At 71.9% G+C, this 225,831-nt stretch carries 204 protein-coding genes, 4 tRNA genes and 1 pseudogene (2 of these 209 cut by a window edge); 79 read left to right on the top strand and 130 right to left on the bottom strand.

Annotated features, from left to right (window positions below; genetic code table 11):
• On the bottom strand, positions 1-870 hold the 5' portion of the coding sequence (locus tag ACZ43H_RS22545) for an asparaginase (protein ID WP_464586554.1). It extends 102 nt beyond the left edge of the window; the window shows 870 of its 972 coding nt (coding positions 1-870); its start codon is at positions 868-870; its stop codon lies beyond the left edge, outside the window.
• Positions 871-911: 41 nt separating this feature from the next.
• Here ACZ43H_RS22545 and cysC point away from each other — a divergent pair, with 41 nt between their 5' ends.
• From cysC to ACZ43H_RS22525, 4 genes are all read left to right on the top strand, one after another.
• Positions 912-2,843 (top strand): adenylyl-sulfate kinase, encoded by a 1,932-nt coding sequence (cysC, locus tag ACZ43H_RS22540; protein WP_464586553.1) that lies wholly within the window; start codon positions 912-914, stop codon positions 2,841-2,843.
• A 17-nt stretch (positions 2,844-2,860) separates the two neighbouring features.
• Positions 2,861-3,916, top strand: a complete 1,056-nt coding sequence (locus tag ACZ43H_RS22535; RefSeq protein ID WP_464586552.1) for a sulfite exporter TauE/SafE family protein — start codon at positions 2,861-2,863, stop codon at positions 3,914-3,916.
• 105 nt (positions 3,917-4,021) lie between these two features.
• Positions 4,022-4,936, top strand: a complete 915-nt coding sequence (cysD, locus tag ACZ43H_RS22530; protein WP_464586551.1) for a sulfate adenylyltransferase subunit CysD — start codon at positions 4,022-4,024, stop codon at positions 4,934-4,936.
• Positions 4,937-5,007: 71 nt separating this feature from the next.
• The gene (locus tag ACZ43H_RS22525) at positions 5,008-6,258 is read left to right on the top strand and encodes a sulfate adenylyltransferase subunit 1 (RefSeq protein WP_464590899.1); all 1,251 of its coding nucleotides are present in this window, start codon (positions 5,008-5,010) and stop codon (positions 6,256-6,258) included.
• 911 nt (positions 6,259-7,169) lie between these two features.
• Here ACZ43H_RS22525 and ACZ43H_RS22520 read toward each other — a convergent pair.
• The 8 genes from ACZ43H_RS22520 to ACZ43H_RS22485 all read right to left on the bottom strand — a co-directional run bounded on the left by ACZ43H_RS22520 (position 7,170) and on the right by ACZ43H_RS22485 (position 15,837).
• Positions 7,170-8,612, bottom strand: coding sequence for a hypothetical protein (locus tag ACZ43H_RS22520; RefSeq protein ID WP_464586550.1), 1,443 nt, complete (start codon positions 8,610-8,612; stop codon positions 7,170-7,172).
• Between the two features lie 280 nt (positions 8,613-8,892).
• Complete coding sequence (locus ACZ43H_RS22515; protein ID WP_464586549.1) at positions 8,893-10,026, bottom strand: polysaccharide biosynthesis protein; 1,134 nt, start codon at positions 10,024-10,026, stop codon at positions 8,893-8,895.
• Between the two features lie 199 nt (positions 10,027-10,225).
• On the bottom strand, positions 10,226-11,332 hold the full coding sequence (locus ACZ43H_RS22510; RefSeq protein WP_464586548.1) for a polysaccharide pyruvyl transferase family protein: 1,107 nt from the start codon (positions 11,330-11,332) through the stop codon (positions 10,226-10,228).
• A 76-nt stretch (positions 11,333-11,408) separates the two neighbouring features.
• Positions 11,409-12,425 carry a WaaS/CpsH family glycosyltransferase gene (locus ACZ43H_RS22505; protein WP_464586547.1) on the bottom strand — a complete coding sequence of 339 codons (1,017 nt, stop codon included), beginning with the start codon at positions 12,423-12,425 and terminating at the stop codon, positions 11,409-11,411.
• 1 nt (position 12,426) lies between these two features.
• The gene (locus ACZ43H_RS22500; RefSeq protein ID WP_464586546.1) at positions 12,427-13,527 is read right to left on the bottom strand and encodes an NAD-dependent epimerase/dehydratase family protein; all 1,101 of its coding nucleotides are present in this window, start codon (positions 13,525-13,527) and stop codon (positions 12,427-12,429) included.
• 324 nt (positions 13,528-13,851) lie between these two features.
• Complete coding sequence (ygfZ, locus tag ACZ43H_RS22495; protein ID WP_464586545.1) at positions 13,852-14,811, bottom strand: CAF17-like 4Fe-4S cluster assembly/insertion protein YgfZ; 960 nt, start codon at positions 14,809-14,811, stop codon at positions 13,852-13,854.
• Positions 14,804-15,223 carry a Fur family transcriptional regulator gene (locus tag ACZ43H_RS22490; protein WP_464586544.1) on the bottom strand — a complete coding sequence of 140 codons (420 nt, stop codon included), beginning with the start codon at positions 15,221-15,223 and terminating at the stop codon, positions 14,804-14,806. Before ACZ43H_RS22490 ends, ygfZ begins: the two co-directional genes overlap by 8 nt.
• A 119-nt stretch (positions 15,224-15,342) precedes the next feature.
• Positions 15,343-15,837 carry a heme-binding beta-barrel domain-containing protein gene (locus ACZ43H_RS22485; RefSeq protein ID WP_379185045.1) on the bottom strand — a complete coding sequence of 165 codons (495 nt, stop codon included), beginning with the start codon at positions 15,835-15,837 and terminating at the stop codon, positions 15,343-15,345.
• Between the two features lie 28 nt (positions 15,838-15,865).
• Here ACZ43H_RS22485 and ACZ43H_RS22480 point away from each other — a divergent pair, with 28 nt between their 5' ends.
• Positions 15,866-16,228 (top strand): DsrE family protein, encoded by a 363-nt coding sequence (locus ACZ43H_RS22480; protein ID WP_464586543.1) that lies wholly within the window; start codon positions 15,866-15,868, stop codon positions 16,226-16,228.
• 239 nt (positions 16,229-16,467) lie between these two features.
• On the opposite strand, the gene ACZ43H_RS22475 is transcribed toward ACZ43H_RS22480, so the two are convergent.
• The 4 genes from ACZ43H_RS22475 to ACZ43H_RS22460 form a co-directional block, all read right to left on the bottom strand.
• Positions 16,468-16,947: a hypothetical protein gene (locus tag ACZ43H_RS22475; RefSeq protein WP_464586542.1), complete on the bottom strand. Its 480-nt coding sequence runs from the start codon at positions 16,945-16,947 to the stop codon at positions 16,468-16,470.
• 233 nt (positions 16,948-17,180) lie between these two features.
• Positions 17,181-18,923 (bottom strand): DUF4012 domain-containing protein, encoded by a 1,743-nt coding sequence (locus ACZ43H_RS22470; protein WP_464586541.1) that lies wholly within the window; start codon positions 18,921-18,923, stop codon positions 17,181-17,183.
• An 82-nt stretch (positions 18,924-19,005) separates the two neighbouring features.
• Positions 19,006-19,425: a hypothetical protein gene (locus ACZ43H_RS22465; RefSeq protein WP_464586540.1), complete on the bottom strand. Its 420-nt coding sequence runs from the start codon at positions 19,423-19,425 to the stop codon at positions 19,006-19,008.
• Between the two features lie 121 nt (positions 19,426-19,546).
• Positions 19,547-20,389 (bottom strand): beta-keto acid cleavage family enzyme, encoded by an 843-nt coding sequence (locus ACZ43H_RS22460; RefSeq protein WP_464586539.1) that lies wholly within the window; start codon positions 20,387-20,389, stop codon positions 19,547-19,549.
• An 82-nt stretch (positions 20,390-20,471) separates the two neighbouring features.
• On the opposite strand from ACZ43H_RS22460, the gene dtd reads away from it, so the two are divergent.
• The gene (dtd, locus tag ACZ43H_RS22455) at positions 20,472-20,900 is read left to right on the top strand and encodes a D-aminoacyl-tRNA deacylase (RefSeq protein WP_464586538.1); all 429 of its coding nucleotides are present in this window, start codon (positions 20,472-20,474) and stop codon (positions 20,898-20,900) included.
• Positions 20,901-20,944: 44 nt separating this feature from the next.
• On the opposite strand, the gene ACZ43H_RS22450 is transcribed toward dtd, so the two are convergent.
• The 7 genes from ACZ43H_RS22450 to rfbA all read right to left on the bottom strand — a co-directional run bounded on the left by ACZ43H_RS22450 (position 20,945) and on the right by rfbA (position 26,006).
• Positions 20,945-21,076, bottom strand: a complete 132-nt coding sequence (locus ACZ43H_RS22450; RefSeq protein WP_464586537.1) for a hypothetical protein — start codon at positions 21,074-21,076, stop codon at positions 20,945-20,947.
• Positions 21,077-21,756: 680 nt separating this feature from the next.
• Positions 21,757-22,011, bottom strand: a complete 255-nt coding sequence (locus ACZ43H_RS22445) for a hypothetical protein (protein ID WP_464586536.1) — start codon at positions 22,009-22,011, stop codon at positions 21,757-21,759.
• Between the two features lie 4 nt (positions 22,012-22,015).
• Positions 22,016-22,846, bottom strand: coding sequence for a hypothetical protein (locus ACZ43H_RS22440; protein ID WP_464586535.1), 831 nt, complete (start codon positions 22,844-22,846; stop codon positions 22,016-22,018).
• Positions 22,847-23,115: 269 nt separating this feature from the next.
• Positions 23,116-23,412 (bottom strand): DUF1416 domain-containing protein, encoded by a 297-nt coding sequence (locus tag ACZ43H_RS22435; protein WP_464586534.1) that lies wholly within the window; start codon positions 23,410-23,412, stop codon positions 23,116-23,118.
• Entirely contained in the window at positions 23,412-24,260 is an 849-nt protein-coding gene (locus ACZ43H_RS22430) for a sulfurtransferase (RefSeq protein ID WP_464586533.1), read from the bottom strand. Before ACZ43H_RS22430 ends, ACZ43H_RS22435 begins: the two co-directional genes overlap by 1 nt.
• Before the next feature lie 35 nt (positions 24,261-24,295).
• A complete protein-coding gene (locus ACZ43H_RS22425) occupies positions 24,296-24,787 on the bottom strand; it encodes a DUF4395 domain-containing protein (RefSeq protein ID WP_464586532.1) in 492 nt (163 codons plus the stop codon).
• Between the two features lie 352 nt (positions 24,788-25,139).
• The gene (rfbA, locus tag ACZ43H_RS22420; RefSeq protein ID WP_464586531.1) at positions 25,140-26,006 is read right to left on the bottom strand and encodes a glucose-1-phosphate thymidylyltransferase RfbA; all 867 of its coding nucleotides are present in this window, start codon (positions 26,004-26,006) and stop codon (positions 25,140-25,142) included.
• Between the two features lie 59 nt (positions 26,007-26,065).
• On the opposite strand from rfbA, the gene rfbB reads away from it, so the two are divergent.
• Positions 26,066-27,064: a dTDP-glucose 4,6-dehydratase gene (gene rfbB, locus ACZ43H_RS22415; protein WP_464586530.1), complete on the top strand. Its 999-nt coding sequence runs from the start codon at positions 26,066-26,068 to the stop codon at positions 27,062-27,064.
• Between the two features lie 2 nt (positions 27,065-27,066).
• Positions 27,067-28,470, top strand: coding sequence for a sugar nucleotide-binding protein (locus ACZ43H_RS22410; RefSeq protein WP_464586529.1), 1,404 nt, complete (start codon positions 27,067-27,069; stop codon positions 28,468-28,470).
• A gap of 13 nt (positions 28,471-28,483) precedes the next feature.
• Here the strand turns inward: ACZ43H_RS22410 and ACZ43H_RS22405 are convergent, their stop codons facing one another.
• From ACZ43H_RS22405 to ACZ43H_RS22395, 3 genes are all read right to left on the bottom strand, one after another.
• The gene (locus ACZ43H_RS22405; RefSeq protein WP_464586528.1) at positions 28,484-29,542 is read right to left on the bottom strand and encodes a hypothetical protein; all 1,059 of its coding nucleotides are present in this window, start codon (positions 29,540-29,542) and stop codon (positions 28,484-28,486) included.
• A 61-nt stretch (positions 29,543-29,603) separates the two neighbouring features.
• Positions 29,604-30,071 (bottom strand): TlpA family protein disulfide reductase, encoded by a 468-nt coding sequence (locus ACZ43H_RS22400; protein WP_464586527.1) that lies wholly within the window; start codon positions 30,069-30,071, stop codon positions 29,604-29,606.
• Between the two features lie 115 nt (positions 30,072-30,186).
• The gene (locus ACZ43H_RS22395) at positions 30,187-30,918 is read right to left on the bottom strand and encodes a hypothetical protein (protein WP_464586526.1); all 732 of its coding nucleotides are present in this window, start codon (positions 30,916-30,918) and stop codon (positions 30,187-30,189) included.
• Positions 30,919-31,310: 392 nt separating this feature from the next.
• Here ACZ43H_RS22395 and ACZ43H_RS22390 point away from each other — a divergent pair, with 392 nt between their 5' ends.
• A complete protein-coding gene (locus tag ACZ43H_RS22390) occupies positions 31,311-32,609 on the top strand; it encodes an HNH endonuclease (RefSeq protein WP_464586525.1) in 1,299 nt (432 codons plus the stop codon).
• Positions 32,610-32,710: 101 nt separating this feature from the next.
• On the opposite strand, the gene ACZ43H_RS22385 is transcribed toward ACZ43H_RS22390, so the two are convergent.
• On the bottom strand, positions 32,711-33,517 hold the full coding sequence (locus tag ACZ43H_RS22385; RefSeq protein ID WP_464586524.1) for a hypothetical protein: 807 nt from the start codon (positions 33,515-33,517) through the stop codon (positions 32,711-32,713).
• Positions 33,518-33,812: 295 nt separating this feature from the next.
• Positions 33,813-34,106, bottom strand: a complete 294-nt coding sequence (locus ACZ43H_RS22380; protein ID WP_464586523.1) for a MerR family transcriptional regulator — start codon at positions 34,104-34,106, stop codon at positions 33,813-33,815.
• Positions 34,107-34,226: 120 nt separating this feature from the next.
• Between ACZ43H_RS22380 and ACZ43H_RS22375 the strand changes: the two genes are divergently transcribed.
• Positions 34,227-34,655: an Hsp20/alpha crystallin family protein gene (locus tag ACZ43H_RS22375; RefSeq protein ID WP_464586522.1), complete on the top strand. Its 429-nt coding sequence runs from the start codon at positions 34,227-34,229 to the stop codon at positions 34,653-34,655.
• A gap of 76 nt (positions 34,656-34,731) precedes the next feature.
• On the opposite strand, the gene ACZ43H_RS22370 is transcribed toward ACZ43H_RS22375, so the two are convergent.
• The 4 genes and pseudogenes from ACZ43H_RS22370 to ACZ43H_RS22355 form a co-directional block, all read right to left on the bottom strand.
• Entirely contained in the window at positions 34,732-34,956 is a 225-nt protein-coding gene (locus ACZ43H_RS22370; RefSeq protein ID WP_464590912.1) for a hypothetical protein, read from the bottom strand.
• An 11-nt stretch (positions 34,957-34,967) separates the two neighbouring features.
• On the bottom strand, positions 34,968-35,270 hold the full coding sequence (locus tag ACZ43H_RS22365; RefSeq protein WP_464590910.1) for a hypothetical protein: 303 nt from the start codon (positions 35,268-35,270) through the stop codon (positions 34,968-34,970).
• A gap of 94 nt (positions 35,271-35,364) precedes the next feature.
• A pseudogene (locus tag ACZ43H_RS22360) lies at positions 35,365-36,117 on the bottom strand (glycosyltransferase family 2 protein); the annotation flags it as partial.
• Between the two features lie 158 nt (positions 36,118-36,275).
• On the bottom strand, positions 36,276-36,593 hold the full coding sequence (locus ACZ43H_RS22355; protein WP_464586521.1) for a MoaD/ThiS family protein: 318 nt from the start codon (positions 36,591-36,593) through the stop codon (positions 36,276-36,278).
• A gap of 81 nt (positions 36,594-36,674) precedes the next feature.
• On the opposite strand from ACZ43H_RS22355, the gene ACZ43H_RS22350 reads away from it, so the two are divergent.
• Positions 36,675-37,391, top strand: a complete 717-nt coding sequence (locus tag ACZ43H_RS22350) for a response regulator transcription factor (protein ID WP_464586520.1) — start codon at positions 36,675-36,677, stop codon at positions 37,389-37,391.
• A 41-nt stretch (positions 37,392-37,432) separates the two neighbouring features.
• Positions 37,433-38,245, top strand: a complete 813-nt coding sequence (gene mshD, locus ACZ43H_RS22345) for a mycothiol synthase (RefSeq protein ID WP_464586519.1) — start codon at positions 37,433-37,435, stop codon at positions 38,243-38,245.
• A gap of 4 nt (positions 38,246-38,249) precedes the next feature.
• Here the strand turns inward: mshD and ACZ43H_RS22340 are convergent, their stop codons facing one another.
• The 4 genes from ACZ43H_RS22340 to ACZ43H_RS22325 all read right to left on the bottom strand — a co-directional run bounded on the left by ACZ43H_RS22340 (position 38,250) and on the right by ACZ43H_RS22325 (position 42,291).
• Entirely contained in the window at positions 38,250-38,687 is a 438-nt protein-coding gene (locus ACZ43H_RS22340; protein ID WP_464586518.1) for a response regulator transcription factor, read from the bottom strand.
• Positions 38,687-41,068, bottom strand: coding sequence for an Ig-like domain-containing protein (locus ACZ43H_RS22335; RefSeq protein ID WP_464586517.1), 2,382 nt, complete (start codon positions 41,066-41,068; stop codon positions 38,687-38,689). The genes ACZ43H_RS22340 and ACZ43H_RS22335 overlap by 1 nt, the downstream gene beginning before the upstream one ends.
• Positions 41,069-41,072: 4 nt before the next feature.
• Positions 41,073-41,657, bottom strand: coding sequence for a S26 family signal peptidase (locus ACZ43H_RS22330; protein ID WP_464586516.1), 585 nt, complete (start codon positions 41,655-41,657; stop codon positions 41,073-41,075).
• Between the two features lie 73 nt (positions 41,658-41,730).
• The gene (locus tag ACZ43H_RS22325; protein ID WP_464586515.1) at positions 41,731-42,291 is read right to left on the bottom strand and encodes a hypothetical protein; all 561 of its coding nucleotides are present in this window, start codon (positions 42,289-42,291) and stop codon (positions 41,731-41,733) included.
• A 221-nt stretch (positions 42,292-42,512) separates the two neighbouring features.
• Here ACZ43H_RS22325 and ACZ43H_RS22320 point away from each other — a divergent pair, with 221 nt between their 5' ends.
• Entirely contained in the window at positions 42,513-45,071 is a 2,559-nt protein-coding gene (locus tag ACZ43H_RS22320; protein ID WP_464586514.1) for a hypothetical protein, read from the top strand.
• Positions 45,072-45,139: 68 nt separating this feature from the next.
• Here the strand turns inward: ACZ43H_RS22320 and ACZ43H_RS22315 are convergent, their stop codons facing one another.
• Positions 45,140-46,183 (bottom strand): alpha/beta hydrolase, encoded by a 1,044-nt coding sequence (locus ACZ43H_RS22315; RefSeq protein ID WP_464586513.1) that lies wholly within the window; start codon positions 46,181-46,183, stop codon positions 45,140-45,142.
• A gap of 52 nt (positions 46,184-46,235) precedes the next feature.
• On the opposite strand from ACZ43H_RS22315, the gene ACZ43H_RS22310 reads away from it, so the two are divergent.
• From ACZ43H_RS22310 to ACZ43H_RS22300, 3 genes are read left to right on the top strand one after another with little or no spacing between them, the layout of a single operon-like run.
• Complete coding sequence (locus tag ACZ43H_RS22310; RefSeq protein ID WP_464586512.1) at positions 46,236-47,357, top strand: hypothetical protein; 1,122 nt, start codon at positions 46,236-46,238, stop codon at positions 47,355-47,357.
• Positions 47,354-47,737 (top strand): hypothetical protein, encoded by a 384-nt coding sequence (locus tag ACZ43H_RS22305; protein WP_464586511.1) that lies wholly within the window; start codon positions 47,354-47,356, stop codon positions 47,735-47,737. Before ACZ43H_RS22310 ends, ACZ43H_RS22305 begins: the two co-directional genes overlap by 4 nt.
• Positions 47,734-49,164 carry a hypothetical protein gene (locus ACZ43H_RS22300; RefSeq protein WP_464586510.1) on the top strand — a complete coding sequence of 477 codons (1,431 nt, stop codon included), beginning with the start codon at positions 47,734-47,736 and terminating at the stop codon, positions 49,162-49,164. The genes ACZ43H_RS22305 and ACZ43H_RS22300 overlap by 4 nt, the downstream gene beginning before the upstream one ends.
• A 121-nt stretch (positions 49,165-49,285) precedes the next feature.
• On the opposite strand, the gene ACZ43H_RS22295 is transcribed toward ACZ43H_RS22300, so the two are convergent.
• A complete protein-coding gene (locus ACZ43H_RS22295; RefSeq protein WP_464586509.1) occupies positions 49,286-50,563 on the bottom strand; it encodes an ATP-binding protein in 1,278 nt (425 codons plus the stop codon).
• A gap of 95 nt (positions 50,564-50,658) precedes the next feature.
• Here ACZ43H_RS22295 and ACZ43H_RS22290 point away from each other — a divergent pair, with 95 nt between their 5' ends.
• The 3 genes from ACZ43H_RS22290 to ACZ43H_RS22280 all read left to right on the top strand — a co-directional run bounded on the left by ACZ43H_RS22290 (position 50,659) and on the right by ACZ43H_RS22280 (position 54,518).
• Complete coding sequence (locus ACZ43H_RS22290; protein WP_464586508.1) at positions 50,659-52,818, top strand: RNA degradosome polyphosphate kinase; 2,160 nt, start codon at positions 50,659-50,661, stop codon at positions 52,816-52,818.
• Positions 52,819-52,897: 79 nt separating this feature from the next.
• On the top strand, positions 52,898-53,515 hold the full coding sequence (locus tag ACZ43H_RS22285) for a DUF47 domain-containing protein (RefSeq protein WP_379185210.1): 618 nt from the start codon (positions 52,898-52,900) through the stop codon (positions 53,513-53,515).
• 4 nt (positions 53,516-53,519) lie between these two features.
• Positions 53,520-54,518 carry an anion permease gene (locus ACZ43H_RS22280; RefSeq protein WP_464586507.1) on the top strand — a complete coding sequence of 333 codons (999 nt, stop codon included), beginning with the start codon at positions 53,520-53,522 and terminating at the stop codon, positions 54,516-54,518.
• 109 nt (positions 54,519-54,627) lie between these two features.
• On the opposite strand, the gene ACZ43H_RS22275 is transcribed toward ACZ43H_RS22280, so the two are convergent.
• The 6 genes from ACZ43H_RS22275 to ACZ43H_RS22250 form a co-directional block, all read right to left on the bottom strand.
• Positions 54,628-55,683: a hypothetical protein gene (locus tag ACZ43H_RS22275; RefSeq protein ID WP_464586506.1), complete on the bottom strand. Its 1,056-nt coding sequence runs from the start codon at positions 55,681-55,683 to the stop codon at positions 54,628-54,630.
• Between the two features lie 218 nt (positions 55,684-55,901).
• The gene (pstB, locus tag ACZ43H_RS22270; RefSeq protein ID WP_464586505.1) at positions 55,902-56,681 is read right to left on the bottom strand and encodes a phosphate ABC transporter ATP-binding protein PstB; all 780 of its coding nucleotides are present in this window, start codon (positions 56,679-56,681) and stop codon (positions 55,902-55,904) included.
• Between the two features lie 50 nt (positions 56,682-56,731).
• Entirely contained in the window at positions 56,732-57,814 is a 1,083-nt protein-coding gene (gene pstA / locus ACZ43H_RS22265) for a phosphate ABC transporter permease PstA (RefSeq protein WP_464586504.1), read from the bottom strand.
• Positions 57,811-58,770, bottom strand: coding sequence for a phosphate ABC transporter permease subunit PstC (gene pstC / locus ACZ43H_RS22260; protein ID WP_464586503.1), 960 nt, complete (start codon positions 58,768-58,770; stop codon positions 57,811-57,813). The genes pstA and pstC overlap by 4 nt, the downstream gene beginning before the upstream one ends.
• 98 nt (positions 58,771-58,868) lie before the next feature.
• Complete coding sequence (pstS, locus tag ACZ43H_RS22255; RefSeq protein WP_464586502.1) at positions 58,869-59,966, bottom strand: phosphate ABC transporter substrate-binding protein PstS; 1,098 nt, start codon at positions 59,964-59,966, stop codon at positions 58,869-58,871.
• Between the two features lie 168 nt (positions 59,967-60,134).
• Positions 60,135-60,995 (bottom strand): NUDIX hydrolase, encoded by an 861-nt coding sequence (locus tag ACZ43H_RS22250; RefSeq protein WP_464586501.1) that lies wholly within the window; start codon positions 60,993-60,995, stop codon positions 60,135-60,137.
• A gap of 42 nt (positions 60,996-61,037) precedes the next feature.
• On the opposite strand from ACZ43H_RS22250, the gene ACZ43H_RS22245 reads away from it, so the two are divergent.
• Positions 61,038-62,099, top strand: a complete 1,062-nt coding sequence (locus tag ACZ43H_RS22245) for a hypothetical protein (RefSeq protein WP_464586500.1) — start codon at positions 61,038-61,040, stop codon at positions 62,097-62,099.
• Between the two features lie 6 nt (positions 62,100-62,105).
• Here the strand turns inward: ACZ43H_RS22245 and ACZ43H_RS22240 are convergent, their stop codons facing one another.
• The 9 genes from ACZ43H_RS22240 to ACZ43H_RS22200 form a co-directional block, all read right to left on the bottom strand.
• A complete protein-coding gene (locus ACZ43H_RS22240; protein ID WP_464586499.1) occupies positions 62,106-64,325 on the bottom strand; it encodes a heavy metal translocating P-type ATPase in 2,220 nt (739 codons plus the stop codon).
• A 76-nt stretch (positions 64,326-64,401) separates the two neighbouring features.
• Positions 64,402-64,608 (bottom strand): heavy-metal-associated domain-containing protein, encoded by a 207-nt coding sequence (locus ACZ43H_RS22235; protein ID WP_464586498.1) that lies wholly within the window; start codon positions 64,606-64,608, stop codon positions 64,402-64,404.
• 25 nt (positions 64,609-64,633) lie between these two features.
• Positions 64,634-64,927, bottom strand: coding sequence for a metal-sensitive transcriptional regulator (locus ACZ43H_RS22230; RefSeq protein WP_464586497.1), 294 nt, complete (start codon positions 64,925-64,927; stop codon positions 64,634-64,636).
• Between the two features lie 76 nt (positions 64,928-65,003).
• Positions 65,004-65,168: a hypothetical protein gene (locus tag ACZ43H_RS22225; protein WP_379185234.1), complete on the bottom strand. Its 165-nt coding sequence runs from the start codon at positions 65,166-65,168 to the stop codon at positions 65,004-65,006.
• A gap of 242 nt (positions 65,169-65,410) precedes the next feature.
• Positions 65,411-65,614 (bottom strand): cold-shock protein, encoded by a 204-nt coding sequence (locus ACZ43H_RS22220; RefSeq protein ID WP_028650227.1) that lies wholly within the window; start codon positions 65,612-65,614, stop codon positions 65,411-65,413.
• A 307-nt stretch (positions 65,615-65,921) separates the two neighbouring features.
• Entirely contained in the window at positions 65,922-66,557 is a 636-nt protein-coding gene (locus tag ACZ43H_RS22215) for a DUF305 domain-containing protein (RefSeq protein ID WP_464586496.1), read from the bottom strand.
• Between the two features lie 65 nt (positions 66,558-66,622).
• Entirely contained in the window at positions 66,623-67,408 is a 786-nt protein-coding gene (locus ACZ43H_RS22210; RefSeq protein WP_464586495.1) for a thioesterase family protein, read from the bottom strand.
• A 65-nt stretch (positions 67,409-67,473) separates the two neighbouring features.
• A tRNA-Lys gene (locus tag ACZ43H_RS22205) sits at positions 67,474-67,546 on the bottom strand.
• Between the two features lie 101 nt (positions 67,547-67,647).
• Complete coding sequence (locus ACZ43H_RS22200; RefSeq protein ID WP_464586494.1) at positions 67,648-68,229, bottom strand: ArsR/SmtB family transcription factor; 582 nt, start codon at positions 68,227-68,229, stop codon at positions 67,648-67,650.
• A 67-nt stretch (positions 68,230-68,296) separates the two neighbouring features.
• On the opposite strand from ACZ43H_RS22200, the gene ACZ43H_RS22195 reads away from it, so the two are divergent.
• The gene (locus ACZ43H_RS22195; protein ID WP_464586493.1) at positions 68,297-68,866 is read left to right on the top strand and encodes a dienelactone hydrolase family protein; all 570 of its coding nucleotides are present in this window, start codon (positions 68,297-68,299) and stop codon (positions 68,864-68,866) included.
• Between the two features lie 57 nt (positions 68,867-68,923).
• On the opposite strand, the gene ACZ43H_RS22190 is transcribed toward ACZ43H_RS22195, so the two are convergent.
• A complete protein-coding gene (locus tag ACZ43H_RS22190; RefSeq protein WP_464586492.1) occupies positions 68,924-70,561 on the bottom strand; it encodes a hypothetical protein in 1,638 nt (545 codons plus the stop codon).
• Between the two features lie 173 nt (positions 70,562-70,734).
• On the opposite strand from ACZ43H_RS22190, the gene ACZ43H_RS22185 reads away from it, so the two are divergent.
• From ACZ43H_RS22185 to ACZ43H_RS22160, 6 genes are read left to right on the top strand one after another with little or no spacing between them, the layout of a single operon-like run.
• Positions 70,735-71,961, top strand: coding sequence for an NAD(P)/FAD-dependent oxidoreductase (locus tag ACZ43H_RS22185; RefSeq protein ID WP_464586491.1), 1,227 nt, complete (start codon positions 70,735-70,737; stop codon positions 71,959-71,961).
• A gap of 13 nt (positions 71,962-71,974) precedes the next feature.
• Positions 71,975-73,054: a type III polyketide synthase gene (locus tag ACZ43H_RS22180; protein WP_464586490.1), complete on the top strand. Its 1,080-nt coding sequence runs from the start codon at positions 71,975-71,977 to the stop codon at positions 73,052-73,054.
• Complete coding sequence (locus ACZ43H_RS22175) at positions 73,051-73,587, top strand: isoprenylcysteine carboxyl methyltransferase family protein (RefSeq protein ID WP_464586489.1); 537 nt, start codon at positions 73,051-73,053, stop codon at positions 73,585-73,587. The genes ACZ43H_RS22180 and ACZ43H_RS22175 overlap by 4 nt, the downstream gene beginning before the upstream one ends.
• A complete protein-coding gene (locus tag ACZ43H_RS22170; protein WP_464586488.1) occupies positions 73,580-74,611 on the top strand; it encodes an NAD(P)/FAD-dependent oxidoreductase in 1,032 nt (343 codons plus the stop codon). The genes ACZ43H_RS22175 and ACZ43H_RS22170 overlap by 8 nt, the downstream gene beginning before the upstream one ends.
• On the top strand, positions 74,608-75,201 hold the full coding sequence (idi, locus tag ACZ43H_RS22165) for an isopentenyl-diphosphate Delta-isomerase (RefSeq protein WP_464586487.1): 594 nt from the start codon (positions 74,608-74,610) through the stop codon (positions 75,199-75,201). Before ACZ43H_RS22170 ends, idi begins: the two co-directional genes overlap by 4 nt.
• Positions 75,198-75,986, top strand: coding sequence for a UbiA family prenyltransferase (locus tag ACZ43H_RS22160; protein WP_464586486.1), 789 nt, complete (start codon positions 75,198-75,200; stop codon positions 75,984-75,986). Before idi ends, ACZ43H_RS22160 begins: the two co-directional genes overlap by 4 nt.
• Positions 75,987-76,040: 54 nt before the next feature.
• Here ACZ43H_RS22160 and ACZ43H_RS22155 read toward each other — a convergent pair whose 3' ends face one another.
• Complete coding sequence (locus ACZ43H_RS22155; protein WP_464586485.1) at positions 76,041-77,978, bottom strand: YhgE/Pip family protein; 1,938 nt, start codon at positions 77,976-77,978, stop codon at positions 76,041-76,043.
• Positions 77,975-78,679 (bottom strand): hypothetical protein, encoded by a 705-nt coding sequence (locus tag ACZ43H_RS22150; RefSeq protein WP_464586484.1) that lies wholly within the window; start codon positions 78,677-78,679, stop codon positions 77,975-77,977. The genes ACZ43H_RS22155 and ACZ43H_RS22150 overlap by 4 nt, the downstream gene beginning before the upstream one ends.
• A 193-nt stretch (positions 78,680-78,872) precedes the next feature.
• Here ACZ43H_RS22150 and ACZ43H_RS22145 point away from each other — a divergent pair, with 193 nt between their 5' ends.
• From ACZ43H_RS22145 to ACZ43H_RS22125, 5 genes are all read left to right on the top strand, one after another.
• Positions 78,873-79,631, top strand: coding sequence for a LamG domain-containing protein (locus ACZ43H_RS22145; protein WP_464586483.1), 759 nt, complete (start codon positions 78,873-78,875; stop codon positions 79,629-79,631).
• A gap of 7 nt (positions 79,632-79,638) precedes the next feature.
• The gene (locus ACZ43H_RS22140; protein ID WP_464586482.1) at positions 79,639-81,366 is read left to right on the top strand and encodes an ABC transporter substrate-binding protein; all 1,728 of its coding nucleotides are present in this window, start codon (positions 79,639-79,641) and stop codon (positions 81,364-81,366) included.
• Between the two features lie 185 nt (positions 81,367-81,551).
• The gene (locus ACZ43H_RS22135; RefSeq protein WP_464586481.1) at positions 81,552-83,279 is read left to right on the top strand and encodes an ABC transporter substrate-binding protein; all 1,728 of its coding nucleotides are present in this window, start codon (positions 81,552-81,554) and stop codon (positions 83,277-83,279) included.
• 185 nt (positions 83,280-83,464) lie between these two features.
• On the top strand, positions 83,465-83,752 hold the full coding sequence (locus ACZ43H_RS22130) for a DUF4242 domain-containing protein (RefSeq protein WP_464586480.1): 288 nt from the start codon (positions 83,465-83,467) through the stop codon (positions 83,750-83,752).
• A 107-nt stretch (positions 83,753-83,859) separates the two neighbouring features.
• Positions 83,860-86,442, top strand: coding sequence for an AAA family ATPase (locus ACZ43H_RS22125; protein ID WP_464586479.1), 2,583 nt, complete (start codon positions 83,860-83,862; stop codon positions 86,440-86,442).
• On the opposite strand, the gene ACZ43H_RS22120 is transcribed toward ACZ43H_RS22125, so the two are convergent.
• A complete protein-coding gene (locus tag ACZ43H_RS22120; RefSeq protein ID WP_464586478.1) occupies positions 86,443-86,877 on the bottom strand; it encodes a MaoC family dehydratase in 435 nt (144 codons plus the stop codon).
• A gap of 29 nt (positions 86,878-86,906) precedes the next feature.
• Positions 86,907-87,518 carry a carboxymuconolactone decarboxylase family protein gene (locus tag ACZ43H_RS22115; RefSeq protein ID WP_464586477.1) on the bottom strand — a complete coding sequence of 204 codons (612 nt, stop codon included), beginning with the start codon at positions 87,516-87,518 and terminating at the stop codon, positions 86,907-86,909.
• A gap of 275 nt (positions 87,519-87,793) precedes the next feature.
• Here ACZ43H_RS22115 and ACZ43H_RS22110 point away from each other — a divergent pair, with 275 nt between their 5' ends.
• Positions 87,794-89,053: an IS110 family RNA-guided transposase gene (locus ACZ43H_RS22110; protein WP_464583928.1), complete on the top strand. Its 1,260-nt coding sequence runs from the start codon at positions 87,794-87,796 to the stop codon at positions 89,051-89,053.
• A 17-nt stretch (positions 89,054-89,070) separates the two neighbouring features.
• Here ACZ43H_RS22110 and ACZ43H_RS22105 read toward each other — a convergent pair whose 3' ends face one another.
• Positions 89,071-89,652 carry an OsmC family protein gene (locus ACZ43H_RS22105; protein ID WP_464586476.1) on the bottom strand — a complete coding sequence of 194 codons (582 nt, stop codon included), beginning with the start codon at positions 89,650-89,652 and terminating at the stop codon, positions 89,071-89,073.
• A 55-nt stretch (positions 89,653-89,707) separates the two neighbouring features.
• The gene (locus tag ACZ43H_RS22100) at positions 89,708-90,931 is read right to left on the bottom strand and encodes an NAD(P)/FAD-dependent oxidoreductase (protein ID WP_464586475.1); all 1,224 of its coding nucleotides are present in this window, start codon (positions 90,929-90,931) and stop codon (positions 89,708-89,710) included.
• Between the two features lie 371 nt (positions 90,932-91,302).
• Between ACZ43H_RS22100 and ACZ43H_RS22095 the strand changes: the two genes are divergently transcribed.
• Genes ACZ43H_RS22095 through xdhC form a run of 3 tightly spaced genes read left to right on the top strand, consistent with a single transcriptional unit; the run spans position 91,303 to position 95,928 of the window.
• A complete protein-coding gene (locus ACZ43H_RS22095; protein WP_464586474.1) occupies positions 91,303-92,748 on the top strand; it encodes a xanthine dehydrogenase small subunit in 1,446 nt (481 codons plus the stop codon).
• Positions 92,745-95,102 carry a xanthine dehydrogenase molybdopterin binding subunit gene (xdhB, locus tag ACZ43H_RS22090; RefSeq protein ID WP_464586473.1) on the top strand — a complete coding sequence of 786 codons (2,358 nt, stop codon included), beginning with the start codon at positions 92,745-92,747 and terminating at the stop codon, positions 95,100-95,102. Before ACZ43H_RS22095 ends, xdhB begins: the two co-directional genes overlap by 4 nt.
• Position 95,103: 1 nt before the next feature.
• Positions 95,104-95,928, top strand: a complete 825-nt coding sequence (xdhC, locus tag ACZ43H_RS22085) for a xanthine dehydrogenase accessory protein XdhC (RefSeq protein WP_464586472.1) — start codon at positions 95,104-95,106, stop codon at positions 95,926-95,928.
• A 110-nt stretch (positions 95,929-96,038) separates the two neighbouring features.
• Here xdhC and alc read toward each other — a convergent pair whose 3' ends face one another.
• From alc to ACZ43H_RS22045, 8 genes are all read right to left on the bottom strand, one after another.
• Positions 96,039-97,175: an allantoicase gene (alc, locus tag ACZ43H_RS22080; RefSeq protein WP_464586471.1), complete on the bottom strand. Its 1,137-nt coding sequence runs from the start codon at positions 97,173-97,175 to the stop codon at positions 96,039-96,041.
• The gene (gene allB / locus ACZ43H_RS22075) at positions 97,165-98,538 is read right to left on the bottom strand and encodes an allantoinase AllB (RefSeq protein WP_464586470.1); all 1,374 of its coding nucleotides are present in this window, start codon (positions 98,536-98,538) and stop codon (positions 97,165-97,167) included. The genes alc and allB overlap by 11 nt, the downstream gene beginning before the upstream one ends.
• Entirely contained in the window at positions 98,511-99,404 is an 894-nt protein-coding gene (gene pucL / locus ACZ43H_RS22070; protein WP_464586469.1) for a factor-independent urate hydroxylase, read from the bottom strand. The genes allB and pucL overlap by 28 nt, the downstream gene beginning before the upstream one ends.
• Positions 99,404-99,715, bottom strand: a complete 312-nt coding sequence (uraH, locus tag ACZ43H_RS22065; protein WP_464586468.1) for a hydroxyisourate hydrolase — start codon at positions 99,713-99,715, stop codon at positions 99,404-99,406. Before uraH ends, pucL begins: the two co-directional genes overlap by 1 nt.
• Positions 99,712-100,206, bottom strand: coding sequence for a 2-oxo-4-hydroxy-4-carboxy-5-ureidoimidazoline decarboxylase (uraD, locus tag ACZ43H_RS22060; RefSeq protein WP_464586467.1), 495 nt, complete (start codon positions 100,204-100,206; stop codon positions 99,712-99,714). The genes uraH and uraD overlap by 4 nt, the downstream gene beginning before the upstream one ends.
• 30 nt (positions 100,207-100,236) lie before the next feature.
• Positions 100,237-101,490: a DUF6986 family protein gene (locus ACZ43H_RS22055; protein WP_464586466.1), complete on the bottom strand. Its 1,254-nt coding sequence runs from the start codon at positions 101,488-101,490 to the stop codon at positions 100,237-100,239.
• Positions 101,487-102,029 carry a GNAT family N-acetyltransferase gene (locus ACZ43H_RS22050; RefSeq protein WP_464586465.1) on the bottom strand — a complete coding sequence of 181 codons (543 nt, stop codon included), beginning with the start codon at positions 102,027-102,029 and terminating at the stop codon, positions 101,487-101,489. The genes ACZ43H_RS22055 and ACZ43H_RS22050 overlap by 4 nt, the downstream gene beginning before the upstream one ends.
• 176 nt (positions 102,030-102,205) lie before the next feature.
• Positions 102,206-103,696, bottom strand: coding sequence for an NAD(P)/FAD-dependent oxidoreductase (locus ACZ43H_RS22045; protein ID WP_464586464.1), 1,491 nt, complete (start codon positions 103,694-103,696; stop codon positions 102,206-102,208).
• 320 nt (positions 103,697-104,016) lie between these two features.
• Here ACZ43H_RS22045 and ACZ43H_RS22040 point away from each other — a divergent pair, with 320 nt between their 5' ends.
• Genes ACZ43H_RS22040 through ACZ43H_RS22030 form a run of 3 tightly spaced genes read left to right on the top strand, consistent with a single transcriptional unit; the run spans position 104,017 to position 105,631 of the window.
• The gene (locus ACZ43H_RS22040) at positions 104,017-104,898 is read left to right on the top strand and encodes an ATP-binding protein (protein WP_464586463.1); all 882 of its coding nucleotides are present in this window, start codon (positions 104,017-104,019) and stop codon (positions 104,896-104,898) included.
• Positions 104,895-105,311 carry a fluoride efflux transporter FluC gene (locus tag ACZ43H_RS22035; protein WP_464586462.1) on the top strand — a complete coding sequence of 139 codons (417 nt, stop codon included), beginning with the start codon at positions 104,895-104,897 and terminating at the stop codon, positions 105,309-105,311. Before ACZ43H_RS22040 ends, ACZ43H_RS22035 begins: the two co-directional genes overlap by 4 nt.
• A complete protein-coding gene (locus tag ACZ43H_RS22030) occupies positions 105,308-105,631 on the top strand; it encodes a fluoride efflux transporter FluC (protein ID WP_464586461.1) in 324 nt (107 codons plus the stop codon). Before ACZ43H_RS22035 ends, ACZ43H_RS22030 begins: the two co-directional genes overlap by 4 nt.
• Positions 105,632-105,645: 14 nt before the next feature.
• Here the strand turns inward: ACZ43H_RS22030 and ACZ43H_RS22025 are convergent, their stop codons facing one another.
• From ACZ43H_RS22025 to ACZ43H_RS22005, 5 genes are all read right to left on the bottom strand, one after another.
• The gene (locus ACZ43H_RS22025) at positions 105,646-106,002 is read right to left on the bottom strand and encodes a metallopeptidase family protein (RefSeq protein WP_464586460.1); all 357 of its coding nucleotides are present in this window, start codon (positions 106,000-106,002) and stop codon (positions 105,646-105,648) included.
• Positions 106,003-106,070: 68 nt separating this feature from the next.
• Positions 106,071-106,144, bottom strand: a tRNA-Asp gene (locus tag ACZ43H_RS22020).
• 93 nt (positions 106,145-106,237) lie between these two features.
• A tRNA-Glu gene (locus ACZ43H_RS22015) sits at positions 106,238-106,313 on the bottom strand.
• A gap of 62 nt (positions 106,314-106,375) precedes the next feature.
• Complete coding sequence (locus ACZ43H_RS22010) at positions 106,376-107,242, bottom strand: alpha/beta hydrolase (protein ID WP_464586459.1); 867 nt, start codon at positions 107,240-107,242, stop codon at positions 106,376-106,378.
• Entirely contained in the window at positions 107,239-107,397 is a 159-nt protein-coding gene (locus ACZ43H_RS22005; RefSeq protein ID WP_464586458.1) for a hypothetical protein, read from the bottom strand. Before ACZ43H_RS22005 ends, ACZ43H_RS22010 begins: the two co-directional genes overlap by 4 nt.
• A gap of 117 nt (positions 107,398-107,514) precedes the next feature.
• Between ACZ43H_RS22005 and ACZ43H_RS22000 the strand changes: the two genes are divergently transcribed.
• Together ACZ43H_RS22000 and ACZ43H_RS21995 are read left to right on the top strand one after the other, a co-directional pair.
• A complete protein-coding gene (locus ACZ43H_RS22000; protein WP_464586457.1) occupies positions 107,515-107,997 on the top strand; it encodes a MarR family winged helix-turn-helix transcriptional regulator in 483 nt (160 codons plus the stop codon).
• Between the two features lie 53 nt (positions 107,998-108,050).
• Positions 108,051-108,124 (top strand) — tRNA-Phe (locus ACZ43H_RS21995).
• A 280-nt stretch (positions 108,125-108,404) separates the two neighbouring features.
• On the opposite strand, the gene ACZ43H_RS21990 is transcribed toward ACZ43H_RS21995, so the two are convergent.
• Positions 108,405-109,004 (bottom strand): TetR/AcrR family transcriptional regulator, encoded by a 600-nt coding sequence (locus tag ACZ43H_RS21990; protein WP_464586456.1) that lies wholly within the window; start codon positions 109,002-109,004, stop codon positions 108,405-108,407.
• A gap of 114 nt (positions 109,005-109,118) precedes the next feature.
• Between ACZ43H_RS21990 and ACZ43H_RS21985 the strand changes: the two genes are divergently transcribed.
• On the top strand, positions 109,119-109,874 hold the full coding sequence (locus tag ACZ43H_RS21985) for an SDR family NAD(P)-dependent oxidoreductase (protein ID WP_464586455.1): 756 nt from the start codon (positions 109,119-109,121) through the stop codon (positions 109,872-109,874).
• Positions 109,875-109,974: 100 nt separating this feature from the next.
• Here the strand turns inward: ACZ43H_RS21985 and ACZ43H_RS21980 are convergent, their stop codons facing one another.
• The 7 genes from ACZ43H_RS21980 to ACZ43H_RS21950 form a co-directional block, all read right to left on the bottom strand.
• Positions 109,975-111,633 (bottom strand): alpha/beta hydrolase, encoded by a 1,659-nt coding sequence (locus ACZ43H_RS21980; protein WP_464586454.1) that lies wholly within the window; start codon positions 111,631-111,633, stop codon positions 109,975-109,977.
• Between the two features lie 149 nt (positions 111,634-111,782).
• Positions 111,783-113,327 carry a xylulokinase gene (locus tag ACZ43H_RS21975; protein WP_464586453.1) on the bottom strand — a complete coding sequence of 515 codons (1,545 nt, stop codon included), beginning with the start codon at positions 113,325-113,327 and terminating at the stop codon, positions 111,783-111,785.
• Positions 113,327-114,727: a pyridoxal phosphate-dependent decarboxylase family protein gene (locus ACZ43H_RS21970; RefSeq protein ID WP_464586452.1), complete on the bottom strand. Its 1,401-nt coding sequence runs from the start codon at positions 114,725-114,727 to the stop codon at positions 113,327-113,329. Before ACZ43H_RS21970 ends, ACZ43H_RS21975 begins: the two co-directional genes overlap by 1 nt.
• Positions 114,728-114,836: 109 nt before the next feature.
• Positions 114,837-115,448 (bottom strand): hypothetical protein, encoded by a 612-nt coding sequence (locus ACZ43H_RS21965; RefSeq protein ID WP_464586451.1) that lies wholly within the window; start codon positions 115,446-115,448, stop codon positions 114,837-114,839.
• Positions 115,445-116,557: a hypothetical protein gene (locus tag ACZ43H_RS21960; protein WP_464586450.1), complete on the bottom strand. Its 1,113-nt coding sequence runs from the start codon at positions 116,555-116,557 to the stop codon at positions 115,445-115,447. The genes ACZ43H_RS21965 and ACZ43H_RS21960 overlap by 4 nt, the downstream gene beginning before the upstream one ends.
• Positions 116,558-116,575: 18 nt before the next feature.
• Positions 116,576-117,094: a hypothetical protein gene (locus ACZ43H_RS21955; protein ID WP_464586449.1), complete on the bottom strand. Its 519-nt coding sequence runs from the start codon at positions 117,092-117,094 to the stop codon at positions 116,576-116,578.
• A gap of 75 nt (positions 117,095-117,169) precedes the next feature.
• Complete coding sequence (locus ACZ43H_RS21950) at positions 117,170-118,135, bottom strand: glycosyl hydrolase (RefSeq protein WP_464586448.1); 966 nt, start codon at positions 118,133-118,135, stop codon at positions 117,170-117,172.
• 185 nt (positions 118,136-118,320) lie between these two features.
• On the opposite strand from ACZ43H_RS21950, the gene ACZ43H_RS21945 reads away from it, so the two are divergent.
• Positions 118,321-119,679, top strand: a complete 1,359-nt coding sequence (locus ACZ43H_RS21945; RefSeq protein WP_464586447.1) for a diacylglycerol/lipid kinase family protein — start codon at positions 118,321-118,323, stop codon at positions 119,677-119,679.
• Here the strand turns inward: ACZ43H_RS21945 and ACZ43H_RS21940 are convergent.
• Both ACZ43H_RS21940 and ACZ43H_RS21935 read right to left on the bottom strand, forming a co-directional pair.
• The gene (locus ACZ43H_RS21940) at positions 119,658-120,290 is read right to left on the bottom strand and encodes a phosphatase PAP2 family protein (protein ID WP_464586446.1); all 633 of its coding nucleotides are present in this window, start codon (positions 120,288-120,290) and stop codon (positions 119,658-119,660) included. The two genes, ACZ43H_RS21945 and ACZ43H_RS21940, sit on opposite strands and share 22 nt — an antisense overlap.
• Positions 120,287-122,035 (bottom strand): SulP family inorganic anion transporter, encoded by a 1,749-nt coding sequence (locus ACZ43H_RS21935; RefSeq protein WP_464586445.1) that lies wholly within the window; start codon positions 122,033-122,035, stop codon positions 120,287-120,289. The genes ACZ43H_RS21940 and ACZ43H_RS21935 overlap by 4 nt, the downstream gene beginning before the upstream one ends.
• A gap of 158 nt (positions 122,036-122,193) precedes the next feature.
• Between ACZ43H_RS21935 and ACZ43H_RS21930 the strand changes: the two genes are divergently transcribed.
• Both ACZ43H_RS21930 and ACZ43H_RS21925 read left to right on the top strand, forming a co-directional pair.
• Positions 122,194-125,925, top strand: a complete 3,732-nt coding sequence (locus ACZ43H_RS21930) for a SpoIIE family protein phosphatase (RefSeq protein WP_464586444.1) — start codon at positions 122,194-122,196, stop codon at positions 125,923-125,925.
• 125 nt (positions 125,926-126,050) lie between these two features.
• A complete protein-coding gene (locus tag ACZ43H_RS21925) occupies positions 126,051-126,797 on the top strand; it encodes a laminin G domain-containing protein (RefSeq protein WP_464586443.1) in 747 nt (248 codons plus the stop codon).
• 6 nt (positions 126,798-126,803) lie between these two features.
• Here ACZ43H_RS21925 and ACZ43H_RS21920 read toward each other — a convergent pair whose 3' ends face one another.
• Positions 126,804-127,583: a hypothetical protein gene (locus ACZ43H_RS21920; protein ID WP_464586442.1), complete on the bottom strand. Its 780-nt coding sequence runs from the start codon at positions 127,581-127,583 to the stop codon at positions 126,804-126,806.
• Positions 127,584-127,783: 200 nt separating this feature from the next.
• Here ACZ43H_RS21920 and ACZ43H_RS21915 point away from each other — a divergent pair, with 200 nt between their 5' ends.
• From ACZ43H_RS21915 to ACZ43H_RS21905, 3 genes are all read left to right on the top strand, one after another.
• Entirely contained in the window at positions 127,784-128,626 is an 843-nt protein-coding gene (locus tag ACZ43H_RS21915; RefSeq protein WP_464586441.1) for a DUF4397 domain-containing protein, read from the top strand.
• Positions 128,627-128,645: 19 nt separating this feature from the next.
• Positions 128,646-129,296 carry a class F sortase gene (locus ACZ43H_RS21910; protein WP_464586440.1) on the top strand — a complete coding sequence of 217 codons (651 nt, stop codon included), beginning with the start codon at positions 128,646-128,648 and terminating at the stop codon, positions 129,294-129,296.
• Between the two features lie 381 nt (positions 129,297-129,677).
• Positions 129,678-130,121 carry an ester cyclase gene (locus ACZ43H_RS21905; RefSeq protein WP_464586439.1) on the top strand — a complete coding sequence of 148 codons (444 nt, stop codon included), beginning with the start codon at positions 129,678-129,680 and terminating at the stop codon, positions 130,119-130,121.
• A 57-nt stretch (positions 130,122-130,178) separates the two neighbouring features.
• Here ACZ43H_RS21905 and ACZ43H_RS21900 read toward each other — a convergent pair whose 3' ends face one another.
• Both ACZ43H_RS21900 and ACZ43H_RS21895 read right to left on the bottom strand, forming a co-directional pair.
• The gene (locus ACZ43H_RS21900) at positions 130,179-132,647 is read right to left on the bottom strand and encodes a malectin domain-containing carbohydrate-binding protein (protein WP_464586438.1); all 2,469 of its coding nucleotides are present in this window, start codon (positions 132,645-132,647) and stop codon (positions 130,179-130,181) included.
• Positions 132,648-132,946: 299 nt separating this feature from the next.
• Positions 132,947-134,323: an HNH endonuclease signature motif containing protein gene (locus ACZ43H_RS21895; RefSeq protein ID WP_464586437.1), complete on the bottom strand. Its 1,377-nt coding sequence runs from the start codon at positions 134,321-134,323 to the stop codon at positions 132,947-132,949.
• Positions 134,324-135,005: 682 nt separating this feature from the next.
• Between ACZ43H_RS21895 and ACZ43H_RS21890 the strand changes: the two genes are divergently transcribed.
• The 5 genes from ACZ43H_RS21890 (at position 135,006) to ACZ43H_RS21870 (ending at position 142,870) form a co-directional block, all read left to right on the top strand.
• Positions 135,006-135,932 (top strand): PAS domain S-box protein, encoded by a 927-nt coding sequence (locus tag ACZ43H_RS21890; RefSeq protein ID WP_464586436.1) that lies wholly within the window; start codon positions 135,006-135,008, stop codon positions 135,930-135,932.
• 188 nt (positions 135,933-136,120) lie between these two features.
• Positions 136,121-136,816, top strand: coding sequence for an ANTAR domain-containing protein (locus ACZ43H_RS21885; protein WP_464586435.1), 696 nt, complete (start codon positions 136,121-136,123; stop codon positions 136,814-136,816).
• A gap of 137 nt (positions 136,817-136,953) precedes the next feature.
• The gene (locus ACZ43H_RS21880; protein WP_464586434.1) at positions 136,954-140,124 is read left to right on the top strand and encodes a response regulator; all 3,171 of its coding nucleotides are present in this window, start codon (positions 136,954-136,956) and stop codon (positions 140,122-140,124) included.
• 47 nt (positions 140,125-140,171) lie between these two features.
• Positions 140,172-141,548 (top strand): hypothetical protein, encoded by a 1,377-nt coding sequence (locus ACZ43H_RS21875; protein WP_464586433.1) that lies wholly within the window; start codon positions 140,172-140,174, stop codon positions 141,546-141,548.
• Positions 141,549-141,781: 233 nt separating this feature from the next.
• Positions 141,782-142,870, top strand: coding sequence for a Glu/Leu/Phe/Val family dehydrogenase (locus ACZ43H_RS21870; RefSeq protein ID WP_464586432.1), 1,089 nt, complete (start codon positions 141,782-141,784; stop codon positions 142,868-142,870).
• A gap of 155 nt (positions 142,871-143,025) precedes the next feature.
• Here ACZ43H_RS21870 and ACZ43H_RS21865 read toward each other — a convergent pair whose 3' ends face one another.
• From ACZ43H_RS21865 to purF, 3 genes are all read right to left on the bottom strand, one after another.
• Positions 143,026-143,217 (bottom strand): DUF3073 domain-containing protein, encoded by a 192-nt coding sequence (locus tag ACZ43H_RS21865; RefSeq protein WP_464586431.1) that lies wholly within the window; start codon positions 143,215-143,217, stop codon positions 143,026-143,028.
• A 146-nt stretch (positions 143,218-143,363) separates the two neighbouring features.
• Positions 143,364-144,452, bottom strand: coding sequence for a phosphoribosylformylglycinamidine cyclo-ligase (purM, locus tag ACZ43H_RS21860; RefSeq protein WP_464586430.1), 1,089 nt, complete (start codon positions 144,450-144,452; stop codon positions 143,364-143,366).
• A gap of 26 nt (positions 144,453-144,478) precedes the next feature.
• Positions 144,479-146,023 carry an amidophosphoribosyltransferase gene (purF, locus tag ACZ43H_RS21855; protein WP_464586429.1) on the bottom strand — a complete coding sequence of 515 codons (1,545 nt, stop codon included), beginning with the start codon at positions 146,021-146,023 and terminating at the stop codon, positions 144,479-144,481.
• Positions 146,024-146,145: 122 nt separating this feature from the next.
• On the opposite strand from purF, the gene ACZ43H_RS21850 reads away from it, so the two are divergent.
• Entirely contained in the window at positions 146,146-147,936 is a 1,791-nt protein-coding gene (locus ACZ43H_RS21850; RefSeq protein WP_464586428.1) for an ATP-binding protein, read from the top strand.
• A gap of 6 nt (positions 147,937-147,942) precedes the next feature.
• Here ACZ43H_RS21850 and ACZ43H_RS21845 read toward each other — a convergent pair whose 3' ends face one another.
• From ACZ43H_RS21845 to ACZ43H_RS21820, 6 genes are all read right to left on the bottom strand, one after another.
• A complete protein-coding gene (locus ACZ43H_RS21845) occupies positions 147,943-148,419 on the bottom strand; it encodes a (2Fe-2S)-binding protein (protein WP_464586427.1) in 477 nt (158 codons plus the stop codon).
• Between the two features lie 10 nt (positions 148,420-148,429).
• The gene (locus ACZ43H_RS21840) at positions 148,430-150,775 is read right to left on the bottom strand and encodes a molybdopterin cofactor-binding domain-containing protein (RefSeq protein WP_464586426.1); all 2,346 of its coding nucleotides are present in this window, start codon (positions 150,773-150,775) and stop codon (positions 148,430-148,432) included.
• 144 nt (positions 150,776-150,919) lie between these two features.
• Positions 150,920-152,110 carry a PucR family transcriptional regulator gene (locus ACZ43H_RS21835; protein ID WP_464586425.1) on the bottom strand — a complete coding sequence of 397 codons (1,191 nt, stop codon included), beginning with the start codon at positions 152,108-152,110 and terminating at the stop codon, positions 150,920-150,922.
• A gap of 12 nt (positions 152,111-152,122) precedes the next feature.
• Positions 152,123-153,475, bottom strand: coding sequence for a M20/M25/M40 family metallo-hydrolase (locus tag ACZ43H_RS21830; RefSeq protein ID WP_464586424.1), 1,353 nt, complete (start codon positions 153,473-153,475; stop codon positions 152,123-152,125).
• A gap of 50 nt (positions 153,476-153,525) precedes the next feature.
• Entirely contained in the window at positions 153,526-153,885 is a 360-nt protein-coding gene (locus ACZ43H_RS21825) for a sterol carrier family protein (RefSeq protein WP_464586423.1), read from the bottom strand.
• Positions 153,886-153,894: 9 nt separating this feature from the next.
• Positions 153,895-154,503 (bottom strand): helix-turn-helix domain-containing protein, encoded by a 609-nt coding sequence (locus ACZ43H_RS21820; RefSeq protein ID WP_464586422.1) that lies wholly within the window; start codon positions 154,501-154,503, stop codon positions 153,895-153,897.
• Between the two features lie 82 nt (positions 154,504-154,585).
• On the opposite strand from ACZ43H_RS21820, the gene ACZ43H_RS21815 reads away from it, so the two are divergent.
• Together ACZ43H_RS21815 and ACZ43H_RS21810 are read left to right on the top strand one after the other, a co-directional pair.
• Entirely contained in the window at positions 154,586-155,872 is a 1,287-nt protein-coding gene (locus tag ACZ43H_RS21815; protein WP_464586421.1) for an MFS transporter, read from the top strand.
• 50 nt (positions 155,873-155,922) lie between these two features.
• On the top strand, positions 155,923-157,116 hold the full coding sequence (locus tag ACZ43H_RS21810; RefSeq protein ID WP_464586420.1) for an acetate/propionate family kinase: 1,194 nt from the start codon (positions 155,923-155,925) through the stop codon (positions 157,114-157,116).
• Between the two features lie 69 nt (positions 157,117-157,185).
• Here the strand turns inward: ACZ43H_RS21810 and ACZ43H_RS21805 are convergent, their stop codons facing one another.
• Positions 157,186-159,651, bottom strand: coding sequence for a phosphoketolase family protein (locus ACZ43H_RS21805; RefSeq protein ID WP_464586419.1), 2,466 nt, complete (start codon positions 159,649-159,651; stop codon positions 157,186-157,188).
• Positions 159,652-159,756: 105 nt separating this feature from the next.
• Between ACZ43H_RS21805 and lhgO the strand changes: the two genes are divergently transcribed.
• Positions 159,757-160,953 (top strand): L-2-hydroxyglutarate oxidase, encoded by a 1,197-nt coding sequence (lhgO, locus tag ACZ43H_RS21800; protein WP_464586418.1) that lies wholly within the window; start codon positions 159,757-159,759, stop codon positions 160,951-160,953.
• Positions 160,954-160,963: 10 nt separating this feature from the next.
• Here the strand turns inward: lhgO and ACZ43H_RS21795 are convergent, their stop codons facing one another.
• Positions 160,964-161,710: an alpha/beta hydrolase family protein gene (locus ACZ43H_RS21795; protein WP_464586417.1), complete on the bottom strand. Its 747-nt coding sequence runs from the start codon at positions 161,708-161,710 to the stop codon at positions 160,964-160,966.
• Positions 161,711-161,796: 86 nt separating this feature from the next.
• The gene (gene purL, locus ACZ43H_RS21790) at positions 161,797-164,079 is read right to left on the bottom strand and encodes a phosphoribosylformylglycinamidine synthase subunit PurL (RefSeq protein WP_464586416.1); all 2,283 of its coding nucleotides are present in this window, start codon (positions 164,077-164,079) and stop codon (positions 161,797-161,799) included.
• 287 nt (positions 164,080-164,366) lie between these two features.
• Between purL and ACZ43H_RS21785 the strand changes: the two genes are divergently transcribed.
• Entirely contained in the window at positions 164,367-170,891 is a 6,525-nt protein-coding gene (locus ACZ43H_RS21785; RefSeq protein WP_464586415.1) for a N,N-dimethylformamidase beta subunit family domain-containing protein, read from the top strand.
• A 9-nt stretch (positions 170,892-170,900) separates the two neighbouring features.
• Here the strand turns inward: ACZ43H_RS21785 and ACZ43H_RS21780 are convergent, their stop codons facing one another.
• Positions 170,901-171,449 carry a TetR/AcrR family transcriptional regulator gene (locus ACZ43H_RS21780; RefSeq protein ID WP_464586414.1) on the bottom strand — a complete coding sequence of 183 codons (549 nt, stop codon included), beginning with the start codon at positions 171,447-171,449 and terminating at the stop codon, positions 170,901-170,903.
• A gap of 112 nt (positions 171,450-171,561) precedes the next feature.
• Between ACZ43H_RS21780 and ACZ43H_RS21775 the strand changes: the two genes are divergently transcribed.
• Positions 171,562-173,100 (top strand): MFS transporter, encoded by a 1,539-nt coding sequence (locus tag ACZ43H_RS21775; RefSeq protein WP_464586413.1) that lies wholly within the window; start codon positions 171,562-171,564, stop codon positions 173,098-173,100.
• Between the two features lie 287 nt (positions 173,101-173,387).
• Positions 173,388-174,740: a glycoside hydrolase domain-containing protein gene (locus tag ACZ43H_RS21770; protein WP_464586412.1), complete on the top strand. Its 1,353-nt coding sequence runs from the start codon at positions 173,388-173,390 to the stop codon at positions 174,738-174,740.
• A gap of 41 nt (positions 174,741-174,781) precedes the next feature.
• Here the strand turns inward: ACZ43H_RS21770 and ACZ43H_RS21765 are convergent, their stop codons facing one another.
• The 3 genes from ACZ43H_RS21765 to purS are packed head-to-tail and all read right to left on the bottom strand — an operon-like array spanning position 174,782 to position 176,153.
• Positions 174,782-175,228 carry a DUF3817 domain-containing protein gene (locus tag ACZ43H_RS21765; RefSeq protein WP_464586411.1) on the bottom strand — a complete coding sequence of 149 codons (447 nt, stop codon included), beginning with the start codon at positions 175,226-175,228 and terminating at the stop codon, positions 174,782-174,784.
• The gene (gene purQ / locus ACZ43H_RS21760) at positions 175,225-175,893 is read right to left on the bottom strand and encodes a phosphoribosylformylglycinamidine synthase subunit PurQ (protein ID WP_464586410.1); all 669 of its coding nucleotides are present in this window, start codon (positions 175,891-175,893) and stop codon (positions 175,225-175,227) included. The genes ACZ43H_RS21765 and purQ overlap by 4 nt, the downstream gene beginning before the upstream one ends.
• Positions 175,890-176,153 (bottom strand): phosphoribosylformylglycinamidine synthase subunit PurS, encoded by a 264-nt coding sequence (purS, locus tag ACZ43H_RS21755; protein WP_464586409.1) that lies wholly within the window; start codon positions 176,151-176,153, stop codon positions 175,890-175,892. Before purS ends, purQ begins: the two co-directional genes overlap by 4 nt.
• A 101-nt stretch (positions 176,154-176,254) precedes the next feature.
• On the opposite strand from purS, the gene ACZ43H_RS21750 reads away from it, so the two are divergent.
• Positions 176,255-176,761, top strand: a complete 507-nt coding sequence (locus ACZ43H_RS21750; RefSeq protein WP_464586408.1) for a YflT domain-containing protein — start codon at positions 176,255-176,257, stop codon at positions 176,759-176,761.
• A gap of 72 nt (positions 176,762-176,833) precedes the next feature.
• On the opposite strand, the gene ACZ43H_RS21745 is transcribed toward ACZ43H_RS21750, so the two are convergent.
• The 3 genes from ACZ43H_RS21745 to ACZ43H_RS21735 are packed head-to-tail and all read right to left on the bottom strand — an operon-like array spanning position 176,834 to position 179,766.
• Positions 176,834-178,411, bottom strand: coding sequence for a long-chain-fatty-acid--CoA ligase (locus ACZ43H_RS21745; protein WP_464586407.1), 1,578 nt, complete (start codon positions 178,409-178,411; stop codon positions 176,834-176,836).
• A gap of 36 nt (positions 178,412-178,447) precedes the next feature.
• A complete protein-coding gene (locus ACZ43H_RS21740; RefSeq protein WP_464586406.1) occupies positions 178,448-178,870 on the bottom strand; it encodes an SRPBCC family protein in 423 nt (140 codons plus the stop codon).
• Positions 178,867-179,766, bottom strand: coding sequence for a phosphoribosylaminoimidazolesuccinocarboxamide synthase (locus tag ACZ43H_RS21735; RefSeq protein WP_464586405.1), 900 nt, complete (start codon positions 179,764-179,766; stop codon positions 178,867-178,869). The genes ACZ43H_RS21740 and ACZ43H_RS21735 overlap by 4 nt, the downstream gene beginning before the upstream one ends.
• Positions 179,767-179,850: 84 nt before the next feature.
• Here ACZ43H_RS21735 and ACZ43H_RS21730 point away from each other — a divergent pair, with 84 nt between their 5' ends.
• The gene (locus ACZ43H_RS21730; RefSeq protein WP_464586404.1) at positions 179,851-180,813 is read left to right on the top strand and encodes a sulfotransferase family protein; all 963 of its coding nucleotides are present in this window, start codon (positions 179,851-179,853) and stop codon (positions 180,811-180,813) included.
• 23 nt (positions 180,814-180,836) lie between these two features.
• On the opposite strand, the gene ACZ43H_RS21725 is transcribed toward ACZ43H_RS21730, so the two are convergent.
• From ACZ43H_RS21725 to ACZ43H_RS21715, 3 genes are read right to left on the bottom strand one after another with little or no spacing between them, the layout of a single operon-like run.
• Entirely contained in the window at positions 180,837-181,727 is an 891-nt protein-coding gene (locus ACZ43H_RS21725) for a glycoside hydrolase family protein (RefSeq protein WP_464586403.1), read from the bottom strand.
• Between the two features lie 52 nt (positions 181,728-181,779).
• Positions 181,780-182,289, bottom strand: a complete 510-nt coding sequence (locus ACZ43H_RS21720; RefSeq protein ID WP_464586402.1) for a hypothetical protein — start codon at positions 182,287-182,289, stop codon at positions 181,780-181,782.
• 40 nt (positions 182,290-182,329) lie between these two features.
• The gene (locus ACZ43H_RS21715; RefSeq protein WP_464586401.1) at positions 182,330-182,920 is read right to left on the bottom strand and encodes an antibiotic biosynthesis monooxygenase; all 591 of its coding nucleotides are present in this window, start codon (positions 182,918-182,920) and stop codon (positions 182,330-182,332) included.
• 62 nt (positions 182,921-182,982) lie between these two features.
• On the opposite strand from ACZ43H_RS21715, the gene ACZ43H_RS21710 reads away from it, so the two are divergent.
• Positions 182,983-183,594 carry a hypothetical protein gene (locus ACZ43H_RS21710; RefSeq protein ID WP_464586400.1) on the top strand — a complete coding sequence of 204 codons (612 nt, stop codon included), beginning with the start codon at positions 182,983-182,985 and terminating at the stop codon, positions 183,592-183,594.
• 6 nt (positions 183,595-183,600) lie between these two features.
• On the opposite strand, the gene ACZ43H_RS21705 is transcribed toward ACZ43H_RS21710, so the two are convergent.
• Entirely contained in the window at positions 183,601-183,849 is a 249-nt protein-coding gene (locus tag ACZ43H_RS21705) for an acylphosphatase (protein ID WP_464586399.1), read from the bottom strand.
• A 92-nt stretch (positions 183,850-183,941) separates the two neighbouring features.
• Here ACZ43H_RS21705 and ACZ43H_RS21700 point away from each other — a divergent pair, with 92 nt between their 5' ends.
• Positions 183,942-185,375 (top strand): MFS transporter, encoded by a 1,434-nt coding sequence (locus tag ACZ43H_RS21700; protein WP_464586398.1) that lies wholly within the window; start codon positions 183,942-183,944, stop codon positions 185,373-185,375.
• Between the two features lie 1,062 nt (positions 185,376-186,437).
• Here ACZ43H_RS21700 and purB read toward each other — a convergent pair.
• The 4 genes from purB to ACZ43H_RS21680 all read right to left on the bottom strand — a co-directional run bounded on the left by purB (position 186,438) and on the right by ACZ43H_RS21680 (position 191,597).
• Positions 186,438-187,856, bottom strand: a complete 1,419-nt coding sequence (gene purB, locus ACZ43H_RS21695; protein WP_464586397.1) for an adenylosuccinate lyase — start codon at positions 187,854-187,856, stop codon at positions 186,438-186,440.
• A gap of 162 nt (positions 187,857-188,018) precedes the next feature.
• Entirely contained in the window at positions 188,019-189,302 is a 1,284-nt protein-coding gene (gene purD / locus ACZ43H_RS21690; protein WP_464586396.1) for a phosphoribosylamine--glycine ligase, read from the bottom strand.
• 28 nt (positions 189,303-189,330) lie between these two features.
• The gene (locus ACZ43H_RS21685) at positions 189,331-190,233 is read right to left on the bottom strand and encodes a catalase (protein WP_464586395.1); all 903 of its coding nucleotides are present in this window, start codon (positions 190,231-190,233) and stop codon (positions 189,331-189,333) included.
• Positions 190,234-190,310: 77 nt separating this feature from the next.
• Complete coding sequence (locus ACZ43H_RS21680; protein ID WP_464586394.1) at positions 190,311-191,597, bottom strand: adenylosuccinate synthase; 1,287 nt, start codon at positions 191,595-191,597, stop codon at positions 190,311-190,313.
• 138 nt (positions 191,598-191,735) lie between these two features.
• On the opposite strand from ACZ43H_RS21680, the gene ACZ43H_RS21675 reads away from it, so the two are divergent.
• A complete protein-coding gene (locus tag ACZ43H_RS21675; RefSeq protein WP_464586393.1) occupies positions 191,736-192,653 on the top strand; it encodes a diacylglycerol/lipid kinase family protein in 918 nt (305 codons plus the stop codon).
• Between the two features lie 52 nt (positions 192,654-192,705).
• Here ACZ43H_RS21675 and ACZ43H_RS21670 read toward each other — a convergent pair whose 3' ends face one another.
• Complete coding sequence (locus ACZ43H_RS21670) at positions 192,706-193,698, bottom strand: helix-turn-helix transcriptional regulator (protein WP_464586392.1); 993 nt, start codon at positions 193,696-193,698, stop codon at positions 192,706-192,708.
• A gap of 331 nt (positions 193,699-194,029) precedes the next feature.
• On the opposite strand from ACZ43H_RS21670, the gene lysS reads away from it, so the two are divergent.
• Positions 194,030-195,763: a lysine--tRNA ligase gene (lysS, locus tag ACZ43H_RS21665; RefSeq protein ID WP_464586391.1), complete on the top strand. Its 1,734-nt coding sequence runs from the start codon at positions 194,030-194,032 to the stop codon at positions 195,761-195,763.
• 52 nt (positions 195,764-195,815) lie between these two features.
• On the opposite strand, the gene ACZ43H_RS21660 is transcribed toward lysS, so the two are convergent.
• Entirely contained in the window at positions 195,816-196,232 is a 417-nt protein-coding gene (locus ACZ43H_RS21660; protein ID WP_464586390.1) for a DUF3151 domain-containing protein, read from the bottom strand.
• Positions 196,233-196,268: 36 nt separating this feature from the next.
• Here ACZ43H_RS21660 and ACZ43H_RS21655 point away from each other — a divergent pair, with 36 nt between their 5' ends.
• The gene (locus ACZ43H_RS21655) at positions 196,269-197,801 is read left to right on the top strand and encodes a DHA2 family efflux MFS transporter permease subunit (protein ID WP_464586389.1); all 1,533 of its coding nucleotides are present in this window, start codon (positions 196,269-196,271) and stop codon (positions 197,799-197,801) included.
• Between the two features lie 66 nt (positions 197,802-197,867).
• On the opposite strand, the gene fbaA is transcribed toward ACZ43H_RS21655, so the two are convergent.
• On the bottom strand, positions 197,868-198,902 hold the full coding sequence (fbaA, locus tag ACZ43H_RS21650; protein WP_464586388.1) for a class II fructose-bisphosphate aldolase: 1,035 nt from the start codon (positions 198,900-198,902) through the stop codon (positions 197,868-197,870).
• Between the two features lie 111 nt (positions 198,903-199,013).
• Here fbaA and ACZ43H_RS21645 point away from each other — a divergent pair, with 111 nt between their 5' ends.
• The 6 genes from ACZ43H_RS21645 (at position 199,014) to ACZ43H_RS21620 (ending at position 202,877) form a co-directional block, all read left to right on the top strand.
• Positions 199,014-199,502, top strand: a complete 489-nt coding sequence (locus ACZ43H_RS21645; RefSeq protein WP_464586387.1) for a DUF2867 domain-containing protein — start codon at positions 199,014-199,016, stop codon at positions 199,500-199,502.
• A complete protein-coding gene (locus tag ACZ43H_RS21640) occupies positions 199,499-199,966 on the top strand; it encodes an SLOG cluster 4 domain-containing protein (RefSeq protein WP_464586386.1) in 468 nt (155 codons plus the stop codon). Before ACZ43H_RS21645 ends, ACZ43H_RS21640 begins: the two co-directional genes overlap by 4 nt.
• A 72-nt stretch (positions 199,967-200,038) precedes the next feature.
• Positions 200,039-200,962 carry a hypothetical protein gene (locus ACZ43H_RS21635; RefSeq protein ID WP_464586385.1) on the top strand — a complete coding sequence of 308 codons (924 nt, stop codon included), beginning with the start codon at positions 200,039-200,041 and terminating at the stop codon, positions 200,960-200,962.
• Positions 200,959-201,453 (top strand): SigE family RNA polymerase sigma factor, encoded by a 495-nt coding sequence (locus ACZ43H_RS21630; protein ID WP_464586384.1) that lies wholly within the window; start codon positions 200,959-200,961, stop codon positions 201,451-201,453. The genes ACZ43H_RS21635 and ACZ43H_RS21630 overlap by 4 nt, the downstream gene beginning before the upstream one ends.
• Positions 201,454-201,558: 105 nt before the next feature.
• Positions 201,559-202,392: a hypothetical protein gene (locus ACZ43H_RS21625; RefSeq protein ID WP_464586383.1), complete on the top strand. Its 834-nt coding sequence runs from the start codon at positions 201,559-201,561 to the stop codon at positions 202,390-202,392.
• Positions 202,389-202,877, top strand: coding sequence for a SigE family RNA polymerase sigma factor (locus tag ACZ43H_RS21620; RefSeq protein ID WP_464586382.1), 489 nt, complete (start codon positions 202,389-202,391; stop codon positions 202,875-202,877). The genes ACZ43H_RS21625 and ACZ43H_RS21620 overlap by 4 nt, the downstream gene beginning before the upstream one ends.
• A 56-nt stretch (positions 202,878-202,933) precedes the next feature.
• Here ACZ43H_RS21620 and ACZ43H_RS21615 read toward each other — a convergent pair whose 3' ends face one another.
• Positions 202,934-203,581, bottom strand: a complete 648-nt coding sequence (locus ACZ43H_RS21615) for a TrmH family RNA methyltransferase (RefSeq protein WP_464590897.1) — start codon at positions 203,579-203,581, stop codon at positions 202,934-202,936.
• 59 nt (positions 203,582-203,640) lie between these two features.
• On the bottom strand, positions 203,641-204,282 hold the full coding sequence (locus ACZ43H_RS21610; protein WP_464586381.1) for a maleylpyruvate isomerase N-terminal domain-containing protein: 642 nt from the start codon (positions 204,280-204,282) through the stop codon (positions 203,641-203,643).
• Positions 204,283-204,351: 69 nt separating this feature from the next.
• Here ACZ43H_RS21610 and ACZ43H_RS21605 point away from each other — a divergent pair, with 69 nt between their 5' ends.
• On the top strand, positions 204,352-205,050 hold the full coding sequence (locus tag ACZ43H_RS21605; RefSeq protein WP_464586380.1) for a DedA family protein: 699 nt from the start codon (positions 204,352-204,354) through the stop codon (positions 205,048-205,050).
• A 24-nt stretch (positions 205,051-205,074) separates the two neighbouring features.
• Here ACZ43H_RS21605 and pyrE read toward each other — a convergent pair whose 3' ends face one another.
• Complete coding sequence (gene pyrE / locus ACZ43H_RS21600; RefSeq protein ID WP_464586379.1) at positions 205,075-205,608, bottom strand: orotate phosphoribosyltransferase; 534 nt, start codon at positions 205,606-205,608, stop codon at positions 205,075-205,077.
• Positions 205,609-205,640: 32 nt separating this feature from the next.
• On the opposite strand from pyrE, the gene ACZ43H_RS21595 reads away from it, so the two are divergent.
• Positions 205,641-206,807: a pyridoxal phosphate-dependent aminotransferase gene (locus tag ACZ43H_RS21595; RefSeq protein ID WP_464586378.1), complete on the top strand. Its 1,167-nt coding sequence runs from the start codon at positions 205,641-205,643 to the stop codon at positions 206,805-206,807.
• 75 nt (positions 206,808-206,882) lie between these two features.
• Here the strand turns inward: ACZ43H_RS21595 and ACZ43H_RS21590 are convergent, their stop codons facing one another.
• The 5 genes from ACZ43H_RS21590 to ACZ43H_RS21570 all read right to left on the bottom strand — a co-directional run bounded on the left by ACZ43H_RS21590 (position 206,883) and on the right by ACZ43H_RS21570 (position 214,480).
• The gene (locus tag ACZ43H_RS21590; RefSeq protein ID WP_464586377.1) at positions 206,883-207,905 is read right to left on the bottom strand and encodes a hypothetical protein; all 1,023 of its coding nucleotides are present in this window, start codon (positions 207,903-207,905) and stop codon (positions 206,883-206,885) included.
• Positions 207,906-207,927: 22 nt separating this feature from the next.
• Positions 207,928-210,513: an ATP-dependent chaperone ClpB gene (clpB, locus tag ACZ43H_RS21585; RefSeq protein ID WP_464586376.1), complete on the bottom strand. Its 2,586-nt coding sequence runs from the start codon at positions 210,511-210,513 to the stop codon at positions 207,928-207,930.
• 160 nt (positions 210,514-210,673) lie between these two features.
• Positions 210,674-212,176, bottom strand: coding sequence for a cobyric acid synthase (locus ACZ43H_RS21580; RefSeq protein WP_464586375.1), 1,503 nt, complete (start codon positions 212,174-212,176; stop codon positions 210,674-210,676).
• 19 nt (positions 212,177-212,195) lie between these two features.
• Positions 212,196-213,164, bottom strand: coding sequence for an Abi-alpha family protein (locus tag ACZ43H_RS21575; protein ID WP_464586374.1), 969 nt, complete (start codon positions 213,162-213,164; stop codon positions 212,196-212,198).
• The gene (locus tag ACZ43H_RS21570; RefSeq protein ID WP_464586373.1) at positions 213,161-214,480 is read right to left on the bottom strand and encodes a hypothetical protein; all 1,320 of its coding nucleotides are present in this window, start codon (positions 214,478-214,480) and stop codon (positions 213,161-213,163) included. The genes ACZ43H_RS21575 and ACZ43H_RS21570 overlap by 4 nt, the downstream gene beginning before the upstream one ends.
• Before the next feature lie 157 nt (positions 214,481-214,637).
• Between ACZ43H_RS21570 and ACZ43H_RS21565 the strand changes: the two genes are divergently transcribed.
• The gene (locus ACZ43H_RS21565) at positions 214,638-215,456 is read left to right on the top strand and encodes a pentapeptide repeat-containing protein (protein WP_464586372.1); all 819 of its coding nucleotides are present in this window, start codon (positions 214,638-214,640) and stop codon (positions 215,454-215,456) included.
• Here ACZ43H_RS21565 and ACZ43H_RS21560 read toward each other — a convergent pair.
• Positions 215,453-216,328: an alpha/beta hydrolase family protein gene (locus ACZ43H_RS21560; protein ID WP_464586371.1), complete on the bottom strand. Its 876-nt coding sequence runs from the start codon at positions 216,326-216,328 to the stop codon at positions 215,453-215,455. The two genes, ACZ43H_RS21565 and ACZ43H_RS21560, sit on opposite strands and share 4 nt — an antisense overlap.
• 300 nt (positions 216,329-216,628) lie before the next feature.
• Between ACZ43H_RS21560 and ACZ43H_RS21555 the strand changes: the two genes are divergently transcribed.
• Positions 216,629-217,303, top strand: coding sequence for a hypothetical protein (locus ACZ43H_RS21555; protein ID WP_464586370.1), 675 nt, complete (start codon positions 216,629-216,631; stop codon positions 217,301-217,303).
• A 31-nt stretch (positions 217,304-217,334) separates the two neighbouring features.
• On the opposite strand, the gene ACZ43H_RS21550 is transcribed toward ACZ43H_RS21555, so the two are convergent.
• The 5 genes from ACZ43H_RS21550 to ACZ43H_RS21530 form a co-directional block, all read right to left on the bottom strand.
• Positions 217,335-217,787, bottom strand: coding sequence for a heat shock protein transcriptional repressor HspR (locus ACZ43H_RS21550; protein WP_464586369.1), 453 nt, complete (start codon positions 217,785-217,787; stop codon positions 217,335-217,337).
• Positions 217,787-218,959 (bottom strand): molecular chaperone DnaJ, encoded by a 1,173-nt coding sequence (gene dnaJ / locus ACZ43H_RS21545; RefSeq protein WP_464586368.1) that lies wholly within the window; start codon positions 218,957-218,959, stop codon positions 217,787-217,789. The genes ACZ43H_RS21550 and dnaJ overlap by 1 nt, the downstream gene beginning before the upstream one ends.
• 34 nt (positions 218,960-218,993) lie before the next feature.
• The gene (gene grpE / locus ACZ43H_RS21540; protein WP_464586367.1) at positions 218,994-219,626 is read right to left on the bottom strand and encodes a nucleotide exchange factor GrpE; all 633 of its coding nucleotides are present in this window, start codon (positions 219,624-219,626) and stop codon (positions 218,994-218,996) included.
• Positions 219,623-221,476 (bottom strand): molecular chaperone DnaK, encoded by a 1,854-nt coding sequence (gene dnaK / locus ACZ43H_RS21535; protein WP_464586366.1) that lies wholly within the window; start codon positions 221,474-221,476, stop codon positions 219,623-219,625. The genes grpE and dnaK overlap by 4 nt, the downstream gene beginning before the upstream one ends.
• A gap of 217 nt (positions 221,477-221,693) precedes the next feature.
• Positions 221,694-222,137: an NUDIX hydrolase gene (locus ACZ43H_RS21530; protein WP_464586365.1), complete on the bottom strand. Its 444-nt coding sequence runs from the start codon at positions 222,135-222,137 to the stop codon at positions 221,694-221,696.
• An 86-nt stretch (positions 222,138-222,223) separates the two neighbouring features.
• On the opposite strand from ACZ43H_RS21530, the gene ACZ43H_RS21525 reads away from it, so the two are divergent.
• Positions 222,224-223,069: an aldo/keto reductase gene (locus tag ACZ43H_RS21525; RefSeq protein WP_464586364.1), complete on the top strand. Its 846-nt coding sequence runs from the start codon at positions 222,224-222,226 to the stop codon at positions 223,067-223,069.
• Positions 223,070-223,170: 101 nt separating this feature from the next.
• Here the strand turns inward: ACZ43H_RS21525 and ACZ43H_RS21520 are convergent, their stop codons facing one another.
• A complete protein-coding gene (locus tag ACZ43H_RS21520; protein WP_464586363.1) occupies positions 223,171-223,668 on the bottom strand; it encodes a MarR family winged helix-turn-helix transcriptional regulator in 498 nt (165 codons plus the stop codon).
• Positions 223,669-223,707: 39 nt separating this feature from the next.
• On the opposite strand from ACZ43H_RS21520, the gene ACZ43H_RS21515 reads away from it, so the two are divergent.
• Complete coding sequence (locus tag ACZ43H_RS21515) at positions 223,708-224,637, top strand: DMT family transporter (RefSeq protein WP_464586362.1); 930 nt, start codon at positions 223,708-223,710, stop codon at positions 224,635-224,637.
• Between the two features lie 20 nt (positions 224,638-224,657).
• On the opposite strand, the gene ACZ43H_RS21510 is transcribed toward ACZ43H_RS21515, so the two are convergent.
• Together ACZ43H_RS21510 and ACZ43H_RS21505 are read right to left on the bottom strand one after the other, a co-directional pair.
• Entirely contained in the window at positions 224,658-225,212 is a 555-nt protein-coding gene (locus tag ACZ43H_RS21510; protein WP_464586361.1) for a hypothetical protein, read from the bottom strand.
• 69 nt (positions 225,213-225,281) lie between these two features.
• Positions 225,282-225,831, bottom strand: the end of a protein-coding gene (locus tag ACZ43H_RS21505) for an MFS transporter (RefSeq protein ID WP_464586360.1). 698 nt of this gene lie beyond the right edge of the window; 550 of the gene's 1,248 nt are visible here — the last part of the coding sequence; the start codon falls outside the window, past its right edge; the stop codon is at positions 225,282-225,284.

Here is a 225,831-nt window from a genome sequence, read left to right as displayed (position 1 = left end):
CACGCCCGAGCGACGCAGCGCCTCGGCCATCAGCACCGGGCGCACCCGCGGGGCGCCGTCGTCGGTCTTCAGCGCCCAGGCCCGGCCGTCCGGGAGCGCGACGGCGTAGCAGGATTCCGCCCCGGCCTTGCCGATCGCGCCCGGGATCGCCTCCAGCAGGACCCGCTCGTCGCGCTGCGAGCCGGAGACGTACGACGGGTGCTGACGGATCGCGTCGGCCACCAGCTTCTCGGGGCCGTCCTCGGCGACCGCGAGGGCCCGGAAGGCCCGCGCCAGCCCGACCAGCGACGTGGACAGCAGCGGCGCACCGCACCCGTCGATCGCCGTGACCGCGACCGGCTCCCCGGTCAGCTCGGCGAACGTCTCGGCGATCGCGCGCTGCAACGGGTGCTCGGGGTCGCGGTAGGTCGCGATGTCCCACCCGTTCACCACGCACGTGGCGAGCATCGCTGAGTGCTTGCCCGAGCAGTTCATCAGGATGGGTGATTTCTCCCCACCCGAGCGGATCAGCTCGTCGCGGGTGGCATCGTCCAGCGGGTAGTCAGCGGGGGTCTGCAACGCGGTCTCGTCCAGCCCGACCGAGTCGAGGATCTGGCGGGCGCCCGCGACGTGGAAGTCCTCACCCGAGTGCGAGGCACAGGAGAGAGCCAGGAGATGCGGCGGCAGGTCCAGACCGAGCCGGACCATGGCGAGTGCCTGGACCGGCTTGTTGCACGACCGGGGCAGGATCGGCGCCTCGGTGGCGCCGACGCCCCAGACGGGGTCGCCGGCCTTGTCCAGGGCGACCACCGACCCGTAGTGGTGGCCCTCGACGAACCCGGAGCGGACGATCTCGGCCACCACGACAGGGGAGACGACGGGAGACGGCATGGTCCGCAGACTAGCGACGCCCGGGTGAGAGGATGACGCCCGTGTCGACCCCTGCCGCACCCCAGCACTGTCCCCTGCCCCGCGAGCTCGACGACCTCGAGCTGCTGGTCGGCGGCGCGTTCGCCCCGACCAGCGCGTTCAACGAGCCCGGCAGCCCGGTCACGCTGAGCCTGCCGGCGGGTGTCGCGGAGCGGGCGGAGGCCGCCGGCGCGGTGGAGCTGGTCGACCCCGAGGGACTGCCGCTGGCCAAGGTCCAGCTGCCGTCGGGGGCGGTGGAGCCCCTGACCCACGCCCAGTTCGGCCCGTTCCGCAGCCACTACCTGACGCCCGCGCAGTCGCAGGAGCAGCACGCCGGCCGCACCTTCGTCCCGGTCACCGACGCCCTGACCACCGACCAGCTCGAGGCCCTCGCTTCTGCGGGCCCGCTGGTCCTGCTCGCCTTGGTCGGCGCCGGCACCCCGGCCCTCTCCCCCGTCGCGCTGCTGCGCGCCAGCCTGGCCGCGGCCCAGCACCTCCCGGACGCGGTCGTGGTCGCCGTCCCCCTCGCCTCCCACGGCGACGCCGAGACCGACCACGCGCTCGGCCACCGGGTGGTGGCCAACTACGCCGGCCCCAACCCGGTCCTCGCCCTCCCCTCCGAGCCGGCTTCGGCGGTTGAGGAGCGAGCGCAGGACGATTCGGTGGTTGAGGAGCGAGCGCAGCGAGCGTCTCGAAACCCCTACCCCACCGACATCGCCGAGATCGTCGACTTCGACCGCCCGACTCCGGACCGGCAGGGGCTCGTCCTCTTCTTCACCGGCCTCTCCGGCAGCGGCAAGTCCACGCTTGCCCGCGCGCTGATGGACCGGCTGCTCGAGCACGGCGAGCGCACGGTCACGACGCTGGACGGCGACGTCGTACGCCGCCACCTCTCCGCCGGCCTGACCTTCTCCAAGGAGGACCGGGAGACCAACATCCGCCGGATCGGCTGGGTGGCGGCCGAGATCTCCCGCCACGGCGGCGTCGCGGTCTGCAGCCCGATCGCCCCCTTCGACGAGACCCGTCAACAGGTGCGGGCGATGGTCGAGGAGGCAGGCGGGGCGTTCTTCCTGGTCCACGTCGCCACCCCGCTGGAGGAGTGTGAGCGCCGGGACCGCAAGGGCCTCTACGCCAAGGCCCGCCGCGGCGAGATCCCCGAGTTCACCGGCATCTCCTCACCCTACGAGGAGCCCGAGGACGCCGACGTGCGCGTCGACACCACCGGCCGCACCATCGAGGACGCCCTCGACGACGTGCTGGTCGCGCTGGGCGAGGAGGGCTACCTCGACCTCACCGGCGAGGAGCCCACCACCGCCCCTTTAGACGACGCCCCGGTGGCCGGCTCCCTTCCGGTGGTTGAGGAGCGAGCGGCGGGCACTTCGGTGGTTGAGGAGCGAGCGCAGCGAGCGTCTCGAAACCACCAGGCCGGCGAGCCCCTCCGCGTCCTCTTCGTCTGCACCGCCAACATCTGCCGCTCCCCCTACATGGAGCTCTTCGCCCGCCACCACGCGGCCGACCACGACGGCGTGGAGTTCGCCTCGGCCGGCACCCACGGCTTCCGGGCGCGCGAGATGGACCCGGTCATGGCGGCCACGCTCGCCACGCACGGCCTCACCGCCGACGGCTTCGCGAGCCGGCCGCTGACCGGTGCGATGGTCGAGCAGGCCGACCTGGTGCTCACCGCGGAAGCGGCGCACCGCTCCTTCATCCTCGACGACCACCCGGGCGCGTTCCGCAAGGTGTTCATGCTCGGCCAGTTCGCCGAGGCGGTCCAGCTGGCCCCCGACGGGCTCACCGGCCGCGACCTGCTCAAGGCGATCGGCGAGCGACGCGGCTCGGCGGACCCGGATCTCGACGTACCCGACCCCTACGGTCGTGGTGCGCAGGCGGCCGAGGCCGCCGCCCAGCTCCTGACCGAGCGGCTGCGCGCCGTTTTAACTGCACTACTTGGCTAGAAGTAAGGTGCACACCCATGAATGACCTGATCACGACCACCTTCTTCTCGATCCTCGCGGCGGGATTCATCGTCGGGATCGTGGTCGGTCTCACCGGGATGGGCGGGGGCGCCCTGATGACGCCGGCCCTGATCTTCCTCGGCGTGGGTGACGCCGCGACCGTGGTGACCGCCGACCTGACGGCGGCCGCGGTCTACAAGACCGGCGGGGCGATCGTGCACTCGCGCGAGGGCTCCCCCAACCTGACGTTGGCGAAGTGGTTGATCCTCGGCTCGGTGCCGTTCGCGCTGCTCGGGCCACACCTGGTCGCCTGGTTCACCGATCCGGGCAACATCGACACGGTCCTCAAGGAGTGCATCGGCTTCGCGCTGCTGCTCGCGGCGGCGACGTACGCCATCCGCCTCTACGTGAACCTGCGCCGCGAGCTGGCCCACGGCCCGCAGGGCGACCCCAACCCCCACATCCGCCCGCTGCCGACCTTCCTGGTCGGCGCGCTGGGCGGCCTGCTGGTCGGCATCACCAGCGTCGGCTCGGGCTCGGTGATCATGGTCGCGCTCCTGATGCTCTACCCCGGCCTGTCGGCGGTGAGGCTGGTCGGCACCGACCTGGTGCAGGCCGTGCCGCTGGTGCTGGCCGCCGCGATCTCCAACATCGCACTGCACGGGCTGGACCTGAACCTGACGATCCCGCTGATCCTGGGCTCGGTGCCGGGCACGATCCTGGGCTCGAAGATCGCCCCGAAGGTCCCGCAGTCCTTCATCCGCCGCGGCATCGTGATCGTGCTGACCATGTCCGGCGTCGCACTGCTCGACAAGGCCGGCTGGGCCCCGCTGGGCGCCGGCGAGGACGAGACCCACCCCATGCTGATCGCCGGGATCGGGCTGGCCATGATCGTGCTGGTCCCGCTGATCTGGGGCCTGCTGCGCAAATTCGAGGGGCTGCCGATGTTCGGTGCCCCGACCGTCGCGGAGCTGGAGCGACCCGACTGGCAGGGCCGCCCGCGACCCGAGGACGAACCACCCGCGGCACCCGAGAAGCCGAAGTCGCGCCGAGCCGGGAAGCACACCGACTGAGGGGTCGACGTGACCCAGGGCACCCGTTTCGGCGCAGTTGCCCGCCCGCCCGCCGCCACCGATACGATGACGGCTGCTGTCCCGAGGAGAGGTCCCCTTTCTGTCATGACCCAAACGCATGCCGACTACCAGCTGAGTCAGCTCGACCAGCTGGAGGCGGAGTCGATCCACATCTTCCGTGAGGTCGCCGCCGAGTTCGAGAAGCCCGTCCTGATGTTCTCCGGCGGCAAGGACTCCATCGTGATGCTCCGCCTGGCGGAGAAGGCCTTCTACCCGGCGAAGATCCCCTTCCCGATCATGCAGGTCGACACCGGCCTGGACTTCCCCGAGGTGATGGAGACCCGCGACAACTGGGTCAACCGGCTCGGCGTGAAGCTCGTGGTCGCCAGCATCGACGACGCGATCAAGAACGGCGTGGTCGTCGAGGACGGCAAGACCTCCCGCAACCGCCTCCAGATCGGCACCCTGCTGAACGCGATCGAGGAGAACGGCTTCACCGCCGCCTTCGGTGGCGGCCGCCGCGACGAGGAGAAGGCCCGCGCCAAGGAGCGCGTCTACTCCCACCGTGACGAGTTCGGCCAGTGGGACCCGAAGAACCAGCGTCCCGAGCTGTGGAGCCTCTACAACGGCCGCCTGCACGAGGGCGAGCACATGCGGATCTTCCCGATCTCGAACTGGACCGAGCTCGACGTGTGGGCCTACATCGCGCGTGAGGGCATCGAGATCCCGTCGATCTACTTCGCCCACCAGCGCCGGGTCTTCGAGCGCGGCGGGATGCTGATGACCGAGACCCCGCTGAACCCGTGCAAGGAGGGCGAGGTCGCGGAGGAGCGCACCGTCCGCTTCCGCACCTGCGGCGACATCACCCTCACCGGCTGCGTGGAGTCCACGGCCAGCACGGTCGAGGAGATCATCGAGGAGATCGCGGTCGCCCGCGTGACCGAGCGTGGCGCGACCCGAGGCGACGACAAGTTCTCCGAGGCAGCCATGGAAGACCGCAAGAAGGAAGGCTACTTCTGATGGCCGAGCAGGAAAGCACCACTGCGAACCCGACCGCCGGCGAGCAGGCCGTCGAGAACGTCACCTCGAACATGGACCTGCTGCGCTTCGCGACGGCCGGCTCCGTGGACGACGGCAAGTCGACCCTCATCGGTCGCCTGCTGCTGGACTCGAAGTCGATCTTCGAGGACCAGCTCGAGGCCGTCGAGGCGACCAGCCAGGGCAAGGGCTACGACTACACCGACCTCGCGCTGCTGACCGACGGGCTCCGCTCCGAGCGCGAGCAGGGCATCACCATCGACGTGGCCTACCGCTACTTCGCGACCCCGAACCGCAAGTTCATCATCGCGGACACCCCGGGCCACGTGCAGTACACCCGCAACATGGTCACCGGCGCCTCCACCGCCGACCTCGGCCTGGTGCTCGTCGACGCCCGCCAGGGCCTGACCGAGCAGTCCCGCCGGCACGCGGTGATCCTGTCGCTGCTGCGGGTCCCCCACCTGGTGCTCGCGGTGAACAAGATGGACCTCGTCGACTTCTCCCAGGAGGTCTACGAGAAGATCCACAACGAGTTCACCCAGTTCGCGACCAAGCTGAACATCCCGGACCTCGAGGTCATCCCGATCTCCGCGCTGAACGGCGACAACGTCGTCAACCGCTCGGAGAACATGAGCTGGTACTCCGGTCCCACGCTGATGCACCACCTCGAGCACGTGCACGTGGCCTCCGACCGCGACCTGGTCGACGTCCGCTTCCCGGTGCAGTACGTCGTGCGCCCGAAGTCCGACGAGCACCACGACTACCGCGGGTACGGCGGCCAGGTCGCCGGCGGCGTCCTCAAGCCCGGCGACGAGGTCGTCGTGCTGCCCTCGGGGATGACGTCGACAATCGCGGGCATCGACCTGTTCAACCAGGAGATCTCCGAGGCCTACCCGCCGATGTCGGTGACCGTCCGCCTCGAGGACGACGTGGACGTCTCCCGCGGCGACATGATCGCCCGCGTGAAGAACGCTCCGAAGCCCTCCCAGGACATCGACGCGATGGTCTGCTGGATGACCAACGAGCCGCTGCGCCCGCGCCAGAAGCTCGCCATCAAGCACACCACCCGCACGGCCCGCACACTGGTGAAGGACATCCAGTACCGCCTGGACGTCAACACCCTGCACCGCGACCAGGAGACCAAGGAGCTCGGTCTCAACGAGATCGGCCGCGTGCAGCTGCGCACCACGGTGCCGCTGCTGTGCGACCCGTACTCGAAGAACCGGACCACCGGCTCGTTCATCCTGATCGACGAGGCCACCGGCGTCACGGTCGGTGCCGGCATGATCAACAGCGGAAGCTAACTGATCGCGTTTGACCATAGTTAAGACCCCTCGCGCATTCGCGTGTGGGGTCTTAACTACTTCCGGACCGCCGTCTCCGTGCAGGTCTCAAGGCCGCGGTCACTGCGCGCTTCTCGGTCAATGTGCTCCGCGGATAGACCCTTGTCATTGCGGTACCTCGCAGGGACATGGCGGCGTCCCCTCCGAGAGCATAAGTCGGCGCTCAGACCGCGTTCAGCCGCGACTTCGCCCCCACCCCCCCCGGGGCGTTCGCCTCGCGAATCACAAAGTCCACTCCAGCACCTATACATCGCGTACCCGAGATCCAACAGTCGACCTTGATGGCGCTTGTCCGCGTCACTCCAGACCTGCTCACTGAAGTTCCCCTTGGGGCTCCATCTAAAAGCAAGTAGGGCTACTCCAGTGAGAGTTCTCAGGTCACACCCCAACCATCAGGGAGCCCTAGCTTCCCGTGCCGACCCAGGAGGATGACCTGGACGAACAAACGTTCCATTGCCGTGGCTGCACGATCTCCCCAAGCGCCCGCCATTTTCGGACGACGACAGAAAGACCATTCGCTATCTGGCCGACGAGCTCACCGCCTAGGTGGGTACGCAGCCCGATGAAATCCCGTTCGCGGCGTTCGTCCACTACGTCAGCCCGACTCGCCGAGAACCTCTATTGCCAGCCCAGAAATTCTACGACGAGTGGACCCTTCCGGACTGCGACGCGTCGTATCCGATCCACAGGGGGCGGAGGACGAGACACCCTCCCATGACCCCCTCAGCCAGCCGATGAGGCTTACCCAGGCCCTCGTGCACCAACAGCTGCTCGGCCGCACGGGCGACATTGAAGCCGCACGAAATCGTCGGTAGCTGACGCGTCTCCCGGCCCCGGACCTAAAGGGCGGCCAACTCCAACGACTCGCGCGGCTAACGCGGCTTCGCCAGGGCACTCTCGGCGTCAGAGCGCACGGCAGATCGACTCTGTTGCCGCCCTCCGACGCGGAGCGTCCTTGACCCACGGAGGCCTGCTAGGAACGGCACGGCGAGCGCAGCGGTCAACGTGAAGTGAATTTGGGTTGTCACATTGTTGGCCAGGTGCAGCTCAGCGCACCCAATGATCGCCAACGCAACCATGAAGCACTCATAATTGCGAGTCCGCGCCGACACCACCAGCCCTCGAGCCGCCAGAAGCAAGAAGAATAAAACCAGCCCGATGCCAGCCATGCCATACCGATAGGCAAGCATCACCACGCCCAAGTGAATATTGTGCACCCTACCGTCCGAACCATTTCGCTCTTCGAAACGGTGCGACTCCGGCAATGACGACAGATAGAAAATGTTGTAGGTGGCGCCATGACCCCCCCCGACAAGGACATTGGGCAAAATCCACTCGTCTTTTACGGTCCTTTCAACAGCCTGCGCCTCAGTGAACCGGAACATCGTAGACGAATCATTTCGCAGTCCGCCCTCTTGGAAGGTCTCAACTATTCGATTGTTCGATTGACCCGGGCCAGGCTGCAAATTAACACCCAGCCCTAGAGCGACTATAGCAGCGCCAGTGACAAAAAGGCCAACGAACATGCGGCCGTGCCCCCTCAGCAAGAAAAGAAGGGTCACGACCCCGATAAACAAGAAGACCATCATAGAACTACGCCACTGAGAGTTCCACGTCAGCACAGCCACGATAGGGATTCCCACCAATGCCGCCATCCGCTTCGCCCCGCGCTTAGGGAGGAGGTATACCCAAACAGCGGCCATGAGCAACGGCGCTGGCGGGCTATAACGATTGTGATCGTACGGGTCGGGGAAAAAGGAACCGACGACGGCAGCAACAAACAGCGTGCCTATCGTCAATTGCAGTGCCTTCTTCGGCCAGTCCGGACGGACCTCCGACACGGAGTGCAGGGCGAGCCCCAGCAGCGCAGGTGTGCTCAGCAGTAGGACATCACCAACGAACCACGAGAAACGAAAGTATCTCTGCGTGATGGCGGGCACTGCAAATAAGACCATGACCCCATAAACGGCCAATACGGGGCCAGTCACCCGCTTCCTTGCCGAACCAAGTAGAACCGGTAGCGCAGTGATGAATATCCAACCAAATACCAACGCTTGCGCAACCTTCTGTGACGACGTCGGTCGCGCGGCAGTCGCCAGATATATTGGCAAGAGGGAACATGCCAGGAAACTGACAACCAGCCATACCTCGAGCACACCCACTACCGGGCGAGCGCTCGCCGTTTTGAGACGAGAGGCGCTTTCCTCATTCAGAGGGGACACGATCTCCTCCGCTCCGGCAAAGACCGCACGTGAATAGCCTCCAAGGTAACTGCGAAAAGAGATAGACTCGCCCTCCCAGCGCCGGCTCTCCACCAGCCAGATAGATCATACGCCACTGCCCATGCGGCTGCGATGGCTGGCTGAGATGGAGCTAGCTCTACCGAGAACTCCCAGTTCTTGACGAGAATTTGTGGTTCAAGAGCATGGAGTTGGCGACCTTGAGGTCAAGGGAGTCAGTGATGTGCTTGCTCCAACATCGCCTAGGTCACGCCCGAGTGCGCCCGGGCGTCCACGTCCGCGAACCCAAACCTCCCCAAGTGGGCCGCTGAGCTACTCCGCTGTGGGCTAGTGACTTTTCATCCCTCAGCCGCGCTCATAGGTTGAGATCTGGCAGAGCCTCCGCAGCTTCGCGTCCAACTGCCCTGCGTACTGGAGCTCTCAAATAGAGCAACACCAACTGAGCACGACTCACGCCTATTGTCAGCGCGAAACCCCAGACAGCCCCCTGGAGGCCAAAGGCATCGACCAGAGGGACGGTTACGCAAAACGCAACGATGATCGTTGTCACTGAAGTGACGTTCAGCAGCACTTTCTCGCCCGCGAGGACAGCACGGGTCTCAATGAGGTTTCCTGCCACGTAGACGCACTGTGCCACAAGCATGACCAGAATAATCGAGTGCAGCTCGGAGAAGCCGGGACCAAAAAGGGAAGCCAGCCTCTGCCCCTGCCAAGAAATCACTAAGGAGACCAGAATCCAAGGCAGAGCAACGAGAACCGACTGTTTCACGTCGCCGACTCTATTCTCGGCTCCATTGCTGCGCTGCGCCGTCTTCTTCACCACGAGAGTCCTGATAACAACACCAAACGCACCGACGAACATTGAGACTCGGAGTGCGGCATTATAAACTCCGGCATCGTGATTCGAGCCAAACCACCCAAGCACCTGCAACGGGACCAGGATAACGATCCCATTGGTAACCGTTACTGCGCCGAAGGTCACCACCCCCACCAGTGCATCTTTGATGTCGCGAACACCGGGCAGGGCGCGACGAGCCCTATAGACGACTGGAGTCAACGGGATTAGCAGAACAGGACAGAGAAGGAAGACCCCCAACGCAATCTGGTTTGGCGTTATCACTGAAGCCGCTCGGCGACTCCCCTCGAGAATTACCATAAGCCACGCGGAAAAGAGGCCGGTTTCAAGGAATATGGAGGTCGCTGCCATACCCATTGCTCTGCAATATGCCCCCACGACCCACACCATATTGAGGCCAGCCACCGCAAGCACGACAAGATGGACGGAGTTGCCCCCCAATAGGATTTCGGCGAGGTTACCCGCAAACAACTGAGCCCCTGCAAGGACGGCACCGGCCGCAACGACTAGCGCGCCAACCGCGGCCAACGTCGCAACAAGGTACCTCGCTGTCACGTCGGGACCGCCAGCTGCACGTGGGGCTACCTGCGAACTTAGGTAAGGATCTGCGCCGAGTCGAGTGAGCACACTCATTATCGTGATGGTCGAGATGAATACGAAGAACTTGCCGGAGTATTCGACACCCTGAGTTCGCGCAACGTAGATCGCTAGGCCACCGGTAACTCCGGCACCCGCTACGCGGGCAGCTAGTAGGGGGGCTACGCCAGAAGCACGACGAACGAATGCTCTTAGCATGGCCGCAGACGGTCAATTCCAGGCGCTATAAACTGTCTTAGACTTTTGCCTTCAACCACGCCAGTTCCTTTTGTCGCTCATCCTCGAGATATTCGGCGTCCAGCATGACGGGACGCTCGCGAATAGCACCGCATCCAACCCGCTCGAATAGCGCCGATCGCGGGCTCGGAGTAAAGAGCATTGCTGGCTTTCCGTAGGCGAGCGTTATAACGCAGGCATGAACGCGATCAGCAAGCGTCAATTCAGCGTTCGCGTAGACGTTAAAATAGGTCCATGGCTCATCAGATGCTACTGCATTCGGATGCTGGTAGATCTTGTATGTCATATGAGGGTTTACACGGTGCTCGGGACGGATGACCGTGCGACCATTCAATTGGGATGGGAGAGAACGTCGATCCAGCGCATGCCCTAGGTAGGCTTGTACCTTGGATCGATGCGCCAGCCTTGAGACGGCGCGCGGTGTTCTTAGATTCCACTGCACGCCATCCAGTTCGAATGTCGCGTCTGAATCGGCTCTAGCCGCACCCAGAGACACTGTTGGCTCGGGGTATCGGTCGAAGTTGAAAGCGTAGTACTGGATATCCGCCGTCTTGAAGGGCACGTACGTGTACGGGGCAAAAAACGCACTGTCTAGACCGTCAAAGAGCGGGACGCCTAGATTCCATGACGCGAGGATTTCATAACTTCGCGAATCTCGCGTTGAGATCAGCGCTGGAGGGAACTCCTCAAGAAATTGCCTAGCGGCCATCAACTCATTGTCACGAAACTTGAAGAACGCCGCACCAAGCAGGATGACTTGGGTACCTCGAGCTTTCAGGGCCCTTAGCGTCGGCCCCCAGAGACGTGCAATGTCGGCAGTAAGTACCGGCCCCTGGAGGGCTATGTAGTCGATGTCAAGGTACTGCAAATACTCGACGTCGTTAGTCGGATTGCCTTTTGAGGCATCATGGAAAGTGCGATATCCAGGTTGGTCTTGGATGAAGGCAACTTCGCCGGGCCCGAACAATGACTCAAGAATCCACTTGCCTCCCATATTGAAGAAGGCGTTACCAATGTTCTGACCCCAATGCCCGCTGACCAGCGCTACGCGAGGCGCCTGGCTTTGTACCCCATCTGTGTTCATAACAGAGACCTTGACTTCCAATTGGTTCGAAACCTAGTAAACTTCTTAACGGCGCATGGATTTGGCCCGTCGAGCTACCGACCGCACTGACATTGGTTCATTCGCGATCATCGGATCCGCTCTCTTCCTCTGAGGCCACCAGTCGCGACACCCACGAGGCAAGCGCGTACTGCTCGAAGCAAGGCGGGGCGCAGTCCGGCGTAGGGAGGGCGTCCAACGCCTCTTGGAGAGCTGCAGTGTCGACCCGGTCTGCCCTAGGTAACACGATGATCCGGTCGGGATCGAAGAACGGTTCTTTGGTGATCGCAGAATTGGTGGTGACGAGGATCGCTCCGGACGCTAGGACCTCAAACGTGCGCATCGTGAGTCCACTCTGGCCCTCCCTCTGGACGTCAAGGACGGCGCGGGACTCTCTAAAAATTCTGGCGATCTCTTTCCGGCTGAGCGGTTCGAACGAGACCTCTCGCCACGACACATTCCGATGTTCTCTTGTTAGGTACTTACCCAAAGCAAAGTACCACCTCGCTTGGACGTAAAAGAATCCTCGAGTGTCATCTCGATTTCCGAAAGCCTCCCTGGCAAGCAGATACCTTTCAGAGTGAAGCGTTCCGGTGAAACTCAACCACCATTTTCGCGGCGAGCCGGTCGGGGCGGGGTGAAAGTCTTGCGTATAGAACAGCGGTAGGTAGGCGAAGGTTCCTCGCTCCGCTTCTACATCAGAGCTGTCAAAACTAAGACGCTCATCAAAGCAATCGAGCACCGACCGACAATTTCCGGCGTTCTGTAGAGCATCAAACGTGTAGAACACGAATCGCGCCTCGGGATTGGCGTGGCGCAATTCGCGGAGAAACCATCTGGGGACAACTTCGGCCTTTATGACGATGACGACGTCGAAATGCTGCCGCCCAATACGACGCCAAACGCGTTCGTAGTACCTCCGGATCCGCTCACTGGCCAAAGATCGGCGAACGCGTAGCACCGCCCTTTCGAGCGAAGCGTTCGAGGGCCGTTCGTCCACCAGCGTCGTGTCGAAACCTTGCTTGGACAGCTCCGCGGCTATGTCCTCTTCGTAACCGAAGAATGCGGGCGTTACCAGCAAGGCGCTCCGCCGCACGTCACCTACCATCAGGCGAGGGGTCTCCGGGGACCGCAAGTTCTGCTTCGATCCAGGCCTGGAGTGCGACAACGCCAGCCTGCAAGTCCCACGAGGGTGTCCACGCGATGTGAGAAGTGGTGTCCTGAATTGAGCAGGCGGCGTGGCGCACATCACCATCTCGGAACTGCCCTGTTACATGAGGCGGTGGGCTTTCGTAATACGCCGCGATGGCTTGCGCCAGGTCTCGGATGGTGGTTCGAACCCCACATCCGATGTCTACCAGCCGGAATCCAGTTTCCGGTGGGCTGGTCATGACCGCCTCGATGGCTGTGACAACATCCTTGATGTAAACGAAGTCCCGGGTAATCTCACCGTCTTCATACAGCGGTATGGGGGCACCGGATCTGGCCAATTGCGAAAACAATGACACGATGCCTGTGTACGGGTTGGTAAGGGACTGACCGGGCCCGTAGACATTCTGGAGCCTGAGCACCGAAAGCCTGGAATCGTGTGAGCCAGCCCACGAAGCGAGGATGTGCTCCTGCGCGAGTTTGGTCGCCCCATACACGCTGACGGGGGCGGGGATGGTTCCGGACGCTGAGTTGGGGAGATGCTCAGCGTTCGGGTAATCCCACTGACGCGCCTCCAACTGTGCGTGGGTGCGGAGGCGCGGTTGAAACTTGGTGCCATCCGGTCGTCTCCAGAGTCCCTCACCATAGACGGCTCGAGAACTGGTCAGTACGAAGTGGTCTGGGACGTGACCTGCTCTGGTCAACCCATCCAGAAGTTGAGTCGTGCCCACCACGTTGACGAGTCCATGACGGCTGCTCTCCGAGAGTGATTGCGCTGTGCCGGTCTCCGCAGCCAGATGAAGCACCACATCAGGCTTTACATCTGCGAACAGACGGTCCACTTCGTCAACAGCCGTTACATCCCCAAGGACCAGTTCCGCCGACGGATGCAACGCCGAAGGACGCTCCCGGTCTGCGTGGACCTGCGGGTGGAGGTTGTCGAACACGACCCACCGATCGGCTTCAGCGGCAAGCTGTTGCGACAGCGAGGAACCGATGAATCCGGCACCGCCGGTGACCACTACGGTTCCCAGACGCTTCTCAGTCATGATCCCCCACTTGGCATCGATGGAACTACTTCCAGTCTCGATGAAGGATACCTAGCCTGAGGGACCCGCCGTGCTCGGGGTCGAGACGTGAGAACTGTGCTGTGTCGGCCAGCGCCGGCTGTGAGCGAGGGTCAATCGGACCGTCTGCCGACCGCCTCGGGATAGGTGATGAGCCTGCGAGCGACTGCCTGCGCGGGAACGAGTCCCACTCGTCTGGGCTCCTCGGTTCTCGGTGGATTGCCGGCGACGCCACGGTCACAGCACTGCGAATCTTGACGACTCGCTCGCTGGACTCGCAACAGTGGACATTGGGGTCTGAATCTTTCACGATCTGTTGCGCAGTGGACGCTTGTGCAAGCCGACCTCAGGATCGACCAGTACCTCCTGCGCCGAGGGCAGGCCGTCGGCGTCGAGCTGCGCCGCCAGATCAACGGTGCGCTTGACCATGCCGAGCGCGATCGGACCCAGCTCGTGGTGGCGGGCAGAGCTGCCGACGAAACCGACCACCTTGTCGCCGAGCTTCAACTCGGATCCGATCGCCGGAAGCCGGTTCTCCGACCCGTCCAGGTGCAGCAGCGTGAGGCGACGGGGCGGGCGGCCGAGGGTGTGCACCCGGGCGACCGTCTCCTGGCCACGGTAGCAGCCCTTGTCGAGGTGGACGGCCGGGCCGAGCCAGCCGGCCTCGTTGGGGATCGTGCGGTGGTCGGTGTCGATGCCGAGACGGGGCTCGCCGCGGGCGATGCGGAGGGCCTCGAAGGCCCACAGGCCGCAGGCCGGGCCCGCCGCATCGGCGTACGCCGCCAGCTGCTCGCGGGGGACAAACTCGTAGGCGGAGTACGGGATGTCCGTGCCCGCGGCAGGGCGCCAGGTGACGGCGAGGTCGGCGGTCACCTCGGAGACCTCGACGCGCATCATGAAGCGCATCCGGTCGAGGAACTCGACGAGCGCGGCCGCCTGGCCGGGCTCGGTGTGGGCGACGAAGGCCGTGCCGTCGTCGTACCCGTAGAAGGCGTGCTCGACGTGCCCGTTGGGGCTGAGGATCAGCGCTCCGGTCCACTGCTTGGGCTGGAGGTCGGTGAAGAACTGGCTGGTCAGCGAGTGCAGCCACGTCAGGCGGTCGGGGCCCTCGATACGGACCACGTCGCGGTGGGAGAGGTCGACAAAGCCCTCGCCAGACTCCAACGTCCGCTGTTCTCCGTTGAAGGAGCCGTAGTGGGCCGCCACATCGGCGTCGATGCCGTCGCCGGCGACGGCTCCGGGCAGGTCCAACAGGGCGCTACGCACGGCTCTCACACTCCTCACAGTGGCCGAAGACGGTCAGGTGACCGACGTCGACCACGAACGCGTGCTCCTCTACCAAGCGGTCGCGGAGCGGTTGCAGCACTTCTGGGTCAACGGACACAACGCGGTGACAATTCCGGCAGACCAGGTGGAAGTGCTCGTGGTCGGTAACGGAGTGGTAGGTCGGCGCCCGGTCGCTGAGATGGGCGTGGCGGACCAGGCCGAGCTCCTCGAGCACCTCAAGCGTCCGGTAGACGGTGGACACGTTTACTGCGGACGACTGCTCGCGGACCTTGGCATGAACCTCGTCGGGGGTGGCATGGCCCAGCTCCTCGACGGCGCGGAGGATCAGCTCGCGCTGCGGAGTGAGGCGATAGCCACTCCCCCGGAGCTTCTCGCGCCAGTCCTGGGTCATACGACCATTCTGCCCTGCCTGGGTGCGGTGGTTTCGAGACGCTCGCTGACGCTCGCTCCTCAACCACCGGCGACAGGCATCATGTTTGCCAACGCTCGGATCCGGCCCAAAGCCACGAGTCAGGCGCGCTGGAGGCGCGCCCAGAGGTGGGGCTGGAGCTCCTGGCCCATGGCCGCCATGTCGTAGGCGTAGAGAAGGTCGCCCTCGACGTTGCCGTAGAGACGCTTGCCGCCGACGTACTCCTTGGCGCTCTCTGTGCGCGCCACCGCGTCGGTGACGATCTCGAGCTTGCCGCCCTCGGCGTGGCCGTACCAGATCTCCACGAAGCCGGTGTTGTGCGTCAGCACGACTTCGACCCGGCCCTCCGGGCGGGCGCGGACGAAGCCGGTCTCGATGGCCGCGTCGCGGACCTTCTGGCCCTGCTCGTCGACGATCCAGGCGCGGGACATGTAGTGGAAGAACGGCCGCCCGTCGTGGGTGAAGATCAGCTCCTGGCCGAACTGGAAAGGCTCGATCGTCGGGTAGTCACCGTGGCCGTTGCCGCGCCAGGTGCCGAGCATCCAGGCGATCGGGCCACAGTCCGGGTGCAGGTTGTCGGGGAGCTCGAACGGCATGGAACGGGAGTCTAGTTAGTCTGCGGCCATGGCTCGAAAGCTCGTCGTGAAGGTGACCTGCGGTTCAGAGGATCCCGAGCGCTGCAACCAGGCGTTGACTGTCGCCGCCGCGGCGGTCGCCTCCGGGGCGGATGTGAGCTTGTGGCTCACCGGAGAGTCCGCGTGGTTCGCGCTGCCGGGGCGGGCTGCGGAGTTCTCGCTCCCGCTCGCTGCGCCGCTGGACGCGCTTTTGGAGTCGGTGGTGGGCGGCGGGCAGGTGACGTTGTGTACGCAGTGCGCGGAGCGGCGGTCGATCGGAGCTGGCGACGTCGTACCGGGGATCCGGATTGCGGGGGCGGCTGTGTTCGCAGAGGAGATCCTCCAGGACGGGGTGCAGGCGATCGTCTATTGAGGGCGCTTCTCGGCTTACGGGGTTTCGAGGCTCGTCGCTGGCGCTCCTCGCACCTCAACCAGCGTCCCGCTTACTGTGCGCTTCACGCACCTCAACCAGCGACCCGCTTACTGTGCCCTTCACGCACCTCAACCAGCGACCTGCTTCGCGTGCGATCGTTTACTGAGGCCGCTTCTCGGCTTACGGGGTTTCGAGGCTCGTCGCTGGCGCTCCTCGCACCTCAACCAGCGGGCACAACTTCAGGCGGAGACTGCTTCTCGGACCTTGTCGAGCATGGTCTGCTCGCGCTCGCTGACCCGCACCGCGTGGAAGCCCATGAAGCCGCCTTCCTTGGCTGCCTCGGCGGCGGCCTGAGCCGAGGCGACCAGCCACTCGCCGAAGGCTGCGGTCTCCTCCGCCGACGCCTTGGCTGCGACGAGGCCCTGGACGGTCTTCAGCTCGTCGAGCACCTGCTCCCCCGGGTCCGAGCCCTTGTCGGGCTTGAAGCCGCTGAGCGGGTTCTTCTTCGCCTGCATCAGGCCCTGCACGTCGAGCGCCACCTCGGCGAGAAGCTGCTCGCGGCTCGGTGGGGCGGTGGCGCTCTTCATCGCGGCCATCGTCTCCTTGGCGGCCTCGATCGGCCCGCCGGGATCGGCCAAGGTGATCGCAAGCCCGGCGATCATCGGCGCTCTGACGATGCGGGTCCACTCGTCCTCGTCGAAGTCGATCTTGGTGGTCACGGCGGGTCCTTCCGGCAGGCTGGCTGACACAGCCACGCTCGCTCAGACTCCGACTGTGGGCCTCATCCGCTTGGGGTGAGGCGACTTGGCGCCGTTTCTTGGCTTACGGGGTTTCGAGGCTCGTCGCTGGCGCTCCTCGCACCTCAACCGGCGAAAGGCCGGTGGCTGGCGGGGTTTCGAGGCTCGTCGCTTGCGCTCCTCGCACCTCAACCGCCGGAAGCCGCCGGGCTTTTTCAGCAGGCGGACCTGGCGACGGAGTCGTTGTTGCCGGGCACGATGCTCGGGGTCATGCCGAGCTTCACGTCGCCGGTCTGGCCCTCGCCGGTGTGCATGGTCCAGTTGATGACCATGTCCTTGCGCGAGTTGAGCTGGAGGAAGATCGTCGTCACTTCACGTCCGTCGAGTTCGGTCACCTGGGGGTGCTTGCCCAGCGCCTTGCCGTTGAGCGTGACGTGGTCGATGGAGCCGTCATAGGGACCATAGAGGCGGATCAGGAGCAGCTGGAGCCCGCGCTTGAAGCCGTACCCGCCCGGGCCGGTCACGGACTCAGGAAGCTTCGCGGCCTCGGCCGGGCTGATCCGTTGGTTGATCGTCATCGATCCCGAGAGCGCCTGCACTCCCCCGTCGCAGGTGGTCGGCTTCACCTCGGCCCAGTAGCGCAGGTAGTAGGACAGCTTGGACATCGTGGCGTCATTCACGGCGACGTCCACGTGTGGAACGCTCCCGTCGTCACCGGCCAGCGCACCCTCGACCCGGGTGCCGGCGAGAGTGCCCTCGACCTCGGGGTCGAACGCCGCCACGAGGAAGCGTCCCTCACTTGCGGAGCGGGCGAGCCCCTCCACGAACTTCAGCGGGGAGGGCAAGTCGCCGGTCGCAGCCTCGAAGATCGCACGGGCCGCCTGCTGGAAGAGCGCATCCTGAGCCTTCGGATCCAGCGTCTTATACGGCTCACTCAGCAACTGGTCGACCACGGTGTCACTCGTCAGGGTGGTGGAGCCGAGCTTGACCGGGCCGGTTCCCTCCAGCAGGTAGGACATGGCCACCGGGTCCAGTGCCACGACGCCGTCCAGCTTCGTGGCCGGATAGCGCTCCTCCCAGCGAACCGACATGAGCTTCGCTGCACGGGGAAAGTCGGGCGTGAGACCCGCATTGACGAAGTAGGTGCCGAGCTCGGCGCCGTACACCTCGCGCTCCCCCGGGCTCAGGGGCAGCACGGGCGCCGCGCGCCTACCGAAGTCACTGCCGGCGCCCTGCTCCACGATGGTCAACTTGCCGTTGTCCGCATGGATGCGTGCCCAGGCCCCGGCCAGGCCACCCGTCGCGCGGATCTCCGCGTTGTTCTGGAAGACGAGCAAATAGTTGCGCGATCCGTCGGCGCCGACCATCGTCGGCAACACCTCCGCGGCCGTCTGCGCCGAGTCCAGTGAGCGCGCCGCGTCGTGGATCAGCTCGGCGTACCGGTCGAAGCGCGACTTCAATGGCCCGGCGTACCCAGAGCTGTCGAGAGAAGCCACGTCGTGGTCAGCCGTGAGGAACGCGTCAGTTGCTCGGCTCACGGGGTCCTGAAGGTCGCGCACCGACTCGACGTCGATGCGGCCGCCGGCAGTGACGGAATCCAGCTCATCCATGCTGGCCGCAAGCGGCTCGACACCGCCCACGGCGATCGTGTCGAGCGAGCGAGAGAGCGCCCTGACGCCGGTCGCATCGTCCCCGATAACGGGCAGATGGGTCAGCGCGCCCCACCAGGCACCGTCAGTGTGTCCGGCTGCATCGCGTGCGTGATCACGCAGTTGGGCGACAGCTTTGTCACGAGAGCCGGGGTCCCGGTCATCGAGCGCCGATCGCAGGAGATTCGCGTCGTCCTCGGCGCGGGTGAGCGAGCCCTGGACCTGCCAGGCCAACCACGCAGAGTAGGCCACGGCGGCGATCACGAGGAGCAGCGGGACGGCCCAGAGAAGACGTCGACGGTTGACCACGCGCAGATCCTGTCAGAAATGGCCCTCGGCCCCGCCGCAGGTGCGAGCGGGGCCGAGGAGCGGACGTTCAGTGATCGGTCGATCAGCGGTGCCGGACGACCTGGAACTCGTCGAAGTTGTCAGAGTCCTGCCAGCGGGAGCCGGGCTTGCGGTCGAAGATGGCCTTGACGCTGTAGTCACCGAGCTTGCGGAGCTTGGTGGTGGTGAAGCACTTGTTGCCACCTTCGTAGGACTTGGTGTCGATGAACCGGTAGCCGCCGGTGCTGCGGACGACGCGGATGGTCACCTTGCCCTTGGGGGCACCGTTGCCCTGGCTGCCGACCCTGACGCAGATCCTGGCCCGGTGGTTCTTGACCACCTTGTTGGGCGCGTCGATGAAGGTGTAGGTCGGGAGGCAACCGCCGTAGGGGCAGGCCTTGGCGTTGGCGGCGGTGCCGGAGAAGGCCACGAAGCCCGCAGCCACCATCAGGGCGGCGATGAGGCCGACAAGGAACTTCTTCACTGGAACTCCCCATGTGAGACGTCGAGATTGAAGGCTTACTCTTTCACGAATTTTGGGGATGCGCACCCCAGAAGGGTCATTGTGGACGCCCCTGTCCCAGAGTTCACTTGATCGTTACAAGTCAGACTCCATCCAGCCCCAGCAGAGCCCGTGTCTCGACGGTCGTCATCGGACTCCGCTGAGCGAGGGCTGCGAGGGAGACCGCGCGCTCGACGAGCTGGGCGTTGCTCTCCACCGGCACACCGCGGCTGATGGTCAGCACGTCCTCCATCCCGACCCGCAGGTGGCCACCCTTGGACAGGGCCGCAAGGGCTACCGGCAGCGTCGTCCGGCCGATGCCGGTGGCCGACCAGGAGGTGACCACGTCGGGCAGGGTGGCGACGCCGGCGACGAGCGCGTCCGCGGTGCCGGGCATGCCGCCCGGGACGCCCATCACGAAGTCGCAGTGGACCTTGCCGCCGTACGGCAGGCCGAACTTGCCCAGCAGGCGGTGCAGGGCGTGCGCCTGGCCCAGGTCGAACAGCTCGAACTCCGGCACCACCTGACGCTCCTGGCTGAGCTGGTAGAGCTCGCAGACGAACGGCCAGGGGTTGGAGAAGACGTCGTCGCCGAAGTTGGTGGTGCCCATGGTCAGACTGCAGGAGTCGGGCTCGGCGTCGAGGACCTTGAACCTGTTCTCCAGCGGGTCGTGGACCGAGCCGCCGGTGGAGAGCTGCACCACCAGGTCGGAGGACTCGCGGACCGCGGCCACCCACTCACGGAGCAGGCCAACGTCGAGGGTCGGCTGGTGCTCGGCGTCCCGCACGTGGAGGTGGATCATCCCCGCACCGGCGGCCTCGCATTCAGCAGCCGTGCGCGCGATCTCTTCAGGAGTCGTCGGCAGATGGGGGCAGTCGGCCTTGGCGGTCTCGGCGCCCGTGGGGGCGACGGTGATCAGGATGCGGTCAGCAGGCACGGCGTTCACGGCATGATCCTGCCATGGTGGTTTCGAGACGCTCGCTTCGCTCGCTCCTCAACCACCGAGCCGCGCCCGGGAAGATCTCCTGATGCGGGCCGTGATTCAGCGAGTTCTTCGCGCGTCCGTGACCGTTGACGAGAAGATAGTCGGCGCCATCTCGGAGCCCGGCCTGTTGGTCTACCTCGGCGTGACCCACGACGACGGCGACGACGAGGTCGCCTGGATCGCGCGCAAGATCTGGGACGTGAGGCTGCTGCGCGAGGAGCGGTCGGCCTCGGACGTCGGCGCCCCGATCCTCGTGGTCAGCCAGTTCACCCTCTACGGCGACGCGCGCAAGGGGCGCCGGCCCACGTGGCAGGCTGCGGCGCCGGGGCCGGTCAGCGAGCCGGCGTACGAGGCCGTGTGCGCCGAGCTCGAACGGCTGGGCGCGCGCGTGGAGCGCGGGGTGTTCGGCGCGGACATGCGCGTGGAGTCGGTGAACGACGGGCCGATCACGCTGATCCTGGAGAGTCCGTAGGACTCGATCGTCCGCGGGCCGTCTGCTCGACCCACGGCAGATCTTCAGTTGGCGGTCATCGCCATCCAGATCAGAACCAGCGTGACCAGCGCGACCAGGATCAGTCCCGCCAGCTCGAGCCGGTTCTTGCGGCGCTCCTGCTCGACAGTGCGCACGCGCTTGCGCTGCCCGATCATGTTCCCTCCCCCAGGTGATGTGGCGAGAGAACTTTCTCAGGCGCCATGGTGCGGCGTCGTGCGATTCGGGAAAGTCTCGGAGGCTGGGGATGTCGTCGACATGTCTCGGTTGGGCCCCATCCCAGATCGAGTCGCTCTTCGCAAGCGCGCTCTCGCGCGGTCTAGACCCGGCGCCCGCAATCCGGCCGCGGGCGTCCCAATCCTCGACATCCCGTCTCGCGATGAGACATCGACCCACGTCCCGCCCTAGTGTCTCTGCCCGGAGCCTGATCCGGACCGCTCCAGAGCCCTGTGGCCTAGCTGGCCCGGTGTGCCTGGATCACACGGGCGGCAGCAGGGGAGCCCGCCCCTCTGTGGTTCGAACAAGGTGTGGCTCCGACCCGTGGGTGCTGCTGATCCCAGCCCCGCGAACTCCGGCCGGTCGCCTCACCCCCTGTCAGGCAGACCGTCCGCGAGGGCCGGTGGACGCCTGGTCTGTGTGGGCGTCCACCGGTCCGCCGCATCGGTCCCGAGTCAGCGGGCGCGGAACGATCGCCCGAGCGCGAGGGCCAGCGGCAGGCTCGCCAAGAGCCACACGCCGAGGCCGAGGGCGACAACAAGGAATGCCATACCTCGACCATGCGCGCGGGAACTTTCGGCGACAACGTCCTCGCGGTGAACCGCAGTTGAAGAACGCGCTCCTACTCGGGGATCCGGTCGCGCAGCCAGGTCTGGGTGCCGGGCTCGAGGCCCTTCAGCTTGGGTCGGGCCTCGATCGGGACGACTAGCAGCGGGCTGTCGTCGGGCAGCGACCACTTCAGCTCGTGGTAGACGCGGGACAGGGTGTCGGCGCTGTCGACCAGGAGCAGGCCGGGCGCTGCGCGGCGTACCTCTTCCCAAGGGCCGGCGAGGTCGTCGGGCACTGGTGCGGATGTCCAGGCGAGGTAGACCGTCACCGCGTCAGTGTGCCGCAGCGTCCATCCCGCGCGGCCCTTGCTCACTGATGGGCGGCGCCGGCGAGGTCGTCGACGACCGCCTGGAGCCGCGCCCGGAGCGCGGCACCGTCCACGCCCGGGCCGGTGCGCAGGAGGCAGAGCTCGCGGCCTCGAACATCGCCGCGCTCACCCCCGGCACCCCGGCGAACCGGTCCTCCAGCGTCGCGTAGCGCTCCTGGCCCAGCGTGTCTGCCAGGTCCTCGGGCAGCGACACCGCGAGGTCCCAGTCCGGGTGCCCAGCCGGCCCCACGTCGACCCGCAGGTCCGGCTCCGCCTCGGGGGTCGGCGTCCGGCTCCGCAGCACGCTCTCGACCGCCGTGCGGAGGCGGCCCGGATCGCCGCCCCGCTGCAGGGTGGCCAGGGCTCCGATCACCTGGGCCCAGGCCGGCGCGATGATCGGATCCCGCATGACCGGCTGGTGGAAGTGCGCGTGCTTAGGGTCCGTGTTGAGCACCCAGTCGCCCGCGTCCCCCGCCGCGCCGCGGTAGATCCGCGCCACGTAGGCCGTCAGGCCCTCGACCAGCCCGGCGCCGTACGCCGACCAGCCGTAGCGCCGGTGCACGTCGGCGTACCACTCGGGGACCGGGTCCACCGGGGACGGGGACGCGATGCGCTCGACCACGAACCGCAACAGCGGCTCCAGGGACGCGGTCGACCTGTCGGTCCCCGGGCCGCCCGCGGCCGACACCTCGGCCTCGAACCACGCGAGCCGGGGCGGCAGAGCGCCGGTCCAGCGCGCCAGGAACCCCTCGGCGTCGGCACGGGTGGGCGGGTCGTTCTGGGTCCCGATCAGCACCCGGTCATCAAAGCAGCCCCGGGGGTAATGCGAAGCAGTCCGAGTGAACGGCGGAAGGCAGTCCGAGAGCAGCACCGCCCGGGACCGATCGGTCCCGGGCGGTGCTGTGCGGTTGGCTTACGGGGTTTCGAGACGCTCGCTGGCGCTCGCTCCTCAACCACCGGGGGCTGCGGGGTTTCGAGACGCTCGCTGGCGCTCGCTCCTCAACCACCGAGGCCAGGGTTTCGAGACGCTCGCTGGCGCTCGCTCCTCAACCACCGACGGTTTGGTCAGATGGTGACGGTCACCTCGGCCACCGAGCCGACGCTGGCCACGACCTTGCGGTCGACCGGGTCGGCCTTGGGGGCGAGGGTGCGCAGGGTCCACTCCCCCTCGCCGGCGAAGAACCGGAAGTGGCCGGTCGCCGAGGTCGGGACCTCGGCGGTGAACTCGCCGGTCCGGTCCAGCAGCCGCACGTAGGCATTGCCGACCGGCTCACCGGCACGGGTCACCTGACCCTGCACGACGGCCTCCTTGGCCACGTTGACGCCGTCGAGCGACAGGCCGCCCTGGGTCGCGCCGCACATCAGGCGTCGCCCTTCTCGTCACCGAGGGCGACCGGGACACCCACGAGGGAGCCGTACTCGGTCCAGGAGCCGTCGTAGTTCTTGACGTTCTCCTGGCCCAGCAGCTCCTTGAGCACGAACCAGGTGTGCGAGGAGCGCTCGCCGATGCGGCAGTAGGCGATCGTGTCCTTGCTCCAGTCGACGCCGGCCTCGGTGTAGATCTGCTTCAGCTCGTCGTCGGACTTGAAGGTGCCGTCGTCGTTGGCCGCCTTCGACCACGGCACGTTCGCCGCGGTCGGGATGTGGCCGGCGCGCTGGGCCTGCTCCTGCGGCAGGTGGGCCGGGGCGAGCAGCCGGCCGGCGTACTCGTCGGGGCTGCGCACGTCGACCAGGTTCTGGGCGCCGATCGCCGCAACGACCTCGTCGCGGAAGGCGCGGATCGAGGCGTCCTGCTCCTGCGCGGTGTACGACGTCTGCTCACGGCTGGGCAGCTCGTCGACCAGCTCGCGGGAGTCGAGCTCCCACTTCTTGCGGCCGCCGTCGAGGAGCTTGACGTCCTGGTGGCCGTAGAGCTTGAAGTACCAGTAGGCGTAGGCGGCGAACCAGTTGTTGTTGCCGCCGTACAGCACGACCGTGTCGTCGTTCGCGACGCCGCGCTGGCTCAGCAGCGCCTCGAACTGCTGCTTGTTGACGAAGTCGCGACGGACCTGGTCCTGCAGGTCGGTCGTCCAGTCGAGCTTGATGGCCCCCCGGATGTGGCCCTTGTCGTAGGCAGTGGTGTCCTCGTCGACCTCGACGAGCACCACCTTCGGGTCGTCGAGGTGGTCCTCCACCCACTGGGCGGTGACGAGCGAGTTCTCACGGCTCATGATTCGGATCTTCTTTCTGTTGCGGGGTCTGGGGGTCAGGCGGTCGGGGCCGGCGCGAGCCGGCGGAGGAGGAGGTACATCTCGCAGCCGAGGCAGAAGCCGAAGACCGCGTTGAGCAGGGCGGCCACCAGGGCGAGGCCGGTGGCGACCAGGCCGAGGGTGGTGACGCCGGTGAGGAAGCCGACCAGGCCGACGACCGAGAACACGAGGCCGACGGTCTGGGCGAAGCGCGGCGGCGCGGCGTCCTCGAGCTCGCGGGGCGGCCCGATGCGCGGCCGGACGAGGCTGCGGAAGACCAGCGCGTGCGGCGTGCTCTGCACGCCGAGGCCGGCACCGATCGCGAAGAGCAGGGCCTGGACGGAGAGCAGCGCGGTGGCGACCGGGCTCGGCGCTGCCAGCAGCACGACCGCGAGGACGACCGAGGTGACGATCGCGGCGAACTGCTGGCCGCGCGGGTCGACCTGAGCGCCGCCGGCGGCGTGCTGCGGGCCGGTCCGACCGACCGGCTGGGTGATGGACTGGGACATGTCTCTCCTGCTCGCGAAAAGGCTTGGTGGAAGCGAGGCACGGGCGCGTCTGCCGATGGCGGCAGCGACTCCACACCGAGATTAGTCGACTAATCCGGTAGATTAAAGGGAGTTCGACGGACCCGTCAGGACATTCGACACAGCGACGAGCGCACGCGGCAGTGGTCCACTGCGCGGCGGCGGGTCAGCATGGTCGAGGACATGACGGCAAGGCTAGAGGCGGGTCGACGCGAGGCGGTATTCGACGTCTCGCTCTGCGAGACGGCCATCCACGATGTGGACGCAGTTGCCTTTCATGCAGGCAGAACGCGGGGGCCATACGGCACATTCCCCCGGCGCGACCTGCCGGGAGTCAGGAGTGCTCGAGCAGCCCCAGCAGGTAGGTGCCGTACCCGCTCTTGGCGAGCGGATGGGCCCTGTCACGCAGCTGGTCGTCGGAGATGAAGCCCATCCGCCACGCGACCTCCTCCGGAGCGCCGATCTTGGTGCCCTGACGGCTCTCGATGGTTCGCACGAAGTTGCTGGCGTCGTTCATGTCGTCGACCGTCCCGGTATCCAGCCAGGCCGAGCCGCGGGGCAGCACCTCGACCATCAGGCTGCCCTCCTCGAGGTACATCCGGTTGAGGTCGGTGATCTCGAGCTCCCCGCGCGCGGAGGGCTGGAGCTTCTTGGCGCGCTCGACGACGGTGTTGTCGTAGAAATACAACCCCGGCACGGCGTAGTCACTGCGGGGCTTCTCGGGCTTCTCCTCGAGGGACAGCGCCCTCTTGTCCTCGTCGAACTCGACCACGCCGTACGCCGTCGGGTCCGAGACCCGGTAGCCGAAGACCGCGGCGCCCTCGATGTCGCGGAAGCGGCGCAGCTGGGTGCCGAGGCCGTACCCGTAGAAGATGTTGTCGCCGAGGACCAGGGCGACGCTGTCGTCGCCGATGTGCTCCTCGCCGATCGTGAACGCCTGGGCGAGGCCGTCGGGGCTGGGCTGCACGGCATAGGTGATCTCGATGCCGAACTGGGAGCCGTCGCCCAGCAAGCGGCGGAACTGGTCGCTCTCGTGAGGCGTCGTGATGACCAGGACCTCGCGGATGCCGGCCAGCATCAAGGTCGAGAGCGGGTAGTAGATCATCGGCTTGTCGTAGATCGGCACCAGCTGCTTGCTGATGCCCTGGGTGATCGGGTGCAGACGTGAGCCGGTCCCGCCGGCCAGGATGATCCCGCGCATGAGCCGATCCTGACAGACGCGGTCATTGACCTCGCACGGCAACACCTAGACTTCCGCGGGTGCATCGAATCCTCGTCACCGGCGGCGCCGGCTTCATCGGGTCCAACTTCGTGCAGTACCTCGTCGACCACACCGACGTGTCGGTCACGGTGCTGGACAAGCTGACGTACGCCGCGAGCCGCGAGTCGCTGGCCGCGCTGCCGGTCGACCGCGTGCGGCTGGTCGTGGGCGACATCGCCGACGCGTCGGTGGTGACGCCGCTGGTCGGCGAGCACGACGCGGTCGTCCACTACGCCGCGGAGTCCCACAACGACAACTCGCTGGCCGACCCGTCGCCGTTCGTGCAGACCAACCTGGTCGGGACGTTCACGCTGCTCGAGGCGGCCCGCGCGACGGGGGTGCGCTTCCACCACATCTCCACCGACGAGGTCTACGGCGACCTCGAGCTCGACGACCCGGAGCGCTTCACCGAGGCGACGCCGTACAACCCCAGCAGCCCCTACTCCTCCACCAAGGCCGGCTCCGACCTGCTGGTGCGCGCGTGGGTCCGCAGCTTCGGGGTGCAGGCCACGATCTCGAACTGCTCGAACAACTACGGTCCCTGGCAGCACGTCGAGAAGTTCATCCCCCGCCAGATCACGAACGTCATCGACGGCGGCCGGCCCCGGCTCTACGGCGCCGGGCAGAACGTCCGCGACTGGATCCACGCCGACGACCACTCCTCGGCCGTGTGGACGATCCTCAACCACGGCCGGATCGGCGAGACCTACCTGATCGGCGCCGACGGCGAGCTCAGCAACCTCGAGGTGGTCCGGATGATCCTCGCCCACTTCGGCCGCGCCGAGGACGACTTCGACCACGTCACCGACCGGGCCGGCCACGACCTGCGCTACGCCATCGACTCGACCAAGCTGCGCACGGAGCTGGGCTGGAAGCCGGAGTACGGCGACTTCGCGGCCGGCCTGGCCCGGACCATCGAGTGGTACCAGCAGCACCGCGACTGGTGGGGACCGCACAAGGCCGCCGTCGAGGCGTCGTACGCCGCGCGGGGGCAGTGACCATGGAGCTGACCCTCGAGCACTCACCCATCCCCGGGCTGGTCGTGCTGCGGCTGCCCGTGCACGCCGACGCCCGCGGCTGGTTCAAGGAGAACTGGCAGCGCGAGAAGATGGTCGCCCTCGGGCTGCCCGACTTCGAGCCGGTGCAGAACAACGTGTCCTTCAACGGCTCCCGCGGCGCCACCCGGGGCCTGCACGCCGAGCCGTGGGACAAGCTCGTCTCGGTCGCCAGCGGGCGGGTGTTCGGCGCGTGGGTGGACCTGCGCGCGGGCGACTCCTTCGGGACCGTTTTCCACGTCGAGATCGACCCGTCGGTGTCGGTGTTCGTGCCGCGCGGGGTGGCCAACGGCTACCAGACGCTCGAGGACGCCACGGCGTACACCTATCTGGTCAACGACCACTGGCGCGCCGGCGTGACCTATCCGGCGCTCGCGCTCGGCGACCCCACCTGCGCGGTGCCGTGGCCGATCCCGCTCGGCGAGTCGGAGATCTCGGAGAAGGACCAGCGCAACCCCCAGCTCGGAGAGGTCACTCCGATGCAGCCCCGGCGCACGCTCGTGCTCGGCGGCCGCGGGCAGCTCGGCCGGGCCTTCGCCGCGGAGTTCCCCGCCGCGGACGTCGTCGACCTCGACGAGCTGGACATCACCGACGCCTCGGCCGTCGCCGCGTGGCCGTGGCACGAGTACGACCTCGTGCTGAACGCCGCGGCGTACACCGCCGTCGACGCCGCCGAGACGCCCGAGGGGCGGCGCATCGCGTGGGCCGCCAACGCCACCGCGGTCCAGCTGCTGGCCGGGGTGGCGCGACAGCACCGGCTGACGCTGGTGCACGTCTCGTCGGACTACGTCTTCGACGGCACCGCCTGCCCGCACACAGAGGACGAGCCGCTCTCGCCGCTGGGCGTCTACGGCCAGAGCAAGGCCGCCGGAGACGTGGCCGCCTCGACGGTGCCGCGGCACTACCTGCTGCGGACGTCGTGGGTGGTCGGGGACGGGGCGAACTTCGTGCGCACCATGGCGTCCCTCGCCGCGCGCGGCATCTCGCCCGCGGTCGTGTCCGACCAGGTCGGCCGGCTGACGTTCACGACCGAGATCGTGCGGGCCGCCCGGCACCTGCTCGACAGCGGCGCGGCGTACGGCACCTACAACGTCACGAACTCCGGCCCGCCGACCTCGTGGGCGGACCTCGCTCGCGAGGTGTTCCGGCTGTGCGGGAGGTCCTCGGATGACGTCACGCCGGTGAGCACCGAGGAGTACGCCGCCGGCAAGACGCTCGCGCCGAGGCCGCTCAACAGCGTGCTGTCGCTGGAGAAGATCGAGGCGACCGGGTTCACGCCGGAGCCGGTCTCGGACGCACTGGGGCGGTATGTGTCGGAGCTGCTCGCGGAGGCACCGCTCTCGAGCTAGCTGCCCTGCTTCGCTAGCAGCTCCGCCACGCGGGGTGGTCGCTGTAGTCGCCGCCCCAGTGGCTCGGTGGCCTGCCGTCCCCCACGGTGTCGTAGGTGGTGTGGGGGTCCCACTGCTCGACGACCAGCTCGGGGATCTTCTTCGTCCGAGGGCGAGTGAGGACGACGGTCGTCGAGGCGCCCGTGAGCATCGAGAGCGCCTGGCGCTGAACGGTCCTGCCGCGCGCGTCGACCAGCCGGATGCGGAACCTCCTGGTGCTGTCCGCACCCCAGTAGTCGCGGGCGTGGATGTCGACGCGGGTCGTCCTGCAGCCCCGATCAACGCGTGTCAGACGGCACGTGGGGACCCTGACCTTCTCGCGGAACACCCGGTAGGGGCGGGCACCCTGGTCCCAGATGGTGTCGCGGCGGTCGCTGCGAGACACCTTGATGGCCCACGTCGTCCCAGCCTCCAGGCCTGAGTCCCCGGGAGGAGCGCCGTTCTCCCGCTCGAACAGCTCGGCCGTGAAGGTCTCGCCGTCCTCGAGCCTCGTGACGTAGGACTTGTCGCTGAAGTAGCCGAGTCCACGGTCGTCAGGGATCGCCTCGGCGGCGAGAGTGCGGATGTAACGACCGCCGGCGTCAGCAGTGTTGGTCATCGAGACGGTGACCAGCCGACGGGTGCTCGGATCAGAAACAGGATTCCTCTCGCACTTGCCCATCTGGACCTGGAACGAGTCGGCCGCCGGATCCGGGCCCGGGTCGGACGAGTAGTCGAACGTCCAGCTGCCGGAGCTGGAGTCGGCGGTGATGGTGACCGAGGAGGCGCCGTTCATGGGATGGCACCCGGACTCGACGTACTCCCCGTCGATCCGGTAGTTCCCGTACGGGTTGTCCGGAGCCTGGAACGGCTGCGCGGGGATGCAGTACTCGTCCTGGTCGGTTCCCGCCCGGTCGGCCTTCGTGGGAGCGGGAGCCGTGTAGACGTCGCCAGGGATGTGGGAATCAGCCTGCGTGGGTGCTGTCGACACCACGACCGTTGCCAAGCTGATGACCGCAGCAGCGGCTGTCCTGCGGGTCCCCCGGGTGCGCATGGCGACAGTCTGCGCGACGCCTGTGGCCGACGTCCTCCGATCCGCGAACTGGGCGGGATGCCTAGCCCTGGTCGACCGCGGCGCCGAGCGCGGCCAGCACCTGCTCCTTGCGCGGCGCACCCGACGCCCGCGTGATCTCGGCACCCCCGGCGTCGAGCACGAGGGTGGTGGGGGTGCGCAGGATGCCGAGGCGGCGTACCGCCTCGAGGTGGTGCTCGGCGTCGACCTCGACGTGGGTCACGCCGGGGACGGCGGCGGCGACCTCGGCCAAGGTGCGCCGGGTGGCGCGGCAGGGCGCGCAGAAGGCGGAGGAGAACTGCAGCAGCGTGGCCCGCTCCCCCAGTTCGACCCGGAGGCCCGCCTCACCGGCCTGGTAGGCGACCGACGGCGCGCGCTCCGCCTCGGGCTGCTCGGCGGCGCCCTTCACGCGGTGCGTGCCGCGGAAGCGGCCGTCGGTCACGGCGCGGTAGGTCCCGAACGCGACGGCGACGACGACAGCGGCGATCAGCACCCAGGCTCCGGTCGACATGGCAGTCCGAACGCTATCGGCCGGTCGGGCATTCCCCGGCCGGCGTTCGCGGCCGGCCGGGGCGTGCGTGCACCGTGCTCGCCGCGCCCGCGGCTTGCGGGCCGCCCGCTTGGTGCTACGGGTGTTCGATGTGCACGTAGGCGATGGTGCCGGTGAAGTAGTCGCACCCGACGGTGACGCTGTCGCAGTCGACCTTGCCACCGATGCTCAGCGGTCGGACGTTGTCGATGCGGCCGATGGTGCCGCGGATGAAGTTGGTGGCCCCCTCGGGCTCGCCGGGGTCGATGGTGGCCCGCACCCCGTCGGCCGTGCGCTCGCAGATGAACGTGTGCCACAGCCCGTCCCCGGCCTTCACGTAGTCGGGGAACCCGGTGACGAAGCCGATCGCCTTGGTGTTGCCGTTGCCGTCGCGGAAGTGGCAGCGCGGCCAGCCGTTGTGGAGCACCACCTTCCAGAAGCCGCCCGTCTGCCCCGACTGGCCCTTCTGCACGATGTTGGGGTCCTTGCCCCTGGTCGTGCGGAAGCGGACGGTCACCTTGTAGGGGAGGGTGCCGGGGTCCAGGAGCGGGTTGTCCTGGACCGTCGCCAGCCGCTCGTCGTTCGGCACGTCGACCGGCCCCTGGAACGTGAACCCGAGGTCGCCGCTGCCGGTGGGGATCTGGCGCTGGACGAGGTTGCCGATGTGTCCGTTGAGTGCGTTGGTCCCGGAGTCGATCAGGACGTCACCAACCGTGGCGTCCTCCTCCATCTCGTAGGCCACGACGGTGTCGGCCGAGGCGACGGCCGGGGCCACCAGGACCAAGGTGAGTGCTCCGACGGCCAGGCTGAGTGCGTTCGCGACCCTCATGGCGGTGTCCCCTTTCCGTGCGATCCCTACCTCGGGAATGCACGTGGGAACACCATCCCGCTCGGAGACCGATGAGTAATCACCTATGAGGGGTACTGCCGTCGGGCTTGCCCCTCGAGGTTGTCGGCTCTCGGCTTTCCGGCCATGGGGGTTGAGCTCTTGGGCCGGCAACCGGGGAAGGTCCGCCCGGGGCGCGGCCGCCTCCCGGCTTTCCGGCCACGGGGCCGTGGCCAACCCAGGCTTCTGTCCCGTCTCGGCGGTTGAGGTGCGAGGAGCGCCAGCGACGAAGCCTCGAAACCCCGCCCAGCGGATCACGTTGGGACGGACTCGCGCAGTCTCCAGAGCCCAAACATTTTACTCGAATACCTGCTCGGATAGTTGTAGAATGAGGCATGGCAGTCAACCCGACCCCGATGACGCACCCCCTGGTGCGCGGCGCCGGCGACCTGACCGCCCTGGTCACCGACCTGGCCGGCTACGACCCCGGCTACCTCGACCCCGCCGAGAAGGAAACCGCCCTGGTCCTGCTGGGCCGGGCGGTCGACCAGCTCGCCGCGATCCAGGGTCGACTGATGGCCAACGCCGAGGACCTGGTGACCGAGACCGGCGACCGGAACGTCGCCGCCTGGGCCGAACGCACCCAGCACGCCGACTACGGCACCGTGGCCCGCGCCGCCCGGCACGGCGAGGCGCTGGACCGCCGCTGGCCCCAGGTCCAGGCCGCCTGCCTCGACGGCCGCGTCAACCAGGCCCAAGCGCACGTGATCGTGAAGGCGCTGGACGGGCTGCCCGACCGGCTCGGCCCCGAGCTGAAGGCCAAGGCCGAGGCCCACCTGGTCGACCAGGCCGCGCACTTCAGTCCCCGGGCACTGAAACGCCTCGGCGAGCACCTCCTCGAGGTCCTCGCCCCCGAGATCGCCGACGCCGAGGAGCAGCGGAAGCTGGAGGCCGAGGAACGTGCCGCCCGCCGCACCACCCGGCTCACCATGCGCGTACGCGGGGACGGGTCCACCGACATCCAGATCCGAGTCCCCGACCACGTCGCGTCCCGGTTGAAGGTCTACCTCGAGTCCATCTCCGCACCCCGCCGCGACCACCTTGATCCCGACGGCGATGGGGCGGGCGGCAGCACCGACATGGGCGGGGGCACCGGCGGGGACAGCGAGATGGGGCAGCTCCCGTACCCGCGCCGGCTCGGGGAGGCGTTCTGCACCCTCCTCGAACAGCTCCCCACCCAGCTGCTGCCCCAGCACGGCGGCACCGCCACCACCGTGATGGTCGCGATCGACCTCGACCAGCTCAAGGCCGGCCTCGGCGCCGCGGGGCTGGCCACCGGCGACCGGATCACCGCCGCCGAGGCCCGCCGGCTCGCCTGCACCGCCCAGATCATCCCCGTCGTCCTCGGCGGCAACTCCGAGATCCTCGACCTCGGCCGCACCCGCCGCCTCTTCTCGCCCGCACAACGCAAGGCCCTGGTCATCCGCGACCGACACTGCCGCGCCCAGGGCTGCGAGATCCCCGCCGCCTGGTGCGAAGCCCACCACGCCGAGACCCCCTGGGCCAGTGGCGGGAAGACCGACCTCAAGGACGGCGTACTCCTCTGCAACTGGCACCACCACCGCGCCCACGACCCCCGCTTCGGCACCGACCGGTTGGCGAACGGCGACGTCAGGTTCACCAGACGAAGGTGAGGGGTACGCGCTCCCAGAACCCTCCGAACATGAAGCGCCGCGCCACCCCCGAGAGGATGGCGCGACGCCCAGCCCTGCCCCCGCTGCCGCGGGGTGGTGCGTCAGGCTGCCCGCGCGTGGCCGCCGCTCGTCGGCAGGCCCGGGATGTCCGGGAGCCCGGGGATGCCGGGCAGCCCCGGCATGCCCGGCAGGTCGGGGACGCCCGGGAAGCCCGGGACGCCGGGCGGGGGCACGTCACCGGCGGCGATGTCACAGATCACCTGCGGCAGCCCGGCGTCGCAGAGCGGCTGGATCGCGCTGTCGCCGTTCGGCAGCGGCGGGCCGGACGCCGCGTCACAGATCGGCTGCGGCAGCCCCGCGTCGCACAGCGGCTGGATCGCACTGGGGTCGGTCGAGCCGGGAGCCGGGACCGGGATGGCCGTGAACGCGTCACACACCGCCTGCGGGACGCCGCCGTCGCACAGTGACTGGATCGGGCTCGCGGTGTCGCCGCCCTGGGCGTCACGGCAGTCGGCCAGCCGGTGCCGGGCTTTCGCCAGGCGCTTCTTGGCGTGGTGCAGCCGCTCGGTCGCCCGGCTGCGCCGCTCCTTGGCGCGCTGCAGCTTCTGACGGGCCTCGCGGCGCTCCTTCGCCGAGTCGGCCTTCTCGACCTGCCGGTGCGCGCGGTCGACCTTGCGGTCGGCGATCGCGCGGCGGTGCTTCTGGGTGGCGACGGCCTTCCTCGCCTCCTGCACCTTCGCCTTCTCGGCGGAGCAGTCGGAATCGGCACCCGGCGCGGCCGCCGACGCCGGTCGGTCCGGCGTCGTGCGGGCAGCTGCCGGAGCGGCCTGCGCCTGGACCGTGAAGCCGGCCAGCAGCGCCAGTGCGGCGACCACGGTCAGCAGCCACCTCGAGACAGAACGGAACACGTGGACCCCCATCCGCATCGCCCGGGCCCTCCCCCTGAGGGACCGCAAGGACGACGCCGGGCTCCTACCCGCACAGAGCGGGAAGAGTCCTCGGGAGCGGAGATCGGGGCCGCTGGTCTGGGCCACCGCCCCGAGACCGCCGGAGCCGCCGGACTTCTCACGGCAGACATGTCGCGGCCGGCCTGCCCGGTCAAAGGACTCAGGGGCCGGCCGGCCGCGGTGTCCCTCGAAGGTAAGGGCCCGCCGGCCCCCTGCCATCCCCAATTGGGGGTAGATGGCACATCCGTGCGATGGATCAGGGACTTTGGTCCCGAGCCGCCAGGCGGACGACCTGCGCGCGCAGGCGGCGTACCTCGTCCTCGAGCTCGAGCACCCGCGCGATCCCGGCCAGGTTCAGCCCCTCGGCCAGCAGGTCGCGGATCCGGTGCAGCCGCTCGACGTCCGCACGGCTGTAGAGCCGCGTCCCGCCGGCGGTGCGGTCCGGCTCGAGCAGGCCGCGGCGCTCGTAGACCCGCAGGTTCTGCACCTGCATGGACACCATCTCGGCGGCCACCGAGATCGCGAAGACACCGCGGGTCTGTTCGCTCATGGGACTTGATTCTGCCTGACTTTTGGAATACAAGAAACCTATAACCGTTGATACAGGTGCAGGGCCGTTCACGCATCGGCCCGACACCAGGCTCCACACCAGAAGCAGGAGGACACCGTGATGTTGCTGCGTACGACCGACCCCTTCCGTGACTTCGACCGCCTCACCCAGCAGATCTTCGGCACCACGAACCGTCCCGCCGTGATGCCGATGGACGCGTGGCGCGAGGGCGACAAGTTCGTCATCGAGTTCGACCTGCCCGGGGTGTCCCCCGAGAGCATCGACCTCGACGTCGAGCGCAACGTGCTGACCGTGCGCGCCGAGCGGGTGGCCCGCAACGGCGACTGGGAGATGCTCGCCTCCGAGCGGCCGCGCGGCGTCTTCAGCCGCCAGCTCGTGCTCGGCGACAACCTCGACCTCGACCGCATCGAGGCCGGGTACGACGGCGGCGTGCTCCGGCTGCTGGTCCCGGTCGCGGAGAAGGCCAAGCCGCGCAAGATCGAGGTCACGACCAGCTCCGACTCCGGCCGTACCGCCATCGAGGCCTGACCCCGCCGGGGTGCAGCGAGGGCCACTCCCCGGTGGGTGGCCCTCGCTCGGCTCTCGCACAGTGGTCTCGGGGCGGTCAGCTCCGGAGGTGCAGGCGCATCCGGGACGCGGCCAGCGGGTTGACCTTGCGCACCTCGCGCCGGCGCCGCGGCCAGATCGCCACCAGCGCGACCGCGGCCATCGCGAGCACGAACAGCGCCAGCAGCAGCCAGCCCAGCGGCATCCCCAGCGCCAGGCCGGTGCCGGCGAGCCCGCTGCCGGTCAGTCCGGTCATCGTCAGCGACGAGGGCTGTTGGTACATCTCTCCCCCGCCTATCCCCAGGCCGCGGCACGACCGCGGCCGATGTCGTAGAAGCACTTCAGGTTCACCACGTGCTTGAACAGGCCGTAGCCCATGTCGAGCACCAGGCTCATCGCGACCAGCACCGCCAGCGGCCCCGCCCGCAGCACGGTCACCACCCGCTCGGTCACGAAGACGGCGCCGACGGCCAGCCAGAACGGCTGGGCGTGCAGGGTGCCGTCGAGCGCTGCGACCGCGGTCAGGGTGGCGTAGACCAGCAGCATCACCAGCTCGACGAGCGACCACGCCTGCCGGGCGGCGTACGGCCAGGTCACCCGGGTGATCCCGTAGGTCCGCAGGTTGTACCGCGCCGCGCTGCCAGCGCACCCGCTGCCGCCACAGCGCGCGCCAGGTCGGCATCACCTCGGTGCTGACCCAGCACTCCATGGGTGAGAGGCACGCGTGCCCCAGGGTCTTGACGGCCAGGGTCAGCTGGCTGCCCTCGGTGATGTTCTGCTCGTCGTAGAAGACGTCCGGACCGTGCGGTGAGCCCCCCGAGAGACGGCCGGTACGCCGCGCCGCGGCCACCTCGCGCAGGGTCGAGACCCGCAGCGCGGTGGCGGTGCCGGTGAGGACGAAGGCGCGGCAGTCGGTGCGCCGGGCGAGCTGGCGGGCGTAGCGGACGTACTCCATCCGCTGGAGCAGCCCGATCAGGCCGGCACCGCGCTGGCCGTAGAAGATGCCGCCCACCGCGCCCACGCCCGGGCAGGCGAGCGTGTCGAGTGCGACCGTGGTCCAGTCGTCGGCGATGACGGAGTCGGCGTCCATCACCATGACCACGTCGTCTTCCTCCAGGCCGGGCACGATGCGGCGCAGCGCCTGGTTGAGCGCACCCGCCTTCTTGCGGAGGTTGCGGGTGGACCGGAAGACCTGGGCGCCGGCGCCGCGGGCGCGGACCTGGGTGCGGTCGGAACAGTTGTCGGCGACCACGACGATCCGGTCCGGCGGGACGACCTGACGCTTGAGCGACTCCACGGCGGCGGTGATCGTGGACTCCTCGTCGTGCGCGGGCACGAGGGCGACGAGCAGCGGTCGGCCGCGGCGTGGTTCCCCATGCCGGACCGGTGCCACACCCGGCGTACCGGTCCACGTCCCCCCGGACGCAGCCACGACCGACCGCATGCCCATCGCTCCCCCCACTCGTCGAGCGATCGACGAGCCCAGGTGGCCGAGCCCCCCGCCCGGCCTGGTGGATCCATGCTGGAACGCCCGCGTGACGGGCTGCCCCAATGCTGGGCACAGGTCCCCCAAATTGGTGAGCGGTCAGGCGTGCCTGACCGTCAGCCGCCCGCGAACGGCGGGAGGAACTCCACCGTCTGGCCGGGCTCGACCCGCACCTCGTCGGGGTCCTCGGCGCTCACCGGCCGGTCGCCCAGCAGCGCCGAGCAGGTGCGCAGCACATCGGGCAGCCTCGTGCCCGGGTGCAGGGCCACGGCCCGGCGTACGACCTCGGCCAGGGTGATCGGCCCGTCGACCGGGAGCTCGTCACCCGCGACCCCGGCCGCGGCCTTCGCCGCCGCCCAGTAGTGCACGCTGACGGTGCCGGCGCCGGAGCGCGCCGTCTCACCGCTTCCCGATCCCGCCGTGGTGACGTCCATGTTTCGGTATTCTTGCCGATCAGCGAACAGACCGAGGCCCAGCGTTGCGTTTCGGTCCGCCCGGACTCCACGGGAGGACTCATGAGCACCCTGCTGCTTCTCACCAGCGCCCTGCAGCCGTCGGTCGAGGTGCTCCCCGGCCTCTCCCTCCTCGGCCACCAGGTCAAGATCCTGCCCGCCGAGGGCAGCGCGCTCCTCGAGGCGCCCGAGGTCGACCTGCTGCTCGTGGACGGCCGCCAGGACCTCGCCCACGCCCGCGACCTGTGCCGGCTGATCCGCACCACCGGCACCGAGGTCCCGGTGCTGCTCATCGTGACCGAGGGCGGCCTCGCCGTCGTCGCCCACGACTGGGGCATTGACGACGTCGTGCTGCACACCTGCGGCCCGGCCGAGCTCGAGGCCCGCATCAAGCTCGCGATCGGCCGGCTGCTGGCTCGCCGCGACGCCGACGACCCCGAGTCCCACGTCATCCGCACCGGTGAGGTCGTGGTCGACGACGCGACGTACACCGCGAAGGTCGGCGGCCGCCCGCTCGACCTGACGTTCAAGGAGTTCGAGCTCCTCAAGTTCCTCGCCCAGCACCCCGGCCGGGTGTTCAGCCGCCAGCAGCTGCTGCAGGAGGTGTGGGGTTACGACTACTTCGGCGGCACCCGCACCGTCGACGTGCACGTGCGGCGGCTGCGCGCCAAGCTCGGCCCCGAGAACGAGACGCTGATCGGGACGGTGCGCAACGTGGGTTACCGGTTCGTGCTGCCGACCAAGGACAGCGAGCGGGCGCGCGAGGAGCAGGACGCCTGATCCGTCGGAGGGACCGCCGGGCTGCTCCCTAGGCTGGCCCCGTGGACATCGACGCGATCGCCGCCGCGGCCGAGGCCGCCGACGGCGCGGCCCCCCTGGACGAGGCGACCCGGCTGGCGCTGCGCCACCACCCCGACCGGGTGCGGTCCTGGCAGCGGGACGAGGCGTTCGCGCTCGTGATCGGCGGCGAGCTGACGCTGGTCGTGCACCCCGACGCCCGTCGACGTGGCGAGGGCGGCCGGCTGCTCGCCGACGTGCTCGCCGGGACCGACGGCGCGCTGAGCGCCTGGTCGCATGGCGACCACCCGGCGGCGGTCCGACTCGCGGAACAGCACGGCTTCGACCGGGTCCGCGAGCTCTGGGTGATGCGACGGGACATGGCCGATCCCCTGCCCCCGTTGACGGTCCGCGACGGCATCGTCGTACGCGGCTATGAGCCGGGGGACGCCGACGAGGTGGTCCGCGTCAACGCGGCGGCGTTCGCCGCGCACCCCGAGCAGGGGGCGATGGACGCCGCCAACCTGGCCGAGCGGATGGCCGAGCCGTGGTTCGACCCCGCGGGGCTGCTCGTGGCGACCGAGGCGGACGGTCCCGGGCTGCTCGGCTTCCACTGGACCAAGCGGCACTCCGCCGAGCTCGGGGAGGTGTACGTCGTCGGGATCGACCCGGGCGCGCAGGGCCGCGGGCTGGGCAAGACGCTGACCCTCGCCGGGCTGCACCACCTCGCGGACGGCGGCGCGCGGGAGGTGCTGCTCTACGTGGAGTCCGACAACGCGCCGGCGATCGCGGTCTACTCCGGGCTCGGGTTCGGCCACGCGCCCAGCGACACGCACGTGATGTACCGCCGCGGCTGACCGGTCAGCCGGCCGCCCAGTGGCCGGGCCCGGCGAGGGTACGACGCAGCAGCGCCCGCACCCGCGCCTGCAGCTCGACCAGGCCGAACGGCTTGACCACGTAGTCGTCGGCCCCGTGGTCGAGCCCGTCCACCCGGTCCGACGCCTCGCCGCGCGCGGTCAGGATGATCAGCCCGCCGTCGTACCCGCCGATGCGCGCCCGCGCGCACACCTCGAGCCCGTCGATGTCGGGGAGGCCCAGGTCGAGGACGACGAGGTCGGCGGGGTGGCGGGTGAGGTACTCCAGCGCGATCGATCCGGTCTCGACCCAGGTGACGACGTGGCCCTCGCGCTCGAGGACGTGGACCAGCGTCAGTGCGAGGTCCTCGTCGTCCTCGACGAGGAGGACGCGCGGTGGGCCTGGGAGGGGGACGAGGGGTCCGGTCGGGAGGTGGGTCGTCATCAGAAGTCCGGGTCCGATCCGCCCCGCTCGGTCACCGACGTCGTCACGCTCGACCGCCCGACCACGTCGGTGACCGCGACGGGCGCCCAGCTCATCGTGTTGCCGCCCACACCGGTGAGGAGGTCGCCGGTGCTGGCCGGGGTGCCGAGGGTGACCGTGATGACCGTGACCGGGTTGGCCGGGTCTGTGGTCTGGATAGCTGTCATCGTGGCTTGGTAGGTGACGCTCTTGTTGTTCTTGATGAACCGCGCCGACATGGTGAGAACGCCCAGCTTGGCAGTACCGAACGTGAGTGTGTCGGCACTGTTGCCGTTGTTGCCGCCCAGCGTCACCGTCACCGGCACGGCCGAGCCGTAGGTGAGGCCGGACTGGATGGAGCCCAGGTTCACCAGGCCCGTGTAGGTCAGCACCACCTTGTCCCCGGCGTCGAGCGTCCCGCTGACACCGCCGTTGGACCCGTCGACGTCGTACGCACCGAGCACCCGGTTGTCCACCGTGGTCGCGACCGCCGCGGAGGCCAGCTCGGGGACGCTCATCCCCTGGACCATGACCGCCCTCACCTCGTAGCCGCCGTAGGTGGTGGCCGACGTGTTCCACGAGCACGAGTACGACCCCGAGACCGGCGTCGTCGCCGTGCACGCGGTGGCCCACGTCGTCGTCCCCGTGGGACGGACCTCGAACCGGACGCTGCTGACACCCGCGGTGGAGGACGCGGTGGCGCTGAGCGTGGTCGTGCCACCGACGTACGACCCGGCGGCCGGGCTGGTGACGCTCACGGACGCGACCACGTTGTCGACCGTGACGTGGGTGGTGGACGAGGTGACGGCCGTGCCGTCCGCCTTCGTCAGCTGCACCTGCAGGTCGTACTGCCCGTAGATGACGGCGCTGGTGTTCCAGGCGCAGGCGAAGGTGCCCGCGCCCACCGAGCAGGTCGTGGTCGTGGGCGTCCCCGCGGGCGAGGTCGGCGTGACCTTGAGCGTGACCGAGGAGACCGCCTGATGCGCCACGAACGTGCCTGCGACGCTGACCGAGGCCTGGTTGCGCACCGTCGAACCGGCAACCGGGGCGCTGATGGACGCGCTCGCGGTGTGGTCGACGGTGACGGTTCGGGTCGCCGAGGTCACGTCGTTGCCCTGACCGCGGGTCATGACGGCCCGCAGCTCGTAGCCGCCCGACAGCCGGCCGGTGTTCCACGAGCAGGAGTAGGGAGCACTCGTGTCCACGCAGAGCGGCGTGAACGTGCCCCCCGGCACGGCCCGGTAGTCGACCCTGACCTGCGTCACTCCGCTCGGTGACGAGGCGCTGACGTCGACGGCGACGATCCCGTCGACCGCGGCCCCCTCGGCCGGGCTGGTGATGCTCACCGTCGACGGCGTGTTGTCCACGGTCCGCGCCACCGTGGCGGAGGTCGTGGTGTTGCCGGCGCGGTCGGTGACGACCACGCGGAAGTCGTTGGTGGTGGCGTTCGTCAGGGTGGTGGTGTCGAGGTCGCAGGAGTACGGCGCGGTGGAGTCGGTGCCACAGCTGCTCCAGGAGCCGACGCCGGAGACCCGGTGCTGGAACTCGACCGATGCCACCCCCGAGGTCGCGTCGGCTGCGTTCGCGGTCAGCGTGACGGTGCCCGACAGCAGGCCGGGCGGAACGAGCACATCGGCGGTCGAGGGGGCCGTGTTGTCGACGACGACGCCGGTCTGGGTGGCCGTGTGGCCGGACGAGGCGCGCAGGCGCACGTCGTACGTGCCGTCGGCGACGCCCGTCGTGACCCATGCACACTGCACGGTCGGCGCCTTGGCGGTGCAGCCGTTGTTGAGCTGCGTCCAGGTGGCGCCGGTGCGGTACTCCAGGAAGAGGTCGACCGCGCCCGGGACACCGGCCAGGTCGCCGCGCACCGGGACCGTGCCGCGGATCGCCGACGGCAGCGGGGTGAGGACCGCCGTGGCGTTGTTGGCCACCGTCGTGCTCACCGTCGCGGACGTGGCGCTGTAGCCGGCGGTGTCGGTCGCGGTGGCCCGCACCCGGTAGCCCCCGTCGGGGACGAGCGTGGTGTCGACGACGCAGGAGTAGGTGACCGGCTTCGAGCCGGTCGACGAGCACCCGGGGACCGCGACCCACGTGCTCGAGCCGGCCGCGGCGGCCTCCATCGTGACCGAGGCGACGGACGACCTGGCGTCGTCCGCCGTCGCCGTCAGCGTGAGGGTCCCCCGGACCGCGGCCGGGAGCGGCGCCACGGTGACGACGGGCGGCGTCCAGTCGTCGGCGGCCGCGACCGCCACCGGCGTGGCCGTCGTGCGCGTCCAGGTCGCTCCCGAGACCTGCACGCCGACCAGCACGCTGATCGCGAGGAGCAGCGTGCTGAGGGCGAGGAAGGTCCTGGAGCGCACGTCGTCACCGGGTCGCGGTGAGCGACGGCGTGCCCGGCGTGACGTCGTCGGCCGGCAGCTCGTCCTCGTCACGACGACGCAGCACCTGGATCACCTGGGCCAGGCTGATCAGCGTGATGATGCCGGCGGGCACCCCGATGAACACGATCCGGGTCTGGCGGTCCGCCAGCCAGATCAGCGGCCAGCCGGCGTACGGCACCGCGAACCTCACCCGCGCCTGCTCGTCGTGGTCGAGCCGGAACTTCCACGGGTCGGGCTGGGGTACGGCGTCGCCCTGGGTGCGGAACGTCCTGCCGTGGATGCTGATGATCCGGTGGGTGACCAGGTGGTCGATCCCGGAACCGGCGGGCGGCTGGTAGGTGATGATGTCGCCCACCTCCAGCTCGCTGACCGGCACGACCTCCTCGTAGGCCAACGAGCCGAGGTCGATCGTGCCGGTCATCGACGTGCCGGTGATCGCGTAGCGCTGGAACCCGAAGAACGCGGGCACGATGAACGCCAGCGCGCACAGGGTGACCACGACGCTCAGCGTCGTCGTCAGTGCCCGCACCCACCGTCGAGGACGGCGTGGCTGCGTCACGATCTCCATGTCCTACTCCCCCGGGTAGTCCAGTCCTGCAGTGGTGCGTGCGCTCAGCCCCTGCGGGGGCCGAGCGCGTGGCTCACGAGAGGAGCCCGGCGACCCAGCCCACGCCCGGGGCGTTGGTCTCGGCCGGCACGGTCTTGAACTCCCAGGCGAGCGAGGCGGTCTTGCCCTGGTCGGTGTCGGGAGAGGCGGCGTCGAGAGTGACGTCCACGCGGTACTTGTGAGAGGTGCCCGTGTCGAAGTCGGGGTCCAGCTCGACCGGAGTCTGCGCGCCGGTCGGGAACGCCGCGGTCGGCAGGAACACGGTGACGTCGGCACCCGTGCCGTCGACCTCGGTGAGCGTCAGCTTCAGGTTGCTCGAGAAGCCGCTGGTGCCGGCGGTCTGCTTGAGCGTCAGCACCGAGTTGATGTCGCCGGTGTTCGCGATCTCGACGGTGCCGGACACGGTCTTGCCCGGCTGCAGCTTGGTGACCTGCAGTGTCGCGTTGTTGTGATCGTTGGTGTGGATGAGCGTGCCGCCGGTCACCTTCACGTTGGAGTGGGTCGTGGACGTCCAGGTCGCGCCGGACCCGACGGTCACGGCGGCGGCGACGAGCATCGTCCCCAGCGGAATCAGCAGCTTGCGGTTGTTCTTCATCGTGGTCCCCCCACACAATCGCTCGTTCGACGAACGATTTCGTTGTTGTCCCTACCGATCGACGAACCTAGGCATTGCCCGTCCACGCGTCACCCACGCCTCATCCACGCGTGATCCACAAACGGGTAACAAGACGTCCTGCGCGCTGCCCTCCCGTGCGCGGGTGCCGGGGGTCGGCCGGGACGTGCCGGGGCTGCCGAGAGGCACTACGCTCCCGGTCGATGAACTCGGCCGCCATCCCTCCCCACGACGACCAGGTCGAGACCGGCTCTCGGCGCGACCGAGCGCGCCCCGACGAGGGCGGCGGGCGGCGCTGGCGACGGCGTACGGACGCCGCGCCGGCGTGGAACGAGAGCCCGGAGCAGGCGGTACGCCGGGCGGCCGAGCAGACCGCAGCCGCCGAGCGGGCCGCCACGCTGCGCCAGTCGGCCGAGCGCGCCGCCGCCGAGCAGGCCGCCGAGCGGCTGGTGGCCGAGGAGGCTGCCCGCGAGGCCGCGACCGCCCGCGCCGATGCGGACCGGCTCGCCGCCGAGCACGCAGCCACCGCCGCCGACGCCGTCGCGGCGCGAGAGGTGGCCGAGCGGGCGCTGGCAGTGCACGTCTCCGAGCGCGCATCGGCCGAGCAGGCCGCCGTCGACGCCCGGCACGCGCGCCGGGCCGCCGAGGCCGCCGCGCAGGAGCAGGCCGAGGCTGCCGAGCGCGCCCACGAGCTGCGAGCCGTCGCCGAGCAGGCCGCCGCCTCCGCGGCGGAGGCGCGCACCGCTGCCGACGAGGCCGCCCGCGACCAGGCCGATCTCGCCGCCGCGGCCCACGCCGCCCGTGCGGAGGCCGAGGAGGACGCCCGCACCCGCGCGGTGACCGCCACCCGCGCCCACGCCGACAGGGAAGCCGCCGAGCAGGCCGCCCGCGAGCAGGCCGAGCGGGCCGAGGAGGCGCACCGCGCCCGGCTCGCAGCCGAGGAGACCGCGACCCGTCTCGCCGACGAGGCCGCCGCCGCGGCGAGCGCGCACGCGGAGGCGTCGCGACTGGCCACCGAGGCCCGCGAGACCGCCGAGCGGGTGGCCGCCGGGCAGGCCGAGGCCCGCGCCGCCGCGGAGCGGATCGCCGCCGACCAGGCCGACGCTCGCGCCGCCGCCGAGGACACGGCCCGGTTGCAGGCCGAGCTCGCGGCCGGGGCCCACCAGGACCGGGCCCGGGCCGAGGCCGCAGCCGTCGCCGCCGCGGAGGCGGCCCGGCAGGCCCAGGTCGAGCGTCAGGCGGCCGAGGACGCCGCCCGGGACCAGGCGGTCCTCGCCGAGGAGGCAGGCCGGGCCCGGCAGGCCGCCGAGGAGGCCGCCGCCAGCCTGGCCGACGACGCTGCGGCCGCGGCCGGCGCGCACGCGGAGGCGTCCCGGCAGGCCACCGAGGCCCGGGAGGCGGCCGAGCACGCCGCCGCCTCGCAGGCCGACGCCCGGGCCGCTGCCGAGCGTGCCGCCGCCGAGCAGGCCGAGGCTCGCGCCGCGGCCGAGCAGGCGGCCCGGGCCCAGGCCGACCTCGCTGCCGAGGCCCACGAGCACCGGATGCGCGCCGAGGAGGACGCCCGCACCCGCGCGGTCGCGGCCACCCGCGCGCACGAGGAGCGGGAGGCCGCCGAGCGCGCCGCCCGCGAGCAGGCGGACGCCGCCACCGCGGCCGCCGCAGCTGCCGAGGTCGCGCACACCGCGGCCACCGAGCACGCCACGGCCGCCGCCGAGGCCCTGCGCGCCCGGGTCGCCGCCGACGGGCAGACCCGTGAGCACGCCGAGGCCGCCGCGGCAGCGCACCAGGCCAGGGCGCTGGCCGAGGCGGCCGCGGCCGAGGCCCTCGCGGCCCGTGAGGCCGCCGAGCACGAGGCCCGGGCCGCGCTCGAGCGAGCCGCCGAGGCCACGGACGAGAAGGCGTCGGCCGAGCGCCGGGCCCGCGAGGTGCTCGACGCCGCCGCCCGCGAGGCGACCAGCCACGCCGAGGCGCTCGCCGACGCGCTCCGGGCCCGCACGGAGGCCGAGGCGGCCGTCGCCGAGCAGGCCCGGGCGCGGGCCGACGCCGACCGGATCGTCGGGGAGCGCGCCCTGGACCGGGCCACCGTCGAGGCCGCCGTGCGCCACCAGGCCGAGCTCGCCGAGGAGGCGATGCGCGAGCGCCGCGAGGCCGAGGACCGCGCCCGCGAGCTCGCCCTCGCCCTGGCCGAGACCCGCGCGCTGCTCCTCGACGAGCTGACCACCCGCCGGCGCTGGTGGCAGCGCACCACCCCCGTGGTGCTGCCGCCGCTCCCCGCCACGGCCGCCGAGACCGAGCCCTCATCGCCCCTTCCCTCCCGTGCGGCCGCGACGGCCGACGACGAGCCGGTCACCTTCGACGCGCCCGCGCGCAGCGTCGCGACCTCGATCGGGCTGGGCCTGGCCGCAATCGCGGCGGCCGCGGTCGCGGCGTACTCCTTCAGCGGCGCCGGGCCCGACCGCACCGTGGGCGTGGTTGCGACCGTGTGTGCGGTGCTGCTGGCGATCCCCGCGTTCCGGAACCGGCCCCCGCGCTCGCACGTGCGCATCGACCACGGCGTGGTCGACATCGTGGCCGGGGAGCGCCAGCACCGCTTCGACCTCGGCAACGAGGGCACCGCACTCGAGCTGGTCGGCACGCCGGGCGAGCGCGACTGGAGGGTGCTGTTCCTGCGCCGCGGCCTCGAGCCGGTCTCCGTGGACGCGCGGATGGTGGACGGCGTCGCGTTCACCGAGGCGCTGCGGACCTGGCGTCCGGGCCTCTGAGCCGCCGGGACGTCATGCAGATCGTGGGTCCTAGACCACGATCTGCATGACGTCCGCGCGGGGTCTGATCAGGCCAGTGCGGCCTTGAGCCGCGCGGCGATCTCGGCGTTCGCGGCGCGGCTGGAGCGGGCGGTGCCGACGATGTTGAAGAACCCGTGGATCTGGTCGGGGAACCGCCTCAGCTCCACCTCCACCCCCGCGTCGGCCAGCTTGCGGGCGTAGGCCTCGCCCTCGTCGCGCAGCGGGTCGAAGCCGGCGGTGACGACGTACGCCGGGGCCAGGCCGGGCGGCAGGTCGGCGTACAGCGGCGAGAGCCGGGGGTCGCGCGGGTCCACCCCGGCGGGCACGTAGTTGGCGGTCGCGAGGTCCATGAAGTCGCGGGTCAGGTAGAAGCCCTCGGCGAACATCGCGCGGCTGCCCTGCGTGGCGGTGTGGTCGGTGCCGGGGTAGACGAGCAGCTGGAACGCCAGCGGCAGCCCCTCCCGCGCCGCCTCGATCGCGGTGGTCGCGGCCAGGCAGCCGCCGGCCGAGTCACCACCGACCGCCAGTCGCTGCGGGTCGGCGCCCACGAAGTCGGCGTTGGCGACCAGCCAGCGGTACGCCGCCAGCGCGTCGTCGTACGCCGCGGGGAACGGCTCCTCGGGCGCGAGCCGGTAGTCGACCGCGAGCACCCGTACGCCGCTCTGCTCGGCCAGGAACCGGCAGGCGGCGTCGTGGGAGTCGAGGTCGCCGTAGATCCAGCCGCCGCCGTGCAGGAACAGCAGCACCGGTCCCGTGGCCGGCGCGTCGGTGGGGACGTAGAGCCGGGCGGGGAGGTCGCCCACCGTGAGGCTGCGCACCGCGCCGATCGGCTGGCTGCCGCCGGTCATCGACGAGTGCCGCAGGATCGCGGCCCGGCCGTCGGGGATCGGGAGGGTCTCGGCGCCGGCCTCGCGCGCCAGCCGCTGCAGCCGCAGCGCGAGCTGGGTGTCGGTGGCGAGGGTCTGGCCGTCGCGGACGATCGGCTTCCCGGCGAGCCGGCGCTGCACCGGCTCCGGCAGCGCCATGGCGCCGCGCAGGCTGAGCGTCTTGAGTCGGTGGTTCGCGTCTGCCATCCGCTGCTTGAACGTCACGGGCGCACCCTAACGACGTTCAAGGCCGACGTGTCGGGGTAGTAGTTGCCCCGTGGACACCCGTCGGCTGCTCGAGGCCCTGCTGCTGCCCGTGCTCGTGCTGCCGGGGGTACTGCTCGCCGGGGATGCTGCGTTTGCCCACGCTCCGGGTGCGTCCGACACCTACGAGCAGGCGGCCGTGGCCGGCTGGGCGGCGAGCCCCGTCTACCTCAGCCCCGACAGCGGCGCGCTCACGCCCGACCAGGCCGCGGCGCTGGCCGACCGGATCGAGGGCTGGCGCGACGACGTGCACGTGGCGGTGCTGCCGGCCGCCGCGCTCCCCGGGTCCGACGGCGCCCAGGCGTCGGCGAGCGCGGCCGCGGCGCTGATCGACCGGTTGCACGCGGGGCTGGGCGAGGACGGCGTCTACGTCGTGAGCTTCAGTGGCCGGGGGACGTACGGCGCGGGGTACGGCGCCGCTGCGGGTGCCGACGAGGTGGGCGGCATCGTCGCCTCGCAGGTGGACGCGCACACGCTCGGCCAGGTCGACGCCACCCTCAACGCGATCCTCGACGACCTCGGCGCCCCCGGCGGCTCCGGCTTCCCGTGGGTGTGGCTGGTCGTCGGCGTGGCGGTGCTCGCGACCGGCGCCGCGGTCGCGCTCTGGGCGCGCCGCTCGCGCCGGACGGTGCTGCCGAGCGGCGAGGTGTGGGCCGGCCCGGCCGACTACCGGCCCAGCTTCGCGATCCAGCCCGACGAGGACGACACCCTCGCCCAGCGCGCGGCCCTCGCCCGCGAGGACGTGATCCGGCTCGGCGAGGAGATCGACCGCGAGGACCTGCCCACCGACGACCCGGCGGTCGCCGGGCACGTGCAGGCGGCGCTCGACGCGTACGCCGACGCCTCCCGGCGCGTGGGCGCCTTCGCCGAGGACGGTGTCGACGGTGCCGACAGCGTCGACGTGGACGACGCCGGGCTGCGGCAGCTCGGCGAGATCAGCGACTACGCCCGCTGGCAGCTCGGCTGCGCGCGCGCCCGCCTGGCCGGCGCTCCGCTCCCGCCCCGGCGGGTCCCCTGCTTCCTCGACCCCGGTCACGGCACCTCGGTCGCCGACTGGTCGTGGGCGCCACCCGGCGGAGTCGAGCGCCCGGTCCCGGTGTGCGCCGCCTGCCTGGCCCGGCTGAGGGCGTCGTGACGGCGCCCGTTCCCGCCCGGCCGTCCCGGGCGCCGTCCCGGGCGAAGCGCGTGCTCGTGTGGGCCCTCGCCGCGCTGGTCTGCCTGGCGGGAGCGTTCACCGCGCTGGCATTCTGCGTCGTCGGTCTGGCGAGGTACCTCGAGGACTACTGCTTCACCAGCGTCCCCGCTCCCGCGGAGGGCGTGGTGGTGCACGGTCCGTCCTTCGACTGGCCGGCCACCGTGCGGTGCGGCTACGACGACGCGCCCGACGTCGTGGTCACCGACTGGCAGCCGCTGCTCTGGATCACCGGCGTGACGCTCGCGACGGTGGCCGGGATCGTCGTCGTGCTCCTCCTCGCCCGCGCGCTCACCAGGAACGTCCCGGAAGGACCCGCATGAAGATCAACCTCGCCAAGGTCGTGCCCGCCCTGGTCTGGATCGGCATCGGGCTGTTCTGGCTCGTCGCCCAGACCGGCGGTGGCAGCGGCAGCGACGAGGCCGATGACTGGTCGGGCTACGTCAGCACCGACACCGGCGAGGTCGACCGCTACCTCGACAAGGTGGGGGTCGAGCTCGCGCAGCCCGGGTTGTACGTCGACCCGGACGTGATCGCCTCCGGCGGCCTGACCGAGGCGCAGGCGGACCGGATCGACGAGGCCGCCGGCCGGACACCCGGGCCGGTGCGGATCGCCGTACTCCCCGCAGCGAAGCTGAGCCCCGAGGACTACGAGGGCGCCCCGCTCGCCTACGACCCCGACGAGATGACCGCGCAGCTCTACGACCGGGTGGGGGTGGACGGGACCTACGCGCTGCTGGTCGACGCGCCCAGCCAGTCCGCCGGGCGCTCCTTCACGGCGTACCAGTGGGCCGAGGAGCGCCCCTTCTACGACGTCGAGCGCGCCGTCGACGACGCGGTCGACTGCTGCGCCCCGGCGTACGACGGCATCCTGACCCGGTTCGTCGCCGAGGCCGGAGACGAGAAGACCAACTGGCTGGCCGTGGCCGCGTGGGTGGTCGGCGGGGTGGCCCTGCTGGTGGCGCTGCTGCTCGGCTGGCGCTGGTGGAGCCGCCGGCGGCGGGTGCGCGCGGACGACGCGGAGGTGGCGGACACCCTGCGCGGACCGTTGAACGAGGAGGTCATCGAGCTTTCGGGGCGGGTCAGTGCGCTGCCGGCCGACTCCGCCGTCGAGGGCGTCGGGGTGCGGACCCGCCGGGTCCTGGACTGGATCGAGGAGGCGCGGCACCGGCTCGACGCGATGGACTCCCCGGACGACGCGGAGGCGATCACCACCCGGCTCGCGGACGCGCGCTACCAGCTGGCCGTCATCGACGCGCTCGAGCACGGCCGACCGGTGCCGGAGCGGACCGCGCCCTGCTTCTTCGACCCGAGGCACGGGATCAGCGTCGACACCCGGTCCTTCACCCCCGAGCACGGCGAGGAGCGGCTGGTGCCCGTGTGCGCGGCCTGCCTGACCCGGCTCGACGCGCACGAGCAGCCCGAGATCCGACGGATCCCGAGCAAGCGCGGCCTCGTCCTCTACTGGGAGGCCGACCGGGCCAGCCGCCCCTACGTCAACGGCTACTGGCAGCAGCACCGTTTCGCCGACCGCCGGATGGAGCTGATCCGCCGGACCCCGGCCCGCGCGTTCTCCCTCGGCTCGACCCCCGCGCACCACGCCCCCTCGCGCCCGTCGCGGGGCATCACGTTCGTGTGGGAGAGCAGCGGCAGCGGCCGGTCCTCGTCCTCCGGTGGCAGCCGTCGCTCCTTCGGCGGTGGCTCCTCCCGTCGGTCCTCCCGCCGGTCCGGTGGTAGCCGCGGCTTCTAGGGGATAGTCCGGCACGTTTCTGACGTCCCGCGGGATAGTCCGGCACGTTTCTGACATCGGCGGGATAGTCCGGCACGTTTCTGACGCCGCGACTGGTCAGAACGTGCCGGACTATCCGTCCTCAGGGGCGCAGGGTGGCCACGAAGACGTGGCGGCCGCCGGCGAGGCTCCGGGACTCGACGGTCAGCTCGACCACGGTCTCGGTGCCGTCGCAGCGCAGCGCGGGGACCGAGACCGGCTGGCCCAGGAGCGGGGCGCGGCCGGTGGCCAGGTGCATGGTGAAGCCCGCGAGGTGGGCCTGACGGAAGCGGGGCGGGATGATCCACAGCAGGCGACGGCCGACCAGCTCCGCCTCGTCGGCGTACCCGAGCATCGTCAGGGCGGGCCGGCTCACCGCGATGATCCCGTTGGTGTCGTCGGCGGCGATCACCGCCTCACCGGAGCGCGAGACCTGCTCACCGGCCCAGTCGAGCGGCGTACGCCCCGGCGGCGGAGCCGCCTCGCTCTGGTCCACCCACGGCACTGGCGCCTCGCCGCGGCTCTGCCGGTCGACCTCCTCGCACACCCAGCGCCGGAACGCCCGGATCTCCGGCTGGGTGGGCGGGTTGAGGAACTCGCCGGAGTCCGCGAGCGCCAGCGCCGCGTCGAGGGTCTCGTCGAGCACCCGGAAGTGCGCCAGCGCGTCCAGCGGCACCGCCAGCACCTCCCGCTGGCTTGAGACGCCCGGCTCGACGGCGGTCGCCATCACCAGGGCGGGGTCCTCGCCCACGCCCGGGTCGGGCAGGTGGTCGAGCAGCAGCGAGATCGCCTCGCTCGAGGCGGCGTGCGCCTGCAGGCCATCGAGGTCGGCCTCGTCCCCGATGCTCGCGAGGAGGTACTCCCGCAGCAGCGCCTCGGCGTGCTGGTGCCACGCGACGTGCAGCAGCAGCGGCACGTTCATCAGCTCGACGTGCACCGTGCCTCGCTCGTCGCGGCGGCTCAGCACCTGCAGCTCGCCGAGGCCGTCGCCGTCGTACGTCGTCAGCTCGCCCTCCCCCGCACCCGCGGCGAGCTCGAACCAGACCGTCTTGCCGGCGTCGTGACTGTCCACGCCCCAGCGGTCCACGGTGCTCTGCAGCAGCCGCAGCCCGCGGCCGGTCCCGGCGAGCGCGTCGTTGTGGCGGACCGTCGGCAGCTGGTCGCTCCCGTCGCTGACCTCGACCCGCAGCCCGGACTCGCCGAGCGCCGTCGCGACGTCGATGCGGGTCCCGGCGTGCACGAGGGCGTTGGTGACCACCTCGGTCACGACCAGCTCGGCGGCCTCGAGCAGGTCGTCGCGGCCCGCACCGGTCAGCAGCTCACGCACCTGGCGACGCGCGTCACCGACGCTGGACGGATGAGGGTCGAAGCTGCGGTGCACGCGATGTGCCGGTTCCTCCACAAGGGGAGTTGTACCCCATCGGTCGGGCCGTGAACGTCATCTCTCGTTCACCGGGTGGTGCGACACTGAAGGGCATGAGCCCCGAGAGCGTGCCGAGCGTCACCCAGCCGGTCGAGGAGGTCGGCGGACACGAGACGTTCGACGTGGAACCGCCGTACTTCCCCGACGACGAGGAGCTCGCCGCCGTCGAGAAGTACGACGACCGCTTCCTGGACCGTGAGCTCTCCTGGCTGCACTTCAACCAGCGGGTGCTCGAGCTCGCCGAGGAACGCGACCTGCCGCTGCTGGAGCGGGTGCGGTTCCTGGCCATCTTCACCAGCAACCTCGACGAGTTCTTCATGGTCCGGGTGGCCGGCCTCAAGCGCCGCATCGCCGCCGGGCTGGCCGTCCGCGCGGCCTCGGGGCTGATGCCGCGCGAGGTGCTCGAGCAGATCTGGACCACCAGCCGCGGGCTCATGGAGCGGCACGCCCGGCAGTTCAGCGAGGAGATCGTGCCCGCCCTGCGCGACGCCGGCATCTCGCTGGTCCGCTGGGACGACCTGGACCGCGACGAGCAGAAGTTCTGCAAGCGGATGTTCCGCGACCGGGTCTTCCCGGTGCTCACGCCGCTGGCGGTCGACCCGGCCCATCCGTTCCCCTACATCTCGGGGCTCTCGCTCAACCTCGCCGTGCTGGTGCGCAACCCCAAGACCGGCAAGGAGCACTTCGCCCGGGTCAAGGTGCCGCCGATCTTCGCCCGGTTCGTGCCGCTGGGCAACCAGCGGTTCGTGCCGCTGGAGGACGTGATCCGCCAGCACCTCAACCGGCTCTTCCCCGGCATGGACGTCCTGGAGGTGCACAGCTTCCGGGTCACCCGCAACGAGGACCTCGAGGTCGAGGAGGACGACGCCGAGAACCTCCTCGCCGCCCTGGAGAAGGAGCTGCTGCGACGCCGCTTCGGCCCGCCGGTGCGCCTCGAGGTCGAGGAGTCGATCTCCCCGGCCGTGCTCGAGCTGCTGGTCAGCGAGCTCGGCATCACCGACGAGGAGGTCTTCCACCTCAACGGGCCGCTGGACCTGCGCGGGCTGCACGACATCGCTGACCTGCCGCGCGAGGAGCTGAAGTACCCCGCGTTCGTCCCGACCACCCACCCGCGGCTCGCCGAGGTCGAGTCGGCCGCGCCCGTGGACGTGTTCAAGGCCGCGCGGCGCAACGACGTGCTGCTGCACCACCCCTACGACTCGTTCGCGACGTCGGTGCAGCGCTTCATCGAGCAGGCCGCCGCCGACCCGCACGTCCTCGCGATCAAGCAGACGCTCTACCGCACCTCGGGCGACTCGCCGATCATCGACGCCCTCATCGACGCCGCCGAGGCCGGCAAGCAGGTGCTGGTGATCGTGGAGATCAAGGCCCGGTTCGACGAGCAGGCCAACATCCGCTGGGCCCGCAAGCTGGAGCAGGCGGGCTGCCACGTGGTCTACGGCCTGGTCGGCCTCAAGACCCACTGCAAGCTCTCGCTGGTGGTCCGCGACGAGCCCGACGGGATCCGCCGCTACGCCCACATCGGCACCGGCAACTACAACGGCAAGACCGCCCGCATGTACGAGGACCTCGGCCTGATCACCACCGACGAGCTGGTCACCGAGGACGTCGCCCACCTCTTCAACAACCTGTCCGGCTGGTCGCGCAACGCCATCTACGGCCAGCTGCTGGTCGCCCCCGACTCGGTGCGCATCGGCCTGGTCGAGCAGATCCACCGCGAGATCCACCACCACCAGGCCGGGCGCCCGTCGGGCATCCGCTTCAAGGCCAACTCGATCGTCGACGAGGGGGTCATCGACGCGCTCTACCTCGCCTCCCAGGCCGGGGTCCCGGTCCAGCTGCTGGTGCGGGGCATCTGCGCGCTGCGGCCCGGCGTACCCGGCCTGTCGGAGACGATCGAGGTGCGCTCGGTGCTCGGGCGGTTCCTCGAGCACAGCCGGGTCTACTGGTTCGAGAACGCCGGGGAGCCGGTCGCCTGGATCGGCTCGGCGGACATGATGCACCGCAACCTCGACCGGCGTGTCGAGGTGCTGGTGCGGCTCCCCGACGGCGAGAACGTCGAGGCCGTCGGCCGGCTGCTCGACCTCGCCTTCGACCCCGACACCAGCGCCTGGCTGCTCGACAGCACCGGCACGTGGACCCGCAACGAGGGTGGCGTGCATCTCCAGGAGACGCTCATCGAGCGTCAGCGGAGGCGTCGGACGTCCTCTTGACAGGGTCCTCGCTTGCATCTTTCGGGATCGCACCCCCTAGCATGATGGCCGTTCTTCTCCTCCTCACCAGGAGTTCTCCGTGGGTTTGCGATTCCGCCCGGTCGACACGACTTTCTACGACCTCTTCACCGAGTCCGCACAGCACCTCGTGACGGGTGCCGGCCTGCTGGCCGAGATGCTCAGCGACCCTGCTGACCACGAGGACGTGGCCCGCCGGATGCGCGAGGCCGAGCACCAGGCCGACGAGACCACGCACGCCATCGTCCGGCGAGTGAACAGCACGTTCGTCACGCCGTTCGACCGCGAGGACATCTACGCGCTCGCCTCGGGTCTCGACGACGTGATGGACATGATGGACGAGGTCGTCGACCAGATCCTGCTGTACGAGGTCAAGGTGCTGCCGTCCGAGCTGTCGGCCCAGGTCGAGGTCATCCAGCGCTGCGCGGAGATCACCGCCGCCGCGATGCCGCAGCTGCAGTCGATGCAGTCGCTCGACGAGTACTGGATCGAGATCAACCGGCTCGAGAACGCCGGCGACAAGAACCACCGCCGCACGCTCGCCAACCTCTTCTCCGGCGAGTTCAAGGCGATGGAGGTGCTCAAGCTCAAGGACATCGTCGAGTCCCTCGAGGCTGCCATCGACGCCTTCGAGAAGGTCGCCAACATCGTGGAGCAGATCGCGGTCAAGGAGTCCTGAAAGCATGGACCTCGCGATCGTCATCGCGGTAGTCGTCGTTGCCCTGAGCTTCGACTACACCAACGGTTTCCACGACGCGGCCAACGCGATCGCCACCTCGGTGTCGACGCGCGCGCTCACGCCGCGCATCGCGCTGCTGCTGGCCGCGGTCATGAACTTCGTCGGCGCGCTCCTCGGCCAGGAGGTCGCGCAGACGGTCAGTGAGGTGATCGTGCCGCCCGAGGGCAACGCCGGCCTGATCGTCGTGCTGGCAGGGCTCCTCGGCGCGATCGCCTGGAACCTCATCACCTGGTACTTCGGGCTCCCGTCGTCCTCCTCGCACGCCCTGATCGGCGGTCTGGTGGGCTCCGCCCTGGCCGCCGGGGCCGCGGTGCACTGGAAGACGATCGTCGACAAGGTCGTCATCCCGATGGTCGCCTCGCCGATCGTGGGCTTCGCCCTGGCGTTCCTGGTGATGCTCTCGATCATGTGGATCTTCCGCCGCCGCAACCCGCACCGGGTCTTCCGCGGCTTCCGGATGTCGCAGACGCTCTCTGCCGCGGCACTCGCGCTGGGCCACGGCCTGCAGGACGCCCAGAAGACGATGGGCGTGATCTTCCTGGCGCTGGTCGCCTCCGGCTACGCCTCGGCAGGCGACCCGCTGCCGCTGTGGGTCGTCGTCGGTGCCGCGAGCGCGATCTCGCTCGGCACCTACTCGGGTGGCTGGCGGATCATGCGCACCCTCGGCCGCCGCATCATCCACCTCGACCCCGCCCGCGGCTTCTCCGCCGAGTCGGTCGGTGCCGCGGTGCTCTACACGACCGCGTTCGTCTGGCACGCGCCCATCTCGACCACCCACGTGATCACGTCCTCGATCATGGGTGCGGGCGCCACCAAGCGCTTCTCCGCGGTCCGCTGGGGCGTGGCCCGCTCGATCGTCACCGCCTGGGTGCTCACCTTCCCCGCGGCCGGCCTGGTCGCCGCGCTCTGCTACGAGATCCTGCACGTGGCGATCCCCGTCTGAGCGGGATAGTCCGGCACGTTTCTGACCTGGCCCCCGGCCGGGGCGATAGTCCGGCACGTTTCTGACGGGATTCCTGTCAGAAACGTGCCGGACTATCTGATTTGGGGCCTCAGCCAGCCCGGTAGCGCAGCACCCGGCCTCGTTCGATCTCGGTCAAGGCCCGCCTGGCCGCCACGGTGGAGGTGTCGATCCACCAGGCCGGCTGGTCCAGCGTCCAGCTCCTGCACGAGTCCGGGATGAGCGCCGCCCGGGAGTACGCCGCGTGGATGCGGGCCACGAAGGTGACGGGGTCGGCGTGGTCGGCCGCCGTCATCGCGACGTACTCCAGACCGTGCTCGCGCAGCTCGGCCTCGCGGACCGCGTCGCGGCGGCGCTGGGCCTCGACCAGGTGCAGCGGCCCGTCGTACTCACCGATCACCCCTGCGTCGGGGTCGAACAGGTCCGGCGTCGCCAGGTGGCGCCCGTGCGGGTCGAAGATCGGGACGTTGCACAGCGGCCTCGGCCGGTTCGCGTCGACCATCCAGGTGACGCGCATGAAGCTCTCCTGCGGCGACCACGAGTTCTCGTCGGCCAGGCCGATCCCCTCCCGACAGCGCGGGATGCCGGTCCACGAGCTCAGCGTGGCGGCGTACGCCGCTGCCTCGACGATCGACACCAGGTCGTGGTGGGCGGCCATGTCCAGCGCCAGCACGGCCCGTCGTACGTCGCGCGCATAGCGCATCTCGAAGCAGACAGCCCGGACCAGGGACGTGGTCCTCAGCCCGTCGATCTCGGTCAGGTCGCGGGGATGGAGCCCCTCCTCGCAGATGTGCACCCCGCGGCGGCTCCGGACGTTGCCGCCGATGGCGAGGGTGACCGGCCGGAGGGCGTGGCCGCCCTCGACGAGGCCCCCGAACCACCGTCCTCCGGCCCACCGCAGTGCCGCCCAGCCCGTGACGCCGCCGTACGCCGGGAGAAGCGCCGCCGCCTCGACGATCCGCTGCTCGGGGAGTTCGGGGTCGACGTGGCTCGGCACGTAGAGGCCCCACGAGGAGCTCCGCCACTCCCCCCGGCGGACCTGGGAGAGCCGGGGGCCCGCTGCACCCGCGGGGTCGACCCGCACCGGGGCCACGAGGTGCGGGCGACAGGGATGGAACGGCGGCGGCTGGAACGCGGCACTGGACATGCCGTCAGCGTCCGGACGGAGGCGCCGCGCCGCGACCGGTCATCCACAGGAGGCGGCAGGAGGGCGATAGTCCGGCACGTTGTGGACGGTTTCTGTCCTGTGAACAGGTCAGAACGTGCCGGACTATCCCGGGGGAAGCCGGCTCACGTCAGAAACGTGCCGGACTATCCCGAGGAAACCGGCCCGCGTCAGAAACGTGCCGGACTATCCGACGTGAATCAGCCGAAGCGACCCGAGATGTACGCCTCGGTGGACTCGTTGTCGGGGTTGGTGAACATCTTCTTGGTGGGGTTGAACTCGACCAGGTGGCCGGGCTCGCCGGTGGCCTTGAGGTTGAAGAAGCCGGTGTCGTCGGAGACGCGGGCGGCCTGCTGCATGTTGTGGGTGACGATCACGATCGTGTAGTCCGACTTGAGCTCATGGATCAGGTCCTCGATCGCGGAGGTGGAGATCGGGTCGAGGGCCGAGCAGGGCTCGTCCATGAGCAGCACCTGCGGCTCCACGGCGATGGCGCGGGCGATGCAGAGGCGCTGCTGCTGGCCACCGGAGAGGCCCATGCCGGGCTTGCCGAGCCGGTCCTTGACCTCGGCCCACAGGTTGGCGGCGCGCAGGGACTTCTCGACGATGTCGTCGGACTCCGACTTCTTCAGCTTCTTCGCGTTCAGCCGGTTGCCCGCCAGCACGTTGTCGTAGATCGACATCGTCGGGAAGGGGTTCGGCCGCTGGAAGACCATGCCGATCTGGCGGCGTACGGCGACCGGGTCGACCGACGGGTCGTACAGCGACTGGCCGTCGACCATGATCTTGCCCTCGACCCGGGCACCGGGGATCACCTCGTGCATCCGGTTCAGCGAGCGGAGCATGGTGGACTTGCCGCAGCCCGACGGGCCGATGAACGCGGTCACCGAGCGCGCCTTGATGGTCATGTTGACGCCCTGCACGGCGAGGAAGTCGCCGTAGTAGATGTTCAGGTCCGAGACGTCGATGCTCTTGGCCATGGTCTGAGTGTTCCTTGTCTGTCGAAGGGGAGGGGCCCGGGGTCTCCGGGTCAGCCCTTCTTGGGGGTGAAGAACTTGCCGACGACCCGCGCGAGCAGGTTCAGCACCATCACGATCACGATGAGGACGAGCGCGGCGCCCCACGCCCGGGCGATGCCCGGCGCCTCGCTGCTCCCCACCGGCGCGACGCCCGGCTGGGTGAAGGAGTAGTAGATGTAGACCGGCAGCGTCGTCATCCGCTCGTTGAACAGGTTGGTGTTCACCGAGTCGGTCTTGCCGGCGATCACCAGCAGCGGCGCGGTCTCGCCGATCACGCGCGCGATCGCGAGCGTGACGCCGGTGATGATGCCGCCCATCGCGGTGGGCAGCACCACCTTGGTGATGGTGCGCCACTTCGGCACGCCCAGGGCGTACGACGCCTCGCGCAGGTCGGCGGGCACGAGGCGCAGCATCTCCTCGGTCGCGCGCACGACGATCGGGATCATCAGCAGCGACAGCGCCACCGAGCCGCCGAAGCCCATCCGCGTGTCCGGCCCGAACAGCAGCACGAAGAGCGCCAGGGCGAAGAGCCCCGCCACGATCGAGGGGATGCCGGTCATCACGTCCACCAGGAACGTGATCCAGCGGCCCAGCCGGGTGCCCTTGCCGTACTCCACGAGGTAGATCGCCGCGAAGATGCCCACCGGGACCGAGATGACCGCGGCCGCCGCGGTGACCAGCAGGGTGCCGATCAGGGCGTGGTAGATGCCGCCGCCCTCGCCGACGACGTTGCGCATGGAGTAGGTGAGGAACTCGCCGTTGATCACCGACGCGCCCTCCGCGACGACGGTCCAGATGAGCCAGACCAGCGGCAGCACGGCGACGCCGAAGGAGGACCAGATCAACGCGGTCATCAGTCGGTCGACCGCGGCGCGGCGGTTCTCGACGGCCAGCGACCAGGCCGGCAGCCCGACCAGGAACAGCACGAGCGCGAGCGCCAGCCAGCCGACGAGGCCCCAGCCCAGCAGCATCGCCGGCAGGCCGGCGGCGGCGACGGCGAGGACCAGCACCAGCACGGGCGCCCACTTCGGCAGCAGCGGGTGGGAGAGCCGCATCGGTGCGGCCAGGTCACGGGTGGCCTCGGTCGTGCTCATCGCGCCATCCTCCGTTCGTTGCGGCCCACGACCCACCGGGCGGCGAAGTTCACCGCGAACGTGAAGGCGAACAGCACCAGGCCGGTGGCGATCAGGACGTGCAGCTTGTCCGGCGTGGCCTCGGCGAAGCTCGACGCGATGTTCGAGGCCACGGTCGCGGGGTTGGTGTTGGAGATCAGGTTCAGGGTCACGATCGGCGAGGCGGAGAGCACCATGGCCACCGCCATCGTCTCGCCGAGCGCCCGGCCCAGGCCGAGCATGACCGCGGAGACCATGCCGGATCGGGCGTAGGGGAAGACCGAGAGGCGGACCATCTCCCAGCGGGTCGCCCCCAGCGCGAGCGCGGCCTCCTGGTCCAGCCGCGGCGTCTGCGCGAAGACCTCCCGCGAGATCGCGGTGATGATCGGCAGGATCATGATCGCCAGCACGATGCCGGCGGTGAAGATCGTGCGGCCGGTCACCGACGGCGGGCCGGCGAAGAACGGGATGAACGACAGGTGGGCGTAGAGCCACTCGTGGACCGGCACCAGCCAGGTCGCCAGCGAGCGGGCGCCCCACAGGCCGAAGACCACCGACGGTACGGCGGCCAGCAGGTCGATCACGTAGGCGACCGGCACCGCCAGGCGGCGGGGCGCGTAGTGGGAGATGAACAGCGCGATCCCGAACGCGAACGGCACCGCGAGGATCAGCGCCAGCACCGCCGCGAGGATGGTGCCGTAGATCAGCGGCCCGACGTAGCTCAGGAAGCTGTCGTTGGGCGCGTAGGTGCCGGCGGGCAGGCCGAGGCCCGGCACGCCCTCGATGGTGAGGAAGACGAAGACGCCGGCGAGCGCGGCGAGGATGACCAGACCGGCTGCCTTGGCCGTGCCTGCGAACAGGCGGTCGCCGCGGCTGCGGGGTGGCTTCCCCGAGGCCTGTGCCGGAGCCCCTTGGGGGGCGGCGGTGGTGACGGACACGGTGCTCCTTGGACTGCTGGTCGATCAGGGGAACGCCAACGTGCGGCGGACCGGCGAACCGGCCCGCCGCACCCCGGCGTACGAACTGTCGGTGATGGCTACTTCGCCGCGATCTTGTCGACGATCGAGGCGGCCTCCTGCTGCAGGCTGGACTCCAGCGGAGCCGAGCCGGCCTGGTCCGCGGCGGCCTGCTGGCCCTCCTCGGACACGACGTAGGAGAGGTAGGCCTTCACGAGCTTGGCGTCGTTGGCGTCGTCGTAGGTGGGGCAGGCGATGAGGTACGACGTCAGCGAGATCGGGTAGGTGCCCGACTCGGTCGAGGTGCGGTCGACCTCGATCGCCATGTCGTTCTCGCCACGACCCTTCACCCGCGGGGAGAGGGCCAGCACCTTGGCGGCGCCGTCGGCGGACGGAGCGTTGTACTCCGAGCCGACCTTGATGGCGGCGACGCCGAGGTCACCGGCCTGGCTCTCGTCGGCGTAGCCGATGGTGCCGTTGCCGGCCTTGACGGCGGCCACGAGACCCGAGGTGCCCTCGCCGGCCTCGCCACCCTTGATCGGCCAGACGCCGTCGGGGTCGTACTTCCACGCGCCCTCGCCGGCCTGGCTGAGGTAGTCGGTGAAGTTCGACGTGGTGCCCGAGTCGTCGGAGCGGTGGACGGGCGTGATGGTCTCGTCCGGGAGGTCGGCGTCCGGGTTGTCCCGCGCGATCTCCGGGTCGTTCCACTTGGTGATCTTGCCGGCGAAGATGTCGGCGATGACCGGGCCGGACAGCTGGAGGTTGTCCACGCCGTCGAGGTTGTAGATGACCGCGATCGGGCTGACGTACGCCGGGACCTCGATGACGTCGCCGCCGCAGCGCTCCTTGGCCTTGTCGAGCTCGCCCTCGTCGGTGCTCAGGGCGGAGTCGGAGCCGGCGAACTTGTAGGCGCCGGAGATGAAGTTCTCGCGACCGGTGCCCGAGCCGACCGGGTCGTAGTTGACGGTGACGCCGTCGCCGTTGGCGCTCTGGAAGCCGGCGCGCCACGCCCCCTGCGCGGACTCCTGGGCCGACGAGCCACCGCCGTTGAGGGTCCCGCTGAGGCTCGAGTCGCCGCTGCCGCCGCTGGACTCGTTGCCGGCTGCGCAGGCGGACAGCGCCAGCGTCAGGGCGGCGATACCGGGCACGACTGCCCGGCGGATGGAAGTGCTCTTCACTTCGTTCTCCTGATGTCTCTCTCGGGGATGACAGCAGGGACGCTAAGGAGCGCAGGTGTCCGGCTACGGGGTCGACGGTGAACGAGGGGTGAACTCGAACCGCCCACTCGTCAACAGAGCGGGACCGGTGAGACGGCGATCACGTGAACAAGGGCCGGAGGTCTTGACTCAGCGGATCTGATGGCCCTCCGTCGCGACCACCTTCCCCTTGCGCAGGTGCACGACGAGCAGCCCCGCCGGCTCCAGCTGCGGGTCCTCGATCCCGAGGGCGTCGAACACCGCCGGCAGCACCGGCCGGTGGGTGCACAGCACGGCCCCCTCGTCGGCGTGGACGAGGTCGTCGACCGCCGCGAGCACCGACTCCGCGGTGGCGTCCTCCTCGCTCAGCCCGTGCTCCAGCTCGAGCTTCCAGTCGGTCGTGTCGGCGTACGGCTGGACCGACTGGACGCAGCGGGTGCTGCTCGAGCTGACGATCCGGCTGACGTCGTACGCCGCGAGCAGCGGCACCAGCCGCTGGGCCTGGGTCTGCCCGGCCACCACGAGCGGGCGGAGCCGGTCGTCGTGCCGCCACGCCTTGCGGGAGCGGGCGGCGCCGTGCCGCAGCACCACCAGGGCGTGGGTCTTGCGGCGCTGCCGCAGCGCCTCGGCCAGCGTGTCCCGGTCGTGGGGGTAGGTCAGCCGCGCGCACGCCTCGTCGAACCCGACCCACTCGACGGCGTCGATCTCGTCGTTGGCGGCGTAGTCGCTGACGTCGTCGTCCCCCACGACCCGGCCGGCCCAGTAGAAGACGGTCTTCATCCGGTTGTTGCCGTTGCGGTAGCGCTGCGAGCTCAGCGGCGGGCCGAGCCGCACGTGCAGGCCGGTCTCCTCGGCGACCTCACGGACCGCGGCGGCGGTGGGGTGCTCCCCGCGGTCGAGCTTGCCCTTGGGGAACGACCAGTCGTCGTACCGCGGACGGTGCACGAGCAGGACCTTGCGGCCCGGCCGGAAGACCACGACGCCGGCAGCGAGCACGTCCCTCAGTGGCATGCCGCTAGTCTCACACCACCCCGCCCCAGGACAGGAGACCCCGTGCGCAAACGCCTCACGATCGTCGTCGTGGCGGTGCTCGCGGCGGTGCTCGTGCTGGGCGTGGCCATCGGCGGGCTGCTGTGGTGGCGCGCCCGGCCGTCCACCGACCTGCAGCGCGCGGCCTCGATGGCCCCGTCGGACGCCGAGCGGCTCTCCTGGACCGACTGGTCGGGGATCCGCCGCGTGCTCGGCGCCCCGCTGACGGCCGACTCGTCGGTCGGCCGGCTGGGGCACTTCCTGGACCGGGGCTACGAGCGGGACCTCACCTCGACCTCGGCGCTGGTGCAGTCGGCGCCGGTGCTGCAGGAGCGGTTCGGCTTCTCCCCCGCGACCGCCGACTGGGAGCTGTTCAGCCAGTCCGGCAAGGGCGCGGTCGTGATGATCCACCTCCCCGACGACGCGGACTTCGACGAGATCGGCGACGACCTCGCCCGGGTCGGCTACACCCGGCCGTCCTCCGACACCGGCGTGTGGCGCGGCGGCGAGGACCTGCTGAACTCGATCGGGCCGGACCTGACCCCCGAGCTCCAGTACGTCGCCCTGGTCCCCGACGAGCACCTCGTGCTGACCAGCGACAACGCCGACTACCTGGCCTCCTCGGTGGACGGTCTCGACGGGGAGGGCGCCCCCTCGGACCTGACCGACGTCGTCGACGCCAGCGGCTCGCCCCTGTCCGCATCCGTGTACGCCGGCGACTACACCTGCTCGGCGCTGGCGATGAGCCAGGCCGACCAGAACGACCAGGACATCGCCGACGAGCTGCTCGCCGACGCCGGCGAGGTGAACCCGATCAAGGGGTTCGCGATGTCGGTGCAGACCGACCGGCGGGTCCGGGTGGTGATGTCGTTCGAGACCGACGAGCAGGCGCGGACCAACGCCGACACGCGCGCCACCCTGGCCGCCGGCCCGGCTCCCGGTCAGGGCGGCGACTTCAGGGACCGGTTCTCGGTGGGCTCGGTGACCGCCGACGGCCACCTGGTCACGATGAACCTGGTGCCGAAGGAGGGCGAGTACGTCCTCTCCGACCTGAGCACCGGGCCGGTCCTCTTCGCCACCTGCTGACCGCCGTCAGGAGAAGCGGCGCAGGCGCAGGCTGTTGGACACCACGAACACCGACGAGAGCGCCATGGCGGCGCCGGCCAGCATCGGGTTGAGCAGCCCGACAGCGGCCAGCGGCAGCGCGGCCACGTTGTAGGCGAACGCCCAGAACAGGTTGCCCTTGATCGTGGCGAGGGTACGCCGGGCCAGCCGCACCGCGTCCGCGGCGACCGTCAGGTCACCCCGCACCAGCGTCAGGTCGCTCGCCTCGATGGCGATGTCGGTGCCGGTGCCCATCGCCAGTCCGAGGTCGGCCTGGGCCAGCGCGGCGGCGTCGTTCACCCCGTCGCCGACCATCGCCACGACCCGGCCCTCGTCCTGCAGCCGCTTGACGACGTCCACCTTGCCGGCGGGCAGCACGTCGGCGACCACCTCGTCGATCCCGACCTCGGCGGCGACCGCACGGGCCGCACGCTCGTTGTCACCGGTCAGCAGGACCGGCTCGAGCCCGAGGTCGCGCAGGGCGCGCACGGCCGCCGCGGACGTGGGCTTCACGGTGTCGGACACCACGAGGACGCCCCGGGCCCGGCCGTCCCAGCCGACCGCGACCGGGGTACGCCCCTCGGCCTGCGCCGACTCGACGGTGGCCGCCAGGTCGGCCGGCAGCGGCTGGGACCGGTCGGCGAGCAGCCGCGGCCGCCCGACCAGCACGGCCCGGCCCTCGACGACGCCCTGCACACCGAGACCCTCGACGTTCGCGAACTCCGTGGACACGGGCAGGCCCTCGGGGAGCTCACCGGCACCCTCCAGGACTGCGCGAGCCACCGGGTGCTCGGAGCCGGCCTCCAGCGCGGCGGCGAGGCGGCGTACGTCCTCGGTGGACTCCCCCGCCGTGGCCACCACCGCGACGAGCGCCATCCGGCCGGTGGTGACGGTGCCGGTCTTGTCCAGCACGACGGTGTCGACCCGATGGGTGGACTCGAGCACCTCGGGCCCCCGGATCAGGATCCCGAGCTGCGCGCCGCGGCCGGTGCCGACCATCAGCGCCGTCGGCGTGGCCAGCCCCAGCGCGCACGGGCAGGCGATGATCAGGACCGACACCGCCGCGGTGAACGCCGCCGACGCGCCGGCCCCGGCGACCAGCCAGAAGCCGAGGGTCCCGACGGCCAGTGCGATCACGACCGGCACGAAGAACCCGGAGATCCGATCGGCGAGGCGCTGCACGTGGGCCTTGCCGTTCTGGGCCTCCTCGACCAGCTGCGCCATCTGGGCGAGCTGGGTTTCGGCGCCGACCCGGGTGGCGCGTACGACGAGCATCCCGCCCGAGTTGACGGTCGCGCCGGCCACCTCGTCACCGGGCCCGACCTCGACCGGGACCGGCTCGCCGGTGAGCATCGCGGCGTCGACGGCGGACGTGCCGCGCTCGACCACCCCGTCGGTGGCGACCTTCTCTCCCGGGCGCACCACGAAGAGCATCCCGACCCCGAGCCGGTCGGCCGGCACCGGCCGCTCCCGGCCGTCCTCCAGCAGGGTGACCTCCTTGGCGCCCATCTCCATCAACGCGGCCAGCGCGGCCCCGGCCTGCCGCTTGGACCGCTTCTCGAACCATCGGCCGGCCAGCAGGAACGTCGTCACCCCCGCGGCAGCCTCGAGGTAGATGTTGTCGAGGCCGTCGGTGCGCTGCACGGTCAGCTCGAACGGGTGCGTCATGCCGGGCATGCCCGCCGTGCCCCAGAACAGCGCGACCAGCGACCAGCCGAACGCCGCGAGCACCCCCATCGAGACCAGCGTGTCCATGGTGGAGGTGCCGTGCCGCAGGTTGGTCCAGGCGGCCCGGTGGAAGGGCCAGGCACCCCAGACCACGACCGGCGCGGCCAGCGTCAGCGACGCCCACTGCCAGTAGGTGAACTGCAGGACAGGCACCATCGCCAGCAGCACGACGGGCAGGCTCAGCACGGCCGAGACGACCAGCCGCTGTCGCAGCGCGTCGAGCTCGACGTCGGCCTCGGTCCGGTCGTCGAGCCGCTCCCGACCGGCCGGGGCGGGCAGCCGGGCCGTGTAGCCGGCGGCCTCGACGGTGGCCAGCAGCTCGTCGGTGCTGACCGTCCCGGGGTAGCTGACCTTCGCCTTCTCGGTGGCGTAGTTGACGGTGGCGACCACGCCGTCGAGCTTGTTGAGCTTGCGCTCGATCCGGTTCGCGCAGGAGGCGCAGGTCATCCCCGCGATGGTGAGCTCGACGTCGGTGGTCATGGTCGGTATCCGTCGACCGCGTGCACCGCCGCCGGGCCGGCGAGAGAGCCGGCCACGCGCGGCGGCGTACTCGTGCTCATGCCAGGACGTATCCCGCCTCTACCACGGCTGCCTCGACGGTCGCGCGGTCGAGCGGGGCGGCGCTGGTGACGGTGACCGTGCCGGTCTCGAGGACGACGTCGACGTGCTCGACGCCGTCGATCTCGGCGACCTCCTCCGAGACGGACGCGACGCAGTGGCCGCAGGTCATGCCGGTGACGGTCCAGGTGCTCTGGGTGCTCACGAAGTCTCCTCGGGTCCGGTGGTGGTCAGGAGCGGACCAGCCGCGCGATCGCGTCGACGGCCTCGCTGACCTTCTCGCGCGCCTCGTCGTCACCCGCGCGGGCGGCGTCGACCACGCAGTGGTTCATGTGCTCCTCCAGCAGGCCGATCGAGACGGCGTGCAGGGCCTTGGTCATCGCGGAGACCTGGGTGAGGATGTCGATGCAGTACTTCTCCTCCTCGACCATCCGCTGCAGACCGCGCGCCTGCCCCTCGATGCGGCGCAGCCGCTTGAGGTAGTCGTCCCTGCGGTGGATGTAGCCGTGCTGGTGCTCTTCCATACCACCACGATACCCCCCTACGGTATGAACTCAACCGCAGGAGGTGGGCCCGAGAGCGAGGAGGGCCGGGGTAGGTCTAGCTGGCCTGTCGCGGCTCGGGAGCGACGCCGAGGATCTCGTCGATCTGCTCGGCAGGCAGGTGTTCGTCGGCCTCACTGGCGGCGATGATCAGGTTGGTGGTGAGCTCCACCTCGCCGAGCAGGTCGGCGTCTTCGAGAGTGACGTCGAACTGATCGTGCACCTTCTTGGCTCCCTTGGGTCATGCGTGTGGTCGGACAGCCCCCGTGCGACAAGCGTGCCCGACGCCCCGCGGAATCAAACCCTCGGGTGAAAATCTGACCCGTTTGGGGGACACGGATCACCCGACCGGGCCAGCGCCCCCAGCCCGCCCGGGAAGGCACGCAAATGGGACGAGGCCCCACCCGATCGGGTGGGGCCTCGTTGAAGACGGACGACAGGTGCCGGCCGGTCCTCTATCCGCGATCAGAGCGGACGGACGTTCTCCGCCTGGGGGCCCTTGGGGCCCTGGGTGACGTCGAACTCGACCTTCTGGTTCTCGTCGAGGGACTTGTAGCCCTGCGACTGGATCGCCGAGTAGTGCACGAAGACGTCGTCGCCGCCGTCCTCCTGCGCAATGAAGCCGAAACCCTTCTCGGCGTTGAACCACTTCACGGTGCCCTGAGCCATTTGCTCGTTACTCCTTCATCGGGGCGAGAATCGTCACTTCGACGATCCGCATCAGATGCGGTGACACGTCGCTCCGACTGCGTGAGTGGCACACACGAAGAAGAAACGCCGTTGGATCACAAACTCCGCGGGCGTCAGACCTGCTGGAACTTGCACCTGTTGCACGACCGACACTACCAAGCCCGGGGTCCGGATCCAGTTTCCGGACAACACATTTCTCATCGCGGGGCGTGAAGGTTCGGTCACGCCGGCGTGTCAGGCCGGGAAACAGCCGTCGATGGTGCTGCGCATCTCGGGGTGCGCCGGATCAGCCGAGCAGCTCCTGCATGGTCTCGATCTCGGCGGCCTGGCTGCTCTCGATCGACTTCGCCAGGCGTACGGCGTCGGGGAACCGGCCGTCCTCCTGCTCGGCCTCGGCCATGTCGATCGCGCCCTGGTGGTGGTCGACCATCATCTCCAGCCACATGTCCTGGAACTCGGCGTCCGACGCCGCGGCCAGGTCGTCCATCTCCTCGGCCGACATCATCCCGGGCATCTCGTCGGCGTCGTCCATGCCGTGCATGCCGTGGGAGTCGGCGTTGGCGTGGTCGAGCGAGGTGGCCGGGACCTCCTCGCCCCATGAGGTGAGCCAGTCGCTCATCTGCTCCACCCCGGGCACCTGCGCGTCGCGGATCCCGGCCGCGAGCGCCTCCACCTCGGGGTCGAGAGGGCGTCCCCGCGTCATCTCCACCATCTGCACAGCCTGCGCGTGGTGCGGGATCATCTGGGTCGCGAACGTGACGTCGGCATCGTTGTAGACGTCACCGTTGGCCGCGGTGCTGGTCGCCGCCGGCTGTGCGTCGCCGTTGCCGCCGTTGTCGCCGCAACCTGCCAGCGCGGTCGCCAGGATCGCGGTGAGCGCCAGGGCGGCCGCTCGGGTCGGGTTGGTCCTGCGGTGGGTCACGTCGTCTCCTGGGGGTCGGGGGTTCGTGGCCGAGGGCCGCCTCCGAGCCTAGGAGGCCGACCGAGTCACCCCAGGGGCCGGATCGTCAGGACCTGCGCGGCCCGGCCGACGGGCCCGTCCTGGTCGTGCAGCACGCTGGACGTCAGCCCGAAGCCGTCCTCCCCGAAGACCACGCTCGTGTCCAGGCCCACCCACGGTCCCCGGGGCCGGCGGTACAGGTGGACGGACAGGTCGACGTTCGGGAACATCCAGGTCTTCGGTGACTCGCGCACCGCGATCCCGTTGGCGGTGTCGACGAGGGCGACGTACCGCGCCAGCTCGCTGGCGTCCTCCCCCGCCACCAGGTCGAGGTGGGTGGTGACCCAGGCAGCGGTCCGACCCGGCTCGGGCTCCGCGATCGGGCGTACGTCGAGCGACGCGATGTAGCCACCCGGCCACACCGAGGTCAGCGGCCAGGGCTCGAGACCGTCGGGCGCCGCGAGCGGGGCGGGCTGGCCGCCGGCCACGGCCCGGGTGTCGCTCGGGGCGAGCAGCCAGGCCCGGACCCGGAGCGCCGGCCGGTCCGCCGCGGTGACCACCGCCTCGACCAGCTCGATGGTGCGCCCGGGACGCACGACGGAGACCTCGAGCTCGAACCCCTCGAGAGCGATCACGCCGAGGATGTCGGCGGTGATGCGCCCGACCCGCAGCCCGTCCCCGCGCCGGGCGGCGGCGTCCCGCTCGATCTCGTGCACCACCAGCCCGACCATGGGGCTGATGTGCTGCTCGGTCGTCGACCAGGCGCCGCCGGTCCAGTCGGTGGGGAGGAAGCGGCGCTCGCCTGCGCGCACGAAGTAGCTCTCGCTGGACACCGTCCTGGCCACCTCCTGTCCCGGTCGTCCTCGATGACGACACGGTACGAGGAGCTCGGGATCGGTAGGCCCCGTGGGACTCGAACCCACAACCAAGAGATTAAAAGTCTCCTGCTCTGCCAATTGAGCTAGGGGCCCAGGGAGGACAGGGTATTGGTCGACAGAACCCGCTGGACAACTCGCGCGTGCTTCCGGGACCTCACGAGACCCGGTTCAGCCCACGATCCTCGAGCGCACCATCACTCCGCCGCCGGCAGGGTGGGGTGTTGCGTGGGGTAGATGCCGATCGCGAACCCGTACACGGTCTCGCCGGACCTCGGCATCCGGTCGAACTCCTCCACCAGCTGGGCCATCCGGTCCCAGAACTCGGAGGCCCGGTCCTCCGAGAGGCGCGCGTGCCGGATGCAGCCCCAGAGCTTGCCCTGCTCGAACGCCTGCGCGGACTCCCGGGCTGCCACCTCGAAGTCGTTGAAGTCGACCGGCATCTCTCCCCCGGCAGGCGAGGGCTCCGCCGCCACGTAGAACATCCGCGCGGTGCGCCCGTAGAAGCGCTCCTCGATCGCCCGCACCCGACGGGTGCGCACCACGTGCAGCAGGCCGTTGCGGGTGAGCACCTCCACGTGGTGCGCGACCGTGCTCTTGGGGCGCTCGACCGCGGCCGCGAGCTCCGTGACGGTCGCGGCCCGCTCGTGCAGGAGCTGCAGGATCGTGGTGCGGAGCGGGTGGCCGATGGCCTTGACCTGGGCCGGGCTGGTCAGCGCCATCCGATCCGCCAGCTCGTAGTCCGGAGGATTGCCGGCGTCCGGGGGATTGTCGGCCACGACCAGACAGACTAGCATCGCCGAACGTTCCAAAATATTCGATCAATGACGGAGGAGAGCCACTGACATGGCCGAGGTGCTGCTGTACCACCACATCCAGGGCTTGACCGACGGAGTGCGGGCCTTCGCTGACGGGCTGCGCCAGGACGGGCACACCGTGCACACGCCCGACCTCTTCGAGGGCCGCACGTTCGACAGCATCGAGGAGGGCTTCGGGTTCGCGCGCGACACGGGCTTCGACGCGATCCGGGAGCGCGGCGCCGCGGCGGTCGACGGGCTCGGCCCCGACCTCGTCTACGCCGGGTTCTCCTTCGGCGTGACGATCGCCCAGCGACTGGCGCAGACCCGGCCGGGAGCGCGCGGGGCGCTGCTCATCTACTCCTGCATCCCGGTCTCGGAGTTCGGGGAGGCGTGGCCGGAGGGGGTGCCGGTCCAGATCCACGGCAAGGAGGGCGACGAGTTCTTCGACGAGGACCTGCCGGCAGCACGCGAGCTCGCCGGCTCCACCGCCGCCGCCGAGCTGTTCCTCTACCCCGGCGACCAGCACCTCTTCGCCGACTCCTCGCTCGACGCCCACGACCCGGAGGCGTCCGCACTGCTCATGGAGCGGGTACGAGCGTTCCTCGCGCCCCTCTGACCGGCCTGCCGCCGGTGTCCCTGCCCGCGCTTCCGGATGGGCAGGGACACCAGCCGGTCAGAAGTGCGAGCGGACCAGGTAGTTGTCCTGCTGCGGCACCGGCACCCCTTCGCCGAGCACCTTGACCGAGCGGTAGTTGGCGTTGAAGGCGGCCAGGACCCGGTCGCGGTGGGCGAACACCTCGATGTAGTCCCCGATGAAGGCACCTCCGACCACCGGGTCGGACTCGCTCTCGTTCGACACGCTCGTCAACCGGTGCCGGCTCGAGACGGTGCCGTTCGGGCGGAGCGCGGCCAGCTCGACGTCCTGGCGGTTGTGGAACACGGGGTCGAACCGGTTGGTGAACCACGCGACCGCGAGGTCACGACCGCCCTTGTTGGCCGAGATCGTCGGGAAGTAGTTGTCACCCCCGGCCGAGACCACCTTGGTCCGGCTCCAGGTCGCGCCCTGGTCGTCGGAGTAGCGCAGCTTGACGGCCGGCTCCTCGCAGGTGCTGTCACCCAGCGGCCTCGCCCGGCACCCCTCCCACACGACGTAGGCCCGCGGCTTGCCGTTGACCATCTTGACGTCGCTCTTCGGGTACGTCGCGATGCGGAAGTCGTTGGCGTGCAGCGGTGCGAGACCCGCGTTCCTGGGCTCGCGCGCGACCAGCCTCGCGGGGCCGAACGTCGTACTGCCGGGCGGAGCGACCCGCATCCAGAACTTCATGTGCTCCGGAGGCTCGAAGTCGGTGGCGAGGTCGTTGTCCTGCTCCCAGGTGACGTAGGTGCTGCCGTCCGGAGCGATCGTGACGTCCCCGAACTGGATGCTCGGCTGGTCGCCGCTGATCAGGATCGGGCTGCCGCAGGTGAGGGCCAGGTCGCAGTGGACCGCCTTGATGCTGTTGGAGGTGTAGTCGCCCGTGCAGCCCACGTCGGGGCAGATGAACTCGGTGTAGACCACCCACACCTGGTGGTTGTCCGCGTAGATCCAGGGCTTGTCCAGGAGCTTGTGCGGGTCGTCGGACTTCGCGACGACGGTGCGGTCCGGCCAGCACGACGGGTCGGTGCCGCCGGGGCAGGAGGCCAGGGTCGCCGGGGTGCTCTTGTAGAGCCCGATGCCGTTGGGGAAGAACGTCGACGGGTCGTAGTTGAGGTCGCCCGCCAGCAGCGTGCAGTTCGGCGTGGCCACGTCGATCGGGTCACCTCCGGACGGAACCATCGTCCCGCCGCCGAAGTCGATCGCGGGCAGCAGGCCCTCGTTGCGGACGGTGTCACCTCCGTCGGTCGAGAGGTACCACCCGGTGAAGTTCTCCTGCGGGTCGAGCAGGCCGCGGTAGTCGTTGGTCCCACTGAGCACGACTCGCGGCTTCTTCTGGCAGCTGGTCACCGACTCCTCGTTCTGGGGCAGGCCGGTGTTGTCGCGGTTGAAGACCGCGCCCCGCATCGGGCCGGACCCGCCGAGGGACGCGCCCGGAGCCGCGGCGGCCTTGCGGGCACCGAGCAGGTCGTGCAGGTGCTCGAACCCGGGCCGCACCTCCTCGGGAGCCTCCTGCGGATGGGCGATGAGGTAGCGGGTGAGGGGTGCCGACGACAGCTTGTTCGCCATGGTCCCCAGGCCCTCCGCCGACGATGCCGGAGACGCCGACGGCGCTGCTCCTGCGAGAGGTGCGGCGAGCAGGGCCAGCGCCCCGACCGCGACCACGTTCCTGATCATGCGAGCTGATCTCGTGCGTCCCATGAGAACCCCCGTTCCCTCGATGAACAATGGTCCGACGAGCCACGCTAGGTCGGGCCCGGGCGGCACTTCATGGCCCCAATAGGGGAACTCTCGGCGTCGTCCGGCGTCGGGCCCGCGGCGAGGTTGACCACGGCCGCTACGTTGACGACATGGCGCGGGCGCTGCCCTCGGAGGGGGCGTGGGACCTGATTGTCGTGGGTGCGGGGCCGGCGGGCGCCGCTGCCGCGCTGGGTGCCCTCGCCGTCGACCCGGACCTGCGGGTGCTGCTGCTGGACCGGTCCGACTTCCCTCGCGACAAGTCCTGCGGCGACGGGATCGCGCCACACGTGGTCGACGTGCTGGCCGGTGTCGGTGCCGCGGACGTCGTGCACGGGTGGACTCCGGTCCGTCGGCTCGAGCTGTCCCGCGGCCCGCACGAGGTCGCCGGTCGCATGGCCCGGGACGCGTGGGTCGTGCCGCGCGCCGTGTTCGACGCCCGCCTGGCAGATCGTGCGGTCGGGGCCGGCGCCGTCCTGCGGCGACACCGCGTCGTACACCTCGAGCGGCATCGCGACCGCGTCGTCATCGACGGGTCGGTGACGGCCCGCGTGGTGGTCGGCGCCGACGGCGCCCACTCGGCGGTGCGCAGGAGCCAGGGACCGGGGCACACCGGCACTCGAGCGCTGGCCATCCGCGGCTACGCCCCCACACCGGCCACCAGGTCCGCCCGTCAGGTGATCCGGTACGGCGAGCGCCGCCAGCCCTCCTACGCCTGGTCCTTCGACCGCGGTGACGGACTCTCCAACGTCGGGTACGGCGAGCTGTTGCACGGCGAGCACGCAGCCCCGACCCGCGCCCTGCTGCTCGAGCAGCTCGAGCTGCTGCTGCCGGGCACCGTCGCCGAGGGGCGGGACTGGCGCGGACACCACCTCCCGCTGTCGGGCTGGCGGTGGCACCAGCCGGACGGGCCGGTGCTCCTCGCCGGAGACGCGGCCGGGCTGGTCAACCCCATGACCGGCGAGGGCATCTTCTACGCCGTCGCCACCGGGGTGCTGGCCGGCCGGGCGGCGGCCCGCGCCATCAGGTCCGGGTCCCCCGGCGGCGCGGGCGCGGCGTACCGCGCCCACGTCAGACGCCGGCTCGCGCGACACCTCCGGCACACCTGGACGGCGTCCCACCTGTCCCGGCGACGGGCGGTCGTCGTGGCCGGCATCCGGGCGGCCGGCCGGGACCACGAGGTCTTCGACGACCTCGTCGAGCTCGGCCTCGGCGACGGCCGCATCACGCCCCGGCTGGCCTCGGGGCTGGCCACGGGGCTCGCCTCCGGGCTGGCCTCTGACCTGACCCCAGGACTCGTCTCGCGACTGGTCACGCCCCTCCGGCATTCCCAGCGGTGAAGGAGTACTCCTCATGCACATCGACTCGGTCCGTGGCGTCCTGCCACCGCACCAGTACTCGCAGGAGGAGATCACCGACGCGTTCGTCGGGGTGATCGCCGACGGCTCCCTCGACGAGCGCGTGCTGCGGCGGTTCCACCGCAACGCCGGCGTCCGCCGGCGCAACCTCGTGCTGCCGCTGGAGCGGTACGGCCGGCTGGACGGGTTCACCGAGGCCAACGACCTGTTCATCGAGCACGCCGTGGACCTGGGGGCGCGCGCGGTGACCGACGCCCTCAAGGACGCCGGCCTCACCCCCTCGGACGTCGACCTGGTCATGTGCGCGACGGTCACCGGCCTGGCGGTGCCGACCCTGGAGGCCCGGATCGCCTCGCTCCTCGGCATGCGCCCCGACGTCAAGCGGGTGCCGCTCGTGGGCCTGGGCTGCGTCGCCGGTGCGGCCGGGCTGGCCCGCCTGCACGACTACCTGGCGGGTCACCCCGACGACGTGGCGGTCCTGGTGACGGTGGAGATCTGCTCGCTGACGGTGCAGCGCGACGACCTGTCGGTCCCCAACCTCGTCGCCAGCGGGCTCTTCGGGGACGGGGCGGCCGCGGTCGTGGCCCGCGGCGGCGGCAGCGGCGTCGGACGTGCGGGCGTCGAGGTGCTCGACACCCGCAGCCGGCTCTACCCCGACTCCGAGCGGACCATGGGCTTCGACGTGACCAGCGGGGGGCTGCGCATCGTGCTGGACGCGCAGGTCCCGACGGTCGTCAACCACTACATCCGCGACGACGTGGACGCCTTCCTCGACGGCCACGGCCTGACCCGGGCGGACGTCGAGTGGTGGGTGTGCCACCCCGGCGGCCCGAAGGTCATCGAGGCCCTCGAGTCGGCCCTGGAGATCCCGCGCGCCGCCGTACAGCTGACGTGGGACTCCCTCGCCCGGATCGGCAACCTGTCGTCGGCGTCGGTCCTGCACGTCCTCGAGGACACCCTGCGCGAGCGCCCGCCCCGGCCGGGTTCGTACGGCATCGTGATGGCCATGGGACCCGGCTTCTGCTCCGAGCTGGTGCTCGTGCGGGCCCACGAGCCGGCGGCGGTGCCCGCGTGACCAGCCTCGTCGCGTTCACCGTGCTGGTCGGCCTGGTCGGCCTGGAGCGGCTCGCCGAGCTGGTGGTGTCCAAGCGCAACGCCGCGTGGAGCTTCGAGCGGGGCGGGCGGGAGAGCGGTGCCGGCCACTACCCGGTGATGGTCGTCCTGCACACCGGCTTCCTGGTGGCGATGCTGGTCGAGGCCTGGGTACGCCGGCCCGAGGTGCCGCCGGTCCTGGCCTGGTCGATGCTGCTGCTGGTGCTGGCCTCCCAGGCGCTGCGCTGGTGGTGCATCGCGACCCTCGGCCACCGCTGGAACACCCGGGTGATCATCGTCCCGGGGCTGCCCCCGGTGACCGGTGGGCCCTATCGGTTCCTCCGCCACCCCAACTACGTGGCGGTCGTCGTGGAGGGGTTCGCCCTCCCGCTGGTGCACGCCGCGTGGATCACCGCGCTCGGCTTCACCATCGCCAACGCGGTGCTGCTCGGCGTACGGATCCGCGTCGAGGACGCCGCGCTCGCCACCCTCCCCCGGAGCCCCGCCGATGCGTGACCTGCTCGTCGCGGGCGGTGGGCCGATCGGCCTGGCCACCGCCCTCCACGCCGCCCGGGCGGGCCTCGACGTCGCCGTGCTCGAGCCCCGCGAGGGCGTGATCGACAAGGCGTGCGGCGAGGGACTGATGCCGGGTGCGGTCGCGGCGCTCGCCGGGCTGGGGGTCAGACCGGCGGGCCGGCCCATCACCGGGATCCGGTACGTCGAGGCGCGGAGGGAGGGCCGGTCGGTCGAGGCGGCGTTCCGGCACGGCACCGGCCTCGGCGTACGCCGCACCGAGCTCCACTCCGCCCTGGCGGCGGCCGTGGAGCGCGCCACCGTGCCGGTGGCGCACCGCGCCGTGCAGTCGGTGGAGGACCGGGGGGACCACCTCCTCGTCGACGGCGAGCCCACCCGCTTCCTGGTGGCGGCCGACGGGCTCCACTCACCCCTGCGTCGGATGCTCGGCGTGGACCGTCCCGTACAGGCGCGCCGTCGCTACGGCCAGCGCTGCCACGTCGCGGTCGCGCCCTGGACGTCGTTCGTCGAGGTGCACTGGGCGCACGTGGGCGAGGCCTACGTGACCCCGGTCGGACCGGACCAGGTCGGCGTCGCGGTGCTCACCGACCAGCGGCGACCGTGGGAGGACCTGCTGGCGGACTTCCCCGCCCTCGCCGAGCGGCTGGAGGGTCCCGCAGTCTCACGGGTCCGGGGCGCCGGCCCGCTGCGGCAGCGGGCCCGACGCCGCACGGTCGGTCGGGTGCTCCTGGTGGGGGACGCGGCGGGGTACGTCGACGCGCTGACCGGTGAGGGCATCGCGCTGGGTCTCGCGCAGTCGCGCGCCGCCGTGGCCGCGATCGTCGCCGGGCGCCCGCAGGCCTACGAGCTGGCGGCCCGCAGGCTCGGTTGGCGGCACGAGCTGCTCACCCGGGTGCTGCTGGCCTCCACGCGACCGCTCTCCCTGCGCGAGCGGATCGTGCCGGCGGCGGCCAGGCTCCCCCGGGTGTTCGGCACCGCCGTCGACCAGCTGGCGAGGCCGGCGTGAGCCCCGACCCGGCGACCCAGGAGCTCGTCGTCCTCCTCGACGAGAGGGGCCAGGCGATCGGGACCGCTCCGAAGGCGGCCGTGCACCACGCCGACACGCCTCTGCACCTCGCCTTCTCGTGCTACCTCTTCGACACCGGCGGCCGGCTGCTGCTCACCCGGCGAGCGCTGGACAAGCCCACGTGGCCCGGCGCCTGGACCAACAGCGTCTGCGGCCACCCCGCGCCCGGCGAGGACCTCCGCGACGCCGTACGCCGACGGGTGCGCGCCGAGGTCGGTGTGCGGGCCGAGCAGGTGCGGCTGATGCTCCCCGCCTACCGGTACCGGGCGGTGATGCCGAACGGCACCGTCGAGAACGAGATGTGTCCCGTCCTGGTGGCGACAACCTCCGACCAGCTGGATCCCGACCCCCACGAGGTCGCGGACACGGCATGGGTCGACTGGGCGCGCTTCCGGAGCGAGGTCCTCAGCGGCACCCGCGAGGTCAGCCCCTGGTGCGCCGAGCAGGTCGCGCAGCTGCCCGAGCGACCGCTGACGGCCCCGGCCCAGCCGGACGGCGCCCTGCCGCCGGCGCTCCCGGGACGTCCGTGACCGCGCTGCTGCGGGCCGCCCACCTCGGCCCCGCACTGGCGGTCGTGGTCCTGTCGTCGTTGCTGGGGGTCGCTGCCGGGCTGGGGCCGGAGCGCGTGGTCCTGGTCAGCCTGGCCGTGCTGGCCGGCCAGCTGTCGGTGGGCTGGTCGAACGACCTCGTCGACGAGGCCCGCGACCGCGCCGTCGCACGGACCGACAAGCCCCTCGCCGCCGGTGACGTGGACCGGCGCGTCGTCCGGCTCGCCTGTGCCGCGGCGGTGGTCGCGACGGTGGTGCTGTCCCTGGCGTGCGGCCCGGTCGCCGGGCTGGTGCACCTGCTCTGCGTCGCCTCGGCCTGGGCCTACAACCTGGGCCTGAAGTCGACGGCGTGGTCCTGGGCTCCCTACGCGTTCTCGTTCGGCGGCCTGGTCGTCTTCGTGTCGCTCGCGGACGTGCCGCCCCAGCTCCCGCCCTGGTGGGCCCCGGTCGCGGGTGCCCTGCTGGGAGTGGGAGCCCACCTGCTCAACGTGCTGCCGGACCTGTCGGACGACGCAGCCACCGGTGTCCGCGGGCTTCCGCACCGGATCGGCGCCCGCCGGCTGCCGGCGGTCGCCGTGGCCGTCCTCTCCCTCGGCAGCCTGGTGGTGGTCCTCGGGTCCGGTGTCACCCGCCCGGCATCCATCCTCGCCCTCGCGGTGGTCGGCCTGCTGGCCGCGGTTGCGCTCACCCGTCGCGGCCGGGTGCCGTTCGTCGCCGCGGTCGGGATCGCGCTCACGGACGTCGTGCTGCTGCTGACGGCGGGTTGACGTGCACCGTGCGCCGGCGATCCCCAGGGGCTCGGCGCATCTCGGCGCCGCCGGTCAGAGCGCCGCCTCGGGCCGGATCCGCTTGGGCACCCACACCCGCTGCCGCCGCGCCACGACCGAGGTGAGCACGAGAGCACCGACGAGGTAGGCGAGCAGGACGACGACGTCGTCGGCCACCCGGGCGCTGAGCCCGCCGTACAGCAGCTGGCGGAGCCCGTCCACGCCCCGGCTCATCGGCAGCACGTGGTGGAGCCAGGCGATCGGCGGCGGCAGCGTCTGCCACGGGAACGTCCCGCCCGCCGTGACCAGCTGCAGGACCATCAGCACGAGACCCAGGAACTGACCGGTCGAGCCGAGCGCGGCGTTCAGCAGGTGCAGGATCGCCACGAAGGTGACCGAGAGGAGCAGCAGGAACGCCAGCGTCCCCGGGAAGTCCGCGGGCCGGATGTCGACGCCGAACGCGACGATGCTCAGCACCACGACCATCTGGGTGACCCCGATCAGTGCCGGGGTGAGCCACCCGCCCACCGCGATCCGCAGCGGTGACTGGTTGGCGGCCAGGGCCCGACGGGACAGCGGCCGCACCAGCATGAAGAGCACGTACCCGCCGATCCAGGCCCCCAGCGAGAGGAAGTACGGCGCGAGGCCGGCACCGTAGCTGTCCGCCCGGGCCTGCGAGGCGGACCGGAGGTCGACGGGATCGGCGATGGTGTCGGCGATCCGCTTGCGGGTCGCGGCATCCGCCCGGGGCACCTGCCGGGCCCCGTCGCGGAGCCCGTCGCGCAGCTTCTCGGCGCCGTCCCTCGCGGAGGCGGCGCCGTCGGCGAGATCACCGAGGCCGTCGGCGAGGCTCGTGGCGCCGGTCGAGAGCCGCGCGGCTCCCCCGGCCAGGCGCTGCGCCCCGCCGCGCGCCCGGTCGATCCCGGACACCAGCGCGGGCACGTTCGCCGCCAGGGTCTCGTTCCCGTCGGCGACCCGGTCGGCGCCGACCGCGAGCCGGTCCAGCGCGCGGGAGGCCGCCCGGACCTTGTCGTTGCCATCCACGACGGCGGGCCGCAGCCCGTCGTACACCGCCAGCACCGCCTGTCGCTGCTCGGCGTCGAGCCCCTGGCGGCGCAGCTCCTCGGCGAGGTCTCGACGGGTGCTCGCGTAGCCCTGCACCAGGGTGGACGCCGCGGAGGCGGCGGTGTCGCCGATGTCGGCGATCCGCTGGTCGGCGTCCGCGACCTGGCGCGCGCCATCGGCGAGCCGGCGGGTCTGGGCGGGAAGGTCGGCCGTGGAGGTCGCGAGCGTGCCCAGCCCGGTCGCGAGCTCGTCGCTGCCGGCGCGCAGGCGGCCGGCGCCGGCGGCGAGCCGGTCCGCCCCGGCGCGAGCGGTGCGCGCTCCGTCGACGAGCCGGTCGAGTCCGTCGGCGAGGCGGTCGGCACCCTTGGCGCCACGCAGCAACCCGGCACGCAGGTCGGAGATGCCGAGCAGGAACTGGTCGGCGGCCGTCTCGGAGACCTGCTGGGACAGCGAGGTCCGGACCTTGGCCACCACCGTGTTCGCGATGCTCGTCGACAGGTAGGAGTTGGCGTCGTTCGTGACCAGCTGCAGGCGCGCACGCTCGGGCTCGTAGCGGCCGCTGCTGGTGAGCGCCGCCGAGAAGTCCTCGGGGATGACCAGTGCGAACTGGTAGTCGCCCTCCCGGACGCCGCGTCGGGCCTCGCCGGCGTCGACCTCGTGCCAGTCGAAGGAGCCGTCCTCCACCAGCTGGTCGGCCACCCGACGGCCGGCGTCGACCGTCTTGCCCTCGGTGTCGGTGGCACCCGTGTCGTCGACGACGATCGCGGCGGGGACGTACTTGAGGTTTCCGTACGGGTCGTGGTTGGCATACAGGTAGACACCGGCGTAGAGCGCGGGCACCAGCACCAGCGCGACCACGACGATGCGCGCAGTGCGGGTCGCGGTGATCCGGCGGATCTCGGTCCAGGCCATGCGTAGCGAGGTCACTGCGGGTCCTGCTCTCGGGTCTCGTCGTCGACTTCGTGCGGCGCCGCCAGGGTCGTTCCGATCGCGGTCGCCTCGCCCGGGGAGGCCGCCCGGCTCCCGGTCACCACCACGCCGAAGCCGCGGTCGGCGAACCGCCGCGCCAGGGCGAGGGCCTCGTCCGCGGACAGGCCGTGGCGCTCCGGCCGCACCCACACGAGGAACGCCGTGCCCGGGCGCAGGGCGGCGGTGCTCAGCAGCGACTCGCTGCGGTCGGCGCCGGGCACGTCCTCGGTGATCACGTCCAGGAGGTGGTCCTCCCCCCGCTCCACGAGCCAGTCCGCCACCGCCGACCTGCTGCTCCGCTGCCCGGCCATGGCCAGCTCCTCCGACAGCACGACGTGCCAGGGCACCAGGTCGTCGAGGTCATTGACGTCGGGCACGTCCACCAGGGCGACCGCGGCCTGCAGGCGGGCGGCCCTCGCCCTGGCCCCGGGTGTGTCCTCGCCGAGCGTGACCGTCCCGGCGTCCAGGCCGAGCCGGCCGGCGAGGGCGAGCGCGAGTGCCGCGTGGGCAGGGCCGGGCGGCCCGACCACCTGCACGACCTGCCCTGGCGCGACGGTGAGGTCGGTGGCCGGCAGGAGGGTGCGCCTGCCCTGGCGGACGCAGACGCCGCGCGCGACGAGCGGCGGCGGTGCGGGACGATCCGACTCCGGTGCTTCCAACGACTGCCTCCTCCGCCGGTCCATCAGGTCGTGCTACACGATCGTCCCAGTGACCGCTCGCGCCCGCTCGTCCGGCCACGAGACGGGTGGCCGGCTCGTGACGCACGTCCCGTCGCGCCGCCGCACTTCGTCGAATGAGGGGACGACCCACGGCGCACGCGGACGTACGGTCGAGGTGGAGATCGGAGTCGCCATGCGCACACTCCTCGCGGTCTCGGTGGTCGCTGCACTCGCCCTCGCACCGGCCGGGGCGTCGTACGCCGGACCGGCAGCCGTCGCGGCCGCACCCACGACGACCGGCCTGGTGCTCAGCTACGGGTTCGACGCCGACACCGGCACCGTCGCGCGCGACTCGTCGCCGAACGCCGTCAACGGCGCCTACGTCAACACCACTGCGGAGGCCGCGCGGTCCCCCGGGGTGCCGGGTCGGTCCTGGGCCATCACCCTGGTGGGGGCGGAGCACCAGTACGTCGCGGTGCCGGAGCGCAACGTGCTCGACGTCAGCCGGTTCACGGTGGCCGCGCTCGTCAGCTACACCGGCGTGCAGAACGACCGCACCAACGAGCGGTGGGAGGTGGTCGAGAAGGCCGGTGCGTACTGGATCAACGTCCGCACCGACGGCCACGTCCGCGTCGGAGGGTTCTTCGGCGGCTGCACCTCCGCCGCCTGGAAGTACCTCGACAGCACCGTCACCGTCCCCACCGACACCTGGACCCACGTGGCCAGCACCTACAACGGGACCCGGCTCACCGTCTGGATCAACGGCACCCGGGCCGGCAGCAGGGCGGTCACCGGCACGACCTGCCACAACAACCGGCCGCTGGCCGTCGGCGCCAAGAACTACCCCGCCGCCGGCCCGCCCGAGGCGTTCTGGGACGGGCAGCTCGACGACGTCCGCGTCTACAAGCGGGCCCTGTCGGCCGCGGAGATCCAGGGACTGCTCCCGGACTGAAAAACCCATGCCCGGATGTCGACCCTCACTCGCCGGACTGGTCACCCTGGGACTGGCCGGAGCGCTCACCGCCGCATGCGACGGAGGGGCGGCCAGCGGGGGCTCCCTGTCGCCCAGCCGGGCGGGCGGCACGCTGTACTACTACACCCAGAAGGCGTACGACCACGTCGATCCGCAACGCAGCTACCTCGGGTCCGAGATGACGAACTTCAGCCGGACCGTCTACCGCCAGCTGGTGTCCTTCCCGATCTCGAACGACCCGGAGAAGGCCAACACCCCGGTCCCCGACCTGGCCACCGACACCGGCACCTCCTCGGAGGGCGGCAAGGTCTGGTCCTTCACCGTCAAGGACGGCGTGAAGTGGGAGGACGGCAAGCCGATCACCTGTGAGGACTTCAAGTACGGCGCCTCCCGCGTGTTCGCGACCGACGTCATCACCGGTGGCCCGAACTACCTGCTGAGCTACCTCGACATCCCCACGGACTCGAAGACCGGCCTGCCGGCCTACAACGGTCCGTACAGGGGTGACGGCCAGGAGCTGTTCGACAAGGCGATCACCTGCGACGGCAACACCATCGCCTACCACTTCAAGCAGCCGTGGCCGGACTTTCCGCTGGCCATCGCGTCCCTGCACATGATGGATCCGTTCCGCCAGGACAAGGACGAGGGTCCGAAGTCCAACTACATGATCTTCTCCAACGGCCCCTACCGGGTCGAGGGCAACATGTGGGACAAGCAGACGGGCGCGACCTTTGTTCGCAACGACGACTACGACCCGTCGACCGACACGACCGACCTGCGCATGGCGCTGCCGGACCAGATCGTCTTCGACGTGGGTCAGACCTCCGAGACGATCTACGACCGCCTCATCGCCGACGACGGTGACGACCAGTACGCCGTGACGGAGGAGCGGGCACCCCCGCCCTCCTACCCGGACCTGGCAGGTCGCGCGGCCGACCGTTCCACCGTCGTCGAGTCGCCGTACGTGGACTACCTGGTGCCGAACTTCCGTCGCCTGACCGACCCGAAGGTCCGTGAGGCCCTCAAGGTCGCGACCAACGCCCAGGCGTGGATCGACGCCGGTGGTGGCGAGAAGGCCTACGGCCCCGCCGAGTCGATCGTGAACCCGGCCGTGGTCGGCTACCAGGCCAACCCGGCCTTCGACGGCCCGCAGGAGGGCGACCCCGAGGCCGCCAAGGCGATGCTCGAGGACGCCGGCGTCAAGATGCCCTACCCGATCACCTTCACCTACCCGAGCACCGAGACCGCTGACAAGCAGGCCGCGGCGCTGAAGGAGACCTGGGACCAGGCCGGCTTCGACGTGACCCTCGACGGCCTGGGCAGCACCTACTTCGACGCCGTCGCGAGGCCGGACAAGGAGAGCGACGTCATGTGGACCGTGTGGGGCGCCGACTGGCCCTCGGCGATCACGGTGACACCTCCGCTCTTCGACAGCCGTGTCAACCTGACCGAGACCTCCGACGGCCAGGACACCGGCGCCTACGAGAGCCAGGAGTTCAACTCGCTCGTCGACCAGGCCCAGCAGGCCTCGACCCTCGACGAGCAGACCGCAACCCTCCGTGAGGCCGACAAGGTCCTCGGCGAGGACGTGGCCTACATCCCGCTGGATGTCGCCAACTTCTACTTCCTGCACGGTTCCCGGGTGACCGGCTACGTCAACGCCGCGTCCTCGTCGGGCTACCCGGACCTCGGCCCCATCGGCGTGGCGGGCTGACGAGCGGGCCCGATCGGATGATCACCGACTCGTGACCCGCCACCGCGTGTCGACACCCGATCGTTACGCCATCGGAGCCGCGCTGATGCGACAGCGTTCCTAGGTTGGAGGGAAGGGGACTCGACCTTCGTGACCGACCGTGGCGACGCTTCCAGCGCGTCACCCAGCACGCAAGGGAGAAGCGCATGTTGAAGCATCCAAGGCGGGGGATCGCCGTCGCGGCCGCGGTCGCGCTGGCGGCAGGTCTCGCCGCCTGTGGCGGTGGCTCGTCCGACAACAACAGCTCGTCGGGGCCGGCCAAGGCCGGCGGCACGCTCTATTACTACATCAACGATCCGTACGAGTACATCGATCCCGCGCGCGCCTACTACGGCGTCGAGATGAGCAACTGGAGCCGCACGATCTTCCGCCAGCTGGTGACCTTCCCGACCGCCACGGACGAGAAAGAGGGCTTCACCCCCGTCCCCGACCTCGCGACCGACACCGGCACCTCGTCCGAGGGCGGCAAGGTCTGGAAGTTCACGGTCAAGGACGGCGTGAAGTGGGAGGACGGCAAGCCGATCACCTGCGAGGACTTCAAGTACGGCGCATCGCGCGCCTTCGCGACCGACGTGATCACCGGCGGGCCGACGTACATGCTCAGCTACCTCGACATCCCGATCGACGCCAAGACCGGGCTGTCCGTCTATGACGGGCCGTACAAGGGGGACGGCCAGAAGTACTACGACAAGGCGGTCACCTGCGACGGCAACACGATCACCTACCGGTTCAAGTCGCCGTGGCCGGACTTCCCGCTGGCCGTCGCGTCACTGCACATGGCGGACCCGTTCCGCAAGGACAAGGACCAGGGCGCGAAGTCGAACTACATGATCTTCTCCAACGGCCCCTACCGGGTGGAAGGGAACTACTGGGACAAGAACACGGGCGCCACGTTCATCCGTAACGAGAACTACGACCCGAAGACGGACTCGCCCGAGAACCGCGAGGCGTTGCCGGACAAGATCGTCTTCACCATCGGCCAGACCCCCGAGACGATCTACGACCGGCTGATCGCGGACAACGGCAACGACCAGTACGCCATCACCTCTTCGCGGGTGCCGCCGTCGTACTACACCCAGATCGAGGGCTCGGTCGCGGACCGCTCGCTCCTGGTGAAGTCGCCGTACGTCGACTACCTGCAGCCGGTGATCCCCAACATGCCCGACCTCAAGGTCCGGCAGGCGCTCGCGGTCTCGACGAACGCCCAGGCCTGGATCGACGCCGGTGGCGGCGAGAAGGCCTACAGCCCCGCCGAGTCGATCGTGAACCCGAACCTGCCGGGGTACAAGCCGAACCCGGCGTTCGAAGGCCCGAACACGGGTGACGTCGACGCCGCCAAGAAGCTGCTGGCGGAGGCCGGCGTGAAGACACCGGTGCCGATCACCTTCACCTACCAGAGCAGCGAGACCTACGACAAGCAGGCCGCGGCGCTCAAGGACACCTGGGACCAGGCCGGCTTCGACGTGACCCTGGACGGGCTGGGCGACACCTACCTCGACGTCATCGACAAGCCGAACAAGGACAGCAGCGTCGTCTGGGAAGGCTGGGGCGCCGACTGGCCCTCGGCCATCACCGTCTCGCCGCAGCTGTTCGACGGCCGGATCATGAGCAAGACGAGCACGAACTCCGACTACGGCCAGTACAACAGCGAAGAGTTCAACAAGCTGGTCGACCAGGCGCGGGGCGCCGGCACGATCGAGGAGCAGACATCCTTCCTCCAGCAGGCCGACATCGTGCTGGGCAAGGACGTGGCGTACATCCCGCTGGAGATCACCAACTTCTACTGGCTCCACGGGTCGAAGGTGCAGGACTTCACCGTCACGCCCTCGTCGAACGGCAACCCCGACCTCGGGGTGATCGGGGTGGAGAACTGACGCTCGCACAACCCGGTCCGAGATCGTCGGGCGGCCGCACTCGGGCGGCCGTCCGACGGCTCGACGCTCCGTCACCGCACGGGGCCACAGATGGGGAGCCGCTCCCGATGTCGTGACGCCCGCGACGACCGAGGGTGGGAACACCGCCGGCACCGTGCCGGGGGACCACCACAAGGAGCACCACCATGCAGCGTTTCCTCATCGAGCGTGAGATCGACGGCGCCGGCGACCTCACCCAGGCCGACCTCGCCCAGATCGCAGCGACCTCCAACGCGGCCGTCGACTCCCTCGGCGTGCCGTACACCTGGGTCACCAGCTACGTGGCCGGCAACAAGATCTACTGCCTGCACGAGACCGACGACGTCGAGACGATCCTCGAGCACGCCCGGCGCGGCGGGTTCCCGGCCGACCTGGTGACCGTGGTCGCCAACGAGTTCGGGCCGCACACGGCCGAGCAGGTCGCCGCCGGGTGACCGGTCGTCGTACCCGCCCCGGGGCCTCGACCACACCGGTCGAGGCCCCGGGGCGGGACCGGGAAAACCACTTCCTGGCGCGCGCGGAGCGTCCTAGGGTGGCTCCCGTGAGCCTGTTCGAGCGGGACGCAGAGCTCGCCGCGCTCCACCAGGCTCTCGGGCAGACAGCGGCGGGCCGGGGCTCCGGGGTCGCCGTCAGCGGGGACGCCGGGGCCGGCAAGTCCGCGCTCGTGGCGGCCGCACTGGCCGGCGTCCCGGACCTGCGCGTGCTCCGCGGCGCCTGCGATCCCCTGGCCACGCCCCGCCCGCTCGGCCCGTTCCGCGACATCGCCGGGCCGGCCGGCATCACCCCGCTGCTGACCGGGGACGAGCTGTCCCGCAGCGCCGTGTGCGAGGCGGTGTACGACGCCCTCGGCGCCGAGCGCACCGTCCTCGTCGTCGAGGACCTGCACTGGATCGACGCGGCGTCGGTCGAGGTGCTCCGGTTCCTGGTCCGCCGCATCGACGCCATCCCCCTCGCGCTGGTCGTGACCTACCGCGACGACGAGGTCGGGCCGCGGCACTCGGCGCGCGCCCTGCTCGGCGACTTCGCGTCGCTGGAGAGCCTCACCACCCTGCCGCTCCGGCCGCTCAGCGAGAGCGGCGTGGCGGCGCTGCTCGACGGCACCGGCCTCGAGCCCGCGCGGGTGCACGCGCTCACCGGCGGCAACCCGTTCTTCGCGGTCGAGGTGGCCAAGGACCCCGGACGTCCGCTCCCCCGCTCGGTGCGCGACGCCGTCCTCGCCCGCACCGTCGACGTCGCCCCCGACGACTTCGAGGTGCTCCAGCTCGCGGCGGCCGCGACCGACCGGCTGGACGACCGGCTGCTCCCCGGGCTCGGTGTCGACCTGCCCACCCTGCGGCGGCTGCACTCCACCGGCCTGCTGCTGCGCGACGGGCGGGGCCTGGTGTTCTGCCACGAGCTCGCCCGGCTGGCGATCGAGAGCACCATCCCCGCCGGCGGCGGTCCCCGGCTGCACGCCCGGCTCCTCGACCTGCTCGAGCAGACCGGGCCGCACGACGTGGCACTCCTCGCCCACCACGCGGTGGCGGCCCACGACAGCGGGCGCGCCGCCCGCTATGCCGAGGCCGCAGCGGCCGAGGCGATGCGGGCCGGCTCGCACACCGAGGCGGTGGCCTTCCTCGAGACCGCCCTGGCCCACCTCGACGACGACCCCGCCCGCCGGGCCACGCTGACGACGCAGCTGGCGAACGAGCAGTACATGACCAACCAGCTCGGCACGGCGCTCGGCACCATCAGCTCGTCGCTCCCCCTGTGGAGCCGGGCCGGGGACGCGGCGGGGCTGTCCGCGGCGTACGAGTCCTATGCGAAGTTCGAGTACTACAGCGTCCACCGACGCCAGGCGGAGTCGCACGCCGACCGTGCGGCCGAGATCGCCCGGGACGCGGCGGTCATGCAGTACGGCGCCGCCCGCGTCATCCGCAGCTACCTCGCTCTGCAGCGCGGCGAGTTCGACCTGGTCCAGCAGTGCCAGGCCGACGCCACCCGGGTCGCCCGCGAGCAGGGCAGCGAGGCGCTGGCCGTGCGCGCCGGGCTGTTCACCGCCGCCAGCGACCTCGCCCGCGGCGACCTCGACGGGCGGCTCAGGCTCGTCGACATGATCGATGCGGCCCGGAGGCTGGGCCTCGACGAGCTGGCGTCGACCGGCTACTCCAACCTGGCGAACATCGACGTGGAGCAGCGGCGGCTCCGGGCCGCCGAGCACGTGCTCGAGGAGTCGCTGCGTTTCGCGCGGGACCGGGACATCCCGATCTGCATGTACTGGCAGACCGGGGTGCGGTCCCGGCTGCACCTGGCCCAGGGCCGGTGGAGCGCCGCGCTGGAGGACTCCGCCTGGGTCCTGGAGGGCTCGGACATGCCGTTGGCAGCCCTGTGGCCGCACATCGTCCGCGGCCTGCTCGAGCTGCGCCGCGGAGGCACCGTCGGTGAGCACCTCGACGACGCGTGGCGACTGGCCGAGCAGCTCGACGAGCCGCTGCGCCGGCTGCCGGTGCTGTCCGCCCTGGCCGAGCAGATGTGGCTCACGGGCACCCCCGACCCCCGCGTCACCGACACCGCGGTGACCGCCGTGCGCGAGCTGGCCGGCGCCCCCGGGACGGCGTGGGGTGTCGGCGACCTGGCGGTCTGGCTGACCAGGCTGGACCTGCTGCCCGAGCCTCCTCTCGACGCCTCCCTCGATCATGTGGCCGAGCCGTTCCGGCTCGCGCTCTCGGGACGGTACGACGACGCCGCGGCCTGGTGGCACCGGGTCGGCGCGGTCTTCGACGAGGCGATGGCGTGGGCGGACTCGACCGACGCCGGGCGCCGCACCCGCGCCATCGAGCGGCTCGACCTGCTCGACGCCGTCGCGGTGGCCGACCGGCACCGGCTCGCCCTGCGCCGGGAGGGCGTCACGCAGGTGCCGCAGCGGCCGCGGGTCAGCACCCGGGCGAACCCGGCGGGCCTGACCAACCGTCAGCTCGACGTGGCCAAGCTGGTGGCCCGCGGCTTCACCAACGCCGAGATCGCCGGCCGCCTCTACATCTCCCCCAAGACGGCCGACCACCACGTCTCCGCGGTGCTGGCGAAGCTGGGGCTGCCGCACCGGCGGGCCGTGGTCGTGCAGGCGGACGAGCTCGGCCTGTCCTGATCAGTCGAGCGCCATCGTCCAGCACACCGCGGTGCCCTCGATCGCGACGACCCCGTCGCCGCGGACCACGCGGGTGGCCAGCGTCGTGATCGGCTTGTCCTCGCGCACCGCCGTCACCTCGACCTCGCCGGTGATCTCGTCACCGGGGCGGGTCGGGGCGAGGAACTTCCAGTGCGTCTCGAGGAAGACGGTGCCGGGCCCCGGCAGCTTCTCGGCGACGACCGCGTTGAGGATCGCGGTGGTCACGCCGCCCTGGACGACGATGCCGCCGAGGCGGGTGCGGGCCGCGAGCTCCGCGTCGTAGTGGACTGGGTTGCGGTCGCCGCTCATCGCGGTGAACCGCTCGATGTCGGCCGTCTCGACGACGCGGCTCATCGACGCGCGGTCGCCGACGGCGGGCGCGCCGTGCGGCCAGGCGGGCGGGTTGTCGGTCATCGCAGGCCTCCCGGGGCTGTCGTGGCGTCTCATGGTCCCACCGGCCGTCCGAAGCCGACCGCGTCCCGCACCACCGCAGGCACCCGCTCCGCGAGCTCGCGGTCGGGGGCGGCCCCGAGCGTGTCGTTGACCGTGGCGAACGCGAGCCTCAGGGCGACGTACACGGTGAGGGCGAAGACCTGCCCGTCCTCGAGGCCAAGCGCCCGGAGCTCCTCGACATGGGCCGCGGTGGTGGCGTTGGGGTCGCGCGCCATCCTCCGCGCCCACGCGACCAGGGCCGCGTCCAGGGCGGTCAGGGTCGCGGCCGAGCCGTCGATCACGCCGGCCGCCGTCTCGGGGGTCGAGGCCGTGGCCAGCCGGGCGCCGCCGGCCAGCGAGCAGTAGGAGTCACCCATCGCCGAGGCGCACGCGGTGATCAGCAGCTGGCGCTGCCGGAAGTCGAGACCGCCGAGGTGACCGGCCAGGCCCAGCCCCTGGGAGAGGAGGTGGAGGGACTCGGGGCTGTTCGCCCAGAGCCGGGTCAGGTGCGCGACGTACCCCTGCCCGTCGAGGTCGGCGGCGTACATCCGCTGCACCGCCTCGGTCGGCTCGGGGTCGCGCAGGAAGCTGGCCGCGGGGAGCGGGCCAGGCTGCCGGCTCACTGGACTACCTTCCTCGTGTCGGCGGTCCTGGACGGGCCGCTGATGCACCCCAGGTGCCGTCGGGTCACTGCCCTGCTCGCTCGACCCCTTGATGTCCACGATGAGTTCTGCAGGGCCCGGCGGTCACCCGGGACGCCGTGATCGTCGACAGGGCTGTGCGCCAAGGCCGACCGGATGGCTGGCTGGGAGCGCCGATCAGTGAGCTGACAGACAGATGCGTCCCGGCACCAAGACGAGGGTGCCTCCCCACTGGGTCTAGCAGCGAGGAGGCTGACATGAAGTCTGCCAGCACCACCCCGGAGAGCAAACTGCCCGACCAGCCCATCAACGGTGTCACCGGCGGTGTGGACTGGGCCAGCGAGGACCACGCCGTCAGCGTGGTCGATCACCGCGGCCGCGAAGTCGCCCGCAGGACTGTCGACCACACCGCGGCCGGACTTCGCACGTTGGTGAAGTTCCTGATCAACCACGGCGTCGGCGAGGTCGCCATCGAACGCGGCGATGGCCCCGTCGTCGATGCTCTGCTCCACGCCGACCTGACCGTGGTCGTGATCAGTCCCAACCGGCTCAAGAATCTGCGCAGCCGTTACGGCTCGGCCGGCAACAAGGACGACCGGTTCGACGCCTACGTCCTGGCCGACACCCTGCGCACCGACCGCACCCGGCTGCGGCCGCTGACCCACGACAGCGAAGCCACCAAGACCCTGCGCGCCACCGTCCGGGCCCGCCGCGAACTGGTCAAGCACCGCGTCGCGCTGTGCAACCAGCTGCGCGCCCACCTGCAGGCCGCGTTCCCCGGCGCTGTGGGTCTCTTCAAGGACCTGGACTCCCAGATCAGCCTGCGGTTCCTGGCCCGCTTCGACTCCCAGGAACGCGCCGACTGGCTCAGCGTGAAGCGGCTGGCGGCCTGGCTGAGCAGCGTCGGCTACAGCGGCCGCAAGAACCCCGCCGACCTCTACGCCCACCTGCAGACTGCGCCGCGTGGACCGGTCGGTCCCGACGGCGCCGCCCGCGCCCATGTCACCCGCGCCATGCTGAGCGTCCTGACCGAGCTCGTCGAACAGATCGCGACCCTCGAGGCCCAGATCGCCGAACAGCTCGCCCTGCACGCCGACGCCCACATCTTCCAGTCCCTGCCCCGCGGCGGCACCGTGCGCGCTGCCCGGCTGCTCGCCGAGATCGGCGACGTCCGCGGCCGGTTTCCCGACGCCGCGTCCCTGGCCTGCCTGGCCGGCGTCGCGCCCTCGACCCGCCAATCCGGCAAGCACAAAGCCGTCACCTACCGATGGGCGGTCAACAAAGAGCTCCGCGACGCCGTCTGCGACTTCGCCGGCGACTCCCGCCGAGCCAACCCCTGGGCCGCGAAGATCTACAACGACGCCCTCGCCCGCGGCAAGGACCACCCCCACGCCACCCGCATCCTGGCCCGCGCCTGGCTCGGCGTGATCTGGCGATGCTGGCAGAACCAGACCGCCTACGACCCCCACCAGCACGGCGCCCTCCAGGCACTGCTCAGCGGTGTCGAAGCGGCCTGACGTTGACACAGGGCTACTCATCGGTCCACCCCGTCGGCCCGGGCGATCTCGACCGTGACGTCGGTGCCGTGCGCCAGCACGTCGAAGACCGCGGAGCGGGCCCTCGACTGCGCCACCAGCCCCGCGAGCACCTCGGCGTCGGCGTCCGCGTCGACCTCGAAGGTCGCCCGGACCGCGTGGAAGCCGTTGCGGACCGCCGGGTCGAGCCCGAGGATGCCGCGCAGGTCGATGTCGCCGTCGACGCGGCAGCGTACGCCGCTCAGCTGCACCCCACGGGCGGCGGCGATGTTGGCCAGGCCCGCCATCAGGCAGGCGGCGAGCGCGTTGAGCAGCAGCTCGGCCGGCGTGGGGCCGTGGTCCCGGCCGACCAGCACCGCGGGGTGGTCGGCGTCGACGACGGTGTCGTGGACGTGGACGTGCTCCTGGCCGGCGCCGGAGAAGCCCGGGAACCGGCCCCGCGAGTGGGTGCCCGACACCCACTCGCTCTCGGCGCGGAACTGGAACGCGGCGGCCGCAGGCTGCTGCCGGACCGCATCGATGGTGGCGAAGAGGGCATCGGTGTCGACGCCGTTCAGGTGCAGGTCGTGCGTGGTGGACATGGGAGTCCCTTTCTGGTGGGGGTGGGTGTCGGAGAGATGTCTGGAGGGGAGGCGGTCAGGCACGGGCGACCGCCTCCCCGAGGAGTGCCGGACGCTCGGCGAGCTGTGTGGCCTCGACGTCCAGCGCCCGGCTCAGCGCGCCCTGAAGCTCCACGAACCGCTCCGGGTCGGGGAGGTCCCCGAGCGCGCGGGTGAGCCGGAACGTGTCGCCGATCGCCGCGTCCCGCGAGCACTCGTATCCCGCCATCTCCGCGGCCTCCCGCTCGAGGTCGTCCTCGCGCAGCCACCGGATGGCGGCGTCGGCGAGCAGCTCGGCGTCACGGAAGGCGTCGGTGATGCCGTGCCCCGTGATCGGGTCGCGGTGGTAGCCGGCGTCCCCGACCAGGGCCCAGCCCGGCCCGGCGGCCCGGCGCAGCCGGTTCGGCAGTCCGACGGCGCCCCGGACCCGGGCCGCGACCCGGCCCGCCAGGACCCGGTGAGCCAGGTCGGGGACGGTCCCGTGCAGGGCCTGCAGCCACGCGTCGAGCCGATCGGCGCCGGCCGCGAGCAACGGCCGCAGCTCGGCGGCGGGCCGGATCAGCCAGACGCACGCCTCCCCGTGGTGCGTGGGGAAGACGCCGGCGAACGCACCGCGGGCCAGGTGGAACTCGAAGCCGTCCCAGGGCACGTCGGCGACGTAGGTGTAGAAGCAGCCTCCGCTCGGGGCGTACGACGCCACGGTCGCCGCCCCGACGTACCCCGCCGTCCGGGAGTGGACGCCGTCCGCGCCGACGACCAGCCGGGCGCGCAGCTCCCGCCGCGCTCCGCCCGGCCCGCGCGTGGTCACGCCGACCACCCGGCCACCGGTGTCACGCAGCACCCCGGTGGCGGTGGTGCGGGTCAGCAGGGTGGCCCCGGCGCGGACCGCGGCCTCGGCCAGGATCGTGTCCAGCACGAAGCGGCGTGGCGCCAGCAGCAGGTCGATCCCCGCCCTCGCCCTGACCGGGCGGCGCACGGGCTCGGGGACCGGGGTGCCGCAACCTCCGGCGTACTGCTGGAACAGCACCGACCTGATCGGCGGCGCGCCACTGGCCAGCACCTCCTCCAGCAGTCCCCAGCGGTCCAGCTGCACCACCGCGCCGCGGACCAGCGAGTGTGTCGAGGTGGTGTCGCCCGGCAGGTCCGCCCGGTCCACCACCACGACGTCGAGACCCGCGCGGGCGAGCAGCATCGCGGTCGCGGCGCCGGCGCAGCGGGCGCCCACGATCACCACGTCGTGGCTGGTGCGGATGGTCGACATCGGGAGTCCTCGGGTCGGTCGGGTGGTCGTGGACCGAACCTAGGAGCGACCGACGTGGGCGGACGTCGGGAGCGGCTCCCCATCTTCCGCGGCGCGGGTCGGCGAAAACCTTGCCGCGCGGAATCGCCGCGACGTACGGTCGAAGCACCCTTCGACCACCGGGGTCGGACGAGGGCGCTCACGGGAGGCGACGATGGTGCTGCACCCGCACCCCGCCGACGTACGCCGCCGCGTCCACCAGTCCGCCTGGACCCGGGGCAGGGTGGCCCACGGCTGGGAACGCACCTCCTGACCGGGCGGTCGCCACGCGACGACCGCCCCGGCTGTCACCCTGCCCGTCACCCCGGCCGTCGCATCAGGAAGTGCACCCCATGGAGCCACCCGTCATCACCGTCAACGGCGCGCCCTCGCCCCTGGCGGGGACACCCCCGCACACGACGGCGCTCGCCTGGCTGCGCGGGCGCGGCCTGACCGGCGCCAAGGAGGGCTGCAACGAGGGCGAGTGCGGCGCGTGCTCGATCCTCGTCGCGCGGCCCGGCACCGACACCCCGACCGAGTGGACTGCGATCAACGCGTGCCTGGTGCCGGCCGCGGCCCTGGCCGGCCAGGAGGTCGTCACGGTGGAGGGGCTGGGAAGCTCGGAGGACCTGCACCCGGTCCAGCGTGAGCTCGCCGAGCGGGGCGGGTCGCAGTGCGGCTACTGCACGCCGGGGTTCGTGTGCAGCATGGCGGCGGAGTACTACCGCCCCGGGCGCACGCGGCAACCGGTCCAGGACGCCGGGCCCGAGCACGGGCCCAACGGGTTCGACCTGCACGCGCTCAGCGGCAACCTGTGCCGGTGCACGGGCTACCGGCCGATCAGGGACGCGGCGTACGCGCTCGGACCGGTCCCGGAGGACGACGCCCTGGCCGCGCGCCGCGACCGGCCGGCGCCCACGAGCCCGGCCGTCCGCCTCGGCGTCGAGGGCGCCGAGTTCGTGCGCCCGGCCGCACTCGAGGACGCCCTCCGCCTGCTCGCGGAGCGTCCCGACGCCACGGTCGTGGCCGGGTCGACCGACTGGGGCGTGGAGGTCAACCTGCGCGGCGCGCGGAGCCCGCTGACGCTGGCCGTCGACCGGCTGCCCGAGCTGCGCGGGCTCCGCCTCGAGCAGGACCAGGTCGAGATCGGCGCCGCGCTCACCCTGACCGAGGTGGAGCGTCGGCTCGACGGGCGGGTGCCGATCCTCGCGGAGCTGTTCCCGCAGTTCGCCTCGCGACTGATCCGCAACGGCGCCACCCTGGGCGGCAACCTCGCCACCGCCTCCCCCATCGGCGACACGCTCCCGGCCCTGCTGGCGCTGGACGCGAGCGTCGTCCTGTCGTCGCTGGCCGGCGACCGCGAAGTGCCGCTGGCGGAGCTGTTCACCGGCTACCGGGAGACCGTGCGCCGTCGCGAGGAGCTGATCCGGTCGGTCCGGATCCCGCTCCCCCTCGCCGGCATCCAGGCGTTCCACAAGGTCTCCAAGCGCCGCTTCGACGACATCTCGAGCGTCGCGGTCGGCTTCGCCCTCGACGTCTCCGACGGTGTCGTGCAGCGGGCCCGGATCGGGCTCGGCGGCGTCGCGGCCACGCCGGTCCGCGCGCTGCGCACCGAGCAGGCGCTCACCGGTGCGCCGTGGACCGAGGAGACGGTCCGGGCGGCGGCGGACGTGCTCGGCGGCGAGGGCACCCCGATGGACGACCACCGCGCCAGCGCGGCGTACCGCTCCGCGATGCTGCGCCAGTCGCTGCTCAAGCTCTGGGCCACCCGGGCCGACCAGGCGGAGGTGGTCGCATGAGCCGCTCGAGGGGCTCCACCGCCGGGGTGGGAGCGGCGCTCCCCCACGAGAGCGCCGCCCTGCACGTCACCGGCGAGGCGCTCTACACCGAGGACCTCGCCCTGCGGGCCCGCGACGTGCTGCACGCCCACCCGGTGCAGGCCCCGCACGCGCACGCCCGGGTCACCGGGTTGCGGCCCGAGGCGGCGTACGACGTCGCCGGCGTGGTGCGGGTGCTCACCGCGGCCGACGTCCCCGGCGTCAACGACGCGGGGGTCAAGCACGACGAGCCGCTGTTCCCCGACGAGGTCATGTTCCACGGGCACGCGGTGTGCTGGGTGCTCGCCGAGACCCCCGAGGCCGCGCGGCTCGGCGCGGCCGCGGTGCAGGTCGACTACGAGCCGCTGCCGTCGATCCTGACGGTCCGCGAGGCGATCGAGGCGGACAGCTTCCAGGGCGGTCGGCCGACCCTCGAGCGCGGTGACGTGGCCGCCGGGTTCGCGGGGTCCGCGCACGTGTTCAGCGGCGAGCTCGACCTCGCCGGGCAGGAGCACTTCTACCTCGAGACGCACAGCTCGCTCGCCACCGTCGACGAGGCGGGGTCGGTGTTCGTCCAGTGCAGCACCCAGCACCCCACCGAGACCCAGGAGATCGTCGCTCACGTGCTGGGCCGCAGCAGCCACGACGTGGTCGTGCAGTGCCTGCGGATGGGCGGCGGCTTCGGCGGCAAGGAGATGCAGCCGCACGGCTTCGCCGCGGTCGCCGCGCTCGGTGCCGTGCTGACCGGGCGGCCGGTGCAGCTGCGGCTCTCCCGCACGCAGGACCTGACGATGACCGGCAAGCGCCACGGCTTCCACGCCCGGTGGCGCGCCGGCTTCGACGACGACGGCCGGCTGCAGGCGCTCGAGGCGACGCTGACCTCCGACGGCGGCTGGAGCCTCGACCTCTCCGAGCCGGTGCTGGCGCGGGCGCTGTGCCACGTCGAGAACGCCTACTGGATCCCGCACGTGCTCGTGCACGGCCGGATCGCCCGCACCAACAAGACCTCGCAGACCGCGTTCCGCGGCTTCGGCGGCCCGCAGGGGATGCTGGTGGTCGAGGACGTGCTGGGCCGGTGCGCCCCACTGCTCGGCCACGACCCCGCCGAGCTGCGGCACCGCAACCTCTACCGGCCCGGCCAGGCCACGCCGTACGGCCAGCCGGTCCGGCACGCCGAGCGGCTCGACGTCGCGTGGCGACAGCTGCTCTCGTCCAGCCGGTTCGCCGAGCGCAGCGCCGAGGTCGCCGCACACAACGCGACCCACCCGCACAGCCGGCGCGGTCTCGCGATCACGCCGGTGAAGTTCGGGATCTCCTTCAACTTCACCGCCTTCAACCAGGCCGGCGCGCTCGTGCACGTCTACAAGGACGGGTCGGTGCTGATCAACCACGGCGGCACCGAGATGGGCCAGGGCCTGCACACCAAGATGCTGCAGGTCGCGGCCACCGCACTCGGCGTGCCCCTCTCCCGGGTGCGGCTGGCGCCGACGCGCACCGACAAGGTGCCGAACACCTCCGCCACCGCCGCCAGCTCCGGCGCCGACCTCAACGGCGCAGCGGTCAAGGACGCCTGCGAGCAGATCCTGGCCCGGTTGCGTGACGTCGCCGGCGGCCGCGAGCTGGCCTGGGAGGACCTGGTGCGCGAGGCCTATCTCGCCCGCGTCCAGCTGTGGGCGGCCGGCTTCTACCGGACCGAGGGCCTGGTCTGGGACTCCGCGGCGATGCGGGGGCAGCCCTTCAAGTACTTCGCGTACGGCGTGGCCGCGACCGAGGTCGAGGTCGACGGCTTCACCGGGGCGTACGCCGTGCGCCGGGTCGACATCGTCCACGACGTCGGCGACAGCCTCTCGCCGCTGGTCGACGTGGGCCAGATCGAGGGCGGGTTCGTGCAGGGCGCGGGCTGGCTGACGCTGGAGGACCTGCGCTGGGACGAGTCGTCCGGGCCGGGCCGCGGGCGGCTGCTCACCCAGGCGGCGAGCACCTACAAGCTGCCGAGCTTCTCCGAGATGCCGCCGGAGCTCCACGTGTCGCTGCTCTCGGAGGCGACCGAGTCGGGCGTGGTGCACGGGTCGAAGGCGGTCGGCGAACCGCCGCTGATGCTGGCGTTCTCGGTGCGCGAGGCACTGCGCCAGGCGGTCGCGTCGTTCGGCCCGCCCGGCACCAGCGTGCACCTGCCCTCACCCGCGATCCCGGAGGCCGTCTACTGGGCGGTCGAGGCAGCCCGGTGCGGCACCGGTCCGCTCCCCACGGCCGACCACGGCCCCGTGGTGCCCGAGCTGCCGGACGGGCCGCCGCTGCGGCCCGCGTCGGAGCAGCGCGTCCTGGGAGGTGCCTGAGATGGACTGGGTGCGGGCGGTCGCGCACCTGCGCGAGACCCGGGAGGCGGGAGTCCTCGTGACCGTGGCGACGGTGCGCGGGCACGCGCCGCGTGAGGCCGGGGCCAAGATGGTGGTGTCCGCCGGGTCGACGTGGGGGTCGGTCGGCGGCGGCAACCTGGAGGCGGTCGCGGTCGAGCGGGCGCGCGAGCTGCTGGCTTCGTCGTCCTCGCCCTCGGGTCCGGAGCTGGTCGAGGTCGCACTGTCGGACCGCGCGGCGTACCAGCACGGCGTCCAGTGCTGCGGGGGCGAGGTGACCCTGCTCCTCGAGCCGCTGGCGGTGGTGCCGGCGGTGGCGTTGTTCGGGATGGGCCACGTCGGGCTCGAGCTGGCCCGGATCCTGGCCCGCCACGACCTCGACCTGCACCTGGTCGACTCGCGTCCCGAGCAGCTGGACGCCGAGCGGCTGTCGGTGCTCGCCGACGCGCGGGCGCACGTGCACGTCCACCAGGTGCCGGTGCTGCCCGAGCTCGTCATCGCCGACCTCCCTCCGGGCACGCACGTCCTGGTCATGACCCACGACCACGCCGAGGACGTCGCCCTGTGCGACGCGGCGCTGCGAGCTCCGCATCTGGGGCCGATCGGCCTGATCGGGTCCTCGGCGAAGTGGGCGCGGTTCCGGGGCCAGTTGCTCGAGGCGGGCCTGCCCGCGGAGGCCGTCGACCGGATCCGCACCCCGATCGGGTTGCCCGGCCTCGGTGGGAAGGACCCGGCGACGATCGCGGTGAGCGTGGCCGCTCAGCTGCTGGGTGAGCTCGAGCGGTCACGTCCCCTGGCCGGGCGGTGAGCAGGCCACCGTTCCCGCCCACCGAACGGTGGCCCACTCACCGCCCACACCCGCGCACCCGACCCGGCGGTGACCCAGCCACCGTTCCCGCCCACCCAACGGTGGCCCACTCACCGCCCGGGCGGCTCGGCGTCCCACAGCACCGCGGCCAGGACTGCCGGCGGGAGCGGCTCACCGGCCAGCACACGCGCGACGTCCTCGACGGGGACCTCGGCCTCGGCCAGCACCTCCCGGGTGGAGGCCTCGGGCATCAGGGACAGCCACCGCGACACCAGGCCGGCCAGCACTCCCGGGGCCACCTCGCCATGCACCCGCAACCGGGCCACCCCGCCGTCGGGGTAGACGTTCAGCATCACCCCCGAGACCGGCGCGGGCGCCGCGACCCGGAAGAAGTGGCGGGTGTCGGGCTGCAGCCGGACCCGCGGGACCAGCGGCGCCCACGACCCGTCGTCCAGCAGGCCGGCGAGAGCGCACGCACCCGGCGCGTTGCCCACGAAGTACGACGTGTCGACCTCGATCCGGCGCACGATGCCGGGCGCGGCGAGCGACACCGTGACGTGGTCGTTGCCGTCGTCGCGCCGCCGCGCGTTCTCCCAGCCCTCCCCCATCACCCGGGCCCGGTCGGGCAACAAGAGCTGGCGCGGCGAGGAGTAGAACCGGTTGGAGCAGTCGACGACGTCGCCGCCGAGCTCCAGCGCCGCCAGGTCGACGGTCCCGGTCATCAGCCGGGGGTCGGGCACCGGCGTGCCGTGCACCCGGAAACGCGCCACCCCGCCGTCGGGGTGGATGGTCAGCCGCACGTGCGTCCAGCGCGCCCCCGAGGTGACCTCGAAGTGGTTCTCCGCATCGCCGCGCAGCCGCGACCTCGGCACCAGCGGCGTCCACGTGGCCGACTCCAGCTCGGCCGGGGACGGGTGCCCCAGCAGGGAGGTCGCCTCCACGGACGCGTGCGGCGGGAAGTTGCCGGTGAACCACGACGTGTCGACGACGACCCCCGCCACCACGCCCGGAACGCCCAGCCGCACGATCGCCCAGTCCTCCCCGGGCTCGCGGCGGCGACGGGTCTCCCAGCCGTCGTACACCTTCCCCTTCGGCCCGAACTCCGTCGGGTCGAAGACGGCAGGACCCGGCTTGATCAGGTTCTCGCGCTCGGCGAACAGCTCGTCGTTGGCGTGCACGACGCTGCCGGCGAGCGACCGGGAGGCCAGGTCCGGCAGGTGGGTGAAGGTGGGCGCGTCATCGGCCACGGGGTGCTCCTGTCAGCAGCCGCCCGCGGGGGGCGGCGTCGAGGTGGATCGGTTCGCCGTGCAGCCAGGTGCGGCGCACGGCGCCGGTGAGCGAGCGGCCGTCGTACGGCGTGACGGGGTTGCGGTGGTGCAGCCGGGCCGCCTCGACCCGCCACTCCTCGTCGGGGGCGAAGGCGCAGAGGTCGGCGTCGAGACCCACCGCGATCGCGCCCTTGGTCGGCAGGCCCGCCAACGCGGCCGGCGCCGTGGACATCCAGCGGGCCACGTCGCCGAGGGCGAAGCCACGGGCCCGGGCCTCGGTCCACACGGCGGGCAGGCCCACCTGCAGCGAGGCGATCCCGCCCCAGGCCGCCCCGAAGTCGCCGGTGTCGAGGCGCTTGAGGTCGGCCGTGGACGGCGAGTGGTCCGAGACGACGAGGCTGATCACGCCGTCGCGCAGCGCCGCCCAGAGCGCCTCGCGGTTGGCGCCCTCGCGGATCGGCGGGCAGCACTTGAACTCCGTGCCGCCCTCCCGGATCCGCTCGGCCTCGAAGGACAGGTAGTGCGGACAAGTCTCGGCCGTGATCGGCAGGCCCTCGGCCTGCGCGGCGGCGAGGAGGGGTACGGCGTCGGCGCTGGAGAGGTGCAGGACGTGCACCCGGCAGCCGGTCTCACGGACCAGCCCGACCAGCGCGCCGATCGCGCGGTCCTCCGCGGCACGCGGCCGGGACTCGAGGAAGTCCGCGTAGCGGCGGCCGCCGGCCTCGCCGACCAGGTCGGCGTCCTCGGCGTGCACGACCAGGAGAGCGTCGTACGCCGCCAGCTCGCGCATCACCCACTCCACCTCCACGAGCGGGAGCGGCGGGAACTCGGGCACCCCCGAGTCGACGAGGAAGCACTTGAAGCCGCGCACCCCCGCGTCGTGCAGCGCCCGCAACGAGGCGAGGTTGCCGGGGACGGCGCCGCCCCAGAACGCCACGTCCACGTGGCACTTCCCGAGCGCCGCGGCGCGCTTCACCTCCAGGGCAGGGACGTCCACCGTCGGCGGGATCGAGTTCAGCGGCATGTCGACGATCGTGGTGACGCCTCCTGCGGCGGCTGCCCGGGTGGCGCTGGCGAACCCCTCCCACTCGGTGCGGCCGGGCTCGTTGACGTGCACGTGGCTGTCGACCAGCCCGGGGAGCAGCACCTCGTCGTCGGCGAGCTCGACCACCCGGTCGCAGGCCAGTCCCGGAGCGACCGCGGCGATCACCCCGTCCCGGATGCCCACGTCGGCGGCGACCTCGCCGATCGGCGTCACCACCCGGCGGGCGCGGACCACGAGGTCGAGCGCGGGATCGGGCACCCGGTCCGGCATCAGCAGAAGCCCGGGATCGCGTGCCACGCCGAGCCCGGGTCCGAGGCCTCGTCGCGCACGACGCTCGCCTCGATCAGCCCGTAGGGCCGGTCGGCGGCGATGAACACCTCACCGGGGTTCTCCAGCCCGAACGGCGCCAGGTCGACCAGGAAGTGATGCTTGTTGGGCGCCGAGAACCGGATCTCGGCGACCTCGGGGTGCTGCTCGAGCACGGCCTCCCCCATGCCGTAGAGGGTCTGCTGCAGCGCGTGGCTGTGGATCTCGGCGAACCGTGTCAGCAGCAGCGCCTTGATCGAGGCGAAGGAGGCGTCCCAGTCGACCTCGGCGGCGTCGTACCGCCACCGGGCGACCAGCGAGGTCGCCAGGATCCGGTCGTCGGCGTCCTGCAGCGTGGTGTAGCGGTCGCGCAGGAAGCCCCGGAACTCCGACCCGGTGGTCTTCATGACCACCAGGTCCTGGATGCCCGAGACGACGTGGGCACGCCGGTCGGCCCCGCGACCATCGACGTTGACGACCGTGGAGCGGGTGCCGGCGCCGGCCCGCACGAAGGCGTGGTCGTGGTCGTCGATCCGCTCCCACGCCTGCTCGGTGACCTCGACCCGGGCGCCGTCGGCGGCGGGCGCCGCGGTGAGGAAGTGGTCGGCCAGCGTCAGCGCGTAGTCCTCGATCGCGCCGATCCCCTTCTCCCTGGCGAAGGCGAAGGCGGTGTTCTTCTGGGTGTCGGTGGGCAGCACGTCCTTCTGGTCACCGGTCACGTGGGCGTCCTCGAAGCGGCCCCGCAGCGCGGACGAGACGGTCAGGTCGCGGACCTGGTGCCGCGGGGTGTCCCGCACGACGCGGACGACCCGGCTCTCGGCCTTGCCGTACTGGTTGGGCCCGAGGTGGATGCCCATCAGCTCCCCCGATAGGTCGAGTAGGCGAACGGGCTCAGCAGCAGCGGCACGTGGTGGTGCCGCTCGTCGGCGACGGCGAAGGCGATGGTCACCTGCGGGAAGAACGCGTCCGCGCCGGCGTACGCCGCGACGTCGAAGACGAGCTCGTAGGTGCCCTGCCCCAGCTCCTCGGGCCCGAGATCGGCGACCCGGCCGTCGTCGTCGGTGACGGCCTCTGCGAGGACGGCGCCCTCCCGGCACAGGCGGACGGGTACGCCGGCCGCGGGCCGCCCGCGCGCGGTGTCGAGGACGTGCGTGGTCACCAGGCTCATTCCGCGAGCACCTTCCCGAGACGGAGCAGGGCGATCCGGCGCAGCTCGTCGGCGACCACGGCCGCCTCGGTGGCGTGGTCGTTGCCGAGCCGCTTCCGCGCGGCGGCGAGGATCTCCTCGGCCGACAGCCCGGTCGCACAGATCAGGAACACGTGGCCGAACCGCTCCTCGTAGTCCCGGTTCACCCCGACGAGCTCGGCGCGGGTGCGGTCGTCGCGCGAGACACCGGACTGCTCCTGACGCGACCACGCCGACCCGGTGTCGCCGCCCTGCGCGCGCTCGCCGATCCGCGGGTGCGCGGCCAGGGCCCGGTCGACCTCGTCCGGCGTGAGCGACCGGGCCGCCTCATCGGCGGTCGCGAGCAGGGCGTCGACGTCGGCGTACGGCCGCGCCTCGACCACCGCCCGCGCCCAGGACGGCACGTCGCAGCAGGCGAGCAGGGTCGAGTGCAGCTGCTCGGCCGGTGCGGCGTTGATCTCCTCGAGATTCACAGGTCCCCCTGGTCCATGGGTCTCACTGGTTCATCGGTCGTCTCGGTTCGTCGACCCGGTCCATCGACTCGGTGGGGGTCGTCGGGCGAGCACGGCGAGCCGCTCGGCGTCGACACCGGCGAGCTCGTCGACCTCGGCCTCCTCGACGGCCCCGCACTCGACGCCCCGCAGGACGAACCCGGCCAGCGCCGCTGCGGTGGCCGGCTCGTCGAGGTAGCCCGCGTCACCGCCCCCGACGTAGGCGCGGAGCCGCCGGGCGGCGAGCGGCAGTCCGTCGCGGAAGAAGGAGTACGTCGCGACGTACCTGCTCGGCAGCTGGTGCGGGTGCAGGTCCCAGCCCTGGTAGAAGCCGCGCTCCAGCGAGCGTCGCACCAGCCGGGCGTGCAGCCGCCAGGCGTCGGGGGCGCCGTCCCCGACGGGCAGCACGTTGGTCGAGCCGTCGCTGAGGTGGACGCCGGTGCCGGCGGCCGCGACCTGCATGACCGCCTTGGCGTGGTCGGCGGCGGGGTGCTCCATGCTCTGGTGGGCCGCCGCGATGCCGCAGGACGCGGAGTAGTCGTAGGTGCCGTAGTGGAGGCCGGTGCAGCGACCGTCGGCGGCACGGATCATCGGGGCCACGAGCGCGGTGCCGTCCGGGCCGCACACCGCCTGCGGCGTCTCGACCTGGACCTCGAAGCGGAGCCGTCCGGTGGACAGTTCGTGTGCGGCCTCGAGCCGTTCGCAGACGAGCACCATCGCGCCGACCTGGTCCACCGACGTGACCTTGGGGAGGGTGACCACGAAGCCCTCGCTCAAGGCCCCGGCTGCGACCAGCTCGCCGACGACGAGGTCGAGGGAGCGGACGCCCCGTACCCGCGTCGGCCGCTCGAGGCTCTTGAACCGCACCCCGTGGAACGGCGGGGCGACTCCGTCGAGCACGGACCGGGCCAGCGCCCTCGCCGCGGCCCGGGCGTCGGCGTCCTCCTGCTCGTCGGGCCGGGTGCCGTAGCCGTCCTCGAGGTCGATCCGCAGGTCCTCGACGGGCTCGGTCGTCAGCTTCGCGCGCACCCGCTCCAGCGTCGCGTCGTCGACCGGTCCGAGCGCGGTGACGCAGTCGGCCAGGACCCGGCTCGCCTGCTCGCCCCAGGCGGCGATGGTGCCGCCGTCGTACCGGTCAGCGGGGACGTACGCCGTGTGCACCGGCTGCCGCACGCCCCGATCGCCCGGGTAGCCGGAGGCCAGCGCGTCGTCGGCGCGGCCGAGCCGCGCGTCGAGCTCCGCGAGCAGCCCTGTGAGGTGGGTCACCCGGCGATCATGCCACCGACACTGTCAGCGACCGTGGAGATCCAGTAGCGCCGTTTGCCGGCGCGCACGTCCTCGAGCTCACCGCCGCCGTTCTCGATGGTGCGCCGCGACCCGACGTTGTCCTCGTCGCAGGTGACCAGCACCCGGTCCAGGCCGAGCTCGGCGGCGCGGGACACCGCCAGCGCGAGCGCTCGCGACGCGTGCCCCTCGCGGCGCCGGGCGGGGCGGACGGAGTAGCCGATGTGGCCGCCCTGCTCGAGCAGGAAGTCGTTGAGCCGGTGCCGCAGCGCGACGAAGCCGATCATCTCGCCGGAGTCGACGATCCAGGAGTAGTCACAGCTCACCCAGCCGTTCGGGAGCTCGGCGGTCGGGTCGGCGAACAGCAGCTTGTCGGCCACGAACTCCTCGAACGCCGCCCGGTCGAGCGGCTGCCCGTCCTGGGGGCAGCCGGACCCGTGCGGGTACTCCGCGCCGAAGTCGGTCAGGGTCGCCACCCAGTCGTCGTACCAGCGCAGGTCGGGGGTCACGAGCTCGGTCATGGCGTCATTCCACCAACCCGCACCCGACCACGGCCACCGAGTTCCCGCCGCCCCCGACGTCGCGAGAGAAGTTGAAGTGGGCCCGATTCAGTGTCGAGCTGGGCGTGATTCGGGATCTGGCGCCGAATCAGGCCCAGCTCAACGCCGATTTCGGCCCAGCTCAACGAGTGGTTCGGTCAGCGGCGCTCGGCGAGGTGGACGCCGCGCTCGCCGGCATCGGTGAGGCGGGCCTCCTCGGCTGCCTGCGCCTCGAGCTCCGCGCGCCGGGTGGTCTCGAGCAGGGCCCGGGCGGCGTCGTACGCACCCGGCTCGGAGACCAGGTCGGTCGCGCCGCGCTTGAGCCGCGCCAGCGCGCTGCGGGCGAAGATCTGCTGCTCGGTGGTGGTGCGCTCGGAGCGGCCGCGGCCCAGGAACGAGACGAACCAGTGCAGCACCGCGGTGACCCGGTTCTTGAAGCCGGTGATGTAGACGAGGTGCACCGCCAGCCACATCAGCCAGGCGATCACGCCGGTGAGCCGGAGCTTGCCGACCATGGCGACCGCGCGGAACCGGCTGATGATCGCCATCGAGCCCTTGTCGAAGTACTTGAACGGGCCCTGCGAGGGCTTGCCCTTGATCCGGTGGTCGATCTCCTTGGCGGCGTACTTCGCGCCCTGGATCGCGACCTGGGCGACGCCGGGGAGGTTGTCGAGGGAGATCATGTCGCCGACCACGAAGACCTCGGGGTGGCCGGGCAGCGTGAGGTCGGGGTTGACGCTGATCCTGCCCGCGCGGTCCAGCGGCGCGCCGGTCTGCTCCGAGAGCGTCTGGCCGAGGGGGTTGGCCTGGACGCCGGCTGCCCAGATCTTGGTGACCGTGTCGATGCGCTCGACCCGGCCGTCCTTGAACTTCATCTCGATGCCGCGCTCGTCGACGTCGGTCACCATCGCGCCGAGGATGACCTCGACGCCGAGCTTCTCCAGCTCGGCCTTGGCCTTGTCACCGAGCTTCTGGCCGAACGGCGGGAGCACCTGCGGCGCGGCGTCGACGAGGACGACCCGGGCGCTGCGGGTGTTGATCGCACGGAAGTCGCGCTTGAGCGTGCGGTGGGCCAGCTCGGCGATCTGGCCGGCCATCTCCACGCCGGTCGGGCCGGCGCCGACGACCACGAAGGTCAGCAGGTGGTCGACGCTGTCGCCGCGCACCGCGCCGAGCTCGGCCATCTCGAAGGCGCCGAAGATCCGGCCGCGCAGCTCGAGGGCGTCGTCGATGTTCTTCATGCCGGGGGCGAACTCGGCGAAGTGGTCGTTGCCGAAGTAGGACTGGCCCGCGCCGGCGGCGACGATCAGGGAGTCGTACGACGAGACCGTCTCGCGGCCGAGCACCTGCGAGGTGACCGTGCGGGCCTCGAGGTCGATGCCGGTGACCTCGCCGAGCAGCACCTGGGCGTTGCCCTGACCGCTGAGGACCTCGCGCGTGGGCGGCGCGATCTCGCCCTCGGAGAGGATGCCGGTCGCCACCTGGTAGAGCAGTGGCTGGAAGAGGTGGTGCGTGGTCTTGGCCACCATCGTCACGTCCACGTCGGCCCGGCGCAGCGCCTTGGTCCCGAACAGCCCACCGAACCCGGACCCGATCACCACCACCTGGTGGCGCTTGCCCGTCCCCTGCTCCGTCTGCGTGCCTGCCATGCCGAACCTTTCCCGCGGCGATGGGCCTCGCCGTGACCGACGGGCCCGCGTGCTCCCTCATTGTCCCGCTGCACGCCAGTGCTTGACCAATCGGCCCCCACGTGAGGCGGAGCACTCGCGCGCCCCTTCACGGGCCGGTCGCGCGAGCGCCGATCCACGTCGTACCCAGATGCTGCCGAAACTTTCAACGACCCACGTTTCGCTGCCGGCCGAGCCGGGTAGACAGACGGACAATGAACTGATCGATCCCCCGCCCCTCCGGAGTGATTTCCGTGCCGCTGAACCGGCCAGCCCTGACCTTGGGTTCTGGTCCCCGCGGCGTGCAGAACGCACGTCGCTGGGTGGTTGACACCTGCACGGACATCGATCGTCCCGATCTGGTCGAGTGCGCCGAGCTGGGGGTCTCCGAGCTCGTCACGAACGCCCTGCTGCACGGTGACGCGCCGATCCAGGTCCGGGTCCGCGGCACCCGCGAGCACCCGCGCGTCGAGGTGCGTGACGGCTCGCTCGAGCCGCCGCGGCTCCCGGAGACCCACCCCACCGACGAGGACGAGCTGCTGCTGACCTTCGGCCGCGGCCTGGGCATCGTGGCCCGCTGCGCCGACGCGTGGGGCGCCGAGATCGAGGACGACGGCAAGGTCGTCTGGTTCGCCCCGAGCAGCCACGTCCGCGACGAGCTCGCCGAGGGGATCATCACCGGCGTGGTCGACCCCGCGCCGCGCGAGCCGCGTCCCGACGACGTGGCGGTCAAGGTGGTCGGCGTCCCGCTGCGCACCTACCTGCGCTTCCAGCACCACTACCGCGAGCTGCGTCGCGAGGTCCGGCTGCTCGCCCTGACCCATGAGGCCGACTACCCGCTCGCCAAGGACCTCTCCGACGTCTTCGGCTCCCTCGAGCGCCAGCTGCGCGACGGGATGGGCGCCGACCAGATCGACGCCGCGATCCGCGACGGCCGCGAGCTGACCGACCTCCACGTCACGATGCCCGCCGAGGACGCCGGCAAGATCGGTCACTTCATCGAGCTCCTCGACCTGGCCGACGCGTTCTGCCGCGAGGAGCGGCTCCTCTCCCTGGCCCGCACCCCCGAGCAGCAGCAGTTCCAGCGCTGGTTCCTCGGGGAGTTCGTCCGACAGAGCATCGGGGAGTCCCCGGTGGCATGGCACGATTCCGGCGTGCCGAGCCCCCGCAGCAGCGTCTCGTGACGCCGCCTCCCCCGCCGCGGCTCATCGCCGCGGTCGCGGTCGGTGGCGCCCTGGGCGCCCTGCTCCGGTGGGGCCTGGGCGAGCTGTTCCCCGACGGCCACGGCTTCCCGTGGACCACCTTCGCGATCAACGTGACCGGCTCGTTCCTGCTCGCCACCCTCCCGGCCTTCTACGCCGTACGCCGCAGCCCGGCGCTCGCGGCCGGGCTCGGCACCGGGGTGCTCGGGGGCTACACCACCTTGTCGACGTACTCCGAGCAGACCCGCAGGCTGCTCGACGCCGGGGACACCGGGACCGCGCTGACCTACCTGCTCGGGACCCTGGCCGCCTGCGTGGCAGCCGTGGCGGTGGCGCACCGGCTCTCGAGCCCGCTGGCCCAGCGCGCGTTCGAGGACGAGGAGGGCAACGAGTGACCCCGCTGCTGGTCGCCCTCGGCGCCGCGGTCGGCGCGCCGTTGCGCCTCCTCGCCGGCCACTGGCTCGACCGCCGGTTCCCCTGGGGCACGCTGACGGTGAACGTGGTCGGGTCGTTCCTGCTGGGCCTGCTGACCGCGACCGCGCCCGGCGAGCACGCCCTGGCGCTGCTCGGCACCGGCTTCTGCGGCGGGTTCACGACGTACTCCGCGTTCGCGGTGAAGGCCCACGAGCGTGGGCCGGCCGGCGGTGCGTCGTACGCCGGCGTCACCCTCGCGCTCGCGCTGCCGGCGTGCGCGCTGGGCTACCTCCTGGGCTGAGCCGCGCGGCCGGATCAGGCGTAGCCGAGCTCGTGGAGCCGGTCGTCGTCGATCCCGAAGTGGTGCGCGATCTCGTGCACCACCGTGATCCGGACCTCCTCGACGAGCTCCTCCTCGCTCTCGCACATGTCGAGCAACGGCCCCCGGAAGACGAAGATCCGGTCCGGCAGCTCCACCGGCGGCGTGCCCCACCGCTCGGTCAGCGCGACCCCCTCGTAGAGGCCCAGCAGGTCGTCGGGCTCGCCCTGCGGAGGTTCGTCCTCGACGAGCACCACCACGTTGTGGACCAAGGCGGCGATCTCGTCGGGGATCTCGTCGAGGGCCTGGTCGACGAGGGCGTCGAACCGGGCGGGATCCATCTCGATGGGCACGGGTCCATTCTCGGGGTGCCCGCAAATGCAAGAACGCTCCGGATCTGGTGATCCGGAGCGTTCGTCTGCGACCCCGACGGGACTCGAACCCGCGGCCTCCGCCGTGACAGGGCGGCGCGCTAACCAACTGCGCTACGGGGCCAGGATTTCTTGCTGGTGCCTCACTGGTGAAGCGGGTGGAACTCTAACCCATGGTTGGTGCTGACTCCCAATCGGGACTCTCGCGACCCTGAGCTGGCACCCCCAACGGGATTCGAACCCGTGCTACCGCCGTGAAAGGGCGACGTCCTAGGCCGCTAGACGATGGGGGCCTGACTGCCCCGACAGCATAGGGGTGGCGCGTGGCGCGCTCCAACCCGACGCGACGCGCGGACTACCGGCCGCGGACCCAGTGCAGGACCCGGCGCGAGAGCCCGGTCGGACGCCCGTCGGGCTCCTCGAGCAGCTCGTAGCCGTGGCCGGCCTCCTCGAGCGCGAGGTCGCTGCCGCGGGGAGCGCTCGCCGCCGCCTCGCGCATCGCGGCGACCTCGTCCTCGCCCTCGTCCCTGGCGACGGCGAACAGCGTGGGCGCCTCGAGCCCGCGGGCCGCGACGTGCACGGCCGGGACGGCCCACTCGTCGGGTCCGGACAGGTCCACCACGGCGTCGACCCGGGGGTCGCGGGACGCGGTCAGCACGGCCAGACTGCCGCCCATCGAGGCGCCGACCAGCACCACGCGCCGGGCGTGCAGGTCGTCGACGGCGTGATCGACGGCCAGCCCGACCTGGTCGGTCTGCCGCTCGACGTAGCCGCCCTCGCAGCGGGCCTCGCCGTAGGCGCACAGGTCGAGCGCGAGGGCCGTCACGCCGGGCACCTCGGCCAGGTGCTGGGCGAAGCTGAGCCACCCGCACAGGCCGTTGCCGTCGGTCTGGTGGACCAGGATCGCCACGGTCCTCCCGCGCCCGGCCGTCACGGCAGGGAGCACGACCCCCGCGGGACCGTGCAGCGCGAGCGACCGGTACCGCTGCTCCGCCACCCGCTGCGGCAGCGGGCCACATCGGCCCAGGGGGCCGTCGACGGCGCGCCAGGGCAGCGGGTCGTACGCCGGCGTCGGGGTCGACGTCGGGGGTGCCGCCGCCCGCTCCGGGGGTGCCGGGTCGCCAGCGTCCCCGCCGGCGGAGCACCCGCCCGTCAGGGAGCCCAGCCCCAGCAGCAGCGACACCAGGGGTCCGAGCGCGCGCGCCGCGGGCACGACGTTCACCGGGTGTGCCGGTAGTCGAGGGTGCGGGCAGTGCTGTCCCAGCGCGCCGTCCGGATCCGCGCGCCGGCGCCTGCGGACCGGCGCCGTCCCGGTCGCAACCGGCGCCATGCCAGCAGCGCACAGCCACCCCCACCCAGCAGCAGAGCCACCAGCACGCCGCCCACCCCCGTCCCGATCGGAGCCCCCGGTGGGCTCGCCACCAAACTAATACGAGTTCGTAGTTGTTTCCAGCGTTTCGCCCGCCGGGATCCAGGCCCCGCCACAATGACCCCATGAGCGAGGAGCACCAGCCCGGGCGCCAGATCGGGGCGGTGGACGGCAACCTGGTCCTCGACCTCTTCGTGCTCCACCAACGGATCGGCGAGCTGATGGAGGCGACGCTCGCCGGCACCGGCGTGCGCCCGTCGGAGTACGCCGTCCTCAGCCAGCTGGGCGGCTCGCCACTGACCCCGCGAGAGCTGACCGACCGGCTCGGGGTCACCGCCTCCACGCTCACCGGGCACCTGGCCGCCCTCCGCGGGCGCGGCCAGACACGCACCACCGCCAACCCCGCCGACGGCCGCTCGCACCGGGTCGAGCTCACCGAGACCGGCGCGGAGACGCTGCGGGAGTGCCGGGACCGGTTCCGGCGGATGCTCGCCGACCTCGACCGGACCCTCGGCGCCGACGCGGGTCGCGCACGTGAGCTGCTGGTCCGGATCGACCGCGCCGCCTCGGAGGTCACCCGGCTCGCGCAACGGCGCGAGTCGTCCTGACCCGGGCCCATTTTCGTACGCCGCGCGCCCCTCCGGTATGGTGACGCCTGCTTGGGCAGGTAGCTCAGTTGGTACGAGCGTCCGCCTGAAAAGTGGAAGGTCGGCGGTTCGACCCCGCCCCTGCCCACAAGCACCGGGAGCCGCAGGTCATCGACCTGCGGCTCTCGTCGTCTCTCGCCCGGCCACGTCGAGCGCGGCCGCGCGCCTCAGGTCCCGGCCACGTGCCAGGGGTCGTTGCACCCACACGTGTCGCGCAGGTTCTCGGCGGTCGCCACCGGCTCGGGACAGTAGGGCCTGAGCCCCCACAGGCGGTCGACGAACGAGCGGCGCTCAGCCTTGGCCGCATGTCCGCACAGAGGGCACCTGTCCACACCACGAGCGTAGTTCGCCACCTGTCCGGTCGGACCTCAACGCGCCTCCGCGGCGAGGTCGTGCGGCCACCAGTCCGGGACCAGCCGGACGTACATCCGCATGAAGTCCTCGACATCGAGCTCGGGTCGCTCGAGCCAGCCCTCGATGGCTCCCACGGTGCCGTCGGCGAGGAAGCGCCCGGCCACGTCCGCGACGACCTCGTCGTCGACGCCGGGGACCGGCACCCGCACCTCGACCCGGGCCAGCTCGCGGAGCCGGCGGCTGCTCTCCCGGAAGTGGCCGCTGAGCATCGCGTGCAGGCTGGCCTCACCGCTCCCGGCCCCCAGGCCCCGGCGGTAGACGGCGGCGTACCGCTCGACGTGGCGCAGCACGCCCTCGGTGATCGACGTGACGGCACGGGCCACGTCCCGGCCGCTGTCGTCGAGCAGCTGCTCGCGCAGCGCGTCGAGCTCGACCAGCAGCGCCTGCTGCAGCAGCTCGGCCGGCGACGCGGCGTGCTCGTACAGGGTCGAGCGGTGCACCCCCGCCGCGGCCGCCACCTCGGTGACGCTCAGCTCCGCCACCGGGCGCTCGGCGGCGAGCCGGAGCACGGCGGCGTGCAGCCGGTCGCGGGTACGGCGCTGCCGCGGGTCCATGGTCACCTCCGGTCGGGAATGTTCTCCGACAACTGTAGGTTACAGAGATATCCGACAGATGTCGGAAAGAAGTCGGCGCCGCGCGTCCCGCGACGCCGGGACAGGAGGAGAACCATGGCCACCTACGACGTGGCGGACCGCTCGGCGATCGTGACCGGAGCGGGATCGGGCATCGGACGGGCGATCGCCGCCCTGCTCGCGGAGAACGGTGCGGCCGTCCTGGTCGTGGACCTCGACCGCGACGCTGCCGAGGTCGTCGCCAAGGAGATCACCGCGGCCGGCGGCAACGCCGAGGCCTTCGTCGGCGACGTCGCCGACCCCGAGGTCGCGGCCGCCGCGGTCGCTGCCGCACAGGCGCTCGCGCCGCTGCGCATCGCCGTCAACAACGCCGGCATCGGCGGCGCGGCCGCTCCGGTAGGCGAGTACCCGGTCGACAGCTGGCGCAAGGTCATCGAGGTCAACCTCAACGCCGTCTTCTACGGCATGCGCGCCCAGATCCCGGCCATCGCCGGCAACGGCGGCGGCGCGATCGTCAACATGGCGTCGGTGCTCGGCTCGGTCGGCATCCCCGGCTCCTCGGCGTACGTCACCTCCAAGCACGGCCTACTCGGGCTCACCAAGAACGCCGCCCTCGAGCACGCCGCCCAGCAGGTCCGCGTCACGGCCGTCGGCCCCGGCTTCATCTCCACCCCGCTGCTCGAGGCCAACCTCGACGCCGAGACCCAGCAGGCGCTGGCCGACAAGCACGCCGCCGGCCGGCTCGGCACCCCCGAGGAGGTCGCGGCCCTGGTCGCATTCCTCGCCTCCGACGCCGCGAGCTTCATCACCGGCAGCTACCACCTCGTCGACGGCGGGTACGCCGCCCAGTGACGAGCTCGGTGACGGTGCCGGCACCGCCACCCGGTGACGCGAACGCACGAGGGCCGCAGCCGGATCACCGGCTGCGGCCCTCGTCTTTGCCTGCCTGACGTCAGCGCTTCGTGATCGCGTCCGTGATCAGGTCGCGCAGCGTGCCGGTGTTGTCGTCACGCACCGGCGCGCGGAGGCTGCGCGCGGAGGGGGTCGCCGGCGTCGGGTCCGGCGGCGGCACCGGAGCGCACTTCACGTCCGAGCGGTTGTCGCCCGCCCGGCGCTTCGGGACGTGACCGGTGAGCAGGTAGCTCGCGATCCGGTTGTCCACGCAGGAGACACCGGAGAGCGACCCGGCGTGTGTCGTACCGCCCACGCCCTCGATGAGGACGGACTTCGGGAACCGCTGGCGCACCTCGATCGCGCCGGCCCACGGCGTCGCCGCGTCGTTGGTCTCCTCGATCAGCAGGATCGGCTTGACGTGCTGGCCCTTGACGTTGACCGGCTTGCCCGACGGCGCCGCCCAGGTGCGGCAGGGCAGGTTGTACCAGGCGTTGTTCCAGGTGAGGAACGGAGCGGTGGCGTACAGCTTCTGGTTGTCCCGCTTCCAGGTGCTCCACCTCTGCGGCCAGGGCGCGTCCGCGCACTGCACGGCCAGGTAGTTGGCGTAGGTGTTGTCGGCACCGGGACCGGTCGGGTCGCCGTAGTAGTCCTTGGCCGGGCCGAGGTCGCCCTGGGCAGCGGCCTCCAGGATGTGCGCGGTGTCGTCCCACCCGTAGACGTAGTAGGCAGCGCCCACGAAGACGTCGTTCCAGTCGGCGGCACCGAAGTCCGGCTCCGGGTTCTTGGTCAGCTTGTCGAGCACGTCGTAGTAGATGGCGCGCACGGCGTCACCGTCGGTGCCGAGCCCGTACACGTCGTCGTGGCTGGCCACCCAGTCGAAGAAGATGTCGATGTTCTTGTCGAACTGCTTGTCCTGCTCGAGGTTGGCGTCGTACCAGACGTCCTCGGGGTTCACGACGCCGTCGAAGACGAACCGTCGCACCCGGTCGGGGTGCATCGTGGCGTAGACCTGGCCGAGGTAGGTGCCGTAGGAGAAGCCGTAGTAGTTGATCTTCTTGCGGTGCAGCGCCTTGCGGATGCTCTCCATGTCCTTGACCCAGGTGCGGGTGTCGGTGTTCCGGAGCAGCCGGAGGTTCGCGTCCTTGCAGGCGACGGAGTAGCCCATCGCCTTGTCCTGCCAGTAGTCCGTGATCTTCGGCGAGACCGGCTCGTAGGCGGGCCGGCCGGCGGCGAAGTAGTTGCCGTCGCAGCTCAGGGAGGGCTTGCTGCTGCCGACACCGCGCGGGTCGAACCCGATCCAGTCGTACGGGTCGCCGCCGCCGTTGGGGACGTACGCCCCGAGCCGGGCCAGGCCCAGACCGGAGCCGCCGGGGCCGCCGGGGTTGACCAGCATGACGCCCTGGGCGTCCGCCTTGGACGTCGTGTGCTTGATGCGCGAGACCGCCAGCTGGATCTTGCGACCCTGCGGGCGGTCGTAGTTGAGCGGCACCTTGACCATGCCGCACTTCGCGCCCGCGTCCTGCAGGCTCTGGGACGCGCACTCGCCCCACGTGATCGGCGGCGGCTGGTACCCGCGCGCCGCGACCTGCTTGAGCGAGTGCTGGACGGCGGTGCGGGCGACCGGCGCCTGGTGTGCGTTCGCGGCGACGGTGCCCATGGTGGCGACACCCGCGCCGACCAGGGCCGCAACCGCGGCCGCGCTGACGAGCTTCCTCATGGAGGTTCCTCCCGTTGGTTCTCCCGGGGCCGGGGGTGTGGCCCTCGGACAACCAACCACGACAGTGCGGCTTCGCGGAAGACCTGCGCGCCGACGACTCGTGTGCCAGGCACGCGACATGGCGCGTCGTCAGGCACACGACCCCGTGGTCACCGGCCGAATATCCGCCGTTGCGCGCGGTAGAGGTCGACGAACGCCGAGAACGCGCGGTCGTAGGTCTCCCGGGTGGCGCGGTCAGGGTCGAGCACGGCGTCCACCGGCACCAGGTCCCGCACCTCGGCCCAACCGATCTCCCCCAGCGCCAGCCCGCTGAGCAGGCCCACGCCCCGCAGGCCGGTCAGCAGCGGCTCCGCGATCCGCTCGACGCGACGCCCGGAGACGTCGGCGAGGACCTGGCACCACAGCAGCGACCGGGTCCCACCGCCCACCAGCCGCAGCGGCTCGAGCCGTCGCCCGGCCACGTGGTCGGCCGCCTCGAGGAGCCAGCGCGCGTTGAGAGCGACGCCCTCCAGCACCGCACGGACCAGGTCGGCGCGGGTGGTGGAGAGCGACACGTGGTGGAACCCGCCGCGCGCGGCCCGGTCGTCCACCGGGGAGCGCTCCCCTGCCAGCCAGGGCGTGAAGACGACGCCGCCCGCCCCCGGCGGTGAGGTCTCCGCCAGCGCGAGCAGGTCGTCGTACGCCGGTGGCCCGCCGTCGTCGGCCAGCACCCGCGCGAGCCACTCCAGGCAGCGTCCGGCGGTCTCCTGGTTGTTGCCGAGCAGGTAGCGGTCGGGCCGCAGCCCCGGCACGGTGGCCATCTGCCGCAGCAGGTCCGTCCTCTTGTCGGGCAGCGGGCAGCTGACCCAGGCCGTGGTGCCGATCGAGAGGTGCGCCTCGTGGTCGCGGACGCAGCCGGACCCGAGCGCGGCGCCGTGCAGGTCCGGCACGCCGGCCACGAGCACGGCGTCCGGCGAGATCCCGAGCTGCGCGGCGACCTCGGCGCGCACCGGCCCCACCACGCTGCCGGTCGCGACGAGCGGCGGCAGCCGGCCGGGGTCGACCCCCGCCCGGCGGACCAGCACCGGGTCGTAGGCGAGCCGCTCCGGGTGCCGGTTGTCGGTGAGCCAGGCGGCGGTCATCGAGGCGGGGGTGGCCGCCGCCACGCCGGTGAACCGCATCGCGAGGGCATCGACCGGCTCGAGGTACCAGCGGGCGGCCGCCGCCACCACGGGCTCGTCGTGCTCGAGGTGCAGCATGTGCCCGACCGGGTCGGCGCCGGACGTGGAGGGGATGCCGGCGGTGCGTCGTACCCACGTCGCGAGGGCGGTCGCCCGGTAGCCCTGGACGTGGCCGCCGACGACGGCGCGCGACCACGCCGCCCCCTCGGTGTCGCTCCACATCAGGCACGGGCCGACCGGCAGACCGTCGCCGTCGACGGGCACGGTGCTGGCCCACTGACCGGTGACGCAGACGGCGACGACCCGGCCGCCGTCGACGTCCGCCTCGGCCAGGCAGTGGCGCGCCGCCGCCGTGACCAGCCGCCACCACTCCCCGGCGTCCTGGGTCACCCGGCCGCCCGGACCGACCTCGGTGCACAGCGGCTCCGAGGTCCAGGCGAGCACCTCGCCGCGCAGCGTCACCAGCCCCACCTTGACGTTGCTCGACCCGAGATCGACCGCGAGCACCAGCCGGCTGCCCCCGGGCGTGGACATCACGTCGCCGGCGGCACCGAGAGCTCGGTGTCGAGCATGTCGTCCATGACCGAGACGATGAACTCCTCCGCCTCCAGGCTCATGCCGCCGGGCACCCCGCCGTAGATCGCCCCGGAGAAGGCCTGCTGGCCGCCTGCCTCGGCGCGCCGGGCGTAGGCCACCCCCTGCTCGAGGTCCTCGGCGAACGTGTCCACCAGGCCCGGCTGCGTCTGCGGCCCGGTGACGGCCATGTGGATCGCGTTGGGGTACTGCTGACCGTTGAACCGCCAGCCGCGGCCGCGCATGAGGTCGGCCACGTGGTAGATGTCGAAGTCGTCGGAGGTGAAGCTGAAGCAGAACGTCGGGCTGCCCATGATGCGCAGCTCGGGGTGCGACCGGACCACGTCCTTCATCTCGTCCGCGGTGCGGAAGATCGCGCGCGCGTGCTCCAGGTAGCCCTCGCGGCCCAGCTGGACCATGGCCGCCCAGGTCTCGGCCAGCAGCCCGCCCGAGCGGGACCCCTCGATGCCGGGCGACATGTACTTCCCCCCGCTCCAGCCGGGCAGGTGGAAGTACTGCGCGTCCCGCAGCCCCTTGTCACGGAAGAGCACCGTCGAGGTCCCCTTGAACGCGTAGCCGTACTTGTGGGTGTCGGCCGAGATGCTGGTGACCCCCGGGACCCGGAAGTCGAAGACCGGGATGTCGTACCCGAGCTCCTGGCCGAACGGCAGGATGAACCCGCCGAGGCAGCCGTCCACGTGCATCCCGACGCCCTTGGCGGACGCGACCTCCGCGAGCGCGGCGATCGGGTCGATGGTCCCGTAGCCGTAGTTGCACGCCGACCCCATGATCGCGATGGTCCGGTCGTCGATCTCGACGGCCACCCGGTCGGGGTCGACGAGGGTCGTCACCGGGTCGACCGGCACGGTGCGCAGCTCGATGCCGAGCAGCCGGCAGGCCTTGTCGAAGGCGGGGTGGCCGGTCTCCGGCTTGACGAAGTTGGGCCAGGTGACGCCGCGGGCGGCCGCGTGCTCCCGGTAGGACAGCACCGCGTGCAGGATGCTGCCGCTGCCGCCGGTGGTCACCAGCCCGCCCGGTTCGCCGTCGGTGACGGCCTCGGCGTGCAGCAGGTCGAGCGCCATCGCGATGATCTCGCCCTCGAACTTCGTGGCGCTCGGGCACATGTCGCGCTGCAGGACGTTGACGTGGGCGAACAGGCCGAACGCCTCGGTCAGGAACCGGTAGTGCTCGTGGTCGCCTGAGTACATCGTCCCGGAGCACTTCCCCGTCTCCCAGAACGCATCCTCCTCGGTCGCCATGGCCCGGAGCTCGGCCAGCAGGTCCTCGCGAGGCGTCCCCCGGTCGGGCAGGACGCGGTGCACCGGGAACCTGTCGGCGTAGGGGAAGTCGGTGTCCGCCATCGCTCGCCTCCGCGGGGTCGGGTTGCCTCCACCCTCCGCGGCCACCGGGTACGGCGGACAGGGCCAGTGGTCCCGCGGGCTGACCGCCTGTCGACCCTGGGGTGCGGCCTCAGGTCTGGGGCACGACGTCCGGCACGACGTCGAGCACCGCGTCCGCGAGGCCCCGGTCCGCGTCGACGTCGGCGGAGGTGCCGCCCACGCGCTTGTCGGAGATGCGCACGGCGACCACGAGGTTGCGGTCGCGGACGGTGAGCCCCACGCTCGCCGAGGCGGGCGCGGTGTCGGAGGTCATCGCCACGACGCTCACCCCCTCCTCCCACCAGCCGTCCACGGTCTTCGGCTCCACCTCACGAACGGTGCCGTCGAGGCCGACCTGCCCGCCGTCACGCAGGTCGTAGAGCGAGTTCTTGGCGCCGTCGGATCGCGAGGAGAGCTCCACCTGGACCACGAGTCGTCCACCGTCCGGGGTGGCCACCCTGGCCATGCACACCGCACTCCTGCTGCCGCCGTCCGTGGTCTCGTCGGCGCTGGCCTCGGCCGCCGGCAGGGACGGGTAGGCGTCGCCCACCAGGCCGGTCAGGTCCAGCTCGCCGCAGGTGTCCGCGTCGACCGCCCCCCAGGAGGGCGACTCGTCGCCGCAACCGCCGAGCAGGCCCGCCAGGAACACCAGCGAGGCCAGCCCGCCCGCCAGACGCACCGTCCGCAGCCCTCGCGTCGTCACTGGTACTGGTTGCTGGAGTTGTGGTGGAAGCCGCCGGGACCGCCCGGGCCCTGGGCCAGGTCCGGGCTCCTGAGCCACAGCAGCGAGAGGTCCTCGAGGGCGTCGATGTTCTTGTCCACCTTCACCAGGTAGTCGACGTCGAGCTGGTCCCACGCCTTCGTCAGGTTGTCCCCGATGCTGTCGATCGCCGTGTGGAAGTCCGCCACCACGCCCTCGGGTCGCTGGGACGCAGCGGTCTGCGGGACCGCCGACTTCTCCGGGATGCCGTCCTGCGCATAGCCGATGAGCGTCGAGGCCGTGGACCGGGCGTCCCCGGTGACCTCGTCGAACTTCTCGACGTACTGCTGCATCGAGTCGGGAACTGCGATCGGGATGATGTCGATCAGGTCGAGGATCGTGCTGGCGATCGTCAGGAACTCCGTCGGCGAGATGCTGTGCGCGTCCTGCCGGGCACGCAACGCGTCGTCGACGCGGGTGACCATCGCGGCCACGGTGTTCATGGCGCTGTTGCGTCCCATGTCGACCACGCCCTTGGCGGCCCCGCAGGCGTTCTGCAGCATCTCCGCGACCCAGGCCTGGTTGTCCACGCACTGCGGCATGAGGTTGTAGAAGTTGTTGAAGAAGTTCGTGGCCGTCAGGCCTTCCCAGTGGCTCTCCGAGTAGTCGAGCTGCGCGAAGTCGTCGGGGACCTGGGTGCCCAGGACGATCCGGATGTCCTCGAACTCCGAGGCGGCGCTCTCGAGGTGCCCCGGCCACGGATCGATGATCGTGTCGAAGCGCGGCTTCAGCTCGGCGACCTTCCCCCGTGCCCAGCTGTCCGCGAACGACGCCCAGCCACTGCGCTCGTGCTCCCAGTGCGCCCGAGCGGCGTCCTCGCTGCCGACCTCGAAGTCGTAGAGGGTGAAGGTGAGCGAGAACGGGTACTTCTCACCGACCATCACCGAGGTGCGGTACTCGACGCCCATCGTGGACTCGTGGTGCCAGTCCTGGTTGGCCTGGTAGGCGTCGAGCGCGAGGGTGATGGTGCCGAAGTCGACCAGCATCGTCTCGAACTCGTCGAACTTGCTCGAGAACTCGCTGTCGCTGAAGGGGACCTGGGGCTCGCTCATGTCGTCACGTCCTCGAGATCAGATCAGGATCTGGCGGCCGCCGGGTTTCGGGATCGTCTCCCGCGGCGGTTCGTAGGGCTCGTCGGGCCGCGGCGGGTCGGGCACCGTCGCCGGTGGGTCCGAGTAGAGGTTCTGCTCGGAGACCTGACCGAACATCGACCGGAAGGCGGCTCGGGCGTCCTCGTCGGTGGCGGCGTAGTCATCGGCGATCTTGACCAGCACCGGCCCGAGGTCGCGCAGCGAGAGCGTGGTCTTGTAGATCGCGAGGTGCAGTCGCTCGCGCAGGTCCAGGATCTTCGACAGGGCGGCCGGGTTGCCGGCGGCCGCCTGCACGGAGGAGACCCCGTGGCCGGCGTACTGGGCGTCGGAGGCCAGGCCCGAGAACCGCTCCGCCTGGGCCGGGAAGTGGAGCCGTCCCGCCTTGTAGAGGCTGTACAGGTCCAGGCCGAACTGGTTGCCGTGACCGACGTCCCCCAGGTTGCCCCGCGAGCTCGTCCCGTCAGGACGGTAGCCCGGCGCGTACGGATCGGATCCCATGCGTTCCCCCTCGACGATGGTGCGACGAGGGTGTCCTGCCCGACCGGCGCCTCGCGCAAACCCGTCGGCCGGAGGTCAGTGGTCGGTCACGATCTCCCGCCACGCGCGCTTCGAGGTCTCGTCGTGGAGGCGGTAGTCGAAGCCGACGAAGGAGTCGAAGTACGTCGCGAACACGCCGCCGTTGTCGCGGACGAAGTCCGCCATGCCGCGCAGCCACTCCGCGCGGCCCTGCTCGCCGCCGTCCGTGTCGACCACGGTGGTGCCGAACTCGGCGATCCCCCACGGCTTGCCGTGCTGCTCGGCCACGGCCCGCACCGGCGACAGGATGCTCGCCGGGTCCCGGTAGACGCCCTTGCGACGGCCGTTGTTGTAGCAGTCGAAGCCCAGCACGTCGATGCTGTCGCCGCCCGGGTAGTAGTCGGCGAAGTCCCGGCCCGACTTCGGGCTCAGCGTCCAGCACATCAGGACCAGGGTGGAGCGCAGGTCGGGGTTGGCGGCCGCGTCGGCCAGGTCGTCGAGGTGCTGCCAGGCCAGGCGGTACGTCGCCAGGTCGATGTCGTCGTTCTCGGGCTCGTGCCAGTAGGTCCAGTACGTGACCCGGTCCCGGGGCGCGTCGGCGAACCACTGCCGGAACCGGTCGTCGTACCGGCCGGCGACGACCGCTGCCGGGTCGGCCTTGAAGGAGACCACGACCGGGGTGTCGTGCACCTTCTCCTCGATGCTCGCCCAGGTCGCCGGCAGTCCGGGGAAGAACATCCTGATCGCGTCGAGGCCGCCGTACGCCGCCTGCACCCGCTGGTAGGCGTGCTCGTAGGTCTCCCCACCGGCCCGGTAGACGGTGCCGCCCCACAGCGGTCGGCCCGCCGTCGGGGCCGGGGCGGTCGTCGGCTCCGGGCACAGGTGCCTGCGGCACCAGCCCCGGTCGTGCCCGCCGTCGCGCGTCACCGCGGCCGACGAGGGAGTGGCGGCGAGGCCGGCCAATGCCAGGGTGAGCACCAGTGCCAGGGGGCCGGTCCGCGACCGGAGACGTGACGTGCGCATGCGCCTGCGACCTTCCATGAGCTCTGCCCCCGCCCGGTGGTCCGTGTCGGTGTCAGGATGCCGGGATCCGGCCGATCCGTCCCCGAAATGGGGTAATCCGTCCGGTCGGGGTGTGGACCGTCGGCGGCCGCGGGGCGGGACCATCGTCTCTGGCCCGCGCCGGTGGCCCGGGAGACGCTCGCCGCATGGGTACGACGACGACCGCTCCGGCGGTGACGACCGGCCAGCGGTGGCTGGCGAGGCTGGCCTTCGTGGCCGCGGCCGCGGCGTTCCTCGCCCTGCTCGCCGGCGGCCGCACCAGCATCGCCGTGCTCGTCGTGGGGGTGCTCGGGACGGGGCTCGCGCTGGCCGGCGTCTGGTGGTTCCTCAGCAACCGGGGCGTACGACGCTGGCTCGGCGCTGCGGTCGCGGTCGCGGCCCCCCTGGGTGTCGTGGCCTTCTACATCGCCCGGGGCCACCTGCTCGACATCATCGTCGTGCTGCTGCTCGCCGGCGCCGCCCTCGCAGCTGCGCGCGCGGCGATGGAGCGCTCCCGGCCGGCCGACAAGATGCCCGAGACTGCCGTGGCTCCCCCGTCCCGGCCGTTCCTGATCATGAACCCGCGCTCGGGCGGCGGGAAGGTCGGCCGCTTCGGGCTCGACACGGCGGCTCGCGCCCTCGGCGCCGAGGTGGCGCTGCTCGAGGGACCGGAGCACGTCGACATCGCCGAGCTCGCCCGTGCCGCCGCAGCCGGCGGGGCGGACCTCCTCGGGGTGGCCGGAGGGGACGGGACCCAGGCCCTGGTCGCCGGCATCGCCGCGGAGCTCGACCTGCCGTTCCTGGTCGTCAGCGCCGGCACCCGCAACCACTTCGCCCTGGACCTCGGGCTCGATCGGGAGCACCCCGACGCCTGTCTCGACGCACTCAGCGACGCTGTCGAGATCCGCGTCGACCTGGGCCTGATCGGGGACCGGACCTTCGTCAACAACGTGTCCTTCGGCGCGTACGCCGACATCGTGCAGAGCCCGGCGTACCGCGACGACAAGCGCGGCACCACCCTGCAGATGCTCCCCGACGTCCTGGCCGGGCACCGCGGGCCGCGGCTGGTCGCGCACGTGGACGGCCGGCAGACCGTCGAGGCGCCCCAGGCGCTGCTGATCAGCAACAACCCCTACGGCCTCGGCGACCTCGCCGGCCTCGGCCGACGGGCCAGGCTCGACACCGGGCAGCTCGGTGTCGTGGCGATCACCGTCGACTCGGCCGCGAGGGCGGCCGGCCTGCTCAACGGGCGGCACGCGCGGGGGCTCAGCACCGCCCTCGCCCACGAGGTCGTCGTGGAGGCGGACGTGCCCGAGATCCCGGTCGGCATCGACGGCGAGGCCGTGCTGATGCCGACGCCCGTGCGCTGCACCATCCAGCCGCTGGCGCTGCGGGTGCGCGTGCCGCGGAGCCGGCCGGGAGTGCCCGCGCACCGGCCACCCCTCGACCTGCGGCTGCTGCGCCAGCAGGCCCTCACCCTGCGGCACCTCGCCGCGCAGGACGATCAGCCGCGCGAGGCGGCGTAGCGGTCGGCCGACCGCCCGGTGAGCCGGGTCGTCACCTGCGTCGTCAGCTGGGCGATCACGGTGCCGAGCAGGGACCCCACCAGCACGTCCCCGGGGAAGTGCACGCCGGTGTGCACCCGCGAGTAGGCGACGACGCCCGCGAGCCCGTGCAGGGGGACCGTGACCACGGGCAGCCGGGTGCCGGCCCCGGTGGCGAAGGCGAACGCGGACGCGGAGTGCCCCGACGGGAACGACAGCGAGGTCGGCATGGTCACGTGCCGGTCCAGCGGCACCTGCGCGCCCTCGCGGTCCGGGCGGGCCCGGCCCCCCAGGCGCTTGACCCCCAGGTTGACCACGGCACTGCTCACCGCGACGCACATCAGCCCCTCCGCGGCCGCGCGCCGGCCGCTGCGGCCGCCGGCGAGCGCGAGTACCCCCGCCGTGGCCAGCCACAGGCCGGACCGGTCGGCGGACCGGGACAGGCGGCTCATGCTCCTGTCGAGCGCGGGCGTGGGCGTCCGCGCCACCGCGCTGTAGACGGCCTGGTCGACCCGGCGGGCATCGGCCAGCCAGCGGCGCGCCGTACCGACCCGTCGCCCGGGCCCCGTCCCCTGGTCCTCGGGCTCGCTCATCGCTGGTCCTCTCCGTCCGGGTCCGGCGTGGTCTCGGTGCGCACCGCGTCCTCAGCGTTGATCGCCTCGAGGGCAGCGTCCATCGAAGCGTAGAAGTGGTCCTTGTCCAGCGTCTCCATCAGCCCGTAGCGCAGCAACAGGTCCCGCAGCCGCTCGCGGAGCTCGACGAACGCGAGGTGCACGCCCTGCTCGTTGAGCTGCCGGTCGAGCTGCTCCAGCTTCTCCGCGGCCGTGACGTCGACGTCGGTCACCGCCTCGCACTGCAGCACGACCCAGCGGACCTGCTTCTCGCGGACCAGGGAGCGCAGGTTCTGGCGGAACATGCCCGCGTTGGCGAAGAACAGCGGCGCCTCCCAGCGGTAGACCGCGATGTCCGGGAGCTCCTCGAGGTCGTCGCGGCCCTCCAGCTGGTGCCACCCTCCGGCTCCATCCCGGCCGAGCACCACCCCGTGCGGCCACCAGCTGCGCCGGAAGAAGAGCAGGATCGACAGGGCCACCGCGACCAGGATGCCCTCCAGCACGCCGAAGAAGACCACGCCCGCGGTGGCCACCAGCGAGAGGGTGAACGCGGTACGCCGCACCCGCCACAGCCGGCGCACCTCCGGCAGGTTCGTCAGCGACAGCGCCGCCGCGATGACGACGGCTGCCAGGGCGGTCTTGGGCAGGTCGGCGAGCAGCGAGTTCAGGAAGAGCAGCATCAGCGCGACCGCGCCCGCCCCGACCAGCCCCGCCACCTGGCTCTTCGCGCCGGACTGCTCCGCCACCGCGGTGCGCGACCCGCTGGTCGACACCGCGAAGCCCTGGAACAGGCCGGCGGCGATGTTCGCGCCGCCGAGGCCGATCATCTCCTGGTTCGGCCTGACCTCGTCGCCGCGACGGGCGGCGAAGCTGGTGGACGTCGCGATCGTGTCGGTCAGCGAGACCAGCGTGATGCCCAGGGCGGCGACCAGCAGCTCCGGCACGTCGCTGAACCCGGTCCACGGGAAGCTCGGCCTGGGGAGGCCCTGCGGCAGGGAGCCGACCGTCGCCACCCCCTCGGCCGAGAGGTCGAGCACGGCCGAGACCACGGTCGCGCCCACGATCGCCACCAGGATGGCCGGGACCTTCTTGCTCACGCGGGGCAGCACGAGCAGCAGGGCCAGCACGGACAGGCCGACGACGAGCGTGGTGGTGTCCGTCTGGTCCAGTCCCGAGAAGAAGGCCTGCAGCTCGTCGACGAACCCGTCCGCGTCGGTCGAGAAGCCGAAGAGCTTGGGCAGCTGGCCGACGATGATCGTGATCGCGAGGCCGTTCATGTAGCCGACCTGCACCTCCACGGAGAGCAGGTCGGCGACGAAGCCGAGCTTGGCGGCCCCCAGCCCGATCTCGACCGCACCGACGATCAGCGCCATCATCCCGGCCAGCACGATCGCGGACTCCGGGTCCCCCGAGGCGGCCACGAGGGGGATGATCGCGGCGTAGATCAGGGGGCTGACGGAGGAGTCCGGGCCGAGGACCAGGATGCGGGAGGGCCCCAGGGCCGCGTAGCCCACGAGGCAGGCGATCGTGGTGTAGAGCCCGGTGACCGCGGGCAGGCCCGCCAGCTCGGCGTACGCCATGCCCTGCGGCACGAGGATCGCCGCGAGCACGAGGCCCGCGACGAGGTCGGCCCTGACCCAGCCGCGCTGGTAGCGGCGGACGACCTCGAGGCCGGGCACGTACCTCCGCAGGCCGGAGGACCGGCCGGTGAGCCCCTGTGCAGTCATCCGCGCGGCACCTCCTCGCGCCGATGATCCCGTGGCGCGACGGTCGCAGGCATCATCCCGTCCGCATGAGGATCCCCGACCCGCGAACGGCTCCGCGCCCTAGACTCCCAGCAACCGGTGCGCAGCAGCGCGACCGCACCCCGCGAGAGGAGATCCGGGTGCGCGAAACGTTCCTCGGCGGCGGTGAGGTGGGTCGGGACATGCTCGCGGTCGACTGGGCCTCGACGCCTCTCGGACCTGCCGAGTCGTGGCCGAACAGCCTGCAGACCGCCGTGCGGATCGTGCTGTCGTCGCGGTTCTCGATGTGGATGGCGTGGGGCCCTGATCTCACCTTCTTCTGCAACGACGCCTACCGGCGCGACACCCTCGGCGCGAAGTACCCGTGGGCCCTCGGCAAGCCGGCCTCGACGGTCTGGTCGGAGATCTGGGACGACATCGGGCCTCGGATCGACGGCGTCACCGGATCGGGTGTCGCGACGTGGGACGAGCGCCTGCTGCTCTTCCTCGAGCGCAGCGGGTACACCGAGGAGACCTACCACACGTTCTCCTACAGCCCGCTCGCCGACGACGACGGCACCATCGCCGGCATGTTGTGCGTGGTCAGCGAGGACACCGAGGAGGTGGTGGCGCACCGGCGCATGCAGACCCTGCGCGACCTCGGGCTGCGCACCGCCGGCAGCACCTCGGTGGAGGAGACCGTGGCCCGCGCCTGCGCCGAGCTCGAGCACAGCAGCCTCGACCTGCCGTTCACGCTGGTCTACGTGTACGACGACGAGCAGACAGCTCGCCTGCTCGGCTCGACCGGCTTCACCACCGACCACCCCGCCGCACCGGCAGTCCACGACGCCACCCACCCGGCCTGGCAGGTCCCGAAGACACCCGCGGTGCACGCGGTCGACCTGCCGGAGGCTTCTCCCCCACTGCCGTCCGGCGGCTGGCAGCAGCCCCCGGCCAGAGCCGCCATCGTGCCCATCGTCCAGGGTGCCAACCCCGCCTACGGCTTCATGGTGGCGGGCCTGAACCCGTTCCGCCCGCTCGACGACGGCTACTCCGACTTCCTGGGACTGGTCGCCGGGCAGCTCGCGTCCGCGGTCACCGACGCGCGGGCCTTCGAGTTCGAGCAGCGTCGCGCCGAGACCCTGGCCAGGCTCGACCAGGCCAAGACGGACTTCTTCACCAACGTCAGCCACGAGTTCCGCACGCCCCTCACCCTGCTGCTGGGGCCTGCCGAGGACGCCCTGGCCGATGCCGAGTCCCCGCTGCCGGAACGCCAGCGCGAGCGGGTCGAGGTCATCCACCGCAACGGCCAGCGGCTGCTCAAGCTCGTCAACACGCTGCTGGACTTCTCCCGGCTCGACTCCGGGCGCGTCGAGGCGTCGTACGAGCCCGTCGACCTCGCGCGCTACACCCGCGAGCTGGCCAGCATGTTCGAGACCGCCGCCGCCCGCCTGGACCTGTCGTTCACGCTCGACTGCCCCGAGCTGCCGGAGCCGGTCTACGTCGACCGGGACCTGTGGGGCAAGGTCGTGCTCAACCTGCTGTCGAACGCGCTGAAGTTCACCTACGCGGGCGGCATCACCGTGGCCCTGCACGTCGACGGCGAGACGGTGGTCCTGTCGGTCACCGACACCGGCGCCGGCATCCCGCTCGACGACCAGGCCCACCTGTTCGAGCGGTTCGCCCGGGTCAGGGGCGCCCGGTCGCGCACCCACGAGGGCTCCGGCATCGGCCTGGCGCTGGTGGCGGAGGTGGCGCAGCTCCACGGGGGTGACGTCGACGTGACCAGCAGCCCGGGCGAGGGGAGCACCTTCCGGGTCCGGGTGCCCCTCGGTAGTGCGCACCTCCCGCCCGAACGGATCACCGCACCGTCGTCGACGACGGTCACCCAGCAGGTCATCGACGGCTTCCTCGTCGAGACCAGCCAGCTCCTCGGACCGGTGGTCACGGGGGACTCCACGCCGCTGCCCGCCTCGCCCGTCGACTCCCGGCCGCGGGTGCTGGTCGTCGACGACAACGCCGACATCCGCACCTACGTCTCCAGCCTGCTCGCCCAGCTGTACGACGTCGGCACGGCCGTCGACGGGCAGGACGGGCTCGAGCAGGCGCTCGCCGATCCTCCCGACCTGGTGCTGACCGACGTGATGATGCCCCGGCTCGACGGGTTCGGCCTGCTCACCGCCCTGCGCGCCGACCCGGCGACCGTCGACATCCCGGTGGTGATGCTGTCCGCCCGGGCCGGCGAGGAGGGCACGCTCGAGGGGCTCGAGGCCGGCGCGGACGACTACCTGGTCAAGCCGTTCACCGCGCGGGAGCTGATGGCGCGCGTCCACGCCAACCTGGAGCTGGACCGGGCCCGTCGGAGCCGGGAGCAGCTGGAGCGCAGCCGCGCGCTCCTCGACCAGACCCAGCGCCTGGCCCGGGTCGGCAGCTGGGAGCTCGACCTGCAGCAGGACAGCGTCCGCAGCTCCGAGGAGTTCCGGCGACTGGTCGGGCTCAGCGCCGAGGAGATCGCCGACCTCGGATTCCGCGGGGTCGTGGAGGCCGTGGTGCACCCGGACGACCTCGCGCGCGTGGTCGACACCCTCGCGTCCGCCACGCCAGGTGCGGACATCCGGTACGAAGCCCGGATCATCCGCCCGGACGGCGAGGAGGTGGTCGTCTCCGTGCGCGCCGAGGTCGTCGGCTCCGACGAGTCCGGACGGCCGACGCTCCTGCGCGGGTCGCTGCAGGACATCACCGAGCGGCGGGCGGCCGAGGAGGCGCTGGCGCGCGCCGCGGCGGACGCCGAGGCCGCCGCACGGGAGCACGCGATCGCCGATGCGCTCCAGCGCAGCCTGCTGCCCCAGCTGTCCTTCGACCTCGAGCACCTCGAGGTCGCCACCTACTACCGGGCCGGCGTCGAGGGCACCCAGGTCGGCGGCGACTGGTACGACGTGATCGAGCTCGGTGGCGGGCGCACCGCCCTCGTGGTCGGCGACGTCATGGGGCGCGGCGTGCAGGCGGCCGCGGTGATGGGGCAGCTGCGGTCCGCGGTCCGTGCCTACGCGCGTCTCGACCTGCCGCCGCCCGACCTGCTGGAGTTCCTCGACGGCATCGTCCGCGACCTCGGCTCCGACCAGATCGTCACCTGCCTGTACGCCGTCTTCGACCCCACGGACCGCACCCTGCGGTTCGCCAACGCCGGGCACCTGCCGCCGATCGTCGTCGACCCGGTGGCGGGCGCGACGGTCCTGCCGGCGACCGAGGACCCGCCGCTGGGCGTGGGCCTCTACAACCTCCGCCAGGGTGACGTCACGCTGGCCCCGGGCGCCACCGTCGTGCTCTACACCGACGGCCTGGTCGAGCGCCGGGGCGAGGACCTCGAGTCGGGCATCGAGTCGCTGCGAGCCCTGTCGGCGGGGCTGACCGGCGCCCTGTCGGACGCACCGGAGACCTTGGTGCGCGAGCGCCTCCCCCAGGGGCCCGACGACGACGTCGCGGTGCTGGTCGCCCGCGTCGACACGGCGGAGGTCACCCCCGGTCTCCGGCTCTCCTACCGCGACCGCGCGATCGACATCTCGCACGCCCGGCGCGTCGTCGCCCAGCAGCTGCGTGGCGCCGGGGTGCCCGAGCACGTCGTCGAGGACGCGATGCTCGTGACCAGCGAGCTGCTCACCAACGCGACCCTCCACGCCGTGCCCCCGGTCGAGCTGCGGGTCAGCGGCGACGACGCCGAGATCCGCATCGAGGTCCACGACCGCGCCAGCTACGAGCCGCGCAAGCAGCGACCCGGCGTCCAGGACGAGCACGGTCGCGGCCTGCAGATCGTGGCTGCCCTCGCCGACCGGTGGGGCTCGCGCCCCACCGAGGTCGGCAAGACGGTGTGGTGCGTGCTCTCGCTGCTCTCCTGAGGAGGCTCCCGCGGCGCGGCACGCCCGCGGCGTACACCACACGGGGTACGTCGGGCCCCTCTCGTTGCGCCGACCCCCGCGAGGGAGCAGGTTCGAGCCATCGTCCGCGACATCAGGGGGTTCTCATGCGCGTTCGTCCACTCGGGGTGCTCCTCGCCACCCTGCTGCTGCTGGCAGGGGGCACGGCCACGGCCAGCTCGCTCGGCTCGACCCCGAACCCGTCGAGGGCGCGGGCCCACACGGTCCTGAAGCTCACCTTCAACCACGACACGCTGCGGCGGGGGAGCCGGGTCCACAACGCGGCCGGCCGGTACGACGGGATCGTCCGCATCGCGGCCGGCGGGCGCCTGACCCGGGTCCGGGGTGTCAAGGGCGCCGCTGCCCAGTACCCCGGTGCCTGCAAGGGCTGCGGCGCCGCGATCATCGAGGTCGCCGACCGGCGCAGGCTCGACCCGCGGCTGCGCAACATCAGGTTCGGCGCGGACATCCGGATGTCGGCCACGCAGGAGGCCCACCACTCCAACCTCGTGCAGAAGGGCTACTTCCGGACCGCCGGCGGGCAGATCAAGCTGCAGGTGGACCTCGGCCGCCCGAGCTGTGTGGTGCACGGCTTCGACGGTCGCGTGATGGCCCTGTGGGACCACCGCATCACCGACGGCCGCTGGCACCGGCTCGTCTGCCGGCGGAAGGCCGCGGCGGTCGTCCTCAAGGTCGACGGGAAGGTCCGGGCCCGCGCCAGCGGCGTCACCGGCCGGGTGACCAACGACCTGCCGGTGCGGATCGGCGGCAAGAAGCTCGGCCCCGGCCGGGTCGACCAGTACCACGGCCGCATCGACAACGTGTTCATCCGCTACGTCCGGCGCCCGGCCTGACCGACCTCAGGGCACTGCGAGGTTGACCTGCGCGAAGACGTCGGAGCGCTCGCCCCCCTCGCCGCCGCTGGTCTCGACCGTCCACCCTCCCTCGGTGCGGGTGCCACAGCCCGACAGCTCGCCGTGGCGCAGGCAGCCGACGTTGAGCACCTTCACCGAGCGCACGTGCACCGTCGACGGCAGCCCGCCGGCCTCGAGCACGACGAGCGGGGTGACCAGGGCCAGGGCCCGTTCCGGGCTGGAGGCGTCACCGGAGCGGGCGACGACCCCGGTGGCGTCGTACTCGAGGACGACGCGCGTGGCCGGCGTGTCGAGCCGGACCGTCGTCTGGTCGCCCACGTCGAGCGGCCCGGCGTCACGGAGCGGGCCCGGCGCACGGACCACCAGGGAGCCCAGCGTCGGCCGCAGCCGCTCCCCCATGCCACCCCGGCGCGGCACGGCGAGGTCGAGCCGCGACCGGGCGCTGGAGAAGGTGAGCGTCTCGACCACGTGCACGGCGCCCGCGTCGTCGATGCTGACCTGGCTGGTCACCCCCACCGGACCCGCCGTCGTGTCGGCCGCGGCGGTGTCGGCCGCCGACGGTGTCGACGGGCCGCCGGGCAGCAGCCGGAGCAGCTGCCACGAGGCCACCACGAGCACGACCGCGACGACGGCCGCGAGCGGCGCAGCCCAGGGCGGTCGCCGTCGGGCGGCGTGGGTCCCGACCCGGGCGGTCCGCGCGGCGTGGGAACTCGCCCTGCGGGACCCTCCGTGGGGCGAGTGCCGCGGCGCGTCGACCGTCCTCATGACGCCACCTCCTGCCGTACGCATGTGGTCCAGCACCCGGTGACAAGACCCCGGGCGACTCCTACAGTGGTCGCGGGCGAGCGGCCCGCGGGGGGACCGCCGCGGCCAGCCACGCCACGAGCACGGGCCTCGAGGCTCGGGACTCGATCCGTCTCCCCTTCCCGATCCGTCTCGGGCCTTCCCCGGAGCTGTGATCCCGCATGTCCGTATCCGTCTCTCACCGGACCTCCCTGCTCATCGGCCTCGCGGCCCTGACCACTGCGGTCGTCGCCGGTACGCCGGCCGCTGCCACCACCACTGCCACCACCACTGCCACCGCCGCCGGCGCGAGGGCCGCGGCCGTCAGCACCTACGTCGTGCAGGGCGTCCCCGGCGCCTCGGTCGACTTGCTCGTCGACGGCGACGAGGTCCGGTCCGGCATCGCCGCCAAGGAGGTCGTGGGGTCGCTCGACCTCTCGCCCGGCAGCCACCGCTTCACCTTCCGCACCGACGACTGGGAGGTCTCCTCCGCGGTCGACGCCTCGGGCAGCCAGGACGTGGTCCTGCACTGGCCCGCCGACGCGGCCGACCGGCCGGTGGTCACGGTCTTCAGCAACGACGTCTCCGCTGTCGGGCCCAGCAAGGGCCGGCTGACGGTCGCGCACACGGCCGTCGTACCGCCCGCCGACATCGTCGCGGACGGCCAGACGCTGTTCACCAACATCGCCAACGGCGAGTTCGTCAGCGCCGTGGTGCCGACGAACACCTACGAGGTCGCGGTCGTGCCCACCGGCGGCGGGGAACCCCTGCTCGGTCCGCTCGACCTCCCGGTCGCGGCCGGGAAGCTGACCCGGGTGTTCGCGATCGGTGCACCTCGCGACGGCACCATGGACGCCGTCGTCCAGACCCTGCCGGTGCCGACGACCGGCGAACGACCGGCCGCGGTCGACACCGGTGCGGTCGGCCTGGTCCGGCCCGACGGCTCCGTCGACGGGACCCGGTGGGCGCTCTGGTGGTCGCTGGTCGCCCTGCGCGCGGGGCTGCCCGGCTGGTGGACGCCCTAGGGGCGGCCTGCGCGTCCTCGTGCCGAACCCGGTCCTTCTCACGATCCTGAGCCTCTCCGTGCTGCTGGGCGGCTGCTCCGCCACGTCGTCGTCCTCGCTGCCGAGCGCCTCCCCCACCGACTCGCCCACCGCCTACCCCCTCGTCTCCCCCACCGCCGGGCCTGCCGTCGTCGCCTCCGCCGCGGCCAGCCAGGTGCGGCCCGAGCGCCCGGTCCGGGTCACCCTCCCCAGCGGGCGGGTGCTGCCCGTCGACCCGGCCGGCACCCGGCCCGACGGAGCGCTCGCGGTCCCGGACGACATCCGCAGGGCCGGCTGGTGGACCGGCGGCTCACGTCTCGGGGACCCGTTCGGCAGCATCGTGCTGGCCGCTCACGTCGACTCGTTCACCCAGGGCGTGGGGCCCACCGCCGAGCTGCTGTCCGCCAGGCCGGGCGACGAGGTGCGCCTCACCGGGGAGCACCTGGTGCGGCGCTACCGGGTCGCCTCGGTCCGACTGGTCCCCCGGGCCGACCTGCGGCGCCGCTCCGTGGTGTTCTCCGCCGGAGGCGGCGGGCGGCTGGTGCTCATCACCTGTGGAGGTGAGTACGACGCCACCCGCGGCGGCTACCAGGACAACGTGGTCGTGGTTGCCCGGCCGGTCGACCGACTCTCGAGCGGCACCCGGCGCTGACCTCGGCCGGGCCGCGCGGTCAGCTGGCGGTGCGCACCCGGCGGGCCGCGAGCCAGGACTCGAACTGGCCCTCGGCGGTGGTCAGGAAGCGCTGGAACGCCGTCTCGAGGTGCTCGACCTCGTGCTGGAGCTGGTGCATCTGGAACTCCGCCCGCTGGTCGGGGGAGCACGCATGCTCCGACGGCCTCGAGAGATCGACCGATGCGCCGCACTCCGGACAGGGCATGAACCGCGACTTGAACATGGAAGCTCCCATCTCACTCCCCGCGTCAGGGAGGCTTCCCCCTCCCAACAAGGCCCAAACGGCCCATTGCCGCCCAAATCGGGCCGGTCTAGCGTCGATGGAGGGCGGGCAGGCAGGTGTCAGAGCGGAGCCTTGAGATGACAGACAACACGAGCCTCGCACGCGAGATCCACGAGGCATGGAACGAGCGGAACTTCGACGAGATCGCGGACGCCACGGCGCCGGAGGGCACGATCACCATCGTCGGCTCGGGCGACACGTTCGACGGCCCCGAGGGGTCGCGCAGGTACAACTCGATGTGGGCGGAGGCCTTCCCGGACGGCCTGGTCACGGTGGACCGGGTGTTCGGCGAGGGCGACCACGTCGTCGTGGAGTTCACCGGCCGCGGCACCCACACCGGGACCCTGAGGACCAGCATGGGCGACTTCCCGGCCACCGGGCGCTCGATGACCCTCGAGCTCTGCGACGTGATGGAGTTCGAGGACGGCAAGATCCGGAGCATGAGGAGCTACTTCGACACCGGATCGATGATGGCGCAGCTGGGGCTCAGCCCCGAGATGAAGGCCATCACCCAGCAGTAAGTCCGACAGCAACCGACACCTGCCCCGGCCGCCCCCACACTCGCCCGTCGTCCCGGCTCACCCGTTGTTCAGGAAGAGCCCCCGGAACTTCCAGGTGCCGTCCGAGCTCAGCACCGTCGGCGTGCCGGTCACGCGGCCGCCCGAGAAGGGCACCGAGCGCAGCGCGCCGTCGCTCGAGCCGTACAGGATCCGACCGCTCGCCAGGGTCATGCCCGCGACCGTGCTGAAGCTGACGCCGCCCGCGTCCGCGGTGAAGGTCTGGGCACCCACGACCTCGCTCTCCGGGGTGAAGTGCCGGTAGTAGAGCCGGGCGTCACCGGACACCGTGTAGTAGATCCGGTGCAGCGAGGGGTCGTAGAACATGCCGGTCATCGTCGAGATCGCGAACGGGATCCGGGCCCCGTTGTCCGGGTCGTCGTAGAGGTTCACGGCGCTCTGCGCCCCGAACGTCCCGTTGCCGGCGTCGAAGCTCCGCTTGTAGAGCGCCCCGTCCGAGAGGCCGTAGTACAGCGCCCCGTTGAGCAGGAACGCGCCGCGTACCTTCGACCAGTCGACCGTGGAGTCGACCGTCGTGGCAGCCCCGGTGGGCGCTCCCGACGCGTCGACGCTGCGCCGCTGGAGGGTGCCCGGCGAGCCGCCGGCGGCGTTGTTGTTGAGGATCTCGACGCCGTTGACCAGCGCGTTGTCGGTGACGTTGCGCAGGTCGATGTCGACGTTGCCGTCGCTGACGATCGAGAACTCCCTGACGATGCCGGTCTTGTCACCCGCGGCAGCCACGATGTCGAAGTTGGACAGCCGGGTCACGTTGTCGATGAGCACGTTGAAGACGCGCTGGCCCGGCTGCGACGTGCCGGCGTACTGGTTGGCGAAGTAGAGACGGACCGTGATCGGGGTGCCCGCGGTGACCGGGAGGTTCCAGTCCTGCTGGCCGTAGCGCTCGCTGAGGAAGATCTGCGGCGGGGTCGAGGACGGGACGCCGCTGTCCAAGGTCACGGGGGTCGTGTACGTCGCGTTGCTGCCGCCGCTGAGCCGGTTGCCCGGCGGGTTGACCCAGCTGGGCCCACCGTCGGTCGCCGCGACCGTGGAGCCGCCGGCGTTGTAGCGGTAGAGCACGTTGGCGGGTGCCGTGCCCTGGCCCATCGCGAACAGGTCGTTGGGCAGGGTGGCGGCCGGCGTGTCCGGGATCGTGCTGCCCCCGGTCAGCGGGACGAAGGCGATCCGTCCGCGCCGCTGGTTGTGGAACAGCGTGGTGTCGCTGCCCACCCACAGGCCCTGGCCGGTGGCGAAGAGTGCCTGCGCGCCCACCCCGCGGTCGCGCCCGGGGTTCCAGGAGAGCGGCAGCCCGTTGACCGGGTCGAGCGCCGCGATGCCCTCGCGCGGGACCGCACCGGGGCCGGCCTGGTCACCTTGGAAGGGGTTGTTCTCCCAGCGCATGTGGCCACCGACGTACACCGCCGCGCCCGTGACCGCGAGGCCGAACGTCGTGTCGCCGCCGGTGTAGGTGATCCACGTCGGGTCGTTGCCGGTCTGGTTGGTCTCCCAGCGGGAGCTGCTGTCGCACATGGTGTTCGCGTTGGCGCCGCCGGCGAAGGCGCCGGTGGTCGTCACGACGTAGTAGCTGCCGTCCGGGGAGAAGTCGACGTCACGGGTGAAGGTGTCGAAGACGCCGGCGCAGACGCTGTGGCTGCGGTCGAACCGGTTGGTCGACCACGGCATCACCGACGCCGTCGCGCCGCTCGTGTCGAGCATGACGATCTGGTTGTGGGCCGCGCCGTTCACGGTCGCGAAGTTGCCGATCGCGATCAGCCGCGACCCGTCGGCGGACACGTCGAAGTGCCGGACGTTCGTGGTGCCGGGGTTGCTGGCCGAGGGGTTGTAGACGCCGGCGAAGGTGGCGCTCACGAAGTTCGTGGGCGTCCCTCGATCGGGGTCGAGTGCGGCGAGGTGGGCCACCGGATAGGTGGTGGTCCGCGACTTGATCGAGACGAAGCCACCGCCGACGTAGACCCGCCCGCCGCGGACCACGACCTCGTTGGTGGTGGCGCTCGGCACGGCCTTGAAGTTGGTCACCGGCGTGCCGGTCATGTCGAGCTTGACCAGGCGCTTGAAGCCGGACTTGCCGCCGACCGACTTGAACGACCCTGCCGCGTAGACGTAGGTGCCGTCGGTGTCGACCGAGCGGACCTCGCCGCCGATGTTGGGGTTGAAGCCCATGTCGATCGCACCAGTGGTCGCGTCGAAGGCGAACATCCCGTTGCGGGTGATGTCGTCGCTGGTGTCGGTGTAGGTGTCCGACGGGCTGACCTTCGTGAAGGTGCCGGCGGCGATGATCTTGTTCCCGACCTGGGTGATGGCCAGCACCGCGCCGTCCATCACGTGCGGGGTGCCCCGCACCGGGTCGACCGAGACGATCCTGTTGCCGTGGTCAGCGTTCACGGCCCCGGCGGGACCGGCGTCGAAGCCGAGAACTGCCAGGGCCGATACGGCGAGAAGCGCGGTCGCGCGGCGCAGCAAGCTTGAGTGCATTCGAATCCCCTCACGCGCCCCGTCCTCCTGTGCGGAGATCCCTTCGAGGCGCCCACCGTCACCGAAGGTACGGACGGCAGGGACCCCCGGCATCACTGCCTTTGGGTAAGTGACCCCCATGCGGTCCATCGCAGCCGACGCCCCGGGCCTCCTCATTCGGTGGTCGAGGCGCGCCAGCGAGCGTCGCCGAGACCCCGCGGCCGTGGCAGGACAGCGACAGGGGCGACGATTCTGTGCAGCACGGCAGGCCCGATGACCCGGTGGGTGCCGGGTGATCGGGCCTGCTGGCGCTTGGGTGCTCAGTTGGTGTCGAGCCGGATGGTGCCGTGGGGTGTGACCAGGTAGCTGCGGCCGAGGGGGCCGTGCCACTCATAAGTGCCGTCGGGTCGTCGCCGGTAGCGCCAGCGGCGGCTGGTCTTGCAGCGGTGATGTCGCCGGCACAAGGGGGCGAGCTTGTCGGGGGCGGTCTGCCCCGGTGGTCCGCCGTCGTCCAGGGGGACGTAGGGCTGGATGTGGTCGAGATCGGATCGCCGGGCGTCGACGGGGCACCAGGGGAAGACGCAGTGCCCGTCGCGGAGGATGACCAGCTCGGCCATCCACGCGGGCGGGTCGTGCTCGTCGACCGCGGTGGTCGTGGCGAGGTCGATGACGGGCTGGATCGTGACCCGGGATCGGCCGACCCACTCCTTGATCAGGTCGATGCTCGCCGGGCCGAGCCGCTCGACCGTGCCGGCCACCGTGCCGCCATCAGCGGCCCCAGCACCGCCGGCCGTTGTCGTGCACCCGGTGGCGAGGTCGGCCAGGGAGAGGTGGAGGTAGAGCCGGGTCTTGGGCGGTCTTGGCTTCGCGGGGGCAGCGGGGACCTCTGACAGCTGTCCGGTGAGGGTGAGGAGGTCGAGGGTGGCCTGCTGGGCGGCAATCACACCCAACGCCTTGGCCTTGCGGACCTCGAGGTCGTCGGTGTCGCCGAGGGCCTCGAGCTGGGCGGCCTGGTCGCAGACCAGGTCGTGGAAGGCGGTCAGGTCGAGGGTGTCGCCGGCGACGTCGAGATACGAGGTGCCGTCGAACTGGCCGGGGTGGTCGTGGCGGAGGGTGACGTGCCAGCCCTGCCGGCCGCGCTTCTCCTTCTCGGCGATGAGGTCGGGGTCGAACTTCGCGATCGCGTGCGCCACGGTCGTCTCGACCGCTTTCCACCCGCACGAGGACAACCGGGGTGCGAGCTGCTCGTCCACATAGGCGGCCGCGGCCCGGGAGAGCTGGTGGGTGGCCTTCGCGACCTGCCGGGCCTTGTAGGGCTCGACCGCGAGGGTCTGCACGAGCCGCCAGATCCGAGGCGGCCGGTACCTCAGGTCGAGGGCGTCGGCGATCAGCGCCATCCCCGCCTGGGTGGAGATCTCCAGGGTCGCGGCGAACGGCTCCGGGGCGAACCCGGCCACCGCCGGGGTGCCCTCCCCACCCAAGGAATCGTCGGTCAGCAGCACGCTGGGTCCGCCCCAGGTCGCGACCCCGGTGTCGGCGGTCGCGGGGTGCCGCACGCACCACTCGACGGCGACCCGCAGCTTCCCCCGCTCGGCCGCGCGGGACTCGAGGCGCTTGTGTTCGAGCACGCCCAGGAGGCCGTCGAGATCGAGGTCCTCGATCTCGACCGGCTCCCCAGATGCGTCGGTTTCGAACATGGGTCCATGGTCTCACCGAGCACCGACAGTCGCCCCCCGAAAAGGACCCGATCCGGGGGATCTGGGGATATCAGAAAGTAAAACTTTCGGGGCGTGGCCGGCTCGGGGTCGCGGCCCTACCTCCCTCGCCCACCGCGAACCGGAAGCCGGGAGACCTCGGCGGCACGACCCGCAGGCCCGGCGCGGCGACGGAGGCCCTGCCTGAGGTGCGGGGGTCTCGACGACGCTCGCCGGGGCTCGCTGCTCGACCATCGGAGGGGGCTCGCTGGCGCTCGCTGCTCCACCACCCGGGGAGAGAGCTCGTCGGAACTGAGTGCTCGACCACCGGCCGCCCACCGCGAGCCGGGGCTCGTCGGGCCAGCGGGGGCCGCGGCGTGTCCGTGCTTGTGGCTGGCGAGCGCCGCGCCCCCACCGCGTCACCTCAGCCGGGCGCGTGGCACAGACGCCGACCCACCGAATCACCAATTTTGGGTATGAAGGGACCAACGGCCCTGAGCAGGGAGCCGAGCGCGGCCCTACTTTCGACCGGCACGCCAACCGGGTGCCCACGTCTCGACCGTAGGGAAAGAAGCTTGACCACGACGATCGCGCGCCGTCAGTGAGCGGGGCGACCATGTACGTCCCGAAGCATCAGAGCCATTCGGCACTCACCGACACCACCTTCGGCCAAGAGGATCGAGGCATGAGTGGCGAACCCACCATCGATCCAGCCGACCAGCTCTCGGCGCTGGGCCAGGCGGTGATCACGACCGACCTCGACGGCTTCATCCTCGCCTGGAACCCGGCAGCCGAGCGGATGTACGGCTGGACCGCAGAGGAGGCCATCGGCGAGAACATCTCGGCACTGTGCGTGCCCGATCTCGCCCAGGAGGTCGCCAAGGAGATCATGGAGGCCCTGCGCGCGGGGGTGCCGTGGTCCGGCGGTTTCCCGGTGCGTCGCAAGGACGGCACCCTGTTCCCCGCGCTGGTGACCGACTCGGGCGTGTACCGGTCCGGGGAGCTGGTCGCCATCATCGGCGTCTCGAGCAACCTCGGCACCGCCCTGCAGCCGCTGCTCGAGCGGTCGACCGACGCCGCGCTGGTCCTGCGGTCCGACGCCGTCATCACCTACGCCAGCCCGGCCGTGAAGCAGCTGTTCGGCTGGGAGGAGGACGAGGTGGTCGGCTCCTCGCTGGTGCCGCTGCTGCACCCCGACGACAGGGCCGCGCTGGCGGTCTACCTCTCCGACGCGGTCCGCCAGCCGGGGGCCAGGCCCGCCCACGAGGTGCGGGTACGCCGCGGCGACGGCTGGGCGTGGGCCGAGGCGGCGCTCACCAACTTCCTCGACGACCCCTACGTGAGGGGGGTCGTGTGCAACCTGCGCCGCAGCCTGGCGCACACCGAGGACGAGTCCGCCGAGGAGCGGGTGGCCCGGATGGAGACGGCCCTGCAGTCGCGCCTGGTCGTGGAGCGGGCCACCGGCTATCTCGCCGGGCGGCACGGGATCACCCAGGAGGCGGCGTACCAACGGCTGCTCCAGCACGGTCGCCGGCACCACCAGTCCCTGCAGGACGTGTCCCGGCGGGTGCTGGCGGACGAGCTCGAGCCCGCCGATCCCGGCGAGAACTGAGAGGCCGTCGATGAGCCGACCACGACGCGCCGGTGACGCCTGTGACCACCGCGCCTGAGTCCTGGGATACGATCCGCACCCGGGGTTGGAGAAACAGCCCGCGCAACGGGCCACCGCCCCTGGATCTCCCAGGCTCGACACGCCCGTCCTCTCGCGCATGGCACACCCCTCACGCGGAGACGACCAACGTGGGCACGCGCCCGGACCTCGCCACCCTCCTCGCCCGTGCGGCTCGCGACATCAACGCCCCGGGTGACCTCGACTCGACGCTCGCCGCCGTCGTCGAGTTCCTGACCTCCTGCCTGCCGGCGGGCCACCACGTCGGCGTCAGCCTCCTGCGCCGCGACGCCGCCGAGACGCGGGCTGCGTCCGACGACCTCGTCGCCGAGCTAGACCACGCCCAGCACGAGCTGGGCGAGGGTCCGGGTGTCGACGCGCTGGCCGTCGAGGCGGTCGTCTGCGTCGACCGCCTCGCCCACGACCAGCGCTGGCCGGCGTACGTCCCGGTCGCGGTCGAGCACGGGGTCCTCGCCCAGGTCGCGGTGCGCCTGTGCGTCGAGGAGCGGACCTGGGGAGCGATCAACGTCTACCTGACCGAGGCCGACACGATCGACCCCGAGCTGGTGCTGATGCTCACCCTGCTCGCCAGCCACGCGGCGGTCGCCGTCGAGCGGTCCACCCGCGAGGACAACCTCAAGGCGGCCCTGCGGACCCGCAAGCTGATCGGCCAGGCCGTCGGCGTGGCGATGGAGCGGTTCGAGCTCGACGAGGAGATGGCGTTCCGCTACCTCGTCCGGCTCTCCTCGAGCCGCAACGTCAAGCTGCGCGACATCGCCCGCGAGCTCGTCAGCGAGGCGAACGCCCGCCCCCGGGGAGCCAGCTGACCGGGAACCGCCGGTCTGGTCGACGTGAGCAGCGCCCGTCGGACGACGGCGCGTCCACGAGATCAGGCCAAAGTCGACCCAGAGCCTCCCGGCCGTGGATGATGACCACAGAGCCGATCTCGGGAGGAGGTGCAGTCGTGGAGCAGGAGCCCGCGCTCTACGAGGCGCTGGTCCGCGCCAGCACCGACGGCCTGTGGGTCCTCGACGAGACCGGGACCACCCTGTGGGGCAACGCCAAGATGGCCGAGCTGCTCGGCATCTCCCCCGACCGACTGCCCGGCCACCGGGTCGAGGACTCCCTCGACGCCGACGGTCGCAAACAGCTCGTCGAGTACCTCGCCCAGCTGCCGACCTCCGCCAGCCAGGAGAACGTCGAGACCAAGCTGGTCCGGCCGGACGGCAGCGAGATCTGGGTGCTGGTCAGCGCCGGCAGCATGCACGACGCCCACGGACGGCGCCTCGGGTGGCTGCACCGCGTCACCGAGTACACCGACCGGAAGACCCTCGTCGAGACCCTGCGCGACCGCGAGCAGCAGCTCGCCACCGCCCAGACCATCGCGCACGTCGGCAGCTGGTCGTGGGACGTGCCGAGCGACACCGTCACCTGGTCCGACGAGCTCTACCGGATCTACGGGTTCGACCCCAGCGAGCACGACGCGACGTACGACGGCTTCCTCAACCGGATCCACCCGGAGGACCGCGACCGGGTGCGCGAGACAGTCGAAGCGACCTTCGCGGGCCGGGACGAGTTCGCCTTCGACGCGCGCATCGTCCGCAAGGACGGCGAGGTCCGCTGGATCCGCGGGCTGGGCCGGGTCGAGCGCCTTCCCGACGGCAGCCCCTTGGTCATGGGCGGCACCACCCAGGACATCACCGAGCTCAAACGTGCCGACGAGCAGGCCGCGGAGGCGACCCGCAGGCTCGAGCTGCTCCAGGAGATGGCGATGGCGGCCAACCAGGCCAGCAACCTGGTCGACGCCATCGGGGAGGCCGCGCGCGGGCTGCCGCACTTCACGACCTGGGCGGCCGTCGGCGTCTACACCGTCAACGAGGGCGGCGGCCTGACCCGCACCGAGCTCCAGCCCTCCGGGCGCGACTGGGACCCGGCCCCGGCCCCGCTGCTGGCCGAGCGGGCCCGGCTCTCCCGGCGGGTCGAGGTGGGGCCGCCGAGCGCTCACGCTGACACGCACAGCCTGGTGGCGATCCCGGTGCTGCTCGCCGGGCAGGTGACCGCCGTGATCGAGGTCCTCGCCGACGAGGTGCCTCCGGACGAGAACTCCATGTTCCTGATCAGCCAGATCGCGGGGCAGCTGAGCCTGGTGGCCGAGCGCGAGCGCAGCGCCCAGCAGCTCGCCGAGGCGCGCGACGAGGCCATGGAGGCATCCCGGCTCAAGTCGGAGTTCCTCGCCACCATGAGCCACGAGATCCGCACGCCCATGAACGGCGTCATCGGCCTCAACGAGCTGCTCCTGCGCACCGACCTCGACGAGCACCAGCGCCGGCTCGCCGAGGGCCTCCAGCGCGCCGGGCTCACCCTGCTCGGCATCATCAACGACATCCTCGACCTGTCCAAGATCGAGTCCGGCAAGCTCGAGCTCGAGGCGGCGGACTTCGACGTGCGCAGCGTCTTCGAGCAGACCGCCGGGGTCCTCAGCACCCCCGCCCACGCCAAGGGGCTCGAGCTCGTGGTGGCCTGCCACCCCGACGTCCCCCTCTTCCTGCGCGGCGACTCCGTGCGGTTCGGGCAGGTGCTGACCAACCTCGGGTCCAACGCGGTGAAGTTCACCGACAGCGGCGAGGTCGTCATCTCGGCGCGCGTCGAGCGCCAGACACCCCAGTCCGTCGTGCTGCGCGTCGACGTCGTCGACAGCGGCGTCGGGATCGCCCCGGCGGCGCGCGCCCGGCTCTTCGACGCCTTCACCCAGGCCGACCCCTCCACCACCCGCCGGCACGGCGGCACCGGCCTGGGGCTCGCGATCTCCCGCCAGCTGGTCGAGGCGCTCGGCGGCCACATCGACGTCTACAGCGAGGTGGGCGAGGGCAGCACCTTCTCGTTCACCGCCGCCTTCGAACGCGCCCGCAGCTCTCCGACGCGCCGGGCTGCGGTGCCGGCCCGCCTGCAGGGACGCCGGGTGCTGGTCGTCGATGACAACGAGACGAACCGGTTCATCCTCACCGAGCAGCTCCTGGCCTGGGAGATGCAGGTCGTCGCCGTCGAGTCGGGTGCCGACGCCCTCGCCGCGATGCGCACCGCGGTGGCCGAGGGCCGCCCCTTCGAGATCGCGCTGCTGGACATGATGATGCCCGGCATGGACGGTCTCGAGCTGGCCCGCCGGATCGCTGCGGACCCGACCCTGCGGCGCCCCACCATGATGTTGCTGTCCTCCGACCAGAGCGTCGGCGGCGAGGCCGCCCGGGCCGCCGGCTTCCAGGCCTCGCTGGACAAGCCGGTGCGCCACTCCGAGCTGTACGACGCCCTGGTCGGCATCGCCGGCGCGGGCGACCCTGCCCCCGTCCGACGTCCCCGGGGTCCCTCGCTCGGGCTGCGCGTCCTGGTGGTCGAGGACAACCAGGTCAACCAGCTCGTCGCCACCGGGCTGCTGGAGAACCTCGGCTGCGAGGTGGAGGTGGCCTCGGACGGCGCCGAGGCCGTGGAGCTGCTCGCCGCCGACCACGACTTCGCAGCGGTGCTCATGGACTGCCGGATGCCGCGTCTGGACGGCTTCGACGCGACGCGGGCGGTACGTGCCCGGGAGACGGCCGGCAGGCACGTCCCCATCATCGCGATGACGGCCTCCGCGCTCGAGGGCGAGCGCGAGCGCTGCCTGGCCGCCGGCATGGACGACTTCCTGACCAAGCCGGTCAACGCCACCGACCTCGAACGGGTCGTCCGGCGCTGGACCGGGAGCCGGCTCAACGAACGGCGCACCTCCCCCACCCCGAGCGCCCCGGTGTCCGCCGCCGGCGCCGTGCTCGACCGGGAGCGGATCCGGCTGCTCAGCGAGCTGCGCAAGGACGGCATCAGCTTCTTCGAGCGCACCGCCGCATCCTTCATGGCCCGGGTGGGCGACCAGGTCGTGGCGATCCGGGACGCCGTGGCCGCGCGCGACGCCGTACGCCTCCAGACCTCCGCCCACCAGCTCAAGGGCAGCGCCCTCAACCTCGGGCTCCCGCTGGTGGGTGCCACCGCCGCGCGGCTCGAGGCCCTCGGCGACGCGGGCCGGACCAGCGGCGCCGAACCGCTGCTCGACGAGCTCGTGCGCGAGGTCGACCGGGCCGTGTCCGCGCTGCAGGAGGCCACCGCCTGACCGGTCGCGGGGCGAGCGGTCAGGTCGCGTGCTGCGAGACTGGTCCGGTGCTGCCCCGTTTCGAGGTCGTCGCCCGCCGCCGGCCCGTGGACCTGGTCGCCCCGGGGTCGGTGCAGCTCGACGACGTCCTCACCGAGGAGCGGTCCGCCGGCACGCCCCACCCGGCGCCGTACGCCGCCGTCACCGCCGTCCTCGCCTCCCCGGCAGGGTCCGCGACCCGGCGTGGCCGCCTGGTCCTGGAGCTCGCGAGTGGTGCGGTCCGGCTGGTCGGCCGCTGGGACCTCACCAGCGGCACCGTCGGCCTGGAGGTCCACACCGAGGGCCGGGTCAGCGAGCACCGCAGCCGACGCCACGGACGCAGCGCCGCACCCGTCGAGGCGCTGGGCCTGGCGCTGACCGGGACCCACCTCAGCGTGCTGACCCGCGGAGCCGACGGCTGGGCGGCCCGGGGCCGCGTCGACCTGCTCGGCCGGGTGGACACCCGGGACGAGACGTTCCTCGCCGGCCTGCGCTCCGGCCAGCGGTGGGACGGGCCGGACGGACCACCCGAGGGCCGCCTGGTCGCGGGCGGGTTCGGGCAGCTCGGGCTGCGCGACGTCCGGCTGGTCAGCGCGCCGGACGGGACGCCGTTCCGGCGCGACGGGCGGCTGCTGCTCACCGCGACCAGCGCCGGTCCGGGGTTCTTCGACACCGCGCACACCTCGGTCTGGAGCCTCGACCCGGGCACGCTCGAGCTCGAGCACGACGCCGACCTCTTCTTCCGCCGGCCCGGGCGGCCCGGTGTGTACGGCGACCACGCGACGCACCTGGTGCGCGACGGCGACGAGTGGCTGGTCGCCACCAGCACCTGGGGGGACTTCGACCCCTCTCGGGCGGGCGCCACCGTCGAGGCGACGCTGGCCCGCACGCGCGCCGACCTGACCTCGGGCCGGCACGTCCTCGACACCCGCCGGCTGGCACTGCCCACCGACGGGCTCCGCTCGGTGGGGGTCTGGGACCCCCACCTCGTCCGCGCCGACGGTCGGTGGCTGGTCGGGTTCGTGAGTGCGCGGAAGTTCTTCCGCTTCCACCCCGCCCTGGCCGAGGGGCCCGACCTCGACCGGCTCACCCTGCGCGGGGCGGCGCGCGACCGGACCGCGACCGAGGGGACCACGCTGGCCCGCATCGACGGGGACTGGCGGGTGCTGGCCAGCGACGGTCGCGACGGCCGACGTGGCCAGCGCCGCGGCTTCCCGGTCTTCGACCTCGGCCTCGAGCAGGTCGGCACGCTCGACGCGCCGTACCCCACCAACATCCCGTGGCCCAGCGTCGTGCGCCTCGACGACGGCCGCTGGCTGATGGTGACCTTCGACGGGACCGCCCACGGCGGCCCACTGGCGGGCTACGGCACCCACGGGGACCTGGTCGTGCTCCGCACCCCCTGACCGAAGGTCGAGTCGGCGCAACCTCGTGGAGAAAAGGGCTCGAGTCGGCGCAACCTCGTCATGTAGCGACGAACTTGCGCCGACTCGACCGGGATTCGCGGCGAGCCCCCGCCGACTCGAACCACCCGGGGCGCCCGTCCTACGATGTGATCACGGACACGCGCCACCCCTGCGGTCCGCGACAGCAGCGCCACACGACCCCGTGGCCGACACACAGAAAGTGGGCACCACCCATGTCTGCACCCCTGGACGCCGACGTCTTCGAGCTCGGCTCCGAGCACGAGCAGGTCGTCTTCGCCAACGACCCCGCCACCGGCCTCAAGGCGATCATCGCCATCCACTCCACGGCCCTCGGCCCGGCCCTCGGCGGCACCCGGTTCTACCCCTACGCCTCCACCGCCGACGCGGTGCGCGACGTGCTGAACCTCTCCCGCGGCATGTCCTACAAGGCCGCGCTCGCCGGGCTCGACCTCGGCGGCGGCAAGGCGGTCATCATCGGCGACCCGGCCACGCTCAAGGGTGAGGCGCTGCTGCGCGCCTACGGCCGCTTCGTGCAGTCGCTGAACGGCCGCTACTACACGGCCTGCGACGTGGGCACCTTCTCCGATGACATGGACGACATCGCCCGCGAGTGCTCCTACGTCACCGGTCGCACCGTCGCCCACGGCGGCGCGGGCGACAGCTCCGTGCTCACGGCGTACGGCGTCTTCCAGGGCATGCGCGCGGCCGCCGAGGTCGTGTGGGGCACCGACTCGCTGGCCGGCCGCACTGTCGGCGTGGCCGGCGTCGGCAAGGTCGGGCGGCACCTGGTGCGACACCTGATCGAGGACGGCGCCTCCGTGGTCGTCACCGACGTGCACCAGCCGTCGGTCGACCGGGTCCGCGAGGAGTTCCCGCAGGTCGCCGCGGTCGACTCCACCGAGGCGCTGGTCGCCTCGCGGCTCGACGTCTACGCGCCGTGTGCCCTCGGCGGCGCGCTCACCGACGAGGTCGTGGACGTGCTGTCGGCCAAGGTCGTGTGCGGGGCCGCGAACAACCAGCTCGCCCACCCGGGCATCGAGAAGGCGCTCGAGGACCGCGGGATCCTCTACGCGCCCGACTACTGCGTGAACTCCGGCGGTCTGATCCAGGTCGCCGACGAGCTCGAGGGCTTCTCGTTCGAGCGGGCCCAGCAGCGCGCCACCGGCATCTTCGACACCACGCGTCGCGTGTTCGAGCTCGCCGCCTCCGACGGGGTCGCCCCCGCCATCGCCGCCGACCGGCTCGCCGAGCGCCGGATGCGCGACGTGGGTCGCCTCCGCGGCATCTGGCTCAACCGCTGACGCGGGTGGGGCAGGGTCACGACCCTGCCCCACGCCGCCGGGAATCGACTCTCGCCGGGTTTCGACGCGCCCGCCGCGCCTTTGTGCCTCAGGCGCAGGGCTTGCTCAACCTGGCCGACCGACGCCACGGGCTTCGCCCGCGGCGGGTCAACTCATCAGTCGCGCCCGGGGTCGGCGTAGTCCGACCAGTCGTCGTACTCGTCGGTGGACGAGTCGGCCTGGTCGTTGCTGCTGCTCTCGCCGCCATGCAGCTCCTGCGCCAACTTCCCGAAGTCCGTCTCGTGAGTGCGGTACTTCAGGTCGCGGGCGACCTTCGTCTGCTTGGCTTTCGCTCGGCCGCGCCCCATAGGGTCAGCCCCCTCGCACGCTCGGCCGGGGCACTGTGGCTCCCGGGCTGTCCTCAGAGTTCTCTCGTGGGCCCAACGCTACCGGTTGACCGGCTGTTCCCGCACACCGAGGCTTCTTTTCGGGCCACCCGGGTGCGCGGAACCGCTCACCAGCCGGGGTGCTGGCCGCTCAGCAGCACCCGGCCGCCGTTGTGCTCGTCACGTCGGACCTCGCCCGCGGCCCAGGCGCGGATGCCGTGACCGGCGAGGATCTCGACCGCGGAGTCCACGTCGTCGGGCGCGATCAGGGCGACCATGCCGACCCCGCAGTTGAGGGTGGCCTCGAGGTCGGCCTGGGCGACGTCACCCACGCGGCGTACGACGTCGAAGACCGGCTGCGGCCGCCAGGTGCCGCGGTCGATGGTCGCGCTCAGCTCCTCGGGCATCACCCGCTCGAGGTTGGCCGCGAGGCCACCGCCGGTGATGTGCGACATCGCGTGGGTCGCGGTCTGCCGGGCGAGGTCGAGGCAGGCCTTGGCGTAGATCCGGGTCGGCTCGAGGAGCTCCTCCCCCAGCGTGCGCCCGAGCTCGGGCACGTCACGGTCGAGCTCCCACTTGGCAGTGTTGAGCAGCACGTGCCGGACCAGCGAGTAGCCGTTGGAGTGCAGCCCGCTCGCCTCCATGGCGAGCACCACGTCGCCCGGACGGACCCGCGCCGGGCCGAGCAGGTCGTCGGCCTCGACCACGCCGGTGGTGGCGCCGGCGACGTCGTACTCGTCGGGCCCCAGCAGGCCGGGGTGCTCGGCGGTCTCACCGCCGACGAGCGCACAACCAGCGACGACGCAGGCCTCGGCGATGCCCTTGACGATCGCGGCGATCCGCTCGGGGACGACCCGGCCGGTGGCGATGTAGTCGGTCATGAACAACGGCTCGGCACCGCAGACGACGAGGTCGTCGACGACCATGCCGACCAGGTCGAAGCCGATGGTGTCGTGGACGTCCATCGCCTGGGCGATCGCGACCTTGGTGCCGACGCCGTCGGTGGACGTGGCCAGCAGCGGCCGGCGGTACCGGGTGAGCGCGGTGGCGTCGAAGAGCCCGGCGAACCCGCCCAGGCCGCCGATCACCTCCGGACGGCGGGCCTTGTCGACCCACCCCTTCATCAGCTCGATGGCCTTGTCGGCCGCCTCGATCGAGACCCCGGCCTCGGCGTAGGCCCCGGCGGTCTGGGCATGGTCGGCGGGAGGCTGGGTCACAAGGTCTCCTGGCTCGGGGGTGTCTGTCAGGGGTTGTTGAGGACGGGCAGCGCCTTGCCCGCGGTCGGCGAGGTCAGTGACGTCTCCAGCAGGTGCTTGCCGAGGAGGCTCTCGTCAGGCAGCTCGATGGGGTACTCCCCGGTGAAGCAGGCCTTGCAGAGCCGCTCCGCAGGCACCTTCGTCGCCTCGATCATCCCCTCGAGGGAGATGTAGCCCAGGCTGTCGGCGCCCACGCTGGCCGCGATCTCCTCGACGTCGAGGCCGTTGGCGATCAGCTCGGCGCGGGTGGCGAAGTCGATGCCGTAGAAGCAGGGCCACTTCACCGGCGGGCTGGAGATCCGGACGTGCACCTCGAGCGCGCCGGCCTCGCGGAGCATCCGCACCTGGGCCCGCTGGGTGTTGCCGCGCACGATCGAGTCGTCGACCACCACGATCCGCTTGCCGCGGATCATGTGCTCGAGCGCGTTGAGCTTGAGCCGGATGCCGAGCTGGCGCAGGGTCTGGCTGGGCTGGATGAACGTGCGCCCGACGTAGGCGTTCTTCACGAAGCCCTGGCCGAACGGGATGCCGCTCTCCTCGGCGTAGCCGGCGGCAGCGGGGGTGCCGGACTCCGGCACCGGCATGACGAGGTCCGCCTCGACCGGGAACTGCCGGGCCAGCTCACGACCCATCTCGACCCGCGCCTCGTGCACGCTGCGGCCGCTGATCGTCGCGTCCGGCCGGGCGAGGTAGACGTACTCGAACACGCAGCCCTTCGGGGCCGCCTCGGCGAAGCGGTGCGAGCGCAGGCCGTTCTCGTCGATGACCAGCATCTCGCCGGGCTCGACCTCGCGCACCACGCTGGCGCCGATGGTCGCCAGGGCGGCGTCCTCGCTGGCGACCACCCAGCCGCGCTCCAGCCGGCCGAGCACCAGCGGGCGGATGCCCTGCGGGTCGCGGGCGGCGTACAGCGTGTCCTCGTCCATCCACACGAAGCAGAAAGCGCCGCGCAGCTGCGGCAGGATCTCCAGGGCCCGCTGCTCGAGCGAGGTGTCAGGGTGGTGGGCCAGCAGCGCGGTCACCAGCCCGGTGTCGTTGGTGGACGACTCGAGGTTCTTGGCGTGCAGGTCGAGCTCGTCGCTGGGACCCGGGAGGTCGTTGACCATCTGCGCGAGGTCGTGGGTGTTGATCAGGTTGCCGTTGTGGCCGAGCGCGATCGAGCCGTCCCCGGTGGGCCGGAAGGTCGGCTGGGCGTTCTCCCAGGTGCTGGCGCCGGTCGTGGAGTAGCGAGAGTGGCCGATCGCGAGATGTCCCTTGAGGGACTCCAGCGTGGACTCGTCGAAGACCTGGCTGACCAGGCCCATGTCCTTGTAGACCAGGATCTGACGCCCGTTGCTGACCGCGATCCCGGCCGACTCCTGCCCGCGGTGCTGCAGGGCGTAGAGGCCGAAGTAGGTCAGCTTGGCGACGTCCTCGCCGGGGGCCCAGACACCGAAGACGCCACAGGCGTCCTGGGGTCCCTGCTCGTGCGGGTCCAGCGCCGCCGTCAGCCGGCCGTCGCCACCCTTGCGCGTGCTGCTCTGGTAGGGCACGGCCCCGAGTCTAGGGCCGTGACTGGTCCAGTCCCATTCGTGGACCACTCAGAAGCCGTTTCGGGTGCCCGAAAGGGTGAATGACCGTAAGGTGGGTCACACCAGGGGGACAGCGAGATTAGATGACCGGGCATCACACCGACTTAGAGCAACGCCCCGCGCAGCAGAGCGAGTGGTACGACGCCTCGCGCGAGGCGCTGCAGACCATTGCCGAAGGCGTGACCCAGCTGGCTGGGTTCGGGGTCGCCGCGATCAGCGTCGTCCGCGACGACGGCCGCCTCGAGGTGATGGCCGTCGCCGGCAGCGACGAGGCGCGCGCGCAGCTGTTGGGCACCCGCACGCCCGTCGACCGGCTCGAGCGCGAGATCGTGAAGGCCGACGAGTGGGGCCTGCTCCGCTTCGTCCCGCACGAGCGGCTCGACGCCGAGGTCGGCGAGTCGTGGTGGGTGCCCGACATCACCCCGTCGTCCGACCCGGACGCTTGGCACCCCCTCGACCTGCTGATCGCCCCGCTGTACGACGAGCTGGGCGCGCTGCGCGGCACCCTCGCCATCGACCTGCCCGACGACGGTCGACGTCCCGGGACGGCCCGGCGCCAGCTGCTCCAGCGGTACGCCGAGCAGGCCGGTCGGGCCGTCGTCACCGCGCTCGAGCGGGAGGCGCTCGCCCACAAGGTCCGGCTGGCGGAGGCGGCCCGCGAGGTCGTCCGGCACGCCAGCGCCCAGCTGCGCATCGACGCCATCCTCAGCGACATCCGTGGAGCGCTGATGGAGGGGTTCCAGGCCCGCGGCCTGTGGATCCAGACCATCGACGAGGACGGCCACGGGACCGGCGCGGTCTACTCCGCCCTCGGCATCGAGATCGAGCTGACCGGTGACCTGGTGCAGATCGCCGAGTCCGCCGCGCGGCGGGCCTGGGACGCCCAGCGCGTGGAGGTCGTGCAGCGCGGCCGCCCGTTCGGCCCCTCGATCACGGCAGCGGACGGCGACCAGATCCTCCACTTCCTCGAGACGATCGGCATCGGCTCGCTGCTGTTCGCCCCGCTCGGGGCCGGGCCGGAGTGCCTCGGCAACCTCGTGCTCACCCGCGCCGACGGCGACGCGGACTGGACCAGCGTCGAGAGCGACGCCGCCCGCGACATCGGCCACGACCTGGGCCGGGCGATCCTCAACGCCCGCAACTTCGAGCGCGAGCACCAGCTGGTCGAGGAGCTCCAGGCGCTCGACACCTACAAGAGCCAGCTGATCGCGACGGTCTCGCACGAGCTGAAGAACCCGCTCACCGCGATCCTCGGCCACCTCGAGATGCTCGACTCCTCACCCGACCTGACCGGCACCACCCGGGCGTCCCTGGCGGCGATGGACCGCGGGGCGCAGCGGATGGTCCGCGTCGTGGAGGACCTGCTGCTGCTCTCCAAGGTGGGCGACCCGGAGAACCCGGTCATCCCGGCGCCGGTGGACCTGCGGCGCATCGTCGACGACGTCGTGGACCTGAACTCCGTGGCGGCCGAGCGCAAGGACATCCGCCTCCACGTCGACGCCCCGCGCGAGCCGGTGCTGGCCTGCGGCGACCACGACGAGCTGGACCGGGTCTGCGCCAACCTGGTCAGCAACGCCGTGAAGTACACCCCCGAGGGGGGTCAGGTGACCATCGAGCTGGCCGCCTGCGGCGACGAGATCCTGCTGCAGTGCAGCGACGACGGCCTCGGGATCTCCCCGGAGGACCAGCAGCAGCTGTTCTCGGAGTTCTTCCGCAGCTCCAACCCCGCCGCGCTGGCGCAGCCGGGCACCGGTCTCGGGCTGGCGATCGTGAGCCGCATCGTGCAGCGGCACCAGGGCCGCATCGAGCTGGAGTCCGAGCTCGGCAAGGGCAGCACCTTCCGGGTCCTGCTGCCGGCCGCCCCGGACTGCTGATCACGCTCACATGTGGCGCTCGCCCTGCCGGATCGCCTCCCGGATCCGGGTGTAGGTGCCGCAGCGGCAGATGTTCCGGATCCCGTCGAGGTCGGCCTCGGTGATCGACCGGCCCTCACGGCGTACCTTCTTCACCAGCGCGACCGCGGCCATGATCTGGCCGGGCTGGCAGTAGCCGCACTGCGCGACGTCGCGGTCCAGCCACGCCTGCTGCATCGGGTGCAGGTCCGCGCCGACCGTGTCGGGCAGGCCCTCGATCGTGGTCACCTCGTCGTCCGGCCCGAGGTCGCCGACGCGCACCGAGCAGGGGTTGAAGGCGCGCCCGTTGATGTGCGACGTGCACGCCTTGCAGACGTTGATGCCGCAGCCGTACTTGGGGCCGGTGACGCCGAGCAGGTCGCGCAGCACCCACAGGACCCGCACGTCGTCGTGGACGTCGACGGTGATGCTCTTGCCGTTGAGGACGAAGGTCTGCTTGGGCATCGGGTGCTCCTCAGTAGGTGAGCTTGAGCCCGTTGATGGGCGACTGCGGGATCGGGGGGACGACCGGCTTCGGCCGGAACTCGAGCGGGTCGCGGTGGTTGATCGGGAAGTACGACGGCACGTGGCCGGTCGCCCGCGCGTAGGCGCACGCGACCGCGGCGAACGTGGCCGCCACCCCGGCCTCGCCGGCGCCGCCGGGCTGCCCGCTCTCCGAGGGCATCAGGTGGACCTCGACCTCGGGCGGGGTGTTCCACTGCCGCGTGTAGAAGTAGTTGTCCCAGCTGGCCTCGAGGAAGTGCCCGTCGCGCAGGTGCAGGCTGGAGGTCAGCGCGAGCGCGATGCCGTCGTTGATGCCGCCCTGCATCTGCGCCTCGAGGCCGCGCGGGTTCACCACCAGGCCGACATCGATGGCGAAGACGACCTTGGTGACCCGGGGGCCGCCGACGCCGTGGTGGATGTCGCGGCCGACGGTTGCGGGCCGGCAGTCGATCTCCACCAGGCAGGCGCTGGCGCCCTTGTACTCCTTGTGGATCGCGATGCCCTGGGCGGTGCCCTTCGGCATCGTCCGCCCCCAGCGGCCCGCGGCGGCGACCTTGTCGAGGACGGCCTTCACCCGGTCGTTGCGCAGGTTGGCCTTCCGGAACTCGTAGGGGTCCTGCTCCAGCGCGGCGGCCAGCTGGTCGACCATCAGCTCCCCGGCGGTGCGCACGTCGGGCGAGTAGATGTTGCGCATCGAGCCGGTGTTGAAGCGGTCGTCGGTCTCGGTCAGCGTCTGGGAGACGACCCCGAAGTCGTAGGGCACCTCCTGGGTGAGCGCGAAGATCGTCTCCGCGAAGCCGAGGTTGCCCAGGCCCGCGGGCAGGTCGGCGGCCATCGCGCTGATGATCTCGCCGAGCCCGTGCCGGAAGTCGGTCTCCACGCTGGTGTGGGCCTGCTGGAAGGCCAGCACCTGACCGCCGGCGTGGGTGACGCGGACCCGGCTGGTGGCCATCGGGTGGCCGCGGCCGACCCGGGCGTCGTCGGCCCGGTGCCACATCAGCTTGACCGGCTTGCCCATCGCCTGGGAGATCGTGGCGGCCTCGAGGGCACCGTCGAAGAAGAGCCGGCGACCGAAGGAGCCGCCGCCCTGCACGACGTTCACCGTCACCTGCGCCGGCGTCATGCCGAGCTGCTCGGCGATCCGCTCCTGGGCCGTGACCGGTGACTTCAGGCCGGCCCAGATCGTCGCCCGGTCCGCGCGCACGTCGGCGATCGCTGCGTTGGTGTCCATCGCGGAGTTGCTGCGGAAGTAGAACAGGAAGTCGTGCTCGATCGTCTCCGCGAGCGGGTTGTCCGGCAGCGCGGGCAGGGAGACCTCGGCGGCCCGCAGCTCCTTGACGATGTCGCCGTCCGAGTGGCCCGCGACCGGCCCGTCCTCCCAGTCCACCTTCATGGCCCGGATCGCGTCGATGCACTGCCCGAACGTCTTCGCCCGGACCGCGACCCCGGTGTCGATGACCGCGACGTCCTTGACGCCGGGCATCGCGAGGATCGCCTTCCGGTTCCGCAGCCGCTTCGGCGTGCCGTTGAGCGTGGGGGCGCGACAGACCATGGTCGGCAGCGCGCCCTTGACCTCCAGGTCGGTCGTGAACTCCTTGCGGCCGGTCACCGCCGCGAGGGCGTCCACCCGGCCGTGGCCGACGCCGACCACGCGGAACTGGCCGGGGTCCTTGAGGCGCACGTCGACCGCCCGGGTCGTGGCCGAGGCGGCCCTCGTCGCGAGCTCGCCGTACGTCACGCTGGAACCGTCGGGCGCCTGGACCACGCCCCCGCGGGCGGTCAGGTTCGCGACCGTGTCGCCGAGCACGACGGCGGCGGCGTCGAGGAGGGCCGCCTTGGCCACCGCGGCGGCCACCCGGATCGGGGTGTACGTCGAGATCGTCGTGTTCGACCCGCCGGTGAGCTGGTTGAAGACCAGCTCGGGCCGCGCCGGGGCGAGCGTGACGTGGACCTTCTCCACCGGCAGCTCGAGCTCCTCGGCGATCAGCATCGCCGTCGAGGTGGTGATGCCCTGGCCGACCTCCATGCGGGGCAGCGCGAAGGAGGCGGTGCCGTCCTCGTGGACGGTGACCGTGATCAGGTTCGCGGTCGGCCGGCACGAGTCGGTGAGCAGGTCGTTGAGGTCGTAGAGCTCCGCGGGCTGCGGCGGGGTCGGGACGGCGGCCTCGGCGTCGATGATCCCGAGGTCGGCGGCGGCGACCAGGGTGGCGCCGCCGAGGACGTAGCCGACGAAGCTGCGGCGTCGCAGGGACACCGGGTCGGCCGGGGCGCCGGACGGAGAGGGGGACGGGGCGTGCGGGGTCACGTGCGGGGTCATCGACCAGCCTCCAGAGCGTCGTTCCCGGCATGCCGGGCTCGTGCTCCCTCCCGGGACCAGCGTGACAGCCGTCACGCCGACGCGCCATGTCCGGGCTGCCCACGATCGAGGTGCCTCGGTTGTGCGGCCTGCACAACCCAGGCGTCAGCGGTGCAGCCCGGCCCCGAGGGCACGGAGCGCAAGGGCCAGCTCCAGGGGTGGCACAGCGTCGTCCCGGCCCGGGTCGAGCCGGTCCTGGCCGGTGAGCGCCGCGATCCGCCGAAGCCGGTTGATGACGGTGTTGCGGTGGCAGTGCACGCGCGCGGCCGTGTGGCTGGTCGAGCCCGCCGTGGCGACCCAGGCGTGCAGCGTGTCCAGCAGCGGCCCCTGCTCGGAGTCCGGCAGCGCCAGCAACGGACCCAGCCACACCGCGACCAGTCGCCCGGCGACCTCGGGCGAGGTCAGCAGCAGGGCCTCCGGCAGCCGCTCGTCGAAGGCGACCACGCCCGACCCCTCGTCGACCGTGCGCAGGGCGAGCGTCGCCTGCCGCATCCCGGCGTCGACGCCGGCCAGGCCGGTCACCACCGCGGAGACGCCGGCCGGCCCCTCGGCCCGCTCCCGGAGCGTCGCGAAGACGGGCGCGGCCGGTCGGTCGTCGAGCGCGACCAGCCCGACGACACCGCCGCTGCGACGTACCCACACCGAGGGGCGGGGGGCGAGCAGCCGCTCCAGCCGGGTGTTGTCGAGACGCGGACCGACCACCACCAAGTACCCGCCGGCGACCGGGACGTCGAGGATGCGGGCGGCCTCGTGGGCGAAGCCCGGGTCGCCGGCGCGCCCGCCGAGCAGCCCCTCCCACAGCTCGGCGCGCAGCTGCTCGTCCGCGCGCACCGCCGCGCGCTCGGCCACGTGGTAGGCCGCCGCCACCTGCGCCGAGGTCTCGTCGACCACCTCCCACAGGCGGGTGCCGACCTCGCGCAGCTCGGCGGCGTCCAGGGTGGAGTGGGCCTGCTCGACGAGGTCGTCCCAGATCAGCCGGCCGCCCATCCGGAACGAGCGCAGCACGTCGTCGAGGGGCAGGCCCTGCTCGGCCCGGCGCCGGCCGGTGGCCCGCGCCGCGTCGTACGCCGGGTCCCCCACGGGCGGGGCGGCGCGCCCCTCGACCGCCGTCGCCAGCAGCTCGAGCACCCGCCCGATGTTGTCGTGGCAGGAGTCCCACAGGTCCGCGCGCGGCACCAGCCGGGTCGCCCGGTAGCCCGGGTTGCTGGCCTCGATGGTCGCGACCAGCCGGTCGGTGAGCGTCCCGACCCGGGCGCGCCGGTGCCCGGCGAGGAAGGCCAGGGTCGCGGCGCGCACGGGGCGGTCGGGCTACAGGTTGCCGAGGTTGTGCAGCAGCAGCGCCTCGGCGAGGACGACCCGCTCGAACTCCGCGAGGTGGAGGCCCTCGTTGGCGCCGTGGGCGCGGGTGTCGGGGTCCTCGACACCGGTCACCAGCACGCTGGCGCGGGGGAACGCCTCGAGGAACTCGGCGATGAACGGGATGGACCCGCCCACGCCCATGTCGACCGGCTCGGTGCCGTCCCAGGCCTCGGTGAACGCGCTGCGCGCGGCGTCGTACGCCGGCCCGGTCGCGTCGATCCGGGTGGCCTCGCCGGTGTCGACGACGCTCACCTTCAGCTCCGCACCCCACGGGACGTGGGACTCCAGGTGGGCCCGGAGGCAGGCCAGGGCGTTCTCGGTGGTGTCGCCGGGGGCGATGCGCATCGAGATCTTGGCGCGTGCGGCGGGGACCAGGGTGTTGCTGGCGCCGTCGACCTTGGGTGCGTCGAGGCCGGTGATGCTGATCGACGGCTTGGTCCACAGCCGCTCGACGCTCGAGCCCTCGCCGATCCACTCGATGGTCGAGACCGCGCCCGACTCGGCACGCAGCCGCTCCTCGGGGTACTCCACGTCGGCGGCCGGACCGCTGTGCAGGCCCAGGACCGCCACGTTGCCGCGGTCGTCGTGCAGGCTCGCGATCACCCGCGAGAGGGTCATCAGCGCGTCCGGAACCAGGCCGCCCCACATGCCGGAGTGGACCGCGTGGGTCAGGGTGCGGACCTCGACGTCGACGCGGACCAGGCCACGCAGGCTGGTGGTGAGCGCCGGGACGCCGATGTCCCAGTTGCCGGAGTCCGCGATCACGATGACGTCGGCGGCGAGCTTGTCCTTGTGCTCCTCGAGCAGCGCCGGCAGCGTCTCGGAGCCGACCTCCTCCTCGCCCTCGATGAACATGGTGACGCCCACGGGCAGGTCGTCGCCGTAGACCCGCAGGGCGCCGAGGTGCGCCGCGATGCCGGCCTTGTCGTCGGCCGCGCCGCGGGCGAACAGGCGGCCGTCGCGCTCGGTCGGCTCGAAGGGCGGCGAGTCCCAGTCGGCGTGGTCGTTCTCGGGCTGCACGTCGTGGTGGGCGTAGAGCAGCACGGTCGGGGAGCCGGCGGGGCCGGGCTTGTGCGCGATGACCGCCGGAGCGCCGCCGTCGACGCTCACGATCTCGACGGTCTCGAAGCTCTCGGCCCGGAACAGCTCGGCCACGGCCTCGGCGCTGCGCTGCACCTCGGCAGCCCGCGCCGGGTCGGCGCTGACCGACTCGATGCGCACCAGGTCCTCGAGGTCCTGACGGATGCCGGGCAGGACCCCGGTCACCTTGTCCCTGATGCCGTCCACGTCGTACTCGCTCATGCGGGTCAACCTATCCGGGCGGGTCCGAGGGACGTCGGCGAGGGACCGTCTCAGGGGAGCGGGAGGTACGGCGTGAGGTCGGCGCGCTCGCCGGAGGCGCGGACCCGTGCGGAGTCGGCGGCGCTGGGCCAGTCGAGGGCGCCGGTGGCGAGGGCGATCCAGGTCTCGGCGTCCATCTCCACGACGGCGGGCGGGGTGCCGCGGGTGTGGCGGACGCCCTCCACGACCTGCACGGCGGCGTACGGCGGGACGCGCACCTCGACCGACCTGCCCGGCGCCCGGGTCTCGAGCAGCGCGAGGTAGTGCTTGGTCAGCAGCCGCAGGTCGGCCGGGGCGGCATCACCGGCGTCCAGGCGAGCGCGGGCCTCGGCCACGGCGTCGGGGTCGGCAGGTCGGAGTCGGGCGGGCACGCAGCGATCCTAGGAAACCGGGCCGTCGACCCCGGTGGTCCCGTCCGGTTCGTCGGCCCCGTCGGGCTCCGGGCCGGGGTAGGGCTGGATCAGCGAGTAGACGGAGTAGGTCTGCCGCCCCTCCCCCGCACCCTGGGTCTTGCTCCGCCAGCGGTCGATGACCTCCGACATCTCCTGCAGCAGCTCGTCGGACTCCTCCGGCGTGAGCCGCAGCGCCCACTCGGACACGCTCTTGTGGGGCTTCCTGCCCGGCTCGTGGGCCAGGGCCGCGTCGACGAGGTGGTGGCCCCAGGCCACCGCGTTGCGCTGGAACACGGCGTACGCCGCCCGGCCGCCGGGCTGGTCGAGCATGTCGCGGGTGCGGAAGCTGATGCCGTCGCGGTCCGCCAGCCGCCAGACGCGGTCCCGCTGGTCGCGGGCCTCGTCGGGGGCCTCCTCGATCAGGCCGTACTTCGCCAGCTGGCGCAGGTGGAAGCTGGCCTGGTTGGCCGGGATGCCCAGCTCGCGGGCGATGTCGGCAGCGCGCAGCGACCCGGCCGCGAACAGCTCGGACAGGATCCGGTTGCGGGTGGGGTGGGCGACCGCGCGCAGGATCCGCGGGTCGTCGTACGTCGCCATGGGCCCACTCTACCCAGATCCGCACGTAAAGTTGCGCAATAACTCTTGCGCAATTTTAGATGCGCACCATATCGTGCGGAACATGACCGGATACCGCACCCTCGCCCGCAACCGCGACTTCACCGTCCTCTGGGTCGGGCAGACCGTCTCCGAGCTCGGGAGCCGGGTGAGCATGTTCGTGTTCCCCCTGCTCGCCTACCAGCTCACCGGGTCGGCCACGATCGCCGCCGCCAGCGAGGCGCTCTTCCTGCTGGGCATGGCCGGCACGCTGCTGCCGGCCGGCGTGTGGGCCGACCGCGTCGACCGTCGGCGGCTGATGCGGGCCTCCAGCGCCACCGGGGTCCTCCTCTACGGGTCGCTGGTCGTCGCCGGCCTGCGTGACTCCCTCACCGTCCCGCACCTGCTCGTGGTGGCACTGCTGACCGGGATCGGCGCCGGCCTGTTCAGCCCCGCGGAGATCGCCGCGGTCCGGACCGTCGTCCCGCGCGAGGACCTGCCCACCGCGCTGAGCCAGAACCAGGCCCGCCAGCACGTCGCCGCGCTGGTCGGCGGCCCGCTCGGGGGTCTGCTGTACGGCGTGACTCGCTGGCTGCCGTTCGCCGCCGACGCCGTCAGCTTCGCGGTCTCCTGGTTCCTCCTCGGCCGGATCCGCACCGACCTGTCCGCGCCCGAGCGGACCGGCCCCCGCCGCAAGCCGCGCGAGGACATCGCCGAGGGGATGCGGTTCATCTGGGGACGCCCGTTCTTCCGGGTCCTGCTGACCTGGGCGGCGCTGGTCAACCTCGCCGTCAACGCGCTCTTCTTCGTCGCGATCCTGCGGTTGATCGAGGGCGGCTTCGACCCGGTCCACATCGGCCTGGTCGAGACGGTGGCCGGGGTCGCCGGGATCCTGGGCGCGATCGCGGCACCGTGGATCATCGACCGGTTCGCCACCGGGTGGCTGACCATCCTGTGTGGGTGGGCCTTCGTGCCGCTCGTGGTCCCGATGGTGCTGTGGAACCAGCCCGCCGTGGTCGCCGCAGCGCTGGGCCTGGGCATGCTGCTCAACCCCGCCGGCAACGCCGGCATCGGCGCCTACCGGGTCGCCGTCACGCCGGACGCCCTCCAGGGCCGGGTGCAGTCGACGATGCAGTTCGTCTCGATGTCGACCATGCCGCTGGCTCCCGTGCTCGCCGGCGTGCTGCTCTCCGGTCTCGGCGGCTCCGCCGCGGTGGCCGTGCTGGGCGGGCTGACCGCGGTCGTGGCGCTCATCCCGACGCTCAGCGCCAGCGTCCGCCGCGTCCCGCGGCCCAGCCAATGGAGCACCGGGGCACCGGAGCAGACCGGCAACGCGGCCGCCGTCGAGCCGGTCGCGCCGGTCCCCGCCTGACCCCCTGGGGCGTGCCCTAGCGTGGGAGCCCACCGACGAGGGAGGCCGCGATGGCGCAGCAGGTGCTGGTCCTCAACGCGGGCTCGTCGTCGCTGAAGTATCAGGTCGTCGCCCCGGGCACCGGCGCCGCTGCGGTCCGGGGGATCGTGGAGCGGATCGGCAGCGGCGACGCCCGGCTGACGCACACCGACGCCGGCGGCGAGCACCACCGGGAGCTCGCCGCCGACGACCACCGGGCCGCGCTCGCCGCGGTCCACGACGCCCTCGACAGCTCCGGCGTCACCGAGGCGCAGCTCCTGGCCGTCGGGCACCGGGTCGTGCACGGCGGCCCTCGGCTCACCCGGACGGTCGTGGTCGATGACGACGTGCTCGCCGAGATCGAGCGGCTGGCCCGGCTCGCCCCGCTGCACAACCCGCCCGCGGTCGACGGCATCCGCAGCGCCCGCGCGGCGTACCCCTCCCTGCCGCAGGTCGCGGCCTTCGACACGGCCTTCTTCGCCGACCTGCCGGCGCCGGCGGCGACGTACGCCCTCGAGCGCGGGCTCGCCGAGCGGGAGGAGATCAGGAGGTACGGCGCGCACGGGATCAGCCACGAGCACGTCGCCGGCGAGGCCGCGCGCCTCCTCTCCCGTGACCCGGCGGGGCTGGCGCTGATCACGCTCCACCTCGGCAACGGGGCCTCCGCGGCCGCGATCCGCGGGGGTCGCCCGGTCGACACCTCGATGGGGCTGACGCCGCTCGAGGGGCTCGTGATGGGCACTCGCGCCGGCGACCTCGATCCGGGGATCCTGCTGCACCTGCTGCGGCGCGCCGGCCTGGGCCTCGACGAGCTCGAGGACCTGCTGCACCACCGCTCGGGGCTCCAAGGGCTCGCGGGCTGCCACGACTTCCGCGACCTGCTGGCGGCCGTCGACGCGGGCGCGGCGGCCGCGCGGACGGCGTACGACGTCTACTGCCACCGGCTGCGGAAGTACGTCGGGGCCTACCTCGCCGTGCTCGGGGGCGCCGATGCGGTCGTGCTCACCGCCGGGGTCGGCGAGCACCTGCCCCGGCTGCGCGCGGACGCCCTGGCCGGGCTGACCGGGCTCGGGATCGCGGTCGACCCGGCCCGCAACGAGGCACCCGCCACCGGCCCGCGGGTCATCTCACCCGACTCCTCCCCCGTGACCGTGCTCGTGGTGCCGACCAACGAGGAGCTCGCGATCGCGCGGCAGGTGGTGGCGGTGCTGAGCGGCCGCTTGTAACGCTCCGTTAGGGAGTCTGGTGCTCCGCCACAACGGGGCACCTGACTCCCTAACGGAGCGTTACAAGTGTCAGATCGCGTCCGCGCCGGTCGCCGCGGCCGTCGTCGACGGGGAGCGCCCGTGCCCCGGCGAGGAGAGCCCGCTCCAGCTCCACTCCCGCACCTCGGGCAGGTCGTCGCCGTGCTCGCGGGTCCACTGCCGGGCCCGCCGGCGGGTGTCGCCCATCTGCTGGCGCAGCACGGCGGCGCGCGACCCGAGCCCGGGCACCCGGTCGATGACGTCCATCACCAGGTGGTAGCGGTCGATCTCGTTCATCATCACCATGTCGAACGGGGTGGTGGTGGTCCCCTCTTCCTTGTAGCCGCGCACGTGCAGGTTGTGGTGGTTGGTGCGCCGGTAGGTCAGCCGGTGGATCAGCCAGGGGTAGCCGTGGTAGGCGAAGATCACGGGCCTGTCGGTCGTGAACAGCGTGTCGAAGTCGCGGTCGGAGAGGCCGTGCGGGTGCTCCTTCTCGTCCTGCAGCCGCATCAGGTCGACCACGTTCACGAACCGGATCCTCAGCTCCGGCAGGTGCTCGCGCAGGATCGAGACCGCGGCGAGCGCCTCCAGGGTGGGGACGTCGCCCGCACAGCCGATCACCACGTCCGGCTCGCCGTCGTCGTTGGAGGCCCACTCCCAGATGCCCAGCCCGCGGGCGCAGTGCAGGTCGGCCGCCTCGGCGTCGAGCCAGTCGAACACCGGTTGCTTGCCGGCCACCACGACGTTCACGTAGTGCTGGCTCTCCAGGCAGTGCTGCATCGTCGAGAGCAGCGTGTTGGTGTCCGGCGGCAGGTAGACCCGGACCACCTCGGCCTTCTTGTTCACGACGTGGTCGATGAACCCGGGGTCCTGGTGGGAGAATCCGTTGTGGTCCTGGCGCCACACGTGTGAGCTGAGCAGGTAGTTGAGGCTGGAGATCCGCGGCCGCCACGACAGGTCACGGGTGGTCTTCAGCCACTTCGCGTGCTGGTTGAACATCGAGTCGACGAGGTGGATGAACGCCTCGTAGCAGCTGAACAGCCCGTGCCGCCCGGTGAGCAGGTAGCCCTCCAGCCAGCCCTGGCAGGTGTGCTCGGAGAGGATCTCCATCACCCGACCCGAGTGGGCGAGGTGCTCGTCGCTGTCGCGGATCTCCCCGGCGAAGACCTTGTCGGTGACCTCGTAGACGGCGTCCAGCCGGTTCGACGCGGTCTCGTCCGGCCCGAAGATCCGGAAGCTCGAATCGTTGTCGCGCACCACGTCCACGAGGTAGCGACCCAGCACCCGTGTGGGCTCGTGGATCGAGGCCCCCGGCTCGGTGACCTCCACGGCGTGCGTGCGGAAGTCGGGCAGGTGCAGCGGCACCCGCAGCAGCCCCCCGTTGGCGTGCGGGTTCGCGCTCATCCGACGGGTTCCGACCGGCGCGAGCGCACGCAGGTCCTCGGCCGGCGCACCGGCGGCGTCGAAGAGCTCCTCGGGGCGGTAGGAGCGCAGCCACTCCTCGAGGATCGCCCGGTGCTCGGCGTTCTGCCGGGTCTCGGCCAGGGGCACCTGGTGGGACCGCCACGTCCCCTCGACCTGCAGGCCGTCGACCACCTTCGGACCGGTCCAGCCCTTCGGGGTCACCAGCAGCACCATCGGCCACGGGCGGCGTACGACTTCCCGCCCACCGGCTGCCTCCCGGGCCTCGCGCTGGATCTCCCGGATCGTGTCGTGGGCCCGGTCCAGGGCCGCCGCGAGCTGCCGGTGCACGTCCCACGGGTCGTCACCCTCGACCGTGAGCACCTCGTGGCCGTAGCCGCGCAGCAGGCTCTCGAGCTCCTCCCGCGGGATCCGTGCGGCCACCGTGGGGTTGGCGATCTTGTAGCCGTTGAGGTGCAGGATCGGCAGCACCGCCCCGTCGCGCACCGGGTCGACGAACTTGTTGGCGTGCCACGACGCCGCCAGCGGACCGGTCTCGAACTCGCCGTCGCCGACCACCGCGGCCACCACCAGGTCGGGGTTGTCCATCGCCGCGCCGTACGCGTGGGAGAGCACGTAGCCGAGCTCACCACCCTCGTGGATCGAGCCGGGCGTCTCAGGCGCCACGTGGCTGGGGATGCCGCCGGGGAACGAGAACTGACGGAACAGGCCCTGCATGCCCTCCCGGTCGTGGCCGATGTGCGGATAGATCTCGGAGTAGGTCCCCTCGAGCCAGGCGTTCGCGACGGCGGCGGGACCACCGTGGCCGGGACCGGCGAGGAAGATCGCGTCGACGTCACGCTGGCGGACGAGCCGGTTCAGGTGGGTCCACACCAGGTTCAGGCCGGGCGTCGTGCCCCAGTGGCCGAGCAGCCGGGGCTTGACGTCCTCGGCGACCAGCGGCCGTTCGAGGAGCGGGTTGTCCAGCAGGTAGATCTGGCCGACCGCGAGGTAGTTGGCGGCCCGGAACCAGCGGTCCAGCGCCGCGACCTCGGCGTCGTCGATGGCACGGACCTCGCTGGAGCGCTCGGGGGACTTCCGGGTGAAGACGGGCATGCGCAACTCTCCTCGGGTGGACGGGGCCGGTCCACCGTCGCACGGCGAGCGGGCCGCCGGGACGGGTCGAAGGTCCACCCTCCGGGGCCGTCGTACCCTCGGCTGGTGAACGGGGACGAGAGGCGCGTCGGCGTCGTAGGGGCCGGGATCGTCGGGCTGGCGGTCGCCCGGCGGCTGCTGGAGACCCGGCCCGGGGTCGAGGTCACAGTCTTCGACAAGGAGCCCGAGGTCGGTCGGCACCAGACCGGGCACAACAGCGGTGTCGTGCACGCCGGCCTCTACTACCCGGCCGACTCCCTGAAGGCGCGGCTGTGCCGGCGCGGCGTGGGCCTGCTGAAGGAGTACTGCCAGGAGAAGGGCATCGAGTACGTCGAGTGCGGCAAGACCGTCGTCGCCCTCACCGACGAGGAGGTGCCGCGCCTGCGCGCGATCGAGGAGCGGGCGACGCGCAACGGCGTACCCGGCCTGCGGTGGCTCTCCACGGAGGGCATCCGCGAGCACGAGCCGCACGTCACGGGGGTCGCCGGCCTGCACTCCCCCTCGACCGCGATCGTCGACTTCGTCGCGGTCACCAGGGCGTACGCCGACGACGTCGTGGCCGGCGGCGGCCGGCTGCTGCTCGGCACCCCCGTCGAGGAGATCGAGCGGGCGGGGGACGTGGTCCGGGTGACCGCCGGCGGTCAGCGGCACGAGCTGGACCACCTCGTCGTCTGCGCCGGCCTGCAGTCCGACCGGGTGGCCCGGCTGGCCGGGGACGCCGCGGAGCCCGCGATCGTGCCGTTCCGGGGGGAGTACCTCACGATGCGACCCGAGCGCGCCCACCTGGTCCGCGGGCTGGTCTACCCCGTGCCCGACCCGCGCTACCCGTTCCTGGGCGTGCACTTCACCCGCCGCGTCGACGGCACTGTCGACATCGGCCCGAACGCCGTCCTCTCCACCGCCCGGGAGGGCTACCGCCGCTCCGACGTGGTGTTGCGCGACCTGGCCGAGACGCTGGCCTGGCCGGGGTTCCGTCGGATGGCCCGCCGGCACTGGCGGATGGGGCTGGCGGAGATGCGCGGGTCGCTGTCCCGTCGGGCGTTCGTGGCCGGCGCCCGGCGCTACCTGCCCGAGCTCACCGTCGCCGACGTCGACGGTCGGCACGCCGGCGTGCGGGCGCAGGCACTGGACCGGGACGGCGGCCTCGTCGACGACTTCCGGATCAGCCGCCTGGGCCGCGTCACCGCGGTCCGCAACGCCCCGTCACCGGCGGCGACGTCCTCGCTCGCGATCGCCGAGCACCTCTGCGAGGACCTGGCCTGACGCCGAGGGGTCAGGCGAGGCCGTCGAGGATCTCGAGCGTGCGCTTCCACGCTCCGGAGTCGGGGTCGATCACCACGAAGTGGTCGCCCTCGACCTCGACCAGCTCGGCGCGCGCCCCGGCGGCGGTGGCCGAGGCGACGTACTCCCGCGACTGGCTGACCGGCACGATGTCGTCCCCGCGGCCGTGCACGCACCAGAGAGGCACGTCGAGCGGCACCTGGCGCGCGGGGTCGGCCGGGTCGTCCCCGGGGCCGGGCGGGTGGCCGAGGAAGGCCTCGACGGCGCCGCCGCCGAGCCCGTCGGCGTACGCCGCGCGCAGGTCGAGCACCCCCGCCTGGGAGATCACGGCCGTGACGTCGACGCCGTCCTCCCAGCGTGCGAACCGGCGGCGGGAGGCGGCCCACGCGGCGAGGTGCCCCCCGGCCGAGTGGCCGAGGGTGACCACGGTGCCGAGGTCCAGGTCGAGGTCCGCGAGCCGGTCGATGCCGGCGGCGACGTCGTCGAGGGTGGTCGGTGAGCCACCGCCCGCGCCCGTCGCGCCGGCGGGGCCGACCCGGCGGTACTCGAGGTTCCACGCGGCCCACCCCCGCTCGACCAGGCTCGCCGCGAGCGGACGGCCGAGGGAGAGGTCGTACTCCGCCTTCCAGAAGCCGCCGTGGACGACCACGACCACGCCGCGGGGCGTGCCGTCGGGGAGCGAGAGCTCGCCGTACTGACTCGGGTCGTCGCCGTAGGTGATGGTGCGCGCGTCGGTCACGGGCTCATCCTCGCAACACGACGACGGGTCGTGTGCGTGAGGACGCGCCATGGCGCGTGCTGGGGCACACGACCCGACCCGGACGGTCAGGAGAGCGCGGCCGGCAGGGTGGCGGTCCAGGCCTCACGCAGCTCGCCGAGCGGCAACTCGAACTCTCCCTCGACGACGACCGCGTCACCGCCGGTCGTCCCGAGCGGGGTGAGCGGCACGCCGTGGCGCGCGGCGAGGGCGGCCAGCCGGTCCTCGTCACCCGCGGCGACCGTGACCAGCACCCGACCCGCGGACTCGGCGAACAGGTCCACGAACGCGTCGCCGGGCAGCGAGACCGTTGCCCCCACGTCGTGGCGCAGCGCCGCCTCGACGAGCGCCTGGCCGAGACCGCCGTCGGAGAGGTCGTGGGCGCTGGAGAGCAGCCCGACGCCGTCGCGCAGCAGCTCGGCGAGCGCCTTCTCGGCGGCCAGGTCGACCCGCGGCGGCCGGCCTCCGAGGTGACCGTGCACGACGTGCGCCCACTCCGAGCCGGAGAGCTCCTCGCGGGTCTCGCCGAGCACGAAGACCTGCTCACCGGCCGAGGCCCAGGCGGACGGGGTCCGCGTCGTGACGTCCTCGATGACACCGAGCACGGCGACCACGGGGGTCGGCAGGATCGCCGTCTCTCCGGTCTGGTTGTAGAGACTGACGTTGCCGCCGGTGACCGGGATCCCGAGCTCGAGGCAGGCGTCCTTGAGCCCGCGGCAGGCCTCGGCGAACTGCCACATGACGTCCGGGTCCTCCGGCGAGCCGAAGTTGAGGCAGTCCGAGATGGCCAGCGGGGTGGCGCCACCGGTGGCGACGTTGCGGTAGGACTCGGCGAGCGCGAGCTGGGCGCCGGAGTACGGGTCGAGCTTGGCGAAGCGGCCGTTGCAGTCGGTCGAGACCGCGACGCCGAGGTTGGTCTCCTCGTCGACGCGGACCATGCCGCTGTCGGAGGGCTGGGCGAGCACGGTGTTGCCGCGCACGTAGCGGTCGTACTGGTCGGTGATCCAGGACTTGTCGCAGAGGTTCGGGGAGGCGACGAGGCGCAGCAGGGTGTCGCGCAGCTCGGCGCCGGTCGCGGGCCGGGCCAGCGCCTCGGCGCCGTCGGCTTGGAGGGAGTCCTGCCAGTCCGGGCGGGCGAAGGGACGCTGGTACGTCGGCCCCTCGTGCGCGACGGTCCGCGGCGGCACGTCGACGACGCGCTCCCCGTGCCAGTCGATGTGCAGGCGACCGGTGTCGGTCACCTCGCCGACCACGACCGCCTCGACGTCCCACTTCGCGCAGATCGCCATGAACGCGGCCACGTCGCCGGGCTCGACGACGGCCATCATGCGCTCCTGCGACTCGCTCATCAGGATCTCCTCCGGCGCGAGCGTGGAGTCGCGCAGCGGGACCCGGTCCAGCTCGACGTGCATGCCGCCGTCGCCGGCGCTGGCCAGCTCGGAGGTGGCACAGGAGAGCCCGGCGCCGCCGAGGTCCTGGATGCCGGCGACCAGACCGGCGGCGAAGATCTCGAGCGTGCACTCGATGAGCAGCTTCTCCATGAAGGGATCGCCGACCTGCACGCTGGGCCGCTTGGCCGGACCGTCGGCGTCGAAGGTCTCGGACGCGAGCACGGAGACGCCGCCGATGCCGTCGCCGCCGGTGCGGGCGCCGTAGAGGATGACCTGGTTGCCGACGCCGCTGGCCTTGGCCAGGTGGAGGTCCTCGTGCCTGAGCACGCCGACGCACAGCGCGTTGACCAGCGGGTTGCCGAGGTAGGTCTCGTCGAAGACCGCCTCGCCGCCGATGTTGGGCAGACCGAGGCAGTTGCCGTAGCCGCCGACGCCGGCCACGATCCCGGGCAGCACGCGGTGGGTGTCGGGGGCGTCGAGCGGGCCGAAGCGCAGCGGGTCCATCACGGCGACCGGACGGGCGCCCATCGCGAGGATGTCGCGGACGATGCCGCCGACGCCGGTGGCGGCGCCCTGGTAGGGCTCGACGTACGACGGGTGGTTGTGGCTCTCGACCTTGAACGTGACCGCGTAGCCCTGGCCGATGTCGATGACCCCGGCGTTCTCGCCGATGCCGGCCAGCATGCGACCGGCCCCCGTCTCCTGGCCCAGCTGATCAGCCAGTTCGGAGAACTGCTTGAGGTGCACCTTCGAGCTCTTGTAGGAGCAGTGCTCGCTCCACATCACGGAGTACATCGCCAGCTCGGAGCTGGTCGGCCGGCGGCCGAGGATCTCGCGGATCCGCTGGTACTCGTCGGCCTTGAGGCCGAGGTCGGCCCAGGGCTGCTCGCGCTGGGGGTCGTCCTTGGCGACGGCGACGGTGTCGAGATGGGTCACGGGGGCGGTGCTGGTCTCGGGCACGGGCGCCAATCTACCGGCGCGGCCGCCCCTCCCGGCCTTCGGGCCACGGACGGTGAGACACGCGGAGGGGCAGGAACGGGTGGGCGTTACCGAAGGCTCGGTAAGTGCGGGTCCGGCCCGGTCCAGACAGGGCCGGGCGATCCTAGGCTGCCGACATCTCAAGGAGCACTCGGGCCGCCGGCCGCGAGCCTGAGCGAACGGGGCGAGCCATGCATGGTGGGCGCACGAGCAGGCGTGGAACGACCCGGCCGGGAGTCCTGCTGTGGCTCCTCGCCGGCGTCCTGGTCATGACGGGCCTCGGCGTGGTGTCGCCCCCGGCGGCCGTCGCCGCACCGTGCGACGCCCCCGTGGTGAGCCCGGTCGCGTGCGAGAACACCAAGCCCGGCAACCCGCAGAGCGAATGGGGTGTCACCGGGGCCGGCAGCAGCACCATCCAGGGCTTCGCCACCCAGATGAGCGTCAACGTGGGCGAGACCGAGGGCTTCAAGATCGACACCCCGGCGACGTCGTACCGCCTCGACATCTACCGGATGGGCTACTACGGCGGCCTCGGCGCCCGCAAGATCACCACCGTCAACCCCACGAACATCGTGCGCAACCAGCCGGCCTGCCTCAACGACGCGAGCACCGGGCTGGTCGACTGCGGCAACTGGGCCCAGAACGCCTCCTGGGCGGTGCCCGCGGACGCGGTCTCCGGCATCTACTTCGCGCGGCTGGTGCGCACCGACGGCACGACCGGCGCCAGCCAGGTCTTCTTCGTGGTGCGCAACGACAGCTCCTCCTCGAAGCTGCTGTTCCAGACCTCCGACACGACCTGGCAGGCCTACAACCAGTACGGCGGCAACAGCCTGTACGTCGGCTCCCCGGCCGGCCGGGCCTACAAGGTGAGCTACAACCGGCCGTTCACCACGCGCGACACCGGCCCGGAGGACTTCGTCTTCAACAGCGAGTACCCGATGGTCCGGTACCTCGAGGCGAACGGCTACGACGTCAGCTACACCTCCGGCGCCGACACCGACCGCCGAGGCGCCGAGCTCCGTGAGCACCAGGTCTTCATGTCGGTCGGCCACGACGAGTACTGGTCCGGGCAGCAGCGCGCCAACGTCGAGGCCGCCCGCGACGCCGGGGTCAACCTCGCCTTCTTCAGCGGCAACGAGATCTTCTGGAAGACCCGGTGGGAGAACAGCATCGACGGCAGCGGCACGCCGTACCGCACCCTGGTCTCGTACAAGGAGACCCACGCCAACGCCACGATCGACCCCCAGGACCCGCCGACGTGGACCGGCACCTGGCGCGACCCGCGGTTCAGCCCACCGGCCGACGGAGGGCGTCCCGAGAACGCCCTGAGCGGCACGATCTTCACGTCGAACTGCTGCGCGATCAACATGGTGGTCGGCTCGGCCGACGGGAAGATGCGCTTCTGGCGCAACACCAGCGTCGCGAACCTCGGCGCCAACCAGACCGCCACCATCGGGTCCAACGTCATCGGCTACGAGTGGGACCAGGACGCCGACAACGGCTCGCGACCACCGGGCCTGATCCGGCTCTCGCAGACGACGGGCAGCGCCCAGGTGCTCCAGGACCAGGGCAGCACGTACGCCAACGGGACGGCCACCCACTCGATGACGCTCTACCGCGCCTCGAGCGGCGCCCTGGTGTTCGGCGCGGGCACCATCCAGTGGCCGTGGGCGCTGGACTCCACCCACGACCGGGGCACCGCCGCCGCGAGCACGCCGGCCCGGCAGGCGACCGTCAACCTGCTCGCCGACATGGGGGTCCAGCCGACAACGTTGCAGACCGGGCTGACGGGGGCCACCGCGTCGACGGACCGGACCGCCCCCACCTCGACGATCACCGCGCCCGCGGACGGGGCCAACGTCCCCGCCGGCAGTCAGGTGACGGTGACCGGGACGGCGACCGACACCGGCGGCCGCGTCGGGGGGATCGAGGTCACCACGGACGGCGGGACCACCTGGCACCGGGCGACCGGCCGGGAGTCGTGGACCTACACGTTCACCCCGGATGCCGGCACGACCCTGAAGATCCGCAGTCGCGCCGCCGACGACAGCGGCAACATCGAGGCCCCGAAGCCCGGGATCACCGTGACCGCCGGCGGCGGGAGTGGGTCCACCACCTGTCCCTGCACGATCTGGCCGTCGTCGGCGGTCCCGCAGAGCACGGACCCCGACACCAGCCCGGTCGAGCTGGGCGTGAAGTTCCGCGCATCGCAGAACGGCTTCATCACCGGCATCCGCTACTACAAGCCGACCCAGGCCACCGGGACGCACGTGGGCACCCTGTGGACGGGCACCGGCACCAAGCTCGCCACCGCCACCTTCACCAACGAGACCGCGAGCGGGTGGCAGCAGGCGAGCTTCGCCAACCCGGTCCCGGTCACGGCGAACACGACGTACGTCGCGTCGTACTTCGCGCCCTCGCGGTACGCGGTCAGCTCGGGCTACTTCACCTCGGCCGTGACCAACGGTCCGCTCACCGCCCTGCGCGACGGCACCGACGGCGGCAACGGCGTCTACCGCTACGGCACCACCGCCGGGTCGTTCCCCACGAGCACCTTCAACAGCGAGAACTACTGGGTCGACGTCGTCTACGACAACGGGCCGGACACCACCAAGCCGACCGTCACCGACCGCTCGCCCGCCGCCGGGGCGACGAACGTCGCCGTCGGCGTCGCACCGACGGCGACCTTCAGCGAGCCGGTCACCGGGTCCTCCGTGACCTTCACGCTGAAGAACCCCGCGGGCACCACGGTCACCGCCACGACGGCGTACGACGCCGCCACCCGGACCGCGACCCTGACCCCGAGCGCGCCCCTGCAGGCCTCCACGACCTACACCGTCGCGGTCTCCGGCGCCACGGACGCGGCGGGGAACGTGATGGACCCGGTCACCTGGACGTTCACGACCGCTGCCGCCGACACGACGAAACCGACGGTGACCGCGCGGACACCGGCCGCGGGCGCCACGAACGTCGCCACGAGCGTCGCGCCGTCGGCGACCTTCAGCGAAGCGGTGACGGCCTCGACCGTGACGTTCACGCTGAAGAACCCCGCGGGCACCGCGGTCGCCGCCACGACGGCCTACGACGCCGCCACCCGCACGGCGACGCTCACCCCGTCCACCGGGCTGCAGCCGTCCACGACCTACACCGCGTCCGTGTCCGGCGCCGCGGACGCATCGGGCAACGTCATGGACCCGGTCACCTGGACGTTCACGACCGCCGCCACCACCAGCGCGTGCCCGTGCACGATCTGGCCGAGCACCGCCACCCCGGCGGGCACCGACCCGGACACCAGCTCGGTGGAGCTCGGCGTGAAGTTCCGCACCGCCCAGGACGGCTACATCACGGGCATCCGCTACTACAAGCCGACCGCGACCTCCGGCACGCACGTCGGATCGTTGTGGACCTCGACCGGCACCCGGCTGGCGTCGGTGAGCTTCACCAACGAGAGCGCCAGCGGCTGGCAGCAGGCCACGTTCGCCACCCCGGTCCCCGTCACGGCGAACACGACCTACGTCGCGTCGTACTTCACTCCGTCGAGGTACGTCGTGACCTCGGCGTACTTCGCCAGTGCGGCAACGACGCGCGGCCCGCTCACGGCACTGCAGAACGGCGTGGACGGCGGCAACGGGGTCTACCGCTACACCGGCACCGCCGGGGCATTCCCGAACAGCTCGTACAACAGCGAGAACTACTGGGTCGACGTGGTCTTCCAGGAGTCCGCCAACGACACCACCGCCCCCGTGCTGCAGGACCGGACGCCGGCCGCGAACGCGACCGGCGTGCCGACGAACACGCTCGTCACGGCGACCTACAACGAGGCGCTGAAGTCGGGCAGCGCCAGCGTCGAGGTGCGCAACCCGTCCGGCTCCCTCGTCGCCGGCACCACCACCCTCGACACCAGCAACACCCGCGTGGTGTTCCAGCCCGGCGCGGCCCTGCAGCCGTCGACGACCTACACCGTGCAGGTGAGCGGAGCCGCGGACGCGTCGGGCAACACCGCGGCCACGACGACCTGGACGTTCCAGACCGCGGCACCGGCGCCGCCCGCTCCGGACCAGGGACCCGGTGGACCGATCGCGGTGGTGACGAGTGCCGCCAACCCGGTCTCCACCTACCTCGCCGAGATCCTGCGCGCGGAGGGACTCAACGAGTTCACCACGATCGGGCCCGCCGGCCTCACCGCGACGGCGCTGGCGTCGTACGGCGCGGTCGTGGTCGGGGACGTGGCCGTGACGGACGCGCAGGTCGCCGACCTCACCGACTGGGTGAACGCCGGCGGCGACCTGGTGCTGATGCGCCCCGACAGCCGCCTCCTCCCGCTGGCCGGGCTGACCCCGCAGGTCGGCACCGTCAACGAGGGCTACCTCGCAGTCGACGCGACGACACCTCCCGGCGCGGGGATCACGACCGACACCATGCAGTTCCACGGCTCCGCGAACCGCTACGCACTGGCCGGCGCCACCAGCGTCGCCACGCTGTACTCCTCCGCCACCGCGTCCACGGGCCAGCCGGCCGTGGCCTGGCGAAGCGTCGGGGCGAACGGAGGACAGGTCGCGACCTTCGCCTACGACCTGGCCAGGTCGGTGGTCGGGACCCACCAGGGGAACCAGGCGTGGGCCGGACAGGAGCGCGACGCGCAGACCCCGATCCGCTCCGACGACCTGTACTTCGGCGGCACCGGCGTCACGGACTGGCTGGACCTGGGGAAGGTGCAGATCCCCCAGGCCGACGAGCAGCAGCGGCTGCTGGCGAACCTCCTCACGGTGATGCGGCGCGACCGGATGCCACTGCCCCGCTTCTGGTACTTCCCCGACACCACGAAGGCGGTGGTCGTGGCCACCGGCGACGACCACGGGAACGGCGGGACCGCGGGACGCTTCGACTCCTACCTGGCCTCGAGCCCGACCGGCTGCTCGGTGAGCGCGTGGACCTGTCCGCGGTTCACCTCCTACGTCTACACCTCGACCCCGTTCAGCAACGCCCAGGCGTCGACCTACGCAGGTCAGGGCTTCGAGATCGGCCTCCACCACAGCACCGACTGCGGCGACTACTCGTCACTGAGCTCGCTGCAGAGCAGCTACAGCAGCCAGCTGGCCGCGTGGCGGGCGAAGTACTCGAGCCTCCCCTCCCCGGTGAGCAACCGCACGCACTGCATCGTCTTCAGCGACTGGAGCTCGCAGCCCCGGGCGGAGCTCGCCAACGGGATCCGCCTCGACACCAACTACTACTTCTGGCCCGGCACCTGGATCCAGGACCGCCCCGGCTTCATGAACGGCTCGGGCATTCCCATGCGGTTCACCGACACCGACGGGTCGATGATCGACGTCTACCAGACCCAGACGGTGATGACCGACGAGTCGAACCAGAGCTACCCGTTCACGCCGAACACGCTGCTCGACCGGGCCCTCGGCCCCCTCGGCTACTACGGCGCCTTCACCGCCAACATGCACACCGACTCCGCCACCACCTTCGAGAGCACCCAGCTGCTCGCCTCGGCGCAGGCGCGGGGGGTGCCGCTGGTCACCGCCCGGCAGATGCTGGCCTGGGTGGACGGGCGCAACGGCTCGTCGTTCGGCGACCTCGCGTGGTCGGGCAGCACCCTGACCTTCTCGATCGCCGTCGGCGCCGGTGCCGCGCGGCTGACGGCGATGGTCCCGACCAGCGGGCCGGGCGGGACCACGCTCACCGGTCTCACCCGCGGCGGGACCACCGTGGCCTTCACCCGGATGACGGTCAAGGGACAGGAGTACGCCCTGTTCCCGGCATCGGCAGGCGCTTGGTCGGCCACGTACGCCGCCTCCGGGGCTCCGGCTCCGTCCGCCATCCGCGTGGCGAGCGGGTCCGACGGCACGACGGTCAGGTGGTCGACCTCGGCTCCGGCCACGTCGCGGGTCGTCCTCGGCACCGACGGCGACGCCCTCACCCGGACCGAGGCCGTCGCGAGCAGCACCACGCGCCATCGCGTCGACCTCCCGGCGCTGCGGCCCGGGACGTCGTACAGGTACCGGGTGGTGTCGCGATCCCCGGACGGGACGATCCGCACCTGGCCCAGCCGCGACGAGCCACCGGCGACCTTCCGCACGCCGCGCGCGGACACCGGGAGGCCGACGATCGCAGGGGTCCGGGTGCTCGCCCTGCCCGACGGCACCGCACGGGTGACGTGGCGCACCTCCGAGCCCGCGGCGTCCGAGGTCCGGTTCGCCCGGCGAGGGGCGCTGGCGCTCGAGTCACGCCGCGACGACCGACCGGTCACCCGGCACCAGGTGGTGCTCACCGGGCTCGACCCCAGGACCCGGTACCGCTTCGTGGTGGGGTCCTTCGACCGGACCGGGAACCGCGCCTTCGGCCGGCTCGGGACGTTCCGCACCCCGGCCCCGGGTGTCGCGATGCAGACGACGGAGGACTTCCGGACCGGGCGGACCACCGGCGCCGTGCGCGTCAGCAGCGCCGGCCTCGGCGGGCTCACGCTGCGGCACGGCGGGCGGGGCTCGTTCGTCTCCCCGGTCCTCGACGCCCAGCAGAGGACGACGTGGAACGACGTGGTCGTCCAGCACTCCGGGCGTCCTCGGGGAACCAGGCTCGCGCTCCAGGTGCGCACCGGTGATCGCTCGACACCCGACGGGACCTGGACGTCGTGGCGGCGCGTGCGCCACGCCGAGCTGCACGTGCAGGGCCGCTACCTGCAGTTCCGCCTGCGGGTCGCGGCGCCGACCGGGACGGCGTACTCCGTGACAGCGGTCGGCTTCAGCCACCGGGGCACGGCGCTCGACGCGCCGGGAGAGGTGTCCTGACGGAACCGGTCAGCGGAGCAGGCCGTCGGCGATGACCTCGAGCAGGGGGTGCACGGCGCTGACCGGCGCGCCGGCGTTGTCGGCCACGGTGGCGACACCGCCCACGAGCTGACCGACCTGGAGGGCGGTGACGCCCGGACGCAGGGCGTCGTCTCCCTGGAGCCGGGCGAGGACCCGCTCGCTGGCGGCGACGAGCACCTGGCACTTGGTCTGGATCGGGGAGTCGGGGTCGCCCATCGCGGAGGTGATCTTGGCCGGACCACCCTTGTGCAGGGAGATCAGCGTCGCGTAGGTCTCGAGCCAGCCGATCAGCAGCTCGCGGTCGGAGCCCTCGAAGGCCAGCGCCTTCTCGACGCCCTCATTCACCCGGTCGACCCAGCTCTGCATGATCGCGTCGAGCAGCGCGTCCCGGGTCGGGAAGTGCCGGTAGAGCGTGCCCGCTCCGACGCCCGCACGCTTGGCGACCTCGTCGAGCGAGGCGTCGTACCCGCGCTCCCGGAAGACGTCCCGCGCGACCTCGACGATGCGGTCGCGGTTGCGCTTGGCGTCGGCACGCATGAAAACACCCCTTGCTAACCGGAGACAGTCTCCGCTACTGTTGATCTCGAACCGGAGCCATTCTCCGCTAAGTCTACGTCGGTCGGCAAGACCAGAACAGGACTGACCACCCATGCCTCTCTTCTCCCGCTCCACCTCACCCAGCCCCACCTCTCGCCGGGCCGCCCGCCGCGAGGCACTCCCCGTCGACCTGCCGCCGGACTCCGGCCGCGCCGCGACCGGGAGTGCCATCGTCCTGGTCGCTCAGCTGATGCTCGTCCTCGACGCGACCGTCGTGAACGTCGCCCTGCCCCGCATCGACACCGACCTCGGCTTCGGCCCGGCCTCGCTGTCGTGGGTCCTGAACGCCTACACGCTCGCCTTCGGCGGCCTGCTGCTGCTCGGCGGCCGGCTCGGCGACGTGCGGGGCCGGCTGCGCCTCTTCGAGATCGGCCTGGCCCTCTTCACCGTCGCCTCGATGCTCGGCGGGCTCGCCCAGACGCCCGGCCAGCTCGTCGCCGCCCGGGCCGCCCAGGGCGTGGGCGCCGCGCTCGCCGCGCCGAGCGTGCTCGCGCTGCTCACGACCAGCGCGCCCGACGAGGCCGCCCGCAACCGGGCGTTCGCGCTCTTCGGCGCCGTCTCCTCCGGCGGCGCCTCGATCGGGCTGCTGCTCGGTGGCCTGCTGACCGATGTCGGCTCCTGGCGCTGGACGCTGTTCATCAACGTGCCGCTCGGCATCGCGGTGCTGCTGCTGGCCCGCCGCTTCGTCGACGAGACCGAGCGCCGGACCGGTCGCTTCGACCTGGTCGGCGCGGCGACCGCCACCCTCGGCGCGGTCTCGCTGGTCTGGGCCCTGATCGGGACCCCCGAGCACGGCTGGACCTCCGCCCGGACCCTCGGCGGGTTCGCGCTCGGCCTGGCCCTGCTCGCGGTGCTGGCGCGCACCGAGGTGCGTCACCCGCACCCGATGGTCCAGCCCCACCTGGTCCGCAACCGTCGCCGCGTCGGCGCCCTCGCGGTGATGGCGCTGGTGATCGGCGCCAACCTGTCGATGTTCTTCCTGGTCGTGCAGTACGTCCAGCGCGTCCTCGGCTTCGGTCCGCTGGCGTCCGGCTTCGCGTTCCTGCCGTTCAGCCTGGCCATCTTCGCGATGTCGCGGGTCACCCCGTGGCTGATCGGACGGCTCGGTGCGCGCACCATGATCATGGTCGGTACCGCCGCGATGGTGGCCGGCTACACGTGGCTCAGCGGCATCGGCACCGACGACACCTACTTCGGCGCGGTCTTCGGTCCGATGCTGATCGCGGGGCTGGCGACCGGCTTCGTGTTCATGCCGATCACCGCGACCGTGCTCGGCGGCGTCGAGCCGGAGCACGCCGGCTCGGCCTCCGGCCTGCTGCAGACCACGCAGCAGCTCGGCAGCGCGGTCGGTGTCGCGGCGATCGTCTCGGTGTACGCCGCGGGCGCGGTCCCGGGCGAGTTCGTGCCCGGCGTCCGGGCGGCCTTCCTCACCTCGGCCGCCTTCGCGCTGGCCGCCCTGGTGGTGGCCACGGTGGCGCTGCGTCCGCGGCGTACGCCGGCCCCTGCCGACGCCCTGCCCGAGCCCGACGGCGCGACGGCGCCCGACGGCGCGGCGGAGCCCGTGCCGGCCCTGGCGGCCGACGCCGCCTGAGGATCCGCCGAGTCGGCGCTGCTTGACGCCCTCCACCCCGCCGAGTCGGCGCTGCTTGACGTGCTCCACCCCGCCGAGTCGGCGCTGCTTGACGCCCTCCACCCCGCCGAGTCGGCGCTGCTTGACGTGCACAGCGTCAACCAGCGCCGACTCGGCGTTCTGGTCGCAGTCAGAGCCGAACGGCCCCGCTCTGAATTACAGATCTGTAGTTAGCTGTAACTGCTGTTACGCCTGTGATTCCTGAGGTTATGGTGAACCGCCGTTCCCCCCTGTCCCCTGGAGCCACCATGTCCCGATGGGCCGCCTCGACCGCCCGCGCCGCGGTCCTCAGCCTCGTCGTCGGGGTGTTCGCCACCCTCACCGTGAGCGCCCCCGCCCGCGCCGTCGACACCCCGGTCACGCCCGGCGACTTCACCGGCTACGGGTTCGACCAGTGCCTGGCCCCGAGCCAGCAGGCGATGAACGCCTGGCTCAACCACTCGCCCTTCCTGGCCGCCGGCATCTACATCTCCGGGGACTCCCGGGCCTGCCGCAGCCAACCGAACCTGACGCCGAAGTGGATCCGGACGCAGCTGACCAAGGGCTGGCGCCTGCTGCCGATCACGCTCGGGCCGCAGGCCTCGTGCCAGCCCCGCTTCCCGCGCTACGGGGACGACGAGACGATCAAGCCGGACCCGGGCCGCAGGGGGAAGTACGGCCAAGCCCGCAAGCAGGGTCGCGCCGAGGCGGTCAAGACCGTGGGCGTCGCCGCCTCGCTCGGCATCGTCCCCGGCAGCACCCTCTGGTACGACCTCGAGGGCTACGACAACGGCAACACCAGCTGCCGTGAGTCCGCGCTGGCGTTCCTCAGCGGCTGGACCGTCGAGCTGCACGAGCGCGGCTACGTCTCCGGCGTCTACTCCAGCGCCGGATCGGGCATGGTCGCCCTCGACAACGCACGGGTGAGCCGCCCCGACGCGTTCCACCTGCCCGACCAGATCTGGATCGCGCGCTGGGACGGCAGGGCCGACACCTCGACGTCGTACATCCGCGAGGACGGCTGGAACCCGCACGCCCGGATCAAGCAGTACCAGGGCGGCCACGACGAGACCTGGGGCGGGACCCGGATCAACATCGATCGCAACTACCTCGACCTGGGCCGCGGCTCGGTGGCGGCGCGCGAGAACCACTGCGACGGGGTACGCGTCAACTGGCCCGACTACCTGCGGCTCAAGCCGGCGACCGAGCAGCGGACCCCCGACGCGGGACAGGTCTCCGCGCTGCAGTGCCTGCTCCAGGAGCACGAGGTGTACGGCGGCAAGGTCAACGGCGTCTACAACGCCAAGACCATCGCCGCTGCCAACGCCTGGCAGCAGCAGCACGGACTCGAGGTCAGCTCCACCTGGTCGCGCACCAGCTGGATGACGCTGCTCGCCGACGGGGACCGTCCGGTCCTGAAGATCGGATCGGCCGGACCTGCCGTCCGCCGCGTCCAGCGCGCCCTCAACGCGGCCAGCCGCTCCTCGCAGGTGGTCGTCACCGGGGTCTTCAGCGCGGCGACCCAGTCGGCGCTGCGGGCCTGGCAGGACCGGGCCGGGCTGACGGTGGAGGGCATCGCCAACCCGAAGACGTGGCAGGCGCTGGCCACCGGCCAGCGCTGACCTGCCCCCGCGTCAGCGGGGGAACGGCGCCCGCCGGAGGATCAGCCGGCGGGCGGGCCGACCAGCAGGGCGACACCCGTGAGCGCGGCGACCGCGACCAGGCCGGCCAGCGCCCCGCGCAACGGGTTGCGCAGCAGCCAGGCGACGACCCGCTCGGCCGGGCGGACCGGCGCGTCGGAGAGCAGCCGCCAGGAGCCGGCCAGGGCGCCGCGCCTCTCGGCGTACCGGTCGAAGGGAATCGTCGCGAACGGCGGGATCGAGGACACCAGGCCCAGGAGCAGCCGGCCGCGCGACCAGCGCTGGTCGACCGCGACCAGGACCGTCGTGAGGCAGTAGGCGATGAACACCACGCCGTGCACCATCCCGAAGACGCGGACGCCGAGCTCGGTGGTCTCCGTGACGTACTTCAGGAACATGCCGGTCAGCAGCAGCGCCCAGGTGATCGCCTCGGCGATCGCCACCCGGCGGAACATCAGCAGGGGGCTCACGACAGCGCGGCCTCCGCGAGCGAGGCGAAGAAGCCCAACCCGTCCACGCCGGACCCGGTGAGCTCCTCGACCGAGTGCTCGGGGTGGGGCATCAGGCCGACCACGTTGCCGCGGTCGTTGGTGATGCCGGCGATGTCGCGCATCGACCCGTTGGGGTTGACGTCGAGGTAGCGGGCGACGACCTGGCCCTCCCCCTCGAGCCGGTCGAGGGTCTCGGCGTCGGCGACGAACCCGCCCTCGCCGTTCTTGAGCACGATCGTGACCTCGGCGCCGGCGGCGTACCCCGACGTCCAGGCGGTCCGGTTGTTCTCGATCCGCAGGCGCTGGTCACGGCAGACGAACTTGCGGTGGTCGTTGCGGATGAGCGCACCCGGCAGCAGGTGGGACTCGCAGAGGATCTGGAAGCCGTTGCAGATGCCGAGGACGGGCATGCCCCGCCGCGCGGCCTCCACGACCTCGGTCATCACCGGCGAGAAGCGGGAGATGGCGCCGCAGCGCAGGTAGTCGCCGTACGAGAAGCCACCCGGGAGGACGACCGCGTCCACGCCGCGCAGGTCGTGGTCGCCGTGCCAGAGGGCCACGGCCTCGTGGCCCCCGAGGCGGACCGCGCGCTGCGCGTCGACGTCGTCGAGCGAGCCCGGGAAGGTGACGACCCCGACCTTCACTCGACGGCCCCGACAGGCGTCTCGACCGAGACCGTGAAGTCCTCGATGACGGGGTTCGACAGGAGGGTCTCGGCCATCTTGCGGACCTCGGCCAGGGTCTCCTCGGTCAGCTCGCCGGCGATCTCGAGCTCGAACCGCTTGCCCTGACGGACATCGGTGACGCCGGAGAACCCCAGCCGCGGCAGGGCGCCGAGGACGGCCTTCCCCTGCGGGTCGAGGATCTCGGGCTTGGGCATGACGTCGACGACGACTCGGGGCACGGACGGCTCCTACTGCTCGGGCGAGCGGGCGGGGGTCGGCCCCGATTCTACGGGACCTTCGACCTGCGGCCGCCGCTGGTCCGCTCGGGCAGACTGGACGCATGAGCATGAGCACCGGCTTCGCCCGCCAGCACCCGATGAAGCTGCAGTTCCCGCAGTCGCTGGCGGTGTACGACGACTACGAGTCCGCGCAGAAGGCCGTCGACTTCCTGTCCGACAACAAGTTCCCCGTCGAGCAGTGCATGATCGTCGGCACCGACCTGAAGCGGATCGAGCGGATCACCGGCCGGCTCACCACCGGCAGGGTCGCCGCGGGCGGGCTGCTCTCCGGGATCTGGCTCGGCCTGTTCGTCGGCCTGATCTTCGCGCTCTTCGACACCGGCAACAACGCGGTCGCCGTGGTCACCTCCACCATGCTGTTCGGCGCCCTCTTCGGGGTGGTCTGGGCGCTCGCGGGGTACGCCGCCACCCGCGGCCACCGCGACTTCTCCTCGGTCACCTCGGTGGTGGCCACGAAGTACGAGGTGCTCGTGGAGCACAAGGTCGCCCAGCAGGCCCGCGAGATGCTGGCCCAGCTGCCGGGCGCGCTCCCCGACCCGTTCGCCTGAGCTCACGCTTGCGGCCCGCGCGCAGGTCACCGCTGCTCGACCACGACGATCGGGCCCGCTGCGCGGTCCCGATCAGGTGAGCTCGCGCTTGAGGATCTTGCCGGTGGCCGTCATCGGCAGCGACGGCACGATCTCGACCAGGCGCGGGTACTTGTAGTTGGCCATCTGCTCCTTGCCCCACGCCACCAGGTCCTCGGCGGTCGTCGTGGCGCCGTCGTTCAGGATCACGAACGCCTTGATCTCCTCGCCGTGGCTCTCGTGGGGCACGCCGACGACCGCGGCCAGCGAGACGTCGGGGTGCGTGAGGAGGACCTCCTCGATCTCGCGGGGGTACACGTTGTAGCCGCCGCGGATGATCATGTCCTTGGACCGGTCGACGATGTAGTACCAGCCGTCCTCGTCGCGGCGGCCGAGGTCGCCGGAGCGGAACCAGCCGTCGTGGATCGCCTCCGCGGTCGCCTCGGGCCGCTTGTAGTAGCCCTTCATGATGTTGTGGCCCTTGATCGCGATCTCGCCGACCTCCCCCTCGGGGGCGTCCTCCCAGCTGTCGGGCCGGATCAGCCTCATCTCCACGCCGGGGATCGGGATGCCGATCGAGCCCACCCGCACCTCCCCGCCGTACGGCGAGAAGCTCGCCACCGGTGAGGTCTCGGAGAGGCCGTAGCCCTCGAGGATGGTCACCCCGAACTTCCTCTCGAAGTCCTTGTGCACCTCGACGGGCAGCGCGGAGCCGCCCGCGGCCGCGACCCGCAGGTTGCGGGCCAGCCGCTCGACGTCGACGCTCTGCCCCTCCGGCTGGCTGTCGAGGGCGCCGAGCAGCCCCCAGTACATCGTCGGGACGCCGGCGAAGAAGGTGACCTCCTCCTTGCCCATCAGCGCCAGCGCCTGGTGCGCCTCGAAGCGCGGCAGCATCACGACCGTGCCGCCGAAGGCGAAGGCGCCGTTCTGGATGACGGTCTGGCCGAAGGAGTGGAACAGCGGCAGCACGCACAGGTAGGTGTCGGGCTTCTCGGCGTCGGCCCCGAAGAGGTCCGCGCCGGCGAGCGCGTTGTCGCGCATGTTGCGGTGCCGCAGCTCGGCGCCCTTGGGCTGCCCGGTTGTGCCGGAGGTGTAGAGGATGACCGCGGTGTCGTCGTCGTCGGTCCCGACCGTCTCGAAGGTCGGCGGCTGGCCCGCGAGCGCACGACCGAAGGTCTCGACCCCTTCGATGGGCGACTCGGCCGCCGGGTCGGCGGTGATCAGGAAGAGCTCGGTGCAGCCCTCGGCCTGCTGGAAGCCGGAGTGCCCCTCCTGGCCGATCGGCAGGTCGGCGGTGCCCTCGAAGCAGAAGTAGGCCTTCGCGTCGGAGTCGCCGAGGTGGTAGGCCACCTCGCGACCCTTGAGCAGGACGTTGAGGGGCACGACGGTCCCGCCGGCCTTGAGGATGCCGTAGTAGACGATGGTGAAGTACGGCAGGTTCGGGCAGCTCAGCGCCACCTTGTCGCCGTGCCGGATGCCGCGCGAGACCAGCAGGTTGGCCACCTGGTTGGCGGCGCCGTCGACCTGGGCGTAGGTCAGGCGGGTGTCGCCGAGCACCACCGCCTCACGGTCCGGGAACCGGCGGGCGCTGTCCTCGAGCAGGGTCGACAGGTTGTACAACGTGGCCTCCATCACGGAACGAACGTGTGGGGCCAACCTACTCAGGAGTCATGACCGCGACGAGAGGATGTCCGCGGCCCGGCGCAGGTCGGCCCGGACCGCCGGCACGGCCAGCCGGGTCAGCGCCGCCCCGACCGGGCGCAGCGGCCCCGCTCCGGCGACGGAGAAGTCGAAGCGCACGTCGCACCCGCCGGCGCTGGGGGTGAAGCCGAGGTCGAGCACCGCCCGGAAGCCGTGCCAGGTGCCGCGCTCGGACCAGCGTCGCGGCCGGTCCAGCTCAGTGGTCTCCATCGCGGGACGCAGACCCGGACGGGTCACGTCGACCCACTGCTGGCCGACCCGTGGCTCACCGGTCACGCCCTCGACCCTGGCCAGGCTGGACTGCCACGCCGGCCGGTTGACCGGGTCGGCGAGGTAGTCGAAGGCGACCTCCGGCGGCACCCCGAAGGCCACCACGCCCGAACCCGTCACCAGGCCTGCCCGGTGAGCAGCTCGAAGGCGTCGACGTAGCGGGCGCGGGTGCGCTCGACGACCTCCGGCGGCAGCGCCGGCGGCGGGCCGCCCGCGGCCCGGTCCCACCCGGCCTCGGGGGAGAGCAGCCAGTTGCGGACGATCTGCTTGTCGTACGACGGCTGGGTGCGGCCCGGCTGCCACTGGTCGGCCGGCCAGAACCGCGAGGAGTCGGGAGTGAGCACCTCGTCGCCCACCACCACCGTGCTGCCACCTCGGCGCCGCCCGAACTCCAGCTTGGTGTCGGCCAGGACGATGCCCCGCTCCCGGGCCACCCGCTCGGCGCGTGCGTAGACCTCCATGGTCAGCCGGCGCAGCTCGGCCGCCGCCTCGTCGCCCACCTCGCGCACCACCGCGTCGTACGACACGTTCTCGTCGTGGTCGCCCAGGGCGGCCTTGGTGGCGGGCGTGAAGATCGGCTCGGGGAGGCGGCTGCCGTCCTCGAGACCGTCCGGGAGCGCGATCCCGCAGACCTCGCCGGTGGCCCGGTAGTCCAGCAGGCCGGAGCCGGTCAGGTAGCCGCGGGCGACGCACTCCACGGGGAACATGTCGAGCTTCTCGCACACGACCGCCCGGCCGCGCACCGCGTCGGGGACCTCGGTGGACACCACGTGGTTGGGGACGATGTCGGCGAGCTGCTCGAACCACCACAGCGACATCCGGGTGAGGATCTCCCCCTTGTCGGGGATGGTGGTGTCGAGCACGAAGTCGAACGCCGAGATCCGGTCGCTGGCGACCATGAGGAGGCACCCGGCGTGCTCGCCCGCCTCGAGCTGGTAGAGGTCGCGCACCTTGCCCGAGTGCAGGTGCTTGGCACCCTCGATCGTCGGGGCGTCGGGGATGTCGATGTCGGCCACGGGCCCAGCCTAGTGAGGAACGGGTGCGCATCGTCCATCGAGTAAGTACAGTGGATTACACTTCTTACGAACAGGGTGGTGCCCATGGACCGCAGACCCCAGCCCGACTTCCTCATCATCGGCGCTCCCAAGGCCGGCACGACGGCGCTCCACGCCGCGCTGGCCCAGCACCCCGAGGCGTTCATGAGCAGCCCGAAGGAGCCCAAGTTCTGGCTCTGCGACGAGGCACCGCCGCCCGCGTGGCGCGGGCCGGGTGACGCCCACTCGCAGCAGGAGTGGGTGTGGCGACGCGAGGACTACGAGCGACTCTTCGCCGGCGCCGGCCTCGCGCAGGTCCGCGGCGAGAGCACCCCGTTCTACCTCTGGAGCAAGGGGGCGCACCGGCGGATCGCGGAAGGGCTCCCCGACGTCCGGCTGGTCATCGTCGTCCGCGACCCGGTGGACCGCGCCTACAGCAACTGGATGCACCTGTGGTCCGACGGACTCGAGCCCCTCGACGACTTCGTCGAGGCCTTCGACCGGCAGGACGAGCGGGTCCGCGCGGGGTGGGCGCCGTTCTGGCGCTACCGCGAGCTGGGGATGTACGGCGAGCAGCTGGCCCACCTCTTCCGCTACGTCGACCCCCAGCGGGTGCTCCTGATGCGCTACCGCAGCCTGGTCGACGAGCCCCGCGCCGCCATCGACCGCACCTGCCGGTTCCTCGGCATCAGCCAGGGACTGGTCGGCAGCATCCCGCGCGACAACTCCCGGCCGTTCGTGCCGCCGGGCTGGCGGCCACGGCTGATCGGACCGGTCGTGCGCGCCGGGGCCCGGATGGGCCAGTTCGCACCGCCCCACGTGTGGCGCCGGGCGAGCGTGCCGCTGGTGTCCCAGCTCAGCAGCGCTGCCGAGACGGCCCGGCCGCTCCTCGACCCGTCCAGCCGGGAGCGCCTGGTCTCGACGTTCGCCGACGACATCGCCACGCTGGGACGGCTCACCGGCGAGGACTTCGGCGACTGGCTCTCCCCCACCAGCCGCGGCTCGTTCGTGCAGCGCAGCGCGGTCTGACGACGGGCGACCCCGACCGACGGTCAGCGCACGCAGGTCACGAGGTCGTGCGCTCCGTCGGGGCGCGCCACCTCCGCGTAGAACCGGGTCCGGCCTCCGGGCAGGACGACCGAGGTCACGTAGCGGAAGGCGCCGTCGGAGTGCGGCGACGCCAGGGGCGCCAGCTCGGCGGCGGGCACCAGCCGGGCGCCGTCCCACCGGGCGACGCCCGTCCGCTCGTGCCAGTTGGAGGCGGCGTCCGGTCGCCCGTCGTACAGCACGACGAGGGGGTCGGCGGCCAGCACCGCCGTCACCCGCGCCCCGCGCGCGTCCCACTCCCCCGGTCGGCCGGCGAGCACCTCCCCGCGGTCGGTCCACTCCAGCCCGTCGGTGCTGGTGAGCCGGCGCGTGGTCATCCGGTCCTCGTGCCCGGGCTCGGTCAGCGGGTGGCAGCACAGCCACATCTCCCACCCGTCGGCGGTCCGCGTGACGACCGGGTCCTTGACGGCGGTGGCGTCGTCGCCGGCGAGGACGAGCCGGCGCTCACCGGTCGGGAGCGCCTCGGGGGTGAGCGCCGTGAGGCTGTCGACCCACCAGTGCTTGCTGCCCGGGGTCGCGCAGGAGAGGTAGAGCCGCCAGCCCAGGTCCGGGACCGGCACGAGCACGGGCCGCTCGAACGACTCGCTGCCGAACGCCTCGCGCTGCACCTCGGCGACGGTCTCGAAGCGGACGCCGTCACAGGAGCGGGCCACGACGACCGAGACCCCCCGGCCGTCGGTGAGCGGCCGCCGGTTGCGGTAGGTCAGCCAGTAGGTGCCGTCGACGAGCACGGCACTGGCCGCTCCCGCCCAGTTCCCGGGGCCGGGGCCGGGCGCCGCGACGACCACCTCGGCGTCGTCCGCGGCCGGCAGGGGCGGGAGCGTGTCGACGGTCATCCCGACAGCATAGTCGACAGAACCGCTCGACTATAGGGCTCAGGAGCCCGGATCAGCAGCCGCACGTGTAGTAGGTGACGTCCCAGTGGCTGCCCTCGTCGGCGTACACGTTGCCCGACGCGGCCCGGTACATCGGTGCCCCGTCGCCGCGCAGGCCGATGTAGGCGTAGGTGTTGTGCACCCACGAGGTCAGGCACGTGGTCCGGGAGAAGTCGAGCTTGTAGCCGTTCCAGTGGCTGTAGGTGCCCGACGCGTGCCCCGTCTCGGTGCCGCCGGTGATGAGCAGCGAGCAACCGCTCGCGCGCTTCAGCGTGATGGCGCCGTCGAGGGTGGCCTGCCGGATGCCGTCGAACGAGGTGCACGAGGAGGTGTAGCGGTCGGTGCAGCCGCCGCTGGACGTCCAGCTGATGCCGGCGCCGCTCAGCTGCGACGCCGCGCTGGACTGCGTGACGGCGGACGCCGGCGCGGTGACCGCCAGGGTCCCGGCGACGGCGAGGCCGAGCGCAGCGGCGACGGTCCGGCCGACGCGGTGGGCGTGACGAGTGGTTCCCGAGAGATTCATGGGCCGCATCCAACCCCACCGGGGCCGGTCGCGGAACCCCTCAGGCGGTGGCGGTACGCCGCCAGGGGGCCGGCTCCCCCTGCAGCCACCAGCTCAGCGCGCGGGTCATCCGGGGCAGCACGACGTAGGTCATCAACGGCGTCATCACCAGGGTGGTCACCAGGGCGCGCTCCAGCAGCGTGATGTCGGGCGCGACCTGCGAGAGGACCCACGAGGCCAGCAGGCTGAGCGGGAAGAACGCCAGCCAGATGACCGTCGCCTGCTTGTAGCGCGGCGGTGCGGCCGGCGGCAGCCGCAGGTCCCGGACGTCGCGCGTGGTCGGGTCGTCGAACCAGCCCTCGATCCCCGTCCGCCGCTCCACCCGCGACTCCACGACCCCGAGGCCGGCGGACGCGTCGCGCCACCACTGCCGCTCGTGCGACGACTCCCAGCCCGCCAGCGCCTCGGCGTCCGCGAACCGGTACAGGACGTGCCAGGTCTCCGAGTCGCGCTCGGGCCGCACCCAGCCGGCGCCGAGGAAGCCGGGGAACCTCTCGGCGAGCGTCATGCCGGCGGACATCCAGCTCATCATCTCGGCCTCGCGGCCGGGGTCGAGATGACGCGTGATGGAGACGGTCACGGGTGAGCTCATCGGAAAATCGTGGGCCCGGGGGCGTTGCCCCGCAAATTCGCGTCTGCTGGCACAGTGTGCCCATGCCGGAGTCTGCTGAAGAGGTCTACGCCCGGGTCGTCGCCGCTGCCGGGAAGGACGGTCGCCTGCCCACCCCGTCGCTCGTCGAGTGGGACATCTTCCCGTGGGAGGTCGTCGACGGCGCGATCGTGCCGAAGGTGCTGCCGCCCCCGGCCGACGAGGAGCCCCGTGCCGGAGAGTCCGGCAAGCCGTGCCCGACCTGCGAGCGGGACCCCGCTCGGGACATCTGGGAGAACGAGCGCTGGGTCGTGACCCGGATGGCGGAGCCGACCGGGCTGCCGGTGGCGCTGTTCCTGCAGAGCAAGGAGCACCAGGACTTCAGCGAGATGGACGACGAGCTCGCCTCGGAGTACGGCCGGGTCTCGGTCTGGCTGAGCCGGATCATGTGCAACCTGCCGAACGTCGGTCGCGTGCACGTGAGCCGCTGGGGGGACGGCAGCAGCCACCTGCACGTCTGGTTCGTGGCGCGGACCGAGCGGCAGGCCGGCATCAAGGGCAGCTTCGCGATCCAGTGGGACGACGTGCTGCCGCCGGTGCCCGAGGACGTCTGGCGCGCCGACCTGGCCACCATCGCCCACAAGCTGGCCAACCACGACGGGCGCGCCCTGGTCTGAGCCGCCTCAGAAGCGGACCTCGAACGACTGCGCGCCGCCGTCTCGCGACTCCCGCACGGCGACGTGCTGCACGCGGGCCATCGGCGGCCCGCTGCGGCACCACTCGACGAGCGCGTCGACCGCCGCGGTGTCGCCCTCGAAGTGACCGCCGACGGAGCCGTCGGCCTCGTTGCGGACCCAGCCCGCGACGCCCAGCCGGTGGGCCTGCTGCTCGGTGTACATCCGGAACGCGACGCCCTGCACCCGACCGGTCACCCTCACATCAACTGACCTGCGCACCCGCCCATTGTGCGTCGTACGACGGTCCGCCGCGCCCGCCGCTTGGGCGGCCGGGTCAGAGTGAGGGGGTGAGCGAGGAGACGGCGACCGCCGCGCAGGGCGAGCAGGAGGCCTACGAGCCCGACCCCCGGCGCTGGCGGATCCTCGGGGTCACCCTGGTGATCGGGTTCATGGCGCTGCTCGACGTCACGATCGTCAACGTCGCCATCCCCTCGATCCGCGCCGGGCTGGACACCTCGGCCGCGACGGTCCAGTGGGTGGTGTCCGGCTACGCGCTGGCCTTCGGCCTGACGCTGGTGACCGGCGGCCGGCTCGGCGACGCCCACGGGCGACGCCGGATGATGCTGGTCGGGCTGACCGGGTTCGTGGTCGCCAGCGCGGCGGTGGGGCTGGCGCCGACCGCGGGGTGGGTGATCGGCGCGCGGCTGGTGCAGGGGGCGGCCGCCGGGTTCCTGACGCCGCAGAACTCGGGGCTCATCCAGCAGCTCTTCCGGGGGCCTGAACGCGGGCGCGCATTCGGCTTCTTCGGGCTGACCGTCTCGATCTCCTCCGGCCTGGGGCCGGTGATCGGCGGCGTCATCATCACCCTGCTCGGCGAGGAGAACGGGTGGCGCTACCTGTTCCTCGTCAACGTCCCGATCGGCCTGGTCGCGATGGTCTTCGTGGCCCGGATGGTGCCGCAGCGGCCGCGGGAGGCCCAGGACCGGACCCGCCTCGACCACCTCGGCGCGACGCTGCTCGGCGGTGGGGTGCTGTGCCTGCTGTTCCCGCTGGTGAGCGTCGAGAGCGGGGCACGGCTGCCGCTCCTCCTGCTCGCCGGCGCTCCGTTCTTCCTCTGGGGATTCGTGCGCTGGGAACGCCGGGTCGGGAGGCGGGGCGGGGCGCCGCTGCTGGACGTGGCCCTGCTGCGGCGCACCCCCGGCTACGCCAACGGACTGGCCGTCGGCGCGCTCTACTTCACCGGCTTCACCGGCATCTTCCTGGTGCTGTCGGTCTACCTCCAGGAGGGGATGGGGTTCTCTCCGCTGGCCGCCGGCCTGCTGCTGACGCCGTTCGCGGTCGGGTCGGCGCTCACCGCGCCGCTGGCCGGCAAGCTGGTCTCGCGGATCCACCGCCTGATCACGGTCGTCGCCCTCAGCGTGATGATGACCGGGGTGCTGGTCGTCGCGCTGCTCGTCCCGGGACGCGGGGCCGAGGGGCTGTGGCTGGTGCTGGTCCCGCCGCTGCTGGTCGCCGGCCTCGGGGGCGGCGGGGTCGTCTCCCCCAACTTCACGCTGTCCCTGGCGGAGGTGCCGCCGCAGATGGGCGGCGCTGCGGGTGGTGCCCTGCAGACCGGCCAGCGGATCGGGTCCTCGATCGGCGCGGCCCTGCTGATGACGGTCTACGGCCTCACCTCCACCTCGTCGCCGGGACGAGGGCTCCAGCTCGCACTGCTCGCCTCGCTCGCGGTCCTCGCCGTCGCGATGGTGATGGCGGTGCGGTCGCTGCGCCAGGAGGGCTGAGGCCCGGCGTGCGGGCTGCGGTCCTGCGCAGTTGCGGGACAGGTACGCCGGGGCCGGCGTCGTCTCCCGGCTCGCACTTGCGGGACAGGTACGCCGGGGCCGGCGTCGTCTCCCGGCTCGCCGTCGGCTTCGGGCTCCGGGCCTGTGGCAGCTACGGACCGGCTCGGCTCGGGCTGGGGCCGGCGCCCGGGCTGCGGTCCTGCGCACTTGCGGGACAGGTACGCCGGGGCCGGCGTCGTCTCCCGGCTCGCCGTCGGCTTCGGGCTCGGGGCCTGTGGCAGCTATGGACCGGCTCGGCTCGGGCTGGGGTCGGCGCCCGGGCTGCGGATTGGTCACCAACCGCAGCGATCCGGGCCATTCCGATGCAGTCTCCGACCAATCGGCGCCCCCACCCGGCAACCCAGATCACGACCCCGCCGAATGGTCACCAACCGCACCGATCCGGGCCATTCCCATGCAGTCTCCGACCAACCGGCGCCCCCACCCGGCAACCCAGATCACGACCCCGCCGAATGGTCACCAACCGCACCGATCCGGGCCATTCCCATGCAGTCTCCGACCAACCGGCGCCCCCACCCGGCAACCCAGATCACGACCCCGCCGAATGGTCACCAACCGCACCGATCCGGGCCATTCCCATGCAGTCTCCGACCAACCGGCGCCCCCACCCGGCAACCCAGATCACGACCCCGCCGAATGGTCACCAACCGCACCGATCCGGGCCACTCCCATGCAGTCTCCGACCAACCGGCGCCCCCACCCGGCAACCCAGATCACGACCCCGCCGAATGGTCACCAACCGCACCGATCCGGGCCACTCCCATGCAGTCTCCGACCAACCGGCGCCCCCACCCGGCAACCCAGATCACGACCCCGCCGAATGGTCACCAACCGCACCGATCCGGGCCACTCCCATGCAGACTCCGACCAACCGGCGCCCCCACCCGCCAACCCAGATCACGACCCCGCCGAATGGTCACCAACCGCAGCAATCCGGGCCACTCCCATGCAGACTCCGACCAATCAGCGCCCCTCCGGGGGTCGCAGCGCAGACCGACGCCGCTAGAGGATCGCGCCCGGGGAGTACGCCGCTGCCTCGGGGTGGCGAGCCGCCACCTCCGCCACCCGGCGTACGACGGACTCGACCTGGGCGACCGCGGCGCCGGTGAAGGTGATCGGCTCGGCGACCAGCGAGTCGAGCTGCTCGGAGGTGAGGCCGAGGCGCGGGTCGGCGGCGAGCCGGGCGAAGACGTCGTTCTCCGCCTGGCCGCGACGCATGTCGAGGGCGACCCCGACGGCGGCCTCCTTGATCGCCTCGTGAGCGACCTCGCGGCCGACCCCGTTGCGGACCGCCGCCATCAGGACCTTGGTGGTGGCGAGGAACGGCAGGTAGCGGTCGAGCTCACGCTGCACCACGGCCGGGAAGGCACCGAACTCGTCGAGCACGGTCAGGAAGGTCTGGAAGAGCCCGTCGGCGGCGAAGAAGGCGTCCGGCAGCGCGACCCGGCGGACGACGGAGTCGGAGACGTCGCCCTCGTTCCACTGGTCGCCGGCGAGCTCGCCGATCATCGACAGGTGGCCGCGGAGCACGACGGCGAGCCCGTTGACCCGCTCGCAGGACCGGCTGTTCATCTTGTGCGGCATCGCGGAGGAGCCGACCTGCCCCTCCTTGAACCCCTCGGTCACCAGCTCGTTCCCGGCCATCAGCCGGATGGTGGTGGCGAGGTTGGACGGACCGGCCACCAGCTGCACCAGCGAGGAGACCACGTCGAAGTCCAGCGAGCGAGGGTAGACCTGGCCGACCGAGGTGAGCACCCGCTCGAAGCCCAGGTGGAGGGCCACCCGCTCCTCGAGGTCGGCGAGCTTGGTCGCGTCGCCGTCGAGCAGGTCGAGCATGTCCTGGGCGGTGCCCATCGGTCCCTTGATCCCGCGCAGCGGGTAGCGGGCGAGCAGGCCCTCGACCCGGTCCAGGCCGATCAGCATCTCGTCGGCGACGGTCGCGAAGCGCTTGCCCAGCGTCGTCGCCTGCGCTGCCACGTTGTGCGAGCGGCCGGCCATCACCGTGGTCTCGTGCTCGGAGGCCAGGCGCGCGAGCCGCGCCAGCGCCGCGACGGCACGGTCGCGCAACAGCTCCAGGGACTGGCGCACCTGCAGCTGCTCGACGTTCTCGGTCAGGTCGCGCGAGGTCATGCCCTTGTGGATGTGCTCGTGGCCGGCGAGCGCGCAGAACTCCTCGATCCGCGCCTTCACGTCGTGGCGGGTGACCCGTTCCCGGGCCGCGATCGACTCGAGGTCGACCTTGTCGACGACGTCCCGGTAGGCCTCGAGGACGCCGTCGGGCACCTCGATGCCGAGGTCGCGCTGGGCCTCGAGGACGGCGATCCAGAGCCGGCGCTCCAGGACGATCTTGTGCTCCGGGGACCAGATGCGCGCGAGGTCCGCGCCGGCGTAGCGGGTGGCCAGGACGTTGGGGACGGTCACGCGTTCTCCTGCAAGGGCGGTGGCTCGGTCCCTCGATTCTCCCACGCGCTCACCCGACCTCCGGACGGGAGCCGGTGCCCGTCCGCTGGGCGAACAGCTGCCACCCCTGGATCACGAGGTCCCGGCGCGGCACGACCCCGACCGGGCCGGCCCCGCACCTGCTCAGCCGGGTGTCGCCAGGCGCGCGATGTCGGTGCGGTGCTGGACGCCCTCGAACTCGACGGCGGCCACGCCCTCGTACGCCGCGGCGCGGGCGGCCTCGACGTGGGGACCGGTCCCGACCACTGCGAGCACCCGCCCGCCGGCGGTCACGAGGTCGTCCCCGGACATCGCGGTGCCCGCCTGGATGACGTGCACCCCCTCGATCGCCTCGGCGCGGTCGATCCCCGTGATCACGTCGCCCGACGACGAGGTCTCGGGGTAGCCCCGGCTGGCCAGCACGACCGCCACGGCGGCCCCGGCCTTCCAGACCGGCGCCGGCACGTCGGCGAGCGTGCCGGTCGCCGCGGCGTGCAGCAGCGCGGCCAGCGGCGAGTCGAGCAGCGCGAGCAGCGGCTGGGTCTCGGGGTCGCCGAAGCGGGCGTTGAACTCCACGACGCGGGTGCCCCTCGAGGTGAGTGCGAGCCCGGCGTACAGCAGCCCGGTGAACGGCGTGCCGCGTCGGGCCATCTCGTCGACCGTCGGCTGCAGGACGGTGCGCAGCACCTCGTCGACCAGCCCCTCGGGCGCCCAGGGCAGGGGGGTGTAGGCGCCCATGCCGCCGGTGTTGGGGCCCTGGTCGTCGTCACGGATCCGCTTGAAGTCCTGGGCCGGCAGCAGCGGACGGACGGTGGCGCCGTCGGCCTCGTTCCAGCTGCACAGCGCGAAGAGCGAGACCTCGGGGCCGTCGAGGTACTCCTCGATCACGACCTGCTCGCACGCAGCCGCGTGGTCGACCGCCGCCTGGCGGTCCTCGGTCACGATGACGCCCTTGCCCGCGGCGAGGCCGTCGTCCTTGACGACGTACGGCGCGCCGAGCTGGTCGAGGGCGGCGGCGGCCTGCTCGGGAGTGGTGCAGACGAACGCCCGCGCGGTCGGCACTCCGGCGGCCTCCATGACCTCCTTGGCGAACGCCTTGGACCCCTCGAGGAGCGCGGCCTCGCGCGACGGGCCGAAGCAGGCGATGCCCCGCTCGCGGACGGCGTCGGCGACCCCGGCCACGAGCGGCGCCTCGGGACCGACGACCACCAGGTCCACGCCGAGCGAGGCGGCGAGCTCGGCGACGGCCTCGCCGGACAGCGGGTCCACCGCGTGCAGCGTCGCGGGGCCGGCCATGCCGGGGTTCCCGGGGGCCGCGTGCACGGCGGTGACGGCGGGGTCCTGGGCCAGCGCGCGGACCAAGGCGTGCTCACGGCCACCGGTGCCGATGACCAGGACCGAGAGGGAGGACGGCGAGGGGGAGGTCACGGGCGTCAAGGGTAGTGCCGCCGGGCGGTCACCCCTGCTGAGGTCGGGTCCGGCGGGACACCGACTCGGCGTACGCCGCGGGCCGGTAGCGCAGGATCGGGTCGTCGGACAGCTCGATGCCGTCGACGACCCGCGTCGGGTCGAACACCACGGCCGACCCCTGCGTCTCCGGGTCGGGCACCGGCCCGGTGACCTCGATCGTGCCAGCGACGAGCTCGCGCGCGTGCTTCCACACCGACATGACGTCGTGCGGGTCGTCCCCCGGTCCGGCCACCTGCACCCGCACCTCGTGGCGGACCGGGGCGGCCGACAGCCGGGCCGCGATCTCCTCCTGCAGGCGGTGCGCGCCGCTGAACTCGCCCACCGGCCGGTCCTGCGGCCCAGCCAGCGGGACGAAGGCGTAGCGGACCCACGTGCCGGCACCCGCGGCATCGACCCAGCGGTAGGCGTGCAGCGGGTAGTACGCGACCTCGGCGTAGCTGAAGGGCCTGCCCGCCGCCCTGGCACGCACCCCGGCGAGGACGGCAGGGACGCCCGACGGGTGCCGGACCAGCCAGGCCAGCAGCGTGCGCGGGCGGCGCGATGCCTCGACCAGGGAGACGAAGTCCTCGGGCGTGCGGACCGGGAAGCGCGGCGAGGTCTGGGCCAGCAGGTCCGTGACCGTGCCGTCAGGCAGGTGGAAGGAGACCGCCATCCCCCGGATGTCGGGCTCCTCGTCTCCCAGCCGGGGGTCGCCCGCGGCGTTGGACCACCGCACGGTGACCGGGACAGGTGTCCCGGCGAGGTGCAGCGCCCGGCTCAGGCCGGACGCCTCCGGGGTCGCGGTGAAGGTCGCGGCGTAGAAGCCGCCCTTCGCGTGCAGCGTCCGGTGACCCTCCGGAGGCGCGTGGACCGCGCGCAGGCGGTCGATCGCGCGCTCGGGCTCCAGCATGTGCGCACCGTAGACCGGGACCCTCGGCAGCGTCCCAGGAACGGCCGAGGCGACCCGGGCGCCGCCCGGCTCGGGGCTCAGGCGGGATGGACCTCGATCGTCTGCTCACGGCCCGGCCCCACGCCCACGCCCCAGATGCGGGTGCCGGACATCTCCTCGAGCGCCTGGACGTACACCTGGGCGTTCTTGGGCAGGTCGTCGAAGGACCGGCATCCGGAGATGTCGGTCTTCCACCCGTCGAAGTACTCGTAGACGGGCTTGGCGTGGTGGAACTCGGTCTGGGTCATCGGCATCTCGTCGTGGCGCACGCCGTCGATCTCGTAGGCGACGCAGACCGGGATCCGCTCCCAGCTGTCGAGCACGTCGAGCTTGGTGAGGAAGTAGTCCGTGAGCCCGTTGACGCGGCTGGAGTAGCGCGCGACGACGGCGTCGTACCAGCCGCAGCGGCGGGTGCGGCCGGTCGAGACACCGATCTCGCCGCCGATCTTCTGCAGGTTGATGCCGTCCTCGTCGAAGAGCTCGGTGGGGAACGGGCCGGAGCCGACGCGGGTCGTGTAGGCCTTGATCACGCCGATCACCCGGTCGATCCGGGTCGGGCCGACGCCGGCGCCGGTGCAGACCCCGCCCGCGACCGGGTTGCTGCTGGTCACGAACGGGTAGGTGCCGTGGTCGACGTCGAGCATCGTCGCCTGGGCACCCTCGAAGAGCACCGTCTTCCCCTCGTCGAGCGCGGTGTTCAGCAGCAGCGAGGTGTCCTTGACCATCGGCCGCAACCGGTCGACGTACGACAGCAGCTCCTCGACCACGGCGTCGACCTCGATCGCGCGGCGGTTGTAGACCTTGGCGAGCAGGTGGTTCTTGATGTCGAGGGACGCCTCGACCTTCTGCCGCAGGATGCCCTCGTCGAAGAGGTCGGCGACCCGGATCCCGACGCGGTTGATCTTGTCGGCGTACGCCGGCCCGATGCCCCGCCCGGTGGTGCCGAGCTTGCTGGCGCCGAGGAACCGCTCGGCGACCTTGTCGATCGTCGAGTGGTACGACGCGATGACGTGCGCGTTGGCGCTGACGACGAGGTCGGCGACCTCCACCCCGCGCTCGAGCAGCGCGTCCAGCTCGCGGAAGAGCGCCTCGGGCGACACCACGACGCCGTTGGCGATCACCGAGGTGGCGCCCGGCGTCAGGATGCCGCTCGGGAGCAGGTGCGTGGCGAACTTCTCGCCGTTGACCACGATGGTGTGGCCGGCGTTGTGGCCGCCGCTGGTGCGGACGACGTAGTCGATGGTCTCGGTCGTGGCGAGCTGATCGGTCGCCTTGCCCTTGCCCTCGTCGCCCCACTGGGCGCCGAGGATGACGATCGCGGGCATCGCTTACCCCTCAAGGTGGACTGCAGGAAATGCAAGGAGCCCCGGCAACAGCGCACCGGGGCTCTTGCGGCCACACGATACCGCAGGACGTCCGGATGGCCCTGCTCGACGGATCAGACCTCGGATAGGGTCCGGCGAGTGGACCCGCTACTCGTCATCACCAACAGCGACGCCGGCACCGCCGACGAGGAGTCGCTGGAGCTCGCCCTGACGGTGCTGCGCGAGCACGTGTCGGTGGAGGTCCAGGCGACCGGAGACCCCGGTGAGCTCGACGGCGTGCTGCACCGCGCCGGCTCGCGGCGGATCGTGGTGGCGGGCGGTGACGGCAGCCTGCACGCGGTCGTCTCGGCGCTGCACCGTCGCAACGACCTGAAGGGCTCGGTGCTCGGGCTGCTGCCCCTCGGCACCGGCAACGACTTCGCCCGCGGCGTCGACATCCCCCTCGACGTCGAGGAGGCCGCCCGGGTGATCCTGCACGGCGAGGTGCGACCGATGGACCTGGTCGTCGACGAGGTCGGCGAGGTGGTCGTCAACAGCGTCCACGTCGGGGCCGGGGCCAACGCCAGCCGCCGCGGCGCGCGCTGGAAGGAGCGGCTGGGCTCGGTCGGGGTCGGCAAGGTCAACCTCGGCAAGCTCGGCTACCCGATCGGCGCGGCGCTCACCGCCTGGAACCCGCCCATCCTGCGGCTGCGGGTCGAGGTGGACGGCCGCGTGGTGAACGACTTCGACGAGCCGGTGCTGATGGTGGCCGTCGGCAACGGCTCCTCGGTCGGCGGCGGCGCCGAGCTCACCCCGGACGCCACGCCGGAGGACGGTCGCGTCGACGTGATGATCTCCCGGGCGGTCGGCCCGCTGGAGCGGGTCCGGTACGCCGTCCACCTCGGCCTGGCCCGCCACCCCGAGCGCGAGGACGTCACCTACCTGCGCGGCTCGACGGTGTCGGTCTCGGGCGAGGAGTTCTGGGTCAGCGCGGACGGGGAGATCTACGGCCCCGAGCGGCAGCGCACCTGGCACGTGGAGCCCGAGGCCTACTCGATGGTGCTCCCCTCCGCGTAGTCGACCGCGAGGGCCGAACGCGTCAGGGCCGACCGCGTCAGGGCCGGCCGCGTCACAGCCAGCCGCGACGTACGGCCTCGACACCGGCCTGGAACCGGGTGTCGGCGCCGAGCTCGGTGAGCACGTCGGCGACCCGGCGGCGCACCGTCCGCAGGCTGATGCCGAGGGTCCGGGCGACCTGCTCGTCCTGGGCTCCGGAGGCGAGCTGCTGCAGCATGAACCGGCGCAGGTCGGGTCGGGCCTCGCCCCGGTCGAGCGCGGGCACCGGGGCGGCCCGCTCCCACAGCAGCTCGAAGAGCAGGGTCAGCGCCTCGACGAGCCCCTGCTGGCGCACCAGCGACCGGGGCTCGTCGGTGAAGCCCAGCGGCTCGGGCAGCACGGCGTGGGTGGTGCCGATGATGAACATGCGGGTCGGGAGGTCGGGCAGCACCCGGATCTGCTCACCGATCTCGGCCCGGGCGCGCAGGGTGTCCGGCGCCTCGGTCAGGGCCCGCACCGGGTAGATCGCGCGCGAGCGCCGCCCGGTGGCGATGATGTCGCGGACCACGCCGAGCATCGCGTCCTCACGGGGGATCCGCCACTGGTCCGGGCGCAGCCAGAGGATGTCCCCCTTGCTCTGCGCCATCAGCGCCGCGATCAGCGCGACCGGCTGGCCGCCGGAGCTGATCTCGCCGTCGATCGGCTCCACGTCGTGCACCTCGCCGGGCGCCGGACGCGCGGCCCCGGCGGTCAGGAACGGGATCGCGGCGGCCAGCGCGTCGAGCCGGCGGCGGGCCCGGGCCGCCTCGCCGGCCTGGTCGGCGACCAGCCTGGCCAGCGCCTCCGAGGGGGTCTCCACGAACACCCGGCCGGCCTCGATCCGCACCACCTCGTGCTCCATCAGCGGGGCGAGGTCGGACATCAGCTCCTGGGGCGAGCGCAGCAACGCCTGCGCCACCGAGACCAGCTCGCGTCCGGACTGCTTGAGCACCCGCTCGTAGAGACGGTCGACGGTGGGCGGGAAGCCGAGGGCGGTCATGACGCTGATCGGGGCGCGACGCGGCATTCTGGCAGGTTAGTGTCAAGGGCCGCTGTTAGCCAGCTGGCACGGACCGGTCAATGCGAAGATTCCTGTGCGCGTCGAGCGGCCGCACCTCCTCTCGGGGAGGGCGCGGCGGCAGGCACGACCCACATCGGGGGATGCGGTCGAGCAAGCCGACGCAAGGGACAGGGCGTCGGAATCGCCACAGGGGACGATTCCGAGGCCCTTCCCGCATTTTCGGGCACCTTCGCCGCAGGGGGTCGTGTCCGCCTTTCGGAGCGGTGTCCCGCGCCCGGTAGCGTTGCGGCTCGGCACACCACCCGAGCACGACCGAGCAGCAGGAGCAGCGAGCAGCATGGGACGAGGCGCAGAGGCCTCCACGGGGCAGGCCCCCACCGACTGGGTCACCCGCGCGGCGGACGACGCGATCCGTCACGCCCGGCAGGCCGACGAGAAGGCCGGCTCCGACGGCGGCCGCCTCATCACCTGTGCGTCCGGTGCGAGCCCGTCGGGCCCGGTGCACCTCGGCAACCTGCGCGAGTTCCTGACCGTGCACTTCGTCGCCGAGGAGATCCGGCGGCGGGGGATCGCGGTGCGTCACCTGCACAGCTGGGACGACTACGACCGGTTCCGCAAGGTGCCCGCGGGCGTCGACCCGTCGTGGTCCGAGCACATCGGCCGCCCGCTGTCCGCCGTGCCGGACCCGTGGTCCTGCCACGAGTCGTGGGCCGAGCACTTCAAGGAGCCGCTGCAGGCCTCGCTGCGCGAGATGGGCGTGGAGATGGAGGAGGTCTCGCAGACCGAGCAGTACCGCGCCGGCGCCTACCGCGACGAGATCCTCACCGCTGTGCGCCGTCGCGACGAGATCGAGTCCGTGCTGGCGGCCTACCGCACCAAGAAGACCGCGCCGGTGGCCGAGAGCGAGCAGGAGGCGGAGGCCCTCGAGGACTCGGTCGCCGACGAGGACGACGACACGGGCAGCGGGGACCTCTCCCGTTTCCCCTTCAAGCCCTACTGCCGTGACTGCGGCCGCGACACGACCACCGTCACGTCGTACGACGACGACACCACCGACCTCGCCTACACCTGCCAGGTCTGCGCCTTCGAGGGCGTCACGAACCTGACGACCCAGCACGAGGGCAAGCTGGTCTGGAAGGTCGACTGGCCGATGCGCTGGGCCTTCGAGCAGGTCGACTTCGAGCCCGGTGGCGTGGACCACGCCACGCCCGGGTCGTCGTACACCGTGGGCAAGGAGCTGGTGAAGAAGATCTACGGCGGCCGGGCGCCGTCCTTCGTCGGCTACTCCTTCGTCGGAGCCGGCGGTCAGGTCAAGATGTCGTCCTCGCGGGGCAAGGTCCCGACCGCGGCCGACGCCCTGAGGATCCTCGAGGCGCCGATCCTGCGCTGGCTCTACGTCCGGCGCCAGCCGAAGCAGGCGTTCAACGTCGACTTCGGGCCCGAGGTCGTGCGCCTCTACGACGAGTGGGACGCCCTGGGCCGCAAGGCCGCGAACCCCGACAAGCGTGACGCCCAGGTCCTGGCCTTCGAGCGCGCCTCCGCGACCGCCGCTGCCGGCACCCTGCCCACCCCGGCGGTCGTCGTGCCGTTCCGGGTGCTGTCCTCGGTGGCCGACGTGACCGCCGGCAGCGCGGAGCTGATCAGCCGCACGATCGGGCACGTGGGCTACGAGCACGCCGACGTCGACGAGCTCGAGCCCCGGCTCGGCCGGGCGATGACCTGGATGGCCGACTACGTGCCGGCCGAGGACCGCACCACGGTGCGCACCGAACCGGACCGCGACCGGCTGGCCGCGCTCTCCGACCCCGAGCGCCAGTGGATCAGCCTGCTGCTCGACGGCCTCCCCGAGGAGCTCGACATCGAGCCGGTGACCGCCCTGGTCTACGGGGTGCCCAAGCTCGCGCACGGGCTGCCGCTGGACGCCGGCCCGACCGACGAGGTCAAGGCCGACCAGAAGGCGTTCTTCACGCTGCTCTACAACCTGCTGGTCGACGCCGACCGTGGCCCGCGGCTGCCCACGCTGATCGTCGCCCTCGGCACCGGCACCGTGCGCTCGCTGCTGACCGCCTGACCGCGCGCGGTCAGCCGAGCAGCGTCAACCGAGCAGCATCAACCGAGCAGCATCAACCGAGCAGGGCGTCGTACGCCGCGGGGCTGGAGTCGCGCAGGAACTCCGAGCAGCGCTCCCACTCGGGCGTCTCGCCGATGGCGCGGGCCGCCGCGGCGAGCATCGCCAGGCAGCGCAGGAAGCCGCGGTTCGGCTCGTGCTCCCACGGGACCGGGCCGTGGCCCTTCCAGCCGTTGCGGCGCAGCATGTCCAGGCTGCGGTGGTAGCCGACCCGGGAGTAGGCGTACACGGTCACGTCGTCCGCCCCTGCGTCGCGGGCCTGCTCGGCCAGCGCGGCCCAGGCGAACGGCGAGGCCGGGTGGCGGCGCACGACGCCCACCGGCGCCTCCCCTGCCGCCAGCTCGGCGGCGGCCGGGTCCTCCGGCAGGTGGGTGGGCGGGGGGCCGGCCATCAGGTCACCGAAGGAAGTCATGGAAGCATTGTCCATGGCCGGGTGTTGACTTCTCCCATGACCCACACCGCACCTGTCACCGGGGCCGAGGCCCAGGAGAAGGACCCGTGGCCCGCGCTGTTCGCGCTGTGCATCGGCTTCTTCATGATCCTGGTCGACACGACCATCGTCTCGGTCGCGACCCCCGCCATCATCGAGGACCTCCAGGCCGGCGTGAACGACGTCGTCTGGGTGACCAGCGCCTACCTGCTGGCCTACGCCGTCCCGGTCCTCATCACCGGCCGGCTCGGCGACCGGTTCGGCCCCAAGCGGCTCTACCTGACCGGGCTCACGGTGTTCACCCTGGCCTCGCTGTGGTGCGGGCTGACGGGCACCATCGAGGGCTTGATCATCGCGCGGGTCGTCCAGGGCCTCGGCGCCTCGATGATCACCCCGCAGACGATGGCGATCATCACCCGCATCTTCCCCGCGGCCCGGCGCGGCGCGGCGATGGCCCTCTGGGGTGCCACCGCCGGCGTGGCCACGCTCGTGGGCCCGATCCTCGGCGGCGTGCTGGTCGACGCGCTCGGCTGGGAGTGGATCTTCTTCATCAACGTGCCGGTGGGCCTGGTCGGCTTCGCGCTGGCCTGGCGGCTGGTGCCGACCCTGCCGACTCACTCGCACAGCTTCGACTGGCTCGGCGTCGCGCTCAGCGGCCTGGGCATGTTCCTGCTGGTCTTCGGCATCCAGGAGGGCCACCAGTACGACTGGAGCACGGCGATCTGGCTGATGATCGCCACCGGCCTGGTCGTGCTCGCGGCGTTCGTGTTCTGGCAGTCCCGCAACACCCGGGAGCCGCTGGTCCCGCTGGGCCTGTTCCGCGACCGCAACTTCTCGCTGGCCAACGTCGCGATCACCGTGATGGGCTTCTCGATCACCTCGCTGTCCATCCCGATCATGATCTGGGCCCAGGTGGTCCGCGGCCTGAGCCCGACCCGGGCGGCGCTGCTGCTGGTGCCGATGGCGGTCATGACGCTCGTCCTCGCCCGGCTGGTGGGCCAGCTCACCGACCGCGTCCACCCGCGGGTGATCACGGCGTTCGGCTTCGCCTGCCTGTTCGCCGGACTGCTGTGGCTGTCGACCGTGATGACCCCGGACACCTCGATCTGGTGGACGGTGCCGCCGATGGTCGTCTTCGGCATCGGCAACGCCTTCGTCTGGGCGCCGAACAGCGCGACGGCGACCCGCAACCTGCCGGTCCAGCAGGCCGGTGCCGGGTCCGGCGTCTACAACGCCACCCGCCAGGTCGGTGCGGTGCTGGGCTCCGCCGCGATCGCGGTGCTGATCGACTCGCGGCTCGCGGCCGAGGGGCTGCCGTCCTTCAGTGGTCAGGCCGAGGGCGGCTCGTCGGGCGGCGGGCTGCCGCCCCAGGTCGCGCAGGCGTTCAGCGACGCGATGGCGACCTCGGTGCTGCTGCCCACCGCGGCGTTCGTGCTGGGCTTCATCGCCGTGCTGTTCTTCGAGAAGCCGCGCCACCAGGGCTTCGGGGCGACGGCGAGCGCGCCGTCCGCTCCCGGCACGAACGCCCGGCCGGCCGTCGACGCGGGCTGACCTCCATCCGGACGTCGTACGGCCCGGTCGCATGAGCGACCGGGCCGTACGACGTCGTGCCGGGCCTCAGGCGGAGACGGACTTCCCGGCCGAGCGGAGGTTCTCGCAGGCCTCGACCACGCGGGCGGCCATGCCGGCCTCGGCGGCCTTGCCCCAGGCGCGCGGGTCGTAGACCTTCTTGTTGCCGACCTCGCCGTCGACCTTCAGCACGCCGTCGTAGTTGCTGAACATGTGGGCGGCGACCGGACGGGTGAAGGCGTACTGGGTGTCGGTGTCGACGTTCATCTTCACCACACCGAAGTCGACCGCCGCGCCGATCTCCTCCGCGGTCGAGCCGGAGCCGCCGTGGAAGACCAGGTCGAAGGGGCGCGCGCCGGCGTCGAGGCCGAGCTCCTTCACGACCGCCTCCTGGGCCTGCTTGAGGATCTCGGGGCGGAGCTTGACGTTGCCGGGCTTGTAGACGCCGTGAACGTTGCCGAAGGTGAGCGCGGTCAGGTAGCGGCCGTCCTCGCCCGTGCCGAGCGCCTTGACGGTGGCGATCGCGTCCTCGGGGGTGGAGTAGAGCTTCTCGTCGATCGCTCCGACGACGCCGTCCTCCTCGCCGCCGACGACGCCGACCTCGATCTCGAGGATGATCCGGGCCTTCGCGCACTTCTCGAGCAGCTCGCGGGCGATCTGGAGGTTCTCGTCCAGCGGCACCGCGGAGCCGTCCCACATGTGCGACTGGAACAGCGGCAGCTCGCCGCGGGCCACGCGCTCGGCCGAGATGTCGACCAGCGGGCGCACGAAGCCGTCGAGCTTGTCCTTGGGGCAGTGGTCGGTGTGCAGCGCCACGTTGACCGGGTAGTTCTTGGCCACCTCGGCAGCGAACGCGGCGAAGGCCACCGAGCCGGTGACCATGTTCTTCACCGACGGCCCGGAGAAGTACTCCGCACCACCGGTGGAGACCTGGATGATCCCGTCGGACCCGGCGTCGGCGAACCCCTTCAGGGCGGCGTTCAGCGTCTGGGAGGACGACACGTTGATGGCCGGGAACGCGAAGGCGTTCTTCTTGGCCTCATCGAGCATCTGGGCGTAGGTCTCGGGGGTGGCGATGGGCATCTGGAACTCCTCGGCCGGCGTGCTGGGCGCGTCCCACCCTAGTGGCTCCGCGACGGACCGCAGAGGGGTCGTTCGGTCCTCGGTGCCGGGGGCACGGCCTAGGGTCGGGGGGTGACCGTCCCGACGTTGCGCACCAGTCGCCGCAGCAGCGACCTCGACGTGTCCGCGGGCGCCGCCTGGGCGGTGGTCGCCTCCGGCAGGGCGGGCCGCCAGTGGTACGTCGACGCGGCGCCGTTCGTGCTGCGCGGCGGCCTGGACCGTCTCGTCGGCGGGCGGGGTCGGCCGTGGGTCCCGCCGGGCACCCCGCTGCTGGCGACGGGCGACACCGCCGGCTTCTGGCGGGTCGTCGCGGCGGGTCCGGACAACGGCCGGCACCGGCTCGTGCTCGAGGCCGCCGTCCGCGCTCCCGGCCGGGTCGTGCTGACCACCGAGGTCGAGCCCGTCGACGAGGCGCTCAGCCGCCTGCACCAGGCGGTCACGTTCGAGCCGCACGGAGTGCTGGGCCGGGCCTATCAGCTGCTCGACCTGCCGGCCCGGGAGGCGGTCGTCGAGCTCGTGCACCGGCGGCTCCTGGCCGACCTGGCCGCGGGCGCCCGATGAGCATCGAGGGGCGCTACGTCGCCGTGGTCGGGCCGGCGGACACGGCCCGGGAGTCCGACCTCGCGCACGCCGAGGAGATCGGTCGCCGACTCGCGCTGGCCGGAGCCGTGGTGCTCACCGGCGGGCACCACGGGGTGATGCGTGCGGCGGCGGCGGGCGCGACCGGCCAAGGCGGGGTGGCCATCGGCCTGCTGCCGGGGCTCGACCGCACCGCCGGCGCCCCCGAGCACACCTACCTGCTGCCCACAGGGCTCGGCGAGCTGCGCAACGGGCTGCTCGTCCGGGCCGCCGACGCGGTGGTGGCGGTCGGCTGCAGCTGGGGCACGCTCAGCGAGATCGCGCTGGCCCGGCGCACCGGCGTACCCCTCGTCCTCCTCGACCCCTGGGAGCTGCCCGGGGACGTGGGCACCGTCGTCGGCGACGCCCGCGAGGCGATCGATGCGCTGACGGAGCTGCTGAGGTGACAACCCTCGCCATGACAACCCCTGGCGGCTCCGGCCCGTATCCCACCTGAGAGCACACGACAGGGGGAAGACATGGACATCCGCGACGAGATCGACCGCAGCTTCGGCTCCGGTCCCGAGCCCGAGCCGGTCACCGCGCTGGTCTCCGAGGGCCGGCAGGCGTTGCGGCGCCGCCGCCTCGTGACCGGGGCCGCGGCCGCCGCCGTGGCGGTGGCCATCGGCGGCACCACCGCCCTGGCCACGGCCGGGGGCGGTCATCCCCAGGGAGCTCCGGTCGCCGGCGAGCCGAGCGCTACGACGACCCAGTCACCGACCTCGTCGCCCAGCTCGTCGCCCACGACCGCGCCCGCGCACCTGTCCGTGGTGACGGACAAGAGGACCGGGCGCATGGGCATGGACGTCTCGCTCGAGCCGGACGGCACCCTGCACGTGTCGCCGGGCGTGGACGTGGTCCGCGTGGTCGACAACCCCTACCACCGCAAGGCGCCGGCGATGTCGGCCGCGGTCGTGTACCGGCTGAAGGGCCAGACCTACTGGTTCGCCGGCTACCTCGACAAGTTCAAGGGCGGAGGCTCGGCCAGCCAGCAGGCGATGTCGGAGCTCAGCTTCCGCGACTGGGTCGACGAGCAGGCCCCCATCCAGGGCTCCGACCGGAGCGGCCCGAGCAGCGACGTGACCGACTGGCCGGGCCAGGTCACCATGCAGCTGGTGCGCTTCGACGGCGACAGCGAGCGGCTCCAGCCGCTCGACGCGGTGACCATGGTCCAGCAGCGACCGCACCCCGCCGTGGGCGACTCGTTCGCGGGTGCCACCGATCGGACCGCTGTGGCCGAGGTGGAGTTCGAGGGCCAGCGCTACTACGTCCTCGCGCGCCGCTCCGCGGGCGCCCCGGCGCAGTACATCGCCGTCTCCGCCGCCGACGGGGGCGCGACCCTCGACGACTTCCTCGACCTCGCCCGCCAGCGCTACGCCGAGGGCGGCGGTGGGCTGCTGTGAGGGCCGGGAACCGCGACGCCGCGTACACGGACTTCGTGCGGGCGCGCCGCACCCACCTGCGCCGGATCGCCTACGCGATCTGCGGCGACTGGCACCGCGCCGACGACCTGGTGCAGACCGCGCTGGTCAAGCTGTACGTCGCCTGGCCGCGGGTCCGGCGCGACGGCCACGAGGAGGCGTACGTGCGCACGATCATCGTGCGCGCGAACATCGACGACTCCCGGCGGCCGTGGCGGCGGGAGGTGTCCGGCCTCGACGGACCCGAGCGGCAGGCACGCGAGCCGCTCCCGGTCGAGGAGCGCTCGGCCCTGTTCGACGCCCTGCAGCAGCTGCCGCTCATGCAGCGCAAGACGGTGCTGCTGCGGCACTGGCTGGGCCTCTCGGTCGCCGAGACCGCCGCGGAGCTGAGGATCAGCGAGGGCACGGTCAAGAGCCACAGCTCCCGCGGGCTGGCCGCGCTGCAAGAGGTGCTCACCTCCCAGGAGGCGTGAGCCGGCGCGTCGTGGAAACTTCTGCGCGGCTGACAACCGCAGCCGGACCGCGCTCGTCTTGTCGGGTGAACTGGCCACGGGGGCCGGCTGCGGAGGGACGGGACCATGACACTGACCGAGCGGATGCGTGAGGAGCTCGACCAGCCCTTCGGGGGCGAACCGGTGGACCGGCCGGTCGACCAGTGGCTCGTCCAGGGGCACCGGGCGCTCCGCCGGAGGCGGGCCGCCGGGGCGCTGGCGGTGTGCGGCGTGGTGGCGGCCCTCGGCGCGACGTACGCCGTCGGCTCGTCGGGCCCGCAGCGTGAGGCCGGCCAGGTGGTCGCGTCGGACCCCACCCCGTCGGCCGACGGCTCGGGAGGCCCGGCGGTCAGCTGGGAGGACGACACCCCGATCCAGTACCTCGACGGCAGGCTCTACGTCCGACCCGGCGTGGTGGTGCACGAGCGCATCGAGAACCCCTACGACTACCGCGCGCCCCGGACCTCGGACGCGTTCGACCTGACCTACCGGGGCCAGCGGATGTGGATCCTCAGCGAGGTCACCGACCACGGGTTCGGCTACTCCTCGTCGGTGCCGATGGGCTCGGGGTTCCGCGCCTGGGTCGACGAGCAGGTGCAGCTCGAGAACGGCGTCGACCCGGACGGCGGACTGCAGCCCTTGCGGCTGACCGCGGACGGCCGGGTCGTGCCGACCGCCGAGACCGAGGTGCTGCAGCGCACCGACGACCCGCGCCTGGGCGACCGCTTCGCCCCGGTCGGCGCCACCACCGGGGCCGCCGTCCTGCGTGCCGGCGACAGCTCCTACTTCGTCGTCTGGCGGGTCGTGGACGGGAAGCTCGACGTGATCCCGACCCCGCCCCGAGACACGGTCGGCGCGACGTTCCAGGAGCTCTTGACCGCGGCCCGTGCGCGTTACGCCTCCGGAGAGGGCCTGCGGTGAACCGCGCCTCTCGGGACGCGGAGTACTCCGCCTTCGTCGCGGCGCGCCAGAGCCACCTGCGGCGCCTCGCCTACGTCCTGTGCGGCGACTGGCACCAGGCCGAGGACCTGCTGCAGGCGTCCCTGGTCAAGCTCTACCTCGCCTGGCCGCGGATCCACCAGGCCGGGCACGAGGAGGCCTACGCCCGCCGGATCATCGTCCGCACCGGCATCGACGAGTCGCGACGTCCGTGGCGACGCGAGCGGCCCGGCCTCGAGGGCCGGGACGAGGCGGCCCGGGACGGGCTGCCCAACGAGGAGCGGTCCGCGCTCGTCGCCGCGCTCCAGGCGCTGCCCGAGATGCAGCGCAAGACGGTGCTGCTGCGGCACTGGCTGGGCCTCTCGGTCGCCGAGACCGCCGCGGAGCTGAGGATCAGCGAGGGCACGGTCAAGAGCCACAGCTCCCGCGGGCTGGCCGCGCTGCAGGAAGTCCTGACCTCCCACTGACACGGGTCGTGCGGTCCAGGGTGCGCTCCGGCGCACCCCGGACCGCACGACCCGGCTCAACCGCGCCAGGCGTCCTCGCCGGAGAGGTCCGCGTGCGAACGCACCCACGCGTGCATCGCGATCGCGGCCGCGGCCGAGGCGTTGATCGAGCGGGTGGAGCCGAACTGGGCGATCGAGAAGGTGCCGTCGACGGCCTCCCGCGCCCCCGCGGACAGGCCCGGGCCCTCCTGGCCGAACAGGAAGCACACCCGGCGCGGCACGGACATCGTCTCGAGGTGCTGCGACCCGGGCAGGTTGTCGATGCCGAGCAGCGAGACCGGCCCCCCGGGCAGCTCGTGGAGGTACGCCGCGAGGTCGGCCACGGTCGGGTGGTGCCGGACGTGCTGGTAGCGGTCGGTCACCATCGCCCCGCGCCGGTTCCAGCGGCGGTTGCCCACGATGTGTACCTCGGCGGCCAGGAAGGCGTTCGCCGAGCGGACGATGGTGCCGATGTTGAAGTCGTGCTGCCAGTTCTCGATCGCGACGTGGAAGTCGTGGCGCCGGGTGTCGAGGTCGGCCACGATCGCCTCGACCGTCCAGTACCGGTACCGGTCCACCACGTTGCGGCGGTCACCCTCGGCGAGCAGCTGCGCGTCGTACTGCTCCTCCGTCGGCCACGGACCCTCCCAAGGCCCCACGCCGACCTCCTCCGGGCCGTGTGGCATCGGGTCGTACGGCGCCCGCCGGTCGTCGGTCTCCGCCGTGTCGCCCTCCAGCCGGCCCATCAGAAGGCCGACACCGACCCGGGCGCCCGCTGGGGGCGGCTGAGCGCCCGGACGACCGCGGCCTGGCCGTGCCGGCGCAACGAGACGCCCGCGAGCAGCCCGACCACCGCGGTGACCACGTCCTCGGGGAACTCCGGCGTGGGCACGTCGATGCTCGCGGCGAGGTCGTCGGCGTGCACGACGATCTCCATCAGCCGGGTGACCACCCAGTCGTGGGAGGACAGGCTCCACCCCTGCCAGGGGATGTGGACGGTGTCGGGGTCCCGGGGCGCGCGCAGCGCGGCCGGGAGGTCCGCCAGCGTCGAGGCCACCAGCGCCCCCAACGCGTCCGGGCCGCCCGCGGCCTCGGCGTCCGAGCCCTCGCGGATGCCGACGTTGACCTCGTCGTCGAGGGAGGAGTGCACCCAGGTCGCGCGGTCGTAGTGCTCCAGCACCCCGATCGGCTGCTCGTCGACCGGCGCTGCGGCGAGCAGGCGCAGCATGCTGACGGACTGCCCCACCAGGTGGTGCGCCAGCCCGCCCACGCTCATGCCGGCGCAGGCGCTCTCCTCGGTCCAGCGGGCCGCGACCTCGGGCCGGGTGGCGAGGTCCCCCGCGATCCGGGCTGCGGCGAGGAAGGCGTCGGCGTCGTGGTCGTCCACAGCCGGAACCGTACTCTCCCGCCGGGTCGTCCCGGCCGACGCTCAGGACCCGCCGGGTACCGTTGATCCGTGACCGTGCTGCTGGATCTCCATCCGTTGCTGCTCGGGATGAGCTGGATGGACCCCAACTGGTTGCTCGACCAGTTCGGCAACACGCTCTTCTGGGTCAGCCTCGTCATCGTGTTCATCGAGTGCGGGCTGCTCTTCCCGTTCCTGCCCGGGGACACCCTGCTCTTCGGGCTCGGGCTGTTCATCGCCTCGGAGAAGGTCGACCTGATCCCCGGCGCGCCGTTCGTCGAGCTGCTCTTCGCGCTCGCCGCGCTCACCGTCGCCGGCTTCCTGGGCAACGTGTCCGGCTACGAGATCGGCCGTTGGCTCGGGCCACCGCTCTACGAGCGGGACGGTCGGGTGCTCAAGCAGAAGCACTTCGACAAGACCTCGGACTTCTTCGACCGGCACGGCAGCAAGGCGCTGGTGATCGGGCGGTTCGTGCCGTTCGTCCGGACCTTCATCACCGTGGTCGCGGGCGTGACGAAGATGCACCGCGGCCGGTTCTTCACCTGGAGCCTGGTCGGCGCGATGCTCTGGGTCATCAGCATCACCCTGCTGGGCTACTTCCTGGGGTCGGCGTTCCCCTCGCTCGGCGAGAACCTCGACAAGGCGATCATCGCGATCCTCGCCTTCTCGCTGATCCCGGTCGTCTACGAGTGGTGGCGGCACAGCCGGCACAGCAACGACCAGCAGGCCGCCGACCAGCAGGCAGACTGACCTCGCGCGGTCGAGCGGAGCCGCTCAGCCGCGGACCGCGTCCAGCTCGGCCTTGGTGAGCACCGGGCGCACCTCGAGCCCGACGTCGTCGAGCGGGTTCTGTCCCTCGGGGCTGCGGTCGATCGCGCACACGACCACCTCCACGACGGCCCCCGCCTCGCGCAGCGCCCGCGTCGCGTCGCGCACGGCGCCACCGGTCGTGATCACGTCCTCGATGAGGGTGACCCGCCGCCCCGCGACGTCCGGGCCCTCGGCGAGCTTGCAGGTGCCGTACTCCTTGGCCTTCTTCCGCACGAACAGCGCCGGGAGCCCGGTCAGGCCGGACACCGTGGTCGCGATCGGCACTCCGCCGAGCTCGAGGCCGCCGAGCAGCTCGGTGTCGGCAGGCAGCAGGTCGAGCATCTGCTGCGCCACCCGGTGCAGGAGCCGGGGGTCCGACTCGAAGAGGTACTTGTCGAAGTACTCCGAGGCCACCTGGCCGGACCGGAGCGTGAACTCACCGGTCAGGCGGCAGCAGGCGTCGATGTCGCGGGCGAGGTCTGCGTCTGCGTTGGTCACGCCCCGCAGGGTATCCGCGTTAGGTTCGAGCCATGCTCGCCTCCCGCCTCCAGGGCATCCCTCCCACGATCTTCTCCGAGATGTCGGCGCTCGCGGTGCGCACCCAGGCGGTGAACCTCGGGCAGGGCTTCCCGGACGTCGACGGGCCGCCCGAGGTGATCGCGCGGGCGGTGGCAGCGCTCGAGGGCGGGCAGAACCAGTACGCCCCCGGCCCGGGCGTGCCCTCGCTCCGGCAGGCGATCGCCCGCCACCAGCAGCGCCACTACGGGCTCGAGCTCGACCCCGACCGCGAGGTGGTGGTGACGACCGGGTGCACCGAGGGGATCGCCGCGGCACTCCTCGGGCTCGTCGACCCGGGTGACGAGGTCGTGGTGCTGGAGCCCTACTACGACTCCTACGTGGCGATGATCCAGATGGCGGGCGGCGTACGCCGTCCGGTGACGCTGCGCGCGCCCGACTACCGGCTGGACCCGGACGAGCTGCGCGCCGCGGTGACCCCGCGGACGCGACTGGTGCTGGTGAACAGCCCGCACAACCCGACCGGCACCGTGCTCACCCCCGAGGAGCTCGGGGTGATCGCCGAGGTGGCGATCGAGCACGACCTCGTGGTGGTGACCGACGAGGTCTACGAGCACCTGACGTTCACCGGGCACCGGCACGTGCCGCTGGCCACCCTGCCGGGCATGTCCGAGCGCACCCTCACCCTGTCGAGCGCGGGCAAGTCCTGGTCGTTCACGGGCTGGAAGGTCGGCTGGGCGACCGGCCCCGCCGAGCTGGTCGGGGCGGTGCTGGCGGCCAAGCAGTGGCTGACGTTCACCTCCGGCTCGCCGCTGCAGCCGGCGGTCGCCCTCGCGCTCGACGAGGCCTCGGACTTCCCGACGAGGCTGGCGGCCTCGCTGCAGGAGCGCCGTGACCTGCTGTGTGCCGGCCTGCGTGACGTCGGGCTGGACGTGCGGGTCCCCGAGGGGACCTACTTCGCCACCGCCGACGTCTCCGCCCTGGGGTGGTCCGACGGTCTCTCGTTCTGCCTGGCCCTGCCCGAGCGGGCCGGTGTCGTGGCGATCCCGAGCCAGGTGTTCTACGACGACCCCGACGCCCCCGGCGCCGGCCGGCACCTGGTGCGCTGGGCGTTCTGCAAGGAGCGCGAGGTCATCGAGGAGGGGCTGCGCCGGCTCAAGGGCGCCCACCTGCACGCCTGACGTCGACCTGTCGCAGCTTCACGTCGTGCGGCGCCGACCCGTCGCAGCTTCACCTCGTGCGGCGCCGACCCGTCGCTACTTCACGGCGGGAGGCGTCGACCCGTCGCGACGGGCGTCGTACCAGGCCCGCACGTCGGGCCGGACCAGCAGCGCCAGGGTCACGACGCTGGCCGCGAGCGGGACCACGAGCAGGAACTGCCCCAGCGTCGCGAGCAGCAGGCAGACCGCCGAGGCCGACGCCGAGACGACCAGCGAGAGTCGGGCCCAGTCGACCCCGCGGAATGCGAGCCCGGCGAGGAGCATCGCGGCCAGCGACCACATCACTACCACGCCGCCGACCACGAAGGTGGCCGTGCGGAGGGTGTCGTCGGAGAGGCCCTGGGCGGCGAGGTCGGGGTTCTGCTTGTGCAGCTCCTCGAACACCAGGTCGGGGCTGGCCGCCAGCAGCGCCATGCTCGCCGCCATCACCAGCAGCGTGAGGCCGGCGCAGACCCAGGTCAGGACGCAGGCCCACGAGACCGCCGCCGGTCGGACGGTCGGGTCCGACTCGAGCCGCGGCAGCAGCTCCGGGGCGGGCGCGGCCGGGCGGGACGGGGGCCACTCGGCCGGGGCGCCACGCTCGGGTGCCGGCGCGGGCGCGGGCGCCTTCCCGTCGAACCAGTCCCGGGCGGGCTGGAACCACAACATCACCGACGACGCGGCGACGACCGAGGCGAGGAAGCCGCCCGAGACCAGCCCGGTCACGAACAGCGGGACCGCCAGCAGGGTCAGCGCCAGGCGGGCGCTCCGGCTGCGGCGCAGCACCTGGTAGCCCAGGATCGCCGCGGCGGTCGCGCACCCCGCGGCCACCATGCAGAGCACCCGGAGGATGTCGAGCACGCCGGAGACGTCCAGCCCCAGCGTGTCACCGGGCGGCTCGGCCAGGAACTCCTGCACCGCCTGCCGGGTCTCGAGCGTGTGCAGTCCCGAGACCCGCTCGAAGACGGTGAGGACGACCAGCGCCGACCCGCCCATGATCAACCACGCCGCCAGGGTCACCTGGCGGGGGCGGGGCGGCGCTGGCGTGGGCCCGGGATCCTGCCGGGCGGGTGCGGTCATGCGCCCATTCCACCAAACGCGGTCACACGGCCAGCGTGAGGCCGTCCTCGCCGCGGTCCACGTGGACGACGTCGCCGTCGGTGACCTCGCCGCCGATCAGCATCCGCGCCAGCGGGTCACCGATCGCGCTCTGGATCAGCCGCCGCAGCGGGCGGGCGCCGTACGCCGGGTCGTAGCCGGTGTCGGCGAGCCAGCGCCGGGCCGCGTCGCTGACCTCGACGGTGATCCGCCGCACGGCCAGCCTCTTCTCCAGCAGCGACAGCTGCAGGTCGACGATGTGGGTCAGCTCGTCGAGCGTGAGCGCGTCGAACATGACCACCTCGTCGAGGCGGTTGAGGAACTCCGGCTTGAACGACGACCGCACGACCGCCATCACCGAGTCGCGCTTCTTCTCCGCGTCCAGCATGGGATCGACCAGGTAGTGCGACCCGAGGTTGCTGGTCAGGATCAGCAGCGTGTTCCGGAAGTCGACGGTGCGGCCCTGACCGTCGGTCAGCCGGCCGTCGTCGAGCACCTGGAGGAGGATGTCGAACACCTCGGGGTGCGCCTTCTCGACCTCGTCGAGCAGCACGACGGAGTACGGCCGCCGGCGGACCGCCTCGGTCAGCTGGCCGCCCTCCTCGTAGCCGACGTAGCCGGGAGGGGCGCCGACCAGGCGCGCGACCGAGTGCTTCTCGGAGTACTCGCTCATGTCGATGCGCACGATGGCCCGCTCGTCGTCGAACAGGAAGTCCGCCAGCGCCTTGGCCAGCTCGGTCTTGCCGGTGCCGGTGGGGCCGAGGAACAGGAACGAACCGGTGGGCCGGTTCGGGTCGGAGATGCCCGCGCGGGAGCGGCGTACGGCGTCGCTGACGGCCCGGACCGCACCCTCCTGCCCGATCAGGCGCTCTCCGATGACCTCCTCCATGCGCAACAGCTTGGCGGTCTCGCCCTCGAGCATGCGGCCGGTCGGGATGCCGGTCCAGGCCTCGACGACGTCGGCGACCTGCTCGGCGCCGACCTCCTCGCCGACCAGCGGCTCGAGGTCGGAGCGCTCGGCGTCGACCACCGAGCTGATCTTCTTCTCCAGCGCGGGGATCGACTCGTAGTTGATCCGGCTGGCGGCCTCGAGGTTGCCCTCGCGGAGCAGCCGGTCGGCCTCGCTGCGCAGCTGGTCGAGCTGGCGGCGCAGCTCGCCCTCGCCCTCCAGCGAGGTCTTCTCCTGCTCCCAGCGGACCTCGAGCGCCCGCAGCTCCTCCTCGCGGTCGGCCAGGTCGGCCTTGAGCTTGGCGAGCCGCTCGACCGAGGCGTCGTCGGACTCCTTCTCGAGCGCGAACTGCTCCATCTTCATGCGGTCAACCTGGCGGCGCAGCTGGTCGATCTCCTCGGGCGAGGACTCGATCTCCATGCGCAGCCGGGAGGCGGCCTCGTCGATGAGGTCGATCGCCTTGTCGGGCAGCTGGCGGCCGGGGATGTAGCGGTCGGAGAGGGTCGCGGCGGCGACCAGGGCGGCGTCGGTGATGCGCACGCCGTGGTGCGCTTCGTACTTCTCCTGGATGCCGCGCAGGATCTGGATGGTGTCCTCGACGCTGGGCTCGCCGACGAAGACCTGCTGGAACCGGCGCTCGAGCGCAGGGTCCTTCTCGATCCGCTCGCGGTACTCGTCCAGGGTGGTCGCGCCGATCATGTGCAGCTCGCCGCGGGCCAGCATCGGCTTGAGCATGTTGCCGGCGTCCATCGCGGAGTCGCCACCGGCGCCCGCCCCGACGACCGTGTGCAGCTCGTCGATGAAGGTGATGATCTGGCCGCCGGCGTCCTTGATCTCCTCGAGCACGGCCTTGAGCCGCTCCTCGAACTCGCCGCGGTACTTCGCGCCCGCGACCATGGCCGCGAGGTCGAGGCTCAGCACCCGGCGACCCTTGAGGGAGTCGGGCACGTCGCCGGCGACGACCCGCTGGGCCAGGCCCTCGACGACGGCGGTCTTGCCGACGCCGGGCTCACCGATGAGGACCGGGTTGTTCTTGGTGCGCCGGCTCAGGACCTGGACGACGCGGCGGATCTCGGCGTCCCGCCCGATCACCGGGTCGAGGCGGCCGTCCTCGGCCGCCCTGGTCAGGTCGACGGAGTACTTCTCGAGCGCCTCGTAGGTCGACTCGGCCTCCTGGCTGGTCACCCGGCGGTTCCCGCGCACGGCGGTGAGGCTCTCGCGCAGGCCCTGCTCGGTCAGCCCGGCGTCCTGGAGGACCTTCTGGGCAGAGCTCTCGGTGCCGGCGATCGCGATGAGCAGGTGCTCGGTGGCGACGTAGTCGTCCTTCATGCTGCCGGCGAGGTCGAGGGCCGCGGCGAGCACTCGCGTCAGCGCGGCGGACGCGCCGGGCTGCTGGACGGTCGAGCCGCTGGCGCGCGGCAGCGCCGTCAGCACGCGCTCGGCCTGGGCGGTGAGCGCACCGGCGTCGACACCGGCCTTGGTGACCAGGTTGCGCGCAGTGCCCTCCTCCTGGCGCAGCAGCGCCACCAGCAGGTGGATGGGCTCGGTGTTGGTGTTGCCGGCCGTCGTCGCGGACAGCTGGGCGGCCTCGATCGCCTCGCGGCTGCGAGTGGTGAACTTGTCGGCGCCGAACTGGCTCATGGGCTGTTGTCTCCTGGGAGCGACTTCCTCGAGGACGGGCACCCAGTGTGCTCGTCACTGGTCACAACGCGCGAGAAGTTGAGTCTGTTCCGCTCAACTTTTGTGAATTCTGCACGATGCACCGATCCGGCCGCGGCGGCCAAGGCCACCGCATCCCGGGTCAGCAGGCGCCCGGACCGAGCAGGGGCAGCCCGGCGGGCGGACCGGTGAGCGCCAGCTCGAGGAGGGCGTCCACGTCGAGGTGCTCCTCCGCCAGGTCCGCCAGCAGCTCGAACCGGGCCTCGCGACGCTCGGCGAAGCAGACCCCCGACGGGGTGTACGACGCGCCCGCGGCCGCCGCCACCCGTCCGAGCCACGCCTGCCGGAAGCCGTCGCACTCCAGCAGGCCGTGCCACAGGGTCCCGAGGACGCTGCCGGCGCTCGCCCCACCGGGGAAAGCCGTCGCGGCCGGACCGCAGGTGACCCGCCCGTGGTGGATCTCGTAGCCCCGCACGGGCTCGCCCAGGGCCCGGCCCGCGGGCAGTCCGAGGACCTTGTCGGCCTCGAAGACGGTCTCCACGTCGAGCAGCCCGAGACCCGGCACCTCGGTGCCGGCGGGGCCCTCGACACCGGCGGGATCGCTCACCCTGCGGCCGAGCATCTGGAAGCCGCCGCAGATGCCCAGCACGGCCCGGCCCGCAGCCGCGTGCTCCACCACCGCCCGGTCCAGGCCCCGCTCGCGCAGCCAGGCCAGGTCCGCCACGGTGGCGCGGGTCCCGGGCAGGACCACGACGTCGGCCCCGGCCAGCGCACGCGGCTCGCTGGCGAAGACCACGTCCACCGAGGGCTCGAGCCCGAGCGCGTCGACGTCGGTGAAGTTGCTGATCCGGGGCAGCCGGACGACGGCCACCCGCAGCGTCGGCCCGGCACCGTCCGCCGCCCGACGACCCCCCAGGTCGAGGGCGTCCTCGGAGTCCAGCCACAGGTCGGGATGCCACGGGAGCACGCCGTGCACGGGGCGGCCGGTCAGGTCACGTAGCTGCTCGAGGCCGGGCTCGAGCAGCCCGCGGTCGCCGCGGAACTTGTTGACGACCCAGCCGGCGACCAGCCGCTGGTCCGCCTCGTCGAGCAGCGCGAGCGTGCCGAACATCGAGGCGAACACGCCGCCCCGGTCGATGTCCCCCACGACCACCGTCGGGATCCGGCCGTGCCGGGCCAGGCCCATGTTCACGAAGTCGCCCGCGCGCAGGTTGATCTCGGTGGGGCTGCCGGCGCCCTCGGCGACCACGACGTCGTACCTGCCGGCGAGGTCGTCGTACGCCGCGAACGCCGCGTCGCGCAGCTGGGTCCGGCCGCCGAGGAAGTCGGAGGCCTGCAGGTCGCCGGCCGGCTGCCCCATGACCACGACATGGCTGCGCCGGTCGCTGCCGGGCTTGAGCAGCACCGGGTTCATCGCCGGCTCCGGCACCGCCCCGGCCGCGAGCGCCTGGCTCCACTGCGCGCGACCGATCTCGGCGGCGACGCCGTCCGGGGCGAGGCATACCATCGAGTTGTTCGACATGTTCTGCGCCTTGAACGGCGCCACCCGGACCCCGCGGCGTGCGAACGCGCGGCACAGCGCCGTCGTGACCACCGTCTTCCCGGCGTCCGACGTCGTCCCGGCGACCAGCAGCGACCCACGCACGGCCGCACCGTAGCGACCCTCAGGCCGAGGGCGGTTCGCCGGCCTCGGGCTCAGGGGGCAGGGCGTGCTGGGGGAAGTCGGTGGCGGCGACGGACTCGTCGACCAGGCAGGTCCGGCAGAAGTCCTCGCCGAAGGGCGTCAGGTGGATGCTGCGACGGACGATCTTCGCGAACTTCACCGAGTGCACGGCGGCCATCACGTCCGGCTGCGCCTCGACGACCTGGTACTCCATCGGGTCGCGCAGGGACTCGCGGGAGAACCACACCAGGCCCAGCCGGAACAGGTTGTTGAGGTACGCCGGCACCTGGTCCAGGTAGCGACACCCCGCCCGGGCGCCGATCATCGAGAGCCCGGGCGCGATCAGCTGGCTGTTGACCATGCCGATCGGCCCACCGGTGCGGACGTCCACGCTCGGCTGGGGTCCGCCCTGCAGCAGGAGCAGGAGGATCCGGGCCTCGTCGGGCGCGAGCTCGTCGAGGATCCGTTCGTACGCCGGGTGGCCGACGTCGGTGCTCCACACGTCACGGGAGCGCTCCAGCAGCTGGGCGCCACGCTCGCGCAGGGAGCCCGGCGCCTCGGTCGCGTGGCCGTTGGTGGCCTCCGGCGGCTCGGCGAGCTCCCCGAGGGACTCCCCCGCCGTCATCAGGGCGCGGGACAGCGGGACGCCCGAGGAGACGGCCCGGGCCAGCCCGCCGATCACCGAGGCCGCCTCGGTGGCGTCGCGGGCCAGCGCGGCGGCCTCGTCGGCGTCGGTGACCGCCCGCGCCATCCGCCGGCCGGCGCGGGCGGAGGTCCGGACGCCCCACTCGGTCGTGTGCCACCAGGCCGAGGCCGCCACCCGGGCCAGCCCCGGCAGCGCCTCGACGGCCGGCGCGAGCCCGTCGGCCATGCCGGGCGGGAGCTGGGGCCCGCGCGGCCCGGGAGGCACCGGCGGGTCGAGCTCCACCTCGGGGACGTCGTCGTGCCCGCCGGCCGTCGGGTCGCTCATCCGCCCGCTCCGAACAGCCACAGGTGCAGGAACCCGCCCCCCAGGCCCATGATCGCGCCGTGGGCGTAGAGCATCCACTCGTCCTCCTTGATCGCGGCCCGCATCATCTCGACGAAGTCGCGCGGCGGGAGCTCCTTGGTCCGTCGCGCGACGAGGACCTGGATCTTGTCGGCCTGGCGCCTGCTGAACACCGGGTCCTTGAACGGCGTGAGCGTGCGGCCCACCGCCTCGCGCGCCACGGACTCGCGGATCGTGTCGAAGCGGGCCGGACCGACCGCGACCCGCACCGCTGCGCGCGCGGGGCCGGCGGCCTTGTCGATCGCCGGCCGCAGCGCGGTCGCGAGCATCTGCCGGGTCCGGTCACCGCGCGGCCCGTCGAGCAGGAAGTCGCCGATCCGCTCGAGCGTGATGACGTCCTCGGCGATGATCCGGGCGTACACCTCGGCGGCCTCGTCCTGGCGGCGCAGGAAGAGGCCGTGCACCTTGATGCCCAGGATCCGTCGGGGCTGCGGCGGCTCGAAGATCAGCCACATGCCGAGGGCGTTCGTGATCCAGCCGACCACCACACCGAGGACGGGCAGCAGCCACCACTGGCCGAAGACGCTGTCCACGACGGCCACCGGGATGCCGAGCAGGAAGCCGAAGACGAACCCGAACGCCACCATCAGGTTCAGCTCGCGCTGGCCGAAGTCGCGGAAGATCCGCACCACCAGCGACGGGTTGGCGCGGAAGTGGTCGATGACCATGATCTTGGGGTCGAGCAGCTGGTCGATGTGGACCCCGATCTCGTCGGTGACCCGACCCACCACCGCGGGCAGCTGGGCCTGGACCCGCTCGACCACGGCCTCGCGCAACGGGCGCGGCAGGTCGCGCCACAGCCGCGGGTGCTCCCGACGCATGACCTCGTCGACCAGCTCGGGGATCTCCGGGCGGAAGACGGTGACGATGTGCTCGGCGATCCGGTCGGGCTCGAGCTGCTGGTAGAACTCCGCCGGCGTGCCCAGCTTCGAGATCGCCTTGTCGACCGCGATGCTGCCCATCTTGGCGGCCCGGGCCGGGATGATCCCCTGCCACCCGATGCCCCCCTGGAGCAGGCCGGGCACCTCCTGCACCTTGCGCGGCAGCACCGAGGCCAGCTCGCGCATCCCGGGGATGCGCACGCCGTGGAAGCGCACCGGCCTGAAGAGCATGACCAGGCCCGACCAGTTGATCAGCCAGCCCACGACGCCGGTGAACAGCGGGATGGTGGCGAAGTGCACCCAGCTCACGCCGGCAGCCCACTCGTCGAGCCACGCCAGCCCTGGCGAGTCCAGCATCGGCGTCACCCCTCGGGTCTACCCCGTTGCGGGGCGATCCAACCGGACGAACCATAGCGAGCCCGCCTTACAGATGACCAGTGGATGTAAAGCGGCTCTCGTCACAGCGCAGCGCCGCCGGTCGGGGCCGGCGATCGCCGGCTGCGAGGATGGCCGGGTGCCGACGACCGCCTCCGACCCCGAGCTCGAGGCCGACTGCTCACGCTGCTTCGCGCTGTGCTGCGTGCTGCTGCCCTACCGTCGGGACGCCGGCTTCGGCGCCGACAAGCCCGGGGGCGTGCCCTGCCACCACCTCCAGCGCGACGACCGGTGCGGGATCCACGCCGACCTGCGCGAGCGGGGCTGGTCGGGCTGCGCGGTCTTCGACTGCTTCGGGGCCGGCCAGCACGTCTCCCAGGTGACCTACGGGGGTACGTCGTGGCGCGATCACGACGACCTCGGCGAGATGGCGGCCGTGCTGTCCGTCGTACGCCATCTCCACGAGCTGCTCGCTCACCTCGGCGAGGTCGGCCGCCGGGCCCCCGACCCCGCGGCGGAGGACCTGCGCCACCGGCTGCTGGTCCTGCGCGACGCGACGCCCGTCGAGCTGCTGACCGCGGACGTCGACGAGCTGCACGGGGAGTGCGCCGACCTGCTGATCGCCGCGAGCGTGCGGGTGCGCGGCACCGACCGCCCCGACCTCTCCCGTGCCGACCTGGCCGGACGGGACCTGCGGCGTCGGGACCTGGCCTCGGCCTCGCTGCGCGGAGCGCTGCTCATCGGGGCGGACCTGCGCGGGGTGGACCTCGGTGCCGTCGACCTCCTCGGGGCGGACCTGCGCGGCGCGGACCTGCGCGGCGCCGACCTGCGCGAGGCGTTGTTCCTCACCGGCCCGCAGCTGGAGGCGGCTCGCGGCGACGCCACCACCCGGGTCCCCGCCCGGCTGCGCCGTCCGAGCTCCTGGCCCGAGGCGGACCTGCCTTCGCCCACCGGTTAGCCGGCGCCGGCCACCAGGCGCTCGGTGAAGAACGCCACGGCGTCCTCCGCGACCCGGTCCCGCGCCGAGGGACGGTCAGGAGTCAGCGGCTCGATGAAGTCGTGGTGCCCCGCCCCCGGCCCGATCTCCCGCCCGCTCACCCCCGGGAGGTGCTCGAGCAGCGGGCGCACGTCCAGGTCGAAGGGGTTGGTGGTGTCGGCGTCGCCCCACCGCACCTCCACCGGAACGGCGACCGTCGCCAGGCTCTGCGGAGTCAGCAGCGGGCCCAGACCGGGGGCGACCAGGAAGGCCGCCACGACCCGCCGGTCCCGCAGGTCGGCCCCCGCGCCGGCGGCTGCCGTCGCCAGCTCCTCGGGGGTACGTCGCGCACGCAGCTGCTCGAGCGCGTCCGGCATCTCCTCGATCGGTGGAAGAGCGACCTGTCCGGCCAGCACGGACCCGACCAGTGCCGGGTCCACCCGGGCTCCGGCCAGCGCGGCGGCGGTGTACCCGCCCAAGGAGAAGCCGGCGACGCCGACCTCGGCGGGCCGGAGCTCGGCCCAGACCGCGTCGAGGAGGAACGTGACGTCGCGAGGGCGCTCCCACACGAGCAGGAAGCCCTCGGGGTGGTAGCCGTCGACATGGTTGTTGCCGTGATGGTCGAGGCTCAGCACCCGGAGGCCCGCGGCCGCCAGGGGGCGCGCCAGCCATCCCATGTCACGGCCCGATCCTCCGGTCCCGTGCGAGACGACGACGACGGGCGAGCCGACCGGTGCGTCCGGAGCCCAGTCGTAGACACGCAACGGACGACCTCGCCTCGGGTCTCCGAGGTCGGGACGGGACTCATCGACCAGCACCCGCGTCGTGGGCTGGGTCACTCCTGGGGACAGCACGCGCGCGACTGTAGCGGCGCCGGACCTTCGGCGAGCGACATCGGCGAGGACCGGCAGGCGGTGTGACCAGGGCCTCCCCGCCCTGATTTTGGCCCTCGCGCCACCGTCTTGTCACGATGGAGGACGTCCCGGTGGCCGCGATGGAGCGCCACGCAGGGATGCTGAACGCCAGGTACGTCGTGCCGAGGTGACCCGCCGGATGAACCCGGGTCGCCGTTGCCCGTGCCTGGGCCTGCCGGGGGGAGGCGAGCCGCTGTGCGGCCGCTGGCAGGAACCGTCCCCCACCCGAGGAAGTTCCCCATGCCCCCTGTGCCCAGCCTGTTCTCGAAGCGCACCCATGCGGTGCTGCTCCCCGCTGCCGTCCTCGCGCTCGCCCAGATCGTCGGCCCCGAGGTCAGCCCGCACGACCCGGAGCTGACGTCGAGCTCGAGCGCCGCTGCGCCGACGACCGCGGACGGGACGTCCACACGCTCCTCCTCCGAGCCCTCCGCAGCTGCCCAGGAGCGCGTCGAGGCGGCTCGCGAGGCCGGGTGCTCGATGGCACACACCGCGCTGCGCGCCACGCGGGACGCCAAGATCCCCTACTACGTGGGGTGCGCGTTCCTGGTGCAGGAGACCGGCGGTGGTCGGAACGTCTTCGGGCACGACCCGACCGTCTTCGCCGGCGCCGGCAAGGTGACCAAGGCCAAGTACCTCGCCTACAAGTCGGTCCGCGAGCGCACCGGCCAGATGCAGGGCGTCGGGCCCATGCAGCTGACCTGGTACAGCTACCAGGACCGCGCGGACCGGCTCGGCGGCGCCTGGAAGCCGTACCCGAACATGCTCGTCGGCTTCCGCCACCTCGCGGCGCTGCACCGCTCGACCGGGAGCTGGATCGCCGCCGCGCACGAGTACAACGGCGGCGGAGCGGCCGCCGAGGCGTACGCGACGACCATGGACGAGCGCTTCGCGCAGATGCGCGAGGCGATCGCCTGACGAGCGGCCGGCCCCGCGCCGGACGTGGACGTCAGCGGTTGTTGCGGCGCCAGACCACCAGGGACTGGCCGGGGCTCGGCTGCCGCAGCACCGGGAGCCGGTTCGGCGGCGCGGGCACCGCCCCCTCGGCGCGACGTGCGGCCAGGGCCTGGCGCAGCGCGTCGCGGGTGGCCTCCAGCTCGGCCACCAGCTCCTCGTTGCGCTGCGCCAGCGCGGCGACGTGGTTCTGCAGGTCGAGGATGCGCCGCACCCCCTCCAGGCCGATGCCGGCCGAGGTGAGGTCCGCGATCTGACGGAGCAGCTCGATGTCGCGGTGCGAGTAGCGCCGTCCGCCACCACCGGTGCGGCCCGGCGTGATCAGGCCCAGCCGCTCGTAGGTGCGCAGGGTCTGCGGGTGCAGCCCGGTCAGCTCGGCGGCCACGCTGATGACGTAGACGGCCGCATCCGGACCGGGGGTCCGGAACTCGTGCGCGCCGCCCTTCATCACGCGCCCTCGAAGAGGTTCGCGCGCATCGGCTTCCCGGCCGTCGCGGCCCGGTAGGCCTCGATCGCCTCGAGGGTGGCGTCGTCGAGCACGCTCGGCACCTGGACCTCGACGGTCGCGAGCAGGTCGCCCACGGTGCCGTCGGTCTTGCGGGCACCCTTGCCGCGCACCCGGAAGGTGCGCCCGTTGGGCGTTCCGGCCGGCACCTTCAGGGTCACCGGCGTCCCGGACAGGGTGGGGATCTTGATGTCCGCGCCGAGCGCGAGCTCGTCGAACGACACCGGCACGTCGAGGGTGAGGTTGTCGCCCTTGCGGCCGAAGATCCGGTGCGGGGAGACCTTGACCGTGACGAAGAGGTCACCGGCCGGTCCGCCGTTCTCCCCGGCCGCGCCCTTGCCGCGCAGCCGGATCCGCTGGCCGTCCTTCACGCCGGCGGGGATCCGGGCCTGGATGCTCCGCGCGGACAGGCCCCGCCCGCTGCCGTGGCAGGTCGGGCACGGCTCGTCGTAGACGAGCTGGCGCCCGCCGCACGCGGGGCAGGTCTCGTTCATCGAGAAGGCCCCACCGACCGAGGCGACCACGAAGCCCGCGCCGTCGCACTCGGGGCAGACGTGCGGCTTGGTGCCCGGCTTGCCACCGGTGCCCGAGCAGTCGGGGCACGGGGCGTCGGAGGTCAGCCGCAGCGAGATCGTGACCCCGTCGAGGGCGTCGGTGAAGCTGATCGTCGCCGTCGTCTCGACGTCGGCGCCCTTCTGCGGGCGGCGCTGCTGGGTGCGCTGCCGGCCGCCTCCGAAGAGGTCGCCGAACATGTCCCCGAAGCCGCCGCCACCGCCGGCGCGGTCGCGCAGCAGGTCGTTGAGGTCGAACCCACCGGCACCGCCGGCGGGTCCACCGCCACCGAACCCGCCCCGGAACCCGCCGGAGTACAGGTCGCGCATCTCGTCGTACTTCTTGCGCTTCTCGGCGTCACCGACGACGTCGTAGGCCTCGGCGACCTTCTTGAACTTCTCGTGCTTGGCGGTGTCGCCGGGGTGGGAGTCGGGGTGGTTGGCGCGCGCCAGCTTGCGGTAGGCCTTCTTGATCTCGTCGGCCGTCGCGTCCTTCTTCACACCGAGCTCGGCGTAGAAGTCCTTGCCGGCCCAGTCGGCCCGCATCCCGTCAGTGGCACTCATCCGCGCACCCCCTCTCCCTCATCCTCGTCGCTCCTCACGCGCCAGCGGGGTCGACCACCAGCACCTGCGCGGCCCGGACCACCCGGTCGCCGATGCGGTAGCCGGCCTTCGCGATCACCTTGCACGTCGTCACCGAGACCTCCGGGTCCTCACCGATGTGCGAGAGGGCCTCGTGCAGGCTCGGGTCGAACGGGTCGCCCACCGCACCGAACCGGGACAGCCCCAGGCTGGTGACCACCCGCTCGAGCTGGTCGGCCACGGCCTTGAAGCCGCCGTCGACCTCACCGTGCTCGCGGGCCCGGTCGATGGTGTCGAGCACCTCGACGATCGGGGCGAGCGCGGCGTACGTCGCGTTCTCCCGGATCAGCTCGCGGTCCCGCTCCACGCGGCGCTTGTAGTTGAGGTACTCGGCCTGCAGCCGCTGCAGGTCGGTGGTGAGCTCGGCCAGGTCGCGGCGGGTGCGCGTCAGGTCGTCCTCGAGCTCGACGTCACCGGCCTCCTGCCCCTCGGCAGGGGCCTCGACCTCGGTCTCGTTGGCCATCTCGGCAGCCTCCTCCCCGAAGGACCCGTGCTCCCCGGGCGTCCCGGGGGCCGGGCCCGTCGAGACCTCGGGGGTCTCGACGGGCTCGGCCGGGTCCTGGGCACCGTGGTGGGGTGCGTCGGTCACTTGGCCTCACCCTCGGCGGGGCCCTCGTCGACGATCTCGGCGTCCACGACGTCCTCGTCGGCCTCGCCGGAGGCGCCGGTGGTGCCACCCGCGGCGGCCTGGTCGGCCTCGGCGGCGGCGTACATCGCGGCGCCCATCTTCTGGCTGGACTCACCGAGCTTGCTGACGCCGGCCTGGAGCTCCTCGGCGGACGCCTCGGCGTTCTCCAGCGTGGCCTTCAGCGCGTCGACGTCGGCCCGGACCTCGGTCTTGACGTCCTCGGGGATCTTCTCGCCGTTCTCGTCGAGGAACTTCTCGGTCGAGTAGACAAGCGAGTCGGCCTGGTTGCGGACCTCGACGGCCTCGCGACGCTTGGCGTCCTCCTCGGCGTACTGCTCGGCCTCGCGGACCATCCGGTCGATGTCGTCCTTCGAGAGCGCCGAGCCGCCGGAGATCGTCATCGACTGCTCCTTGCCGGAGGCCTGGTCCTTCGCGGTGACGTGGACGATGCCGTTGGCGTCGATGTCGAAGGTGACCTCGATCTTCGGCACGCCGCGCGGCGCCGGCGGCAGACCGGTCAGCTCGAAGTTGCCGAGCGGCTGGTTCTGCGACCACATCTGGCGCTCGCCCTGGGCGACCTTGATCTCCACCGACGGCTGGTTGTCGTCGGCGGTGGTGAAGATCTCCGAGCGCTTGGTCGGGATCGTGGTGTTGCGCTCGATCAGCGTGGTCATCACGCCGCCCTTGGTCTCGATGCCGAGGGAGAGCGGGGTGACGTCGAGCAGCAGCACGTCCTTGACCTCGCCCTTGAGGACGCCGGCCTGCAGCGCGGCACCGACGGCCACGACCTCGTCGGGGTTGACGCCCTTGTTGGGCTCCTTGCCGCCGAGCAGCTCCTTGACGACCTCGGTCACCGCAGGCATGCGGGTCGAGCCACCGACGAGCACGACGTGGTCGATGTCCTTGACCGCGACGCCACCGTCCTTGAGCACCTGCTGGAACGGCGCCTTGGTGCGGTCGAGCAGGTCGGCGGTGAGCTTCTGGAACTCGCTGCGGGTCAGCCGCTCCTCGAAGTGCAGCGGGCCGGACTCGCCGTGGGTGATGTAGGGCAGGTGGATCGTGGTCTCGGAGGACGAGGACAGCTCGATCTTCGCCTTCTCCGCGGCCTCCTGGAGGCGCTGCTTGGCGATCTTGTCGGCCGCGAGGTCGACGCCGTTGTTGTCCTTGAACTTCTTGACCATCCAGTCGACGACGCGGGCGTCCCAGTCGTCACCACCGAGGTGGTTGTCGCCCGAGGTCGCCTTCACCTCGACGACACCCTCGCCGATCTCGAGGAGGGACACGTCGAACGTGCCGCCACCGAGGTCGAAGACGAGGATGGTCTGGTCGTCGCCCTTGTCGAGGCCGTAGGCCAGCGCGGCCGCGGTCGGCTCGTTGACGATGCGGGACACGTTGAGGCCCGCGATCTCGCCGGCCTCCTTGGTGGCCTGGCGCTGCGCGTCGGAGAAGTACGCCGGCACCGTGATCACGGCGTCGGTGACGGTCTCACCGAGGTAGGCCTCGGCGTCGCGCTTGAGCTTCTGCAGGACGAACGCGCTGATCTGCTGCGGCGTGAAGTCCTTGTCGTCGATCTTCTGCTTCCAGTCGGTGCCCATGTGGCGCTTGACCGAGCGGATGGTCCGGTCGACGTTGGTCACGGCCTGGCGCTTGGCGACCTCGCCGACCAGCACCTCGCCGGACTTGGCGAAGGCGACGACCGAGGGAGTGGTGCGAGCGCCTTCCGCGTTTGCGATGACGGTGGGTTCGCCACCCTCGAGGACGGCTACGACGCTGTTCGTCGTGCCGAGGTCGATGCCGACCGCACGTGCCATGAGTTGTTACCTCCGGTGATTGACTGCCAAAGCTTGGGTGACGCCATCCTGCGTCGATGGCGACGAGTCTGGCAAACAAGTTGAGTGCATTCAACTCAACTTTGCTCACTCGGTCCAACGGAGGACCGGCCCGGGTTGTTCCCGCTCCGGCCGCTCATCTCGGGTCGCGTGGCCCAGCGTGTGCCCGGGCGCACTCCTGGCCGCACGAATCCACCGGTCAGCGGCCAGCTGCGCGCCAGAGGGCGATCGAGGCATCCACCGAGGACGCGCGGGGCAGCCCCGGGACCTCGGCGAGGTCGATCCAGCGGGCCTCGTCGGTCGTGCCGTCCGTCTCGTGGGTCAGGTCGCCGCCGACGACCTCGGCCTCGAAGACCACGCGCACGGCCTTGAGCGGCCGGGCGGTCTCGACGAAGCGCTGGCGCGCGGGCACCACGCGGGTGTCGACGCCGAGCAGCCGCCCGGGCCGCACGTCGTACCCCGTCTCCTCGCGCAGCTCGCGCACCAGGCCCTCCTCGAGGCTCTCGTGGAGCTCGATACCGCCGCCGGGCATCGTCCACCGCGGGGGCGAGGGCTCGTTCCACAGCGCCAGCAGGATGCGGTCGCGGTCGTCGACGATGACGGCGTACGCCGCCAGCCGGGTGTCGAAGTCGGGGTGGTCCACGTGGGAAGGTTCACAGTCCCCGCGGGGCCGGCGCAAACGGCCGGCATGAACGGAATAGCGGCCGGGCACGCGTTGTCATGCCCTCCATGACCGTTCCCACGATCACCCTGAACAACCAGACGACCATCCCGCAGCTCGGCTTCGGCGTCTTCCAGGTCCCGCCGGCGGAGACCGCCGCGACCGTCACCGAGGCGTTCGAGGTCGGCTACCGCCACATCGACACCGCGGAGATGTACCAGAACGAGGAGGGCGTCGGCGAGGCCATCGCGTCCTCCGGGATCGCCCGCGACGAGCTCTACGTCACCAGCAAGCTCAACAACGGCTTCCACAAGCCCGACGACGCCCGCCGCGCGTTCGACGAGACGCTCACCAAGCTCGGGCTGGACCGGATCGACCTGTTCCTCATCCACTGGCCGCTGCCCACGCTGTACGACGGCGACTTCGTGTCCACGTGGAGGACTCTCGCCGAGTTCGTCGAGGACGGCCGCGCCACCTCGATCGGCGTCTCCAACTTCCAGCCCGCCCACCTCGACCGGATCATCAGCGAGACCGGCGTGGTGCCGGCGGTGAACCAGATCGAGGTGCACCCCTACTTCACCAACGAGGACGCCCGCGCCGCCTCCATCCGGCACGGCGTCGAGGTCGAGGCCTGGTCCCCGATCGCGCAGGGCAAGGTGCTCGACGACGAGGTCATCAACAAGATCGGCGCCAACTACGGCAAGACCGCCTCGCAGGTGACCCTGCGCTGGCACGTCGAGCGCGGCGACATCGTCTTCCCGAAGTCGATGAAGGCCGAGCGGATGCGCGAGAACTTCGACATCTTCGACTTCTCGCTCACCCAGGACGAGGTCGCGGCGATCAGCGCGCTCGACCGGGGCGAGGACGGCCGCACCGGCCCGAACCCGGACACGTTCGACTACATCCCCGACTGACACCCCCTCGTTCAGCTGGGCCGAAGTCAGTCGTGAGCTGGGCCGGATTCACTGGATCAGGCCCATCTCGACGCTGAACCAGGCCCAGCTCAACGGGTGGATCAGGCATCGAGGGCCCGGCCCCACACCTCCAGCAGGTGTGCGAGCTGGGCCCTCTGCCGTTCGCTGAGGCTGCCGAGGAGCCGGTGCTCGTTGGCCATGTGCGCCTCGAAGGCGCGGTCGATGAGCTCGCGACCGGCGTCGGTGAGGGCGACGACCCGACCGCGCGCGTCCCGGTCGGAGTGGCGGCGGGTCACCCAGCCCTGCTGGGCGCAGCGGTCGACCCGCTTGGTCACCGCCCCGGAGGAGACCATCGTCCAGGCGGCCAGCTCGCTGGGGGTCAGCTCGTAGGGCGCCCCCGCGCGGCGCAACGTCGCCAGCACGTCGAACTCACCCTCACCGAGCCCGAACTCGCCGTAGACGGCGACCAGCTCCTCGGTCAGCCGGGCGGCCAGGCGGTGCAGCCGACCGATGACCCCCTGGGGTGAGACATCGAGGTCCGGCCTCGCCTCGCGCCACTGCGCCATCACCCGCCCGACGTGATCGACATCGCTCCGCATGGCGGGAATATACCTTCCGGAGAAACTATTATGCTTTCCATGGAAACTAATCAGGCTCGTCTCGCGCTCGTCACCGCGGTCGCCCCGGTCGCCTGGGGATCGACGTACCTCGTGACCGAGACGTTCCTGCCCCCGGACCGGCCGCTGTTCGCGGCCGTCGTGCGGGCGCTGCCCGTCGGGCTGGTGCTCCTCGCCCTGCGCCGCCAGCTGCCCACCGGGCGCTGGTGGGGCCGCGCGACCGTCCTGGGGCTGCTCAACATCGGGATGTTCTTCCCGCTGATCTTCCTCGCGGCCTACCACCTCCCGGGCGGGCTCGCGGCGACCCTGCAGGCCACGGCGCCGATGGTCACGATGGCGCTGGCCTGGCCCGGGCTCGGCGAGCGACCCGGCTGGGCCCGGGTCGGCGCCGCGCTGGTCGGCGCCCTGGGTGTCGGCCTGCTCGTCCTGCGCTCGCCCGGCGACGTCGACGCGGTCGGCCTGGCCGCGGCGTTCGGGTCGGTGCTGGTCTCGGCCCTGGGCTACGTGCTGGTCAAGCGCTGGCCGGCGCCCGTCGACAACCTCACGCTCGTCTCGTGGCAGCTGGTCGTGGGCGGCCTGGTGCTGGTCCCCGTCGCCCTGGTCGTCGAGGGCGCGCCGCCCCGGATCGACCTCCCGGCGGCGGGCGGCTTCCTCTGGCTCGCGGTGGTCGGCACCGGCCTCGCCTACCACTGCTGGTTCCTGGGCCTGCGCAGCATGCCGGCCGGGGTCGTCTCCCTCATCGGCCTGGTCAACCCGGTCGTGGGCACCCTGCTCGGTGTCGTCTTCGCCGGCGAGCTGTTCGGCTGGACCCAGGGGCTGGGCATGGTCCTGGTCCTCGGCGGCGTCCTCGCCGGCCAGCCCGCGGTGCACGCGATGCTGCGCCGTCGTACCCCCGCCCCTGCCGTCCCCGTCACCGACGAGGAGCGCGAGCTGGTCCGCAGCGCCGCCTGAGGTCGACGGGCAGCGGCAGGTCAGCCGATGGTGACCTTGACCTCGTTGGACCGCAGCTTGGTGTCGGTGTCGACGACGCGGAAGCGGTTCACGCCGGTCTGGCTGGTCTGCACGTAGGTGGAGAACGTCTCGTTGCTGACCGAGGCGGTGACGGGGAAGTCCGTCCAGGCACCGTTGGTGAAGCGCTGGACCTGCAGGATCGCCCCCTCACCACCGGGGTAGACGCCGGTCAGGTCGATCTGCTGCATCGGCCCGACGGCGGTCTCGCCGGCCGACAGCGAGATCTTCTTCTCGGCCGACCTGCTCTGCTTCGGCTCCTTCGGGGGTGCCGGGCTCGAGGACTCCTCGCCCGGCGCCAGCGTGATCAGCGGGCCCGAGGCGGCCGTGGTCCTCGACGGCTTGGGGAGGTACATCGAGCGCTCGGCCGACGAGTTCGAGGAGTCCGAGCCGCCGTCGAGACCCAGGACGCGGGTGCCCACCAGCGCCGCGAAGCCGAGGACGAGCCCGACCACCACGGCCACGCCGACGAGAGCGAGCAGCCCGGTGAGGACCGGACGTTCTTCTCGATCGTCCATGTGGCAGTGCACCCCCTGGTCGTGCGGATGGTCGTACGGACCGGTCGCGCCCCATTCTCGGGGACGGGGTCAAGCAGGGCCAATCGGTGCCGCACGGTCCCGGAACCCCCACGCCCCCCAGGTGGACAGCGCCACCATCCCGGCCCCGAACGCCAGCGCCGCCGCCGTCACCGACGAGGTCGCGGCGAGCCACCCGAACAGCGGCATCATCGCCGGCATCAGCGCGAAGTCCGAGAGGCTGGTCATCGAGGACGCCCGTCCCAGGTACGCCGGGTCGATCGACCGCTGGAAGGCCCCCGAGACCAGCACGGAGGCGCAGCCCGCGGTGAGCCCGACGACGACGGCACCGACCACGAGGACGGCCCGCGAGGGAGCGCCCAGGCAGGCGATGCCGCAGCCCTGCACGACGAGCACGACGAAGCCGGCCAGCGCGTCACGTCGGGGACGCCACCACATCGCCACCAGGGCCCCGACGGCAGCACCCACGCCCACCGTCGCCTCGACGGCGCCGAGGGTGGTGGCGCCCCAGCCCGAAGCCGCCACGCGCAGCGAGACGCCGACCGCGAGCGCCGGGCCGACGAACAGGTTGAGACCGGACAGCGACACGACGAACCGGCGG

Source organism: Nocardioides sp. DN36 (genome assembly GCF_055380375.1).
The sequence above is the reverse complement of the archived record's forward strand: the minus strand, read 5'-3'. Positions and strand labels throughout refer to the sequence as shown.

Bases quoted from the DNA above. Each gene is read 5' to 3' on its own strand.
- ACZ43H_RS22135 (WP_464586481.1), top strand. From the start codon at position 81,552: ATGTTGAAGCATCCAAGGCGGGGGATCGCCGTCGCGGCCGCGGTCGCG.
- ACZ43H_RS22500 (WP_464586546.1), bottom strand. From the start codon at position 13,527: ATGACTGAGAAGCGTCTGGGAACCGTAGTGGTCACCGGCGGTGCCGGA.
- ACZ43H_RS22190 (WP_464586492.1), bottom strand. From the start codon at position 70,561: ATGATCAGGAACGTGGTCGCGGTCGGGGCGCTGGCCCTGCTCGCCGCA.
- ACZ43H_RS22400 (WP_464586527.1), bottom strand. From the start codon at position 30,071: ATGTCGACCGGAGCCTGGGTGCTGATCGCCGCTGTCGTCGTCGCCGTC.
- ACZ43H_RS22350 (WP_464586520.1), top strand. From the start codon at position 36,675: ATGAGCACCCTGCTGCTTCTCACCAGCGCCCTGCAGCCGTCGGTCGAG.
- ACZ43H_RS21615 (WP_464590897.1), bottom strand. From the start codon at position 203,581: ATGCCACACGGCCCGGAGGAGGTCGGCGTGGGGCCTTGGGAGGGTCCG.
- ACZ43H_RS22535 (WP_464586552.1), top strand. From the start codon at position 2,861: ATGAATGACCTGATCACGACCACCTTCTTCTCGATCCTCGCGGCGGGA.
- ACZ43H_RS21745 (WP_464586407.1), bottom strand. From the start codon at position 178,411: ATGGAGGCCACGTTGTACAACCTGTCGACCCTGCTCGAGGACAGCGCC.
- ACZ43H_RS22515 (WP_464586549.1), bottom strand. From the start codon at position 10,026: ATGAGTGTGCTCACTCGACTCGGCGCAGATCCTTACCTAAGTTCGCAG.
- ACZ43H_RS21845 (WP_464586427.1), bottom strand. From the start codon at position 148,419: ATGCCCAAGCAGACCTTCGTCCTCAACGGCAAGAGCATCACCGTCGAC.
- ACZ43H_RS22000 (WP_464586457.1), top strand. From the start codon at position 107,515: ATGAGCGAGGAGCACCAGCCCGGGCGCCAGATCGGGGCGGTGGACGGC.
- ACZ43H_RS22410 (WP_464586529.1), top strand. From the start codon at position 27,067: ATGGAGCTGACCCTCGAGCACTCACCCATCCCCGGGCTGGTCGTGCTG.
- ACZ43H_RS21640 (WP_464586386.1), top strand. From the start codon at position 199,499: ATGAGCATCGAGGGGCGCTACGTCGCCGTGGTCGGGCCGGCGGACACG.
- ACZ43H_RS21575 (WP_464586374.1), bottom strand. From the start codon at position 213,164: ATGAGCGACCCGACGGCCGGCGGGCACGACGACGTCCCCGAGGTGGAG.
- ACZ43H_RS21955 (WP_464586449.1), bottom strand. From the start codon at position 117,094: ATGGGATCCGATCCGTACGCGCCGGGCTACCGTCCTGACGGGACGAGC.
- ACZ43H_RS21950 (WP_464586448.1), bottom strand. From the start codon at position 118,135: ATGCGCACGTCACGTCTCCGGTCGCGGACCGGCCCCCTGGCACTGGTG.
- ACZ43H_RS21595 (WP_464586378.1), top strand. From the start codon at position 205,641: ATGCTCGCCTCCCGCCTCCAGGGCATCCCTCCCACGATCTTCTCCGAG.
- ACZ43H_RS22375 (WP_464586522.1), top strand. From the start codon at position 34,227: ATGTTGCTGCGTACGACCGACCCCTTCCGTGACTTCGACCGCCTCACC.
- uraH (WP_464586468.1), bottom strand. From the start codon at position 99,715: ATGAGCCTGGTGACCACGCACGTCCTCGACACCGCGCGCGGGCGGCCC.
- ACZ43H_RS22250 (WP_464586501.1), bottom strand. From the start codon at position 60,995: ATGCCACTGAGGGACGTGCTCGCTGCCGGCGTCGTGGTCTTCCGGCCG.
- ACZ43H_RS21935 (WP_464586445.1), bottom strand. From the start codon at position 122,035: ATGACTGCACAGGGGCTCACCGGCCGGTCCTCCGGCCTGCGGAGGTAC.
- ACZ43H_RS22240 (WP_464586499.1), bottom strand. From the start codon at position 64,325: ATGACCACCGACGTCGAGCTCACCATCGCGGGGATGACCTGCGCCTCC.
- ACZ43H_RS21920 (WP_464586442.1), bottom strand. From the start codon at position 127,583: ATGAGGACGGTCGACGCGCCGCGGCACTCGCCCCACGGAGGGTCCCGC.
- ACZ43H_RS21820 (WP_464586422.1), bottom strand. From the start codon at position 154,503: ATGGCGACGTACGACGACCCGCGGATCCTGCGCGCGGTCGCCCACCCC.
- ACZ43H_RS21515 (WP_464586362.1), top strand. From the start codon at position 223,708: ATGGAAACTAATCAGGCTCGTCTCGCGCTCGTCACCGCGGTCGCCCCG.
- pucL (WP_464586469.1), bottom strand. From the start codon at position 99,404: ATGGGCATCCACCTCGGGCCCAACCAGTACGGCAAGGCCGAGAGCCGG.
- ACZ43H_RS22485 (WP_379185045.1), bottom strand. From the start codon at position 15,837: ATGCCGTTCGAGCTCCCCGACAACCTGCACCCGGACTGTGGCCCGATC.
- ACZ43H_RS21520 (WP_464586363.1), bottom strand. From the start codon at position 223,668: ATGCGGAGCGATGTCGATCACGTCGGGCGGGTGATGGCGCAGTGGCGC.
- ACZ43H_RS21780 (WP_464586414.1), bottom strand. From the start codon at position 171,449: ATGCGTGCCGACGCCAAGCGCAACCGCGACCGCATCGTCGAGGTCGCG.
- ACZ43H_RS21570 (WP_464586373.1), bottom strand. From the start codon at position 214,480: ATGCTGGACTCGCCAGGGCTGGCGTGGCTCGACGAGTGGGCTGCCGGC.
- ACZ43H_RS22405 (WP_464586528.1), bottom strand. From the start codon at position 29,542: ATGCGCACCCGGGGGACCCGCAGGACAGCCGCTGCTGCGGTCATCAGC.
- ACZ43H_RS22390 (WP_464586525.1), top strand. From the start codon at position 31,311: ATGGCAGTCAACCCGACCCCGATGACGCACCCCCTGGTGCGCGGCGCC.
- ACZ43H_RS21720 (WP_464586402.1), bottom strand. From the start codon at position 182,289: ATGAATCTCTCGGGAACCACTCGTCACGCCCACCGCGTCGGCCGGACC.
- ACZ43H_RS21730 (WP_464586404.1), top strand. From the start codon at position 179,851: ATGGACCGCAGACCCCAGCCCGACTTCCTCATCATCGGCGCTCCCAAG.
- ACZ43H_RS21750 (WP_464586408.1), top strand. From the start codon at position 176,255: ATGAGCATGAGCACCGGCTTCGCCCGCCAGCACCCGATGAAGCTGCAG.
- ACZ43H_RS22435 (WP_464586534.1), bottom strand. From the start codon at position 23,412: ATGTGCGGCGCGACCCAGGGCGGCCTGTCGCTCGACGGCGTCAACGTG.
- fbaA (WP_464586388.1), bottom strand. From the start codon at position 198,902: ATGCCCATCGCCACCCCCGAGACCTACGCCCAGATGCTCGATGAGGCC.
- ACZ43H_RS21810 (WP_464586420.1), top strand. From the start codon at position 155,923: ATGGCGCAGCAGGTGCTGGTCCTCAACGCGGGCTCGTCGTCGCTGAAG.
- ACZ43H_RS22185 (WP_464586491.1), top strand. From the start codon at position 70,735: ATGGCGCGGGCGCTGCCCTCGGAGGGGGCGTGGGACCTGATTGTCGTG.
- ACZ43H_RS21680 (WP_464586394.1), bottom strand. From the start codon at position 191,597: ATGCCCGCGATCGTCATCCTCGGCGCCCAGTGGGGCGACGAGGGCAAG.
- ACZ43H_RS21840 (WP_464586426.1), bottom strand. From the start codon at position 150,775: ATGACCCCGCACGTGACCCCGCACGCCCCGTCCCCCTCTCCGTCCGGC.
- ACZ43H_RS21985 (WP_464586455.1), top strand. From the start codon at position 109,119: ATGGCCACCTACGACGTGGCGGACCGCTCGGCGATCGTGACCGGAGCG.
- ACZ43H_RS22370 (WP_464590912.1), bottom strand. From the start codon at position 34,956: ATGTACCAACAGCCCTCGTCGCTGACGATGACCGGACTGACCGGCAGC.
- ACZ43H_RS21655 (WP_464586389.1), top strand. From the start codon at position 196,269: ATGACCCACACCGCACCTGTCACCGGGGCCGAGGCCCAGGAGAAGGAC.
- ACZ43H_RS21990 (WP_464586456.1), bottom strand. From the start codon at position 109,004: ATGGACCCGCGGCAGCGCCGTACCCGCGACCGGCTGCACGCCGCCGTG.
- ACZ43H_RS22430 (WP_464586533.1), bottom strand. From the start codon at position 24,260: ATGAGCCGTGAGAACTCGCTCGTCACCGCCCAGTGGGTGGAGGACCAC.
- ACZ43H_RS21815 (WP_464586421.1), top strand. From the start codon at position 154,586: ATGACCGGATACCGCACCCTCGCCCGCAACCGCGACTTCACCGTCCTC.
- ACZ43H_RS22050 (WP_464586465.1), bottom strand. From the start codon at position 102,029: ATGACCGAGCTCGTGACCCCCGACCTGCGCTGGTACGACGACTGGGTG.
- ACZ43H_RS21940 (WP_464586446.1), bottom strand. From the start codon at position 120,290: ATGAGCGAGCCCGAGGACCAGGGGACGGGGCCCGGGCGACGGGTCGGT.
- ACZ43H_RS22300 (WP_464586510.1), top strand. From the start codon at position 47,734: ATGAAGATCAACCTCGCCAAGGTCGTGCCCGCCCTGGTCTGGATCGGC.
- ACZ43H_RS22480 (WP_464586543.1), top strand. From the start codon at position 15,866: ATGGCTCGAAAGCTCGTCGTGAAGGTGACCTGCGGTTCAGAGGATCCC.
- ACZ43H_RS22330 (WP_464586516.1), bottom strand. From the start codon at position 41,657: ATGGAGATCGTGACGCAGCCACGCCGTCCTCGACGGTGGGTGCGGGCA.
- ACZ43H_RS21925 (WP_464586443.1), top strand. From the start codon at position 126,051: ATGCGCGTTCGTCCACTCGGGGTGCTCCTCGCCACCCTGCTGCTGCTG.
- ACZ43H_RS22095 (WP_464586474.1), top strand. From the start codon at position 91,303: ATGGAGCCACCCGTCATCACCGTCAACGGCGCGCCCTCGCCCCTGGCG.
- ACZ43H_RS21915 (WP_464586441.1), top strand. From the start codon at position 127,784: ATGTCCGTATCCGTCTCTCACCGGACCTCCCTGCTCATCGGCCTCGCG.
- ACZ43H_RS22100 (WP_464586475.1), bottom strand. From the start codon at position 90,931: ATGTCGACCATCCGCACCAGCCACGACGTGGTGATCGTGGGCGCCCGC.
- clpB (WP_464586376.1), bottom strand. From the start codon at position 210,513: ATGAGCCAGTTCGGCGCCGACAAGTTCACCACTCGCAGCCGCGAGGCG.
- ACZ43H_RS21775 (WP_464586413.1), top strand. From the start codon at position 171,562: ATGCCTCTCTTCTCCCGCTCCACCTCACCCAGCCCCACCTCTCGCCGG.
- ACZ43H_RS21550 (WP_464586369.1), bottom strand. From the start codon at position 217,787: ATGAAGGGCGGCGCGCACGAGTTCCGGACCCCCGGTCCGGATGCGGCC.
- ACZ43H_RS22275 (WP_464586506.1), bottom strand. From the start codon at position 55,683: ATGTCCAGTGCCGCGTTCCAGCCGCCGCCGTTCCATCCCTGTCGCCCG.
- ACZ43H_RS22525 (WP_464590899.1), top strand. From the start codon at position 5,008: ATGGACCTGCTGCGCTTCGCGACGGCCGGCTCCGTGGACGACGGCAAG.
- ACZ43H_RS21625 (WP_464586383.1), top strand. From the start codon at position 201,559: ATGACACTGACCGAGCGGATGCGTGAGGAGCTCGACCAGCCCTTCGGG.
- xdhB (WP_464586473.1), top strand. From the start codon at position 92,745: ATGAGCCGCTCGAGGGGCTCCACCGCCGGGGTGGGAGCGGCGCTCCCC.
- ACZ43H_RS21670 (WP_464586392.1), bottom strand. From the start codon at position 193,698: ATGCCGCGTCGCGCCCCGATCAGCGTCATGACCGCCCTCGGCTTCCCG.
- ACZ43H_RS21970 (WP_464586452.1), bottom strand. From the start codon at position 114,727: ATGGCGGACACCGACTTCCCCTACGCCGACAGGTTCCCGGTGCACCGC.
- ACZ43H_RS22170 (WP_464586488.1), top strand. From the start codon at position 73,580: ATGCGTGACCTGCTCGTCGCGGGCGGTGGGCCGATCGGCCTGGCCACC.
- ACZ43H_RS22105 (WP_464586476.1), bottom strand. From the start codon at position 89,652: ATGTCCACCACGCACGACCTGCACCTGAACGGCGTCGACACCGATGCC.
- ACZ43H_RS22490 (WP_464586544.1), bottom strand. From the start codon at position 15,223: ATGACCCAGGACTGGCGCGAGAAGCTCCGGGGGAGTGGCTATCGCCTC.
- rfbA (WP_464586531.1), bottom strand. From the start codon at position 26,006: ATGCGCGGGATCATCCTGGCCGGCGGGACCGGCTCACGTCTGCACCCG.
- ACZ43H_RS22195 (WP_464586493.1), top strand. From the start codon at position 68,297: ATGGCCGAGGTGCTGCTGTACCACCACATCCAGGGCTTGACCGACGGA.
- ACZ43H_RS21770 (WP_464586412.1), top strand. From the start codon at position 173,388: ATGTCCCGATGGGCCGCCTCGACCGCCCGCGCCGCGGTCCTCAGCCTC.
- ACZ43H_RS21945 (WP_464586447.1), top strand. From the start codon at position 118,321: ATGGGTACGACGACGACCGCTCCGGCGGTGACGACCGGCCAGCGGTGG.
- lysS (WP_464586391.1), top strand. From the start codon at position 194,030: ATGGGACGAGGCGCAGAGGCCTCCACGGGGCAGGCCCCCACCGACTGG.
- ACZ43H_RS21510 (WP_464586361.1), bottom strand. From the start codon at position 225,212: ATGGACGATCGAGAAGAACGTCCGGTCCTCACCGGGCTGCTCGCTCTC.
- ACZ43H_RS21980 (WP_464586454.1), bottom strand. From the start codon at position 111,633: ATGAGGAAGCTCGTCAGCGCGGCCGCGGTTGCGGCCCTGGTCGGCGCG.
- ACZ43H_RS21685 (WP_464586395.1), bottom strand. From the start codon at position 190,233: ATGCTGGAGCCCGAGCGCGCGATCGACCGCCTGCGCGCGGTCCACGCG.
- ACZ43H_RS22395 (WP_464586526.1), bottom strand. From the start codon at position 30,918: ATGAGGGTCGCGAACGCACTCAGCCTGGCCGTCGGAGCACTCACCTTG.
- ACZ43H_RS22355 (WP_464586521.1), bottom strand. From the start codon at position 36,593: ATGGACGTCACCACGGCGGGATCGGGAAGCGGTGAGACGGCGCGCTCC.
- ACZ43H_RS22110 (WP_464583928.1), top strand. From the start codon at position 87,794: ATGAAGTCTGCCAGCACCACCCCGGAGAGCAAACTGCCCGACCAGCCC.
- ACZ43H_RS22280 (WP_464586507.1), top strand. From the start codon at position 53,520: ATGGACCTCGCGATCGTCATCGCGGTAGTCGTCGTTGCCCTGAGCTTC.
- ACZ43H_RS21715 (WP_464586401.1), bottom strand. From the start codon at position 182,920: ATGAGCTCACCCGTGACCGTCTCCATCACGCGTCATCTCGACCCCGGC.
- ACZ43H_RS22120 (WP_464586478.1), bottom strand. From the start codon at position 86,877: ATGACCGACAACCCGCCCGCCTGGCCGCACGGCGCGCCCGCCGTCGGC.
- ACZ43H_RS22340 (WP_464586518.1), bottom strand. From the start codon at position 38,687: ATGACGACCCACCTCCCGACCGGACCCCTCGTCCCCCTCCCAGGCCCA.
- ACZ43H_RS21960 (WP_464586450.1), bottom strand. From the start codon at position 116,557: ATGAGCGAGCCCCAGGTCCCCTTCAGCGACAGCGAGTTCTCGAGCAAG.
- ACZ43H_RS22230 (WP_464586497.1), bottom strand. From the start codon at position 64,927: ATGGAAGAGCACCAGCACGGCTACATCCACCGCAGGGACGACTACCTC.
- ACZ43H_RS21850 (WP_464586428.1), top strand. From the start codon at position 146,146: ATGACCGGGCATCACACCGACTTAGAGCAACGCCCCGCGCAGCAGAGC.
- ACZ43H_RS21895 (WP_464586437.1), bottom strand. From the start codon at position 134,323: ATGTTCGAAACCGACGCATCTGGGGAGCCGGTCGAGATCGAGGACCTC.
- dnaK (WP_464586366.1), bottom strand. From the start codon at position 221,476: ATGGCACGTGCGGTCGGCATCGACCTCGGCACGACGAACAGCGTCGTA.
- ACZ43H_RS21660 (WP_464586390.1), bottom strand. From the start codon at position 196,232: ATGACTTCCTTCGGTGACCTGATGGCCGGCCCCCCGCCCACCCACCTG.
- ACZ43H_RS22290 (WP_464586508.1), top strand. From the start codon at position 50,659: ATGAGCCCCGAGAGCGTGCCGAGCGTCACCCAGCCGGTCGAGGAGGTC.
- ACZ43H_RS22145 (WP_464586483.1), top strand. From the start codon at position 78,873: ATGCGCACACTCCTCGCGGTCTCGGTGGTCGCTGCACTCGCCCTCGCA.
- ACZ43H_RS22450 (WP_464586537.1), bottom strand. From the start codon at position 21,076: ATGATCGGGCAGCGCAAGCGCGTGCGCACTGTCGAGCAGGAGCGCCGC.
- ACZ43H_RS21725 (WP_464586403.1), bottom strand. From the start codon at position 181,727: ATGACCGTCGACACGCTCCCGCCCCTGCCGGCCGCGGACGACGCCGAG.
- ACZ43H_RS21805 (WP_464586419.1), bottom strand. From the start codon at position 159,651: ATGCCCGTCTTCACCCGGAAGTCCCCCGAGCGCTCCAGCGAGGTCCGT.
- ACZ43H_RS22325 (WP_464586515.1), bottom strand. From the start codon at position 42,291: ATGAAGAACAACCGCAAGCTGCTGATTCCGCTGGGGACGATGCTCGTC.
- pstA (WP_464586504.1), bottom strand. From the start codon at position 57,814: ATGAGCACGACCGAGGCCACCCGTGACCTGGCCGCACCGATGCGGCTC.
- pstB (WP_464586505.1), bottom strand. From the start codon at position 56,681: ATGGCCAAGAGCATCGACGTCTCGGACCTGAACATCTACTACGGCGAC.
- ACZ43H_RS21635 (WP_464586385.1), top strand. From the start codon at position 200,039: ATGGACATCCGCGACGAGATCGACCGCAGCTTCGGCTCCGGTCCCGAG.
- cysD (WP_464586551.1), top strand. From the start codon at position 4,022: ATGACCCAAACGCATGCCGACTACCAGCTGAGTCAGCTCGACCAGCTG.
- ACZ43H_RS21785 (WP_464586415.1), top strand. From the start codon at position 164,367: ATGACGGGCCTCGGCGTGGTGTCGCCCCCGGCGGCCGTCGCCGCACCG.
- ACZ43H_RS21975 (WP_464586453.1), bottom strand. From the start codon at position 113,327: ATGTCCACGCCCGGGGGCAGCCGGCTGGTGCTCGCGGTCGATCTCGGG.
- ACZ43H_RS21710 (WP_464586400.1), top strand. From the start codon at position 182,983: ATGCCGGAGTCTGCTGAAGAGGTCTACGCCCGGGTCGTCGCCGCTGCC.
- ACZ43H_RS21870 (WP_464586432.1), top strand. From the start codon at position 141,782: ATGTCTGCACCCCTGGACGCCGACGTCTTCGAGCTCGGCTCCGAGCAC.
- ACZ43H_RS22425 (WP_464586532.1), bottom strand. From the start codon at position 24,787: ATGTCCCAGTCCATCACCCAGCCGGTCGGTCGGACCGGCCCGCAGCAC.
- ACZ43H_RS21890 (WP_464586436.1), top strand. From the start codon at position 135,006: ATGAGTGGCGAACCCACCATCGATCCAGCCGACCAGCTCTCGGCGCTG.
- ACZ43H_RS22180 (WP_464586490.1), top strand. From the start codon at position 71,975: ATGCACATCGACTCGGTCCGTGGCGTCCTGCCACCGCACCAGTACTCG.
- ACZ43H_RS21865 (WP_464586431.1), bottom strand. From the start codon at position 143,217: ATGGGGCGCGGCCGAGCGAAAGCCAAGCAGACGAAGGTCGCCCGCGAC.
- ACZ43H_RS21830 (WP_464586424.1), bottom strand. From the start codon at position 153,475: ATGAGCGAGTACGACGTGGACGGCATCAGGGACAAGGTGACCGGGGTC.
- dnaJ (WP_464586368.1), bottom strand. From the start codon at position 218,959: ATGAGTGCCACTGACGGGATGCGGGCCGACTGGGCCGGCAAGGACTTC.
- xdhC (WP_464586472.1), top strand. From the start codon at position 95,104: ATGGACTGGGTGCGGGCGGTCGCGCACCTGCGCGAGACCCGGGAGGCG.
- ACZ43H_RS21900 (WP_464586438.1), bottom strand. From the start codon at position 132,647: ATGCACTCAAGCTTGCTGCGCCGCGCGACCGCGCTTCTCGCCGTATCG.
- ACZ43H_RS21590 (WP_464586377.1), bottom strand. From the start codon at position 207,905: ATGACCGCACCCGCCCGGCAGGATCCCGGGCCCACGCCAGCGCCGCCC.
- ACZ43H_RS22140 (WP_464586482.1), top strand. From the start codon at position 79,639: ATGCCCGGATGTCGACCCTCACTCGCCGGACTGGTCACCCTGGGACTG.
- ACZ43H_RS21555 (WP_464586370.1), top strand. From the start codon at position 216,629: ATGCCCCCTGTGCCCAGCCTGTTCTCGAAGCGCACCCATGCGGTGCTG.
- ACZ43H_RS22045 (WP_464586464.1), bottom strand. From the start codon at position 103,696: ATGGCAGGCACGCAGACGGAGCAGGGGACGGGCAAGCGCCACCAGGTG.
- ACZ43H_RS22320 (WP_464586514.1), top strand. From the start codon at position 42,513: ATGAACTCGGCCGCCATCCCTCCCCACGACGACCAGGTCGAGACCGGC.
- dtd (WP_464586538.1), top strand. From the start codon at position 20,472: ATGCGGGCCGTGATTCAGCGAGTTCTTCGCGCGTCCGTGACCGTTGAC.
- ACZ43H_RS21525 (WP_464586364.1), top strand. From the start codon at position 222,224: ATGACCGTTCCCACGATCACCCTGAACAACCAGACGACCATCCCGCAG.
- ACZ43H_RS22130 (WP_464586480.1), top strand. From the start codon at position 83,465: ATGCAGCGTTTCCTCATCGAGCGTGAGATCGACGGCGCCGGCGACCTC.
- ACZ43H_RS22220 (WP_028650227.1), bottom strand. From the start codon at position 65,614: ATGGCTCAGGGCACCGTGAAGTGGTTCAACGCCGAGAAGGGTTTCGGC.
- ACZ43H_RS22380 (WP_464586523.1), bottom strand. From the start codon at position 34,106: ATGAGCGAACAGACCCGCGGTGTCTTCGCGATCTCGGTGGCCGCCGAG.
- ACZ43H_RS21905 (WP_464586439.1), top strand. From the start codon at position 129,678: ATGACAGACAACACGAGCCTCGCACGCGAGATCCACGAGGCATGGAAC.